Source organism: Pseudomonas sp. BP01 (assembly GCF_022760795.1).
In the GTDB taxonomy this organism is placed as follows: Bacteria; Pseudomonadota; Gammaproteobacteria; order Pseudomonadales; family Pseudomonadaceae; genus Aquipseudomonas; species Aquipseudomonas putida_Q.
Map to the genome: position 1 here is coordinate 1 of NZ_JAFBKA010000001.1, position 230,686 is coordinate 230,686.

Annotated in this window: 200 protein-coding genes, 5 tRNA genes, 1 other RNA gene and 1 pseudogene (1 of these 207 cut by a window edge); 86 read left to right on the forward strand and 121 right to left on the reverse strand. The window is 62.0% G+C overall.

From position 1 onward, the window contains the following. Nucleotides 1–137: 137 nt before the first annotated feature. From dsbD to dsbG, 3 genes are read left to right on the forward strand one after another with little or no spacing between them, the layout of a single operon-like run. Nucleotides 138–1,853 (forward strand): protein-disulfide reductase DsbD, encoded by a 1,716-nt coding sequence (gene dsbD, locus JOY50_RS00005; RefSeq protein WP_132845266.1) that lies wholly within the window; start codon nucleotides 138–140, stop codon nucleotides 1,851–1,853. Further along, nucleotides 1,853–2,689, forward strand: coding sequence for a TlpA disulfide reductase family protein (locus tag JOY50_RS00010; protein WP_132845268.1), 837 nt, complete (start codon nucleotides 1,853–1,855; stop codon nucleotides 2,687–2,689). Before dsbD ends, JOY50_RS00010 begins: the two co-directional genes overlap by 1 nt. A 1-nt stretch (nucleotide 2,690) precedes the next feature. Next, nucleotides 2,691–3,449, forward strand: a complete 759-nt coding sequence (gene dsbG / locus JOY50_RS00015; RefSeq protein ID WP_132845271.1) for a thiol:disulfide interchange protein DsbG — start codon at nucleotides 2,691–2,693, stop codon at nucleotides 3,447–3,449. 72 nt (nucleotides 3,450–3,521) lie between these two features. Here the strand turns inward: dsbG and JOY50_RS00020 are convergent, their stop codons facing one another. Then, nucleotides 3,522–16,475 (reverse strand): non-ribosomal peptide synthetase, encoded by a 12,954-nt coding sequence (locus tag JOY50_RS00020; protein WP_243054616.1) that lies wholly within the window; start codon nucleotides 16,473–16,475, stop codon nucleotides 3,522–3,524. A 303-nt stretch (nucleotides 16,476–16,778) separates the two neighbouring features. Between JOY50_RS00020 and JOY50_RS00025 the strand changes: the two genes are divergently transcribed. Next, nucleotides 16,779–17,309 (forward strand): RNA polymerase factor sigma-70, encoded by a 531-nt coding sequence (locus tag JOY50_RS00025; protein WP_016498655.1) that lies wholly within the window; start codon nucleotides 16,779–16,781, stop codon nucleotides 17,307–17,309. 150 nt (nucleotides 17,310–17,459) lie between these two features. Here JOY50_RS00025 and JOY50_RS00030 read toward each other — a convergent pair whose 3' ends face one another. Next, nucleotides 17,460–18,473, reverse strand: coding sequence for a GNAT family N-acetyltransferase (locus JOY50_RS00030; protein WP_063423126.1), 1,014 nt, complete (start codon nucleotides 18,471–18,473; stop codon nucleotides 17,460–17,462). A 63-nt stretch (nucleotides 18,474–18,536) separates the two neighbouring features. Then, entirely contained in the window at nucleotides 18,537–19,337 is an 801-nt protein-coding gene (locus tag JOY50_RS00035; protein WP_132845275.1) for an ABC transporter substrate-binding protein, read from the reverse strand. A gap of 182 nt (nucleotides 19,338–19,519) precedes the next feature. Between JOY50_RS00035 and JOY50_RS00040 the strand changes: the two genes are divergently transcribed. Together JOY50_RS00040 and JOY50_RS00045 are read left to right on the forward strand one after the other, a co-directional pair. Then, entirely contained in the window at nucleotides 19,520–20,071 is a 552-nt protein-coding gene (locus JOY50_RS00040) for an exonuclease domain-containing protein (RefSeq protein ID WP_132845277.1), read from the forward strand. A 73-nt stretch (nucleotides 20,072–20,144) separates the two neighbouring features. Further along, on the forward strand, nucleotides 20,145–20,429 hold the full coding sequence (locus JOY50_RS00045; protein WP_016498651.1) for a pyrimidine/purine nucleoside phosphorylase: 285 nt from the start codon (nucleotides 20,145–20,147) through the stop codon (nucleotides 20,427–20,429). A gap of 114 nt (nucleotides 20,430–20,543) precedes the next feature. On the opposite strand, the gene JOY50_RS00050 is transcribed toward JOY50_RS00045, so the two are convergent. Further along, complete coding sequence (locus tag JOY50_RS00050) at nucleotides 20,544–21,236, reverse strand: alpha/beta family hydrolase (protein WP_132845279.1); 693 nt, start codon at nucleotides 21,234–21,236, stop codon at nucleotides 20,544–20,546. Between the two features lie 50 nt (nucleotides 21,237–21,286). On the opposite strand from JOY50_RS00050, the gene ccoN (JOY50_RS00055) reads away from it, so the two are divergent. The 16 genes from ccoN (JOY50_RS00055) (at nucleotide 21,287) to JOY50_RS00130 (ending at nucleotide 36,872) form a co-directional block, all read left to right on the forward strand. Beyond that, nucleotides 21,287–22,711, forward strand: a complete 1,425-nt coding sequence (gene ccoN, locus JOY50_RS00055) for a cytochrome-c oxidase, cbb3-type subunit I (protein WP_016498649.1) — start codon at nucleotides 21,287–21,289, stop codon at nucleotides 22,709–22,711. A gap of 13 nt (nucleotides 22,712–22,724) precedes the next feature. Then, nucleotides 22,725–23,333: a cytochrome-c oxidase, cbb3-type subunit II gene (gene ccoO, locus JOY50_RS00060; RefSeq protein ID WP_016488336.1), complete on the forward strand. Its 609-nt coding sequence runs from the start codon at nucleotides 22,725–22,727 to the stop codon at nucleotides 23,331–23,333. Between the two features lie 5 nt (nucleotides 23,334–23,338). After that, entirely contained in the window at nucleotides 23,339–23,542 is a 204-nt protein-coding gene (locus tag JOY50_RS00065; RefSeq protein WP_028613387.1) for a cbb3-type cytochrome c oxidase subunit 3, read from the forward strand. After that, a complete protein-coding gene (gene ccoP / locus JOY50_RS00070; RefSeq protein WP_138737458.1) occupies nucleotides 23,539–24,480 on the forward strand; it encodes a cytochrome-c oxidase, cbb3-type subunit III in 942 nt (313 codons plus the stop codon). The genes JOY50_RS00065 and ccoP (JOY50_RS00070) overlap by 4 nt, the downstream gene beginning before the upstream one ends. Before the next feature lie 451 nt (nucleotides 24,481–24,931). Then, nucleotides 24,932–26,374, forward strand: a complete 1,443-nt coding sequence (gene ccoN / locus JOY50_RS00075; RefSeq protein WP_019473374.1) for a cytochrome-c oxidase, cbb3-type subunit I — start codon at nucleotides 24,932–24,934, stop codon at nucleotides 26,372–26,374. Beyond that, the gene (ccoO, locus tag JOY50_RS00080) at nucleotides 26,374–26,982 is read left to right on the forward strand and encodes a cytochrome-c oxidase, cbb3-type subunit II (protein ID WP_132845281.1); all 609 of its coding nucleotides are present in this window, start codon (nucleotides 26,374–26,376) and stop codon (nucleotides 26,980–26,982) included. Before ccoN (JOY50_RS00075) ends, ccoO (JOY50_RS00080) begins: the two co-directional genes overlap by 1 nt. Nucleotides 26,983–26,987: 5 nt before the next feature. Then, nucleotides 26,988–27,179 (forward strand): CcoQ/FixQ family Cbb3-type cytochrome c oxidase assembly chaperone, encoded by a 192-nt coding sequence (locus JOY50_RS00085; RefSeq protein WP_024718181.1) that lies wholly within the window; start codon nucleotides 26,988–26,990, stop codon nucleotides 27,177–27,179. Further along, nucleotides 27,176–28,156: a cytochrome-c oxidase, cbb3-type subunit III gene (gene ccoP / locus JOY50_RS00090; protein ID WP_016498644.1), complete on the forward strand. Its 981-nt coding sequence runs from the start codon at nucleotides 27,176–27,178 to the stop codon at nucleotides 28,154–28,156. The genes JOY50_RS00085 and ccoP (JOY50_RS00090) overlap by 4 nt, the downstream gene beginning before the upstream one ends. 258 nt (nucleotides 28,157–28,414) lie before the next feature. Continuing rightward, on the forward strand, nucleotides 28,415–29,830 hold the full coding sequence (gene ccoG / locus JOY50_RS00095; protein ID WP_138737460.1) for a cytochrome c oxidase accessory protein CcoG: 1,416 nt from the start codon (nucleotides 28,415–28,417) through the stop codon (nucleotides 29,828–29,830). A 15-nt stretch (nucleotides 29,831–29,845) separates the two neighbouring features. Continuing rightward, on the forward strand, nucleotides 29,846–30,376 hold the full coding sequence (locus tag JOY50_RS00100) for a FixH family protein (RefSeq protein WP_063423133.1): 531 nt from the start codon (nucleotides 29,846–29,848) through the stop codon (nucleotides 30,374–30,376). Between the two features lie 139 nt (nucleotides 30,377–30,515). After that, nucleotides 30,516–32,990, forward strand: coding sequence for a heavy metal translocating P-type ATPase (locus JOY50_RS00105; protein WP_243054617.1), 2,475 nt, complete (start codon nucleotides 30,516–30,518; stop codon nucleotides 32,988–32,990). Continuing rightward, entirely contained in the window at nucleotides 32,969–33,184 is a 216-nt protein-coding gene (ccoS, locus tag JOY50_RS00110) for a cbb3-type cytochrome oxidase assembly protein CcoS (protein WP_016498640.1), read from the forward strand. The genes JOY50_RS00105 and ccoS overlap by 22 nt, the downstream gene beginning before the upstream one ends. Further along, complete coding sequence (locus tag JOY50_RS00115; RefSeq protein WP_132845290.1) at nucleotides 33,177–33,860, forward strand: sulfite exporter TauE/SafE family protein; 684 nt, start codon at nucleotides 33,177–33,179, stop codon at nucleotides 33,858–33,860. Before ccoS ends, JOY50_RS00115 begins: the two co-directional genes overlap by 8 nt. 104 nt (nucleotides 33,861–33,964) lie before the next feature. Then, the gene (gene hemN / locus JOY50_RS00120; RefSeq protein WP_132845292.1) at nucleotides 33,965–35,347 is read left to right on the forward strand and encodes an oxygen-independent coproporphyrinogen III oxidase; all 1,383 of its coding nucleotides are present in this window, start codon (nucleotides 33,965–33,967) and stop codon (nucleotides 35,345–35,347) included. A 186-nt stretch (nucleotides 35,348–35,533) separates the two neighbouring features. Beyond that, entirely contained in the window at nucleotides 35,534–36,268 is a 735-nt protein-coding gene (fnrA, locus tag JOY50_RS00125) for a Crp/Fnr family transcriptional regulator FnrA (protein WP_012273416.1), read from the forward strand. Nucleotides 36,269–36,323: 55 nt separating this feature from the next. Beyond that, nucleotides 36,324–36,872, forward strand: coding sequence for an adenine phosphoribosyltransferase (locus JOY50_RS00130; protein WP_019473383.1), 549 nt, complete (start codon nucleotides 36,324–36,326; stop codon nucleotides 36,870–36,872). Between the two features lie 41 nt (nucleotides 36,873–36,913). Here the strand turns inward: JOY50_RS00130 and recR are convergent, their stop codons facing one another. The 3 genes from recR to dnaX all read right to left on the reverse strand — a co-directional run bounded on the left by recR (nucleotide 36,914) and on the right by dnaX (nucleotide 40,351). Further along, nucleotides 36,914–37,516: a recombination mediator RecR gene (gene recR / locus JOY50_RS00135; protein ID WP_114170166.1), complete on the reverse strand. Its 603-nt coding sequence runs from the start codon at nucleotides 37,514–37,516 to the stop codon at nucleotides 36,914–36,916. A 359-nt stretch (nucleotides 37,517–37,875) separates the two neighbouring features. Further along, the gene (locus JOY50_RS00140) at nucleotides 37,876–38,211 is read right to left on the reverse strand and encodes a YbaB/EbfC family nucleoid-associated protein (RefSeq protein WP_016488349.1); all 336 of its coding nucleotides are present in this window, start codon (nucleotides 38,209–38,211) and stop codon (nucleotides 37,876–37,878) included. Between the two features lie 64 nt (nucleotides 38,212–38,275). Continuing rightward, nucleotides 38,276–40,351, reverse strand: a complete 2,076-nt coding sequence (gene dnaX, locus JOY50_RS00145) for a DNA polymerase III subunit gamma/tau (protein ID WP_138737461.1) — start codon at nucleotides 40,349–40,351, stop codon at nucleotides 38,276–38,278. 148 nt (nucleotides 40,352–40,499) lie between these two features. Between dnaX and JOY50_RS00150 the strand changes: the two genes are divergently transcribed. After that, complete coding sequence (locus tag JOY50_RS00150; RefSeq protein ID WP_405045957.1) at nucleotides 40,500–41,243, forward strand: substrate-binding periplasmic protein; 744 nt, start codon at nucleotides 40,500–40,502, stop codon at nucleotides 41,241–41,243. Between the two features lie 179 nt (nucleotides 41,244–41,422). On the opposite strand, the gene JOY50_RS00155 is transcribed toward JOY50_RS00150, so the two are convergent. Next, nucleotides 41,423–41,698: a hypothetical protein gene (locus JOY50_RS00155; protein WP_243054618.1), complete on the reverse strand. Its 276-nt coding sequence runs from the start codon at nucleotides 41,696–41,698 to the stop codon at nucleotides 41,423–41,425. Between the two features lie 417 nt (nucleotides 41,699–42,115). Here JOY50_RS00155 and JOY50_RS00160 point away from each other — a divergent pair, with 417 nt between their 5' ends. Beyond that, the gene (locus JOY50_RS00160; RefSeq protein ID WP_405045958.1) at nucleotides 42,116–42,355 is read left to right on the forward strand and encodes a hypothetical protein; all 240 of its coding nucleotides are present in this window, start codon (nucleotides 42,116–42,118) and stop codon (nucleotides 42,353–42,355) included. Nucleotides 42,356–42,388: 33 nt separating this feature from the next. After that, complete coding sequence (locus tag JOY50_RS00165) at nucleotides 42,389–42,568, forward strand: hypothetical protein (protein WP_243054619.1); 180 nt, start codon at nucleotides 42,389–42,391, stop codon at nucleotides 42,566–42,568. A gap of 15 nt (nucleotides 42,569–42,583) precedes the next feature. Here JOY50_RS00165 and JOY50_RS00170 read toward each other — a convergent pair whose 3' ends face one another. Next, nucleotides 42,584–43,072, reverse strand: a complete 489-nt coding sequence (locus tag JOY50_RS00170; RefSeq protein WP_243054620.1) for a DUF2938 domain-containing protein — start codon at nucleotides 43,070–43,072, stop codon at nucleotides 42,584–42,586. A gap of 83 nt (nucleotides 43,073–43,155) precedes the next feature. On the opposite strand from JOY50_RS00170, the gene JOY50_RS00175 reads away from it, so the two are divergent. From JOY50_RS00175 to JOY50_RS00220, 10 genes are all read left to right on the forward strand, one after another. Beyond that, nucleotides 43,156–43,575 (forward strand): helix-turn-helix domain-containing protein, encoded by a 420-nt coding sequence (locus tag JOY50_RS00175; protein ID WP_132845307.1) that lies wholly within the window; start codon nucleotides 43,156–43,158, stop codon nucleotides 43,573–43,575. A gap of 260 nt (nucleotides 43,576–43,835) precedes the next feature. Continuing rightward, complete coding sequence (locus JOY50_RS00180; RefSeq protein WP_243054621.1) at nucleotides 43,836–45,158, forward strand: site-specific integrase; 1,323 nt, start codon at nucleotides 43,836–43,838, stop codon at nucleotides 45,156–45,158. 557 nt (nucleotides 45,159–45,715) lie between these two features. Further along, nucleotides 45,716–46,453: a phage antirepressor KilAC domain-containing protein gene (locus tag JOY50_RS00185; RefSeq protein WP_243054622.1), complete on the forward strand. Its 738-nt coding sequence runs from the start codon at nucleotides 45,716–45,718 to the stop codon at nucleotides 46,451–46,453. Between the two features lie 332 nt (nucleotides 46,454–46,785). Further along, on the forward strand, nucleotides 46,786–47,379 hold the full coding sequence (locus JOY50_RS00190; protein WP_243054623.1) for an ATP-dependent Clp protease proteolytic subunit: 594 nt from the start codon (nucleotides 46,786–46,788) through the stop codon (nucleotides 47,377–47,379). A gap of 147 nt (nucleotides 47,380–47,526) precedes the next feature. Then, the gene (locus tag JOY50_RS00195; protein ID WP_243054624.1) at nucleotides 47,527–48,360 is read left to right on the forward strand and encodes a hypothetical protein; all 834 of its coding nucleotides are present in this window, start codon (nucleotides 47,527–47,529) and stop codon (nucleotides 48,358–48,360) included. 1,075 nt (nucleotides 48,361–49,435) lie between these two features. Then, nucleotides 49,436–50,008, forward strand: coding sequence for a hypothetical protein (locus JOY50_RS00200; RefSeq protein WP_243054625.1), 573 nt, complete (start codon nucleotides 49,436–49,438; stop codon nucleotides 50,006–50,008). Nucleotides 50,009–50,033: 25 nt separating this feature from the next. Further along, nucleotides 50,034–50,402, forward strand: a complete 369-nt coding sequence (locus JOY50_RS00205) for a hypothetical protein (RefSeq protein WP_243054626.1) — start codon at nucleotides 50,034–50,036, stop codon at nucleotides 50,400–50,402. A gap of 1,038 nt (nucleotides 50,403–51,440) precedes the next feature. Next, nucleotides 51,441–51,917, forward strand: a complete 477-nt coding sequence (locus JOY50_RS00210; protein WP_243054627.1) for a hypothetical protein — start codon at nucleotides 51,441–51,443, stop codon at nucleotides 51,915–51,917. A gap of 475 nt (nucleotides 51,918–52,392) precedes the next feature. Beyond that, on the forward strand, nucleotides 52,393–53,121 hold the full coding sequence (locus JOY50_RS00215) for a recombinase family protein (RefSeq protein WP_243054628.1): 729 nt from the start codon (nucleotides 52,393–52,395) through the stop codon (nucleotides 53,119–53,121). Between the two features lie 495 nt (nucleotides 53,122–53,616). Next, nucleotides 53,617–53,823, forward strand: coding sequence for a hypothetical protein (locus JOY50_RS00220; RefSeq protein WP_243054629.1), 207 nt, complete (start codon nucleotides 53,617–53,619; stop codon nucleotides 53,821–53,823). A 315-nt stretch (nucleotides 53,824–54,138) separates the two neighbouring features. Here JOY50_RS00220 and JOY50_RS00225 read toward each other — a convergent pair whose 3' ends face one another. The 6 genes from JOY50_RS00225 to JOY50_RS00250 form a co-directional block, all read right to left on the reverse strand. Continuing rightward, nucleotides 54,139–57,534, reverse strand: coding sequence for an SIR2 family protein (locus tag JOY50_RS00225; RefSeq protein ID WP_243054630.1), 3,396 nt, complete (start codon nucleotides 57,532–57,534; stop codon nucleotides 54,139–54,141). A gap of 524 nt (nucleotides 57,535–58,058) precedes the next feature. Next, an RNA gene (gene ffs / locus JOY50_RS00230) (signal recognition particle sRNA small type) lies at nucleotides 58,059–58,155 on the reverse strand. A 293-nt stretch (nucleotides 58,156–58,448) separates the two neighbouring features. Then, entirely contained in the window at nucleotides 58,449–60,779 is a 2,331-nt protein-coding gene (gene ligA, locus JOY50_RS00235) for an NAD-dependent DNA ligase LigA (protein ID WP_132845312.1), read from the reverse strand. A gap of 233 nt (nucleotides 60,780–61,012) precedes the next feature. Then, nucleotides 61,013–61,903 carry a cell division protein ZipA gene (gene zipA / locus JOY50_RS00240; protein WP_243054631.1) on the reverse strand — a complete coding sequence of 297 codons (891 nt, stop codon included), beginning with the start codon at nucleotides 61,901–61,903 and terminating at the stop codon, nucleotides 61,013–61,015. Nucleotides 61,904–62,108: 205 nt separating this feature from the next. Continuing rightward, the gene (gene smc / locus JOY50_RS00245) at nucleotides 62,109–65,597 is read right to left on the reverse strand and encodes a chromosome segregation protein SMC (protein WP_138737464.1); all 3,489 of its coding nucleotides are present in this window, start codon (nucleotides 65,595–65,597) and stop codon (nucleotides 62,109–62,111) included. A gap of 3 nt (nucleotides 65,598–65,600) precedes the next feature. Beyond that, on the reverse strand, nucleotides 65,601–66,260 hold the full coding sequence (locus JOY50_RS00250; protein ID WP_016498621.1) for a GntR family transcriptional regulator: 660 nt from the start codon (nucleotides 66,258–66,260) through the stop codon (nucleotides 65,601–65,603). Nucleotides 66,261–66,528: 268 nt separating this feature from the next. Here JOY50_RS00250 and xdhA point away from each other — a divergent pair, with 268 nt between their 5' ends. From xdhA to guaD, 4 genes are all read left to right on the forward strand, one after another. Continuing rightward, entirely contained in the window at nucleotides 66,529–67,983 is a 1,455-nt protein-coding gene (gene xdhA / locus JOY50_RS00255; protein ID WP_132845319.1) for a xanthine dehydrogenase small subunit, read from the forward strand. After that, nucleotides 67,976–70,375: a xanthine dehydrogenase molybdopterin binding subunit gene (gene xdhB, locus JOY50_RS00260; protein WP_243054632.1), complete on the forward strand. Its 2,400-nt coding sequence runs from the start codon at nucleotides 67,976–67,978 to the stop codon at nucleotides 70,373–70,375. The genes xdhA and xdhB overlap by 8 nt, the downstream gene beginning before the upstream one ends. 149 nt (nucleotides 70,376–70,524) lie before the next feature. Continuing rightward, nucleotides 70,525–71,370 carry a xanthine dehydrogenase accessory protein XdhC gene (gene xdhC, locus JOY50_RS00265; protein WP_019472845.1) on the forward strand — a complete coding sequence of 282 codons (846 nt, stop codon included), beginning with the start codon at nucleotides 70,525–70,527 and terminating at the stop codon, nucleotides 71,368–71,370. Between the two features lie 10 nt (nucleotides 71,371–71,380). Continuing rightward, nucleotides 71,381–72,685 (forward strand): guanine deaminase, encoded by a 1,305-nt coding sequence (gene guaD / locus JOY50_RS00270; protein WP_043197248.1) that lies wholly within the window; start codon nucleotides 71,381–71,383, stop codon nucleotides 72,683–72,685. Here guaD and aqpZ read toward each other — a convergent pair. Continuing rightward, nucleotides 72,682–73,380, reverse strand: a complete 699-nt coding sequence (aqpZ, locus tag JOY50_RS00275) for an aquaporin Z (RefSeq protein ID WP_019472843.1) — start codon at nucleotides 73,378–73,380, stop codon at nucleotides 72,682–72,684. The two genes, guaD and aqpZ, sit on opposite strands and share 4 nt — an antisense overlap. A gap of 151 nt (nucleotides 73,381–73,531) precedes the next feature. Next, nucleotides 73,532–74,287 carry a GntR family transcriptional regulator gene (locus JOY50_RS00280; protein ID WP_012273431.1) on the reverse strand — a complete coding sequence of 252 codons (756 nt, stop codon included), beginning with the start codon at nucleotides 74,285–74,287 and terminating at the stop codon, nucleotides 73,532–73,534. 283 nt (nucleotides 74,288–74,570) lie between these two features. On the opposite strand from JOY50_RS00280, the gene JOY50_RS00285 reads away from it, so the two are divergent. Next, the gene (locus JOY50_RS00285) at nucleotides 74,571–75,920 is read left to right on the forward strand and encodes an NCS2 family permease (protein ID WP_138737466.1); all 1,350 of its coding nucleotides are present in this window, start codon (nucleotides 74,571–74,573) and stop codon (nucleotides 75,918–75,920) included. Between the two features lie 98 nt (nucleotides 75,921–76,018). After that, nucleotides 76,019–76,771, forward strand: a complete 753-nt coding sequence (locus JOY50_RS00290; protein WP_132845325.1) for an RHS repeat-associated core domain-containing protein — start codon at nucleotides 76,019–76,021, stop codon at nucleotides 76,769–76,771. A gap of 60 nt (nucleotides 76,772–76,831) precedes the next feature. Here JOY50_RS00290 and uraH read toward each other — a convergent pair whose 3' ends face one another. Beyond that, nucleotides 76,832–77,185: a hydroxyisourate hydrolase gene (gene uraH / locus JOY50_RS00295; protein ID WP_003254328.1), complete on the reverse strand. Its 354-nt coding sequence runs from the start codon at nucleotides 77,183–77,185 to the stop codon at nucleotides 76,832–76,834. A 398-nt stretch (nucleotides 77,186–77,583) separates the two neighbouring features. Between uraH and puuE the strand changes: the two genes are divergently transcribed. From puuE to JOY50_RS00330, 7 genes are all read left to right on the forward strand, one after another. Beyond that, nucleotides 77,584–78,510, forward strand: a complete 927-nt coding sequence (puuE, locus tag JOY50_RS00300) for an allantoinase PuuE (RefSeq protein WP_132845328.1) — start codon at nucleotides 77,584–77,586, stop codon at nucleotides 78,508–78,510. Next, nucleotides 78,510–79,025: a 2-oxo-4-hydroxy-4-carboxy-5-ureidoimidazoline decarboxylase gene (gene uraD / locus JOY50_RS00305; protein ID WP_016488364.1), complete on the forward strand. Its 516-nt coding sequence runs from the start codon at nucleotides 78,510–78,512 to the stop codon at nucleotides 79,023–79,025. Before puuE ends, uraD begins: the two co-directional genes overlap by 1 nt. Nucleotides 79,026–79,074: 49 nt before the next feature. Beyond that, a complete protein-coding gene (locus tag JOY50_RS00310) occupies nucleotides 79,075–79,578 on the forward strand; it encodes an ureidoglycolate lyase (RefSeq protein ID WP_132845330.1) in 504 nt (167 codons plus the stop codon). 43 nt (nucleotides 79,579–79,621) lie between these two features. Then, nucleotides 79,622–80,950, forward strand: a complete 1,329-nt coding sequence (locus tag JOY50_RS00315) for a urate hydroxylase PuuD (protein ID WP_132845334.1) — start codon at nucleotides 79,622–79,624, stop codon at nucleotides 80,948–80,950. A gap of 213 nt (nucleotides 80,951–81,163) precedes the next feature. Next, complete coding sequence (locus JOY50_RS00320) at nucleotides 81,164–82,519, forward strand: nucleobase:cation symporter-2 family protein (protein WP_012273436.1); 1,356 nt, start codon at nucleotides 81,164–81,166, stop codon at nucleotides 82,517–82,519. A 140-nt stretch (nucleotides 82,520–82,659) separates the two neighbouring features. Next, nucleotides 82,660–83,445: an outer membrane protein OmpK gene (locus JOY50_RS00325; protein ID WP_243054633.1), complete on the forward strand. Its 786-nt coding sequence runs from the start codon at nucleotides 82,660–82,662 to the stop codon at nucleotides 83,443–83,445. Between the two features lie 353 nt (nucleotides 83,446–83,798). Continuing rightward, nucleotides 83,799–84,581 carry an outer membrane protein OmpK gene (locus JOY50_RS00330; protein WP_016711733.1) on the forward strand — a complete coding sequence of 261 codons (783 nt, stop codon included), beginning with the start codon at nucleotides 83,799–83,801 and terminating at the stop codon, nucleotides 84,579–84,581. Nucleotides 84,582–84,719: 138 nt separating this feature from the next. Here the strand turns inward: JOY50_RS00330 and JOY50_RS00335 are convergent, their stop codons facing one another. Continuing rightward, nucleotides 84,720–85,634 (reverse strand): DUF808 domain-containing protein, encoded by a 915-nt coding sequence (locus JOY50_RS00335; protein ID WP_019471477.1) that lies wholly within the window; start codon nucleotides 85,632–85,634, stop codon nucleotides 84,720–84,722. 132 nt (nucleotides 85,635–85,766) lie between these two features. On the opposite strand from JOY50_RS00335, the gene JOY50_RS00340 reads away from it, so the two are divergent. Next, complete coding sequence (locus tag JOY50_RS00340) at nucleotides 85,767–86,378, forward strand: TetR/AcrR family transcriptional regulator (protein WP_010955036.1); 612 nt, start codon at nucleotides 85,767–85,769, stop codon at nucleotides 86,376–86,378. Nucleotides 86,379–86,513: 135 nt separating this feature from the next. Here JOY50_RS00340 and JOY50_RS00345 read toward each other — a convergent pair whose 3' ends face one another. Continuing rightward, a complete protein-coding gene (locus JOY50_RS00345) occupies nucleotides 86,514–86,954 on the reverse strand; it encodes a heme-binding protein (protein ID WP_016498606.1) in 441 nt (146 codons plus the stop codon). Nucleotides 86,955–87,211: 257 nt separating this feature from the next. Between JOY50_RS00345 and gcl the strand changes: the two genes are divergently transcribed. From gcl to JOY50_RS00390, 9 genes are all read left to right on the forward strand, one after another. Continuing rightward, entirely contained in the window at nucleotides 87,212–88,987 is a 1,776-nt protein-coding gene (gene gcl / locus JOY50_RS00350; protein ID WP_019471476.1) for a glyoxylate carboligase, read from the forward strand. Nucleotides 88,988–89,041: 54 nt separating this feature from the next. Then, complete coding sequence (gene hyi, locus JOY50_RS00355; RefSeq protein ID WP_019471475.1) at nucleotides 89,042–89,824, forward strand: hydroxypyruvate isomerase; 783 nt, start codon at nucleotides 89,042–89,044, stop codon at nucleotides 89,822–89,824. A 53-nt stretch (nucleotides 89,825–89,877) separates the two neighbouring features. Continuing rightward, the gene (locus tag JOY50_RS00360; protein WP_016498603.1) at nucleotides 89,878–90,771 is read left to right on the forward strand and encodes a 2-hydroxy-3-oxopropionate reductase; all 894 of its coding nucleotides are present in this window, start codon (nucleotides 89,878–89,880) and stop codon (nucleotides 90,769–90,771) included. Nucleotides 90,772–91,029: 258 nt separating this feature from the next. Then, on the forward strand, nucleotides 91,030–92,304 hold the full coding sequence (locus JOY50_RS00365; RefSeq protein ID WP_132845350.1) for a glycerate kinase: 1,275 nt from the start codon (nucleotides 91,030–91,032) through the stop codon (nucleotides 92,302–92,304). Then, entirely contained in the window at nucleotides 92,301–93,716 is a 1,416-nt protein-coding gene (pyk, locus tag JOY50_RS00370; protein ID WP_016498601.1) for a pyruvate kinase, read from the forward strand. The genes JOY50_RS00365 and pyk overlap by 4 nt, the downstream gene beginning before the upstream one ends. A 195-nt stretch (nucleotides 93,717–93,911) precedes the next feature. After that, nucleotides 93,912–94,784 carry an urea transporter gene (locus JOY50_RS00375; protein WP_132845357.1) on the forward strand — a complete coding sequence of 291 codons (873 nt, stop codon included), beginning with the start codon at nucleotides 93,912–93,914 and terminating at the stop codon, nucleotides 94,782–94,784. A 45-nt stretch (nucleotides 94,785–94,829) separates the two neighbouring features. Then, entirely contained in the window at nucleotides 94,830–95,651 is an 822-nt protein-coding gene (locus JOY50_RS00380) for an ion transporter (RefSeq protein WP_132845359.1), read from the forward strand. Nucleotides 95,652–95,864: 213 nt separating this feature from the next. Next, nucleotides 95,865–96,863 (forward strand): sulfate ABC transporter substrate-binding protein, encoded by a 999-nt coding sequence (locus JOY50_RS00385; RefSeq protein WP_132845361.1) that lies wholly within the window; start codon nucleotides 95,865–95,867, stop codon nucleotides 96,861–96,863. Between the two features lie 208 nt (nucleotides 96,864–97,071). Beyond that, nucleotides 97,072–99,096 carry a mechanosensitive ion channel family protein gene (locus JOY50_RS00390; RefSeq protein WP_138737468.1) on the forward strand — a complete coding sequence of 675 codons (2,025 nt, stop codon included), beginning with the start codon at nucleotides 97,072–97,074 and terminating at the stop codon, nucleotides 99,094–99,096. Nucleotides 99,097–99,215: 119 nt separating this feature from the next. Here the strand turns inward: JOY50_RS00390 and JOY50_RS00395 are convergent, their stop codons facing one another. Next, nucleotides 99,216–100,142 (reverse strand): class I SAM-dependent methyltransferase, encoded by a 927-nt coding sequence (locus JOY50_RS00395; RefSeq protein ID WP_132845365.1) that lies wholly within the window; start codon nucleotides 100,140–100,142, stop codon nucleotides 99,216–99,218. Between the two features lie 145 nt (nucleotides 100,143–100,287). After that, nucleotides 100,288–101,184, reverse strand: coding sequence for a DMT family transporter (locus JOY50_RS00400; protein WP_132845367.1), 897 nt, complete (start codon nucleotides 101,182–101,184; stop codon nucleotides 100,288–100,290). Between the two features lie 133 nt (nucleotides 101,185–101,317). Here JOY50_RS00400 and JOY50_RS00405 point away from each other — a divergent pair, with 133 nt between their 5' ends. The 3 genes from JOY50_RS00405 to JOY50_RS00415 all read left to right on the forward strand — a co-directional run bounded on the left by JOY50_RS00405 (nucleotide 101,318) and on the right by JOY50_RS00415 (nucleotide 104,588). Further along, nucleotides 101,318–101,755, forward strand: a complete 438-nt coding sequence (locus tag JOY50_RS00405) for an Lrp/AsnC family transcriptional regulator (protein ID WP_043197208.1) — start codon at nucleotides 101,318–101,320, stop codon at nucleotides 101,753–101,755. Between the two features lie 555 nt (nucleotides 101,756–102,310). Beyond that, nucleotides 102,311–103,843, forward strand: coding sequence for an NCS1 family nucleobase:cation symporter-1 (locus tag JOY50_RS00410; RefSeq protein WP_132845369.1), 1,533 nt, complete (start codon nucleotides 102,311–102,313; stop codon nucleotides 103,841–103,843). 16 nt (nucleotides 103,844–103,859) lie between these two features. Continuing rightward, a complete protein-coding gene (locus JOY50_RS00415; RefSeq protein ID WP_132845371.1) occupies nucleotides 103,860–104,588 on the forward strand; it encodes an aspartate/glutamate racemase family protein in 729 nt (242 codons plus the stop codon). 120 nt (nucleotides 104,589–104,708) lie between these two features. Here the strand turns inward: JOY50_RS00415 and JOY50_RS00420 are convergent, their stop codons facing one another. From JOY50_RS00420 to JOY50_RS00445, 6 genes are all read right to left on the reverse strand, one after another. After that, nucleotides 104,709–105,902, reverse strand: a complete 1,194-nt coding sequence (locus tag JOY50_RS00420) for a D-amino acid dehydrogenase (RefSeq protein WP_243054634.1) — start codon at nucleotides 105,900–105,902, stop codon at nucleotides 104,709–104,711. Nucleotides 105,903–105,946: 44 nt separating this feature from the next. Continuing rightward, nucleotides 105,947–106,609, reverse strand: a complete 663-nt coding sequence (locus JOY50_RS00425; protein WP_132845376.1) for a histidine phosphatase family protein — start codon at nucleotides 106,607–106,609, stop codon at nucleotides 105,947–105,949. Between the two features lie 233 nt (nucleotides 106,610–106,842). Beyond that, entirely contained in the window at nucleotides 106,843–107,181 is a 339-nt protein-coding gene (locus JOY50_RS00430; RefSeq protein WP_016488389.1) for an FKBP-type peptidyl-prolyl cis-trans isomerase, read from the reverse strand. Between the two features lie 82 nt (nucleotides 107,182–107,263). Further along, the gene (locus JOY50_RS00435; RefSeq protein ID WP_138737471.1) at nucleotides 107,264–107,671 is read right to left on the reverse strand and encodes a GFA family protein; all 408 of its coding nucleotides are present in this window, start codon (nucleotides 107,669–107,671) and stop codon (nucleotides 107,264–107,266) included. Nucleotides 107,672–107,865: 194 nt separating this feature from the next. Beyond that, a complete protein-coding gene (locus JOY50_RS00440; RefSeq protein WP_132845380.1) occupies nucleotides 107,866–108,654 on the reverse strand; it encodes a PhzF family phenazine biosynthesis protein in 789 nt (262 codons plus the stop codon). A 51-nt stretch (nucleotides 108,655–108,705) separates the two neighbouring features. Next, complete coding sequence (locus JOY50_RS00445; protein WP_243054635.1) at nucleotides 108,706–109,644, reverse strand: 2-hydroxyacid dehydrogenase; 939 nt, start codon at nucleotides 109,642–109,644, stop codon at nucleotides 108,706–108,708. Between the two features lie 372 nt (nucleotides 109,645–110,016). On the opposite strand from JOY50_RS00445, the gene JOY50_RS00450 reads away from it, so the two are divergent. Next, nucleotides 110,017–110,310, forward strand: coding sequence for an IS3 family transposase (locus JOY50_RS00450; RefSeq protein WP_023661668.1), 294 nt, complete (start codon nucleotides 110,017–110,019; stop codon nucleotides 110,308–110,310). After that, nucleotides 110,307–111,170 (forward strand): IS3 family transposase, encoded by an 864-nt coding sequence (locus JOY50_RS00455; RefSeq protein WP_060545763.1) that lies wholly within the window; start codon nucleotides 110,307–110,309, stop codon nucleotides 111,168–111,170. Before JOY50_RS00450 ends, JOY50_RS00455 begins: the two co-directional genes overlap by 4 nt. Nucleotides 111,171–111,693: 523 nt before the next feature. Here the strand turns inward: JOY50_RS00455 and JOY50_RS00460 are convergent. From JOY50_RS00460 to ccmA, 10 genes and pseudogenes are all read right to left on the reverse strand, one after another. After that, the gene (locus JOY50_RS00460) at nucleotides 111,694–112,110 is read right to left on the reverse strand and encodes a hypothetical protein (RefSeq protein ID WP_016488394.1); all 417 of its coding nucleotides are present in this window, start codon (nucleotides 112,108–112,110) and stop codon (nucleotides 111,694–111,696) included. Nucleotides 112,111–112,122: 12 nt separating this feature from the next. Then, nucleotides 112,123–113,319, reverse strand: coding sequence for a c-type cytochrome biogenesis protein CcmI (gene ccmI / locus JOY50_RS00465; protein WP_138737308.1), 1,197 nt, complete (start codon nucleotides 113,317–113,319; stop codon nucleotides 112,123–112,125). Beyond that, nucleotides 113,312–113,788 (reverse strand): cytochrome c-type biogenesis protein, encoded by a 477-nt coding sequence (locus tag JOY50_RS00470; protein ID WP_132845387.1) that lies wholly within the window; start codon nucleotides 113,786–113,788, stop codon nucleotides 113,312–113,314. The genes ccmI and JOY50_RS00470 overlap by 8 nt, the downstream gene beginning before the upstream one ends. Continuing rightward, nucleotides 113,785–114,321: a DsbE family thiol:disulfide interchange protein gene (locus JOY50_RS00475; protein WP_132845389.1), complete on the reverse strand. Its 537-nt coding sequence runs from the start codon at nucleotides 114,319–114,321 to the stop codon at nucleotides 113,785–113,787. Before JOY50_RS00475 ends, JOY50_RS00470 begins: the two co-directional genes overlap by 4 nt. After that, the gene (locus JOY50_RS00480) at nucleotides 114,318–116,291 is read right to left on the reverse strand and encodes a heme lyase CcmF/NrfE family subunit (protein WP_243054677.1); all 1,974 of its coding nucleotides are present in this window, start codon (nucleotides 116,289–116,291) and stop codon (nucleotides 114,318–114,320) included. The genes JOY50_RS00475 and JOY50_RS00480 overlap by 4 nt, the downstream gene beginning before the upstream one ends. Before the next feature lie 15 nt (nucleotides 116,292–116,306). Further along, nucleotides 116,307–116,758: pseudogene (ccmE, locus tag JOY50_RS00485) on the reverse strand (cytochrome c maturation protein CcmE); the annotation flags it as partial. After that, on the reverse strand, nucleotides 116,755–116,931 hold the full coding sequence (gene ccmD / locus JOY50_RS00490; RefSeq protein ID WP_012273475.1) for a heme exporter protein CcmD: 177 nt from the start codon (nucleotides 116,929–116,931) through the stop codon (nucleotides 116,755–116,757). The pseudogene ccmE and the gene ccmD, both read right to left, overlap by 4 nt. After that, nucleotides 116,928–117,695 carry a heme ABC transporter permease gene (locus JOY50_RS00495; protein ID WP_019473472.1) on the reverse strand — a complete coding sequence of 256 codons (768 nt, stop codon included), beginning with the start codon at nucleotides 117,693–117,695 and terminating at the stop codon, nucleotides 116,928–116,930. Before JOY50_RS00495 ends, ccmD begins: the two co-directional genes overlap by 4 nt. A 46-nt stretch (nucleotides 117,696–117,741) precedes the next feature. Next, complete coding sequence (gene ccmB / locus JOY50_RS00500) at nucleotides 117,742–118,419, reverse strand: heme exporter protein CcmB (RefSeq protein ID WP_013973563.1); 678 nt, start codon at nucleotides 118,417–118,419, stop codon at nucleotides 117,742–117,744. Beyond that, nucleotides 118,407–119,039, reverse strand: coding sequence for a cytochrome c biogenesis heme-transporting ATPase CcmA (gene ccmA / locus JOY50_RS00505; protein WP_019473471.1), 633 nt, complete (start codon nucleotides 119,037–119,039; stop codon nucleotides 118,407–118,409). Before ccmA ends, ccmB begins: the two co-directional genes overlap by 13 nt. Nucleotides 119,040–119,305: 266 nt before the next feature. On the opposite strand from ccmA, the gene JOY50_RS00510 reads away from it, so the two are divergent. The 5 genes from JOY50_RS00510 (at nucleotide 119,306) to JOY50_RS00530 (ending at nucleotide 129,695) form a co-directional block, all read left to right on the forward strand. Beyond that, on the forward strand, nucleotides 119,306–120,862 hold the full coding sequence (locus JOY50_RS00510) for a flagellar hook-length control protein FliK (protein ID WP_243054636.1): 1,557 nt from the start codon (nucleotides 119,306–119,308) through the stop codon (nucleotides 120,860–120,862). After that, on the forward strand, nucleotides 120,859–121,200 hold the full coding sequence (locus tag JOY50_RS00515) for an EscU/YscU/HrcU family type III secretion system export apparatus switch protein (RefSeq protein WP_132845398.1): 342 nt from the start codon (nucleotides 120,859–120,861) through the stop codon (nucleotides 121,198–121,200). Before JOY50_RS00510 ends, JOY50_RS00515 begins: the two co-directional genes overlap by 4 nt. A gap of 69 nt (nucleotides 121,201–121,269) precedes the next feature. Next, a complete protein-coding gene (locus JOY50_RS00520; RefSeq protein ID WP_243054637.1) occupies nucleotides 121,270–123,954 on the forward strand; it encodes a dermonecrotic toxin domain-containing protein in 2,685 nt (894 codons plus the stop codon). 130 nt (nucleotides 123,955–124,084) lie between these two features. Further along, nucleotides 124,085–126,823 carry a dermonecrotic toxin domain-containing protein gene (locus tag JOY50_RS00525; RefSeq protein ID WP_243054638.1) on the forward strand — a complete coding sequence of 913 codons (2,739 nt, stop codon included), beginning with the start codon at nucleotides 124,085–124,087 and terminating at the stop codon, nucleotides 126,821–126,823. 67 nt (nucleotides 126,824–126,890) lie between these two features. Further along, complete coding sequence (locus JOY50_RS00530; protein ID WP_243054639.1) at nucleotides 126,891–129,695, forward strand: dermonecrotic toxin domain-containing protein; 2,805 nt, start codon at nucleotides 126,891–126,893, stop codon at nucleotides 129,693–129,695. 14 nt (nucleotides 129,696–129,709) lie between these two features. Here the strand turns inward: JOY50_RS00530 and JOY50_RS00535 are convergent, their stop codons facing one another. The 55 genes from JOY50_RS00535 to JOY50_RS00805 form a co-directional block, all read right to left on the reverse strand. After that, on the reverse strand, nucleotides 129,710–130,105 hold the full coding sequence (locus tag JOY50_RS00535; protein ID WP_019473465.1) for a DUF2802 domain-containing protein: 396 nt from the start codon (nucleotides 130,103–130,105) through the stop codon (nucleotides 129,710–129,712). Between the two features lies 1 nt (nucleotide 130,106). Then, entirely contained in the window at nucleotides 130,107–130,586 is a 480-nt protein-coding gene (locus JOY50_RS00540; protein ID WP_003254393.1) for a chemotaxis protein CheW, read from the reverse strand. A 41-nt stretch (nucleotides 130,587–130,627) separates the two neighbouring features. After that, a complete protein-coding gene (locus tag JOY50_RS00545; RefSeq protein WP_132845405.1) occupies nucleotides 130,628–131,521 on the reverse strand; it encodes a CheW domain-containing protein in 894 nt (297 codons plus the stop codon). Then, complete coding sequence (locus JOY50_RS00550) at nucleotides 131,521–132,309, reverse strand: ParA family protein (protein WP_132845407.1); 789 nt, start codon at nucleotides 132,307–132,309, stop codon at nucleotides 131,521–131,523. The genes JOY50_RS00545 and JOY50_RS00550 overlap by 1 nt, the downstream gene beginning before the upstream one ends. 218 nt (nucleotides 132,310–132,527) lie before the next feature. Next, nucleotides 132,528–133,385 (reverse strand): flagellar motor protein MotD, encoded by an 858-nt coding sequence (gene motD, locus JOY50_RS00555; protein ID WP_132845409.1) that lies wholly within the window; start codon nucleotides 133,383–133,385, stop codon nucleotides 132,528–132,530. Between the two features lie 3 nt (nucleotides 133,386–133,388). Beyond that, nucleotides 133,389–134,129: a flagellar motor protein gene (locus JOY50_RS00560; protein WP_016488409.1), complete on the reverse strand. Its 741-nt coding sequence runs from the start codon at nucleotides 134,127–134,129 to the stop codon at nucleotides 133,389–133,391. After that, the gene (locus JOY50_RS00565; protein WP_243054640.1) at nucleotides 134,129–135,250 is read right to left on the reverse strand and encodes a chemotaxis response regulator protein-glutamate methylesterase; all 1,122 of its coding nucleotides are present in this window, start codon (nucleotides 135,248–135,250) and stop codon (nucleotides 134,129–134,131) included. Before JOY50_RS00565 ends, JOY50_RS00560 begins: the two co-directional genes overlap by 1 nt. Before the next feature lie 46 nt (nucleotides 135,251–135,296). Then, nucleotides 135,297–137,540, reverse strand: a complete 2,244-nt coding sequence (locus JOY50_RS00570; protein ID WP_138737302.1) for a chemotaxis protein CheA — start codon at nucleotides 137,538–137,540, stop codon at nucleotides 135,297–135,299. A 12-nt stretch (nucleotides 137,541–137,552) separates the two neighbouring features. Then, on the reverse strand, nucleotides 137,553–138,341 hold the full coding sequence (locus JOY50_RS00575) for a protein phosphatase CheZ (RefSeq protein ID WP_019472910.1): 789 nt from the start codon (nucleotides 138,339–138,341) through the stop codon (nucleotides 137,553–137,555). A 20-nt stretch (nucleotides 138,342–138,361) separates the two neighbouring features. Next, entirely contained in the window at nucleotides 138,362–138,736 is a 375-nt protein-coding gene (locus JOY50_RS00580) for a chemotaxis response regulator CheY (protein WP_165931641.1), read from the reverse strand. Nucleotides 138,737–138,856: 120 nt separating this feature from the next. After that, entirely contained in the window at nucleotides 138,857–139,597 is a 741-nt protein-coding gene (fliA, locus tag JOY50_RS00585) for an RNA polymerase sigma factor FliA (protein WP_019472908.1), read from the reverse strand. Beyond that, a complete protein-coding gene (gene fleN, locus JOY50_RS00590; RefSeq protein WP_016488415.1) occupies nucleotides 139,594–140,427 on the reverse strand; it encodes a flagellar synthesis regulator FleN in 834 nt (277 codons plus the stop codon). The genes fliA and fleN overlap by 4 nt, the downstream gene beginning before the upstream one ends. A 93-nt stretch (nucleotides 140,428–140,520) precedes the next feature. Then, the gene (flhF, locus tag JOY50_RS00595; RefSeq protein ID WP_019472907.1) at nucleotides 140,521–141,828 is read right to left on the reverse strand and encodes a flagellar biosynthesis protein FlhF; all 1,308 of its coding nucleotides are present in this window, start codon (nucleotides 141,826–141,828) and stop codon (nucleotides 140,521–140,523) included. 11 nt (nucleotides 141,829–141,839) lie between these two features. Continuing rightward, entirely contained in the window at nucleotides 141,840–143,969 is a 2,130-nt protein-coding gene (gene flhA / locus JOY50_RS00600) for a flagellar biosynthesis protein FlhA (RefSeq protein ID WP_132845416.1), read from the reverse strand. Nucleotides 143,970–144,192: 223 nt separating this feature from the next. Continuing rightward, nucleotides 144,193–145,335: a flagellar biosynthesis protein FlhB gene (gene flhB, locus JOY50_RS00605; protein WP_138737299.1), complete on the reverse strand. Its 1,143-nt coding sequence runs from the start codon at nucleotides 145,333–145,335 to the stop codon at nucleotides 144,193–144,195. Between the two features lie 2 nt (nucleotides 145,336–145,337). Beyond that, nucleotides 145,338–146,114: a flagellar biosynthetic protein FliR gene (gene fliR / locus JOY50_RS00610; protein WP_019472904.1), complete on the reverse strand. Its 777-nt coding sequence runs from the start codon at nucleotides 146,112–146,114 to the stop codon at nucleotides 145,338–145,340. Between the two features lie 7 nt (nucleotides 146,115–146,121). Next, complete coding sequence (gene fliQ / locus JOY50_RS00615; protein ID WP_012273497.1) at nucleotides 146,122–146,391, reverse strand: flagellar biosynthesis protein FliQ; 270 nt, start codon at nucleotides 146,389–146,391, stop codon at nucleotides 146,122–146,124. A gap of 21 nt (nucleotides 146,392–146,412) precedes the next feature. Continuing rightward, complete coding sequence (gene fliP, locus JOY50_RS00620; protein ID WP_016488421.1) at nucleotides 146,413–147,168, reverse strand: flagellar type III secretion system pore protein FliP; 756 nt, start codon at nucleotides 147,166–147,168, stop codon at nucleotides 146,413–146,415. Beyond that, nucleotides 147,168–147,602, reverse strand: coding sequence for a flagellar biosynthetic protein FliO (gene fliO, locus JOY50_RS00625; protein ID WP_138737309.1), 435 nt, complete (start codon nucleotides 147,600–147,602; stop codon nucleotides 147,168–147,170). Before fliO ends, fliP begins: the two co-directional genes overlap by 1 nt. 12 nt (nucleotides 147,603–147,614) lie before the next feature. Then, the gene (gene fliN / locus JOY50_RS00630; RefSeq protein WP_132845420.1) at nucleotides 147,615–148,082 is read right to left on the reverse strand and encodes a flagellar motor switch protein FliN; all 468 of its coding nucleotides are present in this window, start codon (nucleotides 148,080–148,082) and stop codon (nucleotides 147,615–147,617) included. Nucleotides 148,083–148,129: 47 nt separating this feature from the next. Next, nucleotides 148,130–149,098: a flagellar motor switch protein FliM gene (gene fliM / locus JOY50_RS00635; protein WP_013973595.1), complete on the reverse strand. Its 969-nt coding sequence runs from the start codon at nucleotides 149,096–149,098 to the stop codon at nucleotides 148,130–148,132. A gap of 9 nt (nucleotides 149,099–149,107) precedes the next feature. After that, nucleotides 149,108–149,605, reverse strand: coding sequence for a flagellar basal body-associated protein FliL (gene fliL, locus JOY50_RS00640; protein ID WP_132845422.1), 498 nt, complete (start codon nucleotides 149,603–149,605; stop codon nucleotides 149,108–149,110). 218 nt (nucleotides 149,606–149,823) lie between these two features. Beyond that, nucleotides 149,824–151,077: a flagellar hook-length control protein FliK gene (locus tag JOY50_RS00645; protein ID WP_138737298.1), complete on the reverse strand. Its 1,254-nt coding sequence runs from the start codon at nucleotides 151,075–151,077 to the stop codon at nucleotides 149,824–149,826. Between the two features lie 72 nt (nucleotides 151,078–151,149). Continuing rightward, nucleotides 151,150–151,497 carry an Hpt domain-containing protein gene (locus JOY50_RS00650; protein WP_019473827.1) on the reverse strand — a complete coding sequence of 116 codons (348 nt, stop codon included), beginning with the start codon at nucleotides 151,495–151,497 and terminating at the stop codon, nucleotides 151,150–151,152. Nucleotides 151,498–151,545: 48 nt separating this feature from the next. Further along, nucleotides 151,546–153,237, reverse strand: coding sequence for a fused response regulator/phosphatase (locus JOY50_RS00655; protein ID WP_243054641.1), 1,692 nt, complete (start codon nucleotides 153,235–153,237; stop codon nucleotides 151,546–151,548). A gap of 8 nt (nucleotides 153,238–153,245) precedes the next feature. Then, entirely contained in the window at nucleotides 153,246–153,551 is a 306-nt protein-coding gene (locus JOY50_RS00660) for an STAS domain-containing protein (protein ID WP_019473829.1), read from the reverse strand. A 153-nt stretch (nucleotides 153,552–153,704) separates the two neighbouring features. After that, a complete protein-coding gene (fliJ, locus tag JOY50_RS00665) occupies nucleotides 153,705–154,157 on the reverse strand; it encodes a flagellar export protein FliJ (protein WP_132845428.1) in 453 nt (150 codons plus the stop codon). 6 nt (nucleotides 154,158–154,163) lie between these two features. Then, a complete protein-coding gene (gene fliI, locus JOY50_RS00670) occupies nucleotides 154,164–155,519 on the reverse strand; it encodes a flagellar protein export ATPase FliI (RefSeq protein WP_132845431.1) in 1,356 nt (451 codons plus the stop codon). Continuing rightward, nucleotides 155,509–156,303 carry a flagellar assembly protein FliH gene (fliH, locus tag JOY50_RS00675; protein ID WP_132845433.1) on the reverse strand — a complete coding sequence of 265 codons (795 nt, stop codon included), beginning with the start codon at nucleotides 156,301–156,303 and terminating at the stop codon, nucleotides 155,509–155,511. The genes fliI and fliH overlap by 11 nt, the downstream gene beginning before the upstream one ends. Nucleotides 156,304–156,479: 176 nt before the next feature. Continuing rightward, a complete protein-coding gene (gene fliG, locus JOY50_RS00680) occupies nucleotides 156,480–157,499 on the reverse strand; it encodes a flagellar motor switch protein FliG (RefSeq protein WP_016488432.1) in 1,020 nt (339 codons plus the stop codon). Further along, nucleotides 157,492–159,270 carry a flagellar basal-body MS-ring/collar protein FliF gene (gene fliF / locus JOY50_RS00685; protein WP_028613393.1) on the reverse strand — a complete coding sequence of 593 codons (1,779 nt, stop codon included), beginning with the start codon at nucleotides 159,268–159,270 and terminating at the stop codon, nucleotides 157,492–157,494. Before fliF ends, fliG begins: the two co-directional genes overlap by 8 nt. Before the next feature lie 15 nt (nucleotides 159,271–159,285). After that, nucleotides 159,286–159,618 carry a flagellar hook-basal body complex protein FliE gene (gene fliE / locus JOY50_RS00690; protein WP_003254438.1) on the reverse strand — a complete coding sequence of 111 codons (333 nt, stop codon included), beginning with the start codon at nucleotides 159,616–159,618 and terminating at the stop codon, nucleotides 159,286–159,288. Nucleotides 159,619–159,848: 230 nt separating this feature from the next. After that, a complete protein-coding gene (locus JOY50_RS00695; RefSeq protein ID WP_138737296.1) occupies nucleotides 159,849–161,204 on the reverse strand; it encodes a sigma-54 dependent transcriptional regulator in 1,356 nt (451 codons plus the stop codon). Continuing rightward, a complete protein-coding gene (locus JOY50_RS00700; protein WP_243054642.1) occupies nucleotides 161,204–162,421 on the reverse strand; it encodes a PAS domain-containing sensor histidine kinase in 1,218 nt (405 codons plus the stop codon). The genes JOY50_RS00695 and JOY50_RS00700 overlap by 1 nt, the downstream gene beginning before the upstream one ends. A gap of 210 nt (nucleotides 162,422–162,631) precedes the next feature. Beyond that, on the reverse strand, nucleotides 162,632–164,107 hold the full coding sequence (gene fleQ / locus JOY50_RS00705) for a transcriptional regulator FleQ (protein WP_243054643.1): 1,476 nt from the start codon (nucleotides 164,105–164,107) through the stop codon (nucleotides 162,632–162,634). Between the two features lie 170 nt (nucleotides 164,108–164,277). Continuing rightward, nucleotides 164,278–164,571 (reverse strand): flagellar protein FliT, encoded by a 294-nt coding sequence (locus JOY50_RS00710; protein WP_132845442.1) that lies wholly within the window; start codon nucleotides 164,569–164,571, stop codon nucleotides 164,278–164,280. An 18-nt stretch (nucleotides 164,572–164,589) separates the two neighbouring features. Continuing rightward, nucleotides 164,590–164,985, reverse strand: a complete 396-nt coding sequence (gene fliS / locus JOY50_RS00715) for a flagellar export chaperone FliS (RefSeq protein WP_138737293.1) — start codon at nucleotides 164,983–164,985, stop codon at nucleotides 164,590–164,592. A 78-nt stretch (nucleotides 164,986–165,063) separates the two neighbouring features. Next, nucleotides 165,064–166,419 (reverse strand): flagellar filament capping protein FliD, encoded by a 1,356-nt coding sequence (gene fliD / locus JOY50_RS00720; RefSeq protein ID WP_138737292.1) that lies wholly within the window; start codon nucleotides 166,417–166,419, stop codon nucleotides 165,064–165,066. Nucleotides 166,420–166,498: 79 nt separating this feature from the next. Then, nucleotides 166,499–166,849 (reverse strand): flagellar protein FlaG, encoded by a 351-nt coding sequence (locus JOY50_RS00725; protein WP_138737291.1) that lies wholly within the window; start codon nucleotides 166,847–166,849, stop codon nucleotides 166,499–166,501. 76 nt (nucleotides 166,850–166,925) lie between these two features. Next, nucleotides 166,926–168,623, reverse strand: coding sequence for a flagellin (locus tag JOY50_RS00730; protein ID WP_243054644.1), 1,698 nt, complete (start codon nucleotides 168,621–168,623; stop codon nucleotides 166,926–166,928). A 402-nt stretch (nucleotides 168,624–169,025) separates the two neighbouring features. Continuing rightward, nucleotides 169,026–169,955, reverse strand: coding sequence for a ketoacyl-ACP synthase III (locus JOY50_RS00735; protein ID WP_019471402.1), 930 nt, complete (start codon nucleotides 169,953–169,955; stop codon nucleotides 169,026–169,028). Between the two features lie 403 nt (nucleotides 169,956–170,358). Then, nucleotides 170,359–171,924: a flagellar hook-associated protein 3 gene (locus JOY50_RS00740; protein ID WP_132845453.1), complete on the reverse strand. Its 1,566-nt coding sequence runs from the start codon at nucleotides 171,922–171,924 to the stop codon at nucleotides 170,359–170,361. A gap of 13 nt (nucleotides 171,925–171,937) precedes the next feature. Continuing rightward, nucleotides 171,938–173,980, reverse strand: coding sequence for a flagellar hook-associated protein FlgK (flgK, locus tag JOY50_RS00745; RefSeq protein ID WP_132845456.1), 2,043 nt, complete (start codon nucleotides 173,978–173,980; stop codon nucleotides 171,938–171,940). Nucleotides 173,981–173,992: 12 nt separating this feature from the next. Further along, on the reverse strand, nucleotides 173,993–175,147 hold the full coding sequence (gene flgJ, locus JOY50_RS00750) for a flagellar assembly peptidoglycan hydrolase FlgJ (protein ID WP_243054645.1): 1,155 nt from the start codon (nucleotides 175,145–175,147) through the stop codon (nucleotides 173,993–173,995). A gap of 11 nt (nucleotides 175,148–175,158) precedes the next feature. Beyond that, on the reverse strand, nucleotides 175,159–176,268 hold the full coding sequence (locus JOY50_RS00755) for a flagellar basal body P-ring protein FlgI (protein WP_025753854.1): 1,110 nt from the start codon (nucleotides 176,266–176,268) through the stop codon (nucleotides 175,159–175,161). Between the two features lie 12 nt (nucleotides 176,269–176,280). Next, entirely contained in the window at nucleotides 176,281–176,976 is a 696-nt protein-coding gene (flgH, locus tag JOY50_RS00760) for a flagellar basal body L-ring protein FlgH (protein WP_016488460.1), read from the reverse strand. Between the two features lie 36 nt (nucleotides 176,977–177,012). Continuing rightward, entirely contained in the window at nucleotides 177,013–177,798 is a 786-nt protein-coding gene (gene flgG, locus JOY50_RS00765) for a flagellar basal-body rod protein FlgG (RefSeq protein ID WP_012273525.1), read from the reverse strand. A 47-nt stretch (nucleotides 177,799–177,845) separates the two neighbouring features. Beyond that, nucleotides 177,846–178,586, reverse strand: coding sequence for a flagellar basal body rod protein FlgF (locus tag JOY50_RS00770; RefSeq protein ID WP_019471397.1), 741 nt, complete (start codon nucleotides 178,584–178,586; stop codon nucleotides 177,846–177,848). Nucleotides 178,587–178,745: 159 nt separating this feature from the next. Further along, nucleotides 178,746–178,916 (reverse strand): hypothetical protein, encoded by a 171-nt coding sequence (locus tag JOY50_RS00775; protein WP_019471396.1) that lies wholly within the window; start codon nucleotides 178,914–178,916, stop codon nucleotides 178,746–178,748. Nucleotides 178,917–179,083: 167 nt separating this feature from the next. Then, nucleotides 179,084–180,406, reverse strand: coding sequence for a flagellar hook protein FlgE (gene flgE, locus JOY50_RS00780; protein WP_132845461.1), 1,323 nt, complete (start codon nucleotides 180,404–180,406; stop codon nucleotides 179,084–179,086). 28 nt (nucleotides 180,407–180,434) lie between these two features. Next, the gene (gene flgD, locus JOY50_RS00785) at nucleotides 180,435–181,136 is read right to left on the reverse strand and encodes a flagellar hook assembly protein FlgD (RefSeq protein WP_132845464.1); all 702 of its coding nucleotides are present in this window, start codon (nucleotides 181,134–181,136) and stop codon (nucleotides 180,435–180,437) included. Between the two features lie 12 nt (nucleotides 181,137–181,148). After that, nucleotides 181,149–181,592: a flagellar basal body rod protein FlgC gene (gene flgC / locus JOY50_RS00790; RefSeq protein ID WP_243054646.1), complete on the reverse strand. Its 444-nt coding sequence runs from the start codon at nucleotides 181,590–181,592 to the stop codon at nucleotides 181,149–181,151. Nucleotides 181,593–181,594: 2 nt separating this feature from the next. Continuing rightward, on the reverse strand, nucleotides 181,595–182,005 hold the full coding sequence (flgB, locus tag JOY50_RS00795) for a flagellar basal body rod protein FlgB (RefSeq protein WP_019471392.1): 411 nt from the start codon (nucleotides 182,003–182,005) through the stop codon (nucleotides 181,595–181,597). Between the two features lie 369 nt (nucleotides 182,006–182,374). Continuing rightward, on the reverse strand, nucleotides 182,375–183,202 hold the full coding sequence (cheR, locus tag JOY50_RS00800) for a protein-glutamate O-methyltransferase CheR (RefSeq protein WP_132845467.1): 828 nt from the start codon (nucleotides 183,200–183,202) through the stop codon (nucleotides 182,375–182,377). Between the two features lie 51 nt (nucleotides 183,203–183,253). After that, entirely contained in the window at nucleotides 183,254–184,183 is a 930-nt protein-coding gene (locus JOY50_RS00805) for a chemotaxis protein CheV (protein ID WP_019471390.1), read from the reverse strand. A 77-nt stretch (nucleotides 184,184–184,260) separates the two neighbouring features. Here JOY50_RS00805 and flgA point away from each other — a divergent pair, with 77 nt between their 5' ends. From flgA to JOY50_RS00825, 4 genes are all read left to right on the forward strand, one after another. Then, nucleotides 184,261–185,013, forward strand: coding sequence for a flagellar basal body P-ring formation chaperone FlgA (gene flgA / locus JOY50_RS00810; protein WP_019471389.1), 753 nt, complete (start codon nucleotides 184,261–184,263; stop codon nucleotides 185,011–185,013). Between the two features lie 162 nt (nucleotides 185,014–185,175). Next, complete coding sequence (flgM, locus tag JOY50_RS00815) at nucleotides 185,176–185,490, forward strand: flagellar biosynthesis anti-sigma factor FlgM (RefSeq protein WP_132845469.1); 315 nt, start codon at nucleotides 185,176–185,178, stop codon at nucleotides 185,488–185,490. Nucleotides 185,491–185,539: 49 nt separating this feature from the next. Further along, entirely contained in the window at nucleotides 185,540–186,007 is a 468-nt protein-coding gene (locus JOY50_RS00820; RefSeq protein WP_019471387.1) for a flagella synthesis protein FlgN, read from the forward strand. Between the two features lie 79 nt (nucleotides 186,008–186,086). After that, complete coding sequence (locus tag JOY50_RS00825) at nucleotides 186,087–186,830, forward strand: flagellar brake protein (RefSeq protein ID WP_243054647.1); 744 nt, start codon at nucleotides 186,087–186,089, stop codon at nucleotides 186,828–186,830. A gap of 106 nt (nucleotides 186,831–186,936) precedes the next feature. Here JOY50_RS00825 and JOY50_RS00830 read toward each other — a convergent pair whose 3' ends face one another. The 3 genes from JOY50_RS00830 to bkdR all read right to left on the reverse strand — a co-directional run bounded on the left by JOY50_RS00830 (nucleotide 186,937) and on the right by bkdR (nucleotide 190,409). After that, nucleotides 186,937–188,277, reverse strand: a complete 1,341-nt coding sequence (locus JOY50_RS00830) for an MFS transporter (RefSeq protein ID WP_138737283.1) — start codon at nucleotides 188,275–188,277, stop codon at nucleotides 186,937–186,939. Nucleotides 188,278–188,406: 129 nt separating this feature from the next. Next, nucleotides 188,407–189,648, reverse strand: coding sequence for a glutamine synthetase family protein (locus JOY50_RS00835; protein ID WP_165931642.1), 1,242 nt, complete (start codon nucleotides 189,646–189,648; stop codon nucleotides 188,407–188,409). Between the two features lie 275 nt (nucleotides 189,649–189,923). Next, nucleotides 189,924–190,409, reverse strand: a complete 486-nt coding sequence (gene bkdR / locus JOY50_RS00840; RefSeq protein WP_003254485.1) for a Bkd operon transcriptional regulator BkdR — start codon at nucleotides 190,407–190,409, stop codon at nucleotides 189,924–189,926. A gap of 198 nt (nucleotides 190,410–190,607) precedes the next feature. Between bkdR and JOY50_RS00845 the strand changes: the two genes are divergently transcribed. Genes JOY50_RS00845 through lpdA form a run of 4 tightly spaced genes read left to right on the forward strand, consistent with a single transcriptional unit; the run spans nucleotide 190,608 to nucleotide 195,554 of the window. Then, nucleotides 190,608–191,840, forward strand: a complete 1,233-nt coding sequence (locus JOY50_RS00845) for a 3-methyl-2-oxobutanoate dehydrogenase (2-methylpropanoyl-transferring) subunit alpha (protein ID WP_016498508.1) — start codon at nucleotides 190,608–190,610, stop codon at nucleotides 191,838–191,840. 1 nt (nucleotide 191,841) lies between these two features. Further along, the gene (locus tag JOY50_RS00850) at nucleotides 191,842–192,900 is read left to right on the forward strand and encodes an alpha-ketoacid dehydrogenase subunit beta (RefSeq protein ID WP_016488476.1); all 1,059 of its coding nucleotides are present in this window, start codon (nucleotides 191,842–191,844) and stop codon (nucleotides 192,898–192,900) included. Further along, complete coding sequence (locus JOY50_RS00855; protein ID WP_138737280.1) at nucleotides 192,901–194,172, forward strand: dihydrolipoamide acetyltransferase family protein; 1,272 nt, start codon at nucleotides 192,901–192,903, stop codon at nucleotides 194,170–194,172. A 2-nt stretch (nucleotides 194,173–194,174) separates the two neighbouring features. Further along, nucleotides 194,175–195,554, forward strand: coding sequence for a dihydrolipoyl dehydrogenase (gene lpdA / locus JOY50_RS00860; RefSeq protein ID WP_138737279.1), 1,380 nt, complete (start codon nucleotides 194,175–194,177; stop codon nucleotides 195,552–195,554). A 229-nt stretch (nucleotides 195,555–195,783) separates the two neighbouring features. Here lpdA and JOY50_RS00865 read toward each other — a convergent pair whose 3' ends face one another. Next, nucleotides 195,784–196,782: a diguanylate cyclase gene (locus JOY50_RS00865; RefSeq protein WP_132845485.1), complete on the reverse strand. Its 999-nt coding sequence runs from the start codon at nucleotides 196,780–196,782 to the stop codon at nucleotides 195,784–195,786. Nucleotides 196,783–197,054: 272 nt separating this feature from the next. On the opposite strand from JOY50_RS00865, the gene JOY50_RS00870 reads away from it, so the two are divergent. The 4 genes from JOY50_RS00870 to JOY50_RS00885 all read left to right on the forward strand — a co-directional run bounded on the left by JOY50_RS00870 (nucleotide 197,055) and on the right by JOY50_RS00885 (nucleotide 202,057). Next, a complete protein-coding gene (locus JOY50_RS00870; RefSeq protein WP_096426987.1) occupies nucleotides 197,055–197,675 on the forward strand; it encodes a GntR family transcriptional regulator in 621 nt (206 codons plus the stop codon). A gap of 270 nt (nucleotides 197,676–197,945) precedes the next feature. Then, complete coding sequence (gene abaF, locus JOY50_RS00875; RefSeq protein WP_310737892.1) at nucleotides 197,946–199,319, forward strand: fosfomycin efflux MFS transporter AbaF; 1,374 nt, start codon at nucleotides 197,946–197,948, stop codon at nucleotides 199,317–199,319. 37 nt (nucleotides 199,320–199,356) lie between these two features. Further along, on the forward strand, nucleotides 199,357–200,301 hold the full coding sequence (locus tag JOY50_RS00880; protein WP_243054648.1) for a dihydrodipicolinate synthase family protein: 945 nt from the start codon (nucleotides 199,357–199,359) through the stop codon (nucleotides 200,299–200,301). Between the two features lie 343 nt (nucleotides 200,302–200,644). Further along, complete coding sequence (locus tag JOY50_RS00885) at nucleotides 200,645–202,057, forward strand: amino acid permease (protein WP_243054649.1); 1,413 nt, start codon at nucleotides 200,645–200,647, stop codon at nucleotides 202,055–202,057. Here the strand turns inward: JOY50_RS00885 and JOY50_RS00890 are convergent. Continuing rightward, nucleotides 202,036–202,112, reverse strand: a tRNA-Arg gene (locus tag JOY50_RS00890). The two genes, JOY50_RS00885 and JOY50_RS00890, sit on opposite strands and share 22 nt — an antisense overlap. Before the next feature lie 111 nt (nucleotides 202,113–202,223). Next, nucleotides 202,224–202,817: a phosphonate metabolism protein/1,5-bisphosphokinase (PRPP-forming) PhnN gene (phnN, locus tag JOY50_RS00895; RefSeq protein ID WP_243054650.1), complete on the reverse strand. Its 594-nt coding sequence runs from the start codon at nucleotides 202,815–202,817 to the stop codon at nucleotides 202,224–202,226. A 344-nt stretch (nucleotides 202,818–203,161) separates the two neighbouring features. Between phnN and JOY50_RS00900 the strand changes: the two genes are divergently transcribed. Beyond that, nucleotides 203,162–203,488, forward strand: coding sequence for an Arc family DNA-binding protein (locus tag JOY50_RS00900; RefSeq protein ID WP_003254499.1), 327 nt, complete (start codon nucleotides 203,162–203,164; stop codon nucleotides 203,486–203,488). Between the two features lie 107 nt (nucleotides 203,489–203,595). On the opposite strand, the gene mgtE is transcribed toward JOY50_RS00900, so the two are convergent. Then, nucleotides 203,596–205,038: a magnesium transporter gene (mgtE, locus tag JOY50_RS00905; RefSeq protein WP_019473793.1), complete on the reverse strand. Its 1,443-nt coding sequence runs from the start codon at nucleotides 205,036–205,038 to the stop codon at nucleotides 203,596–203,598. 193 nt (nucleotides 205,039–205,231) lie between these two features. On the opposite strand from mgtE, the gene JOY50_RS00910 reads away from it, so the two are divergent. Next, the gene (locus JOY50_RS00910) at nucleotides 205,232–205,450 is read left to right on the forward strand and encodes a hypothetical protein (protein ID WP_132846921.1); all 219 of its coding nucleotides are present in this window, start codon (nucleotides 205,232–205,234) and stop codon (nucleotides 205,448–205,450) included. A 6-nt stretch (nucleotides 205,451–205,456) separates the two neighbouring features. Here JOY50_RS00910 and JOY50_RS00915 read toward each other — a convergent pair. From JOY50_RS00915 to acs, 20 genes are all read right to left on the reverse strand, one after another. Beyond that, nucleotides 205,457–205,533 (reverse strand) — tRNA-Arg (locus tag JOY50_RS00915). Nucleotides 205,534–205,605: 72 nt separating this feature from the next. Then, nucleotides 205,606–205,682, reverse strand: a tRNA-Arg gene (locus tag JOY50_RS00920). Between the two features lie 72 nt (nucleotides 205,683–205,754). After that, nucleotides 205,755–205,831: transfer RNA gene (locus tag JOY50_RS00925), tRNA-Arg, on the reverse strand. Nucleotides 205,832–205,937: 106 nt separating this feature from the next. After that, nucleotides 205,938–206,028, reverse strand: a tRNA-Ser gene (locus tag JOY50_RS00930). Nucleotides 206,029–206,099: 71 nt separating this feature from the next. Beyond that, nucleotides 206,100–206,288 (reverse strand): carbon storage regulator CsrA, encoded by a 189-nt coding sequence (csrA, locus tag JOY50_RS00935; protein ID WP_003254503.1) that lies wholly within the window; start codon nucleotides 206,286–206,288, stop codon nucleotides 206,100–206,102. 165 nt (nucleotides 206,289–206,453) lie between these two features. Next, on the reverse strand, nucleotides 206,454–207,689 hold the full coding sequence (locus JOY50_RS00940; protein ID WP_132846922.1) for an aspartate kinase: 1,236 nt from the start codon (nucleotides 207,687–207,689) through the stop codon (nucleotides 206,454–206,456). An 84-nt stretch (nucleotides 207,690–207,773) separates the two neighbouring features. Then, nucleotides 207,774–210,398: an alanine--tRNA ligase gene (gene alaS, locus JOY50_RS00945; RefSeq protein WP_243054651.1), complete on the reverse strand. Its 2,625-nt coding sequence runs from the start codon at nucleotides 210,396–210,398 to the stop codon at nucleotides 207,774–207,776. A 398-nt stretch (nucleotides 210,399–210,796) separates the two neighbouring features. Next, entirely contained in the window at nucleotides 210,797–211,804 is a 1,008-nt protein-coding gene (gene astE / locus JOY50_RS00950; protein WP_019473147.1) for a succinylglutamate desuccinylase, read from the reverse strand. Between the two features lie 10 nt (nucleotides 211,805–211,814). Continuing rightward, nucleotides 211,815–212,105 carry a hypothetical protein gene (locus JOY50_RS00955; protein WP_016488488.1) on the reverse strand — a complete coding sequence of 97 codons (291 nt, stop codon included), beginning with the start codon at nucleotides 212,103–212,105 and terminating at the stop codon, nucleotides 211,815–211,817. Between the two features lie 14 nt (nucleotides 212,106–212,119). Next, complete coding sequence (astB, locus tag JOY50_RS00960) at nucleotides 212,120–213,469, reverse strand: N-succinylarginine dihydrolase (RefSeq protein WP_243054652.1); 1,350 nt, start codon at nucleotides 213,467–213,469, stop codon at nucleotides 212,120–212,122. Nucleotides 213,470–213,492: 23 nt separating this feature from the next. Next, nucleotides 213,493–214,956, reverse strand: a complete 1,464-nt coding sequence (astD, locus tag JOY50_RS00965; RefSeq protein WP_019473145.1) for a succinylglutamate-semialdehyde dehydrogenase — start codon at nucleotides 214,954–214,956, stop codon at nucleotides 213,493–213,495. After that, the gene (astA, locus tag JOY50_RS00970; protein WP_016498492.1) at nucleotides 214,957–215,985 is read right to left on the reverse strand and encodes an arginine N-succinyltransferase; all 1,029 of its coding nucleotides are present in this window, start codon (nucleotides 215,983–215,985) and stop codon (nucleotides 214,957–214,959) included. 78 nt (nucleotides 215,986–216,063) lie between these two features. Next, nucleotides 216,064–217,083, reverse strand: a complete 1,020-nt coding sequence (gene aruF, locus JOY50_RS00975; protein ID WP_132846924.1) for an arginine/ornithine succinyltransferase subunit alpha — start codon at nucleotides 217,081–217,083, stop codon at nucleotides 216,064–216,066. A 135-nt stretch (nucleotides 217,084–217,218) separates the two neighbouring features. Then, nucleotides 217,219–218,439, reverse strand: coding sequence for an aspartate aminotransferase family protein (locus JOY50_RS00980; protein ID WP_243054653.1), 1,221 nt, complete (start codon nucleotides 218,437–218,439; stop codon nucleotides 217,219–217,221). Between the two features lie 342 nt (nucleotides 218,440–218,781). After that, complete coding sequence (argR, locus tag JOY50_RS00985) at nucleotides 218,782–219,762, reverse strand: transcriptional regulator ArgR (protein WP_132846925.1); 981 nt, start codon at nucleotides 219,760–219,762, stop codon at nucleotides 218,782–218,784. A 98-nt stretch (nucleotides 219,763–219,860) separates the two neighbouring features. Beyond that, nucleotides 219,861–220,625, reverse strand: coding sequence for an ABC transporter ATP-binding protein (locus JOY50_RS00990; protein ID WP_019472961.1), 765 nt, complete (start codon nucleotides 220,623–220,625; stop codon nucleotides 219,861–219,863). A gap of 22 nt (nucleotides 220,626–220,647) precedes the next feature. Next, entirely contained in the window at nucleotides 220,648–221,346 is a 699-nt protein-coding gene (locus JOY50_RS00995) for an ABC transporter permease (protein WP_019472962.1), read from the reverse strand. After that, nucleotides 221,343–222,032 carry an ABC transporter permease gene (locus JOY50_RS01000; protein ID WP_016498487.1) on the reverse strand — a complete coding sequence of 230 codons (690 nt, stop codon included), beginning with the start codon at nucleotides 222,030–222,032 and terminating at the stop codon, nucleotides 221,343–221,345. Before JOY50_RS01000 ends, JOY50_RS00995 begins: the two co-directional genes overlap by 4 nt. A gap of 88 nt (nucleotides 222,033–222,120) precedes the next feature. Next, nucleotides 222,121–222,906, reverse strand: a complete 786-nt coding sequence (locus JOY50_RS01005) for an ABC transporter substrate-binding protein (RefSeq protein ID WP_243054654.1) — start codon at nucleotides 222,904–222,906, stop codon at nucleotides 222,121–222,123. A gap of 624 nt (nucleotides 222,907–223,530) precedes the next feature. Continuing rightward, complete coding sequence (acs, locus tag JOY50_RS01010) at nucleotides 223,531–225,492, reverse strand: acetate--CoA ligase (RefSeq protein ID WP_132846928.1); 1,962 nt, start codon at nucleotides 225,490–225,492, stop codon at nucleotides 223,531–223,533. 397 nt (nucleotides 225,493–225,889) lie between these two features. Between acs and JOY50_RS01015 the strand changes: the two genes are divergently transcribed. Continuing rightward, a complete protein-coding gene (locus JOY50_RS01015) occupies nucleotides 225,890–226,144 on the forward strand; it encodes a DUF2790 domain-containing protein (protein ID WP_003254526.1) in 255 nt (84 codons plus the stop codon). Nucleotides 226,145–226,297: 153 nt separating this feature from the next. On the opposite strand, the gene JOY50_RS01020 is transcribed toward JOY50_RS01015, so the two are convergent. Continuing rightward, a complete protein-coding gene (locus tag JOY50_RS01020; protein WP_019472965.1) occupies nucleotides 226,298–227,857 on the reverse strand; it encodes a sigma-54-dependent phenylalanine hydroxylase transcriptional regulator PhhR in 1,560 nt (519 codons plus the stop codon). Between the two features lie 255 nt (nucleotides 227,858–228,112). Here JOY50_RS01020 and phhA point away from each other — a divergent pair, with 255 nt between their 5' ends. The 3 genes from phhA to JOY50_RS01035 all read left to right on the forward strand — a co-directional run. Continuing rightward, on the forward strand, nucleotides 228,113–228,901 hold the full coding sequence (gene phhA, locus JOY50_RS01025) for a phenylalanine 4-monooxygenase (protein WP_019472966.1): 789 nt from the start codon (nucleotides 228,113–228,115) through the stop codon (nucleotides 228,899–228,901). 39 nt (nucleotides 228,902–228,940) lie between these two features. Beyond that, nucleotides 228,941–229,297, forward strand: a complete 357-nt coding sequence (locus tag JOY50_RS01030; RefSeq protein ID WP_019472967.1) for a 4a-hydroxytetrahydrobiopterin dehydratase — start codon at nucleotides 228,941–228,943, stop codon at nucleotides 229,295–229,297. A gap of 510 nt (nucleotides 229,298–229,807) precedes the next feature. Then, nucleotides 229,808–230,686, forward strand: partial view of an MFS transporter gene (locus tag JOY50_RS01035; protein WP_243054655.1) — the 5' portion only. 315 nt of this gene lie beyond the right edge of the window; only the first 879 of its 1,194 coding nucleotides appear in the window; the start codon lies at nucleotides 229,808–229,810; the stop codon falls past the right edge of the window.

The window sequence follows — 230,686 nt, forward strand, 5'->3', positions numbered from 1 at the left end:
GGGGTGGGGTGGGCTGGCAGGTGTTTGCCAGGCGCTAAAAATCCCCCGACAAGCATCTGCCCAAAAACCAGAGTTAACCTTCATTTAATCAACCCCAGCCAGCATGGCCCCATTCCTAGATCTGCCAAGGCGAAGACATGCGCGTCCTCCTGCTCTTCCTGACACTGCTTCTGGCCGGCCCGTTGCAGGCCAACCCGTTCGATGTAAAACCGGATTTCCTGCCGGTCGACCAGGCCTTTGTGCTTACCCACGACCGCCAGGCTGACGGCCAGATGCGCCTGTACTTCCAGATCAAGCAGGGCTACTACCTGTACCAGAAGCGCCTTAAGTTCGACGGCCTGCCTGCCGGGCAGTACCCGCAATTGCCGCCGGCGCTCAACCACCATGACGAATTCTTCGGTGACAGCGCGGTGTACCGCGACCAACTCGAACTGCTGCTGCCGGCCGATGCCCAGGGCCAGTTGCGCCTGGGCTGGCAAGGCTGCGCCGACGCCGGCCTGTGCTACCCCCCGCAGACCACGCTGATCGACCTGGGCGGCAGTGTGGCACCCGCCGCCGAGCAAGCCAGCGACCAGGCCTTGGCCAGTGGCCTGCAACAGGGCCACCTGGCCTGGAGCCTGTTGGCGTTCTTCGGCCTTGGGCTGCTGCTGGCCTTTACCCCCTGCTCGCTCCCGATGCTGCCGATCCTTGCCGGGCTGGTGCTGGGCAATGGCGCCAGCGCCCGACGCGGCTGGCTGCTGGCCGGGGTGTATGTGCTGAGCATGGCACTGGTATACGCCGCCCTGGGCGTGGTCGCCGCACTGCTGGGTGCCAGCCTGCAGGCCTGGCTGCAGCAACCCTGGCTGCTGGGCAGCCTGGCGGGGCTGTTCGTGCTGTTGGCCCTGCCTATGTTTGGCGCCTTCGAACTGCAACTGCCCGCCGCCCTGCGCGACCGCCTTGACCGCGCCGGGCAAGGCACCCGTGGCGGCAACCTGTATGGCGCGGCGCTGCTCGGGGCGTTGTCCGGCCTGCTGCTGGGCCCGTGCATGACCGCGCCATTGGCCGGCGCGCTGCTGTACATCGCCCAGAGCGGCGACGTGCTGCAAGGGGCACTGGTGCTGTTCAGCCTGGGCCTGGGCATGGGCGTGCCGCTGCTGTTGCTGGTGACCCTGGGCAACCGTTACTTGCCGCGCCCAGGCGCCTGGATGGACCGGGTCAAGGGCGTGTTCGGCTTCGTGTTCCTGGCCATGGCGCTGTACACCGTGCGCAGCCTGTTGCCGGCCACACTGCTGCTGGCACTGAGTGGCGCCTGGCTGATCTCCCTGGCCTGGGCCACCTGGCCGGCCCTGCAGCGCCTGCCAGCGTTGCGCGCCGTACCGCTGCTGGGCGCCCTGTGGGGCGGCCTGTTGCTGGTAGGCGCCGCAGCAGGTGGCGATGACCTTTGGCAGCCGCTGCGCCCGTTCACCGGGGGTGGCGCCGCACCGGTTGCTGGCCAGCATGCCGAAGACAGCTTCGTCACGGTCAGCCGCCCCGAAGACCTGCAACGTGAACTGGATGCGGCCAAGGCCCGTGGCCAGTGGGTGATGCTCGACTACTATGCCGACTGGTGCGTGTCGTGCAAGGTCATGGAAAAACAGGTGTTCGCCCGTGGCGACGTACAGGCCGGCCTGGCCGGCGTGCACCTGCTGCGCCTGGACGTCACCGCCGACACGCCGGCCAGCAAAGCCCTGCTGCAGCGCTACCAGGTACCCGGCCCGCCCAGCATCATCTGGATCGGTCCGGAAGGCGACGAACGCCGCGCGCGGCGCATTACCGGTGAAGTGGATGCCGCCGCGTTCCAGCAACACTGGGCCCAGACCAGGAGCCAAGGCTGATGTTGACCGTAACCCTCGGGCCACTGACGATGGCGCTGAACCACCTGTTGATGCTGACCGCGCTGGTAATCGCCAGCGTGGTCGGCTGGTGGGTCGCCCGGCGTGGCGGCGAAAGCCCGGAATCGGCACTGTTCAACCTGTTCCTGATCGGCATTCTGTGCGCCCGTGCCGGCTTCGTGCTCGCCTACTGGCCGATGTACCGCGATGAGCCGTTGCAAATGATCGACATCCGCGACGGTGGCTTCCTGCTCTGGTCAGGCCTTGCCGGCATCGTCCTTGGTGCGGTGTGGCAGGGCTGGCGTCAACCGGGCCTGCGCCGGCCGCTGGGCTGGGCATTGTTCAGCGGCGCGCTGTTCTGGGGCCTGGCCAGCTTCGGCGGACACTTGTACAGCAAAGGCACCGAGCTGCCTGAACTGAGCCTGCGCAACGCTGGCGGCCAATCGGTTGCGCTGCACAGCTACCGCGGCAAGCCATTGGTAATCAACATCTGGGCCACCTGGTGCCCGCCCTGCCGGCGCGAGATGCCGGTGCTGCAGCAGGCGCAAAGCGACTACCCGCACGTGACCTTCCTGTTCGTCAACCAGGGCGAGACCCCGGAAAACGTCAGCACCTTCCTCGCCACTACCGGCCTGAGCCTGACCCACGTGCTGTTCGACGGCACCGGCCTGCTGGCCCAGCGCGTCGGTTCCATGGCCCTGCCTACCACCCTGTTCTATGACGCCAGCGGGCGGCTGGTCGGCAGCCACCTGGGCGAGCTGTCCCGGGCCAGCCTGCGCCACGCCCTGGAGCCTTTCGACCGGGCCATTGCGCCCGCCTCTGCCGCACAAGGAAACTGACATGCGATTGACTGCACTGCTGCCCCTGTCCCTGGCCCTGCTGGCCTCCCCTGCCCTGCAGGCCGAAGAACTGCCCAAGGCAGTTCAGCAGCTGCAAGCCAAGGGCGCCGTGATCAAGGGCAGCTTCGATGCGCCCAACGGCCTGCGCGGTTATGCCGCCGAGTACCAGAACAACGCCCTGGCCCTGTACCTCACCCCTGACGGCAAGCACGTGCTGGTCGGCAGCCTGTTCGACGAACAAGGCAAGGACCTTAGCGCCGAGCCGCTGGAAAAGCTGGTGTATGGGCCGATGAGCAAGGCCATCTGGGCGAAGCTGGAGAAAACCGCCTGGATCGCCGACGGCAAGGCCGATGCGCCACGCAAAGTGTACCTGTTCAGCGACCCGAACTGCCCGTACTGCAACATGTTCTGGGAACAGGCGCGGCCGTGGGTGGAGTCGGGCAAAGTGCAGTTGCGCCATATCATGGTGGGCATCATCCGCGAGGACAGCCCGGGTAAATCGGCGGCGCTGCTGGCAGCGAAAGACCCGGCCAAGGCCCTGCAACAACATGAAAAAGCCGGTAAGGCCAGCACGCTGAAAGCTTTGGAAAAGGTGCCAGAGGCGGTGCAGCAGAAGCTGGCGGCCAACATGGCGTTGATGGAAGAGATGGGCTTGCAGGCGACCCCGGCGATTTTCTATCAGGATGAGCAGGGTAACCTGCAGAGCCAGCAAGGGGCACCGCGGCCGGAAATGCTGGGCAAGATTCTCGGCAAGCGCTGAAACATTGGCTGCCTGCACTGGCCTCTTCGCGGGCGTGCCCGCGAAGAGGCCGGTGCAGGCTAGCCAATCACTTCAAAGCCCTTCGAGCTCGGCCATCAGGTCACTGAGCCGGTCGACCTTGTCGTCATCCAGCGCACTGCCCTGCAGCCCTTGCACATACTCGGCCAGCTCCTCCACCGTGCTGCACTCGAACATCGCCCGCAGCGGCACGTTCAACTGCAATTGCTTCTGCACCCGCGAAGCGATCTGCGTGGCCAGCAGCGAATGCCCGCCCAGCTCGAAGAAGTTGTCGTGCACCCCCACCCGCTCGGCTTTGAGCACATCGGCCCAGATACCCGCCAGCACCTCCTCCAGCTCATTGCGCGGCGCCTGATAGGCCTGACTGTGCTGGCCGCCGATGTCGATGACCGGCAGGGCCTTGCGGTCGAGCTTGCCGTTGGCGTTGTGCGGCAGGCTGTCGAACCAGCCCCAGTGCAGCGGCACCATGTACTCCGGCAACTCGGCACGCAGGCGTTGCTTGATCTGCTCCAGCAATGCGCCATCGGCGGCGATACCCTGGTGTGCCACCAGGTAACCGACCAGATGCTTGCCGTTGACGCCTTCCTGCACGCCCACGGCAGCGTCACGAATCTCGGCCTGCTCGTGCAGGCGGGCTTCGATCTCGCCAAGCTCGATGCGGTAGCCGCGAATCTTCACCTGGTGGTCGATGCGCCCGACGTACTCCAGCACACCGTCCGGGCGCTGCCGCGCCAGGTCGCCCGTGCGGTACAGGCGCTCGCCCGCGGCACCATGGGGATGGGGGATGAACGCCAGGGCAGTGCGCACCGGGTCGCCGACATAGCCACGGCCCACGCCGGTACCCGCCACGCACAGCTCGCCCACCGCGCCCAGCGGCACCAGTGCCTGCTCTTCGCCAAACAGATACAGGCGGTTGTTGTCGGTCGGCGTGCCGATCGGCAGGTAGCTGCCTTGGGTCGACGCGGCATCGACACGGAAGAACGCCACGTCATCCGAGCACTCTGCCGGCCCGTAAGCATTGACCAGGCCGATCTGCGGGTAACGCTGCAACCACTGCGCGGCCAGCTCCGGTGGCATGGCCTCGCCGGTCGGCAGCATCCAGCGCAGGCCGTCGAGGGCCTGGTGGTCGCTGGCCAACATGCCCTGGATCAGCGACGGCACGCTTTCCAGCACGGTAATGCCCGTGGCTTGCACATGCGCCAGCAGGCCCTGCGGATCATGGGCGATGGCATTCGGCACGATCTCCACCTTGGCGCCGAACAGCGGCGCGGCCAGGAACTGCCACACCGAAATGTCGAAGCTCTGCGAAGCCGTCTGGGCAATGACGTCCTGATTGCTCAACGCCAGATACGGCACCTTGCTCAACTGGTTGTTGAGCATGCCGCGCTGCTCGACCATCACCCCTTTTGGCAGGCCGGTCGAGCCTGAGGTGTAGATCACGTAGGCAAGGTTGTCCGGGCCACTGTGGATGCCTGGGTTGTGGCTGGAAACCTGGCTGGCCTGGGTGTCTTCCCACACCAGCAGCTGTGGCCGTACCGCAACGTCCAGCTCACCCAGCAACTGCCGGCCTTGCTCGGCACAGGCCGCGCTGCACACCAGCACCGGGGTACGGCTGAGCTGGATGATGCTTTGCAGGCGCGCAGCCGGCAGCCCCGGGTCCAGCGGCAGGTAGCCGGCGCCCGCCTTGAAGCTGCCGACGATCATGCCCAGCAGCGGCAGCCCACGCTCGGCCAGCAGCGCCACCGGCTGGTCCACCTTTACGCCGGCCGAGATCAAGGCGTGGCCCAGGCGGTTGGCCGCCAGGTTCAGCCCGGCGTAGTCGTAGGAGGCCTCCAGGCAGCGGGCCACAGTACGTTCAGGGTGCGCAGCCACCTGCGCTTCGAACTGCGCGATGTAGCTCTGCTCCAGCGGATAAGCCCGCTCGGTGCGGTTGCAGTCTTCCAGCAGGAAACGCTGTTCGTCTGCCCCCATCAGAGGCAGCGCGCTCACCTCCCCATCGAAGCCCTGCACCATCGCCAGCAGCAGGCGCTTGAACTCGGCCAGCAGGCGCTCGACGGTCGGGTAATCAAAGTAACGCTGGTCGAACGACAGGTGCAGGCCCAGGTCATCACCCGGGTAGCACACCGCCGTCAAGGGGAAGTTGGTGTGGGTACGGCCCGAGTCGGAGCTGGCGTTCAGGTGCTGGGCATGGTCGAGCACGGCCGTTTCCACCGGCGCGTTCTCGAACACGAACAGGCTGTCGAACAGCGGCTGGCCCTTGGGCAGCTCGCTGCACGCCTGGATCGCCACCAGCGGCAGGTACTCGTACTCGCGCAGTTCCATGTTGCTTTGCAGCAGGCCCTGCAACCACTGGCGCACACTGCAACACTCGCCGGCGTCGGGCAACTGCACACGCAGGGCAACGCTGTTGATGAACAGGCCGACGGTGCGCTGCATCTGCGGCATGCTTACCGGGCGCCCGGCCACGGTCACGCCAAAGGCTACGTCGCGGTCGCCGCTGTAGCGTGCCAGCACCAGGGCCCAGGCCGCCTGGGCGAAGGTGTTGACGGTAAGCTGGTGGGCCTGGGCCAGTTCGCGCAGGCGCGCGCCGTCACTTACCTCCAGACGGGTGTAGCAATCGCCGACAACCATGCCGCTACCGGCGTGGTCATGGCGCAGCGGGCGGTCGCTGGGGATGGCCGTGGCGCGCTCGAAGCCGGCCAGGCTGGCCTGCCACCAGGCGCGTGCGTCGTCCAGGCCCTGGCGCTGCAACCAGCCGATGTAATCGCGGTAACGCGGCGGCACCGGCAACTGGGCCTGACGGCCTTCGCCGATTGCCTGGTAGACCTCGAAGAAGTCGTTCATCAGCAGCGAGCGGCACCAGGCATCGATAAGGATGTGGTGGTTGCTCATCATGAACCAGTAGCGCTCGTCAGCCACGCGCACCAGGCGCAAGTGGAACGGTGCTTCGCTGAGTAGGGCAAACCCGGCCTCGCGCTCCTGCTTGTGCAGGGCTTGCAGGCGCTGCTCCTGAGCCTCGTCAGCAAGACCTCGCCAGTCCTGGTAGTCCACCGTCAGGTTGCCCGGCTTGTGGATGATCTGCAGCATCGCCTCGCCGCTGTTCCAGCTGAACGATGCGCGCAACGCTTCGTGGCGCGCCACCACAGCCTGCCAGGCCTGGGCGAAACGCTCAGGGTCCAGGGCGCTGTTGATGCGGTAGCGGTCTTGCATGTAGTAGAGGCCGGTGCCCGGCTCCAGCAGGCTGTGCAGCAGCATGCCCTCCTGCATTGGCGTCAGCGGGTAGACGTCCTCGATCTGCGCAGCCGGTATCGGCAATGCGTCGATCTGCTCCTGGGTCAGGTGCGCCAGCGGGAAGTCCGACGGGGTGAAGCTGCCGTTGCCATCGGCCAGGCAATGCGCGACCAGCGCCAGCAACTCCTGGCGATAGGCCTCGGCCAGGCGGGCGATGGTCTGCGGGTCATAGCGCTCGGCGCTGAAGGTCCAGCGCAGTTGCAAGGCGCCGCCGTACACCTGGCCATCGACGCTCAGCCAGTTTGGCAGCGGTGCGTCGAGGTCATGCGCCAGGCCGGCCGGTGCCTCCAGTGGCTGGAACAGCGCCGCACTGTCAAATTGCTGGTCGAACTGGCCCAGGTAGTTGAAGGTGATACGCGCCTGCGGCAAGGCCGCCATCTGCTCGCGCCCGGCCGTGTCGGCCAGGTAGCGCAGTACGCCGTAGCCCTGGCCCTTGTGCGGCACCTCGCGCAGTTGTTCCTTGATGCGTTTGATGGAACCGGCCCGCGCCGCGTCGTCCTCGCCCGGTAGCGGGCGCAGGCTCAGCGGATAGGCGTTGGTGAACCAACCGACGCTGCGGGTCAGGTCCATGTCTTCGAACAGCCCGTCACGGCCGTGGCCTTCAAGCTGAACAAGCACTTGCTCATCGCCACTCCAGCGGCACAGCGCCCGCGCCAGTGCAGTCAGCAGCAAGTCGTTGACCTGGGTGTGGTAGGCCGCCGGGGCCTGTTGCAACAATTGCCGGGTCTGCTCCACGTCCAGGCCGATGGCCAAGGTGTGGGCGTGGCGGTGCAGGTTGCCGCCCTGCGGGTGATCGCACGGCAGTTCGCGGCGCACGCCGCCCAGCTGGCCTTGCCACCAGCTCAGTTCGTCGCGCAGCGAATCGCTGCCGGCGTAGCTGGCCAGTCGCGCAGCCCAGTCGCCCATGGCATGGGTCTTGGCCGGCAGCGGCTGGCCACGGTAAAGCGCCTGCAGGTCTTCCAGCAGCACCCGCCAGGACACGCCATCGACCACCAGGTGATGGATCGCCAGCAACAAACGTTGACTGCCCTGCCCGTCACGCACCAGCAAGGCGCGCAGCAGCGGGCCCTGTTGCAGGTCGAGGCTGCGCTGCAGGTCGGTGTACAGCGCCTGGCAATCGGCGAAATCGGCCACGGTGGCGGTCCACAGCAATTGCCTGGCGTCCGGCTGGGCGTATTCGGCCTGCCAGCGGCCATCGGCCTCGCTGAAGCGCAGGCGCAGGCTGTCGTGGTGCTGCACCAGCGCAGCCAACGCCTGTCCAAGCGCGGCTTCATCCAATGGTTGGCGAGCTTCCAGCAGCACCGCCTGGTTCCAGTGCTGCGGCTGTGGCACTTCACTGTCGAAGAACCAGTGCTGGATCGGCGTCAGGCCGGTCTGGCCTTGGCGCAAGCCCTGCTCGATGCTGCTCGCGGCTTCGCTGTACTGAACCACGGCCGCCAGGGTCTGGATGGTCTGGTGCTGGAACAGGTCGCGCGGGGTGAATTGCAAGCCGGCCTGACGGGCCCGGCTGACTACCTGGATCGACAGGATCGAGTCGCCGCCCAGTTCGAAGAAGTTGTCCTGTACACCAACCCGGGCAACGTTGAGCACATCGCGCCAGATCTGCACCAGTTGCGCTTCCACCTCGTTGCCAGGCGCCTGGTACTGTTGACGCGCCTGTTCCAGGTCCGGCAGCGGCAGCGCACGGCGGTCGAGCTTGCCGTTCCCCATCAGCGGCAGGCTGTCGAGCAACACCAGGTGCGCCGGCACCATGTAATCCGGCAGGTGCTGGCGGGCATCGGCCTTCACTGCTTCACGCAGCTGGCTTTGCGCCTCGCTGCCAGCCATGGCCTGCTTGCACACCAGGTAGCCCACCAGTTGCTTGCCGCCCGGTAGATCCAAGGCCAGCACCACGGCCTCGTCGACATCGGCATGGGCCTGCAAGCGGCTCTCGATCTCGCCCAGTTCGATGCGGAAACCGCGAATTTTCACCTGCTGGTCGGCACGGCCGACGTACTCGACCAGGCCGTCAGTGCCCAGGCGCACCAGGTCGCCCGTGCGATACAAGCGGCCCCCCTCGGTGCTGAACGGGTCAGCGACGAAGCGCTCGGCGCTCAGGCCCGGCCGGTCGTGATAACCCTGAGCCAGGCCGGCGCCGCCGACATACAGCTCACCAATGCCACCTTGCGGTAACAGGGCCAGGTCTTCGTCGAGGATGTAGGCCGAGCGGCTACCGATGACGCGGCCGATCGGCACACTGCCAAGGTCCGCAGGCAACACCTCTGGCGCCAGGCAGGCCAGCGGCATGACCACGGTTTCGGTCGGGCCGTAGGCGTTGAAGAACTGCTGCGGCGCAAAGGCCTGACGAATACGCTGCAGGTGCTCGCCGGTCAACGCTTCACCCCCGGTAATCACCAGGCGCACCGGCAGTTGCTCGCCCTGCCCGCCCAGGTACTGCGCCAACTGGCTGCCGTAGCTGGGGGTAAAGCCCAAAATGCTCACCTGCTGCTCGCGCACCAGCTGGCAGATGTCCTCGGCGCCCCACTGCCCCTGGGCACGCAGCACCACGCGGGCACCGCACAGCAACGGCACCCACAGGCGCTCGCTGGCAGCATCGAAGTTGATCGAATAGAAATGCAGCTCGCAGTCATCGCTGCGCATGCCGAACGCGGCGATGACCGCCTGGCAGTGCATGGCGAACTCACCATGGCTGACCACCACGCCCTTGGGCTTGCCGGTGGAGCCGGAGGTGTAGATCAGGTACGCCTGATGCTGCGGCAGGTTGAGGTTGTCCAGCGGCGCATCGCTGTAGGCCGACAGGCTGGCGGCATCGTCCTCCAGGCTCCAGCGGGCCACGCCCTCAGGCAGCTCGCCCAGGGTTTGCAACAGCTCACGCTGGCTGAGCAGCAGGCCGATACGGCTGTCTTCGATCATGTAGCGCAAGCGGTCGAGCGGGTACTCGGGGTCGAGCGGCACGTAGGCGCCGCCGGCCTTGAGGATGGCCAGCAGGCCGACGACCATTTCCAGCGAGCGCTCCAGTGCCAGGCCCACGCGCACCTGCGGGCCGACGCCACGCTCGCGCAGGGCGCGGGCAAGGCGGTTGGCCCGCTGATCGAGTTCGGCGTAGGTCATGTGCTGGCCAGCGAAGGTCAGCGCGCCAGCCTGAGGCGTGCGCACCGCCTGGGCCGCGAACAGCCCGTGCAGGGTCTGGTCGAGGTCGAAGTGCTGCTCGCCCTGCAACTGGCCCGCCAGCACCTGCTGCTCGGGGCTGCTCAGCATCGGCAGCTCGCACAGGCGCTGTTGCGGGTTGTCGAGCAGGCCGACCAGCAGCTGCTGCCAGTGCTCGGCCATACGCGCAATGCGTGGCTCGTCGAACAGGTCGCGGCTGTAGGTCAGGCAGCAACCCAGGCGGCCGTCGAGGTCGGTGACCTCCAGGTACAGGTCGAACTTGGTGGCGCTGGCGTCGTTGACCAGGTAATCCACCTGCATGCCGGCCAAAGTGCGGCTTTGCTGGAAGGCCCAGCGCTGCACGTTGCACATCACCTGGAACAGCGGGTTGTAAGCGCTGCTGCGCGGCGGCTGCAAAGCTTCGACCAACTGATCGAACGGCAGGTCCTGGTGCGACTGGCCTTCGATGGCGGCCTGGCGCATCTGCTCCAGCAACGCGTTGGCGGTCATCTGGCCGTCCAGCTCGCAGCGCAGCACCTGGGTATTGAGGAAGGCGCCGATCAGGCCTTCGCTTTCCGGGCGGATGCGGTTGGCCACCGGCGCGCCAATGCGCAGGTCACGCTGGCCGCTGTAGCGGTGTAGCAAGGCAGCCAGCGTGGCGGTCATGGTCATGAACAGGGTCAGGCCGCGCTGGCTGTTGAAAGCATGCACGCGGGCCACCAGCGCCGGGTCGAGTTCAAAGCGGTACAGCTCGCCGCGGTGGCTCTGTACTGCCGGGCGCGGGCGGTCGGCAGGCAACGCCAGCACCGGGTGCTCGTCGCCCAGGCGGTCCTTCCAGTAGGCCAGTTGACGAGCGCCCTCGCCGCTTTCCAGCCATTGCCGTTGCCACACGCTGTAGTCCAGGTACTGCACCGGCAGCGGCGCCAGCGGCGACTCGCGGTCATCGACAAAGGCTTCGTACAGCTCGCCCAGTTCGCGGGCGAAGATGTCCATGGCCCAGCCTTCGGTCACGATGTGGTGCAGGGTCAGCACGAAGAAGTGCTCGCGCTCGTCAGCCTTGACCAGGCAGGCGCGCAGCAGCGGGCCGCGCTCCAGGTCGAACGGCTGGTGCGCCTGGTCGTCCGCCAGTTGTTGCAGGCGTTGCTGGCGGGCGTCGATCGGCAAGGCGCTGAAGTCTTGCCAATCAAGGTGCAGGCCGCTGTCTTCGGCCACGCACTGATACGGCACGCCGGCGATGCTGGGGAAGGTGGTACGCAGGGTTTCGTGGCGCACGATCAGCGCCTGCAGCGCACGCTCGAAAGCGTCCACATGCAGGGTGCCGCGCAGGCGTGCCATGCCGCCGACGTTGTACGCCGGGCTGTCCGGCTCCATTTGCCAGAGGAACCACATACGCTGCTGCGAATACGACAGCGGCACCGCCTGACGGCGGTCAACGCGGGCGATTGCGCCTTGCAGGTTGCGCTGGCCGGCGGCGCGGATGCGTGCGATCTCGGCACAGAAGGCGCCCAGTTCGCTGGCTTCGAACAGCGCCTTGAGCGGCAGCTCGACATCGCAGGCCTGGCGGCTGCGCGAGACGATCTGGGTGGCCAGCAGCGAGTGGCCGCCCAGGGCGAAGAAGTCGTCCTGCAGGCCGACGCGCGGCAGGTTCAGCACCTCGCGCCAGATAGCGGCGACCTGCTGCTGCAACTCGGTTTGTGGCTCGATATGTTCGCGTTGCTGCCACATTGGGGCCGGCAGCGCCTTGCGGTCGACCTTGCCGCTGGGGCCCAGTGGCAGCTGTGCCAATGGGATGAGCTGGGCCGGCACCATGTACGCGGGCAGTTGCTCAGCCACCACGGCCAGTACTTCGGCTGGCTGTGCACTGCCACTGTAATAACCCACCAGTTGCGCGCCAACGGCGTCCTTGTGGATCAGTACCAGTGCCTGTTCAACACCCGGCTGTGCCAGCAGGCAGGCCTGCACTTCTTCTGGCTCGACGCGAAAACCCCGCACCTTTACCTGCTGGTCGAGGCGACCGAGGTATTCCAGGGCCTGCAGCTGCACCTGCCAGCGGGCGCGGTCGCCGCTGCGGTACAGGCGCTCGCCATGGCCGTCGGCCTGGGGTACGAAACGCTCGGCAGTGAGGCCTGGGCGGCCCAGATAGCCACGGGCCAGGCCCGCGCCACCGAGGTACAGCTCACCCGGCACGCCGGGGGCGGCCAGTTCAAGCTCATCGTCCAGCACACGGCACAGCACATTGCCCAACGGGCGGCCGATGGGCGAGCGCTCGCCGTCCGCCGCCTGGCAGTGCCAGTGGGTGACGTTGATGGCGGTTTCGGTCGGGCCATAGCGGTTGTGCAACTGCACCTGCGGCAGCACTTGCAGCACCCGGTCACGCAACGCCGCAGGCAATGCTTCGCCACCGGAGAACACCCGGCGCAGGCTGCTGCAGGCGCCCGCCTGCGGCTCCTGAACAAACACCTGCAACAGTGGCGGCACGAAGTGCAGCGTGGTCACGCCATAGGCCTGCACCAGCGCGGCGATGCGCTGCGGGTCGCGGTGCTCGCCGGGGCCGGCGAGTACCAGCTTGCAGCCGGTTACCAGCGGCCAGAAGCATTCCCACACCGACACATCGAAGCTGATCGGCGCCTTCTGCATCAGCACGTCGCTGTCATTCAGCCCATAGGTCGCCTGCATCCATTGCAGGCGCTCGGCCAACGCCGCATGGGTATTGCCCACGCCCTTGGGCTGGCCGGTGGAGCCGGACGTGTAGATCACGTACGCCAGGTTGTCGCCGTGCAGGTGCAGGCCGGGGGCATGGCTAGGCCAGCTGTCCAGGTGCAACTGGTCGAGGGCAATGGCGCTGACGCCGTCGACCTGTGGCAGCTTGCCCAGCAGGCTGCTGTGGCTCAGCAACAGGCCGGCGTTGCAGTCGGCCAGCATGTAGGCCAGGCGTTCGGCCGGGTAGTCGACGTCCAGGGGCACGTAGGCGCCGCCGGCCTTGAGGATGGCCAGCAGGCCCACCAGCAACTGTGGCGAACGCTCGATGGCAATTGCTACGCAGGTGTCGGGGCCGACGCCTTTGTCGCGCAGGTAATGGGCCAGGCGGTTGGCCTGCTGGTGCAGTTCGGCGTAGTCGAGGCTGCCGCCGTCCCAGGCCAGCGCGGTGCGTTGCGGGGTCCGGCGGGCCTGTTCATTGAGCTGTTCGACCAGCAGGCATGGCGGCGCGGCAGCCGGTGCGCGGCCCCAGCCCAGCAGTTGCGCGCGGCCGGGCTCGTCGAGCAATTGCACTTCGCCCAGTGGCCGCTGCGGCGCGGCGCACACCTGTTCCAGCAGTGCCAGCAGGTGATGGGCCAGCCGTTTGACGGTGCTGGCTTCGAACAGCTCTGCGGCATAGTCGAAGGCCAGGCTCAGGCGGCCCTGATGGTCTTCTTCACTGTGCAACTGCAGGTCGAACTTGGCTTCGCGGCTGTGCCACGGCAGCTCCTCGGCCAACAGCCCCGGCAGGCGGCGCAGGGCCGACAAGTCGCGTTGCTGGTGGTTGAACATGACCTGGAACAAGCCTTGCTCACGGGCGTCAGGCAGGGCTTCGACCAGCTGTTCGAACGGCAGGTCCTGGTTAGCCTGCGCCGCAAGGGTGGCCTGGCGCACCTGGGCCAGCAGCTGCGTGAATGGCAGGCGGCCATCAAGCTGTGCGCGCAATACCTGGGTATTGATGAAGAAGCCGACCACGCCTTGGGCTTCCAGGCGCGGGCGGTTGGCGTTGGGCACACCGACACGGATGTCAGCCTGGCCGCTGTAGCGGTGCAGCAGCGCCTGCCAGCCGGCCAGCAGGACCATGAACAGGCTGGCCTGCTGTTCGCGGGCCAGGCCCTTGAGTGCTTCGGCAAGCTTGGCAGGCACTTTAAGGTTGAACCGCGCAGCGCTGTACTCGCGCTGGCTGGCGCGGGGGTGGTCGGTGCACAGGTCGAGCACCGGCAGTTCATCGCCCAACTGTGCCTTCCAGTACTGCAGTTGGCGCTCGGCTTCACCGGCGGCCAGCCATTGTCGCTGCCAGGTGCCGTAGTCGGCGTAACCCAGGGTCAGCGGCGCCAGGCTGGCCTCCAGCCCCTGGCAGCGGGCCGCGTAAAGCGTGGCGAATTCATCCAGCAGGATGTTCAGCGACCAGCCGTCAGCGACGATGTGGTGCAGGGTCACCCATAGCTGATGGTCTTCGTCGTCCAGGCGTGCCAGGGTCACCCGCAGCAACGGGCCCTGGGTCAGGTCGAACGGCTGACGGGCCTCGGCTTCACGCTCGGCCCTGACCTGCTCGGGGGTTTGGCCTTCGAGGTTCAGGCGGTGCAGGCTGAACGGCTGTTGCGGCAAGATGCGTTGCAGGGCCTGGCCGTTTTCTTCGCTGAATACGGTGCGCAGGGATTCGTGGCGCGCCACCAGCGCCTGGAAGGCGGCTTCCAGGGCGCTTTCGCCCAGCTCGCCGCGCAGCTGCAGGCCGGCCGGGATGTTGTAGGCCGCCGATTGTGGCGCCAACTGCCACAGCAGCCACAAGCGGTTTTGCGCCAGCGACTGGGGCAAGGCCTGGGCGCGCTCCAGCGTTGCGATGGTGGCGGTGCGGGCAGCGCCTTCAGCGATGATCGAGGCCACGGCGTTACTGTAATCAGCCAGCACTGGCACTTCGAACAGGGTGCGCAGGCTCAGGTTGATGCCCAGTTCATCGGCCAGGCGTGCGGTGGCCTGGGTGGCGGCGATGGAGTTGCCGCCCAGCAGCAGGAAGTGGTCATCTGCTGCAACCGCCTCTAGCTTGAGGATGTCCCGCCACACGGCGGCGATGCGTGTTTGCAGTTCATCGCCAGCAGCCGCACTTGCAGCGGCTTCGCTCACATCAGGGAAGCGGGCGTAGCAGTCCAGGCTGCCATCGTCCACGCGCAGGCGGCAGGCCGAGCGCTGCAGCTTGCCACTGGAGGTCTTGGGCAGCGCGCCCGGGTTCAGCAACAGGACCACAGCCGGGGCCTGGCGGCAGGCCTCGGCGATCACTTGGCGCAGGGTTTTGATCAGGTCCTGGGGCTTGATTGCCTTTTGCACGTTGCGGCTGATCTCCACCGCCACGCCGATGCCCTCCTCGCCCTGCTGCTCGACGGCAAACACTGCCACCCGGCCTTTGCGCAGCACCTCGACCTCGCGTTCGAGGGTTTTTTCCAGGTCCTGCGGGTACAGGTTCTGGCCCCGTACGATCAGCATGTCTTTCAGGCGCCCGGTGACGAACACCTCACCCTCGCGCATGAAGCCAAGGTCGCCGGTACGCAGCCAGGTCTGGCCGTCCATTTCAACGAAGGTGCGGGCACTGGCTTCGGGGTTGCGCCAGTAACCCAAGGCGATGCTCGGGCCAACGGCCCAGATTTCGCCGACCTGGTTGTCGCCCAGCACCTGCAAGTGCTGCGGCTCGACGACACGTACCGCGTGACCGGGCTGCGGGTAGCCGCAGCTCATCAGCACGCTGCCTTTGCCCGGCTCGGCACGGTTGGCGGCGAAGGCTTCGGCGTCCAGTTCCAGCGCTGCGATGCCCTGGCCGCGGCGGCTGCCGCTGACGAACAGGGTGGCTTCGGCCAGGCCGTAGCTGGCGAAGAAGCTCTGCCGGTCGAAGCCGCTGGCCAGGAACTTGTCGGCGAACGTCGCCAGGCTGTCCTGGCGGATCGGCTCGGAGCCGGAATAAGCCACGCGCCAGCGGCTCAGGTCGAGCCCGGCCAACGAGGCCTCGCTAACCCGCTCGCTGCACAGGCGGTAGGCAAAGTCGGGGCCACCGCTGATGGTGCCGCCATACTCGCTGATAGCCTGCAACCAGCGCTGCGGCCGGGCCAGGAAGTAACCCGGCGACATCAGCACGCACGGCACGCCGCTGAAGATGGGCTGCAACAGGCCGCCAATCAGGCCCATGTCGTGGTACAGCGGCAACCAGCTGACGATCACGTCGTCGGGGTTGAGGTCGATGCCGAAGCCCTGGCGGATCAACTGCTCGTTGGCCACCAGGTTGCCATGGCTGACCTGCACGCCCTTGGGCAGCGCGGTGGAGCCAGAGGTGTACTGCAGGAAGGCGATGTCATCACCTTGCAGCGCGGGCTCGCGCCAGTCCGCGGCCAGCGCCGGGTCCAGGCCGTCCACCGCCAGCAGTTCAGGGCCATTGTCCGCCGCCAGCGCTTCCAGGCCTTGCAGGCTGCTGCGCAAGGCCGCGACCGTCAACAGCAGGCGCGGCTCGGCATCGTCGATGATCGACAGCAAACGCTCCTGATGGTGCTGGCGCGCAGACTCCGGCGGGTAGGCCGGCACTGCGATCACGCCCGCATACAGGCAGCCAAAGAACGCCGCCACGTAGTCCGGACCACTGGGGAACAACAGCACCGCACGGTCGCCGAAGCCGGCACGGGCCTGCAAGGCGGCGGCGATGGTGCGTGCGCGCTGGTCGAGGTCCCGGTAGCTGAGCACGGCCTGCTCGCCGGGGGCGTCGGCCAGAAAGCGCAAGGCGATCTTGTCCGGGGTCTGCGCGGCGCGTTGCGCCAGTGCCTGGACCAGCGAGAGCGGGAGTTCGAAGGCGTCCGTCATGGGTGTTCCTGCCAGTGTCTGTTAGGGCGTGCCGGCTGCTCCGCGAACGTGGGCGGGCAGCGATTGGCGGCCGGGATGTACACAGGGGAACGGATGGGCGGAGGAAGAAATTACAAGGATTGCGCGGGTGCGGATGGGACAGGAGGTGAAGCGTTTCACACTCCGGGCTTAGAACTGAAAGATACAGATACTAATTACGTTTCGTATTTGACAATCATTATCATTCTGAATAGCTTGTCGCACGTCGTAGGAAGCTTCCCAGCCTTGGGGGCCTCCTTTCCCCTCTGTGACAAGGTGATTTCCATGGCGGAACAACTATCCACAAGTAAGTGCGATTCACCATTACTGCAGGCCTTCGTCGACAATCGCAGCATCCTGGTCAAGATCGCTGCCCGCATCACCGGCTGCCGTTCGCGCGCCGAAGATGTGGTGCAGGATGCCTTTTTCCGGCTCAACGCCGCCCCGCAGATCACCTCGTCGTTCAAGGCGCAGCTCAGCTACCTGTTCCAGATTGTGCGCAACCTGGCGATTGACCACTACCGCAAGCAGGCGATGGAGCTGAAGTACTCCGGCAGCGAGGAGGAAGGCCTGAACGTGGTCCTCCAGAATGCCTCGCCCGAAGCGACCCACATCAACCTTGCCGCGCTGGACGACATTGCCGAGGCGCTGAACGAACTGCCGCAGCGTACCCGCTATGCGTTCGAGATGTACCGCCTGCATGGCGTACCGCAGAAGGACATTGCCAAGGAGCTGGGCGTGTCGCCGACACTGGTCAACTTCATGATCCGCGATGCGCTGGTGCACTGCCGCAAGACGGCCAATCGGCAGGCCTGAGGCTTCAGGTTCGCGCCTATCCTATAGAGGTGCTGCGCAGCCCATCGCCGGCAAGCCAGCTCCCACCTCGACCGCATCAACCTCAGGCCTGCGCTATCCCTTATGGGAGCCGGCTTGCCGGCGATGGGCCGCAAAGCGGCCCCTTGGGACTCAAGCCAGCTTGCAGCGATCGAAGAACCGTTCCCGCCCCAGAATCATCAGCGCCGCACGCTTGTGCGGGAAGTCGAACTCCTTGTCGCAATGGAAACACTGGTCGTGCATGTAGCCGATCATCTTGCCGTTGTCGGCACGTGGCTCAGCCACCACCCGCTGGGTACGCGGGTCATCCAGGAACAGGTAGTGCACCAGCGCCGATAGCCAGCTGGCCACCTTGTGCGGCCCGCGATGGCTCTCCTCCCCTACCAGCATGTGGATGCCGCGGTCGTAGTCATCGGCCGGGTAGAACGGAGCAATGCGATCTTCCTTGGCCCAGTACGCCTCGAAGTAGGCAAACGGCTCATCATCAAAGCAGCCGATCAACGTCAGGGTATGCGGGTCGGCCTCCAGCTTGCCCAGGTACTCGCGGTGCTGCGCCAGCGTACCGCCCTCCTGCCAGAACGCATCCACCCGCGGGTTGTTCTGCCAGCGGTTGAAACGCTCCAGGTCGTGCTCGATCTCCAGCGTGCGCAGCGATACCCAGCTACCCAGGCGCGCATCGAAGCGCCGGTACACCTCTCCACGGGGCTTGGGCGCCCGCCGCGGGTGACGCTTGCCGTTACTGATCTGCATCTGCTGCGGGTACACCGAGGCCAGCGCATCACCCAGCCATGGCTGTGGCAGCTGCCAGAACAGCGCCCGCTCGCACAGGTACTGGCCAGCTTGCTCAGCCTCCAGCAGCAAGCCACTGGCCAGTGCCTGGGGCTGTACCTCGGGCAAGTGCCAGACCAGGCGCTGGCGGGCCGTATCGCGGGACAGCAGCCAGTAGCAGGCAGCCCACAAGGCTTCATAGGGGCGCTCATGGCAGACGCGCTCGAGGTGGACGTGCAAGGTAGCGCCCGCCTCCAGGCGCACCTGGATCAGTGGGCGGCCTTCGAGGGTGAGGCTTAGCCAGCTGTCACCCTCCTCGGCACTGAGGCTGCGCCAGCGTGGCGGTGACAGGGGCTGCGAAGCGGCATCGAACGGCATGGGCTGGACTCACGAAAATGAAGAAAAGGCTCACTGCTGAGAACGCTGGCGCAGCGTATGAATTTAGTCTTGGGGGGCCGCGACCGTGATGCGGTAGGGCTCGAAGATCCGTGCCAGTTCACCGCTGTCACGCAGGCTGCGCAGCAGGCCGGCGAACGACTGCTCGCCGATAGGCGCCCCCGGGCGCAGCAGGGCGTAGTGGTGATAGACCTGATCGATGCGTTGCGAAGGCACCAGCTGCGCCCTGCTGGCCGGGTTGCGCGCCAGGAAATCGCTGAGGTAGGAGCGCGTGACCAGGGCGATATCGGCGCGGCCAGCCTGCACCATCAGCAGGTTGCTGTCGTGGGAGTAGGTCAGGGTCGCGTTATAGGTTGTGCGCAGGTAGTCCGGGTCGGAATTGAAGCGGGCGAACGCGTAGTGATATCCGTTGAACAATGCCAAACGTTTGCCACGCAGGTCATCGAAGTAATGCGGATCGCTGCCATTGGCCTGGCGTGCAACGAACACTTCGGCATCCTCCAGGCCCATATCCACGGTCTGGTGGGCAATCTGCTCCCAGCCCCATTGCGGGTTCTCGAAAATCGCCATGTCGGTACGGCCTTGCTGGAAGTCACCAAAACGCCGCTGGATGGAAGTGGGCACCAGGACAAAGTGGTACCCCTGCTGCAAGCGGTTGAGCGCGTCGACCAGTTGCGGCAGCAGGCCGGTGTCGGCCCCCTGTTCAGGGCGCACCGTGTAGGGCGGGAAATGCGCCGCGCCAATCTTCACCTCGACGGCGTCGGCAGCCCATGCTGGCACCGCCAGCCAGTGCACGGCCAGCAACATCAGGGTGGACAAGGCCTTGAGGCCGGGCGCTGGAGTCAAGACGGACGCTCATCACGGTTCATGCCTGGGTTCGCTTAAGCTAGGCGTTTTCCGGAAGCGGCACAACTGCTGTGTCTGCTGTTTGTGCCACTCTTGGTTCCAGAACGGGCGGCAAAATGCCAGGGGGTGCCGTATGCGCGGAGTTTGGCTACGCTCTAGCAGGATCTGCAAGGGAGCCTGGTATGGGCCATTGGTTGGTGATCGACCTGGAAGCCACCACCGACGAGGGTGGGTGGCCGGTCACAGAGATGGAAGTCATTGAAATCGGCGCTAGCCTGGTTACCCGCGAAGGCCGCGAGGTCGACCACTTTCAGTGTTTCGTGCGGCCACGGCGGCGGCCACAGCTGACCCCGTTTTGCCGCGAACTCACACACATAAGCCAGGCCGATGTGGACAGCGCTGCGCCGTTTCGCGAAGTGTGGGCAAGCTTCGAGCGCTGGCTCGGGCCCCACCGTGAGCAGCTTCAGGCCTGGGTCAGCTGGGGCGACTACGACCGCCAGCAACTGCACCAGGAATGGCAGCTTCACGGGCTCGACAGCCTGCTACGGACCTTGCCGCACATCAACCTCAAGCAACGCTTTGCCAAAGCCCGCCACCTGCAGCGCCCCACCGGCCTGAACGGTGCCCTGCACCTGGCCGGCATGCACTTTTGCGGGCAGCAGCACCGGGCCCTTGAAGATGCACGCAACACGGCGCGGCTATTGCCGTTGACCCTGCCCGCCAGCAGCACCTGAAAGCAGATGACGAGGCCTGTGGGCTTGGGCATACTGGCCAGCCCTTTTTACTCCCCCTTTTCAGGAGTCGCCCATGTTCCAGGTCAACGAGTACTTCAACGGCACCGTCAAGTCGATCGCATTCGCGGGCGAGGAAGGCCCAGCCACTGTCGGCGTCATGGCCCCGGGCGAATACGAGTTCGGCACTGCCAAGCGCGAAATCATGCACGTGGTATCGGGCGCGCTGACCGTGAAGCTGCCAGGCAGCGACAACTGGGAAACCTTCAATGCGGGCGACAAGTTCAATGTTGCCGCCAACAGCAAGTTCCAGCTGCAGGTGAAGGTGGACACCGCTTACCTGTGCGAGTACCGCGACTAAGCGTCAGCCTGTGCCGGCCTCTTCGCGGGTATGCCCGCTCCCACAGGGTTCTGCGCCGATCTTTGAAAGGATGCGGCCCTTGTGGGAGCGGGCAAGCCCGCGAAGAATCCAGCACTAATCCTTCAGGAAATCAGCAACGCGTTCCGCCGCCGTCTGCATATGCTGCTCATGGCTGAACCCCGAGGCCTTCAACGGCTTCAGGTCATGGTCCCCCGCCACTAGCCAGCTCACTTCGATTGCCGGCGACAACGCGTACCCCGCCACCGCCTCGCGGTTACCCAGCGCATCCCGTTCGCCCTGCACGATCAATGTCGGTGTTTTCAGCCCGGCCAGGTGCTCCACCCGGGGCTTCTCGGGTTTACCCACCGCATAGAACGGATAGCCCAGGCACACCAGCGCATCCGCGCCCAGTTCGTCAGCCAACAGGCTCGCCATGCGCCCGCCCATGGACTTGCCACCCACGGCCAACTTGCCCGCGACCAAAGGTCGCACCTGCCGGTACACCTCGCGCCAGCATTCCAGCAGCACCTTCTGCGGGTTCGGCGGCCGCTTGCCGCCGCCAACCCTGCGCTCGGCCATGTACGGGAACTCGAAGCGCACCACCGCTACCCCAAGCGCCGCAAGCCTTTGCGCCATTTCTTCCATGAACCCGCTGTCCATCGGCGCACCTGCGCCGTGGGCCAGGATCAGGCAGCCCTTGTAGCCGTCCATGCCCTGAACCTGTGGAGGATCGCAGCGCAAGCCTGGGACATTTCCGACCTTCGCCCATTGATCCCCGTCAATACCGGCACTTTGCCCATTAATCATGCTTGCCTCGCTGTAAAGCCTGCCAAATAACCGTGGATGGGAACCCATACATGAACACAACCAGCAGTACCGCCTATAACTACAAGGTGGTCCGCCAATTCGCCATCATGACGGTGGTGTGGGGAATCGTCGGGATGGGGCTCGGCGTCTTCATCGCCGCCCAGCTTGCCTGGCCTTCCCTCAACTTCGACCTCCCCTGGACCAGCTTCGGCCGCCTGCGCCCCCTGCATACCAATGCGGTGATCTTCGCTTTCGGCGGCTGCGCGCTGTTTGCCACCTCCTATTATTCGGTGCAACGCACCTGCCAGACCACCCTGTTTGCACCGCGCCTGGCCGCGTTCACGTTTTGGGGCTGGCAACTGGTGATCCTGCTGGCGGCCATCAGTCTGCCACTGGGCTACACCAGCTCCAAGGAATACGCCGAACTGGAATGGCCGATCGACATCCTGATCACCATCGTCTGGGTGGGCTATGCCATCGTGTTCTTTGGCACGCTGATGAAGCGCAACACCAAGCACATCTACGTGGGTAACTGGTTCTTCGGTGCCTTCATCCTCACCGTGGCGCTTCTGCACATCGTCAACAACCTGGAGCTGCCGGTCAGCCTGACCAAGTCGTACTCGGTCTACGCCGGCGCCACCGATGCCATGGTGCAGTGGTGGTACGGCCACAACGCGGTAGGCTTCTTCCTGACTGCGGGCTTCCTGGGGATGATGTACTACTACGTGCCCAAGCAGGCCGAGCGCCCGGTGTATTCCTATCGCCTGTCGATCGTGCACTTCTGGGCGCTGATCACCTTGTACATCTGGGCCGGCCCACACCACCTGCACTACACCGCCCTGCCCGACTGGGCGCAGTCGCTGGGCATGGTGATGTCGCTGATCCTGCTGGCACCGAGCTGGGGCGGCATGATCAACGGCATGATGACCCTGTCGGGGGCCTGGCACAAACTGCGCAGCGACCCGATCCTGCGCTTTTTGGTGGTGTCGCTGGCGTTCTACGGCATGTCCACCTTCGAAGGCCCGATGATGGCCATCAAGACGGTCAACGCCCTGTCCCACTACACCGACTGGACCATCGGCCACGTGCATGCCGGTGCCCTCGGCTGGGTGGCAATGATCTCGATCGGTGCGCTGTACCACACCATCCCGAAAGTGTTCGGCAAGGAACGCATGTACAGCCTTGGCCTGATCAACGCGCACTTCTGGCTGGCCACCATCGGCACCGTGCTGTACATCGCCTCGATGTGGGTCAACGGCATCGCCCAGGGCCTGATGTGGCGCGCAGTCAACAGCGACGGCACGCTCACCTATTCGTTCGTGGAAACCCTGGTGGCCAGCCATCCAGGCTTTGTCGTGCGCTTCGTCGGCGGCGCGATCTTCCTCAGCGGCATGTTCCTGATGGCCTGGAACACCTGGCGCACCGTGCGTTCGCCAGCGCTTGACGTCGCCCCTGCGAACGCCCAGTTGGCTTGAGGAGAAACGCCTGATGAAACATGAAGTCATCGAGAAAAACGTCGGCCTGATGGCCCTGCTGATGGTGTTCGCCGTCAGTATCGGCGGCCTGACCCAGATCGTCCCGCTGTTCTTCCAGGACGTCACCAACAAGCCGGTGGAAGGCATGAAGCCCTACACCGCGCTGCAGCTGGAAGGGCGCGATATCTACATCCGCGAAGGCTGCGTGGGCTGCCACTCGCAGATGATCCGCCCGTTCCGCGCCGAAACCGAGCGCTACGGCCACTACTCGGTGGCCGGCGAAAGCGTGTGGGACCACCCGTTCCTGTGGGGCTCCAAGCGTACCGGGCCGGACCTGGCCCGCGTTGGCGGCCGCTACTCGGACGACTGGCACCGCGCGCACCTGTACAACCCGCGCAACGTGGTGCCGGAGTCGAAGATGCCGTCGTACCCGTGGCTGGTCGCCCAGCAGGTCGACAACAGCCACACCGACGTCAAGATGCGCACCTTGCGCACCCTGGGCGTGCCGTACAGCGACGACGACATTGCCAGCGCCCGTGACGCGGTCAAAGGCAAGACCGAGATGGATGCACTGGTCGCCTACCTGCAGGTGCTTGGCACCGCGATCAAGAACAAGAGGTGAGTGCGATGGAAATGGACATCGGCATGATCCGCGGCCTGGGCACCCTGGTGGTGATGATCGCCTTCATCGGCCTCTCCCTGTGGGTTTTCAACCGCCGCCGCGACCGTGATTTCGCCGAAGCGCGCCTGCTGCCCTTCGTCGACGACCGCCTGCCCCCTGCCGGGCAGGAACCTGCTGCCACGACTGCTGCAAGGAGTAACGGGCAATGACCACCTTCTGGAGTACGTACATCAGCGTACTGACCATCGGTAGCCTGATCGGCCTGACCTGGCTGCTGCTCGCCACCCGCAAGGGCGAGAGCAAAAACACCACCGACCAGACCATGGGCCACAGCTTCGACGGCATCGAGGAGTACGACAACCCGCTGCCCAAGTGGTGGTTCTGGCTGTTCGTCGGCACCCTGGTGTTCTCGGTCGGCTACCTCATCCTCTACCCGGGCCTGGGCAACTGGAAAGGCATTCTGCCGGGCTATGAAAATGGCTGGACCGGCGTCAACGAATGGCAAAAGGAGATGGACAAGGCTGACGCCAGGTTCGGCCCGATCTTTGCCAAGTACGCCGCCATGCCCGTGGAAGAAGTCGCCAAGGACCCGCAGGCGCTGAAGATGGGCAGCCGCCTGTTTGCCTCCAACTGCTCGGTGTGCCACGGCTCGGACGCCAAGGGTGCCTTCGGCTTCCCCAACCTCACCGACAAGGATTGGCGCTGGGGCGGCGAAGCAGAAACCATCAAGGCTTCGATCATGAATGGCCGCCATGGTGTGATGCCGGCCTGGGCCGAGGTGATCGGTGATCAGGGCGTGGCCGATGTGGCCGCATTCGTGCTGACCAACCTGGACGGCCGCAGCCTGCCTGAAGGGAACAAGGCCGACGTGGTCAAGGGCAAAGAGATCTTCGCTGCCAACTGCGTGGCTTGCCACGGGCCTAAAGGCAAGGGTACCCCTGCCATGGGCGCACCCGACCTGACCCACCCGCAGGCGTTCATCTACGGCTCGAGCTTTGCCCAGCTGCAGCAGACCATTCGTTATGGTCGCCAAGGGCAGATGCCGGCACAGGCCGATATCCAGGGCAACGACAAGGTGCACCTGCTGGCGGCTTATGTGTATAGCCTGTCGCAGGATAGTGCTGCTGAAACGGTGACCTCCAAGTAGTACCCCGGGGCCGCTTTGCGGCCCATCGCGACACAAGGCCGCTCCTACAAGGGACCGCATTCGTTCTGTAGGAGCGGCCTTGTGTCGCGAAAGGGCTGCAGAGCAGCCCCAGCTCTCTCCCGCCGTACTCCCTCCCTTGCACCCCCTCCGAACACAACTAAGCTTGTTGCCTCAGTGGGCTTCGCTCCGAAAGGACTGAAGCAGACGCGGCGCATAGCCTGTCGCCGCCCCAAAAAAAGCTTGACCGATCGATCAGAAAAAGGTGAAAAACGGTACACATTACAAATATTTATTTGTGTACAATCGTCCAGACCCGATCACTGCGGGACATCAGTGAACGGGCCCGGACACGGGTCGGCGTACCAAAGTTGCGTTGCAGTAGCCTTGCTGGTTATCAATACTGGCGCCGATTTTTCGACCAACAAGAACATTAAAACCGTGGAACCTTAGAATGAGCACAGCAATCAGTCCGACTGCTTATAACTATAAGGTCGTCCGCCAGTTCGCCATCATGACGGTGGTCTGGGGGATCCTTGGCATGGGCCTCGGCGTCTTCATCGCCTCGCAGCTGGTATGGCCGCAACTGAACCTGGACCTGCCCTGGACCAGCTTCGGCCGCCTGCGCCCGCTGCACACCAACCTGGTGATCTTCGCCTTCGGGGGCTGTGCGCTGTTCGGCACCAGCTACTACGTGGTGCAGCGCACCTGCCAGACCCGGCTGATCTCCGACAGCATGGCCGCCTTCACCTTCTGGGGTTGGCAAGCGGTGATCGTCGGCGCGCTGATCACCCTGCCGATGGGCTACACCACCACCAAGGAATACGCCGAGCTCGAGTGGCCGCTGGCGATCCTGCTGGCCATCGTCTGGGTGACCTACGGGCTGGTGTTCTTCGGCACCATCGTCAAGCGCAAGACCAAGCACATCTATGTCGGCAACTGGTTCTATGGCGCCTTCATCGTGGTCACCGCGATGCTGCACATCGTCAACCACATCTCGCTGCCGGTCAGCCTGTTCAAGTCGTACTCGGCCTATGCCGGCGCCACCGACGCGATGATCCAGTGGTGGTACGGCCACAACGCCGTGGGCTTCTTCCTCACGACGGGCTTTTTGGGGATGATGTACTACTTCGTGCCCAAGCAGGCCGAGCGGCCGATCTACTCGTATCGCCTGTCGATCGTGCACTTCTGGGCGTTGATCACCCTGTACATCTGGGCCGGCCCGCACCACTTGCACTACACCGCCCTGCCCGACTGGGCGCAGTCGCTGGGCATGGTGATGTCGATCATCCTGCTGGCGCCAAGCTGGGGCGGCATGATCAACGGCATGATGACCCTGTCGGGCGCCTGGCACAAACTGCGCACCGACCCGATCCTGCGCTTTTTGGTCGTTTCGCTGGCGTTCTACGGCATGTCCACCTTCGAAGGCCCGATGATGGCCATCAAGACCGTGAACTCCCTGTCGCACTACACCGACTGGACCATCGGCCACGTCCACGCCGGCGCCCTCGGCTGGGTGGCAATGATCTCGATCGGCGCCGTGTACCACATGATCCCGAAACTCTACGGTCGCGAGCAGATGCACAGCATCGGCCTGATCAACGCGCACTTCTGGCTGGCCACCATCGGCACCGTGCTGTACATCGCCTCGATGTGGGTCAACGGCATTACCCAAGGCTTGATGTGGCGCGCCATCAACGATGACGGCACCCTCACCTACTCCTTCGTCGAAGCCCTGCAGGCCAGCCACCCTGGCTATATCGTCCGCGCCCTGGGCGGTGCGTTCTTCGCCAGCGGCATGCTGCTGATGGCCTATAACGTGTTCCGTACCGTACGTGCCGCCAACCCGGTACAGGCTGAAGAAGCCGCCAAGATCGTCGTTGTGGGAGCGCACTGATGAAGCATGAAGCCGTCGAGAAGAACATAGGCCTGCTGGCCTTCTTCATGGTCATCGCCGTCAGCGTCGGTGGTTTGACCCAGATCGTCCCGCTGTTTTTCCAGGACGTTACCAACAAGCCTGTCGAAGGCATGAAGCCGCGCACCGCTTTGGAGGTGGAAGGCCGCGATATCTACATCCGCGAAGGCTGCGTGGGCTGCCATTCGCAGATGATCCGGCCGTTCCGCGCCGAAACCGAGCGCTACGGCCACTACTCGGTAGCCGGCGAGAGCGTGTGGGACCACCCGTTCCTGTGGGGCTCCAAGCGTACCGGGCCGGACCTGGCCCGCGTTGGCGGCCGCTACTCCGATGACTGGCACCGTGCGCACCTGTACAACCCGCGCAACGTAGTACCGGAATCGAAGATGCCGTCCTACCCGTGGCTGGTCGAGAACAAGCTCGATGGCAAGGACACCGCGAAGAAGCTGGAGGTGCTGCGCACACTCGGTACCCCGTACACCGATGCCGACATCGCCGGCGCGGGTGACGCGGTCAAGGGCAAGACCGAAATGGACGCCATCGTCGCGTACCTGCAGGGTCTTGGCACCATCATCAAGAGCAAACGGTGACGCTGATGGATATCGGGATGATTCGCGGCCTGGGCACCGTCGTGGTGATGGTGGCCTTCGTGGGCCTGGCGCTGTGGGTGTTCAACCCACGGCGTAAAAAGGACTTCGACGAAGCGACCCAACTGCCCTTCGCGGATGACCCCGAGGCCACCCGGCACGTCGAGCAAGCAAAAGCTTCTGGGAGCAAAAAACAATGACAACCTTCTGGAGTCTGTACGTTACCGTCCTGACCCTGGGCACCATCTTCTCGTTGACCTGGCTGTTGCTGTCGACCCGCAAGGGCCAGCGCGAAGAGGTCACCGACGAAACCGTCGGGCATGCCTTCGATGGCATCGAGGAATATGACAACCCGCTGCCCAAATGGTGGTTCTGGCTGTTCGTCGGCACTATCATCTTCGCCCTCGGCTACCTGGTGCTGTACCCGGGCCTGGGCAACTGGAAAGGCATCCTGCCGGGCTACTCGTACCTGGACAACGACAAGCAGACCGAGTTTTCCAACGGCCAGCCGGGCTGGACCGGCGTGCACGAGTGGGAAAAGGAAATGGCCAAGGCCGACGCCCGCTTCGGGCCGATCTTCGCCAAGTTCGCCGCCATGCCCATCGAAGAGGTGGCCAAGGACCCGCAAGCACTGAAAATGGGCGCACGGCTGTTCGCTTCCAATTGCTCGGTATGCCACGGTTCCGACGCCAAGGGCGCTTTCGGCTTCCCCAACCTGACCGACAACGACTGGCGCTGGGGCGGCGAGCCGGAAACCATCAAGACCACCATCATGGGCGGCCGCCACGGCGTGATGCCGGCCTGGGCCGAAGTGATCGGTGATCAGGGCGTGGCCGACGTGGCTGCATTCGTGGTCAGCAAGCTCGATGGCCGCACCCTGCCTGAGGGCGCGAAGGCCGACGCCGAGAACGGCCAGAAGATCTTCGCCGCCAACTGTGTGGCCTGTCACGGGCCGGAAGGCAAAGGTACGCCCGCCATGGGTGCACCGAACCTGACCCACCCACAGGCGTTCATCTACGGTTCGAGCTTTGCCCAGCTGCAGCAGACCATTCGTTATGGCCGCCAAGGGCAGATGCCGGCGCAAGAACAGCTGCAGGGTAACGACAAAGTGCACTTGCTGGCGGCTTATGTCTACAGCCTGTCGCAACGGGACCAGGCGCAGGCCAAGGCCGAGTAATCAGGCCTGGCCTCTTCGCGGGCAAGCCCGCGAAGAGGCCGGTACAGCCAGTGCATTTCTGGCAGGCTGATGACCTGGATCAATTGACACCCGCCATAACACGATTCACACCACGAACCCAACGCGACTAAAGGTCGCAGTGCGGCCCCATACTGCCATCAGCGGCGTATCATGGACCGCAGAGCGCTAGCAGATTGCGCGAGACTGCGGCCGGCACGCACTGGCCGCGGCGTTTCTCCACTGCCGTGGGACTTGATGATGAGCAAGCAAATTCCGGTACATGATGTGACCCCGCCTGCCAGCAAAGGGAAGGATTCCGTCGACCTCTACGCCTCCCGGGAAAAAATCTACACCCGCGCCTTCACTGGCCTGTTCCGCCGCCTGCGCATGGTCGGCGGTGCAGTGCTGTTTCTGCTGTACTTCGGCACCGTGTGGCTGAACTGGGGTGGCCACCAGGCCGTATGGTGGAACCTGCCCGAGCGCAAGTTCTACATCTTCGGCGCCACCATCTGGCCGCAGGACTTCATCCTGCTGTCGGGCATCCTGATCGTCGCTGCCTTCGGCCTGTTCTTCGTCACCGTGTACGCAGGCCGTGTGTGGTGCGGCTACACCTGCCCGCAAAGCGTGTGGACGTGGATTTTCATGTGGTGCGAAAAGGTCACCGAAGGCGACCGCAACCAGCGCATGAAGCTCGACAAAGCCCCCATGAGCGGCAACAAGTTCCTGCGCAAGTTCGCCAAGCACAGCCTGTGGCTGCTGATCGGCTTTGTCACCGGCATGACCTTTGTCGGCTATTTCTCGCCCATCCGCGAGCTGGTCATCGAATTCTTCACAGGCCAGGCCGATGGCTGGGCCTACTTCTGGGTCGGCTTCTTCACCCTCGCCACCTACGGCAACGCTGGATGGCTGCGCGAACAGGTGTGCGTGTACATGTGCCCCTATGCACGCTTCCAGAGCGTGATGTTCGACAAGGACACGTTGATCGTGTCTTACGACCCGCGCCGTGGCGAAACCCGTGGGCCACGTAAAAAAGATACCGACTACAAGGCCCAAGGCCTGGGTGACTGCATCGATTGCACCATGTGCGTGCAGGTCTGCCCAACCGGCATCGACATCCGTGACGGCCTGCAGATCGAGTGCATCGGTTGCGCCGCCTGCATCGACGCCTGCGACAGCATCATGGACAAGATGAACTACCCCAGAGGGCTGATCAGCTACACCACCGAACACAACCTGTCCGGGCAGAAAACCCACATGCTGCGCCCACGCCTGATCGGCTATGCCGCAGTGCTGCTGGTGATGATGATTGGCCTGGCGACTGCCTTCGCCACCCGCTCACTGGTCGGTTTCGATGTGAGCAAAGACCGCGTGCTGTACCGCGAGAACGCCCAGGGCCGGATCGAAAACGTGTACAGCCTGAAAGTGATGAACAAGGACCAGCGCGACCACGTCTACGTACTGGACGCTGCCGGCCTGCCGGACCTCAAGCTTGAAGGCCAGCGCGAGATCCGCGTGGCTGCCGGCGATATCGTCAGCCTGCCCGTGCAGCTGTCGGTCGCCCCCGAGAAACTGCCATCGACCACCAACGAAATCACCTTCACCCTCAAGAGCGCCGACGACAGCGACGCCCAGGTTGAAGCCAAGAGCCGCTTCATCGGCCCACAGATCCGCTAAGAGAGATGACGAACAATGCCTGCCGCCACCGCCGCCAGCCCCTGGTACAAGCACCTCTGGCCCTGGATCATCATCGGCATCCTCACCACCTCGGTGTGCCTGAGCCTGACCATGGTCAGCATTGCCGTGCGCAACCCGGACAACCTGGTGAACGACAACTACTACGAGGCCGGCAAAGGCATCAACCGCTCGCTGGACCGCGAACTGCTGGCGCAGCAACTGAGCCTGAAGGCCACCGTGCACCTGGACGAACTGACTGGCGAAGTGGACCTGCGCCTGACCGGCAGCAGTGGCCCGCAAAACCTGGAGCTGAACCTGATTTCGCCAACCCAGCCAGAGAAGGACCGCAAGGTGCTGCTGAGCCGGGTCGATGCAGGGCGGTATGTGGGGCAGTTGGAGGACAAGGTCGACGGGCGCCGCTTTGTGGAACTGCTGGGCAGCGAAGGGGGCCAGGTGTGGCGCTTGTTCGAAGAGGAAAAAGTGGAGCATGGTGTGACCTTGCAGCTGGGTGACGAAGCCCTGCAAGGTGCAGAGCACCAACAGTAGCAACAACGCAAATCCCTGTGGGAGCGGGCATGCCCGCGAATGCGGTAGCTCAGCCAAAGGTGTTTTCAGGCCTGACGCTTTCGCGGGCACGCCCGCTCCCACAGGGTTTCATATCTGCCTGAGCAGTCGTGCTTACCTTATGACCCAGCCCACCCCCTGCTACCACTGCGCCCTGCCCGTCCCCGCCGGCAGCCGCTTCACCGCCGTGGTGCTCGGCCAGCCCCGGCAGTTCTGCTGCCCCGGCTGCCAGGCGGTGGCCGAGTCGATCGTCGCCGGTGGCCTGGAGCACTACTACCAGCACCGCAGTGACAACAGCGCCAACCCCGAGGCCCTGCCCAGGCAGTTGCAGGACGAACTGGCCCTGTACGACCGCAGCGATGTGCAGCAAACCTTCGTCCGCCACCAGGGCGAGCTGGCCGAAACTACCCTGCTGGTCGAAGGCATCAGCTGCGCCGCCTGCGGCTGGCTGATCGAGAAGCACCTGCGCAACCTGCCCGGCGTCGCCGAGGCGCGCCTTAACCTGTCCAACCACCGCCTGCTGCTGAGCTGGGACGACAAGCAACTGCCGCTGTCACGCCTGCTCGCCGAGTTGCGCCAGATCGGTTACGCCGCCCACCCCTACCAGCCCGACAAGGCCGCCGAGCAACTGGCCCAAGAGAACCGAAGCGCCCTGCGCCGCCTGGGCGTGGCCGGGCTGCTGTGGTTCCAGGCAATGATGGCGACCATGGCCACCTGGCCGGAATTCAACATCGACCTGTCACCTGAACTGCACACCATCCTGCGCTGGGTGGCCCTGTTCCTGACCATCCCCATCGTGTTCTACAGCTGCGCGCCGTTCTTCAAAGGCGCAGCACGCGACCTGCGCACACGCCACCTGACCATGGACGTTTCGGTGTCGCTGGCCATCGCCCTGGCTTTCGGCGCCGGCATCTGGACCGCGATCACCGGCAGCGGTGAGCTGTATTTCGACACCGTGGGCATGTTCGCCCTGTTCCTGCTCACCGGTCGCTACCTGGAGCGCCGTGCCCGCGAACGCACGGCTGCGGCCACCGCGCAGCTGGTCAACCTGCTGCCGGCCTCGTGCCTGCGCCTGGACGCCCTTGGCCACAGCGAGCGCATCCTGCTCAGCGAGCTGCACTGCGGCGACACGGTGCAGGTGCTGCCCGGCGCGGTAATCCCCGCCGACGGGCGCATCGTCGAAGGCCGCTCCAGCATCGACGAGTCGCTGCTGACCGGCGAATACCTGCCGCAACCGCGCTGCGTGGGCGAGCGCGTCACCGGCGGTACGCTGAATGTCGAAAGCACCTTGCACGTGGAAGTCGAAGCCCTCGGTCACGATTCGCGGCTCTCGGCCATCGTCCGCCTGCTGGAGCGCGCCCAGACCGAAAAACCACGCCTGGCCGAAATCGCCGACCGGGCCTCGCAGTGGTTTTTGCTGTTCTCGCTGGTGGCTGCCGTGGCCATCGGCATGTGGTGGTGGTACCTGGACCCTGCACGGGCGTTCTGGATCGTGCTGGCCATGCTGGTGGCCACCTGCCCTTGCGCACTGTCGCTGGCCACGCCAACGGCGCTGACTGCCGCCACCGGCACCCTGCACAAGCTGGGCCTGCTGATAACCCGCGGTCATGTCCTCGAAGGCCTTAACCAGATCGACACGGTAATCTTCGACAAGACCGGCACACTGACCGAAGGCCGCCTGACTTTGCGCAGCATTCGCCCGCTCGGCAGCCTGCCCGCTGACCGCTGCCTGGCCATGGCCGCCGCCCTGGAAAACCGCTCCGAACACCCGATCGCCCGCGCCTTCGGCCGCACCGCCATACCCGCCGAAGACGTGCAGACCGTGCCAGGCCTGGGCCTGGAAGGGCAGGTAGACGGCCAGCGCCTGCGTATCGGCCAGGCCACTTTCGCCTGCGCCCTGAGCGGTGCGCAAATACCCGGCGTGCCGGAACCACGCGGCCAGTGGCTGCTACTGGGTGACCGCCAGGGGCCGCTGGCCTGGTTTGGCCTGGACGACCGACTGCGCGACGACGCACCGGCGCTGCTCGCTGCCTGCAAGGCCCGAGGCTGGCGCACGCTGCTGCTGTCGGGCGACAGCTCGCCAACGGTGGCCGAGGTGGCCGCGCAACTGGGCATCGACCAGGCCATTGGCGGCCTGCGCCCGGACGACAAGCTGGACCGGTTGAAGGCGCTACAGGCAGCCGGGCGCAAGGTGCTGATGCTCGGCGACGGGGTCAACGACGTGCCTGTGCTGGCCGCTGCCGACATCAGCATCGCCATGGGCAGCGCCACCGACCTTGCCAAGACCAGCGCCGACGCCGTACTGCTGTCCAATCGCCTGCAAGCCTTGGTGCAGGCCTTTGACCTGGCCCGCCGCACCCGCCGCAACATCCTCGAGAACCTGCTGTGGGCCACCCTGTATAATGGCCTGATGTTGCCGTTTGCCGCGCTCGGCTGGATCACCCCGGTGTGGGCGGCCATCGGCATGTCGGTCAGTTCGCTGATCGTGGTGCTCAATGCCCTGCGCCTTACCCGCATGCCGCTGGTATCGGGCTTGCCGAAAACCGAAGCGCCCCTGCCCGGGAGGAAGTCCCCATGCCCGCCCTCTATGTCATGATCCCCGCAGCCCTGCTGCTGGTCGGGGTGGCCGTGTACATCTTCTTCTGGGCAGTGGACAGCGGCCAGTACGACGACCTCGAAGGCCCTGCCCACAGCATCTTGTTCGACGACCAGGACCCGCGCCACCAGGCCGCGGTAAAGCCTGACGACACCCCGGCCGACGCCGACAAGGAACCACCACCCCGTGCCTGACCTGCTTCCCCTGCTGGGCTCGGCACTGGTCCTGGGCCTGCTTGGCGGTGGCCACTGCCTGGGCATGTGCGGCGGCCTGATGGGCGCGCTGACCCTGGCCATCCCGCCGGAACAACGTGGCCGGCGCTTGCGCCTGCTGCTGGCGTACAACCTTGGGCGCATTTTCAGTTACGCCAGCGCCGGCCTGTTGCTCGGCCTGGCCGGCTGGGCCGTGGCCAGCAGCCCGGCGGCCCTGGGGCTGCGGGTGGTGGCGGCACTGTTGTTGATCGCCATGGGGCTGTACCTGGCCGGCTGGTGGAGCGGGCTGACCCGCATCGAAGCCCTGGGGCGCGGGCTGTGGCGGCATATCCAGCCGGTGGCGTCGCGCTTGTTGCCGGTGTCCAGCCTGCCCCGGGCGTTGCTGCTGGGCGCCCTGTGGGGGTGGCTGCCGTGCGGGTTGGTGTACAGCACCCTGCTGTGGGCAGCCAGCCAGGGCAACGCCGGGTACAGTGCGGCGTTGATGCTCGCGTTCGGGCTTGGGACCTGGCCGGTATTGCTGGCCACCGGGCTGGCGGCCGAACGGGTAAACGCCTTGTTGCGGCGACGCAGCGTGCGGGTGGCAGGCGGTGTGCTGGTGATGCTATTCGGTATCTGGACTCTGCCGGGCCCACACCAACACTGGCTGATGGGGCATTGAAGGGGCTTCTTCGCAGCCCCAATGCCCTTGATACAAATCAACACTGATTTCTACAGACAACCATAGACTCCGGAACACTGCTGCTCTTTCCGGGGACCGCCCTCATGCTCGACGACCTTCGTTGGGATACCGACCTGATCCGCCGCTACGATCTGGCCGGGCCACGCTACACCTCCTACCCGACCGCCGTGCAACTGCACAGCGAGGTGGGCTCGTTCGACCTGCTCCACGCCCTGCGCGAGAGCCGTCGAGCCGTGCGGCCACTGTCGCTGTACGTGCACGTGCCGTTCTGCGCCAACATCTGCTACTACTGCGCCTGCAACAAGGTCATCACCAAGGACCGCGCGCGCGCCGCACCCTACCTGCAGCGCCTGGAGCAGGAAATCCAGCTGATCGCCTGCCACCTGGGGCCCAAGCAGCGTGTTGAGCAGCTGCATTTTGGCGGCGGCACGCCAACGTTCCTCAGCCATGTGGAACTGCGCCAGCTGATGGCCACCCTGCGTCAGCACTTCCACCTGCTGGACGACGATTCCGGCGACTACGGCATCGAGATCGACCCCCGCGAGGCGGACTGGTCGACCATGGGCCTGCTCCGCGAGCTGGGTTTCAACCGCGTCAGCCTGGGCGTACAGGACCTCGACCCGGCCGTGCAGCGTGCGGTCAACCGCCTGCAGAGCCTTGAGCAAACCCGCACACTGATCGAGGCTGCGCGCACCCTGCAGTTCCGTTCGGTCAACCTGGACCTGATCTACGGCCTGCCCAAGCAAACCCCGGAAGGCTTTGCGCGCACCGTCGAAGAAGTGATCCGCCTGCAACCCGACCGCTTGTCGGTATTCAACTATGCCCACCTGCCCGAGCGCTTCATGCCACAGCGGCGCATCGACAACAACGACCTGCCCAGCCCGGCCACCAAGCTGGAAATGCTGCACGCCACCATCGAGCAGCTGACCGCCGCCGGCTACCGCTACATCGGCATGGACCACTTTGCCCTGCCGGACGACGAACTGGCCGTCGCCCAGGAAGAAGGCACCTTGCAGCGCAACTTCCAGGGCTACACCACCCACGGGCACTGCGACCTGATCGGCCTGGGGGTGTCGGCCATCAGCCAGATCGGTGACCTGTACTGCCAGAACAGCAGCGACCTCAACACCTACCAGGAGAGCCTGTCCAATGCCCAGCTGGCCACCCAGCGCGGCTTGCTGTGCAACCACGACGACCGCATCCGGCGCGCGGTAATCCAGCAACTGATCTGCCACTTCGAGCTGGACTTCGAACCCATCGAACAAGCCTTCACCATCGATTTTCGCGGTTACTTCAACGACCTCTGGCCCGAGCTGCTGACCTTGCAGCGCGACGGCCTGATCAGCCTGGACGACAAGGGCATCCGCATCCTGCCGGCCGGCCGCCTGCTGGCGCGCTCGGTATGCATGGTGTTCGACGCCTACCTGGCGATGCACAACCGCCAGCGTTTCTCGCGGGTTATCTGAAAACCGAGTCGTTCAACCGCATGGACAAGCCTCCTTGCCAGGCACACTATGGGCACACAAGGACTCCCGGCAGGACGTCTGCCGGGGTTTCGCCAGGGCGCACCATCAACGCGCACGCTGGCCTACACCCTGTGTCGTAGGTTACCCTTACGACTTATGTGTGCTTTCCCACAAGGATCGATTCAAATGTCCGAGCCAGTCAAACTGCGCCCACACAACCAGGCCCATTGCAAGGATTGCAGCCTGGCCCCCCTGTGCCTGCCTCTTTCGCTGAACCTGGAAGACATGGATGCACTGGATGAAATCGTCAAGCGTGGCCGGCCGCTGAAAAAAGGCGAGTTCCTGTTCCGCCAAGGTGACAATTTCGGCTCGGTCTACGCGGTACGTTCCGGCGCCCTGAAAACCTTTAGCCTCAGCGACAGCGGCGAAGAGCAGATTACCGGCTTCCATCTGCCCAGCGAGCTGGTCGGCCTGTCGGGCATGGATACCGAAGCCTACCCGGTGTCGGCCCAGGCCCAGGAAACTACCTCGGTATGCGAAATCCCCTTCGAGCGGCTTGACGAGCTGTCGGTGCAACTGCCGCAACTACGTCGCCAGCTGATGCGGGTCATGAGCCGGGAAATCCGCGACGATCAGCAAATGATGCTGCTGCTTTCGAAAAAGACCGCCGACGAGCGCATTGCCACCTTCCTGGTCAACCTGTCGGCGCGCTTCCGCGCCCGCGGCTATTCGGCCAACCAGTTCCGCCTGAGCATGTCGCGCAACGAAATAGGCAATTACCTGGGCCTGGCGGTAGAAACCGTGTCGCGGGTATTCACCCGCTTCCAGCAAAACGGCCTGCTTCGTGCCGAGGGCAAGGAAGTGCACATCCTCGACCCGATCCAGCTGTGTGCGCTGGCCGGTGGTGCAATCGAGGCCTGAGGCCGGCGTTTAGCGGGTATACTTGGGCATTCGTTTTCCCAGGATACCCGCAACAATGCACAGCGACGCCTTCGACCTCAAAGCCCTGATCCGCCCGGTAGTGGACTTCCCCAAACCGGGCGTGATCTTCCGCGACATCACCCCGCTGTTCCAATCGCCGCGCGGGCTGCGCTATGTGGCCGACCAGTTCATCGAGCGCTATGTCGAGGCTGAGTTCAGCCACATTGGTGCCATGGACGCGCGGGGCTTTTTGATTGGTTCGATCATCGCCCACCAGTTGAACAAGCCGCTGATCCTGTTCCGCAAGCAAGGCAAGCTGCCGGCTGACGTGCTGAGCGAGGGTTACCAGACCGAGTACGGCGAAGCCTTCCTGGAAGTGCATGCCGACAGCCTGTGCGAAGGGGATTCGGTGTTGATTTTCGATGACCTGATCGCCACTGGCGGTACGCTGCTGGCGGCGGCCAACCTGGTGCGTCGTACCGGGGCGCAGGTGTTCGAGGCGGCGGCGATCATTGATCTGCCGGAGCTGGAGGGGTCGCGCCGGCTTCAGGCCGCGGGTGTGCCAACCTTCTGCCTGACCGAATTCACCCTCAGCGAATACTGAGTTGGCTTTTGGGGCTGCTTTGCAGCCCCAGCATTTTTGAATCAGAGCGAAATTGGCCGCCGCCCTGCAAAGGCATGGGCCAAGGTCCCGCCATCCACCATCTCCAGCTCGCCGCCCAGCGGCACACCATGGGCAATCCGAGACGCCACCAACCCCTTCTCGCTCAGCAATTGCGCAATGTAATGCGCCGTGGCCTCGCCCTCCACCGTCGGGTTGGTCGCCAGGATCACCTCGGTGAAAGTGCCCTGCTCCTCGATGCGCGCCATCAGCTGCGGAATGCCAATTGCCTCCGGCCCCAGGCCGTCCAGCGGCGACAGGTGCCCCTTGAGCACAAAGTAGCGGCCACGGTAGCCCGTCTGCTCCACCGCATACACATCGGTCGGCCCCTCGACCACGCACAGCTGGGTATCGTCGCGGCGCGTGTCGGCGCATTGCGGGCACAGCTCCTGCTCGGTCAGGGTGCGGCACTGGCGGCAATGGCCAACCCCTTCCATGGCCTGGGTCAGGGCCTGGGCCAGACGCAGGCCGCCGCTGCGGTCACGCTCGAGCAGTTGCAAGGCCATGCGCTGGGCGGTTTTCTGACCGACACCCGGCAGGATGCGCAGGCCGTCGATCAGTTGGCGGATGAGGGGGCTGAAGCTCATGGGAATGGCCTGACAAATCAATAAGAGGCGGTTTATACCCAGCAGGGGCAGTGGCGTCAAATCACATCACCCAAAGCCTGCGCGGCCTGCAGTTAGGTGAGAGCAACTGCCTTGCACAAAACGGGAAAGCTAGCGCGGTCACAGTGGGAGCGGGCATGCCCGCGAAGCAGGCTGCACGGTGGATGGCACGGGCTTCGCCCGTGTTCGCGGGCATGCCCGCTCCCACAGTGATCGTGCAAAATTTCAACGTTTGAGCAAAACAGTTGCTCCCACATAAAAAGCAGACCGCGCCTGAGTTGAAATCTTCGCAAAAAAAACCGCCGCTGATGTCAGCGGCGGTTTCCGGTCTCGCAATGCCCTTAGAACGGCATCTTGAAGCCCGGTGGCAGTTGCATGCCGGCGGTCATGCCGCCCATCTTTTCCTGGCTGCTCTGCTCGATCTTGCGCACGGCATCGTTCAGCGCGGCGGCAATCAGGTCTTCCAGCACTTCCTTGTCGTCCTCGTCGGTCGACATCAGGCTTTGGTCGATGCTGACGCGCTTGACGTCGTGACGCCCCGTCATCACCACGCTCACCAGGCCGCCACCGGACTGGCCGGTGACTTCGGCGTTGGCCAGCTCTTCCTGCATTTTCTGCATCTTTTCCTGCATCTGCTGGGCCTGCTTCATCAGGCCGGCCATGCCACCTTTCATCATGGGGGTATACCTCGATTGGGTCATGTGATGCGGCCCGGCGCAGGGCCAGCCGCATGGTTATCGGTTACTGGCCCTGTTTGGCCAGGGCCTCTACAGGCTCAATAGTATCCTGCCGCACCTTGGCACCGAACAACTTGATCATCTGCTGGATCAACGGATCCTGCTCGATAGAGCTGACCGCGTCCTGCTGGCGCTCTGCACGCTTGCGCGAGGCCGCCTGGGCCGGGGTTTCCTGCTCGGGCAGGATCAGCTCGATGCGCAGGTTCAGCGTGCGCCCCAGGTGCTGGTTGAGCGCTTCGTTCAGGCGCCTTTGCTGGGTCGAGTTGAACAGCGCGCCCTGGCCAGGGTCCAGGTGCAGCAGCCAATCGTCGCCATCGGCGGCAATCAGCGTACAGTTTGCCGCGATGTTGCCTGTCATCCCGGACACAGGCAACTGTGGGAATAATTCCAGCCATTGCAGGGCCAGCCCGGTGGCCGGCTTGGCTGCCGGCAGCGGTTCGGCCGCCGGCTTGGACACCTCTTCCTGCACATGTTCGGCCAACTCGTCCAGGTAGCTGAAACCGACCGGGTCGCTTTCACCACCGTAATAGTCTTCGTCCAGCGGCGGCTCATCGTCACGATCCATGCCTACGGCTGCGTAGGCGGAGGGGTCGAAAGGCGGCTCGTCGTGGGTCGCGGTGGCCTGGGGTGCCGGCGCAGGGGCAACAGGCTCGGGCGCTGGTGCGGGCTCAGGCGCAGGTTCAGCCGCTACCGGCGCGGGTGCAGCTGCCGGCTCTTCCCACGGCAGGTCGACCACCTGCGCAACAGGCTCGGGTACGGAAATGGCCTCGATCTCGGCCTGCAGCTCAACGTCTGGCTCGGCCTCCGGCTCATGGTCGGCTGTCGCAGGTGCAGGCACTTCGAGCTGTGGGGCAGCCGCCACAGGCTCTGCCGGTACGGCCGCGACAGGCGATGAGGGCGCGGCCGACGCCGAGGCTGCCACCGGCGCTGCAGGATCAGCTGTGGCTTGGCTGATCCCCACTGGCTTTAGCACCGGTTTCGGCGCGTCGTCGGTATCGGCCGGGCGGAACGCCAGCATGCGCAGCAGGACCATCTCGAAACCACCACGCGGGTCCGGCGCCAACGGCAGGTCTCGGCGGCCGATCAGGCCCATCTGGTAATAGAACTGTACGTCCTCGGCGGGCAAGGCCGAAGCCAGCGCCAGCACGCGCTCACGGTCGCCCTGGCCGTTGTCCACTGCCTCCGGCAGCGCCTGGGCAATGGCCACACGGTGCAGCACGTTCAGCATCTCGGCCAGCACGCCAGCCCAGTCGGGGCCCTGCTCGGCCAGGTTGCGCACGGCCTCCAGCAAAGCACGGGCATCGCCTTCGAGCAACGCCTGCAACACGCCATAGACCTGGCCGTGATCCAGGCTGCCAAGCATGGCCCGCACGTCAGCGGCCAGCACCTTGCCTTCGCCAAAGGCGATGGCCTGGTCGGTCAGGCTCATGGCGTCACGCATCGAGCCATCGGCCGCACGGCCTAGCAGCCACAGGGCATCCGGCTCGAACGGCACGTTTTCGGCGGCCAGTACGTGGCTGAGGTGTTCAACCACCCGCTCCGGGCTCATGTTCTTCAGCGAGAACTGCAGGCAGCGCGACAGGATAGTGGCCGGCAGCTTCTGCGGGTCGGTGGTGGCGAGGATGAACTTGACGTAGGGCGGCGGCTCTTCCAGCGTCTTGAGCAAGGCGTTGAACGAGTGGGTCGAGAGCATGTGCACTTCGTCGATCAGGTAGACCTTGAAGCGCCCACGGCTCGGGGCGTACTGCACGTTGTCCAGCAGTTCGCGGGTGTCCTCGACCTTGGTGCGGCTGGCGGCGTCGATCTCGATCAGGTCGACGAAGCGGCCTTCGTCGATTTCACGGCACACCGAACAGGTGCCGCACGGCGTCGATGTGATGCCGGTCTCGCAGTTCAGGCACTTGGCGATAATACGGGCGATGGTGGTCTTGCCCACGCCCCGGGTACCGGTGAACAGGTAGGCGTGGTGCAGGCGCTGATTGTCCAAGGCATTGATCAAGGCCTTCAGCACATGGGCCTGGCCGACCATTTCGCGGAACGAGCGCGGACGCCATTTACGTGCAAGAACCTGATAACTCATCGAAAAACCATCGTAGCCTGATAGAGCGGAAGATCGCTAATGCTAGCGGAGCGGGGGCAAAATTGCACCCTGCGCGCGTCGTCTACGCTTTGAGACAGGCGCGTTGTTCAGGGAGGATACGCCTTTGCCAATTCTGCTGGCGCTTCTGATGCTCTGGTCCGCTTACAGCCTGGCGGAACAGCCGGTACTGCGCTTCTCTGTGGCCGAGAGCTGGGGCATGCCACTGGTGCGCCTCGAAGGCGACCAGCCAGTGGAGGGATTGCTTTACGACCTGACACAGGCCGTTGCCAAGGAAGTGGGCGCACGTCCCGAGTACCACGTCATGGCCCGCCTGCGCCTGGAGGAGGCCATGAGCAGCGGCGACATCGATGTGCGTTGCTACGTCAGCACCCGGTGGCTCAATGACCGACCGGGGGATTTTGTGTGGAGTATCCCGCTGATTCACCAGCGCGACGTGCTGGTTGGCCGCGTCAGCGACAGCACCCCGATGCCGCCGGAGCAGCTGCCACCCCAGGCTATCGGCACGGTGCTGGGCTACACCTATTCAACCCTGCAACCGCTGCTGGACAAGGGCCAGCTGCACCGTGAGGACAGCCGCAGCCAGTTGCTGGTGCTGCAAAAGCTGCAGGCCGGGCGGTATCGGCATGCGGTGAGCAACCAGCTGTCGTTGCAGTGGTTCAACCAAGGCTTGCCAGCCGAGCAGCAATTGCAGGCGCTGGCGGTGCTGGAAGAACAGGACCTGGGGTGCATGGTGCGCAACGATCCGGCGATACCGACACAAGCGCTGTTGCGGGCGCTGGTAAGAATGAAGCAGTCGGGGGAGATCGAGCGGATTGTGCAGCGGTATGGGGGAGCGGGCGACCCGGACAATATGTCTGTGGCCCGGCCCTGATCCGGCCCATCTGATGGAAGGCAACCCTCGCGAAGCTTGCGCGCCCCCTGTGGGAGCGGGTTCACCCGCGAACACCGGCAAAGCCGGTGCCATCCACCGCGGCGCCTGCTTCGCGGGTGAACCCGCTCCCACAGGGTTACTCGATATCCCTGCTATCCAGACTTACTTCAAGACCAAAATCACTGGCTTCTACGCTCAAACGCCAATGCCACCGCATCCGCCTGCCCCCAGGCAATCTGCATGGCCCGCAACCCATGCTCCAGCAATTGCCTGGTTTCTTCGTCCTGAATGCGCTCAAGCGCCCGACGGCTATCGCTGTAGGCGAACATCAGGTAGTGGGAAACATTCATCAGCGCGAACTCCATCGGCACGATGCCTTCGCTGATGGCGCGGGAAAGGGATTTGCCTTGGGGAAGATCGAAGACGTGGGGCGGATCGGGGACCAGTTTTTTCATGACAGCTCCGTGTTGGCTGTGTTGTCCCCTTCTGCTTCCACGCATTAGGGTGGCAACTGTACGCGGGGTGGAAGACCAGGCACACGGTAGCCCCGGCAGGTACGAATACCTCCCGCGCACAGCCGCCATAAATGACAACTGTCCCGTGTGCCGCCCAGGCTTCCACACCCGATCGCTGAACTGACAGCGACCGCGAAAGCCTAGTGGGCGAGGTTGACCGGGACAATCAGACGGGAGTCGACGGAGATCGTAGGATAATTCGCTATACCTGCCTGATATGTAGGAGCTTTCTTAAATTGATATCAGATCCGCCTGAAATTACTCAGACGTGACGTGCATGACGACCTTTATGGCAGTTGGACTACAACACTCACTGGAAGACGGCGGTTTCGCGCCCAAACCAAACCGCACACAATCATGCACGACCCCTGGCACCTTCGCCGCAACAGAATAGACAGCCCGATGCATCAGGATGATCGTGAACATCTCGAACTTGAGAAGTTACAAAATGAAGGCCGCAAGTTAAGGGCCGAGGCACAGAAATTTGTAGCAGAAGCGCGTAAGCTCAGGCACGAGGCGTTCTGGTACCCAATCGCAACGGGTTCAGCAGTTGTCACGACCATAGTTGGCGTAATGGCACTGGCCAGCAAGCTCTGAGCTTCGATCAATCCAGCCACAATGGAGTAGCAAATGCATCGCGCCGCCCAGGATCACACCAGAAGTGCACTGAATGAAGCGGAAGCGTTCGCCGAAGAAATGCGCAACCTTCGAGCGTCTTCGCCATGGACAGGTGTGCTTCTGTTTTACATCGGCGCAGTTTCTACGGGGTTACTGCTGTTAGCAGGCATGCTGATTTTGCGCTCGCTCTGACCCAGCTCACTGCCGTTACACCAAAGCCCGTAAATACGCACTCAAAAATAACCCCACGCCAAACACAAAATGCGTAACTAGGCTCTTCAGGCAGTTACGCGCAGGTGTCGGCGTTCTGGACGCAAAGAACCCCGCCCCCATCACCGGCTGCATGAAGCACAGCGGCGCCACGACCGTCCCCACACCGACAACTACCGCAGGCAGCAAAGTAGGCGACAGCAACCAACCCTCTCCTACGATCACAACCAGCAGCACCGCGAACAGCACGCCGATGGCGTAATGAATCACCCATCCCCACACCAGCTCATTTCGCACCGGTTCGGCCTTGGCAATCGCTTGATGCCGAACGCGCCCGTTGAGCAAATGCCCCGCCCAACGCCCGACCATGGCGAAGTTCAATGTGGCCACACCCAGCCGCCTCAGCAGCAACCCCCACAGGTCCATCACCACCGTGGCACCGATGCCAATCGGCAAAGCAGCTAGAAACATCGCAGTAAACGTCATTGAACAAGCCCTCGAAGGTTGACGGTCAATACCCATGCCGCGCAGCATAGAAGTTGAAGTCAACTTCAAGTCAAGGGCCGGAAATGGACATTGCCGACGTCGCCAAACGCACAGGCGTACCCGCATCGACACTGCGTTACTACGAGAAGAAAGGCCTGCTCAAGTCGCTGGCCGGGCGCGGCCAGCGGCGGCAGTTTGCGCCTGATGTGGCAGACCGGCTGGCACTGATCGCCCTAGGGCAGGCTGCGGGATTTTCGCTGGATGAAGTGGGGGCGATGCTGGTGAACCTGCAGGTCGACCGGCAGATGCTGATCGCCAAGGCGGACGAACTGGATGCGCGAATCAGGCGGTTGAAAGCGATGAGCAAGGGATTGCGGCATGCGGCGCAGTGTCCTGAACAAGATCATCTGGCATGCCCGAAATTCCAGCGGCTGATGAAGCTGTCGGCGGCCGGAGCATTGGGCGAAAAGCAGGCAAGAACGATGGCGTTCGTTGCAGATTGAGGTTTTCGGACCCCAGAAATGGAGGCGGCCCCACCAGCCACACCCCGGCACTCGATGTTCCCGCTATGGCTGCTCCCTTCCGGGCCTGACCAGGTGGCATGCAAGCATGCTCGGGAATCAATGCAGGCCTTATGGGGCAAGGGTTTCAGGCTGATGGGGTAGCAGACGCTCTACCCGTGCAGACACTCAGCACGGTCGTTCAAAGCTTGGGGTGTAGCCAGCACTGTCACACTTTGCTGTAACACTTTGGTGTCACACCCATGGCCTATCTGATCCGACGCAAAGCCGTCTACTACCTGAATCTCAAGCTGCCTAAGCACCTCTTCCCGAGGTGTCACACTTTGCGTTTGAGCCTGAACATCAGGCATAGGCAGAGCGCCTTATTCCTCGCCACATCCATCGTCCAACGGCTACATGGCCACATCAGCGAGCACCCACTAACAGACCTTCAGACGCTTCGTGCGTTATGTTCGCAGTGGCGGAACTCAGCCCCGACACCAGCCATTCCTCTTGCACCACGTGCGACTTCGACTGCCCCAGTGAAGGTCGGAAGCGACAGCCCAACCCTCGCCACTCTATCGAAGCTCTATATAGAAGAAGGGAAACGCGGCGGCACATGGCGGCAAGTCAGTGCGGATGAAGTCGAGCGTGCCTTATCTGACCTGTTCGAGCTGATGGGTGACATGCCTGCTCTGGCCTTCGATGCCCAGCAAGCACGCCTGCTGAAAGAACGACTCAGCCGCTGCCCCCAGTACTTCGGCTTACGACCTGAGTTCAAGGGCAAGACACTGAAGCAAGTGGTCGATTCAGGCAGCACGTACAAGACCATCACTGCCGTCACCGTGAACAACCGGCTACGCAAGCTGACCGCCTTCATGAACTGGTGCAAGGCCAACAGCTATATAGAAGAGAACCCGCTAGCCGGCATGAAGGTCATGACGGGATCAGCGAAAGAAGCACGCCTGTCATTTGACCGCCGCGATCTGGCAGTCCTGTTGGATTATGAGGCGCTGCGAAAGGAAGCACGCAAGCACCCGTGGCGCTACTGGCTGCCACTAATGGGAAGGACGACCGGGGCACGACTGGAAGAGCTGTGCCAGTTGCGGGTAGACGACTTCATCGAACAACAGGGTATCCAGTGCATCCGTATTGATGACAGCCAGGAAGGTCAGAACCTGAAGAACGCCAGCAGTCGTCGCTTACTCCCTCTGCACCCTACCCTGCTTGATCTGGGCCTGCTTCTACACGTTGAGTCAGTCAGGGCAAGTGGTGCTGATCGGCTATTCCCCGAACTGGAAGCAGTGCGCGGGAAGCTGGGTCACGCTCCGTCGAAGTGGTTCGGTCGCTACAAGATCAAGCAGGGTATTGCCGATACCCGGAAGACCTTTCACAGTTTCCGTCATACGCTAATTGATGACCTACGGGACGCTGGGGTGCAAGACTCGCTTATAAAGCGGATCGCTGGGCACGAGGATGGAGCGGTGACGTTCAGCGTGTACGGCAGCCGGAGCCCCCTTAAGGCCATGGCTGATGCCCTGAAGCACATCGCCATCAACATGCACACAGAGGGCGGCCTTTCGTAGCACTAACCGCCCTGACCGGACTTGATGCTCACCGAGTCCGCTGCCGACTCTCGGCTACTTTTAGATAATCATAAATTAACTTCTCGGTAATACTTAGGGTATGTAACACAGCAAGATTACGATAATGAAGAAAATCCACATAAAAAAATCCCGTCCGGGCCAGCAAATACAGTCCAATACACACAACATGCAGAAATGTAAACTTAAAAAGTTGTTGCATAAAAAAAATACCTAGCTAGTATGGCGCCACACAGAGCGACGGCGGCAACAGCAAGACCAAACTCCGCACTGTTAGACCCAGCATAAAAAGCGAATATCTTTATACGCCGACCTCGAAAGCCAATGCTTTCCATACTCACAACCACAAGAGAAACATGATGACTTGATATCTAAGCGACGGACAACTACACCTTGCACAACACCTACAAAGGAGACCACGATGAATTAGTCAACCGCAAAAACATCATAACGCGCCAAATACTAAATATATCCTCTCGCCCATACATGCTCACATGCAGAGCACGGGAGAGACTTGCCTAAAAACGGTAAATAGAAACATGAACACAAAATACAAAATGCAACATAGCAGTACCTTCACTAATCGCAAACATCGTCGGGCTGCCTCAAAGCGTCCGAGCGGTAGCTATAAGGAACCGGTACCAGTGGTTAGCTGGGAGAACGGTCCAGTAGTAGGACCTACTGTTTACAGTACAGATATCGCATTACTGACTGGAAAGACTCATTCTCACGTCATGTCGGAAATTGATGCTTTGCTGAAAAAACTTCAATTGTGCCCGAGTGATTTCTTGACAGAGTCAATCGATTCCACTGGACTGTTGGTACCTAGCTTCAAACTACGCTGCGATGACCCAATGGCACTGCACTCTGAACCAAAAGTCATACAAGCCATAATCAATCAATATGTGTTCGTTCAAAACGAGCGGACACGCGAACTACAAGAGCGGCTTAGCGAACATGCTGAGAAAGTTGAGTTTTATGATCTCATGAACGGATCGAGTAAGGCCTTCAATCTGGGAGTTGCTGCCAAGACTCTGGACACTGGAAAGACACGGCTGCTTCATTACCTTCGCAAGCATGGAGTTCTTACAGCAGGCGGTTACAAACAGAACCTTCCATATCAGGCGCACTTGGACAGCGGACGCTTTAAAGTAGAATGGGGCTTTTACGAGGACTCCGATGGCAATCGCAATCTCAAGCCAATTCCACTTGTAACTGGAAAAGGACTGATCTGGCTTCAGCAGCTTATCGAAAAGCATGGTCGTACTGGACTCTAAATAACCAAGAGCCAAATAGTCACAGACGTCCTTTTGCTGCTCAGATAGCCTTGACACAACAGAGTGCTAAAATAGAAGTGACATTCTACTTGGACGACTTCATGAACCGACCTGGAAGACATATGCTTCAAGGGTGACTCGTATCAAACCAAGACACCCTTTAGCACTTCAATTCGCGCACTGCAGAACTGCCCTTAGCTAGCAAACTGATTACTAGCACCTAACACAGTGCAGCAACCACGCTGAACCCACAACAAATAAATGCAATACCAACCGAGCTCAGTAAATATCTAAACCGAGCCACGAACACCTATCAACTGAAGAAACACAAAATGAAAATTGAGAAAATGAACAGCATCCAACCCCAAAACTTTGTAACCATTAGCCCTTCCATGAACATTCTCATCAAGCAACTGACATACACTCAATACATTGTTCCAGTAACCGGGCCAATTGGAGAAATCTACGAACACGGCGAGATAACCCAAATTCTGGCTGATGCAACAGCTAAAGATGAAATTCACATTCAACTGTCGTCACCTGGTGGCAGTCTTGAGACTTGCGATTATCTGTGCCGTCGCATGGATGAGTGCGAAGCGACGATTGTAGTAGAGATTGGCCTGACCTGTGCCAGTGCCGCATCAGCCATCGCATTGCATGCCGATGAATGGGTGATCCACGACAGTAGCACGATGATGGTTCACGCCTGTTCTTATTCGCCGGGTTACGGCAAAGAGTCTGATGTAAGACTGAGCGTTGCCTATACGGAACGTGTAAACCGTGAATGGGTCGAACGAACTTACGCAGGATTCCTGACGGATGAAGAGTTTGTAGACATTTTGGATAATGGTAAGGATTTGTATTTCTTCGCTGATGATCTTCGTGAGCGCCTGCCAAAATACGCTAAGTACCGAGCCGAGCGGTAAGCTGAACACATTGCAGAGATACAGCAGTACCTGAGCGAGCAGCAATACCTCAGCAATTTGAACAAAACAGCATCCACTCACAAGCACCAAACCATAAAAACCTCAAGGACTGCATATGAGATAACCACAACACCACTGAAATGAATCATGAAAACTAGCGTTACGCCTAAAGCAATCGACACTACAACCGCAGAACAGACCGCTATCCAACTTCGCAAGACGGGTGCAACCTACGCCCAGATTAGAGAAGCTACTGGACTAACTGAGCGTCAAGTAAAAAAAATAGTAAAAGGAATAACAAAGGAAAAACGACCACGAAGTGCTACCTCGAGAGCGGAGTTGCCGTTTACCAAGTCTGTCGAACGAGTACTTCCGCTAGCGACCAGAAGCCAAGGCATCCGAGATTATGAGCTCCGAAGCATATTACACGAAGAGTATGGCTGCACATGGAACACGTCAACAGGCAAATATGAAAGCAATCACACCCCAAGCCACATTAAACGCGTAAAGCAAAAAGTTCGTGAACAAGCATCTGACCTGGGCTGCAACGCGTTATTTCTTCCTGACTGGATTGACGATTGTCACCCACGGGCAAGTAGTGAATACTTGATAGCCGCCGCTACCGACTTATGGAGCAGGGTGGATGAGTATGTAAATGAATACATGGCATTGCATGGCACATCACAAGATACTGACTACCAACATTACATGCTTACCCGCAGGAAACAATACTACGCGGTGCGACAACATCTGCTAAAACTAGCGATCCCGAATTATGGTGACGAGCCCGTAGAAAAACTCCTGCATAGAACAGCCGCTCTCGTTGGTGAACTGGACGGAAATTCCGACACCCCGGTAAGTGAATGCACCCATGACACAGGAGCACGAGCATCACCGAGGAAACCGGAGTATCACCCTGAGCCTTCCCCGCGTGACGTATTCCTTGACTTTATACAGGCACAGGGATGGATCAAGGCCTGAGCAGCAGTGGTAGTCGAGAGCCACTCTCATTTGTCCTGAAATCGACATTCACGCCCACCATACCAAGTGCATGACAGATTTCGGACACGCGAACGGACATCGGTAAGGTTATCTACTGAGGTTGGTTAATAGTGGCGTCAGCGCCAAGTATAAAACCTGTGCCTGAAGCACGGATAGCACTCTATTAAGCAGGGGAAGAAAGGGGCAAACCCTTTCCCCGCTCTTGATCTTGCTTCTAACTCTACAGTCATCGTGTGCAGCACGACCTAGTAACGGTACGTTAGAACCAACACTACAGCTCAAGCTTAGAGGACTGGGGGCTCTCGCCACTGCCCCCACTTTATTAATTACCATAATTTAAGAAAAGTTATAACTCTATAAGTTGGGAGCAGAGGGGTGCACCAGCACCCACCCATCACCCTTGCTTAAAACTTCAGATCAGTGCCGTGACGAGCCGTCACACATTAACACCCATTGTGCAGGCTGATAACACTGTAGAGCCAGCCACTGCTCTACCACACACTCTGGCACTATGGGCAAGACATCACCGCTGCCCGCACTATCGGGTATATGACCATAACTCTAATGCCAGATAGCAATATGCGAGACACACCACAAGAGCACCTTGAAAATAAAGTTTCAAAATAGGGCCAAAAACACTTGACACCTATACCGGCATGGTAAGCTAGATATTAGTTGAGCGAGACTGGCCACCAGCTCTCATCATTGCCTGCAACGGGCATTAGCGTACAGACAAATAGTACACAGCCTGACAACTTGATAGAAGCCTAACCCGAAGCTCGCAATAGGCGACGGGTTTTGTATTGCCACGAAGAAACACTTACACAAACAAGAGCACATATATGCAAAAGAGTTATCCATTGCAGCGGAAGTCTTGCGACCACTGCAACAAGACCTATTACAGTCGGTCACACCGTTCCCGCTGGTGCAGCTCGGTCTGCCAGACGAGAAACCACAGAGCAAATAATGCAACCAGCCAAGAGCAGCTAGAACAACAGTATCTTGCTCAGGAAGCAACAACCAATGAAACAGAACCCCAGGAAACATCTCAACAATGAATGACACAGAATACACATACGGTGAAAAAGTCATCGAGTTCTTCAAGCACGATGAAGCAGAGCTAAGCCAGCTGATAGAGCGAAAGGTGGCACGCTACCACGCCAATGCTCAAGGGCTGTACTTTAAAGACCCAGCTGCCAATATCGAGTGGGTGTGCAAGAAGCCTCTTCATCTCGCCCTGCTCGACTTACAGGAAGAATGGCGAAAGGGCTACACCCTCCTCAACGCCCGATACGACACACTCGACTTCAAAGCCCAGCTGCGAAAGCCAGACAAGGTGATTAAGTCTGAGCTTCGTACGCTAACTGAGCAAGCACGAGCCGACTACAACGAACTTCGGTATGAGCGGAATGCAGCGGAAACAGCTCGCCAAGTGGACATCACACTGTCTATTACTCGTCGCCGTGAAGAGAAAGCCCTAGCCGCCACCAAAGTAGCCACTGCAGAAGCTGAAGCCGCAGCAGCCGAGGCGATGGCACTGGCAAAGATCCAACAAGACCTATTAGATGAAGAAACAGCGCTGGCTGATCTAGTACGCGCCTACTCAAAATCACAAGGGGCGAGCTAATCGCCCTACATACCTGGAAACACCCTTGAACTTTTTCGCAGTACATAAGCAGTCGAACACAATTCAACGTGTCATATCTTCAAGCTTCACGCCCACCAACACCGACAACACTACCTTCTATGCAGCAACCGATGGTCGATTGAGTCAGTATTACGCCAGGCTTAAATTTGATACCCCTATCGACATATACTCAATCATCGGCAAACCAAAGACTCCAGAGATCCTGCCGCTGACACCAGAAGGCAAGCTCGCACTTACAGACTATGTACTGAAGCATCACCAGCATGAGACAACCGAAGCAATGGCATCAGCATGGCGGGTGTCAGAGCGGACCATCAGAGACATCTTGTCCAAGCTTACCACCCCCCTACCCTTGACTACCCTACAGGGCTAGGGGGTGGTAGCCCTCTGGAAGCCACGTATATAGGGGCTTGTAGAAGCACTGTCGGACTAGTCTGAGATGCTGGTGGCAGAGTTACAAACCCACCATTCAATGTATATGCCCAGCTTCATCGCTGCCTATATCGGCACGTGGTATCACGTTCACCATCCAGATTCCAGCTGATACGAAATACATCTTCTTCAGCTCCCCGGTTGACCGCACCATCGGGCTAATGAAGAAGGCAGGCACCGCCCACACCTTCCGAACGAATATCGAAGGCACAGCTGAGGTCTATGGGTTCAGAGACTCACCACCACAAGCATCTGGCAACGTGGGGTTCCAGCTCTTTGATGAGAACGCAAACCTGACCTTTGACGCCGGCTTTAAACTTCATGAAGCCTGTTAACGTCTTCACCGTACCAACGACAGGTGTAGAAGTTCAGCCTTGGCCAAACGCTACCCGCCAGTACGCTGTAGGCTTGGGTGTGTACCCGAAGCAATGGCGTGGTGCTTCACACGCCGGTCTCCCGTGGGGCATTTCGATGTCGTACTGTGTTCGTGTCGGCCCTAACTCTGGCGGTGGTGGGCTCACTGCTATAGCTAGCCGACCGTGGGGCAGTGCTGGCAGCCCACCACCAAGCACAACACCACTTGCATCTCCACCAACAGCAATGACGGTTGATGCAACGGGGCTTTGATTGATCAGCACCCACAAGAATTAAACAGTTCGTAGAGCCGGGCAAGTGTAATAGATTTCAAACTGAGAAATACCTGAAAGTTTTTGAGTTTTTGGAACTGGCCGAATGCAATAGTTGTCGACTTTTTGGAATACATAGAAACACTAGACACACACTACGAAAAGTAAGCATAGATTCAGTGCAAGAGAAAATTTTAGTTAGTGTTCGAGTTTTTTATACTTAGTGTTCGAGTTTCCTAGAAAACCCAACCAAAGTGCCAGCACCCGATCAAAAAAAATTCTACCAAACCGCTTGACAAGCTCTCAGGCACGCCGCTAGCTTGAAATAAGAATTCAACCGAAGGAGCATGTCAGTGCATACCGAAAAGCCCGACCTAAGTGCCGATGAAGACAAATGGCGAGAATATGCCAAAGCAGGATGCGAACACTTGAAGCAAGAACTTTCTGGATTTCTTCAGAAGGAATTTGGCTTCACAAAGCCCAAGGTGGACCGCTACCTATATGTCGCGCTAGGTTCGACCGTTAAAGCCGATAACGGCCAACGCGACTATGATCTCTACTTACGGCTTTTCCCACCCTTGGCAGTTGGCTGGCCTCAGGAAACACTGGTACTTGCACGACTAATCTTTGTAGCCGAACGCAAAGGCCACGGTCGAAGCTTATTGAATTTCCTTGTGAATCTCGCACCAGTGATTGGATACAAGTACATCGCCATCGAGGCAGCAAACGATAAATCGAGCGCTTTCGGAAAACGCTTTGGATTTGAACTTTACAAGGGCAAGAACGGCTGGCTTGGCCCTATCGATAACATTCAACAAGCGCTTCTCTAAAACCAAGTTAAAACTTATCTGGTGACCGCGCAGCATTTGCTGCGACGGCTAACTCGGCTGACTTATTAGAACATGACATTTCAGAAGAGCTGGACACAGTGAACCGTGTTCAACGTAGACTGCTGCCTGGGCTAACAACAGGAACTCCAGCGTTGATAGCAGCCGCTGAAGTACTAACGGAAAACTATTACCATAACTAATCCAGTCGATCACGCTTCTGAGCCGTCTAGATGCCGCTACACGGTCACAGCCCAGTGTTTCCGGGCACCTGCACTATACGGGGTCAAGCGAACAGCCACTTTCCCGGCTATTCCAAAAGACTCATATGGAAATGAAACTTGACCAGCACATGAGCCCCGCCAGTGGCGGGGCTTTTTTACATCTACAAGGCATCTGAAACCTATTACATTGGTTGAACGTTCGTTGAAACAGTTGTAAAGTGACATCATCAGCCACCCGCAAGGAATCACCCACCATGGAAGTTGTTGCCTACTACCGCGTATCGACCAAGGGCCAGGGCGAGTCGGGCTTGGGCCTCGACGCTCAGCGGGAATACATCAAGTTGGCCGCTGAGCAACAAGGCTGGATGGTGGTGGCAGAGTTTCAAGATGTGGGTATATCAGGCTCGATTCACCCATTAGAGCGCCCAGCAGGTTCTAAAGCTTTCAAAGACGGGCGCCCTGTAGTGGTGGCCAAACTGGACCGGCTAAGCCGTGACGTTGAACACATCGCTGGCCTTATGAAACGGAGCCAGTTCATGGTGGCGACCATGCCCAAAGCTGACACAATGCAACTGCACTTGTTCGCAATGCTAGCTGAACAAGAACGCCGCTTCATCAGCGAACGCACCAAGGCCGCTCTGAAGTCATTGGAAGCTCGTGCCGCATCTGGTGACGCTGAAGCAGTGCAGAAGATTGAGAATCGCAAACAGGCTCTCGTTAAGGGCCGTAGCAAGCTGAACAGAATCAAAGGGCACGCTACGCAGCGTCAGCAGGCAGACGACCGTGCAGCACTGGTAAAAGATGCTATAGAACTGTGTGTTCTCAAGGGAGCCAAGAGCCTACAGGCGGTGGCTGACTGCCTGATAGCACGTAACGTACCTACTGCTCGTGGTGGGCAATGGTCACCAACTACTGTGATGCGTGTGATGCAGCGTCTGGGCTTGGAACTGACTAAAGCAACGCGTGCCTCTGTAAGATCGTAAGAATCGATTCCAGCGACGTTCCGGGGTAAACTAATCAGCCCCATAGATATTCTGAAATCATGCTATGCGGCTCTCTATGGGCCTGCCAGAAGCACTAAGCACTGACCCACACTTGGCTACCTTTAACCAGTCTCCCCGACGATATTCCAGCCCCGGTACACTGCCGATATTCTGCTGCAAGCGAAGGTCCGTAGTGAATTTGGCATAGCGTGTCCGGCTGAGCTGAATACAAAGCCCTCATGGGCCTACTGATAGAACACTGAAGCACTACAGGCTTGACACAGGCGCAGTGTTCGAAGGCACTCAATCATCCACAATTTTTTAAGGGTGATGTAGAGAGCGGGACTCTACCGGCAAGAAATCGTACAGCATAAAGACCTGTGTGCCGTGCTGGGGATCAGCCTGACCGAGCTAGCTATCAGAGCAGACCGTAACTGAAGCCGGCTGTTGGTGTACGCTATAAGCCCACCCTCATGACCACACAGGATGCCGCAAATGGATGATAAGGCCGCTGCTACTGCTGATGCCCTAGAACTGCTGCACATGAACCAGGCAGCATTAAGGGCAGCCATCGAAGAGCTAAGCACTTGGATACGACAGCGAGGGTCTGTGAATGTCCATGACAACGTGATTATCGCCCTTCAGGCACTCGACACCAACGCAGATGCCATCTCCTCGACCTTAGAACGCCTACGCACATAGCCGCCTTCGAGCGGCTTTTTGCTAGCTGCCATATTCTGGAATCGAAGCGAATAACATGGAATTGGCTCGGGAATGGCTCTTAAACCTCGCCCCCATACTGCTGGGTTCTCAGCCGCCCACATTGCCACGCTGCATCTGACACAGAGCGCTGAACGCAAGCTTCCATTGAACGCCAATTGCGAACAATTTTCGAGATCGAAGCCATCAGGTCATTGGCATAGGGATTAATTTTCAGCCAGGATGAGACCGGAACAACCGACAGATAAAAGAACTTAAATTATATCTGTCGATAGTCCCAGACAACTTGAAATTGCGTCAGCCTACTACTGTTCGCCGCGCCTTATTTCTAGATATTGCCCTGGTGTCTTTTGCAGAATTGTATGCAGCAAATGCTTTAGCCCCAAGCTTTCCAAGCTGCTTCAGCATCAGCTCCACATCTGAATCTCTACGCAGAACTTCTACGAGAAACTTGACCAGCTTCCTCTCATCCAAAATATTACGAGCGTGAAAACAAACAACAGCCAACCCAGTTCTATCTATCGCATGCGGATTTGCCGATGAAGGTTGATTTATGTATTCCTTGATTTTCTCAACTTCAGTCTCGGACAATACAGGAGCCCAATAATCACGCTGAAGCCCCACAGCCGTGGAAAGAGCAAAAGCTGCTAGCCCCTTAAAATTATTTGAGCCATTAAGCAATTGCCACAGAGCTGAATTTAGTGAATTTACGCTAGGAATTAAAAATTCCCGCTCGGCATTCAGTCGAGATAAGGACCAACACCAGGTAGCAGCATAGGATACCGCTGCTGAACGATGACTAACTAGGCGCTCCGAGGCTTCGAACAGATTTAATGGTGTGGTTTTATCTTCACGGGAGCTATCGTGCCACAATGCCCCTACATAGGTCATCAAACCAAAGCAAACCACACGATCACTATCATTAGACAGGGCCACAAGTGTATCTTCGACAAATTCTTGACTATTAATATAATCGCCACCCTTCATGTACGCCAAGAAGTTTGACAAGGTATTTTTAATCCATGTCTCATCATCCCAATCCATGGGTTCAAATCGCTTCCAAACTTCATCAAGAAAGTCGATAGCGTAGGGGCCACGGGCGAACGCACGCCAATCATAGGGCTGCCTGCAGCCTCTAGTAAAATAGGCTAAAAGTGGCATAGTTTCACTAAGCTCTTGCGACTCCAACTGAGCTTCTTCCACGAGCATCTGAAACAATCTGGCTACGGGTGCTGGGAGAGTCCCAGGATAATTGTTCCACTCGCGAGAACCAGCAAAAGCTTTCTTTTCCTGAGCCTTTTTGTAAAGCTGCTTAGCCTTCACTAGTAATGCTGCCGCTATAGGGCTAGCTCGTTTACCCGCAAGAACAGCAAGCATAGGAACAACTTCTTTCCACTCATCACTTACAAGCTTTTTCGCAACAGGCCTAATTATTGAATGTCTCGGACTGTAATTATCGTAATGGCCATCCGCCAACGCTACTGAAGCAAGATACTCCTGAAAGGTTAAATGTCTAAACTGGTAAAAAGGAACAGTCATACCATTTTCAATTTGATGTCCAGCCTCAAGCAAGAGACTCGACCTCAATTCCACCCGTTTCAGAAACTCATAGGGCGTATCCTTCGCATACCTTGAGATGAGAGGTACCGTCGATCGAGCCCTCTCTAATATCGTTAGTAATTCTTTCTCTGTAGCCGTCTGTACGCCTCGCTGCATAAGCTCCAAAGCTATGTAAGCTAACTGCGGGACTGCCTCCCAGATATTGAGAGGCTCATGCCCCTTAATATTCCACGTATCAAGAAGCACTTCAACCGCTCGCCCGTATAGGCTAACTTTGTTCGGAGGCAGCCTACCCGCTCCGTGCTTCACAACAAGCAACATGGTCAATAGCAGAGGATTCTCTGCAAGCCTTCTTAGTGACGACGTCTTATGCAAATGGTTAGCTAACTCAAGCGCATCCTTTTCTGACTCTTGTGACCCAGGAGCCATTAATCTATGCCAGTGAAGGGATAGCTCCTTAATTGCTGCATGACTCAGAGGAGCTACTCGCCACCTTTCACAAAAGCCCGCAACTTTAGCTGCAACAAGATTAAACCCAGCCTCTCTGCTTGTAATCACCACACGAATCTTCGGAAAGTCGCTTAAGAACTTTTGAAGATTGTCAACAAAAATTTCACGGTCCGAGTTTACGTGAATTTCGTCTAAACCATCAATCAGGAGTAGAACACGCCCACTTTTCAACCTTGGTAGTATTGCAGAAGAAAACTTTGACAAACCTGGTTGCCCAGTTATATCCGCAAACTTTTTAAACAAAGTTAAGATAGGAAGCTGGATATATTCCCTCCACTCCCGACATCTAATCAAAACCGGGACCGTGTCAATTTCTGGTAGATTATCCTCACTATTAGCGCGCCGAGCTGGGCTAGCGTATGCGACGGCAAGACGTTTCAAAAGCAGGGTTTTGCCACCACCCGGCAATGCCAATAACGCGAGGCCTTTGGTTCTCTCAAATACATCACCAAATGTAAAAGGCTCTTTATGTTCATCCAACCATACCTTGAGCTTTTCTTCTCTATCTGGATCACTCTCAGGAATATCCGGCTGACATGCTTCCAGCTGCAAGGGAACAAACAGTTTCTCTAAATCGAATCTACGCTGGGCAGTGTCCATGTCAGTTTTAATACCTTCGATGGTCATCTGCCCACAATCCCTAATTAGAAAATTCCTATACTCATCAATAATTGACTCATATGCTCCAGAAGAGATATTGGCTGCATTACTTACCTTAGAAATACCGGGAGGCGGCCGGTCAAAAATCGACGAAATAAATTCAGGCAAATCTGCATGGCTTCCACCGTAACTCAAAGGATCTACAAAACCATGCCAAGTTTCGTCAGCGTGCCTTGATACATACTGATCATCAGTCACCAGAGCGTAATGCTGGGGAGCTGCAGATTTCATATTCTCTCTCAGCCAAGTTATTAATGCCGAGAAGTTAGGATCGGCGAAGGTGTCACCGCAACCAATAAACAACAATCGTTTGAAAGTACTGAGATTCCTTTGAATGAGGTTTCTTGGCTCACTAACCACGGCATCGTCATAATCACTGATACCTAAAACGCAAGATTCAGGCTTCCTCCATTGCCCATGCAAGTGAAGAATACCTGTCGTCTCTCTACGTACCCATTCGGTAGATTTACGGAGATCTGTCAGATCAATGGCGGGAAGGCCAGTTACTTTTTCTAAAAGTCCATCATAGTTCAGTGTACAGATAGGGGTTCCGCAGGCTGTTATTTTTCGAATTGCCTCTTCTAACTTAGAATTATCGGTTCTTTCATCACTAAAAACTGTCTCCAGCCAACGCGCATATAAGTCTCCAAACGGCGCCCCCAGTTTTCTACCAACATACTCAGCTGCGCCAAGCATGTCATCGAGATCATCAGTATATAACGAGCCATGCCATCGCTCATTTTGTTCAGCATTAATCTTCCCTTTTTGAAGGGCACATTGAAGTCCGTCTGCAATTAGCCCCTGCCAAGATAGGGCCGGCCGCTTATTTTTAGTTAACCCTATACTTACTCCGGTCCCAATCACTACAATCAAATCACCGACTGCTATATCCTGCTTTAGTTTTTCAATGACAGCGGCTGTCACAACACTCATGATGCGTCCTTTGCGTTGGCTGATTTGCATATCGCTGGGCTCCCACACTCGCATAGACCTTGATGGGCCAGAGAGTCGCCAGCTAGCGGTTTCAGTGAATCATGTCCCAGATGGCTAATCGACATCAACCGCAAAGACACGCTCACGCCGAGAACAGCTACAAAAAGGAGGTACAACCTAAGCAACGGAAGCGAAGGAATGGCAACGTGCTTCTAGCAGGGCGTGAAAAACCGACGGCTGTACATTCCGGAATGTCACTAGTCATGGACAGCAGAGATAAGCGTTGTTAGGCACCTCGTCCTCAGACAACGCATTGCTATAAACACCTCTGTAGCCTTACAGGAAGCGATTAGAGCAACGCCCCACGACACCCTTAGGCACAACACGAAGCAATGCCAATGTGCCACCAAATATGACAAGGCTTGGAGAGAGGGCTTTTGCAGCTTAGAATGCACAGCACGATGCACCACTTAGGTGTACCTAAACGCTGTCACACTTCGAGATTTTTAGCGAGAAAAGTCCTTTAAAATCATGGACTTATAGAATGGAGGCGGCCCCACCAGCCACACCCCGGCACTCGATGTTCCCGCTATGGCTGCTCCCTTCCGGGCCTGACCAGGTTAACGGGTAATCAATGCGGGGGGACCGACGGGGCCACCACTACATGCCTCGCTGAGCAGCGAGTGGCGCCATTGTACCGGTCTTGCGGGCAGATACAACCTCTGAGGGAGAAAAAGTCATCATTTCTCAATGACTTGTCAGGCGCATGGGCGCTGAACCGGCGCGCAAACCTGTGGGAGCGGGCGTGCCCGCGAAGAAGGCACCGCGGTGGATGGCACCGGCTTTGCCGGTGATCGCCGGCAAGCCAGCTCCTACAAGGACCGTACAAGCTTCTGAATCTTGGTATCGAGCCAGAATGTTGGGGTCGGGGATAGCGCAGGGCTTCAGATAGCGATGCCCTGTTCGGCCAGGAATGTGACGAAGGCATCTTCGTCCAGCACCTTCACGCCCAGCTCAGCGGCCTTGGCCAGCTTGGAGCCTGCCCCCGGCCCTGCCACCACGCAGTGGGTCTTGCCAGACACCGAGCCGGCCACCTTGGCCCCCAGGCTTTCCAGCTTGTCTTTGGCGATGTCGCGGCTCATGCGCTCCAGCGTACCAGTCAACACCCAGGTCTGGCCGGCCAGCGGCAAGCCCTCGGCTACCTTCTTCTCGCTGCTCCAATGCATACCGAACGCCAGCAACTGGGCTTCGATATCCCGCGCCAGCTTTTGATTCGCTTCATCCTTGAAGAACTCACGCACTGCGTCAGCCTGCTTGGCCGCCAGGGCCTGGCGCAGGTCGATGCCGTCGGCGGCGATGATCTTGTCCAGGCTGTCGAGCTTGGCCACCAGCTTCTCGGCACCGGTCGGGCCGACCGAGGCGATGTCGAGCTTGGCGATCATCCCGGCCAAGGTGGTGCTGGCAGCGAATTCGGCAGCCAGTTCGCCTTCGTCCTGTAGCTGCATGCCGCTGGCCAGAAGCTGCTCAATGACCTTCTGGTTGTGCTCGTCTTCGAAGAAGTTGTGAATCTCGTAGGCCACTTCCAGGCCGATGTCCGGCAGGTAAGTAAGCACCTGCGGCAGCGCCTGCTGCACGCGCGCCAGGCTGCCCAGCGAGCGGGCCAGCACCTTGGCGGTCTCTTCGCCGACATCCGGAATGCCCAGGGCGTAGATGAAGCGCGCCAGGCTTGGGCGCTTGCTGGCTTCGATGGCATCGAGCAACTTCTTGCTGGACACCTCGGCAAAGCCTTCAAGGCCGACAATCTGCTCGAACTCCAGCTTATACAGATCCGCCGGCGAGCGGATCAGGCCTTCGTCCACCAGTTGCTCGACGCTCTTCTCGCCCAGGCCGTCGATGTCCATGGCACGGCGCGACACGTAGTGAATGATCGCCTGTTTGAGCTGGGCGCCACAGGCCAGGCGACCGACACAGCGGTACACCGCACCTTCGCTGGTGGTTTCCTTGCCTTTGCTGCGCTTGACCAGCTGGGTACGTTCGACCTGCGAGCCACACACTGGGCACTCGCTCGGCACTTGTACCGGGCGGGCATCTTCCGGGCGGCGCTCCAGCACGACTTGCATCACCTGCGGGATCACGTCACCGGCACGGCGGATGATCACCGTGTCACCAATGCGCAGGCCCAGGCGGGCGATTTCGTCCATGTTGTGCAAGGTGGCGTTGGACACGGTCACACCGGCAACCTTGACCGGCTTCAGGCGCGCCACTGGCGTTACCGCACCTGTGCGGCCAACCTGGAACTCGACGTCCAGCACCTCGGTAAGCTCTTCCATGGCCGGGAACTTGTGGGCAATTGCCCAGCGTGGCTCACGGGCTCGGAAACCCAGCTCGCGCTGGGCCGCCAGGCTGTTGACCTTGAACACCACGCCGTCGATTTCGTAAGGCAGGCTGTTGCGCCGCTCGCCGATGTCGCGGTAGTAGGCCAGGCACTCATCAATGCCTGCTGCGTGCCTGAGCTCGCGGCTGATCGGCAGGCCCCAAGCCTTGAGCTGCTCGAGGGTGCCGATGTGGCTGTCGCCGATACTCTCGGACACCTGGCCAACGCCATAGCAGCAGAACTCCAGCGGGCGGCTGGCGGTAATCTTCGAGTCCAGCTGACGAAGGCTGCCGGCGGCTGCGTTGCGCGGGTTGGCGAAGGTCTTGCCGCCGGCTTCGGCCTGGGCGGCGTTGAGCCGGTCGAAACCGGCTTTACTCATGTACACCTCACCGCGCACCTCCAGCAGCGCCGGCCAGCCCTGGCCCTGCAGCTTGAGCGGGATGTTGCGCACCGTGCGCACGTTGGCGCTGATATCCTCGCCGGTGGTGCCGTCACCACGGGTAGCGCCCTGCACCAGCTGGCCGTCGCGGTACAGCAGGCTCACGGCCAAGCCATCGAGCTTGGGTTCGCAGCTGTAGTCAACCGCCCCGGGCTGGTCGAGGCCTTCTACCACGCGGCGGCCGAACTCACGCAGGTCGGTTTCTTCGAAGGCGTTGCCCAGGCTGAGCATGGGCACTTCGTGGCGCACCTGGCTGAAGGCGGACAACGCCTGGCCACCGACACGCTGGGTTGGCGAATCGGGGGTTACCAGGTGAGGGTGTTCAGCCTCAAGCGCCTTGAGCTCGTTGAACAGGCGGTCGTATTCGGCATCGGGCACACTGGGCTCGTCGAGCACGTAGTAGCGGTAGTTGTGCTGGTCGAGTTCGGCACGCAGTTCGTGGATACGGGTTTCGGCGGTCATTTTCAGGGTCTCTTGCAAAGCAAAAAGAGCAGCCTGGGGTGGTGTCTGGGGGCCTGGATTGGTAATTGCCTGACCCGGCCCTATCGCCGGCAAGCCAGCTCCCACAGGTACACCACGAGCCTGGAAGGCAGTGGTACTCCTGTGGGAGCTGGCTTGCCGGCGATAGGGCCGGGTCAGGCAGTAACTCCCGAACCGACCAGCACGCCCTCAGGCTGCTCTTTCGTCTGGATCTGTCAGCGCTTCTGGGTCAGCGCGCGGCGCTCGAACTCGACGATGCGCTGGCGGTAGTGCTCGATGGTCTGGGCCGTCAGCACGCTGCGCTGGTCGTCCTTGAGCTCGCCGTTGAGTTCGTGGGCCAGCTTGCGCGCCGCGGCGACCATCACGTCGAAGGCCTGCTTCGGATGACGGGGGCCCGGCAGGCCAAGGAAGAAGCTCACTGCACGGGTGCTGAAGTGGTCGATGTCGTCCAGGTCGAACACGCCAGGCTTGACCGCGTTGGCCATGGAGAACAGCACTTCGCCGTGGCCGGCCATGCTCTCGTGGCGGTGGAAGATGTCCATTTCGCCGAAGCGCAGGCCGCTTTCCAGAATGTTCTGCAGCAGTGCCGGGCCTTTGAAGCCGCCCTCGTCACGGGAGATAACGCTGATCACCAGCACTTCCTCGGCCGGGGGCAGCTCCTTGAGGCTGGTGGCAGGCGTCGGGCTGCTGCTGCGGGTGTTCTCGGCGGCAAAGTCGTCATCGCTGTCGGCAAACAGGTCAGGCTCGCGCGTGTCGGCACTCAGGTTCAGGTCGCCCTGCTGCACATCCGCCGCTGCGGTGGCGCGCTTGTTGCGTTTGCTGGCCTTGGCCGGCTTGGGCTCGCGTTCGCGATCACGCGAAGAAGCGCTGAGCGACGGCAAGTCGCTTTCGTCCAGCTCAGGCTCCTTGTGGGCGTCCAGCACACGCGACGGGCCGAGCACTTCGGCACCGCCACCCTCTTCTTCCGGCAGGTTGGAATAACTGCGATCCAAACGGAATTTCAACTTGCCTTTCCCGCCGCGCATGCGGCGCCAGCCGTCGAAAAGAATCCCGGCAATGACAATGATGCCGATGACGATCAGCCACTCGCGCAGACCGATTTCCATGTAATCCCGTGCCTCTATAAAAATATGCTTGAAAACAAAGGGTTCAAAGCCCTTTAACACGTGGCGCCAACTCTATGTTCTGACAGGCGTTTTACCCACGCAAAAAACGAGTGACATTAAGCTAGCACGACCAAAGACAACTTTACACCGTCTGTCGCACATGACGGGGGCATTTCGCTACAGAATGTGCCCCCATCGTCGCACATCAAGCGTCGACCATGGCCATGGCCGCCTCCACATCAACTGCAACAAGACGTGAACAACCCGGTTCATGCATCGTCACCCCCATCAACTGGTCCGCCATTTCCATGGCAATCTTGTTATGCGTGATGTAGATGAACTGCACGCTTTCACTCATTTCCTTGACCAGGCGCGCATAGCGCCCGACGTTGGCATCGTCCAGCGGCGCATCGACCTCGTCGAGCATGCAGAACGGTGCGGGGTTCAACTTGAAAATGGCAAACACCAGCGCCAAAGCGGTCAGTGCCTTCTCGCCGCCGGACAGCAGATGGATGGTGCTGTTCTTCTTGCCCGGTGGTCGCGCCATGATCGTCACCCCTGTATCGAGTAGATCTTCGCCCGTCAGTTCCAGATAAGCGCTGCCGCCACCGAAAACTTTTGGGAAAAGTGCCTGTAATCCGGCATTTATCTGATCAAAGGTATCCTTGAAGCGGTTACGCGTTTCCTTGTCGATCTTGCGGATGACGTTTTCCAGGGTCTCCAGGGCTTCGACCAGGTCGGCGTCCTGCGCGTCCAGGTAGCGCTTGCGCTCGGACTGCTGCTCGTACTCCTCGATGGCGGCCAGGTTGATCGCGCCCAGGCGCTGGATGCGTGCTTCAAGCTGCTCCAGTTCCTGTTCGGTACCCTGCTCGCTGGCCTCTGCCTCCAAAGTGGCGAGTACACCTTGCAGGTCGTAGCCATCGGCCAGCAACTGCTCTTGCAAGGTCTTGCGGCGCACGTCCAGGCCCTGGCACTCCAGGCGCAGTTGTTCCAGTTGGCCGCGCAGCAGCTGGGCTTGCTGCTCGGCCTGGGTGCGGCGCTTTTCGGCATCACGCAGTTCGCGGTCGGCTTCGTCCATGTGCAGGCGGGCCTTGCGCATTTCCTCGTCGACGCTCATGCGCCGCTCCAGCAGCTCTTCGAGCTTCAGGCGCAGTTCTTCCTGAGGGGCCTCGCCCTCTTCCAGGTTCAGGCTCAGTTGCTCCTGGCGCTCGGTCAGGCGCGCGGCCTGCTGCTCCAGGCGCTCCAGGGCCTGACGGGTAGAGTCGTGCTGGGCGCGCAGCGAACCCAGGCGCACGGCCAACTGGTGGGCGTGGTCCTTGTGCTGGCGGGCCTCTTGGCGCACCCGGTCGAGGCCTTCGCGCAGGGTGTCGCGGCGGGCCATCAACTGCTCACGCTGCTCGGTGTCCTGGGCCATCAGTTCCAGGGCCTCCTGCAGCAGCAAGCGGGCTTCGCCCAACTGCTCGTGCTCGAGGGCGCGCTGCTCTTCCAGCTCGGCCAGTTCTTCAAGCACGCGCCGACGGCGCAATTCGACCTGCTCGGCTCGGGCACGGCTGGCTGACAGGCTGGCGTTCAGCTCGCCATGCAGACGGTTTTCTTCCTGGGTGCGGCGGCGCAGCTGTTCGCGCTGCTCTTCCTGGTCCAGCTGCTGCTCGCGCAGGGCCTGCAGCTGTTGCTCCAACTGCTCCAGTGCCGCCTCCTGCTCATGTTGCTCCTGGCCCAGGCGCTCGATCTCCTGGCCGCGCGCCAGCACGCCGCCTTCGGCTTCACCGCCACGGCGTACCCGCAGGAAGTGCTGGCCTACCCAGTAGCCATCGCGACTGACCAGGCTCTGCCCTTCGCCAAGCGACGCGCGCTGTGCCAGCGCCTGGGCCAGGTCTTCCACAGGCTTGACCTGGCCCAGCCAGGGCGCCAGGTCGATACGGCCTGCGACCTTTTCCAGCAGGCTGCCGGGCAACGATGCCCCCTTGCCGCTGGCCTGCAGCAAACGCAGCTCACCTTGCTCAAGGCCTGTGAAATCGAGCGTGTTGAAGTCGTCCACCAGCACGGCCTGCAGATCGGCGCCAAGCACCGTTTCTACTGCCAGTTCCCAACCTGGCTCTACCCGCAAGCCCTCAGCCAAGCGTGGCTGTTGCTCCAGACCTTGGCCTTGCAGCCAGTCTGCAGCACCAGCGCCCGGCTCCAGGGCAGCCTGCTGCAAGGCTTCGAGCGAGGCCAGACGACCCCCCAGGCGCTGCAAGTCGCCCTGGGCCTGCTGCTGCGCCTGGGTGGCCTGTTGCAGTTGCTCGCGCGCGCCTTCCAGGCGCTCGACCACCTGCTCTTCGGACAGCTGCAGTTCTTCCAGCAGCATTTCACTGCTGGCCAGTTGCTCGGCCAATTCGAGCATGGCCGCGTCCTGCGGGTCGCTACCCAGCTGCTCGCGCTCCTCGCCCAGCTTGCGCTGGCGCTCGGCCAAACGCTCCAGGCTGGCTTCCAGCTGTTGCAGGCGCGCCTGCTGCACTTCGGCCTGGCGGCGTGGTTCGGCGGAGCGGCTGTTGAAGCTGTCCCACTGCTCCTGCCAGCCGTGCATGCCCGACTCGGCTTCTTCAAGGGCAGCGGCGGCCTCTTCGGCGGCGGCCAGGGTCATTTCCTGCTCGGGTTCGAGCATGGCCAGCTCCTCGCCCAGGGTGGCCAGCAAGGTGCGGTCGTGGCCCAGGTGCGATTCGGTCTCCAGGCGCGTGCGCTCGGCTTCCTTGAAGTCGTCCTGCAACTGCCGCAGGCGCTGCTGGCCGTGCTGGATACTCTGTTCCACCCGGGCGATGTCACCGGCTACCGAGTAGAAGCGGCCCTGCACCTGGTTGAAGCGTTCGGACAATTCATGGTGGCCATCGCGCAGGCGCTCGATGCTGGCATCGGCGTTGCGCTGCTCGGCCACCAACGCCTCATGAGAGACATCCTGGTCGCCAATCACCGACTCGCGCTGGCGTACCTGCTCGTCCAGGCCGCGCCAGCGCAAGGCCGACAGGCGTGCCTTCGACTGGCGTTCCTGGGCTTTGTACTCGCGGTACTTCTCGGCCGCCTGGGCCTGGCGGTGCAGGCGCTCCAGCTGACGCTCCAGCTCTTCGCGCAGGTCGGTCAGGCGCGCCAGGTTTTCCTGGGTGCGGCGGATGCGGTTCTCGGTTTCGCGACGGCGCTCCTTGTACTTGGAGATGCCAGCGGCTTCCTCGATAAAGTTGCGCAGCTCCTCGGGCTTGGCCTCGATCAGCTTGGAGATCATCCCCTGCTCGATGATCGAATAGCTGCGCGGCCCCAGGCCGGTACCGAGGAAGATATCGGTGATGTCGCGCCGGCGGCACTTGGTGCCGTTGAGGTAATAGCTGTTCTGCCCGTCGCGGGTGACCTTGCGGCGGATCGAAATTTCGGCGTAGGCGGCGTACTCACCCACCAGGGTGGTTTCGCTGTTGTCGAACACCAGCTCGATGCTGGCCTGGCTGACCGGCTTGCGGCCGCTGGAGCCGTTAAAGATGACGTCGGTCATCGACTCGCCGCGCAGGTTTTTTGCCGAACTCTCGCCCATCACCCAGCGCACAGCGTCGATGATGTTGGACTTGCCGCAGCCATTGGGGCCGACCACGGCCGCCATGTTACTGGGGAAATTGACCGTCGTCGGGTCGACGAACGACTTGAACCCGGCCAGGCGAATGCACTTCAGGCGCATCGGTCAGCCTCGGGCCAGCGCCGCCAGCACCAGTTCGCAGCTGCGCTGGCCGTAGGCGGTAAGCACCTCGCGAATGCGCGGCAGATCACGGGCGACCACGGCGTCGAGCAGGCGGGCGAACAGGTCCAGGTAGTCGATCATGTTGGCCTGGCGCTGGTCCAGCGACAGGTAGTAGGCACGGCTCATGGCCGGCTGCAGGTTTTCCACGGTTTCCTGCAGGAACGGGTTGTCGGCGAACGGATAGGCCGCGCGCATCACCGCGAAGCTGTCGGCGACAAACGTCTTGATGTCGAGCTGGTCATGGGCACGCTGCAGGCGCTGCTGAATATCCAGAAACGGGCGCAGATCGGCATCGGTGCGCCATTTTTGCGCAACCGCATTGCCCAGCAGGATGTAGAACTCGCCCATCAAGGAACACAGGCTGCGCACGCTGCGCTCGTCCAGCACGGTCACATGAGCACCCCGGCGCGGCAAAATCGCCACCAGGTGCCGGCGCTCGAGGATCAGCAACGCTTCGCGCACCGAGCCACGGCTGACGTTGAGGGCCAGGGTTACCTTCTGCTCCTGGATACGCTCGCCTGGCGCCAGCTCGCCGCGGATGATGCGTTCGGCCAAGTAATCGGCAATCTGCTCGGAGAGGCTGTCCGGGGCCTTGAACGTCATGGTTTTCCTTCAAAATCATTGAACTGGGCACAAGGGGCGGATTGTAGCGTACTTGGGCGGTAATCGCGCAGAGGGCCCAGGGGGTTTATTTGACCTGCCAGACAGCCGCGCGCCCGGCGCGATCTATGCTTGTAGTATGGGCAATGTGTGCGGCCGGGCGGTGGCATGATCAATTTCTTGACCTTTGAGTCAGAAAAATATTGACCTGCTGGACAGCTGTTGCTTAGAGTCCGCCCAACAACAATAAAACCATTGCGAGGCTATCCCCGTGATCCAGTTTCTCGTCAACCAGGAGCTGCGTAATGAGCACGCCCTGGACCCGAACATGACGGTGCTGCAGTACCTGCGCGAGCACCTGGGCAAACCCGGCACCAAGGAGGGCTGCGCCAGTGGTGACTGCGGCGCCTGCACCGTGGTCGTCGGCGAATTGACCCAGGACGAACAAGGCAACGACAGCCTGCGCTACCGCAGCCTCAACTCGTGCCTCACTTTTGTTTCGTCGCTGCACGGCAAGCAACTGATCAGCGTCGAGGGCCTCAAGCATCAGGGCCAACTGCACAGCGTGCAACAGGCCATGGCCGATTGCCATGGCTCGCAATGCGGCTTCTGCACCCCAGGCTTTGTCATGTCGTTGTTCGCCCTGCAAAAGAACAGCAGCGGCCCCGACCTGCACCAGGCCCAGGAAGCCCTGGCCGGCAACCTGTGCCGCTGCACCGGCTACCGCCCGATCCTCGACGCCGCCGAGCAGAGCTGCCGCCAGCCCTGCCGCGACCAGTTCGATGCCCAGCAGGCGCAAACCATCAGCCGCCTGAAGGCCATTACGCCGACCCAGACGGGCGAGCTGAACAGCGGCGACAAGCGTTGCCTGGTGCCGCTGACCGTGGCGGACCTGGCCGACCTTTACAGTTCGCACCCCGAAGCCCGCCTGCTGGCCGGCGGTACCGACCTGGCCCTGGAAGTGACCCAGTTCCACAAGACCTTGCCGGTGATGATCTATGTCGGCCACGTGGCCGAGCTCAAACGCATCGAAAAAACCGCCAGCCACCTGGAAATCGGCGCTGCCACCCCGCTCACCGACTGCTACGGCGCACTCCACGAGGAATACCCAGACTTCGGCGACCTGCTGCACCGCTTCGCCTCGCTGCAGATTCGCAACCAGGGCACCCTGGGCGGCAATATCGGCAACGCCTCGCCCATCGGCGATTCGCCGCCCCTGCTGATTGCCCTGGACGCGCAGATCGTGCTGCGCCAAGGCGAGCGCCAGCGCACCCTGGCACTGGAAGACTACTTCATCGACTACCGCATCACTGCCCGCCAGGACAGCGAGTTCATCGAGAAGATCATCGTGCCGCGCGCCACCAGTGACTGGGCGTTCCGCGCCTACAAAGTGTCCAAGCGCCTGGACGACGATATTTCTGCCGTGTGCGCGGCCTTCAACCTCAGCATCGAAAACGGCGTGGTCAGCGGTGTGCGCATCGCCTTTGGCGGCATGGCGGCCATCCCTAAGCGGGCCCGCGCCTGCGAAGCGGCACTGCGCGGCAAGCCGTGGAACCAGGCCGCCATCGAGCGTGCCTGCCAGGCCCTGGCCGAAGACTTCACCCCGCTGAGCGACTTCCGCGCCAGCAAGGAATACCGCCTGCTGACCGCGCAGAACCTGCTGCGCAAGTACTTCATCGAACAGCAAACGCCGCACATCGAAACCCGGGTGACCGCTTATGTCTAACCATCACGTAGCCAAGAGCCAGGCCGAGATGGCCGAGCTGTTCAGCCAGGACCTCACCACCGGGGTGGGCCGCAGCGTCAAGCATGACAGCGCCGACAAGCATGTATCCGGCGAGGCGCTGTACATCGACGACCGCCTGGAATTCCCCAACCAGCTGCACGTCTATGCGCGCACCGCCGACCGCGCCCATGCGCGCATCCTGCGCCTCGACACCACGCCGTGCTATGCCTTCGAGGGTGTGCGTATTGCCATCACCCACGAAGACATTCCCGGCCTGAAAGACATCGGCCCGGTGGTGGCCGGCGACCCGCTGCTGGCCATCGACAAGGTCGAGTTCTTCGGCCAGCCCGTGCTTGCCGTGGCCGCCCGTGACCTAGAAACCGCACGCCGTGCGGCCATGGCCGCCATCGTCGAATACGAAGACCTTGAACCGGTGCTGGATGTGGTCGATGCGCTGCGCAAAAAGCACTTCGTACTCGACAGCCACACCCACCAGCGCGGCGACTCCGCTACCGCCCTGGCCAGCGCCCCGCACCGCATTCAGGGCACGCTGCACATTGGCGGCCAGGAACACTTCTACCTGGAAACGCAGATTTCCTCGGTGATGCCCACGGAAGACGGCGGCATGATCGTCTACTGCTCCACGCAGAACCCCACCGAAGTGCAGAAGCTGGTCGCCGAAGTGCTCGACGTGCCGATGAACAAGGTGGTGCTGGACATGCGCCGCATGGGTGGCGGCTTTGGTGGCAAGGAAACCCAGGCCGCCAGCCCGGCCTGCCTGTGTGCGGTGGTGGCGCGCCTGACCGGCCAGCCCACCAAGATGCGCCTGCCTCGCGTCGAAGACATGACCATGACCGGCAAGCGCCACCCGTTCTACGTTGAATACGATGTAGGCTTTGATGACAACGGCCGCTTGCACGGCATCAATTTCGACCTGGCCGGCAACTGCGGCTACTCGCCCGACCTGTCCGGTTCCATCGTTGACCGCGCCATGTTCCACTCCGACAACGCTTACTACCTGGGCGATGCCACCGTGCATGGCCACCGCTGCAAGACCAACACCGCCTCCAACACCGCCTACCGCGGCTTTGGCGGCCCGCAGGGCATGGTCGCCATCGAGCAGGTGATGGACCATATCGCCCGCCACCTGGGCCGTGACCCGCTGGCCGTGCGCAAGGCCAACTACTACGGCAAAACCGAGCGTAACGTCACCCACTACTACCAGACCGTCGAGCACAACATGCTCGAAGAGATGACCGCCGACCTGGAAGCCAGCAGCGACTACGCCGAGCGCCGCGAGTCGATCCGCCGCTTCAACGCCAACAGCCCGGTGCTGAAAAAGGGCCTGGCGCTGACGCCGGTCAAGTTCGGCATTTCGTTCACCGCCACCTTCCTCAACCAGGCCGGTGCGCTGATCCACATCTACACCGATGGCAGCATTCACCTGAACCACGGCGGCACCGAGATGGGCCAGGGCCTGAACACCAAGGTGGCACAGGTGGTGGCGCAGATCTTCCAGGTGGATTTCAGCCGTATCCAGATCACCGCCACCAACACCGACAAGGTGCCCAACACCTCGCCGACCGCTGCCTCCAGCGGCGCCGACCTGAACGGCAAGGCGGCGCAGAACGCGGCCGAAATCCTCAAGCGGCGCCTGACCGAGTTCGCCGCACGGCACTATCAGGTGACCGAGGAGGACGTCGAGTTCCGCAACGGCCATGTGCGCGTGCGCGACCAGATCGTCAGCTTCGAGCAACTGGTGCAGCAGGCCTACTTCGCCCAGGTGTCGCTGTCCAGCACCGGGTTCTACCGCACGCCGAAGATCTTCTACGATCGCAGCCAGGCACGCGGCCGGCCGTTCTACTACTACGCCTTCGGCGCTGCCTGCGTGGAAGTGATCGTGGATACCTTGACCGGCGAGTACAAGATGCTGCGTGCCGACATCCTGCACGACGTGGGCGACTCGCTTAACCCGGCCATCGACATCGGCCAGGTGGAAGGCGGTTTCATCCAGGGCATGGGCTGGCTGACCACCGAAGAACTGGTGTGGAACGCCAAGGGCAAACTGATGACCAACGGCCCGGCCAGCTACAAGATCCCGGCAGTGGCCGACATGCCGCTGGACCTGCGGGTGAAGCTGGTGGAAAACCGCAAGAACCCGGAAGACACCGTGTTCCATTCCAAGGCCGTGGGCGAGCCGCCGTTCATGCTCGGCATTGCGGCCTGGTGTGCGATCAAGGATGCCGTGGCCAGCCTGGCCGATTATCGCGTGCAGCCGAACATCGACGCGCCCGCGACACCGGAGCGGGTGCTGTGGGGCTGTGAACAGATGCGCAAGGCGGTGGCTGCCACTCAGCCTGTAGAACCGCAACTGGAAACTGTCACTCACTGAGGTTGGGTGGGCGCCTGTTCGGGCCCTATCGCCGGCAAGCCGGGCTCCCACAGGTGCTGCACCGCTGGCAAGCTCTGTGCTGTATTTGTGGGAGCCCGGCTTGCCGGCGATAGGGCCCCAACAGGCCACCTGGAATGAGGATCTGCATCATGCACCAATGGATCAACGCCCTCGCCGACCACCAGTCCCGTGGCGAAGCCTGCGTGCTGGTGACCATCATCGAGGAGCGCGGCTCGACCCCGCGCAACGCTGGCTCGAAGATGGTGGTCAGCGCCAGTGGCCTGTTCGACACCATCGGCGGCGGCCACCTGGAATACAAGGCCCTGCACATCGCCCGGCAAATGCTTGAAGAGCAGCGCACCACCCCGCACCTGGAGCGCTTCAGCCTCGGCGCCAGCCTCGGCCAGTGCTGCGGCGGCGTGACCGTGCTGCTGTTCGAGCCCATGGCCGCCGTGCAGGCGCAGATCGCCGTGTTCGGCGCGGGCCATGTCGGCCGGGCTCTGGTACCCTTGCTCGCCGCGCTGCCCTGCCGGGTGCGCTGGATCGATTCGCGTGAACAGGAATTCCCCGAGCTCATCCCCAACGGGGTGACCAAGGTCGTCAGTGAGGAACCGGTCGACGAAGTCGCGGGCCTGCCGCCAGGCTGCTACTGCATCGTCATGACCCACAACCACCAGCTCGACCTGGAGCTGACCGCCGCCATTCTCAAGCGCAACGATTTCACCTGGTTCGGCCTGATCGGCTCGAAGACCAAACGGGTCAAGTTCGAGCACCGCCTGCGCGAGCGCGGCTACGACGATGCCGTGCTGGCACGCATGCGCTGCCCGATGGGCCTGCCAGAGGTAAAGGGCAAGCTGCCCATCGAGATCGCCGTGTCCATCGCCGGCGAAATCATCGCCACCTACAACGCCTGCTTCGGCCAGCACGACGCTGCGGCCAATGCCGGCCCCATTGCCCAGTTGCTGCCGCCCTCCCGGCGCAGCCAAGCTATTTGACGAGTGTGTTATGACCGTTACCCGCAAAGCCTACCGTGCCGCCATCCTGCACAGCATCGCCGACCCGGCCGAGGTGGGCCTGGAGGCTTCCCATGAGTATTTCGAAGACGGCCTGCTGGTGGTCGACGATGGCCGCATCAGCGCCATTGGCCACGCCAGCGACCTGCTGCCGACCCTGGACGCCGGCATCCCGGTGGAGCACTACCAAGACGCGCTGATCACCCCGGGTTTTATCGACACCCATATCCATTTCCCGCAGACCGGCATGATCGGCTCCTACGGCGAGCAACTGCTGGACTGGCTGAACACCTACACCTTCCCCTGCGAAAAACAGTTCGCCGATAAAGCCCACGCCGACCAGGTGGCAAAGATCTTCCTCAAGGAACTGCTGCGCAACGGCACCACCACCGCACTGGTGTTCGGCAGCGTGCACCCGGAATCGGTCAACGCCCTGTTCGAAGAGGCCGAGCGCCTGGACCTGCGCCTGATCGCCGGCAAGGTGATGATGGACCGCAATGCCCCGGACTACCTGACCGACACCGCCGAGTCCGGCTACGCCGAAAGCAAGGCGCTGATCGAGCGCTGGCATGGCAAGGGCCGCCTGCACTACGCGGTTACCCCACGCTTCGCCCCGACCAGTACGCCAGAACAGCTGACCCTGGCCGGCCAGTTGCTCAAGGAACACCCTGGCGTGTACATGCACACGCACCTGTCGGAAAACCTCAAGGAAATCGACTGGGTCAAGTCGCTGTTCCCCGAGCAGAAGGGTTACCTGGACGTGTACGACCACTTCGAGTTGCTGGGCGAGCGCTCGGTGTTTGCCCACGGCGTGCACCTGTGCGACGACGAATGCCAGCGCCTGGCCGAAACCGGCTCGGCCGTGGCCTTCTGCCCCACCTCCAACCTGTTCCTCGGCAGCGGCCTGTTCAACCTGCCCCAGGCCGAGCGCTTCAAGGTCAACGTGGGCCTGGGTACCGACGTCGGCGCCGGCACCAGCTTCTCGCTGCTCAACACCCTGAACGAAGCGTACAAGGTGATGCAGCTGCAAGGCGCGCGACTGCACCCGTACAAGTCGCTGTACCTGGCTACCCTTGGCGGCGCCCGCGCGCTACGCCTGGACGACCGCATCGGTAGCCTGCGCCCGGGCAACGATGCCGACTTCGTGGTGCTGGACTACAAGGCCACGCCGCTGCTGGACTACCGCATTCAGCAGTCCAACAGCATCGAAGAGACCCTGTTCGTGCTCACCACCCTGGGCGACGACCGCACTGTGCGTGAAACCTACGCTGCAGGGCGCTGCGTGCACCAGCGCTAAGGCTCTTTTGCCAGGCCCCGGTAAAGCGCGCCGCCGATTGCAGCACCTATCAGCGGCGCCACCCAGAACAGCCACAGTTGCTGCAGGGCCCAGCCACCAACGAACAGGGCCGGCCCCGTGCTACGCGCGGGGTTGACCGAGGTATTGGTTACCGGGATCGAGATCAGGTGGATCAGGGTCAGGGCCAGGCCGATGGCGATCGGTGCAAAGCCCGCCGGGGCCCGCGAATCGGTCGCACCCATGATCACTACCAGGAACATCGCCGTCATCACCACTTCACTGATGAAGCCCGCACCCAGCGTATAGCCACCGGGCGAGTGGTCGGCGTAGCCGTTTGAAGCCAGCCCCGAAGACAACTCGAAACCGGCCTTGCCGCTGGCGATGAGGTAGATCACACCCGCAGCCAGAATGGCGCCAATCACTTGCGCGATCACGTAGGGCAGCAGCTCTTTGGCCGGAAAACGCCCGCCCACCACCAGCCCGAACGATACGGCGGGGTTCAGATGGCAACCAGAGATATGGCCGATGGCAAACGCCATGGTCAGTACGGTGAGGCCGAAAGCGAAAGCGACACCGAGCACACCGATGCCGAGAGGGGAACTGGCTGCGAGGACCGCACTGCCACAGCCACCAAGGACCAGCCAGAAAGTGCCGATCAGTTCGGCACCCATGCGTTTACCGAGGGACATGCTCATGAATCCATTCCTCAAGAAGTTGAACGCAACGAATGCGCAAGCCCAACTGCTTGATGAAGGTTTGCTCACAAGAATTTAGCAGACCTTTGGCTGATGGCCAGAAATGACTGGGGGCTGCTTTGCAGCCCCCTTCAATCACCTGGGCAAACGATCAACCCTTGGCGGAAACCTTGGGCTTTTTCAGCAAATGCGAGAACACTGCATGCAGATCGTCCGAGGCGCTCTCCTCGTCCAGGTTCAGCTTGCTGTCGATGTGGTCCATGTGGTGCATCATCAGGCTCACGGCCTGCTCGGCATCACGCGCCTCGATGGCATCGATCAGCTGCATGTGCTCGTCATACGAGCAATGCGAGCGGTTGCCGCTTTCGTACTGGGCAATGATCAGCGAAGTCTGCGACACCAGGCTGCGCTGGAAGCTCACCAGCGGCGCATTGCCCGCCGCTTCGGCCAGCTTGAGGTGGAACTCGCCGGAAAGACGGATGCCGGCACCGCGGTCACCGCGCGAAAAGCTGTCGCGCTCTTCGCGCACCATCTGCCGCAGTTCGTTGAGCTGATCCAGGGTGGCGTGCTGCACGGCCAGTTCGGTAATGGCCCGCTCCACCATGCGCCGCGAGAAGAACACCTGGCGCGCCTCTTCTACCGTCGGGCTGGCCACCACTGCACCGCGGTTCGGCCGCAGCAGCACCACGCTTTCGTGGGCCAGGCGCGACAGGGCGCGGCGGATGATGGTGCGGCTGACGCCGAAGATTTCGCCCAGCGCTTCCTCGCTCAACTTGGTGCCCGGCGCCAGGCGCTGCTCGAGGATCGCCTCGAAAATGTGCGCGTAGACGATGTCGTCCTGGGTACCACTGCGGCCGGCCTTGCCGACACGTGCAGGTTTCTTCAGAGGTTGCAGCTGTTCGTTCATGGGCTCTCGAGGCACGAAGAGAAAGTATGGCGCCATTGTACACAGGCTGAGGCGATTCCGCAGGGGGCGTTTTACCTATATAGCCGTTGTACGACGCATTGCGCACACAAAACATAAAACATTATTTGCATTCTTTGTACACAAAAGCATAATCCACCGAGCAACTTCTTGACTCGCGAGTCAATAAAACGGTCAGACGTATGCCTTCCCTCGCGGAGCCGCCAAGTGCATTGCGCAGAAAACTGGCTCCATAACAACAAGAAAGACTTGAGGAGTACCTGCTGTGGAAAGCCGCAAATCCGAAGCCCCTACGCTGGATCTCGCCCCACCGCTCGAAACAAGCTGGCTGGAGCGGATTTTCAAACTCAAGCAACACGGCAGCACCGTCAAAACCGAAATGATCGCCGGGGTGACCACCTTCATCACCATGGCCTACATCATCTTCGTCAACCCCAACATCATGGCTGACGCCGGCATCGACCATGGTGCCGCCTTTGTCGCCACCTGCATCGCCGCCGCCCTGGGCTGCCTGCTGATGGGCCTGTACGCCAACTGGCCGGTGGGCCTGGCACCGGGCATGGGGCTGAACGCCTTCTTCACCTACACCGTGGTCGGCACCATGGGCTACAACTGGGAAACGGCGCTGGGGGCGGTGTTCGTCTCGGGCGTGCTGTTCATGTTCCTGACCTTGTCGAAAGTGCGCGAATGGTTGCTGAACAGCATCCCGGTGAGCCTGCGCCATGCCATGGGGGCCGGCGTCGGATTGTTTCTCGGGCTGATCGGCCTGAAAACGGCAGGCATTATCGTCGACAGCCCCGCCACCCTGATCAAGCTGGGCTCGCTGCATGAGCCGGGGCCGCTGCTGGCGGCAATCTGCTTCCTGCTGATCGCCATCCTTAGCTACAAGCGGGTGTTCGGCGCGATCCTGATCAGCATCATCGGCGTCACCATGGCGGGCTGGGGCCTGGGCCTGGTCAAGTTTGGCGGGGTGATGTCGATGCCGCCGAGCCTGGCACCGACCTGGATGGCCATGGACGTGGCCGGGGTGTTCAACGTCAGCATGATCAGCGTGGTGCTGGCGTTTCTGTTCGTGCACATGTTCGACACAGCTGGCACGCTGATGGGCGTGGCGCAGCGGGCCAACCTGGTGGCGCCGGACGGGCGTATCGAGAACCTGTCGAAGGCGCTGAAGGCGGACAGTGCTTCGAGTGTGTTCGGTGCGGTGGTTGGGGTACCGCCGGTGACCAGCTATGTGGAGAGTGCTGCCGGTGTTGCCGCAGGTGGCCGTACTGGCCTCACGGCTGTGGTGGTCGGCCTGCTGTTCATCGCCGCGATGTTCTTCGCGCCGCTGGCCGGGATGATTCCGGCCTACGCGACAGCGGGTGCGCTGATCTACGTGGCGATGCTGATGATGGGCAGCATGGCGCACATCCATTGGGATGAAGCCACCGACAGCATTCCGGCAATTGTCACGGTGATCATGATGCCGCTGACCTTCTCGGTGGCGGACGGTATCGCCCTGGGCTTCATCAGCTATGTGGCATTGAAGGCGGGTACTGGCAAATACAAGGAAATCTCCGCCAGCCTGTGGGTGCTGTGCGCGATCTTCATTGCCAAGTTCGTGTTCCTCTGATTACCCGCCACACCTGATATTTCTGTCAGGTGTGGCGTTCAACGAATTGGCAGAAACTTCTCAAGGACCTTACTGCGGCAATTGCTGGAGATGGCGCAATGCTCAAAGCTCCTCCGACACCCGTCTATACCCCCTATGGTTACAGTAAGTCCCGCCAAAGCCAGCTGGGCTTCAACGGCGAGTTTCAAGATGCGCTCGGCGGCCTTTACTCACTGGGTAACGGGCACCGCATGTTCAGCCCAACGCTGATGAGGTTCCATATCCCAGACAAGCTGAGCCCTTTCGGCATGGGCGGGTTGAACAGCTATACCTACTGCAAGGCAGACCCGGTCAATCGAGCAGATCCGAGCGGCAGGTACCCTACAGTAGTCAGAAGGGGGGCCAAGCTGCTGGCGGTGGGTGGGGCGACATGGGCTGCAGAAAAAAATCGTGACTTCATCAGTGGGGTCGGGGCCACCAGCATGCGGGCACTCACTCGCGGCCCGCTACAGCCTGGAGACTTCCCCGAGCCCAGATACAACCTTTTTAAAAACGCAAGCAAGGCTGACAGGCCTTTTAACAATGCGGTGAACGGGGTCAACTTCAATCTGGGCACACACGGTGACGGCGCGCTCTCACCACAACAAGCTCACTACTACACAAAAGCAACCTGGTCAGACGAGAGTAATACCACCCTGCATCTTCACAGCACCGCAGGCTGGGCGCTGCAGCTTGCGCAGACCGGAGACCCAGCCGCTGCGACCGGGGCCTTGTTCAATGGTTCCGCCACGTTCATTTCAGGAGTGCTGGACCAAAAGGACTACAAAACGGGAGCGATCTTCCAGTTGTCAGTCAGCGCCGTCCGACAATAAAAAAAGCCCGCCAGTGTGAGAGCGGGCCAAAGGACCTACGAAGATTCTTCTAGCGACCAACTAGCTTCCACGATAGGTCGAATAGCTGTACGGCGAGATCAGCAGCGGCACGTGGTAGTGCTCCTGCGACTCGTCGATGCCAAAGCGCAGCACAACAACATCCAGAAACGCCTGGGCCGGCAACTGCACGCCACGGGCGCGGTAGTAATCACCCGCGCTGAACTGCAACTGGTAAACACCGGTGCGGTAGTCGTCACCCTGCAGCAGCGGCGCGTCGACGCGGCCATCGCTGTTGGTCAGGGCGGTATTCACCAGCTCCAGCTGCTGGCCTTCGACGCGGTACAGCTCGACCTTGATCGAGCTGCCCGGGCAGCCATGCGCGGCATCCAGTACGTGTGTGGTCAAACGTCCCATGCGTGTCGCCTCTTGTTCAATCTGTGGGCAAAAAATACTCAGCCATCGCACCAGCATAGCGCCTGGGGCAGGCGGGAATGACGCCATTAAGACATTCCATTGCCAGATTGTACACAATTTTTTGAACCCATCCGTCGCACCCAGCGTTTCTTGCCCTTAAACGACCCATCGGTCGCAAATACAGGCACGGTAACGAGGCCAACGTCATTAGCTGACCAATCAGGCAGGTTTCTTGCACTGTGTTTCCAGGTCGGCGCCAGGCGACAAAAGGGAAGAAATGCGGAAAAACAGGCTTACAAAAGATTTCAGAAGTTGTATACAATCAGCCCATCCGGTGGTGCGACATACCGACGCGGCCCGCCCACCACCCGCACTAACGCACAAGAAGGAAGACTGCAGTGAGCGCTGACTACCCTCGCGACCTGATCGGTTACGGCAACAACCCTCCTCACCCGCAATGGCCGGGCAACGCTCGCATCGCGCTGTCTTTCGTCCTCAATTACGAGGAAGGTGGCGAACGCAACATCCTGCACGGTGACAAAGAGTCCGAAGCCTTCCTGTCCGAGATGGTCGCTGCCCAGCCGCTGCAGGGCCAGCGCAACATGAGCATGGAGTCGCTTTACGAATACGGCAGCCGTGCTGGCGTGTGGCGCCTGCTGAAGCTGTTCAAGGACAGCGGCGTCCCACTGACCGTGTTCGCCGTGGCCATGGCCGCCCAGCGCCACCCCGACGTGATCCGCGCCATGGCCGAAGCCGGCCACGAGATCTGCAGCCACGGCTACCGCTGGATCGACTACCAGAACATGGAAGAGGCCCAGGAGCGCGAGCACATGCTCGAAGCCATCCGTATCCTCACCGAACTCACCGGCGAGCGCCCGGTGGGCTGGTACACCGGCCGCACCGGCCCGAACACCCGCCGCCTGGTGATGGAAGAAGGCGGGTTCCTGTACGACAGCGACACCTACGACGACGACCTGCCCTACTGGGAGCCGAACAACCCCACCGGCAAGCCGCACCTGGTGATCCCCTACACCCTGGACACCAACGACATGCGCTTCACCCAGGTACAGGGTTTCAACTGCGGCGAGCAGTTCTTCCAGTACCTGAAAGACGCCTTTGATGTGCTGTACGCCGAAGGCGCCGAAGCACCGAAAATGCTCTCCATCGGCCTGCACTGCCGCCTGGTCGGCCGCCCGGCACGCCTGGCTGCACTCAAGCGCTTCGTCGATTACGCAAAAAGCCATGACCAGGTCTGGTTCGCCCGTCGCGTGGATATCGCCCGCCACTGGCACGCCACCCACCCGTACAAGAAAGAGAACGCCTGATGACCGCCTTCAACACCCTCAAGCCCTCCGCCCTGAGCCGTGACGCCTTCGTCGAGGCCTTCGCCGACATCTACGAGCACTCGCCGTGGGTTGCCGAAAAAGCCTACGACCTGGGCCAGCTGAGCGAGCTGGACGAGATCGAGGCGCTGCACCAGCGCATGAGCGACATCCTGCTCAGCGCCAACCACGCCGACCAACTGGCGCTGATCAATGCTCACCCGGACCTGGCCGGCAAGGCCGCCATCCAGGGCGAGCTGACCGAATCGAGCACCAACGAACAGGCAGGCGCCGGTATTCACCAGTGCACCGCCGAAGAGTTCGCCCGCTTCACCGAGCTGAACGATGCCTACAAGGCCAAGTTCCAGTTCCCGTTCATCATGGCGGTAAAGGGCAGTAACCGGCACCAGATCCTCGCCGCCTTTGAAAAGCGCATCCACAACGATGCCGATGCCGAATTCAAGGAAGCCCTGGCGCAGATCAACCTGATCGCCCTGTTCCGCCTGCTGCAGTTGTAAGCGACAGCCGAACCTTTTTCAGTACAACGAACATATAAGAGAGACCCGCATGCGCACCCTGATGATCGAGCCCCTGACCAAAGAAGCCTTCGCCCAGTTCGGAGACGTGATCGAAACCGACGGCAGCGACCACTTCATGATCAACAACGGCTCGACCATGCGCTTCCACAAGCTCGCCACGGTCGAAACCGCCGAGCCCGAAGACAAGGCGATCATCAGCATCTTCCGCGCCGACGCGCTGGAAATGCCGCTGACCGTACGCATGCTGGAACGCCATCCGCTGGGCAGCCAGGCTTTCATTCCGCTGCTCGGCAACCCCTTTCTGATCGTGGTCGCGCCCGTTGGCGATGCACCTGTATCAGGCTTGGTCCGCGCCTTCCGCAGTAATGGCAGGCAGGGCATCAATTACCATCGCGGCGTTTGGCACCACCCGGTGCTCACGATCGAAAAGCGGGATGATTTCCTGGTGGTTGATCGCAGTGGTTCTGGCAACAACTGCGATGAGCATTACTTCACCGAGGAACAGATGCTGATCCTCAATCCCCACCAATAAGAAAAGGTCGATCATCGCTAGGTGATCGGCAGAGGTACATACTGTGGAAGCACACCTTCACGAATGGCTGAACCTGAGCATTCGCTGGGTTCACATGATCACCGGTGTCGCCTGGATCGGTGCATCGTTCTACTTCGTCTGGCTGGAGAACCACCTGAACCGAAGCAACCCGCGCGATGGGTTGTCGGGTGATCTCTGGGCAATTCACGGCGGTGGTATCTACCACCTGGAGAAATACAAGCTCGCACCCCCGAAAATGCCCGAGAACCTGCACTGGTTCAAATGGGAAGCCTACTTCACCTGGATGTCCGGTATCGCCCTGCTGTGCGTGGTGTTCTACTGGAACCCGGCGCTGTACCTGCTGGCCCCTGGCAGCACCCTGAGCGGTGCCGAAGGCGTGGCCATCGGTATCGGCTCGCTGATCGCTGGCTGGTTCATCTACGACTTCCTGTGCGACTCGCCCCTGGGCAAGAAGCCAGCGCTGCTCGGCGGTGTACTGTTCGTGCTGATCATCGCCGCCTGCTGGGGCTTCAGCCTGGTGTTTAGCGGCCGTGGTGCATACCTGCACACCGGCGCGATCATCGGCACCATCATGGTCGGTAACGTGTTCCGCATCATCATGCCGGCCCAGCGCCAGCTGGTGGCGGCGATCGAGAACAACCAGACGCCCGACCCGGTACTGCCGGCCAAGGGCCTGCTGCGCTCGCGTCACAACAACTACTTCACGCTGCCGGTGCTGTTCATCATGATCAGCAACCATTTCCCGAGCACCTACGGTAGCCAGTACAACTGGCTGATCCTGGCTGGTATCGCAGTAGCCGCGGTTCTGATCCGCCACTACTTCAACACCCGCCACGACAGCAACAAGTACGCCTGGACCCTGCCGGTCGGCGCCCTGGCGATGATCTGCCTGGCCTACGTCACCGGTCCGAAACCGATGGCCGTAAGCCCAGAGCAAGCCGCAGCGAAAGTCGAGTACCAGCCGCTGCCTGCGACTGCCGTCGGTGGCAAGACCGCTGCCGAGCAGCGCGCCGAGGACGCCGCCAAGGCTGCCGAAGCGCCGGCTGCTGCTGCGCAGGCACCGGCCCAGGCCGCTGCCCAGGCCGGCGGTGGCGACTTCGACAAGATCCACAATGTCATCCAGGAACGCTGCACCGTGTGCCACTCGTCCAAACCGACCAGCCCACTGTTCAGCGCCGCCCCTGCCGGCGTGATGTTCGACACCCCGCAGCAGATCCAGGCCCAGGCCGCGCGCATCCAGGCGCAAGCGGTCGCCAGCCAGATCATGCCGCTGGGCAACATCACCCAGATGACCACCGAAGAGCGCAAGCTCGTCGGCGACTGGATCGCCAAAGGCGCCCAGGTCAACTGAAACACCCTCCTACAAGGCGACTGAGTCCCCTGTAGGAGCGGCCTTGCGCCGCGAAGAGGCCGGTAAACCCGGCCTCAAACTTGAAGATTCACGCAACAAGCAAGCATCGAGCGTTCAACTGCAAGCGGGAACCCCAGGCTCTCTTCACCGAGAGCCTGCCGCTTGGAGCTTGTCGCTTGGATCCGAGAATAAAAACAAAACTCGAGGTGCTGCATGTCCGAGTCACGCAAGGCGTATATCCCCATTGCGCCGCCGCGCGAACCCTTGCCCTTGTTCCAACTGATCCTGGTTGGCCTGCAACACGTTCTGCTGATGTACGGTGGCGCCATTGCCGTGCCGTTGATCATCGGCCAGGCCGCTGGGTTGTCCCGTGAAGAAGTCGCTTTCCTGATCAACGCCGACCTGCTGGTCGCGGGCGTCGCCACCATTATCCAATCGTTCGGTATCGGCCCGGTGGGCATCCGCATGCCGGTGATGATGGGTGCCAGTTTCGCTGCCGTCGGCAGCATGGTGGCCATGGCCGGCATGCCCGGCGTAGGCCTGCAGGGGATCTTCGGGGCGACCATCGCCGCCGGTTTCTTCGGCATGCTGATCGCGCCGTTCATGTCCAAGGTCGTACGTTTCTTCCCGCCGCTGGTCACCGGTACGGTGATTACCTCGATTGGCCTGTCGCTGTTCCCGGTGGCGGTCAACTGGGCCGGTGGCGGCCATGAAGCGGAAACCTTCGGCTCGCCGATCTACCTGCTGGTGGCCGGTCTGGTACTGGCGGTCATCCTGTTGATCAACCGCTTCATGCGCGGTTTCTGGGTCAACGTGTCGGTGCTGGTGGGCATGGGCCTTGGCTACATCCTGGCCGGCTCCATCGGCATGGTCGACCTGTCGGGCCTGAAAGACGCGCCGTGGTTGCAGGTGGTGACCCCACTGCACTTCGGCATGCCGACCTTCAGCCTGGCGCCGATCCTGTCCATGTGCCTGGTGGTGGTGATCATCTTCGTCGAGTCCACCGGCATGTTCCTGGCCCTGGGCAAGGTGACCGATCGCGAAGTTACTCCAGGGATGCTGCGTCGCGGCCTGCTGTGCGATGCCGGTGCATCGTTCATTGCCGGCTTCTTCAACACCTTCACCCACTCCTCGTTCGCCCAGAACATCGGCCTGGTGCAGATGACCGGGGTGCGCTGCCGCTTTGTCACCATCGTGGCGGGTGCACTGCTGATCCTGCTCAGCCTGCTGCCCAAGGCGGCCTTCCTGATTGCTTCGATCCCGCCTGCTGTGCTGGGCGGCGCGTCCATTGCCATGTTCGGCATGGTCACCGCCACCGGGATCAAGATTCTTCAGGAGGCGGACATCGGCGACCGCCGCAACCAGCTGCTGGTGGCGGTGAGCGTCGGCTTCGGGTTGATCCCCGTGGTGCGTCCGGAGTTCTTTGCCCAGATGCCGCAGTGGATGGAACCCATCACCCACAGTGGTATCGCCATGGCCACGGTCAGTGCCCTGGTGTTGAACGTGCTGTTCAACATCCTCGGTGGCGCCGACCGCGCGGTGCACAACGACGCCTGTCACCAGCATTGAGCCAAACGGGGCGGCGCATTGCCGCCCCTTACTCACATCTGCAGTAACCGCTACGCCGTCGACCCGCCGGAATGGGTCGCCCGGGGCGCCTGCGCGCCAAAAAAACCGCCAACAAAAACAATAAGTCCGGGAATCACAACATGAAGCGCATCACCACGTCCCTGTTGTTGGGCAGCAGCCTGCTGGCCACCCTACCCTCGCATGCAGGCGAATGGCTGCAATGGCATGGCGAAAGCCTGACCTACCTGTATGGCAAGGACTTCAAGGTCAACCCTGATATCCAGCAGACCATCACGTTCGAGCACGCCAACAAATGGAAGTACGGCGACACCTTCATGTTCGTCGACAAGATCTTCTACAACGGCAAGGCCGACGCCAGCAAAGGCGTGACTACCTACTACGGCGAGTTCAGCCCGCGCCTGTCATTCGGCAAGATCTTCGACCAGAAGCTGACCTTCGGCCCGATCAAGGACGTGTTGCTGGCCATGACCTACGAGCGTGGCGAAGGCGACAACGCAGCCTACCTGATCGGCCCCGGCTTCGACCTGAACATCCCCGGCTTCAACTATTTCACCCTCAACTTCTACGTGCGTAACACCGAGGGCAGCCGCCCCGGTGACAACGTGTGGCAGATCACCCCCGGCTGGTCTTACACCATCCCTGTGGGCAGGTCTGACATCCTGATCGACGGTTACCTGGACTGGGTCACCGACAACGACCAGACCCGTCGTGGCACCTATCACGCCAACCTGCACTTCAACCCGCAGGTCAAATACGACCTGGGCAAAGCGCTGAACCTTGGCGCCAAGCAGCTGTACGTGGGCTTTGAATACAGCTACTGGAAGGACAAATACGGCATCGACAGCCGCGGCAACCTGGACAGCAACCAGAGCGTCGCCAGTGCCCTGATCAAAGTGCATTTCTAAGAAACTGACCAAACGCACAAGTTTGAACCACCCCGCTCCAGGACGGAGCACTTGAGGTGCGGCGCGCAAGCCAGTAATCTGCGCGCCCCCTCGATCAGGGCAGAACGGATTCTGCCTGCGTTTACTGACCGCTCAGTCAATGAATACGGGCGGTTGGCCAACGTGTTGCCAGCCTGAAAGACCCTTTTCATCCGTTCAGAACGACGTCGAGCAGGAAGGTTTTGCCAACCCGGAAAAGTTGGCCCGACCCTTGCCAAACAGCTGTGGCCTACCGAAAAAAGCTGACTCAAAAGACAAAAAAAGCGCCATCACCGAGCGCTGACAACAGATCAATCAAGGGAGCGACACTCGCAATGCGTACCATCAACAGCCTGATCCTCGCCGGCGGCCTGCTGGCCTGCGGCACCACCTTTGGCGGCGACCTGCTGCAATGGCAGAACAACAGCCTGACCTACCTGTGGGGCAAGAACTTCAAGGTCAACCCGGCGATCCAGCAAACCGTCACGTTCGAGCACGCCGATGGCTGGAAGTACGGCGACAACTTCATCTTCGTCGACAAGATCTTCTACCAGGGCCAGAAAGACGCCGGCAACGGCCCGAACACCTATTACGGTGAGATCAGCCCACGCCTGTCGTTCAACAAGATCTTCGACCAGAAGCTGGAGTTCGGCCCGGTCAAGGACGTGCTGCTGGCGATGACCTACGAGTTTGGCGAGGGTGACACCGAGTCGTACCTGATCGGCCCTGGCTTCGACCTGGCCATCCCGGGCTTCGACTACTTCCAGCTGAACTTCTACAACCGCACCACCGACGGCAGCCGCGCCGGCGACAATGTGTGGCAGATTACCCCGGTGTGGTCGTACACCATTCCGGTGGGCGATTCCGACGTGCTGATCGACGGTTTCATGGACTGGGTGGTGGACAACGACGAGAACCGCCGCGGCACCTACCAAGCCAACCTGCACTTCAACCCGCAGATCAAGTATGACCTGGGCAAGGCACTGCACCTGGGCGAGAAGCAGTTGTACGTGGGTGTGGAGTACGATTACTGGAAGAACAAGTACGGCATCAAGGACAGCGATGCCTTTACAACTGACCAGAACACCATGAGCTTCCTGGTCAAGGTTCATTTCTGACCTGATCCCTCAGTGCCGTGCTGCGGCCCATTCGCGGGCAAACCCGCCCCACTGGGTCCGCGCCGGGTTCAAGGCAAACGCGGTACCTGTGGGAGCGGGTTCACCCGCGAACCGGGGCAAAGCCCCGGCCATGCAACCTTATGTGGCAGGCCGGATCGCCCGCCACAATTTGCCGGCAACCGCCACCACCGCCAGCACCACGCCACCGGCCAGCACCCCGGCCACGCCGTTGAGCAGTGCCCCGGTCAACGCCCCGCCTCGCCCCTCGCTGAACGCCTCGATGGCATGATGCAGCGGCTCGATGCCATGCACCAGAATTCCACCGCCGACCAGGAACATGGCCGCCGTGCCGATCACCGACAGGCTTTTCATCATGTAGGGCGCAGCCCGCAGGATGCCGTTGCCGACAGCCCGGGTCAGGCTCGATGCCTTTTGGGTCATCCACAACCCCAGGTCATCGAGCTTGACGATGCCCGCCACCAACCCGTAAACGCCGATGGTCATGACGATGGCGATGCCCGACAGCACGATGATCTGCTGGCTCAGCGGCGCATCGGCCACGGTACCCAAGGTGATGGCGATGATTTCCGCCGACAGGATGAAGTCGGTGCGTACCGCACCCTTGATCTTGGTTTTCTCGAACGCCACCAGGTCGACATTGACGTCAGCCACGGCTTCCTTACGGGCATTGTGCTGCGCGTCGTCCTCTTCCTTACTGTGCAGGAACTTGTGCGCCAGCTTCTCGAAGCCTTCAAAGCACAGGTAGGCGCCACCGATCATCAACAACGGCGTAACCGCCCATGGAATGAACGCACTGATCAGCAGCGCTGCCGGCACCAGGATTGCCTTGTTGACGAACGACCCCTTGGCCACCGCCCACACCACCGGTATTTCGCGCTCGGCGCGCACACCGGTAACCTGCTGGGCGTTCAGTGCCAGGTCATCGCCCAGCACACCTGCTGTTTTTTTTGCCGCCACCTTGGTCATTAGCGAGACGTCATCAAGCACCGTGGCGATGTCGTCGATCAGTACCAGTAGACTGCTTCCTGCCATGTTTGCCTGTATCCAGATAGGTGTGTGCCACGGATTCTAGCCCAAAGCCGCTGCCTTGAGCGCCCGTCGAGCGCGGTGCTACCATGCCCGATCCCTCTTAGAGGTGGCCAGACACGAGGAAGATCCCTGACCATGAGCACCATTCGCGAGCGCAACAAGGAATTGATCCTGCGCGCGGCCAGCGAGGAATTCGCCGACAAGGGCTTCGCCGCCACCAAGACCAGCGATATCGCGGCCAAGGCCGGCCTGCCCAAGCCGAACGTGTATTACTACTTCAAGTCCAAGGACAATCTCTACCGCGAGGTCCTGGAAAGCATCATCGCGCCAATCATGCAGGCGTCGACGCCGTTCAATGCCGACGGCGACCCGAAGGAAGTGCTGAGTGCGTACATTCGTTCGAAGATCCGCATTTCGCGCGACCTGCCACATGCCTCCAAGGTGTTTGCCAGCGAGATCATGCACGGCGCCCCGCACCTGTCGCCCAACCAGGTGGAGCAACTGAACGAGCAGGCCCGGCACAACATCGAGTGCATCCAGCGCTGGATCGACCGCGGCCAGATTGCCCATGTGGATGCGCACCACCTGATGTTCAGCATCTGGGCGGCGACCCAGACCTATGCCGACTTCGACTGGCAGATTTCTGCGGTGACCGGCAAGGCCAAGCTGGCCGACAGCGATTATGACGCGGCGGCCGAGACCATCATTCGCATGGTGTTGAAAGGCTGTGAGCCTGAAGCAGCCTGACAGGGCCAGCGGGGCTGCTTCGCAGCCCAATCGCCGGCAAGCCAGCTCCCACAGGGCTTCCACAGTTCCTGATCACTGTGGTGTACCTGTGGGAGCTGGCTTGCCGGCGATGTGGCCAGATCAGGCCATAGCGATTTAAGCTGCTACACCCGCATCCGCCTTCAACCCCACCTCCTCGATCGCACTGATCGCACACTGTTCGTCGATATCCGACGTATCGCCGCTGATCCCTACCGCACCCAGCACCTTGCCGTCCTGATCACGAATCAGCACACCACCCGGTGCCGGCACCACCGGCCGCTCCCCCATCCCGTTCAACGCGGCAAAAAACGCCGGCCGCTGCTGTGCATCCAGCGCCAGCAGGCGCGATCCCTTGCCCAGGGCAATTGCACCCCAGGCTTTGCCAGTGGCCACCTCAGGCCGGATCAGGCTTGCGCCATCCTCACGCTGCAGCGCCAGCAGGTGGCCACCGGCATCCAGCACCGCCACGGTCAGTGGCGCGGCATTGATCTTGCGGCCCGCTGCCAGTGCGGCATTTACCAGGCTGACAGCGACTTTCAGATTCAAGACGTTCATGGAAAGGTCCTCTTCTTGTTGTGAGAAGCCCTGAGGGCAGTTGCAAACCGATAGGGCAAATAGAACACAACGAAAGGCACTTTTGTATACAATATTTTGAAGCGATCGTATGCGATGGCGCAAATAGCCGTTTTCACGGCCGCTTTGACGAAACCTGGCCTACCCGATGAAAACCCATTGACCTGAGCCGCCAGCCGTGAATACACTCTGTCGCAAAGCAAGTTGTATACAATTACAAAATCGATGAGGCACAACCCATGAGCAAAATGAGAGCAATCGATGCAGCCGTTCTGGTCATGCGCCGTGAAGGTGTAGATACCGCGTTCGGCATCCCAGGGGCTGCCATCAACCCGTTGTACTCGGCGCTGAAGAAAGTCGGTGGCATCGATCACGTCCTCGCTCGCCACGTCGAAGGTGCCTCGCACATGGCCGAGGGCTACACCCGTGCCAACCCGGGTAACATCGGCGTGTGCATCGGTACTTCCGGCCCAGCCGGCACCGACATGGTCACCGGCCTGTACAGCGCCTCGGCCGACTCCATCCCGATCCTCTGCATCACCGGCCAGGCCCCGCGTGCACGCCTGCACAAAGAAGACTTCCAGGCCGTCGACATCACCAGCATCGTCAAGCCGGTGACCAAGTGGGCAACCACCGTTCTGGAGCCAGGCCAGGTGCCTTATGCCTTCCAGAAGGCCTTCTATGAAATGCGCACCGGCCGCCCAGGCCCGGTACTGATCGACCTGCCGTTCGACGTGCAGATGGCCGAAATCGAATTCGACATCGACGCTTACGAGCCACTGGCCGTCAACAAGCCGTCCGCCACTCGCGTACAGGCTGAAAAAGCCCTGACCCTGCTCAACGACGCCGAGCGCCCGCTGCTGGTAGCCGGTGGCGGCATCATCAACGCCGATGCCAGCGACAAGCTGGTCGAGTTCGCCGAACTGACCGGCGTACCGGTAATCCCGACCCTGATGGGCTGGGGCACTATCCCGGACGATCACGCCCAAATGGTCGGCATGGTCGGCCTGCAGACCTCGCACCGCTACGGCAACGCCACCCTGCTCAAATCCGACCTGGTGTTCGGTATCGGTAACCGCTGGGCCAACCGCCACACCGGCTCTGTCGACGTCTACACCGAAGGCCGCAAGTTCGTGCACGTCGACATCGAACCGACCCAGATCGGCCGCGTATTCACCCCGGACCTGGGTATCGTGTCCGACGCAGGCAAGGCGCTGGACGTGTTCCTGGAAGTGGCCCGCGAGTGGAAAGCCGCTGGCAAGCTGAAAGACCGTGCCGCCTGGCTGCAAGACTGCCAGGAGCGCAAGGCCACCCTGCAGCGCAAGACCCACTTCGACAACGTGCCGGTCAAGCCGCAGCGCGTGTACGAAGAGATGAACCAGGTATTCGGCAAGGACACCACCTACGTCAGCACCATCGGCCTGTCGCAGATTGCCGGCGCGCAGTTCCTGCACGTGTACAAGCCACGCCACTGGATCAACTGTGGCCAGGCCGGCCCGCTGGGCTGGACCATCCCTGCCGCACTGGGTGTTGTCAAAGCAGACCCGAAACGCAAGGTTGTCGCGCTGTCGGGTGACTACGACTTCCAGTTCATGATCGAAGAACTGGCAGTAGGCGCACAGTTCAACCTGCCGTACGTCCACGTGCTGGTGAACAACGCCTACCTGGGCCTGATCCGCCAGGCGCAGCGTGGCTTCGACATGGATTACTGTGTACAACTGGCGTTCGAGAACATCAACTCGACCGACGCCGCCACCTACGGTGTCGACCACGTTGCAGTGGTCGAAGGCCTGGGCTGCAAGGCCATTCGCGTGTTCGAACCGGCCGAGATCGCCCCTGCCCTGCTCAAGGCACAGAAGATGGCCGAAGAGTTCCGCGTGCCGGTCGTGGTCGAAGTGATTCTCGAGCGTGTGACCAACATTTCCATGGGCACCGAGATCAACGCGGTCAACGAGTTCGAAGACCTGGCGCTGGTCGGCAACGACGCGCCAACCGCCATCTCGATGCTGGACTGATCGCCTGACGCCCCCAGGCACGCCCTGGGGGCCTTCATCGCAAGGAGACAACTCATGCCTCGCTTCGCTGCCAACCTGTCCATGCTGTTCACCGAACAGGACTTCCTGGCCCGCTTCAAGGCTGCCGCCGACGCTGGTTTCAGCGGCGTCGAATACCTGTTCCCGTACGATTTCAGCGCTGCCGACATCAAGCAGCAGCTGGAAGCCAACGGCCTGACCCAGGTGCTGTTCAACCTGCCTGCCGGCGACTGGGCCAAGGGTGAGCGCGGTATCACCTGCCACCCCGACCGCATCGAAGAATTCCGTGCCGGTGTCGACAAGGCCATCGAATACGCCAAGGTGCTGGGCAACACTCAGGTCAACGCCCTGGCCGGCATTCGCCCACAAGGGCCGGACTGCGCCACCGTGCGCAAGACCTTCGTCGAAAACCTGCGCTACGCCGCTGACAAGCTCAAGGCCGCCGGTATTCGCCTGGTCATGGAAATGATCAACACCCGCGACATCCCGGGCTTCTACCTGAACACCACCCAGCAGGCCCTGGAAATCCAGGCCGAAGTGGGCAGTGACAACCTGTTCCTGCAGTACGACATCTATCACATGCAGATCATGGAAGGTGACCTGGCTCGCACCATGGAAACCAACCTGCAGCTGATCAACCACATCCAGCTGGCCGACAACCCCGGCCGTCACGAGCCTGGTACTGGCGAGATCAACTACCGCTTCCTGTTCGAGCACCTGGACCGCATTGGCTACCAGGGCTGGGTGGGCGCGGAGTACAAGCCCAAGACCACCACCGAAGCGGGCCTGGGCTGGCTGAAAACCCATAATGCAATTTGAACAAGCCGGGCGCACAGCGCCTGATGTGAACAAATATAAAGAGGCACATTATCATGGCTAAAATCGGTTTCATCGGCACCGGCATCATGGGCAAGCCCATGGCCCAAAACCTGCAAAAAGCAGGTCACAGCCTGTTCGTTTCCACCCACCACGACGCCGCGCCAGCTGACCTGATCGCCGCCGGTGCAGTGGCCCTGGCCAACCCGAAAGAGGTTGCCCAGGAAGCCGAATTCATCATCGTCATGGTGCCGGACACCCCGCAGGTGGAAGCCGTACTGTTCGGTGAAAACGGCGTGGCCGAGGGCGTAGGCCCGAACAAGATCGTGATCGACATGAGTTCGATCTCGCCTACCGCCACTAAAGCGTTCGCCGAAAAAATCAAGGCAACCGGCGCAGCCTACCTGGACGCCCCGGTGTCCGGTGGTGAGGTCGGTGCCAAGGCCGCGACCCTCAGCATCATGGTCGGTGGCTGCCCGAAAGCCTTCGAGCGCACCCTGCCGCTGTTCGAAGCCATGGGCAAGAACATCACCCGCGTGGGTGGCAACGGTGACGGCCAGACCGCCAAGGTCGCCAACCAGATCATCGTCGCCCTGAACATCCAGGCCGTCAGCGAAGCACTGCTGTTCGCCGCCAAGAACGGCGCAGACCCGGCCAAGGTGCGTGAAGCACTGATGGGCGGCTTTGCTTCGTCGAAAATCCTCGAAGTGCACGCCGAGCGCATGATCAAGGGCACCTTCGACCCGGGCTTCCGCATCAACCTGCACCAGAAAGACCTGAACCTGGCCCTGCAAGGCGCCAAGGAACTTGGCATCAACCTGCCCAACACCTCCAATGCCCAGCAAGTGTTCAACACCTGCCAGGCCCTGGGTGGCGGCAACTGGGACCACTCGGCGCTGATCAAAGGCCTGGAACACATGGCCAACTTCTCGATCCGCGGCGACAAGTAATCTGAATTCGGGGGCTGCTGCGCAGCCCGATCGCGACACAAGGCTGCTCCTACAAGCGGTACGCGATCCCCTGTAGGAGCGGCCTTGTGTCGCGAAAGGGCGCAAAGCGCCCCCAGGATTCCAGATCAGACACCGCTGTACCTGCGACCACAGGTTCAGCGGTAGCACCGAGCAACACCCGCCCCTGGTTCGGCCTGCACGGAGGCAGTTCCAGGGGCGTTTTTGATTCTGCAGAACAACAATAATTGGGAGCCTGCCATGTCGGTCGATCCGCAAAAAATTCTCCGCGAGCTGTTCGACACAGCCATCGCTGCCGCCCACCCCCGCCAAGTCCTCGAACCCTACCTGCCCGCCGACCGTAGCGGCCGGGTCATCGTCATCGGCGCCGGCAAGGCCGCAGCCGCCATGGCCGAAGTGGTCGAAAAAAGCTGGCAGGGCGAAGTTTCCGGCCTGGTCGTGACCCGTTACGGCCACGGCGCCAACTGCCAGAAGATCGAAGTGGTCGAAGCCGCCCACCCGGTACCGGACGCCGCCGGCCTGGCCGTGGCCAAGCGCGTGCTGGAACTGGTGAGCAACCTCAATGAAGACGACCGCGTCATCTTCCTGCTGTCTGGCGGTGGCTCCGCCCTGCTGGCGTTGCCGGCCGAAGGCCTGACCCTGGCCGACAAGCAGCAGATCAACAAGGCACTGCTCAAATCCGGCGCCACCATCGGCGAGATGAACTGCGTGCGCAAGCACCTCTCGGCGATCAAGGGCGGCCGCCTGGCCAAGGCCTGCTGGCCAGCCACGGTCTACACCTATGCCATTTCCGATGTGCCGGGCGACCTCGCCACCGTGATCGCTTCCGGCCCCACCGTGGCCGACCCGAGCACGTCGGCTGACGCCCTGGCCATTCTGAAACGCTACAACATCGAAGCCCCCAAAGCAGTCATCGACTGGCTGAACAACCCGGCTTCGGAAACCGTCAAGGCCGATGACCCGGCCCTGGCCCGCAGTCATTTCCAGCTGATCGCCAAGCCCCAGCAGTCGCTCGAAGCCGCTGCGGTCAAAGCCCGACAGGCGGGTTTCAGCCCGTTGATTCTCGGCGACCTGGAAGGCGAGTCGCGCGAAGTGGCCAAGGTGCACGCCGGCATCGCCCGGCAGATTGTCCAGCATGGCCAGCCACTGAAGGCACCCTGCGTGATCCTGTCCGGCGGCGAAACCACCGTGACCGTACGCGGCAATGGCCGTGGCGGGCGCAACGCCGAGTTCCTGCTCAGCCTCACTGAAAGCCTCAAAGGCCTGCCGGGCGTATACGCCCTGGCCGGCGACACCGACGGCATCGATGGCTCGGAAGAAAACGCCGGTGCCTTCATGACCCCAGGCAGCTACGCCCGCGCCGAGGCCCTGGGCCTGTCGGCCAGCGACGAGCTGGACAACAACAACGGCTATGGCTACTTCGCCGCGCTGGATGCGCTGATCGTCACCGAGCCGACCCGCACCAACGTCAACGACTTCCGCGCCATCCTGATCCTCGAGACTGCCCAATCATGACGCCTGATAAAAAAGTAAAGATCCTCGCCACCCTCGGCCCTGCGATCAACGGCATCGACGACATCCGCCAACTGGTCGAAGCCGGGGTGAACATCTTCCGCCTCAACTTCAGCCACGGCGAACACGCTGACCACGCCCTGCGCTACCAGTGGATCCGCGAAGTGGAGCAGCAACTGAACTACCCGCTGGGCATCCTCATGGACCTGCAAGGGCCGAAGCTGCGCGTGGGCCGCTTTGCCGAAGGCAAGGTGCAGCTACAACGCGGCCAGGCGCTGCGCCTGGACCTGGACAAGACCCCGGGCGACAGCCGCCGGGTCAACCTGCCACACCCTGAAATCATCGCAGCCCTCGAGCCCGGCATGGACCTGCTGCTGGACGATGGCAAGCTGCGCCTGCGCGTCACCGCCAAGCACAACGATGCTATCGACACTGAAGTGCTGAACGGTGGCGAGCTGTCCGACCGCAAGGGTGTCAACGTACCGCAAGCAGTACTCGACCTCTCCCCGCTCACCGAAAAAGATCGCCGCGACCTGGCCTTTGGCCTGGAACTGGGTGTGGACTGGGTGGCCCTGTCGTTTGTACAGCGCCCTGAGGACATCGTTGAAGCGCGCCAGCTGATTGGCGACCGTGCCTACCTGATGGCCAAGATCGAGAAACCCTCGGCTGTCGAACAACTGCAAGCCATTGCCGAACTGGCGGACGCGATCATGGTCGCCCGCGGTGACCTGGGTGTGGAAGTGCCGGCCGAAAGCGTGCCGCAAATCCAGAAGCGCATCATCAACACTTGCCGCCAGCTGGGCAAACCGGTCGTGGTGGCCACGCAGATGCTCGAGTCCATGCGCTTCTCGCCGGCGCCGACCCGTGCCGAAGTCACCGACGTGGCCAACGCCGTGGCCGAAGGTGCCGACGCGGTCATGTTGTCGGCCGAGACTGCCTCGGGTGACTACCCGCTGGAAGCCGTGCAGATGATGAGCAAGATCATCCGCCAGGTGGAAAACGGCCCGGACTACCAGGCCCAGCTCGACGTTGGCCGGCCGAAGGCCGAGGCCACCGTGTCGGACGCCATCAGCTGCGCCATCCGCCGCATCAGCGGCATCCTGCCGGTGGCGGTGCTGGTCAACTACAGCGAGTCGGGCGCCTCGACCCTGCGTGCTGCGCGCGAGCGGCCACGGGCACCGATCCTCAACCTGACGCCGAACCTGAACACCGCACGCCGCCTGAGCGTGGCCTGGGGCGTGCACTCGGTGGTCAACGACCGCCTGCGCCAAGTGGACGAGGTGGTTTCCACCGCCTTGGAGATTGCCCAGGCGCAAGGCATGGCCAGCCGTGGCGACACACTGCTGATCACCGCCGGTGTGCCTTTCGGCAAGCCAGGATCGACTAACACGCTGCGGATCGAGACTTTGATCTGATCCAAAGGCCCTTTCGCGGGGCAAGCCCGCTCCCACAAGTACCCCGCTGTCCCAAGGAAAGCGCTTTACCTGTGGGAGCGGGCTTGCCCCGCGAATGGAGGGCAAAGCCCTCCCCGTGCACCACGACAACAAACCTGCGGAAAACCGAGGCCCAAAGAGGCCCACCGCTCCCCCATCAACCTCACTGACTGCCCCATGTACACCAAACATTTCGTCAACCCGTGCCCGGACTGGGCCACGGCGTTACTCAACGGTTTCAGCCAGGTGCTGCTGCTGCGCAACCCCCTGTGCGGCCTGTGCTGCCTGCTGGCCATTCTGCTGACCGCGCCGAACCTGGTCGGCGGCGCCCTGCTCGGCGCCCTGGCCGGCCTGCTAACTGCCCAGGCCCGCGGCTACGACCGCGCTGACCGTCAGGCCGGGCTGTACAGCTACAACGGCGTGCTCATCGGCCTGCTGATCAGCGCCGTGCTGCCCTGGTCGGCCATTCTGCCGCCACTGATCATCGCTGCTGGCGGGCTGTCCAGCATCATTACCCACCAGTGGCGCAAGCGCGGCGGCAAGCTGCTGATTGCCTATACCGCGCCGTTCGTCCTGCTGGGCTGGGGCACGCTGATGCTCGCCAGCCCCTCGCCCAGCGGCTTCGTCGAAGCCGACCCGCTGTATGCCCTGGCGCGTGGCGTAGGCCAGATCTTCCTGCTCGACCAGCCACTGGCCGGCTTGCTGATCATCGTCGGCATGTTCATCGCCAACCCGTATGCGGCAATGTGGGCGGTGATCGGCTCGGCCATCGGCGGCGGTGTCGCGCTGCTCGCCGATCAGGCACAGGCCGCGTGGCTCGGCCTGTATGGCTTCAACGCCGCGCTGGCGGCACTGGCCTTCAGCAGGCAAGGTGAAAAACCTTGGGTGACACTGCTGGCCATCGCCCTGGCCCTGTTGCTGCAACCGCTGTTCAAGCTGCTGCCCGTGCCTGGCCTGACCGCGCCCTTCGTCGCCGCCTGCTGGCTGATGCACCTGGGCAATCACCTGGCCCAGCCCAGGCAGCGCAACGCCAGCCGCTTGCACAGCTGAAATGCAACCCCTAGGCTCAGCCCATCGCTTTTTTGGAATGAGCCAATGAATAACCCTGCGAGCCTGCGCGAGCGGCTCTTCGTCATCGTCTTCCAGTCCGATACCGTGGCTGGAAGACGCTTCGACAAAATCCTCCTGCTGATCATCCTGGCCAGCCTGGTCACCGTCATCCTCGACAGCATCGACGAAGTGCACCAGGGCTACGCCGGGCTGCTGGCTGGCATAGAGTGGGGCTTTACCGCGATTTTCCTGGCCGAATACATCACCCGCCTGTACTGCTCGCCCAAGCCCTTGCGCTATGCCTTCAGTTTTTATGGCCTGGTCGACCTGCTGGCGATCGTGCCGGGGATCATCGCCCTGTACTACAGCGACGCCCAGTACCTGCTGATCATCCGCGTCATCCGCATGCTGCGGATCTTCCGCGTGCTCAAGCTCAGCCCGTACCTCAAGCAGGCCAACTACCTGATGGAGGCGCTGCGCGGTAGCAAGCAGAAGATCATCGTTTTCCTGGTCAGCGTATCGACCCTTGTAACGGTGTTCGGCACGCTGATGTATGTGATCGAAGGCCCGGAACATGGGTTTACCAGCATCCCCAAAGGCATCTACTGGGCCATCGTCACCCTCACCACCGTGGGCTTTGGCGACATCGTGCCAAAAACGCCGCTGGGGCAGGTGCTGTCGTCGCTGGTGATGATTACCGGTTATTCGATCATTGCCGTGCCTACTGGCATCTTTACCGCCGAACTGGCCAATGCCATGCGCGGGGAGCAGTTGCAGCATGATTGCCCGACTTGCCACAAAAAGACGCATGAGCATGGCGCGGCGTTCTGTTCCCGGTGTGGGAATGGGCTGTTTCCCAAGCAATGATGCTGCCGGTGCCGGCCCTTTCGCGGGCACGCCCGCTCCCACAGGATCACCGCACGGCTGAACGGTGTGGGGGCCCTGTGGGAGCGGGTTTACCCGCGAAGAGGCCGGTACAGGCGACGGCATAACCAAAGTCATTTTTGTTCTTTAACCGCCACAAACCCACCCGCTATAGTCGCAGGCAAATTGCCAACACCTCGATAACAAGGAAGCAACGTGAAAAAACTCTTCACCGCCTCGCTGCTCGCCGCAGGCCTGGCCCTGGGCAACCTCGCCCAGGCCGCCCCCACCCTGCTGAACGTTTCCTACGACGTGATGCGCGACTTCTACAAGGACTACAACCCGGCCTTCCAGAAGCACTGGGAAGCCGAGCACAAAGAGAAGGTCAACGTGCAGATGTCCTTCGGCGGCTCGAGCAAGCAGGCGCGTGCGGTGATCGATGGCCTACCGGCCGATGTCATCACCATGAACATGGCCACCGACATCAACGCCCTGGTCGACAATGGCAAGCTGGTGCCGGACAACTGGGTAACCCGCCTGCCGAACAACAGCGCACCGTTCACCTCGGCCACTGTGTTCATCGTGCGCAAGGGCAACCCGAAAGCCCTGAAAGACTGGCCCGACCTGCTCAAGGACGGCGTGCAAGTGATCGTGCCCAACCCGAAAACGTCGGGTAACGGCCGCTACACCTACCTGTCGGCCTGGGGCTATGTGCTCAAGCAAGGCGGTGATGAAACCAAGGCCCGTGACTTCGTCGGCAAGCTGTTCAAACAGGCGCCGGTGCTGGACACCGGTGGCCGTGCCGCCACCACCACCTTCATGACCAACCAGATTGGTGATGTGCTGGTGACCTTCGAGAACGAAGCCGAGATGATCGCCCGCGAGTTCGGCCGCGACCAGTTCGAAGTGGTCTACCCAAGCGTATCGGCCGAAGCCGAGCCACCTGTCAGCGTGGTCGACAAGGTCGTGGCGAAGAAAGGTACCCAGGCGGTGGCCGAGGAATACCTGAAGTACCTGTGGTCGCCTGAAGCCCAGGAGATCGCCGCCAACAACTACCTGCGCCCGCGTGATGCCACGGTACTGGCCAAGTACACCGACCGCTTCCCGAAAGTGGACTTCCTGTCGGTGGAGAAAACCTTTGGTGACTGGCGCACCGTGCAGAAGACCCACTTCAACGACGGTGGGGTGTTTGACCAGATCTATACCGGTCAGTAATTGATGTAGGCAGCTCCGGCCCTATCGCCGGCAAGCCAGCTCCCACAGGTACGGCACATGGCTTGGGCATTGTGCAGTACCTGTGGGAGCTGGCTTGCCGGCGGTAGGGCCAGTTGCTTTGACACACTTCTTCGAACTTTCTCCATCAACCTGCAATCAGTTCCTTGAGTAACCCTGCCCCGCTCACCCCGGCCAAAGGAGTACTCCAGTGCTGCGCTTTCTCTCTACCCTGCTGCTCGGCTGCCTGCTGAGCACCCACCTGCTAGCCGCTGAACCCGCCCCCGCCGAAGAACAACCCGTCGAACCCGCACCGGTCTTGCAAGGCGGCCTTCTTGGCGCCCTGGCCGACGGCCTGGACAGCGCCGCCCAGGAGCTCGACCTCGATGCCCATCTGGTCGATGCCTGGCGCCTGCGCACCGACCGCGCCACCAAGGAAGTCGAGCGCCTGGTTGACCGGCACTCGGCCGACGACTCGCTGCAACTGGTCGGCAACTTCCTCCTGCTGACCCTGACCTGGGCCGCCAGCTTCGCCGCATTAACCTGCCTCGGCCGCTGGGCCGCCAACCGCACTTCAGGCACACCCTGGCTGCGCGAGCGCAAGCGCGCCAGCAGCCTGCTTGGCTACCTGCTGCCCTATACCCTGCCCGCCCTGGCCAGCTTGCCGCTGACACTGTACGCCAGCCGCTTTCTCGACCCGTCAGTGGCACGCGCACTGGGCCTGAGCCTGGCCTATGCCACCAGCAGCGGCCTGTTTTCGACCTCGATCATCCTCTGCCTGGTGACCCTGTTCGATGCCGGCCACAAGCGCGCCGCTGTGGCGGTGATCAAACGCCTGGCCCCACGCCCGCTGTTCATGATCGGCTTTCTCGCTGCCTGGAGCGACGCCCTGACCAGCCCACAGATCGCCCGCCAGCTGGGCGGCAACCTCACCGCCAGCATCGCCGTGGCCACCGGCCTGATTGCCACCTTCATCTTCGCCAGCCTGGTGATCCGCCTGCGCCGCCCGGTCGCGCACCTGATCCGCAACCGCGCCTTCAAGGACCGCGTGCAGCATCGCGCCGTGCAGGAAACCCTGCGGATCTTTTCGGTGCTGTGGTATTTGCCGATCCTGCTGATGATCCTGGTGTCGGCCATTCACCTGATCGGCGCCGGCGAAGAAAGCCAGAAGGCACTGCAGAAGGCCTTGCTGACAACGGTGCTGCTGGTGTCCACGGTGTTTCTCAGCACCCTGTTGCAACACCTGCTGGCACCGCGCGAAACGGAGGCCGGGCAACGCATACGGCCTTACAAGGAACTGCTGCGCAGCCTGGCCCACGCGCTGCTGCGCATCGCCATGGCAGTGGCCTTCATCGAACTGCTGGGGCGCATCTGGGGCGTCTCGGTGATCGGCTTTGCGCTGAGCAACAGCCTGGGCCAGGCCATCGGCAATTCGCTGTCGAGCATCGGCTTGATCCTGCTGGTCACCTGGCTGCTGTGGGTGGTGCTCGATACTGCCATCCAGGAAGCGCTCAAGCCTGCGGTCGGGCGCCGCGCTTCGCGCCAGCCGAGTACCCGGGTACGGACCATCCTGCCGATGCTGCGCAACGCCATCAAGGTCATCCTGATCGTCATCTGCACCATCACCACCATGGCCAACCTGGGCATCAACGTCGCGCCCCTGCTGGCCGGTGCCGGGGTGATCGGCCTGGCCATCGGCTTTGGCTCGCAGCAACTGGTGCAGGATGTGATTACCGGGCTGTTCATCCTGATCGAGGACACCATTTCCATCGGCGACTGGGTAGTGCTCGACTCCGGCCACGCCGGTACTGTCGAAAGCCTGACTATCCGTACCTTGCGCCTGCGCGATGGCAAAGGCTTTGTGCACTCGGTGCCGTTCGGCCAGATCAAGGCGGTTACCAATCAGTCGCGGCAGTTCGCCTATGCGTTCTTCTCGGTGCAGTTCACCTACGACAGTGACGTGGATGCGTCACTGGCGCTGATCCATGAAGTGGGCAAATCGATCAGCGAAGACCCGCTGCTGCGCATCAACCTGCAAGGGCCGCTGCAAGTGTTCGGGGTGGACCGCATGGACTTGAACGGGTTTGTGCTGACGGCGCAGTTCCGCACCATTTCCGGCGGGCAGTATGCGGTGAGCCGGGCGTTCAACGAGCGGCTGAAGAAGCGGGTGGACCAGACCGACAACGTGAGTTTTGCCCAGGTGTACCCGCTGCCGCTGCAGGCCTTGGGGGCTTGATGCTGTCAGCACTGGCCCTATCGCCGGCAAGCCAGCTCCCACAGGACCCCACAACATTCAGGGTTGTGCTGACCCCTGTGGGAGCTGGCTTGCCGGCGATAGGGCCGGTACTGGCAACCTCAGGTCTGGCGGAATACCAAGGCCTTCAGCCCGCCAGCCGGGTCCACATCCGGAAACTCCGGCGGATTCTCCAGCCGCTCGACAAACGCTAACGAAGGCGCCTGCTCGGCCATCCCTTCAATCAGAAACTCCGGCCCGATCCCCGGGTCGTTGACACACGCCAGCACTGTCCCACCGGCGCTCAGCAACTCTGGCAAACGCCGCAGGATCTTCGCGTAATCCTGGGTCAGCACGAAGCTGCCACGCTGGAAGGTTGGTGGGTCGATGATGATCAGGTCGTAAGGCCCGTACTTGCGCACCTTGCCCCACGACTTGAACAGCTCATGGCCCAGGTAGGCCACACGCGATGCATCGTGGCCGTTAAGGCGGTGGTTGTCCCGCCCCCGAGACAGGGCCGATTTGGCCATGTCCAGGTTCACCACCTGCTCGGCACCCCCGGCAATCGCTGCCACCGAAAAGCCGCAGGTGTAGGCGAACAGGTTCAGCACGCGCTTGCCCGCCGCCTGCTCGCGCACCCAGCGCCGGCCGTAGCGCATGTCGAGGAACAGGCCGTTGTTCTGCCGCACGCCCAAGTCCAGCAGGTAGGACAGGCCGTCCTCGACCACCTCACGTTGCTGGCACTGCTCGCCCAGCAGCCACTGGCCCGGGCTGTCGGGCAGGTAGCGGTGCTGGATGAGAATGGCCTGGCCGGTCCATTGCGGGCTCTGCGCCAGGTTGCGCAGCATGGCTTCCAGTTCGGCCAACTGGCCCTCGGGCAGCTCGCGGAACAGGGCTACCGAGAGCACGCCTTGCAACCAGTCGACAGTGACCTGCTCCAGGCCCGGCCAGCAACGGCCACGGCCGTGGAACAGGCGGCGGGTTTCCTGCGGGGCAGGGTCGAGGGCGGCGAGCAGGTGCTGCTCCAAGGTGTGAATCGGGGAAGTCATGGTGGGTCGCAGGCTGGCAAAAGCGGCATTCTACCTTGCCGGCCTCGTCGCGGGTAAACCCGCTCCCACAGGGACCCCACAGTATTCAGAGCTACGGTGATCCTGTGGGAGCGGGTTTACCCGCGAAGAGGCCCGCAAGGTCACCTCAGTTCTTGACTGCATCCCGCACTGGCCGGAACCACCACCCCTGCTGCATCCCCGCCGCTGCCAGCAGAATCAACCCAACCCCCAGCCACTGCAGCGGTGCCAAGCGGTGCCCGAACGCCACCCAGTCCACCAGAATCGCCGCAATCGGGTAAATGAACGACAGCGCCCCGGTCAACGCCGTGGGCAAACGCTGAATGGCACTGTACAGCAGCACATACATGAGGCCGGTGTGGACCATGCCCAGTGTCAGCAAGCTGGCCAATGCCGGCATTTCGCCCGGCAAACCGCCGAGCTTGACCCAGGGCGCCAGCAACAGCACCCCCGTGGTTACCTGTATCAACGCAATCAGGTGAGGAGGCGTGCCACTCAGCCGCTTGATGATCAACGCCGCAATGGCATACAAAAACGCCGCGCCCAGTGCCAGGGCAATGCCCAGCAAATATTCCTCACCACCGCCCTGCCCCGCACCATGGGCGCTGACGATGGCCAACATGCCGAGGAACGCCACGCTAAGCCATGTAAGCTTGGCCAGTGTGACCTTTTCGCCCAGAAAAAGCGCTGCCAGCCCGACCAGCATGAACGGCTGCACGTTGTACACCGCTGTCCCGATGGCGATCGACGCACGCGAATACGAGGCGAACAACAACAGCCAGTTGCCGACGATGGCCACGCCGCTGGCAATCGCCAGCAGGAACGCCGTACGGCTGATTACCCCGGGCCGCAAAAAGCCGAAAGCGGCGCAAATCACCAGCAAGGTCACGGCGCCGAACACGCAGCGCCAGAACACCACCTCGAGCACCGGCTGCCCGGACACCAGCACAAACCAGCCGATGGTCCCGGAAATCAGCATGGCGAAGACCATTTCCAGCGAGCCACGGCGCAATGAACTGTCCATCTCACACCTCACGTTGACGATGGCAACAGTATGCAAAAGGTGCAGCCTGCCCTTCCAGCGGATTACCAAGGCATATTTGCAGAATTGCCTTTACTATCAAGGCAAATCACGCGAATGACCTGATGAGGTGTCCATGACCGATGCCATCGACCAGCTATTGATCAATGCACTGATGGAAGACTCGCGCCGCTCGCTCAAAGCCCTGGCGCAAGTCAGCGGGCTGTCCGCGCCCAGCGTCAGCGAGCGCCTGCGCCGCCTGGAAGAGCGTGGCGTGCTGCGCGGCTACACGGTAGAGGTCGACCCGCGCGCCTTTGGTTACCAGTTACAGGCCATCGTGCGCATTCGCCCACTGCCGGGCCAGCTGCAGGAGGTGGAACGGCAGATCATTGCCATCCCCGAGTTCACCGAGTGCGACAAGGTCACCGGGGAGGACTGTTTCATTGCCCGGCTGCATGTGCGCTCGATGGAACAGTTGGACACCCTGCTTGACCGCATCAATGTGCTGGCCGAGACCAACACCGCCATCATCAAGAAAAGCCCGGTGAAGCGGCGATTGCCGCCGATGGATTGAATTCGCCTGTTCCGGCCTCTTCGCGGGCACGCCCGCTCCCACAGGTACTGCACAGGATTCTGGTCTGTGGTGATCCCTGTGGGAGCGGGCGTGCCCGCGAAGAGGCCCGAGCAAGAAAAGCTGAGTATTTTTTGTACACAAGAATGTCACCATAAGTGCCATTTTTGTGTGCACTTTCTCCAGTAGCGCCCCAATCCGTTACACACTCATCGCCACTTATTTTGACCAATTGATCAACTATTCCACTTTACAAAAAATTAAAACTGTTCAATTGGTCAACTTATAACTCACTTATTTCATTAACTTATCTTTCAACAAGATAAGTTCGAAATATCCATCTGTTGAAACTTGCTTTCCCTTGGCATGGAACTCGCTTTTGTGTGTTCGTGTTTTGTATACAACTTGAACAAAACATAAATACACAAGAACCCGCGACGCCGGTCCAACGCCGGCCGCCGCGCCCAGAACCCTGTGATGCCAAGCTGCACCGACGAGATGGCGAGCCCGTGCGCATGCCCGCTCATCGCAGTCAAAGTGCATCAGGAGCCCGCCGGAATGAGTAGCAGCCTCGACCTTGCCCCTGAACTATCCGTCGCCAGCACCCACCCCGCTTCCAACCTCGTCGGCAATGCGCCGGAACTGGCCCTGAGCCCGCGCCTGCACAACCGCGACCTAGCCCCGACACGCACCGAAGGGCGGCGCTGGGGTGGCTACAGCATCTTCGCGTTGTGGACAAACGATGTGCACAATATTGCCAACTACTCGTTCGCCATGGGCTTGTTCGCCCTCGGCCTGGGTGGCTGGCAGATTTTGCTGTCGCTGGCCATCGGCGCGGCGCTGGTGTACTTCTTCATGAACCTGTCCGGGTACATGGGGCAGAAAACCGGGGTGCCGTTCCCGGTCATCAGCCGCATTGCCTTCGGCATCCACGGCGCACAGATACCGGCACTGATCCGAGCAATCATCGCCATTGCCTGGTTCGGCATCCAGACCTACCTGGCCTCAGTGGTGCTGCGCGTGCTGCTCACCGCCGTGTGGCCGCAAATGGCCGCCTACGACCACGACAGCATCCTTGGCCTGTCGAGCCTGGGCTGGGTGTGCTTCGTGTCGATCTGGCTGGTGCAGCTGGTGATCTTGGCCTACGGCATGGAGATGGTGCGCCGCTATGAGGCCTTCGCCGGCCCGGTAATCCTGCTGACCGTGGCCGCCCTGGCGGTGTTCATGTACTTCAAGGCCGAAGCGCGTCTCGCCTGGTCGGTAAGCGAGCCACTGACCGGCGTTGAGATGTGGCGCAACATCTTCGCCGGCGGCGCCTTGTGGCTGGCCATTTACGGCACCCTGGTGCTGAATTTCTGTGATTTCGCCCGTTCCTCGCCGTGCCGCAAGACCATCCGCGTCGGCAACTTCTGGGGCCTGCCGGTAAACATCCTGGTGTTTGCCGTGATCACCGTGGTGCTGTGCGGCGCGCAGTTCCAGATCAACGGCCAGATTATCGACAGCCCGACCCAGATCGTCGCCGCCATCCCCAGCACGCTGTTCCTGGTGCTGGGCTGCATGGCGTTCCTGATCGTCACCGTGGCGGTGAACATCATGGCCAACTTCGTCGCCCCGGCCTTTGTGCTCAGCAACCTGGCGCCACGCCACCTGAACTTCCGCCGCGCGGGGCTGATCAGCGCCACCCTGGCGGTGCTGATCCTGCCGTGGAACCTGTACAACAGCCCGCTGGTGATCGTGTACTTCCTGTCCGGCCTGGGCGCCCTGCTCGGCCCGCTGTACGGCGTGATCATGTCCGACTACTGGCTGCTGCGCAAAGGCTGCATCAACGTGCCGGAGCTGTACACCGAGCACCCGACCGGCGCCTACCACTACAGCAAGGGCATCAACCTGCGCGCCATGGCGGCCTTCGTGCCGGCCGCGCTGCTGGCCATCGTCCTGGCCCTGGTACCGAGTTTCCACAGCGTGGCGCCGTTCTCCTGGCTGATCGGTGCTGCCATCGCTGCCGTCCTGTACCTGCTGATCGCACCACGCAATCGCCACTACCACGACGTCAGCGGCGAATGCATCGCCGTCGACCACAGCAGCCATTAATCAGGGAGGACTGCCCATGCGTATTCTGATCGCCAACGTCAACACCACCGAAGCCATCACCGAAGCCATTGCCCAGCAAGCCCGAGCCGTAGCAGCGCCCGGTACCGAAATCGTCGGCCTTACCCCTTGGTTCGGCGCCGAGTCGGTGGAAGGCAACTTCGAAAGTTACCTGGCGGCCATCGCCGTGATGGACCGGGTGCTGGCCTACGAGGGCCCCTACGACGCCGTGATCCAGGCCGGTTACGGCGAACACGGCCGCGAAGGCCTGCAAGAGCTGCTGAACGTGCCGGTGGTGGACATTACCGATGCAGCCGCCAGCACCGCGATGTACCTGGGCCATGCCTATTCCGTGGTGACCACGCTGGACCGCACCGTGCCACTGATCGAAGACCGTCTGAAGCTGTCTGGCCTTTATCACCGCTGCGCGTCGGTGCGGGCCAGCGGGCTGGCGGTGCTGGAGCTGGAAGCTGACCCACAACGGGCTGTGGAGGCGATTGTCGAGCAGGCCGAACGCGCCGTGCGTGACGACAAGGCCGAAGTGATTTGCCTGGGCTGCGGTGGCATGGCCGGACTGGACGAGCAGATCCGCCAGCGCACCGGCGTGCCCGTGGTGGACGGTGTGAGCGCAGCGGTGACCATTGCCGAATCGCTGGTGCGCATGGGCTTGAGCACCTCCAAGGTGCGCACCTATGCCACGCCGCGGGTGAAGAAAGTCGTGGGTTGGCCGATGCGCTTGGGCCGCTGATCCTTCATTTGCCTGTACCGGCCTCTTCGCGGGCTCGCCCGCTCCCACAGGGACCCCACTGTTCTCAAAGACTGTGCGGCACCTGTGGGAGCGGGCAAGCCCGCGAAGAGGCCAGTACTATCAACCCATCATCTCGACCATACGCTGCGCACTGCCACAGGCCAAGGTAAACCCTAAAGCCCCATGCCCCAGGTTCAGCCACAGGTTGCGATACACCGTCCCCCCTATGATCGGCACCCCGGTCGGTGTCGCCGGTCGCATGCCCGCCCACTCCACCGCCTGCCCATAATCCGCAGCCATCGGTAATGTCTCCAGCGCCAGCCGTCGCATGCTCTGCAACCTGCGCTTTTCCACCGATTCGTCGAACCCGACAATGTCCACCATCGCCGCTACCCGCAGCTGCTGCCCCAGGCGGGCATAGACGATCTTGCGTTCATAGTCGGTAAGGCTCACTTCCGGTGCCCGATGCCCGGTGCTGATGGGTGCGCTCAGGCTGTAGCCCTTCAGCGGGTAGACCGGTAGCTGCACCCCCGGTAATGCCAAGCCTGGGCCACGATGCCCGGCACACAGCACCAACTGTTCCACGTCCAGTTGCTCGTTGCCCAGTTGCAGCGCTACGACCTGGTCCTGGCGCCGTACCAGCTGCGTCACTGGCCGGCCCAGCAGGAAACGGCATTGCCCCGAAGCGCGCAACAGTGCCTCCAGGCGCAGGCAGAACAAGTGGCAATCGCCAACCTCTTCATCCGCTGTGAACACGCCACCCACAAACGGTGCGCCCTCCAGGGCAGGGTCCAGCGCGCGCAACTCGGCGGCCGCCAGCACCCGCTGGCTGGCCGGGTCGGTCAACTGTGCCCGGCCATCGGCAAAGGCCCGCTCGCTGCGAAAAGCCACGAGCTTGCCATTGCGCCGCCAGTTGAAATCACCCAGGTCATGATGCTCGCGCCATTGCGCCAGCACAGCCTGGCTTTGCAGCGCCAGCTCCAGCAGTTGTCCGGCATTTCGGCGGTTGACGCTGCGCCGGCATGCCAAGGTGAATGCCAGCAGCCAGCGCCACTGCGCCCGGTCCAGACGCAAGCGCAGGCGCAGCGGCGACTCGCCCTGCAACAGCCAACCCAGTGCCTGCCACGGCACCCCGGCATCAGCCAGCGGTGCCACATAGCGATAGGACAATTGCCCGCCATTGGCGAAGCTGGTGGCCGACGCCAGGCTGTCGCGGGCCTCAATCAACTCCACCGACCGCCCTTCACGCACAAGCGCGTAGGCCGTTGCCAGGCCAACCACCCCGCCACCGATTACCGTTACCCGCTGCTTCATCGCGCTTCCCTGTTCCGGCTTCCTGGGCAAACAGTACCAGCGGATCAGGTCGGGCAGCTATGCGCACCGTCATTCAGGCCTTGGCGCACGTTGCGGCTGAGCAGGCTGGCCTTGCCGTCGTGCCAGGTCAGGGTCAGTACATAGAGGGTGTCGAAGTCATCGCCGCTCCAGTCCTGGGTGATCACCCGCTCTTCACCCAGGGCCTTGCCGGCCACCGTGTTGATCAGTTCAGGCAGGTAGCCGTGGGACCAGGCGGTATAGACGGTCGCATTGCGGTATTTGTCGCTCAGCAGCTCATCGGCCAGTTCGTCGGTGTCGTTGGCGCCGTAGTCGATATTCACCGGCAAACCGAGGCGGATGGCGCTGGGGGTGATGGTCATCAGCGGGCGAATGTAGCTGTAGCTTTCGTCCTTGCTGCCTTCCTCAACCTGCCGCGAAGGGTTGGCGGCAAACACGTAGTCGGCATTACCGAAGCGCTCTGGCAGTAAGGTTGCCAGGTCCAGTGCGCGATTGAGGCCCTGGCAGTTCAACTGGCCAAGCCCCTCACCGGGCTTCTCGGCATGGCGCAGGAACACCAGGGTTTGGGTGCCATCCACCGGTTGAGCCCGGCTGTCGACAGCCTCCAGCGCCAGCGGTACGGCGGCGGCCGTGAGTACCAGGCTCAGCAGCAGATGGCGACGACGGCGGAAGAATGTGGGCAGCTTCATCAATTCAGGCTCGTGTGGCAGAGAAATCGGGTTGACCCGCCACATCGCCCTGTCAGCTGCAGGGCGCCCTTGTAGTGAATGCCATCCTTGGCAACGAGTGAGGGTCAGAGTGCCCTGAACCCGTTTGGTTCCTCCCTGAAGGTGGATGCCGTTCCCTGGACAAGGTCTAGATTAGGGGATGGGTGTTGCGCAATTGTGTAAGGTGCAAGAACCTGAGGTTGCAATGCAGCCACTCAATCATCCCGCGTCAGCACTTCCAGCAATTCGATCTCAAAGGTCAGGTCCGAGCCAGGCGGTATCGCCCCCACACTGCGCTCGCCATAGCCCAGGTGTGCTGGAACCTGCAGTTTGCGCTTGCCGCCAACGCGCATCCCCATCAGGCCTTGGTCCCAACCTTTGATCACACGACCGGTGCCGATCACGCACTGGAACGGCTTGCCGCGTGACCAGGATGAGTCGAACTCGCTGCCGTCGGCCAGCCAGCCGGTGTACTGGGTGGTGATCAGGGCGCCTTTGACGGCGGCTTTGCCTTCACCCTCGACTAGGTCGATGATCTGCAGTTCTTGGCTCACGGGCACACTCCAACGCTGGAAAACAAAGCCGCCCTTTTCTCAGGAATGCACCGGTTTGGCAAGCAGGATCGACGGCACACTATTAGCTGTTCTGCTCAAACACCTCTTGGCCGGTCAGCTCTTTGGTCTGGTTGGCAAAGCAGTACCAGGCGGGCTTCTGCTCGACAAAAATCTGCAGATCGAAATCCCATTCCTGATCCCCATCCAGCAGGCCGACCGGCACCGCATGGAAGTCGTTGGCCTTCAGCCGGTAATACAGGTGCGTGCCGCATTGGCCGCAGAACCCTCGCTGGGCCCAGTCGGACGAATCGTAGACACTGGGGGTACGCCCTTCGATCACCGGTGGCTGGCTGCAATGCACCACCAGCAACGGCCCGCCCGTCCACTTGCGGCACATGCTGCAATGGCAGGCGCTGATATGGGTATTGTCGACGGTGACCTTGAGCGTAGTGGCGCCGCACAGGCAAGTGCCGTGTTTTTCCAGGGCCATGGCTGGTTCCTTTAGCGAGGGTTGGGCCAGCAATTATAGATGCCAGCTGCAACGCGGTCGGTGTAGGAGCGGCCTTGTGTCGCGATAGGGCTGCAAAGCAGCCCCTGGTTTGATGCATCTACGCGAAAATCGAAGGGCCGCGTTGCGGCCCGCTCGCGACACAAGGCTGCTCCTACAAAGGATCGCGTGAAGCTTCAGATGTACACAGTACCGCGCAGGTACAACGCCGCTCGCCCGCTGATGATCACCCGGCCATTGCCCGGTACTTCGCACAGCAGCTGGCCTTTACGTGCCCCGCCCTGCTCGCAGCTGAGCACAGGTTTGCCCAGGCGCTCAGCCCACACTGGCGCCAGCGAGGTGTGTGCCGAGCCTGTGACCGGGTCTTCGTTCACGCCAACCCGCGGGCCAAACCAGCGGGTGACGAAATCAAAGCCACGCCCTGCCGCCGTCACGGCAATGCCGCGCACGTCGAAAGCCGACAGCGCCACAAAGTCCGGCTTCAGTGTGTCGAGCAACAGGGCGTCATCAATCACTACGACATAGTCATCGCTGCGGTACACCGCCTGCGCCTGGCTCAGGCCCAGCGCTTGCAGCAGGCCCGCCGGGGTTTCCACGACGGCCGGTTGCTTGGCCGGGAAATCCATCGCCAGCAGCCCGTCAATGCCACGGCTGACGCGCAATTCTCCACTGCGGGTATTGAAGCGCAGCACCTGCGCCTGCTCACCCAGTTGCTCGAACAGCACATAAGCCGACGCCAGGGTGGCGTGGCCGCACAGGTCAACTTCCACAGCTGGGGTGAACCAGCGCAGGTCGAAGGTTTCGCCGTTGCGCACAAAATAAGCCGTTTCCGACAGGTTATTTTCTTCGGCAATGCGCTGCAGCACATCGTCCGGCAGCCAGGCTTCTAGCGGGATCACCGCCGCCGGGTTGCCACCGAACGGTTCAGCGGAAAAGGCATCGACCTGGAAGATTTCGAGTTGCATGCACACGCTCCTTGTTGCCCGGGCGTTGCCAGGCAGATGTCGGGATAGGGGTTACGGGCGTACCGGGGTCAATACTGGCTCGCCGGCAAAGAAGGCCTGCAGGTTGCGCAGCACCAGGGTCACGGTATCGCACGCGGCCTCCGGCGACTGGCCGGCCACGTGGGGCGTGAGCACGGTGTTGGCCAAGGCCTTGAGGGCTTCGGGTACTGCCGGTTCGTCGTCGAATACGTCCAGCGCGGCGCCAGCCAGTTGCCCCTGCTGCAATGCGGTGATAAGAGCCTGCGTGTCGACCACGCTGGCCCGGGCGATATTCACCAGATAGCCCTTGCCGCCCAGCGCCTCTAGTACCTGAGCATCGACCAGATGCTGGGTATTGGCGCCACCGGGGGTGGCCACGACCAGGATGTCGACGGCAGCGGCCAGGTGCAGCGGGCTGTCGTACCAGGTGTAAGGCACACCTTCACGCGGGGTGCGGCTGTGGTAGCTGACGGGCATGTCGAAGCCCAGATTGGCGCGCCTGGCAATGGCCTGCCCCACTGCCCCGAGGCCAAGAATCCCCAGGCGTTTGCCGCTCACCGAGGGGCTGATCACCCGGTTCCATTCACCGCGCCGGGTGCTGGCATCAGCACGGGGAATGTCGCGCAGTAGCGCCAGCAACAAGGCCAGGGTGTGGTCGGCGACCGCGCTGGCATTGGCACCCGCGCCGTTGGTAACGGTGATGCCGCGGGCGGTGGCGGCAACCAGGTCGACTTGCTCGTAGCCGGCGCCGATCACGCAGATGATCTGCAGATTAGGCAAGGCGTCGATTTCGGTAGCCGTCAGGCCCAGCGGGCCGCGCGTGAGCACGGCATCGATTTCGCTGGCGTGGCGCTGGATGGCCTCGGCGCGCACTTGCGGTGAGGGGGCACGGATAAGGCGGTACCCGGCCTGCTCCAGCATGGGCAGGTAATCGTCGACGGTTTCTACCAGTACCAGGACTGTCTTGCGCATGCCACCTCCGGGTTAATTCGAGGCGCCATTATGCGGAGTCACCAGCCAGTACAGTCAATTGAAATTACAAGGCAAAACTGTACTGTGCTGCTCCGCTGTAGCCGTTGATCTTGATCTTGATCTTGATCGTCGCGACTTCAGGAGGCCGAACGCAGGCCTTGCGGAGGGAGGTGACGGGCATGGATGCCCGTCAAGCGCTGGGCCCCAGGATGGGGCCTGCAGCGCGGTCCTCCCGGGAGCGAGGCCGGAGTGAGGGAACCCCGGAGCGCAGCGCAGGGGCCGGATGATCGGAGCGCAGCGTTTTTTGGTGGGCCTGCCCCGTGACAACGGACGCCAAGAAGCGATACTTACATCGCTATCTTGGAGGTTGTCATGTACCCAACCACTCGCCGCAATTACACCGATGAGTTCAAGATTCAGGCCGTTGCGCTGGCTGAAACGCTTGGCAGGACGGAAGCTGCTCGCCAGCTGGAGATGTCTGTGAAGACGTTGGACAACTGGGTCAACGCTTCCCGCAACGGCCAGCCGTTGAGCTCTCCTGACCGTCGCGCAATCACCAGAGAGGACAGCGAGTTAGCACGATTGCGAGCCGAGAACGCCGAGCTGAAACTGGAGCGTGAAATCCTAAAAAAGGCGGCGGTATTCTTTGCCAAAGAGTCCAGGTGAGATACGCCTTCGTCGCTGAAGAACGGGCTCAGTTCCCGGTGCGTCTGTTGTGCCGGGTAATGGGTGTCTCGGTTTCAGGGTTTTACGACTATCAGCATCGCCAAGGCCGTCCAGATCCGGATGCACAAATTCGCATCGATCTACACAAGGTTTACGCGGCTAGCCGCAAGACCTATGGCCGACCACGGCTAGTCGAGGCGCTACGGCAGCAGGCCTATGCGGTAGGTCACAAGCGCATTGACCGGCTAATGCATGAAGAACATATACAGGGCCGATCCAAGGGCGGTTTCAGACCGTGCACCACCGACAGTCACCATGCGCTGCCAGTGGCGAGCAATTTATTGGGTCGTCAGTTCTCCGTTCAAAGCTCCACCCCAGCCTGGGTCAGTGATATCACTTACATCGCTACGAAAGAGGGCTGGCTTTATCTGGCAGTGGTACTGAGCATCCAAACCCGCCAAGTGCTGGGTTACAGCCTGGCGGACAGGATGCCTGACGACTTGGTCGAGCGCGCTTTCATGAACGCTTGGAACGCATGTTTGGGCGTCTACGGAGTGATTTTCCATTCCGACCAAGGGCGCCAGTACGCGAGCAGCAGGTTTCGTCTCGCTTTGGCCAAGAAGGGCTTCGCGCAAAGCATGAGTCGGAGAGGAAACTGCTGGGATAACGCCGTAGCTGAAAGTTTCTTCGCTACATTGAAGAGAGAGGAAGCCTGCGCGGTCTACCCCACAAAGAAACAGGCTCACCTGGCAATTGCCAGCTACATCCATGGGTTTTACAACAGCTGTCGACTGCATTCAGCACTGGGTTACCGTTCACCGAACGAATACGCAAAAGGCTTAAGGCAGTTGGCTCTGTAGCCAGCTTCTTGGCGTCCGCTGTCACGGGGCAGGCCCATGGTTACTTTTTGTCGCGTTTGACAAAAAGTGACTCGCCGTAAGGGCGAAAAGGTGAGTGTGCGTCGCCATCGCAAATGGCCTATGCGCGAGCTAAAAATCAGCACCGTTTCGCTTGTCGCTTGTCGCTTGGAGGCGTGGGCATCAACAAGGAGGTCAACATTCATCTTCGAAGGTGGCATCAAGTCACCTTTCCGCCCTTACGGCGGGTCACTTTTTGTCAGACGCGACAAAAAGTAACCAAAAAACGCTGCGCTCCCATCATCCGGCCCCTACGCTGCGCTCCGGGGTCCCCTCGCTCCGGGCTTGCTCCCGGGAGGACCGCGCTGCAGGCCCCATCCTGGGGCCCAGCGCTTGACGGGCATCCATGCCCGTCACCTCCCTTCGCAAGCCCTGCGCTCGGCCTCCTGAAGTCGCAATCTGCGTCGCCTGAGCTTCCGCGCGCTTAAAAGCAAAAGCAAAAGCCGATGCCGATGCCGATGCAGCGTTACTGGGCGAACGCTCGCCCTAACCCACCCGGCACGCCACTGCTGTCAGTATCCTGCCAAGGCCCATTCGGGCTCAGCGACCAGCTCCAGCCGTTATCAAACCGATAGTACGTACGCTGCCGGTAGAACGTATTAGGCTGCTTCTCCAATACATATACACCCAGCTTGGGGTCCCAATGGCTAGCCCCGCCAGGCGGTGGCGCAAAGCTGGCCGAAGTACGCGGCATGGGCTTGGGAATCGCCGCCGGCTTGCTCGGCTGGGTGGACGGTTGCCCACCCGGCAACGGCTTGACCACCGGCCCTTGCGGCGGCACGCGCTCGATCGGTGGCGCGGGCTGCTCGTACGGCTGATGCACCGTACACGCAGACAAACCCAGGGCCAGGGTGATCAGGGTCAGGCGGACGGTGCTGTGCATGGCTTTGCTCTCTTACAGGTCTGGGCTGTCGATGGTCAGGTGCTGGGTAGCCTGGGTGGCACTGGGCAACGGCGCGCCCTGGCCAATCCACTCACCACGGGTAGGCTGGCCAGCGCGGGAAACACGTGCAACCAGTTGGACTTCGGCAAATTGTGACAGTTTCATCTGCGGCATCATTGCGTCAGCGTCAGACAACTCCACCTCCATCGGCAACTGCGCCACAGTCACCCGCTTGGCTGCCAACGGCATGGGCGGGCCATTGCTGGCGCGAGCGAAGATGAACACCGTATCGTCGGGCTTGACCTTGTCCTTCAGTGCCGCTGCCAGTTCCACCCGTACCTTCAGCCGGGCTGCCACTGGTGCTGGCTCTGCGGCCTGCCCTGCCGGCCCACCCAGGCGCTCGGTAGCGCGGTCGATGCCGCCCTGCAGGGCCGCACGCGATGCATCGCCTTCTGGCAACTGCGCCAGCAGGCGCTTCCAGTAGTCGATGGCTTCCTGGTAACGCTCGCCTTCAAAGGCGGCAATACCGCGCAGGCCCAGGCTGGTCACTTCGTTGGGGTCGGCCTTCAGCGCTTCATCCGTGAGTGCCTGCAACTGCGGGCTCCACCGCTTGTCGGCGGCAAAGTACATGGCCTGGGCCCACTGGCCCAGCAGCTCGGGCTGGCGGCCAGCCAAGGTGACCGCGCGCTCGAAGGTACGCGCAGCATCGGCCGGGCGCTGCTCGGCCATGTAGGCACGGCCCAGGAAGTACATGGCCTCGGCCGACTCAGGCTGGGCCTGCACCACACGCTCCAGGCGCGTGGTCATTTCTTCCATCGACTTGGGTGCCTCGGCGAACTCCTGGGTCAGCGCCACCTTGTCGGCCGAACCAAAATGCAGGTAAAGGCCCAGCGCCATCAGCGGTACCAGCACTGCAGCCAGCAGCGGCAAGGCTTTGCCCAGATGACCCTGGCGCGGGCCTTCGGCGCCTTCGGTATCGGCCAGCAGCTCACGGGCAGCCTCGTCACGGCCCTTGGCCAGCTGTGCCTCATCGAGCACCCCGGCAGCCTGCTGGGCAGCCAGTTCGGCCACGCGTTCCTGGTACAGGGCCACGTTCAGGGCCGTGCGGTCTTCTTCCTGCTGGCGACGGCGGCCACGCAGGATCGGGATCAGCAAAAAGCTGAGGGCGGCGAGCAGCAGCAGGCCCGCGCTAAGCCAGAATTCAGTCATGGGTCTGTTCTTTTTCCAGCAGTTTGGCGAGTCGCTCGCGTTCTTCGACGGAAAGCTCGTTGTTGCCCGGCAAAGCCGTACCACGGCGTCGGCGCACGATCACCGCCAGCACCACGAAACCACCTGCCAGCAGGATGCCAGGGCCGAACCACAACAGCCAGGTACGCCCGCTGAGCGCCGGCTTGTAGCGCACAAAGTCACCATAGCGGTCCACCATGAAGTCGACGATCTGCTGGTTGCTCTTGCCTTCGCCAAGCATGCGGAAGATCTCGCGGCGCAGGTCGGCAGCAATTGGCGCGTTGGAGTCGGCAATGTCCTGGTTCTGGCACTTGGGGCAACGCAGTTCCTTGGTCAACTGCTGGTAGCGCTCGCGCTCGGCATCATCGCGGAACTGGTAAGTATCGATGGCCGCCTTGGCCACACCGGCCAGGCTCATACCCAGCACGGCAGCTGCCACCCAGCGCCTCATGGCTTGGCCTCGTCGACCAGGCCCTGGTACAACGGCGCCAGCTGCTCACGCCAGACGGTGGGATCGACAACGCCCACGTGCTTGTAGCGGATGATGCCCTTGGCGTCGATCAGGAAGGTTTCCGGCGCGCCGTACACCCCAAGGTCCAAGCCCAGGCTGCCCTGCTCGTCACGGATGTCCAGCTGGTAAGGGTTGTGGAACTCGGCCAGCCATTTCTGCGCGGCGGCGTTGTCGTCCTTGTAGTTGACCCCGTGGATCACCACGCCCTGCTGCGCCAGCTGGTTCAGGTACGGGTGCTCGACCTTGCACGACGGGCACCAGGTGGCCCACACATTGACCAGTGCCGGGCGGCCCTGCAAGTCGGCCTGGGTCAGGGTGCGGTCGCCCTGGGTCGAAGCCAGGGAAAACACCGGGAACGGTTTGCCGATCATTGCCGACGGCAGCTCGTCGGGCTTGAGAAACAGCCCCTTGTAGAGGAACACCGCCACCAGCAGGAACACTGCCAGGGGGACTACCATGATCCAACGCTTCATGCAGCTGCTCCAGACACGCCCAGGGCATCACGCACCCGGGTCTTGACCTTGACGCGGTAGCGCCGGTCGAGTGCCGCCAGCAACCCGCCCAGGCCGGTCAGCAGACCGCCCAGCCAGATCCAGCGGACATAAGGCTTGATGTGTACGCGCACGGCCCAGGCGCCGTTTTCCAGCGGCTCGCCAAGGGCAACGTACAGGTCGCGGGTAAAGCCGGCATCGATGCCGGCTTCGGTCATCATCGACTGCTGCACGGTGTACAGGCGCTTTTCCGGGTGCAGGGTAGTCACTTCACGGCCATCACGGCTGACCACCACGGTACCCTTGTCGGAGATGAAGTTCGGCCCTTCGAAGTGCTTGGCGCCCTCGAACAGGAAGTGGTAACCCCCCAGTTCCACGCTTTCGCCCGGGGCCATGCGCAGGTCGCGTTCGGCGCTGTTATTGCTCGACAGCACCACGCCCAGCGCACACACCGCCAGGCCCAGGTGTGCCAGTTGCATGCCCCAGTAGCTGCGTCCCAGGCCAGGCAGGCCCCTCAGCAGGCCTTTGTGACGGGTCTTGTCGAGGATGTCGCGCAGCCCGCCGAGTACCACCCAGGCAGCCAGGGCGAAGGCAGTCAGGGTCGGCCAGTCGAAGTCGTCAACGATAAAACCGGCAACCGGGGCAAGAATGGCACTGCCGATCAGCACCGGGGTCAACATGCTGACCAGCCATTTGCCCGGGGTGTCCTTCCAGCGCACCACCACGCCCACGCTCATTACTACCATCAGCAGCGCAATCAGCGGCAGGAACAAGGCATCGAAATACGGCGGACCTACCGACAGCTTGGCACCGGTCAGGGCATCAAGCACCAGCGGGTAAAGCGTGCCAAGCAGAATCATCGACGCGGCCACCACCAGCACCAGGTTGTTGGCCAGCAGCAGCGTCTCGCGCGACCACAGGGCGAAGCCGACCTGGCTCTTGACCACCGGTGCACGCAGGGCGAACAGGGTGAGCGAACCACCGACCACGAACAACAGGAAGAACAGGATGAAAATGCCCCGCGACGGGTCGGCGGCAAATGCGTGTACCGAGGTCAGCACGCCGGAACGCACCAGGAAGGTACCCAGCAGGCTCAGCGAGAATGCGGCAATTGCCAACAACACAGTCCAGCTCTTGAACACCCCACGCTTTTCCGTCACCGCCAGCGAGTGAATCAACGCCGTGCCCACCAGCCAAGGCATGAACGAGGCGTTTTCCACCGGGTCCCAGAACCACCAGCCACCCCAACCCAGCTCATAGTAGGCCCACCACGAGCCCAAGGTGATACCGACCCCCAGGAAGGCCCAGGCGACGATGGTCCAGGGCCGCGACCAGCGCGCCCAGGCAGCGTCCAGGCGGCCGCCGAGCAAGGCGGCAATGGCGAAGGCAAAGGCCACCGAGAAGCCCACATAGCCCATGTACAGCATCGGCGGGTGAACGATCAGGCCAAAGTCCTGCAGCAGCGGGTTGAGATCGCGACCGTCGGTGGGCACTTGCGGCAGCAGGCGCTGGAACGGGTTGGACGTGATGATCAGGAAGCTCAGGAAGCCGACGCTGATCATGCCCATCACCGCCAGCACGCGGGCCAGCATTACCTGCGGCAACTGGCGCGAAAACACCGACACGGCAAAGGTCCAGCCGCCCAGGATCAACGCCCACAGCAGCAGCGAACCCTCGTGGGCGCCCCACACGGCGCTGAACTTGTAGTACCAGGGCAAGGCGCTGTTGGAGTTGCTGGCTACGTAGGCGACCGAGAAGTTGTCGGTCATGAAGGCATGGGTCAAACAGGCAAAGGCAAAGGCCAGGAAGGCGAATTGCCCCCAGGCCGCCGGCCGCGCCAGGCTCATCCACAGGCTGTCGCCACGCCAGGCGCCGAGCAGCGGCACACTGGCCTGCACGGTGGCAAAGCAGATGGCCAGGATCATCGCCAGCTGGCCGAGTTCGGGTATCACCAACGCCGCGTTCATGGCTTTGCCTCCGTGCTGGTGGCGGCCTGGCCGCTTTCCTTCAGGGCCTTGGTGACCTCAGGCGGCATGTACTTCTCATCGTGCTTGGCCAGTACTTCATCGGCCACCACCACGCCTTCGGCGTTGACCTTGCCCAGGGCGACGATGCCCTGCCCTTCGCGGAACAGGTCGGGCAGGATGCCGCGATAGGTGATCGGCACCGACTTGTTGAAGTCGGTGACCACAAAGCGCACATCAAGCGAGTCGGACGAGCGCTGCACCGAGCCCTTCTCGACCATGCCGCCAGCACGGATGCGGGTGTCCAGCGGCGCTTCGCCGTTGGCGATCTGGGTGGGCGTGTAGAACAGGTTGATGTTCTGCTGCAATGCGCTCAAGGCAAAGCCGACGGCAACCCCGACGCCGACCAGCAGGCCGACGATGAGCAACAGGCGTTTCTTGCGCTGCGGATTCACTGGTTGTTCTCCCGGCGCAAACGGCGCGCCTCTTCTTGCAGGTAGCGACGGCGGGCCAGCAGCGGCGCGGCGACATTCAGCGCCAGCACCGCCAGGCAGATGCCATAGGCCGACCACACGTACAGGCCATGGTGGCCCATGGCGAGAAAATCACCGAAGGTGGCAAAGCTCATTGTGCGCTCCTCCGCCCCAGGCTGTTCAACACTTCGTCCTTGACCCAACTGGCGCGCGCCTCGCGCTTGAGCACTTCAAGGCGCATGCGTAGCAACAGCACGGCGCCGAAAAAACAGTAGAAACCCAACGCCGTGCACAGCAACGGCAGCCACATTTCGGCGGGCATCGCAGGCTTTTCGGTGAGGGTGAAGGTGGCGCCCTGGTGCAGGGTGTTCCACCACTCCACCGAGTACTTGATGATCGGGATGTTGACCACGCCGACAATCGCCAGCACCGCACAGGCCTTGGACGCACTGTCACGATTACTGATCGCCTGGCCGAGCGCAATAATGCCGAAGTACAGGAACAGCAGGATGAGCATGGACGTAAGGCGGGCATCCCACACCCACCAGCTGCCCCAGGTCGGCTTGCCCCAGATGGCGCCGGTAACCAGCGCCACGGCGGTCATCCAGGCGCCGATGGGCGCGGCACATTGCAGGGCGACGTCGGCCAGTTTCATCTTCCACACCAGCCCCACCACCCCGGCGACCGCCAGCAGCACGTAGCAGGACTGCGCCAGCATCGCCGCCGGCACGTGAATGTAGATGATGCGGAAGCTGTTGCCTTGCTGGTAGTCCTGGGGGGCGAATGCCAGGCCCCAGGTGATACCGACCAGCAGCAGGAGCACGGCAGCGCCGGCCAGCCATGGCAGCATGCGGCCGCTGATGGCATAAAACCATTTCGGGGAGCCCAGCTTGTGGAACCACGTCCAGCTTATTTTCATCAGGGTACATCCAGGGTATTTGCCGGGCTTGAGAGCCCGGGACTCGTTATTCGCCGACGCTGATCTTCAGGCCGGCAGCTATCGCAAAGGGTGCCAGGGTCACGGCCAGGGCCGTCAGGCTGGCGAGCCAGAGCAGGTGGCCGGTTGCGGGCATATTTTGCAACGCCGCTTGCAACGCACCACTGCCCAGGATCAATACAGGGATATACAACGGCAGAATCAGCAACGCCAGTAACAAACCACCGCGCTTCAGACCGACCGTCAGTGCTGCGCCCACCGCGCCCAGCAGGCTCAATACCGGTGTGCCCAGCAGCAGGGAACCGAGCAGTACCGGCAGGCAATGGCTTGGTAGCCCCAGCATCAGCGCCAGCAGCGGCGCCAACAATACCAGTGCCAGCCCGGAAAAGATCCAGTGCGCCAGCACCTTGGCCAGCACCAGCAGCGCCAGCGGGTGCGGCGACAGCACCCATTGTTCCAGCGAGCCATCCTCGAAATCGCTGCGGAACAAGCCGTCCAGCGACAGCAGCACCGCTAGCAGTGCCGCAACCCAGACCAGGCCCGGCGACAAGGTTTGCAACAATTGGCTTTCTGGGCCGACCGCCAAGGGAAACAGCGCAACGACGATGGCGAAGAAAACCAACGGGTTGGCCAGCTCGGCAGGGCGGCGGAACAGCAGGCGTGCTTCGCGACGCAACAATAAGATGAATACGCTCATGCCGCCCATTGCCCCAGGTTCAGTTCACGGTAACCGGAGGGCTTGCGTTCCAGCGTGTGGTGGGTGGTCAGCACCACTGTGCCGCCCTGCTCGCAGTGGGCCGCCAGGTGCGCTTCGAGCTGAGCCACGCCTTGTTTGTCGAGGGCGGTGAAGGGCTCATCGAGGATCCATAGCGGCGGGCACGCCAGGTACAACCGGGCCAGGGCCACGCGGCGCTGCTGGCCGGCCGACAGGGTATGGCAGGGGACGTCCTCGAAACCACGCAAACCGACCGCCTCCAGCGCCGCCCAGATCGCCTCGCGGCTGGCTGGCTGGTGCAAGGCGCACAGCCAGGTGAGGTTCTCCTCGGCGGTGAGCAGGTCCTTGATGCCCGCGGCGTGACCGATCCACAGCAGGATGCTGGCCAGGGCATGGCGCTGCTCGGCCAGCGGCTTGCCGCCCAGCAGGATCTGCCCGGCGGTGGGTTGCATCAACCCGGCCAGCAGGCGCAGCAAACTGGTCTTGCCGCTGCCGTTGGGGCCGCTGATCTGCAGCATGTCGCCGGCGCCCAGCTCGAAATCGAGCTGCTCGAACAGCAGGCGCCAGTCGCGCTCGCAGGCCAGGCCTGCAGCTTGGAGGTGAAGGGTCACGGTTTCGCCTTATCTTTGTAGGGCTTCGGGCCGGCGTCGCCTGCTTCGCGGGCTTGCCCGCTCCCACAAGGTCTCGTGCAGTATCTGAAAGCTGCGCTGAACCTGTGGGAGCGGGCAAGCCCGCGAAGCAGGCGACGCCGCTCCAGAACCCTTGTGTCTCAAGTCGCCCCGCGCGCTGCCGTTATACTGGCAACCACGGGCGCTCGGCATTATTACATGCGCCGCCGCGCTGCCAAGAGGCCGGGTTCGACAGGTTGTATACAATCATGACTGAAATCAATAGTCTCGGCGCACAAACCGCGATCAACAGCCAAGCCATGAAGGCGGGCATGACCGGCGAACTGCTGCGCCTGATCCAGGCGCAGCCCGGCCTGCTGGCACCCGGCGAGACCGCGCAGGTCGAGGTTGTGTCGCTGCGCCAGACGGGCCAGGAATTTCAGCTGGTACTGCGGTTGATGCAAGCCAACGGCGTGCAGACCCAACTGCAAGCCAGCGCCAGCCAGCCCCTGCCCCAAGGCAGCCAGGTCACTGTCAGCCAGACCGAAAGCAACCGCCTGGCAATCATGCTGCAGCAGGCCAACGCCAGCCAGATCACCACCCTCACTCGCCTGGACACCAGCAAAGTGCCCGTCGGCACGCTGCTGCAAGGCAAAGTCCTGACCAACCAGGCATTGCCCCAGGCGCCCGGCCAACCGGCAAGCTACCGGGCGCTGGTCAGCCTGCTGAACAGTGCTCAGGCCGGTGCCACCATGAGCATCGACAGCCCGCGCCCACTGGCCATTGGCAGCCTGCTCAGCGCATTGGTGCAGGGTGACCAATCGCTGCGCTTCGTGCCGCTTAGCGGCAGGCAGGACCAACTGAGCATTGCCCAGCAACTGCTGACCCAGCAAAACCGCCAGGCTTCGCTGCCCGGCCTGCTCAACGCCCTGCAACAGCTCACCCGCGACCCGGGCGTCGATGGCGAACTGCGCGCCAGTGCCGAACGCCTCTTGGCCGGCCTGCCGGACGCCCGCCAACTGGGCGACGCCAAGGGCGTGGCCCAAGCCCTGAACAACAGCGGCGCCTTCCTTGAAGCGAAACTGCTGGGCGGCTTTCCTGCCAGCGTGGCCACGGACCTGAAGGCACACCTGCTGCGCCTGATTACTCAGGCCCCGGCCAGCACACCCGGCACGCCCAACCTGGCACCCGCCAGCCTGGCCGTGACAATGCCGGCGCTGGCCCGCAGCGCGCTGGGCATGCTCGAACGGGTCAGCCCCAAGCCGCAGCCAGGGGCGTTCCCCCTGCCGTCGCGCCTGCTCAAGGCCCTGGAAGACGAAGGCGACCTACAACAACTGCTGCGCCTGGCCGCTGCGGCCATCTCGCGCCTGCAAAGCCATGCCATGAGCAGCCTGCAACAAACCGGCACGCTGGAAAACGGCAACCTGCAGACCACCTGGCAAACCGAAGTGCCGATCCGCCATGGCCAAGAGTTCATCCCGCTGCAGATCAAAATCCAGCGCGAAGAAACCCCGCAACAGCAGGCCGACCGCCAACACGAAGCACAGGACCCACTGCTGGCCCTGTGGCGCATCGAACTGGCCTTCGACCTTTCGCCCCTCGGCCCGCTGCAAGTACAGGCGCAGTTCAGCCAAGGCCGCCTGAGCGGGCACCTGTGGGCAGAGCGTGAACAAATCGCAAGGCTGATCGACAGCCAGCTCGGCGCCTTGCGCCAGCGCCTGCTGGAACGCGGCCTGGACGTTGGCGACCTGGAATGCCACCCGGGCATCCCCCCTCAAGGCCCGCGCACACGGGTAGAGCAACGCTGGGTAGACGAAAACGCATGACACACACACCACCACGCCAAGCCATTGCCCTGACCTACGACGGCCAGCAGGCCCCTACCCTCAGCGCCAAGGGTGACGATGCGCTGGCCGAGGCCATCCTGGCCCTGGCCCGTGAGCATGAGGTACCGATCTACGAAAACGCCGAGTTGGTGCGCCTGTTGGCACGCCTGGAGTTGGGTGAGCAGATTCCCGAGGCGCTGTACCTCACCATTGCCGAAATCATTGCCTTCGCCTGGCAACTGCGGGGCAAGGTGCCTGCTGGTTTCAGCGACGAAGCCGAGGCGCCGCACGACATCACGCCGGTAACCGCACTGCTGCCACCTGCCAGCCACCGGTAGTTATCTACCACCGCAGCCGGCGTCAGCCGTTCAGCCTTGCCGTTCCCGTCAATGAGCAAGGTGAATACCATGTCCACAAGCCGCATCAACACCGCCGGCGTGCAATACGTTCGCGACCACCTGCGCCATATACCCCGCCCTGACCGCGAAGCCAGCCGTGCGATGCACCAATGGCTGGTGCAGCAGGGCCATGACCTTGACCCCGACCAGACCGACGTCGTCACCCTGCACTACCGTGGCAATCAGGCCGTCATCGTCCAGCGTCTTTCACTTACCCAAGCGATGCTTGCGGACTGGCAGGGTGAAACAGCCAATAACCTGATCGGCCAGTTGCTCCCGGGCCACTGGGCAGGCACTTTGCCAGATGGCCCGTTGGCTATCGTCGAGCGCCTGCCCGAACCTGGGGTGTTTGACAACAGCGCCCGTTTTTCGGTGTTCAACGGCCTGTTCCGGCGCACTACCCCGGCCCGCTACGACCGCAGCACACACCTGCCGGTCAACGTCGAGGCCATGCAGCAGTTCATCTGGAATCTGGACTTTCACACCCGCTTCGTCGGCATGCTCGACGCCTACTGGCAACAGGCTGCACAAACACATCGGCAGTCACTGCAAATCAGCTTCCTGGCCGCCTGCAACAAGCAGGTCCAGGAGGGCTCATTGAGCGATGCAGGCCGCCTGATGGCCTGGCAAGTGGCGGGGCTGATGGCAAAAGCCCCCGGCTTGCAGGCAAAGCCATTGAACGTTTACGGCTACGCTGCCACCGACCTGATCTGCATCACTGATGAGGCACAGCCAGAAGTACTGCTGTACCTGCCAGGCAATGCATCGCCCTTGCATGAGTTCGACGGCATGGCTGCCATGCAAGACTGGTTCGCCGAACAGTGCCGCAACCACGAGAAACGCCTGCGCCTGCGCCAGTATTTCAAACTGGTGGACACCCCCGATGGCCTGGATTTCAGTGGGCTGGATACTGCGCTGGAAGGCCTTGGCGCCTACCCGGGTATTCACCATCGATCGCCCAACCGCGCAGGCTTCACCGTCGACAGCCCCTGGCACCCCAGCGAGTACATCAACTACAAGGCCGAGCAGCACAGCCCGTTACTCGAAGGTGATCTGTTCGCAGCCCTCACACAACGTCAACGCGAACGCAGCTATGCCGATGCCGACTTCATCATCACCCGCGATGCGCAGGTGACCAAGGCTCGCTGGCGCGGCTACCTGGTGGCGTCGATCAACCTGCTGGCACCGCTGGCGCTGGTGGTTCCCGAGTTGATCCCGCTGCTGGCAGCCGGCGGTGTCGCGCAGTTTGGCCTGGGGCTCGATCAGGCGATCAATGGCAAGACCCTTACTGACAAGGACGCTGGCGTGAGCAACATCGCCTTCGGCCTGCTTAATGCCGCCCCACTGGCCTTGCTCACTGCAGCCGGCCCGCGAATGCTGTTCCCAGGCGAAAGTTCGCGCTTCGTCCTGCCCACGCGCCTGAACGATCAGTGGGGCTACCCGCTGAGCCCCAACAGCCCTCCCCGGCTTCCTGAAGAGATAGTGGCGGACTTTTTCGTGCCAGCCGAGCCACCTGTGGAAGCCACCCGCATTGCCAGGGGCCCGCTGAATCGCGCAACCGGTACCAATCCGCTGCTGGCGCTCAGGGACGGCAACGAAGTCCAAGTACTGTATGACGCCGAAAACGATGCCTTCATCCTCCAAGAGGATGCCAACGAAGTACTGCCAAACTACTACCAGGTAACCGCAGGTACCCGCGACCTGTATGAGGTCAACCCGGCCGTGCGTGGCGCCAGCAATGCAATGCGCATGTACACGCTGCGCAAGCTGGACGTAGACCTGCAACTGCCGCTGAGTGTGCCTGTGGTCAACAGCTCGGAAGTAACCCCACTGCCGAAGAAAATCCTCAGCATCTGGGTCGGCAATAAAAGCATCCCCGATGAGCTGGTGGAGAACATCGCGAGCAATGCCAAACGCCTTGAGGGTACGGGCTTTACCTATGAGTTCTACCTGTCGAAGTCCAACCCTAAAGCGTTCATGAAGAACCGCGCAAAGCTGATCGCTGCATCCAACGTTCAGATCAAAACCCTGGAAAAGCAGCCCTTCTACGCAGCCTTCGAGCAAACTGACTTCTACCATCAGTACCGCCACGCACTGGACAGCAACGGGGCAAACTTCGCGTCTGCCTCCGACATACTGCGCTACCCGTTACTCCATTCGGAGGGCGGAATCTACATGGACGTCGACGACACACTGCGCAGCTTCGAAGACAACCCCGACAACTTCACAATGATCACCTCGGTAACCTTGAAAACCACGCCTGAAGGCCTGGTCCTCGGCAGCCCGGTGAACAACGAGCTGCTGGGCATGCACTGTGACTACAACAGCAACATGATCGGCAGCCATGCCAACAACCCCACCCTGCTCGCGATTTCTGCAGAGATGGACGCACGCTACCGCAGCAATCTGTCGTTCTACGACATCAGGCCGCTGTCAGGCACCCACGGTTACGCAGCCTACGCCAGGGAAATGAGCAGGATGACCGGGCCAGGCTTGCTAAACGATATAGTTGCTCGGCATCTACCCAGGCTGCAGTTCCTGCGGCAACTAAGCAAGCTGGAGTCGATTCCGCAGACCACTTATCGCGCCCTCACGGAAAACCTGGCCTTGCCCATTTCCCAGGCGCGCAACAGCGACCAGGCACTGAGTAGCGTGGTGACAATCGGCAACTACCACTCCTGGGGCAAACCCTGAGGTCGGCGTCCTGCAGTGCCAGGCCATCGGCCCCAGCAGTTATGGCCAATAGGCGGTAGCACTATCTAACACCTTTGGCAGTACCGTTATCGCACCCTGTGGCCCCTCCATCTTCACAAGGGGTCACCGCATGCGCCACATCCCGCAAGATAATCTCGGCCTGGTTCGCCAGGCCCTGCAGGACTTCCCCCGCCCCGACCATTTGGCCGAGCAGACGCTACGCAAGTGGCTCGAGCCGCAATGCATCGCGCAGTCGCCGCTGGAGATCGACGTGCTCACCTTCCACTATCAGCTCGAACCACTGGGAGAGGGCCGTACCCGGCTTCGGGAAAATGCGGTCATCAGCCAGCAGATGAACCTGGTCGAGGCCCTGCTAGGCAACTGGCAGGGCGAACCTGCCGCAGGCTACAGCGGCTTCCACTACGGCAACTGGGCAGGCTTGCCACCACGCGGGCCGTTGACCCTGGTCAAGCGCCTGGAGCCACCAAGCGAGCTCAGCAATGCATCGCCCTACCTGGTGTTCAACGGCCTGTATCGACGCACGCAGCCACCTCGCTATGCCCCCGACACGCGCCTGCCGATACGTGCCGAATCCTTCCAGGCCTACCTCTGGAGCCTGAGCTTTCTGAACAATTTCAAACAAAGCCTCGACGCTTACTGGGACCATCACCTGACTGATTATCAGAAGGCGCTGCGCATTGCCTTCATTGCCGCCTGCAACCAGCAGATGCTGGAAGGCAGCCTGAGCGACACGCAGCGCCAACTGGCCTGGCGGGCTGCCGGCCTGCTGCCGCGTGGCGATTTGCGGCTGTCGATGCTCAACGTCTACGGCTACAGCGCCACCGATATCCTGCAGATCAGGCCTGGGAGCGGGCCCCAGGTGTTGCTGTACATACCCGGCAATGCCTCACCCTTTCACGGTTTCGCAGACGAGTCGGCCTTGCAACACTGGTTCGCGGCACAATGCCAGGAGGCACATAAACGCGAGGCACTACTGGACCATTTCGCCCGTGCCGATTGGCCCGACGGCCTCGACTTCAGCGGGCTGCGCACCGCCTTGAGCGGGCTTGGCCTGTACCCCAGGCCGCACCGCTTCAGCGCGCGGCACCCCGGTTTTGCCACCAGCGGCTTCTGGAACCCGACGCAGATCATCGGCTACCGCCCTGAGACCTACAGCCCGCCGATCACCACCGACCTGTTCAAGTACCTGGCCTTGCGCCGCCAGGACCGTACCTACGCCGACGCCGACGCCCAGATCACCAGCAACCACGACATCAACAAAGCCCGCTGGAGCAGCTACCTGCAACTGGCCAGCGCAATACTGGCGCCGCTGGTCATCGTGCTACCCGAACTGACCCCGCTACTGATCGGCGATGGCCTGGCCCAGTTCAGCCTGGGCCTGGACCAGGCGATCAACGGCAAGAGCCTGGGTACAAAGGCCGACGGGGCGGCAAACCAGGCATTTGGCCTGTTCAATGCACTGCCCACGGCGGCCAACGCCATCGGCAGGCCCGCAGCCGTGTTTCGCTATACCCGGCCAGGTTTTTTCAGCCCCGCACGGCTGAGCGAAATGCTCGGCGCACCGATCGGCGCGGCACCGGAGGCACCGGCCCTGGATTCGGTGGAAATGGCCTTTCGCGAACAGGCGGTCGTCTCCAACACCACAGGCGCATTGGTGACGCGGGTCGACGAAAACCTGAGGCACCGCTTCATGGCCTGGTTGCAGACCCGCGATGGCCTGGTCAGCGAATGGGTCGAATATGAGTTTTCCAGTGACAGTTTCATCCGCTCGCGCGATAACCAGTGGGTTGCGCCCCCCCGCTGGCGAGTGGCCAACGAAGGCGACACGGCACTGAGCCTGTCGACCGAGCGACGCGTTGCCACCGACCAGCAGCGCATGGCCACCCTGCATGCGCTGGGCATCGACCTGGACCTGCCGGTCGACTACTCGCTGTACACCCAGCAGCAGACCATGCCCCTTGCAAAGCTCATCAGCAGTGTGTGGGTGGGCGACCAACCGCTGCAGGGCCAGTTCCTCGAAACACTGGTGCATAATGCCCAGGTCGCCCGCGCCAGCGGGTATCGCCTGCAGATTTTCCTGTCGCGCCAGCACCCTGCCAGCTATGAGTTCAACCTTCGCACGCTCGGCGCGCGTGCCGAGGGTGCGCAGGTGCTGACACTGGAGCACCAGGGCTTTTTTCAGGAATTCAGCCGCTCGGTTTACTACCCGCAGTACCTCGACGCGCTCCAAGGCAAGAATGGCGTTGGGCGCAACTTCGCTTCGGCGTGCGATATCCTGCGTTATCGCCTGCTCCGGTATTATGGCGGGCTGTACCTGGACGCGGACGACCGGCTGCTATCCGCCAGCGCTGCCGAAGCGCGCCCGCCTTTGGCCAATTGCACGCTCCAGGTTACCCCGGACGGCCTGCTGTTGGCGCCGCCGGTATCGAACGACCAGCTGGGCATGTATATCAAATTCAACAGCAGCATGATCGCCAGTCACCCGAACAACCCGACCCTGGACGCGGTATCCGACGAGATTTTGCGCCGCTACCACCTGGCCCCGGAGTTCTACCACAGCCGCCCAGACCCAAAGCTGCAGCCGTTGCCGTTCCAGGCTTATGCGCGGCGCCTGAACCTGATCTCCGGCCCCGGCGCGCTCAATGACGTGATCGACGAGCGGCTGCCGTTGCTTAGGCAACTGCGCGAAATCTGCCACCTGCTGGTCTCGCCGGTCTACGACCTGCACGCCACGTTGAACCTGCGCCAGTTCAGCGAGGTACTGCGCGAACAGGTCCCCCTGGACCGCATCGCCCATATGGGGCAGCAACATAGTTGGGCATTCCCTGATCCGCAGCCCGATACATAGTTAGCCCCTTGCGTGGCTGCCCTGGCACCACCTTTGTCGGCCTTCTACCGACAAAGGTGCATACCGCATGAATACCCGCTACCTCAATGACAAAGGCGTGCAGTACGTGCGCGATAGCCTGGCGGCGTTCCCGCGCCCGGACCGGGCTGCCGCAGACGCCATCCGCCGCTGGGCCGACGCGCGCGGCCTGACGCTGGACCCGGACGCCACCGACGCAGTCACCCTGCATTACCAGTTCGCCCCGGACCGCGGCTGGGTGGGTGTAGTCACAGAAAAGATGACCCTGACCCAGGCCGTGCTGGCCAATTGGCAGGGTGAATCCAGCAACAACCTGATCGGCGCAGCGCTGGGTGCGCCCTGGGGCGGCCATTTTCCCGAGGGCCCGTTGACCATCGTCGGCGCCCTGCATGGCAAGGGCCTGATTCACTACGGCGCCGAGTACTCGGTGTACAACGGCCTGTTCCGACAGACCGAAAACGCCGACTATAGCGCCCGGACCCACGTGCAACTGCCAGCCGAAGACTTCCAGGCGTTCATCTGGCAGCTGGATTTCCACAACCACTACAAAGCCACACTTGACCGTTACTGGGCCGAAGGCCTGGACACCTACCGCAAGGCGGCGAAGATCAGCTTCATCACCGCCTGCAACAAACAGGTCAGCGAAGGCAGCCTCAGCGATGCCGGGCGCAGGCTGGCCTGGCAAGCTGCCGGGCTGGAGCGGCCAGGCCCGGTGATGCGTGGCAACGGCAAACCCGGCAGCAAGCCGCGAATTCGCGCCAGCCTGCTCAATGTCTATGGTTACGTCAGCACAGACCTGCTGTGCCTGCATGACACCGTCACCGCGCTGACCCTGCTGTACATCCCCGGCAATGCCTCGCCCTTGCATGAGTTCAGCGATGAAGCACAGATGCAGGACTGGCTCGCCAAGCAGTGCCAGGACCCGCGCAAGCGCGAAGCCGTGCAAGCGCACTTCGCCCTCGCTGACCGCGAGGACGGGTTGAGCTACAGCGGCCTGCACACGGCCCTGAGCGGCCTGGGCTGCTATCCGCAGCCCTACCATCTGGACAGCAACCGCGCCAGCTTCACCACTGAAGGCATCTGGTCGCCCCGCGACTACATCAATTACAAGCCCACCACCTACAGCCCGCCGCTCAGCGAAGACCTGTTCCTGGCCCTGGCCAGGCGCCACAAACAGCGCAGCTACCGCGATGCCGACTTCATCGTCACCAGCAACAGCGACGTGACCAAGGCGAAGTGGCGTGGCTACCTCGATGCCTCGATCAACCTGCTGGCCCCGTTGGCGCTGGTGGTGCCCGAGTTGACGCCGTTGTTTGCCGCCGCTGGCGCCGCACAGTTCGGGCTGGGCCTGGATCAGGCCATCAACGCAAAGCATGCCCAGGCCAAGGCCGAGGGCGTCAGCAACGCGGTGTTCGGGCTGCTCAACGCCGTACCGCTGATTCACGCCGGGGTAACCCGGGCGCCCGCGCTGTTTAGCTTCAAGTACGACGGTTTCGTCGTGCCCAGCCGCATCAACGAGCAACTCGGTTACCCCTTGAGCCCACTGTACCCGCCAAAGCTGCCACTGGCAGCCGCCGCAGAGGTGGAGGATTATTTTCACCTGCCAGGAACTGTTGCACCCTTGCCCGGCGCCGATCCGCTGGTCGCCGGTGCGGTCCTCAGAACGCCCCGGTACAACGGCATGCCCGACACATTGAGCGCGTCGATCGACGACTATTTCGTGGATGTGGTGTACGACGTGGCAGCGGATGCGTTCATACTCGAAAGCGACCTCAATGAGGTCGACCCTACGTATTTCCAGGCGGCCCCCGGCTCGCGCGATCTGGTGCCGGTCACCGTGGGCCGTCGCACGGTCAGCAACGAGATGCGCGCGAACACCCTGCGGGCGCTGGGTATCGACCTGCAGTTGCCCGTGCAGTTGCCCTTGCCTGCGGCCGACACGTTGCGCCCCATCCCCAGGCAGATCCTCAACATCTGGGTTGGCAACCGGGTGATCGAAGATACCCTGCTGGCCAACCTCGCGCGCAACGCCGAACTCGTCCGCGGCAGCGGCTACACGCTGCGCCTATACCTCTCCACCCGTACGCCAACCGCCTACCAGGAAAACCTGCGCCTGCTGGCCGACCGTGTCCCCGACGTTCGCGTGCTGCCGCTGGAGGACCAGCCGTTCTATGCCCGTTTCAGGGCCAGCGACAACTACCTGCAGTACGCAGCCGCGATCGATGGCAATGGCGGGGTGGCCAGCAACTACGCATCGGCGTCGGACATTTTGCGCTACGCGTTGCTGGAAGCCGAAGGTGGCCTGTACCTGGACGTCGACGATAGCCTGCTGGCCGCTGGCGAGCGCCCCGCCACTCCTGAAGGAACAGCGCAGGCCGAGCCCGGTGAGGCATTGGTCGACGTTGAGCTGAGCACCAGCCATGACGGCCTGCTGCTGTACCCACCCATGGCCAACGAAACCATGGGCATGCGCTGCCTGTACAACAACAGCATGATCGGCAGTCACCCAGGCAATCCCACCCTGCGCGCCATCCTTGAAGAAATGCACGCCCGCTACCTTGACGAACCCAGCTTCTATGACAGCAAGCCCTTGGCCGAAACCGATCGGGCAGGCTTCTACCGCTACGCCACCACGCTCAGCCGCCTCACCGGGCCGCAACTGCTCAGCGATGTAATTGATCAGCGTCTGCCCTTGCTAAGGGTCATGCGCCAGGTGACCAACCTGTATGCCATCCGGCGGATCAACGCCTATCCGGTCGTCGACCTGCCGGCGGTGCAGGCAGCGCAACGGCAATTACTGCCGTTGAACCGGGTTGCCCGCGTGGGTGCATACGGCTCGTGGGCCAGGCCCTGAGGCGGTAAGCCAGATTACCCGCTGCGGTGCAGCTTGCTCATCAGCTCCGCCTCGGCCTGGGTCAGGCCACAGCTTTCGGTCAGCTCGGCCACGCTGGCGCCCATGCCGACCAGCTTGGCCGCCTGTGAAAAGGTGACGTTGTTGGGGTCGCGCTGCTCCAGCTGCTGGATCTTGTCAGGCAACGGGGCAACCACCAGGCTCAGTTCGTGCAGCGCCTCACCCATGTGCACGGTACCGTTCTGGTAGTCGTCCAGGCGCTTGGCCAGGTCCTTGATGCGCTGGTCACGCAGCGCATCGCCCTCGGCCTGCTGCGCAGCCAGCTCGCGCTGGCGCTTGCTGTAGTTGAGGAAAAACCACAGGCTCAGCGCCCAGACCAGCGCCAGGAAGATGACAGCAACCTGTAGGATCAACTCAGATATTCTCCAGCTCGGACCACTCTTCCTCGGTCATCATCTTGTCCAGCTCGACCAGGATCAGTAGTTCGCCATTCTTGTTGCACACGCCCTGGATGAACTTGGCCGACTCTTCGTTACCCACGTTCGGCGCGGTTTCGATTTCGGACTGACGCAGGTACACCACCTCGGCCACGCTATCGACCAGGATGCCGACCACTTGCTTGTCGGCTTCGATGATGACGATACGGGTGTTGTCGGTGACTTCGGTCGGCATCAGGCCAAAACGCTGACGGGTGTCGATCACCGTCACCACGTTGCCGCGCAGGTTGATAATGCCCAGCACGTAGCTTGGCGCACCCGGCACCGGGGCGATCTCGGTGTAGCGCAGCACTTCTTGTACCTGCATCACGTTGATGCCGTAGGACTCGTTGTCCAGACGGAAGGTAACCCACTGCAGGATCGGATCTTCGGAACCTTGTGCAGACGACTTTTTCATTCCCCTACCCTCAAAATCCGCCATTGGCGGTGTATTCGGTGTCATTTCTGTTTGGCGTGCATCTGCTTGACCGCGCCGCTGGCGATCAGCTCGGCCAGTGCCGCGACGTCGAGCAGTGCACACATATGTTCAATCACCGTGCCGGCCAGCCAAGGCCGCTGGCCACGCTGGCTACGCCACTTGATCTCGGACGGGTCCAGGCGCAGCGAGCGGCTGACCTGGTGCACGGCCAACCCCCATTCGTAGCCCTGCACGGAAATCACGTAATTCAGGCCTTGACGAAAGTCGTCGCGGTAACGGTCGGGCATTACCCAACGGGCGGTGTCCAGCACCTTCAGGTTGCCGGCCTGGCAGGTCAGGATGCCGAGGAACCAGTCAGGCTGGCCGAACAGCGGCGTCAGCTCCTGACCGGCCAGGTTGTAGATCGACCCCAGGCACACCAACGGCACCGCCAGGGTGAGGCCGGCGACGTCGAACAACAGGCATTCGAACGGCTCGGCCGCCCACACGGGGCGGCCGTCGACGGTGGCCGGCGGCACCGGCAGGTTGGGCGCCGGCAGGTGCACATCGACCAGCGGCAGTGCCGGTTCCACGGTTTGTTCTTCGACCAGCACCGGGATGGCGGCCTCGGCGATCACCTCCTGCTCGACCACCGTCACCACCGGCGCTTCTACCGGCATCACGCTGGGCAACACCGCCAGCCTGGGTTCGGCGAACGGCCGTGGGGCAAGGCTGGCAGGGGCTTCGGCGGGCACCGGTCGGGCCCGCTGACGGGCATCGCGTGCCTGTTCCTCGCGCACCGCCTCGGCGAACTCGTCCGGCGCGGCTGGCGGTTCCAACAGGTCTTCGGCTTCGGTGGCCTCCTGCAGCAGGCCATCAAGGTACGACTGCAGGGCCATCTGTGGCCGGGTGCTGGTGTGTCGGGTCTGGGTCATCAGGCCACCTGCCCTGCAGTCTTGTAGGTCAGCAGGTGCTTGAGCAGCGCCCGGTAAGCAATCAACCCGCGGCTCTTGCTGTCGAACTGCGAAGGCGTGACACCCTTGCGGCTGGCATCGCGCAGGCGCGTATCCACCGGAATATAGCCCTGCCACACCTGTTGGCCGTAGGTATCACGCAGCAGCTTGAGTGTGCCCAGGGATGCCTGGGTACGGCGGTCGAACAGCGTTGGCACGATCTGGTACGGCAGCGCCTGCTTGCGCGAGCGGTTGATCATGGCAAGGGTGCCCACCATGCGTTCCAGGCCCTTTACCGCCAAAAACTCGGTCTGCACCGGGATCACCAGCTGCTGGCTGGCGGCCAGGGCATTGACCATCAGCACGCCCAGCAAGGGTGGGCTGTCGATCACGGCATAGTCGAAATCCTGCCACAGCTGCGCCAGACTCTTGGCGATCACCAGGCCCAGGCCATTCTGCCCCGGCGACTGGCGCTCCAGCACCGCCAGTGCGGTGCTCGACGGCAACAGCGAAATGCGTTCGTCGCTGGTCGATAGCAGCAACTGCCCGGGCAGGCCGTCGGGCACTACGCCCTTGTGCAGGAACAGGTCGTAGCAGCTGTGCTCCAAGGCATCGGGGTTGTGCCCGAAATAGCTGGTCATCGAACCGTGCGGATCGAGGTCGACGACGACCACGCGCTTGCCTGCCTCAGCCAGCAGGCCCGCCAGGGCGATGGTTGTGGTGGTCTTGCCGACGCCACCTTTTTGATTGGCTACTGCCCAGACTCTCATCAAGCAAACTCTATCTATTGATTTGGCAGGGACACTGTAGAAACTACTATCCAAGAGCCGGCACGATCCCTGTGGGAGCGGGCTCATCGAAGCGTCGAACCGCCGCGAACACCGGCGCAGCCGGTGCCATCCACCGCGTCGCCTACTTCGCGGGCATGCCCGCTCCCACAGGGGACGGAGTCACTTTCAATACAATGCAGCGACGGGGAATTGACGGATCACTGCCCCGCCACCGTTGCTGGCGTTGCAGGTGCACTTTGTGTGCCAGCCCGGCGCAATGCGGCATCGGGCGTGGCATGGGCACTGCCCGAGCCGGTCAGGCTGCGGCGCACTTCCAGGTTACGGGAAATCACCAACACCACCCGGCGGTTACGCGCGCGGCCTTCGGCCGTGTCATTGCCGGCCACCGGCTGGTACTCGCCATAACCCACCGAGGCCATGCGCGCCGGGTTGACCCCTTCCATGGCCAGCAGGCGTACGATGCTGGCCGCCCGTGCCGACGACAGCTCCCAGTTGGTCGGGTACTGCGCTGTGCGGATTGGCAGGTTGTCGGTGAAGCCTTCGACATGCACCGGGTTGGCGAACGGTTTGATGATATTGGCCACCTTCTCGATGATGGCAAACGCCTTGTCGCTGGGCATGGCATCGCCACTGCCGAACAGCAGCGATGAATTCAGCTCGATCTCGATCCACAACTCGTTGCCGCGCACGGTCATCTGGTTGCTGTTGATCAGGTCGCCAAAGGCATCGCGCACGTCATCGCTGATGGTTTTCAACGGGTCCACATTGGTCGCCGCCAGGCCCGCCTCGGTCTGCTCGCTGTCTTTTACCAGCGGCTCTGCCGGGCGCACGCTCAACGGCTGCTCATCGCCGATGGGGATCGGTTTCATGCTGCGCTCAGGGTCGTTGAACACCCCGAGCAAGGCCTGGGAAATGACCTTGTACTTGCCCTCGTTGATCGAGGAAATCGAGTACATCACCACAAAAAAGGCGAACAGCAAGGTGATGAAGTCGGCGTACGACACCAGCCAGCGTTCGTGGTTTTCGTGTTCCTCGGTATGACGACGGCGACGCATGGGTTACTCCATGAAGCCTTGCAGCTTCAACTCGATCGAGCGCGGGTTTTCACCCTCGGCAATCGACAACAAGCCTTCGAGCAGCATCTCGCGATAGCGCGACTGGCGCATGACGTTGGCCTTGAGCTTGTTGGCGATCGGCAGCAGGATCAGGTTGGCGCTGGCCACGCCGTAGATGGTGGCGACAAAGGCCACGGCAATGCCATTGCCCAGCTGTGACGGGTCGGCCAGGTTGCCCATCACGTGGATCAAGCCCATCACCGCACCGATGATGCCGATGGTCGGGGCGTAGCCGCCCATGCTCTCGAACACCTTGGCAGCCTGGATGTCACGGCTTTCCTGGGTCAGAAAATCGACTTCAAGGATACTGCGGATGGCTTCTGGCTCGGCGCCGTCCACCAGCAGCTGCAGGCCCTTGCGCGCATACGGGTCGGGCTCGGCATCGGCCACGCCTTCCAGGCCCAGCAGGCCTTCCTTGCGTGCGGTCAGGCTCCAGTTCACCACGCGGTCTATGCCACCCGCCAGGTCGACCCGCGGCGGGAACAGGATCCAGCGCAAAATCTGCAAGGCGCGCTTGAAGGAGGACAGCGGCGACTGCAACAAGGCTGCCGCCAGGGTGCCGCCCAACACGATCAGCGCTGCAGGGCCGTTGACCAGGGCACCGGCATGCCCCCCCTCCAGGAAGTTGCCACCGACGATGGCGACAAAAGCGAGAATCAGGCCGATCAGGCTGAGCACGTCCATCAGACGCAGGCCTCCACCAGGTGCTTGCCGATTTCGTCCAGGCTGTATACCGCATCGGCCAGGTTGGCCTTGACGATGGCCATGGGCATGCCATAGATCACGCAGCTGGCTTCATCCTGCGCCCACACGGTACTGCCACCCTGCTTGAGCAGGCGCGCACCTTCGCGACCATCGGCGCCCATGCCGGTGAGCACCACCGACAGCACCTTGTCGCCGTATGATTTCGCGGCCGAACCGAAGGTGATGTCCACGCAAGGCTTGTAGTTCAGGCGCTCGTCACCGGGCAGGATCTTCACCGTGCCACGGCCGTCGATCATCATCTGCTTGCCACCGGGGGCCAGCAGGGCCAGCCCTGGGCGCAGCACGTCGCCGTCCTCGGCTTCCTTCACGCTGATGCGGCACAGCTTGTCCAGGCGTTCGGCAAAGGCCTTGGTAAACGCCGCCGGCATGTGCTGGATCAACACGATCGGCGCCGGGAAGTTGGCCGGCAGCTGGGTCAATACCCGCTGCAGGGCCACCGGGCCGCCCGTCGAGGTGCCGATGGCCACCAGCTTGTAGGGTTTGCGCTTGGGGGCTGGCGCGTGCGCCGCCGGGGTCGCTGCACGGGCAGGCGCCGCAGGGCGGGCCGGCGCCGGGTTGGCGAAACTGCTGGCGGGCGCAGGGCTGCTGGCCGGCGCAGGCGCGGCGACCGGTGCCGGCTTGGCATAGCTGCCAAGGCGACGGTTGCTGCGCGAAATGGTATGCACCTTCTCGCACAGCATCTGCTTGACCTTCTCGGGGTTGCGCGAAATGTCCTCGAAGTTTTTCGGCAGGTAATCCACCGCGCCAGCATCCAGCGCGTCGAGGGTGACGCGCGCCCCTTCGTGGGTCAGCGAGGAGAACATCAACACCGGCGTCGGGCAGCGCTGCATGATGTGCCGCACTGCGGTGATGCCGTCCATCATGGGCATTTCGTAGTCCATGGTGATGACATCGGGCTTGAGCGCCAGCGCCTGGTCGATTGCTTCCTTGCCGTTGGTCGCGGTACCCACTACCTGGATCGTCGGATCCGCCGAGAGGATTTCCGAGACGCGGCGGCGGAAGAAACCGGAATCATCCACCACCAGGACCTTGACTGCCATAAACACTCCATTAGGCGGCGCCACCCGCCAGGGTGCGCCACCGAAATCAAATACGCCGCGCGGCGTAACGCTTGAGCATGCTCGGGACGTCGAGAATCAACGCGATGCGACCGTCACCGGTGATGGTGGCCCCGGACATGCCCGGGGTGCCCTGCAACATCTTGCCCAGCGGCTTGATTACCACTTCTTCCTGGCCAACCAGTTGATCGACGACAAAGCCGATGCGCTGCGTGCCGACCGACAGGATCACCACGTGGCCCTCGTGCTGCTCTTCATGCACCTGGCCCTGTACCAGCCAGCGCTTGAGGTAGAACAGCGGCAGCGCCTTGTCGCGCACGATCACCACTTCCTGGCCGTCGACCACGTTGGTGCGCGACAGGTCGAGGTGGAAGATCTCGTTGACGTTGACCAGCGGGAAGGCAAACGCCTGGTTGCCCAGCATCACCATCAAGGTGGGCATGATCGCCAAGGTCAGCGGTACCTTGATGACGATCTTCGAGCCCTGGCCCTTGGCCGAGTAGATGTTGATCGAACCGTTGAGCTGGGAAATCTTGGTTTTCACCACGTCCATGCCCACGCCACGGCCAGACACATCGGAAATCTCGGTCTTGGTCGAGAAGCCCGGGGCGAAGATCAGGTTGTAGCAGTCCGACTCGCTCAGGCGCTCGGCGGCATCTTTGTCCATCAGGCCTTTTTCTACGGCCTTGGCGCGCAAGATGTTCGGGTCCATGCCCTTGCCGTCGTCAGAGATCGACAGCAGGATGTGGTCACCTTCCTGTTCGGCCGACAGCACCACACGGCCGGTGCGGGCCTTGCCAGAGGCTTCACGCTCATCGGGCATCTCGACACCATGGTCGACGGCGTTGCGCACCAGGTGCACCAACGGGTCGGCCAGGGCCTCGACCAGGTTCTTGTCCAGGTCAGTCTCTTCGCCGACCAGCTCCAGGTTGATCTCTTTCTTCAGTTGGCGGGCAAGGTCGCGCACCAGGCGCGGGAAGCGGCCGAACACTTTCTTGATCGGCTGCATGCGGGTTTTCATCACCGCCGTCTGCAAGTCGGCCGTGACCACGTCGAGGTTGGACACGGCCTTGGACATGGCCTCGTCGCCGCTGTTCAGGCCCAGACGCACCAGGCGGTTACGCACCAGCACCAGTTCGCCGACCATGTTCATGATTTCGTCCAGGCGCGCGGTGTCGACGCGAACGGTGGTTTCCGCTTCGCTGACAGCATGCTTCTCTACAGCCGGCGCCGGCGCACGGGGGGCCGGCGCAGGCTTGCTGGCGGCCGCAGGCGCCGGGGCAGCAGCGGCTGGTTTGGCCACTGGCAGGCTGTCGGCCTTGGCCTGGGCAGGCGCTTGCGCCTTGGCGACAGCCGGGGCCTCGGCCGCAGCAACGTCACCACCAAACTTGCCTTTGCCGTGCAACTGGTCCAGCAGGGCCTCGAACTCGTGCTCGCTGATTTCGTCGCTGGCAGCGCTGTGGTCAACCGCGACCGGCGCCGGCGCGTTGGCAGCAGGCAAGACGTCCGCCTGGAAAGTGCCCTTGCCATGCAACTGGTCGAGCAACGATTCGAATTCTTCGTCGGTAATTTCGTCGCTTGCCGCGTCTACAGGCAAGGCGACCGGTTGCACCACGACGTCGACACTGAACTGGCCTTTGCCGTGCAACTGGTCGAGCAGCGACTCGAACTCGGCATCAGTGATTTCGTCACCTTCGCCACTGACAGCCTCGCCCTGCATCTGCTCGTCGACCGCCGCTTGCGCCTTGACCGCATCGAGCGAATCGAGCAGCTGTTCAAACTCGCTATCGGTAATGTCCTGGTCATCGGCTGGGGCCGTGGCCGCAACAGGCGCCTCGGCTGACGGTGCCGGGGCCGCAGGCGGTTGCGCAACCTCGGCGCCACCGGGCTCGGCCAGGCGCGACAAGGCCGCCAGCAGCTCGGGGGTGGCCGGTGTCACCTCTGCGCGCTCGCGTACCTGGCCGAACATACTGTTGACCGTATCCAGTGCTTCAAGCACCACGTCCATCAGTTCCGCATCGACCCGGCGCTCACCTTTGCGCAGGATGTCGAACACGTTCTCGGCAATATGGCAGCACTCCACCAGCTCGTTCAGCTGAAGGAAGCCGGCGCCCCCTTTTACAGTGTGGAAACCGCGAAAGATCGCATTGAGCAGGTCGGCATCGTCAGGTCGGCTTTCCAGCTCGACCAGTTGCTCGGACAGTTGCTCAAGAATTTCGCCGGCTTCTACCAGGAAATCCTGGAGGATTTCTTCATCGGCGCCGAAGCTCATCAAACGTGCTCCTTAAAAACCCAGGCTGGACAGCAAATCATCGACATCGTCCTGACCGGACACAACGTCTTCACGCTTATCGGCATGAATCTGCGGACCTTCACCCCGAGTCGGATGTTTTTCTAGATCTTTTTCTGCGCGCAGTTGATCGTGGTCATGCTGGATACCAGCAAAACGGTCGACCTGGCTGGCCATCAGCACCAGTTTGAGCAGGTTGCTTTCCACCTCGGTCACCAGGCTGGTGACGCGCTTGATCACCTGGCCGGTCAGGTCCTGATAGTCCTGAGCCAGCAGAATATCGTTGAGATGGCCGGCAACCTTGCGGTTACCTTCAGCGCTGTGCGTCAGGAAACTGTCGACGCGTTTGACCAGCTCGCGGAACTCTGGCGCAGCCACCTCGCGGCGCATGAAACGCTGCCAGTCGGTACTCAGGGCCTTGGCTTCGCTGGACAGGTCGTTGAGCACCGGGGTGCTTTCTTCGACCAGGTCCATGGTGCGGTTGGCCGCCCCTTCGGTCAGCTTGACCACGTAAGACAGGCGCTCGGTAGCGTCGGTAATCTGCGACACCTCCTCGGCCTGTGGCATGGTCGGGTCGATCTGGAAACTGACGATAGCGCTGTGCAACTCGCGGGTGAGCTTGCCGACTTCCTGATACAGGCCACGGTCGCGGGTCTGGTTCAGCTCGTGAATCAGCTGTACCGCCTCGCCGAAACGACCCCGCTCCAGGCTTTCGACCAACTCCTGGGCATGTTTCTTCAGGGTCGATTCGAACTCGCCCAATGACGTTTGTGATGAATCCATGGCGCGCCCCCTGACGTGACTCAGCCGTTGACGCGTTCGAAGATCTTCTCGATCTTTTCTTTGAGCACCTGGGCGGTGAACGGCTTGACGACATAGCCATTGACCCCGGCCTGGGCCGCTTCGATGATCTGGTCGCGCTTGGCCTCAGCGGTCACCATAAGCACAGGCAAGTGCTTCAGTTGCTCGTCGGCACGCACTTTGCGCAGCAAGTCGATGCCGGACATGCCGGGCATATTCCAGTCGGTTACCAGGAAGTCGTAGGCGCCCCTTTGCAGCATCGGCAGCGCCGTGGTGCCATCGTCGGCTTCTTCGGTGTTGGTGAAGCCCAGGTCACGCAACAGGTTCTTGATGATCCGCCGCATCGTCGAAAAGTCGTCAACGATGAGGATTTTCATGTTCTTGTCCAATTAGACCTCCAAGCAGTCTCAAACGCGCCCGGCCGACCGGGCACGCACTCATTCAATTCGGTACAACGTGGAAAAAGCACGTGGAAAACGACTGCAACGACACCGGGCTCAACGTGCCCGCCATTCCCCCAGGCGGCTGCGCAACCGAGCGGCACACTGGCTGTGCAGCTGGCTGACCCGCGACTCGCTGACCCCAAGCACCTCGCCGATTTCCTTGAGGTTCAGCTCTTCGTCGTAGTACAGCGCCAGCACCAGGCGCTCACGCTCCGGCAGGTTGGCAATGGCCTCGGTCAGGGCAGCCTGGAAGCGCTCGTCCTCCAGGCCACGCGCAGGTTCGACATGGCCACTGGCGCCGTCCTCGTGCAGCCCTTCGTGCTCGCCGTCCTGCAACAGGTCGTCAAAGCTGAACAGGCGGCTGCCCAGGGTATCGTTCAAGATCCCGTAGTAATCATCGAGACTCAATTGGAGTTCGGCAGCAACTTCATGATCTTTAGCGTCTCGGCCGGTTCTGGCTTCAACGGCACGCATCGCGTCACTGACCATGCGGGTGTTGCGGTGCACCGAACGCGGTGCCCAGTCGCCCTTGCGCACCTCGTCCAGCATGGCCCCGCGGATGCGGATGCCGGCATAGGTTTCAAAGCTGGCGCCTTTGCTGGCGTCATACTTGTTGGCCACTTCAAGCAGGCCGATCATGCCGGCCTGGATCAAGTCCTCGACCTGCACGTTGGCCGGCAACCGCGCCAACAGGTGGTAGGCAATGCGCTTGACCAGTGGGGCGTAGCGTTCGATCAGCTCGTACTGGGCGTCTTTCGCTGCCCGGCTGTACATCTTGAAGCCGCTGGCATTCATAGCACGGGTCCCGCGCTGGTGGGCTGCACCAGGCGCTCGACAAAGAATTCCAGGTGGCCGCGCGGATTGGCTGGCAGCGGCCAGCTGTCAACCTTCTGGGCAATCGCCTTGAAGGCCAGCGCGCACTTGGAACGCGGGAAGGCTTCGTAGACGGCGCGCTGCTTCTGCACCGCCTTGCGCACACACTCGTCGTACGGCACCGCGCCCACGTACTGCAGGGCCACGTCGAGGAAGCGGTCGGTGACCTTGGTCAGCTTGGCGAACAGGTTGCGCCCTTCCTGCGGGCTTTGCGCCATGTTGGCCAGCACGCGGAAACGATTCATCCCGTAGTCGCGGTTGAGCAGTTTGATCAGGGCGTAGGCATCGGTGATCGAGGTAGGCTCGTCGCAGACCACCAGCAGGACTTCCTGGGCTGCGCGAACGAAGCTGACCACCGACTCACCAATCCCCGCCGCAGTGTCGATCACCAGTACGTCGAGGTTGTCACCGACTTCACTGAACGCCTGGATCAGCCCGGCATGCTGGGCCGGGGCCAGGTGCACCATGCTCTGGGTGCCCGAGGCCGCGGGGACGATGCGCACGCCGCCAGGGCCTTGCAACATCACGTCACGCAGCTCGCAGCGCCCTTCGATGACATCGGCCAGGGTACGTTTGGGGGTAAGGCCCAGCAAAACGTCGACGTTGGCCAGGCCCAGGTCCGCGTCAAGCAGCATGACCCTGCGGCCGAGTTCGGCCAGCGCCAGGGACAAGTTCACTGAAACGTTAGTCTTGCCGACGCCACCTTTGCCACCGGTCACGGCGATCACCTGTACGGGATGCATGCTACCCATGTCTGTTCTTTACCTTGTCTCGCTGGGACTCAGGCCACACGTGGGGCAATTCTGCGTACCCCTTGGCATAGCTACTTTGCACACGCTTCATGGTCAACCCGCCCGCCGGGGGTTGTGATAGAGATCAGCGAACATGTCGGCCATGGCCTCTTCGCTGGGCTCGTCCTGCTGCTGCACATTGACCGCACGGGAAACCAGCTGGTGGCCGCGCGGCAGGTGCAGGTCGTCCGGAATGCGCGGGCCATCGGTCAGGTAGGCCACGGGCAGTTCATGACTGATGGCAAGGCTCAACACATCGCCAAGGCTTGCCGTTTCATCCAGCTTGGTCAGGATACAACCGGCCAGGCCACAGCGCTTGTAGCTGTGGTAGGCGGCGGTCAGTACCTGCTTTTGGCTGGTGGTGGCCAGCACCAGGTAATTCTTCGCGGCAATGCCACGCCCGGCCAGGGTTTCCAGCTGCATGCGCAGAGCCGGATCGCTGGCCTGCAGGCCGGCGGTATCGATCAGCACGACGCGCTTGCGCAAAAGCGGTTCCAGCGCCGCAGCCAGCGACTGCCCCGGGTCGACGTAGGTCACTGGCACGTTGAGGATGCGGCCCAAGGTCTTGAGCTGCTCCTGGGCGCCGATACGGAAGCTGTCCATGCTCACCAGCGCCAGGTTCTGCGCGCCGTACTTGAGCACGTAGCGGGCCGCCAGCTTGGCCAGGGTGGTGGTCTTGCCCATGCCGGCCGGGCCAACCATGGCAATCACCCCACCCTCTTCGATCGGCTCGATTTCAGGAATGTCGATCATCCGCGCCAGGTGCGCCAGCAGCATGCGCCAAGCCTGGCGAGGTTCTTCGATCTCGGTGGTCAGGTCCAGCAACTCACGGGCGATCGGCCCGGACAGGCCGATGCGCTGCAAGCGGCGCCAGAGGTTGGCCTGCTGTGGCTTGCTGCCCTGCAGCTGGGTCCAGGCCAGCGAACCGAGCTGCACTTCCAGCAGCTCGCGCAGGCCCGACAGCTCGGAGCGCATGGCATCGAACAGGCGCGGGTCGACCGGCGCAGCAGCAGGGGCAGCGGCAGCCTCAGGGGCATCGACGTGCGGCTCGATCAACGGCTCGGCGGCCGTCAGCGACTGCCCGGCAAACAATTGGCGGTTGTTGTCGCTGCTGTCCTGGCGGTGGTCCAGCTCGGCCTGGGCAGTGGCGATGCGCGTATGGGTCTTGCGCAGCTCTTCTTCCAGCTCGGCGTTGGGCACACGCGGGGCCAGGGCGGACAGCTTGTAGTCCAGCGCGGCCGTCAGTTCGACACCACCGGCAATACGGCGGTTGCCAATGATCGCGGCATCGGCGCCCAGCTCGTCACGGACCAGTTTCATGGCCTGACGCATATCGGCGGCGAAAAATCGCTTAACTTGCATTATCCACTACCTCAGCCGTTAGGGCCCACGGTGGCAACGATGGTGACTTGCTTGTTGTCCGGTATTTCCTGATACGCCAGAACATGCAAATTCGGTACAGCCAGGCGACCGAAACGCGACAGCATGGCGCGGATCGGGCCGGCGACCAGCAGGATGGCCGGCTGGCCCTGCATTTCTTGGCGCTGGGCCGCTTCGATCAGCGAACGTTGCAGCTTCTCGGCCATGCTCGGCTCCAGAAGAACACCATCTTCCTGACCTTGCCCGGCCCTTTGCAGACTATTGAGCAAAATCTGTTCCAACCTTGGCTCCAAGGTAATCACTGGCAGCTCCGACTCAACGCCGACAATGCTTTGCACGATGGCGCGACACAATCCGACGCGCACCGCCGCCACCAGCGCGGCGGTATCTTGACTCTTGCCGGCGTTGTTCGCGATGGCCTCGGCGATACTGCGAATATCACGCACCGGCACCTGTTCCGACAACAGCGCTTGCAGCACCTTGAGCAGGCCCGACAAGGAAATGACACCCGGCACCAGCTCTTCTGCCAGTTTAGGCGATGCCTTGGACAGTACCTGCAACAGTTGCTGAACCTCTTCGTGGCCGATCAGCTCGTGGCAGTGCTTCTGCAGGATCTGGTTGAGGTGGGTGGCCACCACGGTGCTTGCGTCGACCACGGTGTAGCCCAGCGACTGCGCCTGGGACCGCTGGCCGACGTCGATCCACACAGCCTCCAGGCCAAACGCCGGGTCACGCGCGGCAATCCCGTTCAGGGTGCCGAACACTTGCCCGGGGTTGATCGCCAGCTCCCGGTCGGGGTAAATCTCCGCTTCTGCCAGGATCACCCCCATCAGGGTGAGGCGATAGGCGCTGGGCTGCAGGTCGAGGTTATCGCGAATGTGCACGGTGGGCATGAGGAAACCCAGGTCCTGGGACAGTTTCTTGCGCACCCCCTTGATCCGCGCCAGCAACTGGCCGCCCTGGTTGCGATCGACCAGCGGGATCAGCCGGTAGCCGACTTCCAGGCCGATCATGTCGATGGGCGTCACGTCGTCCCAGCCCAGCTCCTTGGTATCAAGCGCGCGCTGCGGCGAGGGCAGCAGGTCTTGCTGGCGCTGCGCCTCCTGCTGCGCGTCCAGCTTGGCCTTGTGCTGTTTCTTCCACACCAGGTAGGCGCCGCCACAGGCCAGCAGGCCAAGGCTGAGGAAGGCCACGTGGGGCATGCCCGGCACCAGCCCCATCACGATCATCAGCGCGCCGGACACCGCCAGGGCCTTGGGCGAATCGAACATCTGCCGGTTGATCAGCTTGCCCATGTCCTCGGAGCCCGAGGCGCGGGTAACCATGATCGCGGCGGCGGTGGACAGCAGCAGTGATGGCAATTGCGCCACCAAACCGTCACCGATGGTCAGCAAGGCATACACCTTGCCGGCATCGCCGAAGGTCATGCCGTGTTGCAGCATGCCGATCAGCATGCCACCGATAAGGTTGATGAACAGGATCAGCAGGCCGGCGATGGCGTCACCGCGCACGAACTTGCTGGCACCGTCCATCGAGCCGTAGAACTCGGCCTCTTGCGCCACCTCGGCACGGCGGTGCTTGGCCTGGGCCTGGTCGATCAGGCCGGCGTTGAGGTCGGCGTCGATGGCCATCTGCTTGCCCGGCATGGCGTCGAGGGTGAAACGCGCGCTCACCTCCGAAATACGCCCGGCACCCTTGGTCACCACCACGAAGTTGATGATCATGAGGATGGCAAACACCACGCCACCGACCACGTAGTTGCCGCCGATCACCACCTCGCCGAAGGCCTGGATCACCTTGCCGGCAGCGCCGTGGCCCTCCTGGCCATGCAGCATGACCACACGGGTGGACGCCACGTTCAGGGCCAGGCGCAGCAGTGTGGCCACCAGCAGGATGGTGGGGAAGGCGGCAAAGTCCAGCGGGCGCAGGGCGTACACACAGACCAGCAGCACCACGATCGACAGGGCGATGTTGAAGGTGAAGAACACGTCGAGCAGGAACGGCGGTATCGGCAACATCATCATTGCCAACATCACCAGCAGCAGCAGCGGCACGCCCAGGTTGCCCCGGCCGAGGCCGGCCAGGTTGTTGCGGGCGTTGGTGATTAACTGAGTGCGATCCACCGCGAGTCCTCTTGATGCAAAACTTTGACGCCCAGGGGGCGCCTGGGCGTGGCTTTGCAAGAAGCCTTCCAACTTTGCACTGGAGAGGATGCTGTTTTTGTAGGAGCAGCCTTGTGCTGCGAAGAGGCCATTGCAAGCGAAGATCAACTTCAGCCTTACCGGCCTCTTCGCAGCACAAGGCTGCTCCTACAGGCACCGCGCCGCCCTTCCGGATAACAAGAGGTCAACTGTCGCGGCGCAGGTCCGGCGGGATCGGCAAATCTTCTTTCAACGGCTCTGGCCGCTTACCCCTGCCGGCGCGGTACTGGCGGATCTGGAACACATAGGCCAGCACCTGCGCAACGGCCAGGTACAGGCCTGCCGGGATTTCCTGCTCAGGCTCGGTGGAGTAGTAGATCGCCCGCGCCAGCGCCGGCGATTCGAGAATCTGGATCTTGTGCTCCACGCCAATCTCCCGAATCTTCAAGGCCATGAAGTCGGCACCCTTGGCCAGCAGCAACGGCGCCGCCCCGCCCTTCTCCGGGTCGTACTGCAGGGCCACCGCATAGTGCGTCGGGTTGGTAATGATCACGTCAGCCTGCGGCACCGCCGCCATCATGCGCCGCTGCGACATCTCGCGCTGCAGTTGGCGAATGCGTTGCTTGACCTCCGGCTTGCCCTCGCTGTCCTTGTACTCGTCGCGCACTTCCTGCTTGGTCATCTTCATTTTCTTGTGCGTCTGGTACAGCTGGAACGGCACGTCCGCCGCAGCAATCAGCAACAGCCCGGCCGACATCCACAAGGCACTCCAACCCACCACCTGCAGGCTGTGGATGATCGCCTGCTCCATCGGCTCATTGGCAATCGCCAGCAAGGCCTGGCGGTCGTTGGACAGCACCACCACCGCGACTATCAAGATCACGAAGAACTTGGCCAGCGCCTTGAGCAGCTCGGTCAGGCTATTCATCGAGAACATGCGCTTGATCCCCGATAACGGGTTCATGCGGCTGAATTTTGGCTGCAGCAAGCTGCCAGAGAACAGGAAGCCGCTGAGGGCAATAGGTGCCACGAAGGAAATCACGAACAGCAGGATCAGCACCGGCTGCACCGCCCATATCGCCATCTTGCCCGAGGCCAGCAGAAAGGCGCCCATGGCCCGCTCGTCGACAATGATGTCGCGGGTCAGGCTGAAGTTCATGCGCATGATGCTCAGCAACGTCTCGGCCATATGACCGCCGAATGCCAGCAGGCCGCCGGCGCCAGCCAGGGTCACCGCCACCGTGTTCAGCTCCTTGGAGCGGGCGATCTCGCCTTTCTCGCGGGCATCGCGCTTGCGCTTGTCGGTGGGGTCTTCTGTCTTGTCCTGACCGCTCTCGCTTTCTGCCATGCTCAGCGCGCCCTCGCCAGTTCACGCAGCCATTGCAGCGCTTCGCTGGCCAATGCCTGGTAGTGGGACAGCACATCGGCCAGGCCGACCCAGAAAATGAACATACCCATGACCAGGGTCAGCGGAAAGCCAATGGAGAAGATGTTCAACTGCGGCGCGGCGCGGGTCATCACGCCGAAGGCAATGTTCACCACCAGCAAGGCAGCAATCACCGGCAGGATCAGCAACAGGCCGGCCGCAAAGACCCATCCCAGCCGCCCGGCCAGCTCCCAGAACTGGTTGACCACCAGCGCGTTGCCCACCGGCAAGGTGGTAAAGCTTTCGGTCAGCACTTCGAACACCACCAGGTGGCCGTTCATCAACAGGAACAGCACGCTCACCAGCATGGTCATGAACTGGCTGATCACCGTGACGTTCACGCCGTTGGCAGGGTCGACCATCGAGGCGAAGGCCATACCCATCTGCACCGCGACGATCTGCCCGGCAATCACGAAAGCCTGGAACAGCAACTGCAAGGCCAGGCCGAACAGCGCACCCACAATGATCTGTTCGGCGCACAGCAACAGGCCACGCAGGCTTAGCGGGTCGAATTCGGGCAACGGTGGCAGCGCCGGCACGATCACCACGGTAATGGCCACCGCCACGTACAGGCGCACCCGCGCCGGCAGCATGCGGGTGCCAAGGATCGGCATGGTCATCAGCACCGCAGTCACCCTGAACAACGGCAGGATGAAGGTGGCGACCCAGGTGCCGATCTGCGTGTCGGTCAGCTCCAGCATATCCGCGTCAACCGATCAGCTGCGGGATGTTGGTGTAAAGGGTGGTGATGTACTCCATGAACTTCTGTACCAGCCAGGGCCCGGCAACGATCAGCGTAATCAGCATGACCAGCAGGCGCGGCAGAAAGCTCAGGGTTTGTTCGTTGATCTGCGTGGCGGCCTGGAACATCGCCACCACCAGGCCCACCAGCAGGCTCGGCACCACCAGCACGGCAACCATCAGGGTGGTCAGCCACAGGGCGTCACGGAACAGGTCGACAGCTACTTCAGGTGTCATCGGCGGCTCTCCTTGACGGCGTCAGACGCCGCCGAAACTGCTGGCCAGGGTGCCCATGATCAGCGCCCAACCATCCACCAGCACGAACAGCATGATCTTGAACGGCAGCGAGATGATCAGCGGCGACAGCATCATCATACCCATGGCCATCAGCACACTGGCCACCACCATGTCGATGATCAGGAACGGGATGAAGATCATGAAGCCGATCTGGAACGCGGTTTTCAGCTCGGAGGTAACGAATGCCGGCACCAGAATCGTCAGCGGGACCTGGTCGGGGCCGGCGATGTCGGTGCGCTTGGACAGGCGCATGAACAGGTCGAGGTCGCTTTGCCGGGTTTGCGCCAGCATGAAGTCCTTGAGCGGCACCTGGGCCTTGTCGATGGCCTGCTGGGCGGTCATCTGCTCCTTGAGGTACGGCTGCAGGGCGTCCTGGTTCACCCGGTCGAACACCGGCGCCATGATGAACATGGTCAGGAACAGCGCCATGCCGGTCAGGATCTGGTTCGACGGCGTCTGCTGCAGGCCCAGGGCCTGCCGCAGGATCGAGAACACGATGATGATGCGGGTAAAGCTGGTCATCAGGATGACGAACGCCGGGATGAAGCTGAGCGCCGTCATGATCAGCAGAATCTGCAGGCTGACCGAATACTCCTGCTGCCCGTCCGCCCCGTTGGACAGGGTAATGGCCGGGATCGACAACGGGTCGGCGGCCAGGGCCAGCGGCGCAGCCAGCAGCAGCGCCAAAGTCAACAACATACGCAGCGGGCCGCTCATCACTTCTTGTCCTTAGGGTCCTTGCCCATCAGCTCCATCAACCGCTGGGCAAATTCCGGCGTTGCCTGACGTGCGCCAGCCGGCACTTCCACGGGTTCGGCCAGCACATGCAGCGCCTGGATGCTACCGGGGGTGTGGCCAATCAGGATCTGCTCCTTGCCCACCTGCACCAGCAGCAGGCGGTCACGCGGGCCGATGGCCCGGCTGCCGACGATCTCGATCACCTGCCCACCCTTTACCGCCGTACTCTGCATGCGCCGCAGCACCCAGGCCAGGAAGAAGATCAGGCCCACCACCAGCAGCAGACCGAAGACCATCTGCGCCAACTGCCCGCCAAGGCTGCCAGGCGCCGTTGCCGGGGTCGCCGCCGGCGTGGCCGCTGCCAGACAGGCCTGGCTGGCCAGCAGTGCAGCGAACGCCGCAATGGCGCGCATCGTGCCCTTCACTCAGCGCAGCTTCTTGATACGTTCGCTGGGGCTGATCACGTCGGTCAGGCGAATGCCGAACTTCTCGTTGACCACCACCACTTCGCCATGGGCGATCAGCGTGCCGTTGACCAGCACGTCGAGCGGCTCGCCGGCCAGGCGGTCAAGCTCGATCACCGAGCCCTGGTTGAGCTGCAGCAGGTTGCGGATGTTGATCTCGGTGCTGCCCACTTCCATGGAAATGTTCACCGGAATGTCCAGGATCACGTCCAGGTTCGGGCCTTCGAGGCTGACGTTTTCGTTCGGCTTCGGCGAGCTGGCGAACTCTTCCATCGGCATGCGGCCGGGGCCGCCGCTGCTACCGGTATTACCGCCCAGCAGCGCATCGATGTCGTCCTGCCCGGCCGAGCCGGTTTCTTCCAGGGCCGCAGCCCACTCATCGGCCAGCGCCTGGTCCTCTGCAGAGGTGATCTCGTTTTCGTTAGCCATGGTTTCCTCGACAGGCATTCAATTCGTTATGAGCGACCGGCACGCCTTCAGCGGCGTTCGATCGGGTCGATGATCTGCAGGGCCAGGTTGCCCTTGTGCGAACCCAGGCGCGCCTTGAACGACGGCACGCCGTTGGCGCGCAGCACCAGGTGCTCGGGCAGCTCCACCGGGATCACGTCGCCAGGCTGCATGTGCAGGATATCGCGCAGCTTCAGCTGGCGGCGGGCGACCGTGGCGGTCAGCGGCACCGCTACATCCAGCACGTCCTCACGCAGGGCCTTGACCCAGCGCTCGTCCTGGTCGTCCAGGTCGGACTGGAAGCCGGCATCGAGCATTTCCCGCACCGGCTCGATCATCGAGTACGGCATGGTCACGTGCAGGTCGCCGCCACCGCCGTCCAGCTCGATGTGGAAGGTGGACACCACCACCGCCTCGCTGGGGCCGACAATGTTGGCCATGGCCGGGTTGACCTCAGAGTTCATGTACTCGAAGGTGACCGGCATGATCGCCTGCCAGGCTTCCTTGAGGTCGACAAAACACTGGTCCAGCACCATGCGCACCACGCGCAGTTCGGTAGGGGTGAATTCGCGGCCTTCGATCTTGGCATGGCGGCCATCGCCACCGAAGAAGTTGTCCACCAGCTTGAACACCAGCTTGGCATCGAGGATGAACAGCGAGGTGCCGCGCAGCGGCTTGATCTTGACCAGGTTGAGACTGGTCGGCACGTACAGCGAGTGCACGTATTCGCCGAACTTCATCACCTGCACGCCACCCACGGCCACGTCGGCAGAACGGCGCAGCAGGTTGAACATGCTGATACGGGTATAACGGGCGAAGCGCTCGTTGATCATTTCCAGGGTCGGCATGCGACCCCGCACGATACGGTCCTGGCTGGTCAGGTCGTAGCTTTTGATACTGCCAGGCTCGGATGCGCTTTCGGTCTGCACCAGCCCGTCGTCGACGCCGTGCAACAGGGCATCGATTTCATCCTGGGACAGCAGGTCCTGTACGGCCATTGCGGACTCCTACTGCAATACGAAATTGGTGAACAGCAACTGGTCGATGACCGGCTTGCCGACTTCCTTCTGCGCCACTTCCTGGACCACTGCTGTAGCCTTCTGGCGCAACATCTCCTGCCCGACCGGGCTGCTGGCCAGGGAGTCGAAGCCCTGCCCGGAGAACATCATCACCAGGTTGTTGCGGATCACCGGCATGTGCACCTTGAGGGCATCCAGGTCGGCCTGGTTACGTGCCAGCATCGTGATGCTCAGTTGCATGTAGCGCTGGCGGCCGTTCTGGTTGAAATTCACCACGAATGCCGGGGTCAGCGCCTCGTAGATCGCCGCAGCCTTGGCGTTGCTGGCCGAAGGCTCGGCGGCCGGGGCCGACTCGCTCTTGTGCATGATGAACCAGGTAGCGCCCACCGAAAGGCCGATCGCCAGCAACAGGCCTGCGACGGCCAGCAGGATCAGCTTGAGTTTGCCTTTAGTGGCGGGGTCTTTGACTGCTTCGCTATTCGCCATGCCAATAATCCGTCGTCCATCGGGGGTTCAGAGGTGGATGGCTTGGCTTGAGCAAGTGTTATGCCAGATTTTGCAGACGATGGGTTCCAGCAGGTTTTACGGTGCTGCCTTCTTCGCGGGCACGCCCGCTCCCACAGGTGCCGCAAAGGATTTGAAAGCGATGAAACTCCTGTGGGAGCGGGCATGCCCGCGAAGAGGCCGACACTGCAAATGAAGAGTCAGGCGTAGTAGTCAACCGCACTGTCGCCGATAACCACCTGCTGCTCCACAGGCCGGCTGCCTTCGACTGGCTCGGCTCCGCCCTGCTCCGCCTGCCGCGCCGCCACCCCGGACAGGTTGCTGCCCTGCGCCTGCCCCTGCTGCTGTTGCCCGCGCGACTGGTCGGCCACGTTGACATCCGGCTGGGCCAGCCCCTGCTGGGCGAACAGTTCGCGCAGGCGGTGCACCTGGCTGTCGAGGGCATCACGCACACCGGCGTGGCCGCTTATGAAGGTGACCTGGGTCGACTGGTCCGTCGCTACATTGACGCGAATGTCCAACCGACCCAGCTCGGCCGGCTCCAGCTGGATATCCGCCGACTTGAGGTTCTGGCTGGACAGGTACATGACCCGGTTGACCAAGCCCTCGGCCCAGGCCCCCTGGTTCATCGGCAATGGCTGGTGCAGCGGCCCGGCATTGGCCGGCACGGCGTTGGCGGTCTTGGCCGTGGCAGCTTGGGTCAGGCTGGCCAGACGGTTGGCGAAATCATCGATGCGGGTGTCGCTACTGGCGCTCTTGGTGTCTTTCAGGCCATCCTCAAGCAAGGCACCGAAGGCCTTGTCACCCGGCTCGCCTGCTTCACCCTCGGTATTTTCCACCAGGTTCGCCAAGGTATTGACGGCGGCCTGCCCATCCTCGCCCTGGGCCTTGGACGGATCCAGAGCATGTGCCGAGGTTCCACCTTTGGCCTGGGCGCTGTGCTCCAGCGCCAGGCGCAAGGTTGGCAAATTGGCCAACGGGTCGGCATCGGGGTCGAAGGCCTCTTCGGCAGAGGGCTCTTCGGGCTCTGCCGCTACCTGCGCCGTGGCAGCCTGCAACACTGGCGCAACGGCCTCGGCCTGGGCCTGGATCAGCTGTGCGCCAGGCTGGGCATCAGTGACCTGGCCGGCCACCAGGCTGGCATCACGCAGGCCGGTATCGGCTTGGGCGGCGTCGTCAGCTGGCAACTTGTTGCCGTCATCGGCAACCGCGGTTGTGTCGGCGGCATCTTTCTTGCCACCCGCTGGCGCCTCAGGTTTGTCCTTTGGTGTGGCCCGGGCGACCTTGTCATCCTGCCCGGGGGCCTTGTCACGCCCCTGCCTGGCCATCACCTGGCCAAAGGCGTCGCCCTTGTCACCCAACGCCTGCAGCGGTTTATCCGCCTGCGCGGTGGCCGAACGCGAGGTGCTTGCAATGGCGTTGGCTTGCAACAAAGGGTTGGGTGCGACAGGCATTGAGCGGTCTCCGCGCCAGAAACAAAAAGATCATTCGGCCAGAAACAGGCAAGACTCGCGCCAACTTACACTTCAGCCTGCAGAAATACGCTGCTGCTCACCCCGATAGAAGTGCTGCACCTCGACATATTCAAGGTCGATGCGGTTGATCAGGTCTTCGATACCATACAGCGGCGGCCGCCGCGCGCGGTCTTCCAGTTGCTGACACAGGCCAGCCAGGGCCACGGCGCCCATGTTGCTGCTGCTGCCCTTGAAACTGTGGGCGGCCGCACCGAGCTCCTCGGCGCTTCTGGCCGCGTGCAGCTGGCTCAGGCGGCGTTCGGAGTCGTCGAGAAAGGTTTGCACCAACTGCAGGTAGCCATCCTCCATGACTTCACGCAGGTCACTGAGTACCTTGTGGTCAATATGCATGTCAGTCACTTGTTCACTCCTTGATCAAGCCAGATTATGCCCGAGCCAACCTGTGGCTCACCATTCGAACTCTACATGTGCGCAACGCCCGCCCTCGCTCCAGCGGCTGTTGCTGGCCAGCCGCTGAACCAGTTTCAGCCCTCGCCCGCTCAGGCCCTGCGCCAGCGAAGGCCGCGACAGCACATGCTGCACATCGAACCCGGCGCCGCTGTCGAGGACCTCGACCATCAGACGCCCGCCATCGGCGTGCGGTTCAACCGTAAAGTCGATGCGCACGAAACCGTCGGTCACCACACCCAGCCGTCGGGCGCGCTCCTGATAATAATCGGCAAACCCCTGCACATCGCGTTTGAGCCGCGAGTCCAGGCCCAGAACCCCATGTTCCAGCGCGTTGGAATACAGTTCGCTTAGTACTGCGTGCAGGCTGCCGGTACGCGCGCGCAGGCCGTGTATTTCTTGCAGCAACTGCACCAGGTAAGGCACCGGGTTGAAGCGCTTGAGGCTCTCGCCACGCACCTCGAACCGCAGCGACCAGTCCAGCGGGCTGGAGCGGCCGCTATCAGAGTAGATCATCGGCGCCGGCACCCGTTCTTCAGCGCTGAACATGCGAATGTCGCACAGGCTGATGTCATCACGCCGGTGCCCGCCAAAACGCTCCAGCGCCTGCATCACTTCGTCGAACAGCCGCGCTGGGTCGCGATTGTCGGCCAACACCGTACGCAGGCGCTGCACGCCGAATAGCCGCTCCTGGTCGTCGGCGGTGTCCAGCACGCCGTCCGACAACAACAACAGGCGTTCACCTGGCGCCAACGGCAATACTTCGGTGCTGTCATCGAAACGCTCCGCCGCCAGGATACCCAGGGGCAGGTGCCGAGAGCTCAGAGATGATAGCACCTGGCCAGCAACCGACAAGCGATAACCATCGGGCATGCCGCCGTTCCACACCTCTACCGAGCCACGCTGCAAGCTGAGGTCAAGTAGCAGTGCACAACAGAACATGTCCACCGGCAGGATGCGTTTGAGCTTGGCGTTCATCTCGCGCAGGATCTGCGCCATGCCGTAGCCCTTGGCGGTCATGCCGTAGAACACCTCGGCCAGGGGCATTGCCCCCACCGCCGCCGGCAGGCCGTGGCCGGTGAAATCACCAAGCAGCACGCGCATGTCGCCGGCCGGCGTGAATGCGGCCAGCATCAGGTCGCCATTGAACAGCGCATAGGGCGATTGCAGGTAGCGGATGTTGGGGGCAGAAAGGCAGCCGGAGTGGGCCACCTTGTCAAATACCGCCTTGGCCACCCGCTGCTCGTTGAGCAGGTGGTGGTGGTGCCGGGAAATCTGGTCGCGTTGCTCCAGCACGGTAGCCTGCAGCCGGCGCAGGCGGTCCATGGCGCGAATCTTGGCGCCGAGGATCACCGCACTGTAGGGCTTGGCCATGAAATCATCGCCCCCGGCCTCCAGGCAGCGCACCAGGCCCTCCTCCTCATTCAGCGACGTCAGGAAAATGATCGGCACCAGCGCCTCGCCGGCCAGGGCCTTGATCTGCCGCGCCGCCTCAAAGCCATCCATCACCGGCATCAGCGCATCCAGCAGCACCAGCTGCGGGCGCCGCTCGATGAACAGCGCCACCGCCTGCTCGCCGTTTTCTGCGGTAAATACCTGATGGCCCTGGCGGCGGACGATCTGCGCCAGCAGCAGTCGGTCAGCGGCTCCGTCTTCGGCGACCAGCACGGTCAACGCCTGTTCGGCGGGCATATCGACGCTCAACTGATGTCGAAAAGCTTTTCGAAATTGGAAATGGCGAGGATCTTGCGCACATCGGAGCTGGCATGCACCACGCGCACATCCGACTCATCGCCGCCCGCATGATCACGCAGCAACAACAGCATGCCGAGCGCGGAACTGTCGAGGTAGGTGGTGTCTTTCAGGTCGACGATCACCGATTCGGGCCGATAGGGCTGGCGTTCATAGGCGTCACGAAATTCCTGATGCTTGCCGAAATCGAAGCGCCCCTTGATCTTGATCGTCAGCTTTTTCCCTTCCTGCGAAAAATCAGTCTCGACTGCCATGCTAGCGATTCCTTCGATGATGGCGAATGCAACTCCATTAAGGTTTAGCAGGCTGGAGCAGGTGTAGCAAGGTCATAACTATGGCCTGCACCAGACTCGGACCCTGTGCAGCACCTGTGGGAGCTGGCTTGCCGGCGATAGGGCCGGCACAGGTTAAAAATGGTTTTGGCGGGGCAGGCGCTGCGACAGTTCGTCCAGCAACCGCTGCTCACGCTTGTCTTCGGCGCGCCGGGCTTCGTCCATGTAGCGCTGCACCAGCTTGCGCAAACCCTCTACCCGGGCATAAGCCTGCTGCCAGATGCCACGGGCGTTGTTGAGGTTGTTCTGGTGCCACACCAGGCTCTGGCGCTGCTGGGTCATGGCCGTTTCCAGCTGCCCCAGGAAACGCTGGTAGTTGACCAGCCAGCTGCCATTGACCCCCTGCCCGCCGCGGTTGATCCACTGCTGCTGGTAATCCTCCCGAAACCGTTCGAGTTCGGCCAGCTTGGCCTGGGCCGTGGCCACTTGCTGCTGGAAATGCCCCAGGCGCTGGGCGGCCTTGCGCTCGGCCTCTTCGGCCATGTCCACCACCGGCGCCAGGCGCGCCGCGCGTCCGGGCAGCGCCATGCCCTATCAGCCTGCCGGGGGCGTGAAAATCGCCCCCAGCTGTTCGCGGCTCTGCGCCATGCCCACATTCTCATGCAGGCCTTGGCGCAGAAACTCCACCAGCTTCGACTGCAAGGCAATGGCCAGGTCGGTTTCCGGATCGCCGCCGGCCACATAGGCGCCCACGCTGATCAGGTCGCGGCTTTGCGACAGGCGCGACCACAGTTGCTTGAACTTCTGCGCCTGGCGCAAGTGGTCGGCATCGACCACCTGGGGCATGACCCGGCTGATCGACGCTTCGATGTCGATCGCCGGGTAATGCCCTTCCTCGGCCAACCGGCGCGACAGCACGAAGTGGCCGTCAAGCACACCCCGCGCCGAGTCGGCGATCGGGTCCTGCTGGTCATCACCTTCGGACAACACGGTGTAGAACGCGGTGATGGAACCACCACCCGCCTCGCCATTGCCCGCCCGTTCCACTAGCTTGGGCAGCTTGGCGAATACAGACGGCGGGTAACCCCGGGTGGCCGGCGGCTCACCGATGGCCAGGGCGATTTCCCGCTGGGCCTGGGCGAAACGGGTGAGCGAGTCCATCAGCAACAGCACGTTCTTGCCCTTGTCGCGGAAGTACTCGGCAATGCGCGTGCAATACATGGCAGCGCGCAGGCGCATCAGCGGCGCATCGTCGGCAGGCGAAGCCACCACCACCGAGCGCTTGAGGCCCTCCTCACCCAGGATGTGCTCGATGAATTCCTTCACCTCACGGCCCCGTTCGCCGATCAGGCCTACCACGATGATCTCGGCTTCGGTGAAGCGGGTCATCATGCCCAGCAACACCGACTTACCCACGCCAGTACCTGCGAACAGGCCCAGGCGCTGGCCGCGACCGACGGTCAGCAGGCCATTGATGCTGCGTATGCCCACGTCCAGCGGCTTGCTGATGGGGTCACGATTGAGCGGGTTGATCACCGGCCCGTCCATCGGCACCCAATCCTCGGCCTTCATCCCGCCTTTGCCATCCAGCGCGCGGCCGGCGCCGTCCAGCACCCGACCTAGCATGCTCATGCCCATGGGCAGCCGGCCGCCGTCATCCAGCGGCACCACCCGGGCGCCAGGGGCGATACCGACAATGCTGCCGACCGGCATGAGGAACACCTTGGGCCCGGCAAACCCCATGACTTCGGCTTCCACCTGGACTGGGTGGTAGCTGTCGTCGTTGATCACCAGGCAGCGGCTACCCACGGCGGCGCGCAGGCCTTCGGCCTCCAGGGTGAGCCCGACCATGCGCAGCAGGCGGCCTTCGACGATGGGCTGGGCCGGCAGCTCGATGGCCTCGGCATAACTGCCCAGGCGCTTGCCAAAGCTGGTGCGTTTAAGGTGCATCAGGGCTTTCCACCGAACGCTCGACGGGGGCGTTCAGGTCTACCGACATGTCTGGCGCCGCCGGGTGCAGGGAATGGTCGTGCAACTGGTCGAACAGCTGCGCCACGGCTTTCTCGATACGCGTTTCCATGCTTGCATCGATGCGGCTATGGGCAGTCTCGATACGGCAGCCCCCCGGTAGCAGTGCGCTGTCTTCCAGCAGCCGCCAGTTTTCCTCATGGCGTTCGCGCAGGGCCTTGGCCAGTTCGAAGTCCTGTGGGTTGAGGTGGATGCGGATATTGTCCGCCCCCATGGGCAGCAGCTTCAGGGCTTCGCGCAGCACCTGGGTGATCTGGCTGGAGTCGTTGCGCAATTCGCGGCCGATCACCTGGCGGGTCATGTGCGCCACCAGGTGCACGAGGGTTTTCTCGATCTGCGTGTCTTGCTCGGCGATGGGCTCCATCAGGTTGGCCATCAGTTGCTCAAGGCTGTCGAGCTTGGCCTTCAGGGCCGCCTCGGCCTCCTGGCGGACCTTGAGCTGGGTACTGTGAAAACCCTCGCGCTCGCCGGTGGCGAAGCCTTCGTTGTAGGCTTCCTGGCGGATGGCCTCGAGCTCTTCGAGGGTGAGTGGCTGGACTTCTTCCAGCGGCACTTCCTCGATTTCTTCCTCGACCGGCTCGGGTTCCGGCTCAGGCTCGGGTACGGGCTCTGGCTCCGGGTCGAAGCTGGGCAGCGTCCACACGTCCACGCCCTCGAGGTCGCGGGCGCGGATCAGGTCGCTGGGGTGATGTTCTTTGGTGGACATGTTTTAAAGTACTCAACAAGCATGTTCGACCCATAGGGGCCTTGTGGGAGCTGGCTTGCCGGCGATCAAGGGCGCAGCCCTTGCCATGCAAAGGCTCTTCCTGGGCTGGCCTCATCGCCGGCAAGCCAGCTCCCACAATGACCGTACCAGCCCCACCATTTTTTTGACCTGATGGATCAGATCATTTCCTCGGCACCCTTGCCGCCGAGCACGATCTCGCCGGCCTCGGCCATGCGGCGGGCGATGGTGAGGATTTCCTTCTGCGCCGTTTCCACGTCGCTGACCCGCACCGGCCCCTTGGCCTCCAGATCGTCGCGCAGCAGTTCCGAGGCACGTTTGGACATGTTCTTGAAAATCTTGTCCTTGACCCGCTCGTCTGCGCCCTTGAGCGACACCACCAGCACGTCGGACGACACTTCGCGCAGCAGCGCCTGGATACCACGGTCGTCGACGTCGGCCAGGTTGTTGAAGACGAACATCAGGTCTTCGATCTGCTCCGACAGGTCGCTGTCGACTTCGCGGATCGCATCCATCAACGCACCTTCCACGGAGCTGTCGAGGAAGTTCATGATGTCGGCTGCGCGCTTGATGCCACCCAAGGTGGTACGCGCGGCGTTGGAGTTACCCGAGAACTGCTTCTCGAGGATCTGGTTCAACTCTTTCAGCGCCGCCGGCTGCACGGTATTCAGCGACGACACGCGCAAGACGATGTCCAGGCGCACCTTGTGGTCGAAGTTGCTCAGCACTTCACCGGCCTGGTCAGGGTCGAGGTAAGCGACCACGATGGCCTGGATCTGCGGGTGCTCGTAGCGGATCACGTCGGCTACGGCGCGCGGCTCCATCCACTTCAGGCTGTCCAGGCCGCTGGTGTTGCCCCCCAGCAGGATGCGGTCGACCAGGCCATTGGCCTTGTCCTCACCCAGCGCCTGGTTGAGCATCTTGCGGATGTAGGCATCAGACCCCACGCCCAGGCTGGTCTGGTCGCCGACAATGTCGACGAACTCGCTCATTACCTGCTCGACCTGGTCACGGTGCACATTACCCATCTGCGCCATGGCCACACCCACCCGCTGCACTTCCTTGGGGCCCATATGGCGCAGCACCTGGGCCGCATCGGTCTCGCCCAGCGAGAGCAGCAGGATTGCCGCCTTGTCGACGCGGCTCAGCTTGGCGGTAACGGCTCGGTTATCACTCATCGGCGTTGATCCAGTCTTTGACGACCTGGGCTACACGGCCCGGGTCTTCGGCCACCAGGCCTTTGATTGCGTTGAGCTGTGCCTCGTAACCCTCGCTCGGGCTAGGCAGCAGAATGCTTGTCGGGCCACCCAGGCTGACGCGGTCGTTGGCCAGTTCGCCATCCAACCCCACCATGCCGCCCAGCTCCATGTCGCTATCCGAAGCAGCCTGCTTGCCGCCCCCTGTGATGTTGTTGAGCACCGGCCGCAGCACGCCGAACACCAGCACCAGGATGAACACCACGCCCAGCACTTGCTTGACGATGTCCCAGAACCACGGCTGCTGGTAGAAGGCGATATCGGCAATTTCTTCGTTACGGTCGGCGGCAAATGGCACGTTGATTACCGTTACGCTGTCACCACGGCTGGCGTCGAAGCCGACCGCGTCCTGCACCAGGCGGGTGAAGCGCGCCAGGTCTTCGGCAGCCCACGGTGCACGGCTGGTGTTGCCGGTGGCCGGGTCGATCTTGACCTGGTCGTCCACCACCACCGCCACCGACAGGCGGGTCATGCGCCCCTGCTGCTGGCGGGTGTGGCTGATGGAGCGGTCCAGCTCGAAGTTCTTGGTGCTTTGCTGGCGTTTGTCCGACGGGTACGGTGCGAGCATCGGTTGGCCGGTGGCTGGGTCCATGATCTGCTGGCCGTTGGCATCCACCAGCGGTTGGCCAGGCTGAATGGCTGCGGCCGGGGTAGCGGCGCCACCGGTGGTTTGCGGTGCCGAGGCAGCGCCTGGCGGCTGGTTGCTCAACGCGCCAGGCACGCCTTGCGGGCCCTGGCTGCTGGCGCGTTGTTCGTCAACCGACTGTTCGCTGCGCAGCGCCGGCTGGTCGGGGTTGAACTGCTCGGCGGTGGACTCGACGGCACTGAAGTCCAGGTCGGCAGACACCTCGGCCTTGTAGCGGTCATTGCCCAGCACGGGCTGCAGGATGTTGCGCACGCGCTGGGTGAGCATGCTTTCCATGCGGCGGCTGTAGTCGTACTGCTTGCCGGCTTCGGTCAGGGCAGAGTCCTGCAACTGCTCGGACAGCAAATTACCCTTCTGGTCGACCACGGTGACCTGGGATTTGTCCAGCTCCGGCACACTGGTCGCCACCAGATTGACGATAGCCAACACCTGACCGGCCTCCAGGGCACGGCCCGGGTACAGCTCGACCAGTACCGAAGCGCTGGGCTTGCGGTCGTCACGCACGAACACCGAGCTTTTCGGGATGGCCAGGTGCACGCGCGCGGCCTTGACGTTGTTCAGGCTGGAAACGGTACGCGCCAGTTCGCCTTCCAGGCTGCGGCGGTAGCGCGTGGCTTCCATGAACTGGCTGGTGCCCAGGCCCTGCTCCTTGTCGAGCAGTTCGAAGCCGACATTGCCATCGCTGGGCGCCACGCCGGCGGCCGCCAGTTTCAGGCGCGCACGGGAGAGGTCGTCGGCCTTGACCAGCAGAGCTCCGGAGTTGGGCTCAACGTTGTAGGGAATGTCAGCAGCACCCAGGGTGTCCATGACCTGCTTGGTGTCCATGCCCGACAGGCTGCCGTACAGCGGACGGTAATCGGGTTGTTGCGACCACAGCACCACGGCGAAGCCGATTGCCACGCTGGCCGCCAGGCCGACCATGAGGCCGACTTGGCGCAGCATGGGCATCTGCGCGATGTTTTCCAGGAACGACATACCTGGCAGCGGGCGCTTGGCCGCTGCCGAGCCAGTCTTGGCGGGGGCGTTGTCGACGACTGCTTCAGCCATGGTCTACGTCCGTCCTCAAACCGGCATCTGCATGATGTCCTGATACGCCTGGACCAGCTTGTTGCGTACCTGGGTCATGGCCTGCATCGACACGCTGGCCTTTTGCGAAGCGATCATCACGTCGGTCAGGTCGACGCCGCTCTTGCCGATCTCGAAGGCGTTGGCCAGCTGGGTCGATGCCTGCTGGGTCTCATGCACCTTGCCGATGGCCTGGCCAAGCATGTCGGCAAAGGTACTCTGCCCCGGTGCCAGCTCGGGGGCTGCGGTGACCTTTGGCAGCGACATGGCATCGGCCTGCATGGCCCGCATGTCCAGCATCAGACGATTGAATTCAACACCTTGGCTCATGACCCTTCTCTCTCCTGCGGCCGCATTTTTTTGACACTCATGCGGCGGATAGCCTACGTAAAGCAACAAAGGTGCCAGCCTTGGCAATCACCTTTCACGGGCTTACACGGCCCCTGTGGGAGCGGGCGAGCCCGCGAACACCGGCGCAGCCGGTGCCAGTCACCGCGTGGGGTTCTTCGCGGGCACGCCCGCTCCCACAGGGGTGACTGCATTCACAGCGGGGCGCAGTGTCAGCCGAACAGGCTGGCCTCGACGTCAAACCCGGCATCGCGCATCTGCGCCAGCTTGTAACGCAAGGTGCGCGGGCTGATGCCCAGGCGTTCGGCCGCCTCTTTGCGCCGACCGCGCTCGGCGCGCAGGGTGTCGATGATCATCTGGTACTCATGGCGGCGCATGTCATCGCCCAGCCCGCTCGCCTCGGCGGAGACTTCAGGTGATGGCTCTGTGCTGGCTGACAATGGAATGGCGCCTGCCAGACAGAAATCCGCCGCCTCGATCACCCCACCCTGCTGCAGGATCAACGCCCGCTGAAGCGCGTTGTCCAGTTCGCGCACATTGCCCGGCCAGGCATAGGCCTGCAGGCAGGCCCGGGCCTGCGGCGACAGGCGTACCGGGGCGTGTTTCATCTTGGCCGCATGGCGCGCCAGCAGGCGCTCGGCCAGTTGCAGGATGTCGCCCGGGCGCTCACGCAGCGGGCACCAGGCCAGGGGGAACACCGACAGGCGATAGTACAGGTCTTCCCGGAAGCGCCCGGCGGCCACTTCGCCGGCCAGGTCACGGTTGGTCGTGGCCAGCACACGGATGTCCAGGCTGATCGGCTTGCGCCCGCCCACCCGTTCCACTTCGCGCTCCTGCAGCACGCGCAACAGCTTGGCCTGCAAGGCCATTGGCATTTCCGAGATTTCGTCGAGCAACAAGGTGCCGCCTTCGGCCTGCTCGAACTTGCCGGCCTGAGCGGCGATGGCACCGGTGAAGGCACCCTTTTCATGGCCGAACAGGGTGGCCTCGAGCATGTTGTCGGGGATGGCCGCGCAGTTGATGGCCACAAAGGGCTGCGCCGCCCGCGGCGACTGCTGGTGAATGTAACGCGCCAGCACTTCCTTGCCGGTGCCGGACTCGCCGGAAATCAGCACGGTCGAGTCACTGCGCGCCACACGCGCTGCCAGCTCCAGCAATTGGCGGCTGGCCGGCTCGCAGGCCACCGGGCCCTCGTCAGCGGACACCCGCCCGGCGGCATGCCGCTCGACCAGGCTGAGCAGCGCCTTGGGCTCGAACGGCTTGACCAGGTAGTCGGCAGCACCTTGGCGCATTGCTTCGACGGCACGCTCTACGGCGGCGTGCGCCGTCATCAACAGCACCGGCAACTGGGGCTGCTGGCGGCGTAACTGGCTCAACAACTGATGCCCGTCCATGCCGGGCATGTTCACATCGCTGACCACCAGGCTGAAGGCATCATCCACCACCGCCTCGAGCGCTTCTTCGGCACTGCCCACGGCCTGGTAGGCGAAACCGCCGATTTCCAAGGTATCGCCCAGCGCCTGGCGCAATACGCGGTCGTCCTCGACCAGCAGCACCTTGATTGCCATTACACCCCCTCCGCCAATTGCGCGTCGATCAGCGGCAGCTCTACCCGTACGCAGGTGCCACGGCCCACTTTCGAACGCAAGCTGATTGCACCCTGGTGCGCACGCACCACAGCCTGAACCACCGCCAGGCCCAGGCCGGTGCCGGTGGCTTTGGTAGTCAGGAACGGCTCACCCAGACGCGCCAACAACTCGGCGTCGATACCGCTACCGGCATCACTCACGCACAGGTGCAGGGTGTGCTCGCGGCGGAACAGGTGCACCTTCAACCGCCCCGGGCCTTCGCTGGCCTGCAAGGCATTCTCGATCAGGTTGAGCAAGGCACCGACCAGGGTGTCGCGGTTACACAGCAACTCGCCCAGATGGCTGTCGCACTGCCAGCGCACTGCATGCCCTTGAACATGGGCCTGGGCCGCTTGCTGCAGGGCCTGGAACAACGCTTTCGGGGTAACCCGATCACCCAGCGGCAACTCGCCACGGGCGAACACCAGCATGTCGCGCACCTGGTGCTCCAGCTCGTGCAGGCGCTCCTTCAGGGTACTGGCGAAGCGCTGGCGGGTTTCCGCGCTCAACGCTTGCTCGCTATCGGCCAGGTGACTGGCATAGAGCATGGCGGCCGACAGCGGCGTGCGGATCTGATGGGCCAGCGAGGCGACCATGCGCCCCAGCGACGACAGCCGCTCGTGGCGGGCCAGCTGGTCTTGCAGGCGACGGGTTTCAGTCAGGTCGTTGAGCAGCACGAGTTGGCCGGGTTCGGCATCCAGCGAGCGGGTGGCGATGGACAGTCGACGGCCATCGCGTAGCGAGACTTCGTGGCCATCGTCCCTGCGCGGCGCAAAGCTGCGGGCGATCACCTGGCGCCACAGTTCGCCGATCAGCGGTTCACCGAGCAGTTCGCAAGCAGCCGGGTTGGCTTCACGTACAAGGCCATGGCCATCGATCACGATTACCCCACCGGGTAGCAGGGCCAGCAGGTTCTGCAGGCGGTTGGCCAAGCGTTCCTTTTCGCTCAGCTCTTCGATGCGCTGGGCACTGACCACGGCCAGCTCGCCTTTGAGTTCACTGACCCGGGCTTCGAGCAGGCTGTAGGACTGGCTGAGTTGGCTGGACACCTGGTTGAACAGGGCGAAGGCTTGCTCGATACCCTGGTGGCTGTCCTGCTCGACCGGGGTTTGCCCCTGCTGATTGGGGGCTCGGGTTACGTGGGCGGCCTGGGGCATCGTGCTCTCTCGCGTGGCTGACCGTCATAAAAACGGTGTGTTGCCAGCGGTGTAGCAATAGCCGTGCCGGGGATGGGGTTTTGTTGCAACCTGTACCGGCCTCTTTGCGGGCTTGCCCGCACACAGGTACAGCGCAAGGCTCGAATCCTCTGCAGACCCTGTGGGAGCGGGCAAGCCCGCGAAGAGGCCGGTACAGGCGACCGCCAGGCTTCAATCCTCAGCCTGGTCCTCGCCGCCCTGGCGGCTCATGCCGTACTTGCGCATCTTCTCGACCAGGGTGGTACGGCGAATACGCAAACGTTCAGCCGCACGGGCAACGATACCGTTGGCATCGTCCAGCGCCTGCTGGATCAGGCCCTGCTCCAGGCCACCCAGGTAATCCTTCAGGTCCAGGCCTTCGGGTGGCAGCATCGCATGGTTGCTGAAGTTGGGTGCGTGCCCGTTGATGGCCACCCGCTCCTCCAGATCGCTGCGCAGGCTGTCGACCATCTGCTCATCTTCGTCATCGACGTAGCGGAATTTCTTCGGCAACTCGGACACGCCAATCACCCCGTACGGGTGCATGATCGCCATGCGCTCGACCAGGTTGGCCAACTCACGCACGTTGCCCGGCCAGCCGTGGCGGCACAGCGACATGATCGAGGCGGAGTTGAAGCGGATGGACCCGCGTTTCTCGTGCTCCATGCGCGAAATCAGCTCGTTCATCAGCAACGGGATGTCTTCCACCCGCTCACGCAGCGGCGCCATCTCGATGGGGAACACGTTAAGGCGGTAGTACAGGTCTTCGCGGAAGGTGCCGTCCTCGATCATGGTCTCGAGGTTTTTGTGCGTTGCAGCGATGATGCGCACATCGATGCTCTGGGTCTTGTTGCTACCCACACGCTCAAAGGTACGCTCCTGCAGCACACGCAGCAGCTTGACCTGCATCGGCAACGGCATGTCGCCGATTTCGTCGAGGAACAGGGTACCGCCGTTGGCCAGCTCGAAACGCCCGGCACGGCTGGTGATTGCCCCGGTAAAGGCGCCCTTCTCGTGGCCGAACAGTTCGCTTTCCAGCAGCTCGGCCGGGATCGCGCCACAGTTGACCGGCACAAACGGCGCTTCGCGGCGCTTGGAGTGGTAGTGCAGGTTGCGCGCCACCACTTCCTTGCCGGTGCCCGATTCGCCCAGGATGAGCACGCTGGCGTCGGTATCGGCCACTTGTTGCATCATCTGCCGCACGTGCTGGATGGCACGGCTGGTGCCGACCAGGCTGCGGAACAGGTTGGGTTCACGTTGGCGGCCGCGCTCGCGCGCCTGGTCGTACATCTCGCGATAGACCTGGGCACGGTGCAGCGAATCCAGCAGTTGGCTGTAGCTTGGTGGCATTTCCAGGTTGGACAGCACCCGGCGGCGCAGGTCTTCCGGGAACTCCGCAGAAGAAATTTCACCTAAAAGCAGCACCGGAAGGAACTCATCCCACCCAGCCACTGTCTTAACGAGCCCAAGGAGATTGCCCGGAGCATCTACGCTGCCGATGAGCACGCACAATATTTCACGGCTCGAAGACAACGACTCGACCGCTTGCTGCCAGTCATGGCTTGAGCAAGCGAGGTTTTCTTCCCCGAGGAAATTCAGCACCACCGCCAGATCGCGGCGGCGCGCGCTGTCGTCATCGATCAGCAGAATCTTGGTTTCACGCCACATGCAATAGCAACTTCCCTAGTCATATCGCCGCCCTGCAGGGGCATGCTCGACATCATTCCGACTGAATGGTCAGTGTTCGGACGCCTGGAATTCGAGAACAGACACTAGTTAAGTCAAAAACTTAAAGGCAGTCAAATTTATGGCGCCGAAGCGTTGCTTTCTGCCCAGCTTCAGCTGAACAGATGGTATACCTTTGTGGCGTGTTTCGCTTGGTTGATATTCGACATTTGCGCGACCAAGGATTGACGCTCGTCACTTGCAACGTCGATCAGCTGACGATAAACCGCCATCAACGCTTCCAGATTGGCCCGCACGGCGGCCTCGTCTCCCTGCTCTTCCTCCAACACTTCCTCCATCAGCGCCCGGCATACCAGGTCCAGCTCACCGATGGCCGCCCAGTCGCGCGCTTGCAAGGCCTGGGTCAGGGCCTGGCGGGTATCTTCAATTTGCTGCAACGCGCTCATGGGGGGCTCCTTGGGGTGTTATTGCTCGGCGGAAGCGATCGCGTCCCAGCCGCTTTTGACTGTGATCATCAGCTGGGCGACTTCGTCGATAATGGCCGGGTCGCTGTGCAGGTTGGCCTGCATCAGGCGCGTTGTCATGTAGGCATACAACTCGTCCAATCGGTCCAGCTCTTCAGGGCTTTCTGCCTTGTCGCGGTCCAGGCCTTCACGCAGGCCACCAATGATGTCGATGGCCTTGCCGAGCAGCACACCCTTCTGAGCAACGTCCCCACGGGCGATTGCACCTTTGGCCTGCGCCATGCGGTCAAGCCCGCCTTCCATCAGCATTTGCACCAGGCGGTGCGGCGTGGCCTCGGAAATCTGGGCGTGGGAATTGACCTTCTGATACTGGCGAAGGGCTCTCATCGGGTGCATGGGGAATCCTCAATGAACGGGGCTGGACAGGGGCCGCATAGTTATTGCATCGGCCCTGTCACGGCTTTCTTTAGTCGATCAATCGTCGCTGTTGGACTTGTTTAGCGCATTGAGCGTGGTCATGACGCTGTCACTGCTGGCCTTGAGCTGAGCCACCAGCGTATCCATTGCGTTGTACTTCTTGGTCAAGGTCTCGGTCAGCGATTCGATGCGGCGATCAAGCGCTTCCTGGGAAGACTCGAGCTCCTTGAGCTGCGCAGTCAGGCTCGTCTGACGCGAGGCAAGAATACCACCCGTCTTAGCATAGCCCTCAGTCGCCGTGGTCATACGGGTCAACAAGCCTTCCTTCCCAGTGAACAGGTCACTGATATCAGCGGCATGGGTTTTTACCGCGTCGTTCCATTTGGTCTCGTTCAGCTCCAGCAGCCCGGTTTTCTGGACCGTATTGATGCCCAGCTGAGACAAGGTCTTCAAGCCACCCTCACCAACCGAGCGTGTTAGCTCGCTGCGGATCGAGTTGACCATCGAACGCATCGTGGCATCCCCCGTCAGCGCAGCCCCGGTGGTGCTACTGCCATCAGCGCCGGCCGTTACCTTTGTAACGCTGTTGATGGACGTCATAAGAGCGTTGTAGGCAGTGATGAACGACTGCACGGATGTCTTGAGGGTATCCGTATTATTGCTGACCGAGAGCGAAACCTTGCCCTCTTTGACCAGCTCGATATTCACACCACTTACCGCATCAGTCACCGAGTTGGAGGCTGATTCGAGCTCCAAGCCATCAAGCTTGTACTTCGCATTCTGTGGAACGGCAATGGTCTTGGTGTCGACTGCCAGATCAGAGCTGCCACCCAACGTCAGTTCGGTGCCCGCACCCATCTTGGTCGAAGAAAACACCAGGCGCGACCCACTGGCATCGGTCACGATGTTGGCGGTGACACCTTTGGATTGCAACTGGCTGTTGATGCTATCCCGCGTCTGCTGCAGTGTTGCCCCGTCGGCAATGTTGACGCTATAGGTTGTGTCGCCTTGACCGATGGTGAGTGTTTGGGCCTGGCCACTGCTGTTGATTACAGCAGATGCGCCGCTGTACACCTGGGTCGAGATCTTCGAGGCACTAGCCAGCTGGGTCACTTCTAACGAGTAGGTGCCTGTCGAGACACCATCGGCGATAGTGATATTGGCCACCGCCTTATCAGAAGACGTGCCGCTCAAGCCGTTGAAGCTTGTAGCGGTATTAAGCTTGGCAATTGCGGAGCGATAAGTGTCGAGTGCACTTTTAACAGTGCCAATAGCCGACAAGGACGTAGTCGCCTTCTGGGTCTGGGTATTGATCTGCGCCTGCTTAGGCGCCTTTTCGGCAGCCGTCAGGGCCGCGACAATCTCGTCGATCTTAAGGCCAGAACCCAGGCCGGTAATGGTTGCACTCGCCATCTTTATGCTCCTTTTCGGTAACCGTCGAAAATTCGACGAAAACGCGTCCGTGCGGCTTTACAACAAAAGCCGTGCCAACTCAGACCTGCGTGTCGAACAACAGGCTATTGGCATCCTTGAGGTTTTCCGCCAGTTTCAGCGCTACTTCGGAAGGCAGCTGGCGGATGACTTCGCCGCTTTGACGGGCGATGACCTTGACCACGACCTGCCCGGAGGCGTCATCGATCGAAAAGTCGAGTTGTCGCTCTGAAGCCTTGACGAAGTCCTGGATCGCACTTACGGCGGTTTCCAGCTCTTCTCGAGCTACAGGCTTGGATTCTTTGACGACAGGCTCGTTGGCTGCCTGCTCGCTTGCTTGCCGCTTGCTCGTCAATGTGTCGGGCGCAGCGGAGGCGGGATAGGACAGGCCCAGTTTCACGCTCATATCCATTTCTTGCACCTCTTTTTTCTGGAAAGACGAAAGGGTACGTCGCCGTACCCTTCGTCAAACTACTCAGCTTTTGAAATTAGCCCAGCAGTTTCAGTACCGACGACGGCAGCTGGTTGGCCTGGGACAGGATCGCGGTGGAAGCCTGTTGCAGGGTTTGCTGCTTGGTCAGCTCAGCGGTTTCCGAAGCGAAGTCGGCGTCCTGTACACGGCTGCGGGCAGCGGTAGAGTTTTCCGAGATGCTTTGCAGGTTGGAAACGGTGCTGTTGAAGCGGTTTTGCACGGCACCCAACTGGGCGCGCTGGCTGTCTACCTGCTGGATAGCCGAGTCCAGGGCCTGAACGGCTTGCTGGGAGGCGTCAGCGGTCAGAATGCTCAAGTCGGACATCGTGGTGTTCTGAGCGGCGGCAGTGGTGGAGCCAGCGCTCAGGCCCAGCATGGTCAGGCCGGTACCAGCGCTGCCCTCAGCGATTTTGATGTCCTTATCGGAGAACAGGGAGATCTTGTCGGCCCCGGCAGTAGTCACCTTCGAAGCAGTTACACCGGTGCTGGCGCTGTTGATGGACGAGATGATTTCGTCCATGGTCGAGCCCTGGTTGAACTTAACTTCAACGCCGTTGATGTTGAGCGAGGTGTTGGCAGTCAGCTTGGTTTCGGTGGTGCCGGCCGACAGGCCGAGCGCAGCGAGAGTACCTGCACCATCGGTGCCCGAGCCATCAGCCAGGGTGATTGCTTTACCAGTTGCGACACCGGCGTCAGTGGAGTCGAGCTGCAAACGGCCATCGCTGGTCAGGCTGGCAGTAACACCAGTGTTCGCAGTTTCGGCGTTGATTTTCGAAACAACGCTTGTTGCGCCACCCAGAGTATCCTGTGCAGCCAAGGCAATCGACACACCGTTAATGCTGATTTCAGCATCGTTGTTCAACTTGGTGGTTTTCGCCGCGGTGACTTCAGTGCCCGAAATACCAGCAATTACGCCTGCCGAAGATGCCGAAGCGGTGAACGCTTTCTTCGAAGTCAGTTGCAACTCGCCAGCAGAGTCCTTGATAGCAGTTACGCCAGTATCGGAGGTCTTGGCGTTGATTGCCGCAATGGCGCCGTCGACATCAGTGCCGGTGGCCAGCGCAATATCAGTACCGTTTAGAGTCAGAGTCTGGTCGGCAGTAGTAGTGGTGAACGCACCACCAACTTGGTAGTTCAGCGAGCCAGTAACCGAGGCCTTCATCTGGGTAGCAACACCAGCAACGTTGGCTTCGCTGTAGGTACCTTTCAGGCCGGTTGCGCTCAGGTTGCTCATGCCGAACGAGATAGTTTCGTTAGCGTTGGCACCAACCTGGAACGAAGTGCTACCGAACGAGCCGTCCAGCAGGTTACGACCACCGAAGGTGGTGGTGCTGGCGATACGGTTCAGTTCGCCGGTCAGGGCAGTAAATTCTTGCTGCAGGGAAGCACGGTCGTCATCGCTGTTCGAGCCGTTCGCCGATTGCAGGGCCAGTTCGCGCATACGCTGCAGAATGTTGGTGGATTCTTGCATCGCGCCTTCAGCGGTCTGGGCGATGGAGATACCGTCGTTGGCGTTTTTCACACCAACGGCCAGGCCTTTGACCTGGCTGGTCAGACGGTTGGCGATCTGCAGGCCAGCGGCGTCGTCTTTGGCGCTGTTGATTTTCAGGCCAGAGGACAGGCGGGACATCGAGGTGCCCAGCGCGTCGGAAGCACGGGTGAGGTTCTTCTGAACGCCCAAGGAGGTGATGTTAGTGTTAACGGTCAAAGCCATGACGAATTCCTCGTTGAATGGATACAGCGGCTTCCGGCCCTGGCGACAGCCGGGTGTGGCCTAGAGAACCTTCGTAATGGTTATCGTCGGGTGCGCGGGTTGCTTGAGGGGTTTTTCGAAAAAAAAATGCTGGCATGGGGCCAGCCTCGAAAAATCAAGGGGTTAAGGGCGGTTTATTGGCGTCAAAAACCACACCAAATCAAACTGAAGTTCACCTCCCAGCCACCCCATCTGTGGGAGCGGGCGCGCCCGCGAACACCGGCAAAGCCGGGGCCATCCACCGAGTCGCCTTCGCGGGCATGCCCGCCCCCACAGAAAGCGGCGCCAAGCCACAGAATTTTGCAGGCATGAAAAAAGCGCCGGGCGGGGGCCGCCGGGCGCTTTTTTGGGACTGCTGGGGGATCAGTCGCGGTACAGAATGGCCGAGCCCCACGACAGGCCCACGCCAAAGCCGCTGATCGCCACACGCTTCCAACTGCCGTCGAGCATGTGCTTCTGCAGCAGCAGCGGCACACTGGAGGACACGGTATTGCCGGTTTCCAGCATGTCCTTGACAAACTTCTCCGGGTGCTGCTCTTCGAAGCGCCGCGCCACGGCGTCGACAATCGCCGCACTGCCCTGGTGGATGCAGAAGGCATCGATATCGGAAGATTTCAGGCCGCTGGCATCCAGCAGCTCGTGCAGGTGCGCCGGCACCTTGACCAGGGCGAAGTTGAACACTTGGCGGCCGTTCATGAAGAATTTGCCGTCAGTGACTTTCAGGTGCTCGGCACCGGAGCCATCAGTGCCGAAACGCGCCTGGCCCAGATTCCATACCGCATCTTCTCCCATCCAGGTAGCCGTCGCAGCATCGCCGAACAGCATGGTGGTGTTGCGGTCTTCCGGGTCGACGATCTTCGAATACGGGTCGGCAGTGATCAGCAGGCCGTTCTTCAGCCCTGCCGCTTCCATGAAGCCTTTGATCGCATACAGGCCATACACGTAACCGGAGCAGCCCAGCGACACGTCGAACGCCGCCACGCGGGTGGACAGGCCGAGCTTGCTCTGGACGATGGCGGCGGTGTGCGGCAGGCCTTCTTCGTCACCATTCTGGGTGACCACGATCAGCGCATCGATCGACTGCGGATCCAGGTCAGGGTTGCTGGCGAACAGGGCCTGGGCGGCTTCTACGCACAGGTCGGAGGTTTCTTGCTCTTCGGCCTTGCGCGGCAGGAACGACGCGCCGATCTTGCCGAACATGAACTCTTCGTCCTTGCCGAACTTCGCACCCTGGACGTAGTTGTCCAGGCCAGCGGTAGGCACGTAACTCGCGATGCTTTTGATGCCAATCATTCTGGCTTCCCAATGAAAACAGCCAAAGACCACCACTCGATGAATTGAGGGCGCCAAATACCGGGGCGTCACCGCCAGGGGTTGAAGGCAGAGCTCACCTGCGCACCGGTAACAAAATGCTGCAACAGCTGCTGCATAGAATACAGGGAAGATGATCGTTTTGACTCATTGGTCACATTGAAATGCTACGAAAGCCGTGGCGAGGGTGTGGGGACTGGAGAATTCGGGGAATGACCAGGCGGGCACAAATCCCTGTAGGAGCGGCCTTGCGTCGCGAAAGGGTTGCGAAGCAACCCCAGGTTTCCGCTTTAACAATGAGATCGCCGGGGCTGCTTCGCAGCCCTTTCGCGACGCAAGGCCGCTCCTACAGGGCATTACCAGCCTGATGGAGCAGCGAAGCGGATCAGATCTTGTCGAACAGGCTCAGCTGTGAAATACGCGCAAATGCCAGCTGCGAGGCTTCAAGCATGGACTGCTGCAGGGTGAGCTGAATGGTCGCCGAGGCCATGTCGGTATCGCCAATAGCACTTTGCGTGCTTTTGTTGGCCAGCCCCAGGCTTTCGTTCTCCTGCGCCTGAATGTCCAGCGAGTTACCTCGCGCACCGATCGAGCCACGGGTAATGTCGATGCGATCTCGAGCACTGGACAGGTTGGAAATCGCCGAGTCGGTCGCGGCCTTCAGCGCAGCCTGCGCCTCAGGCGTGTCCAACGGCTTTTCCAGGACGCTGCGCAGCTGCCCCAGGGTATCCAGCACATTCTGCGTGCGATGGGTATTGGCATTCACCGAGAACTGGTCACCCTGCTTCGGCGCGCTGTCGAACTGGTAGGTAACGCCTGCCACCGTGAGCGCATTGCCCGCCCCAACGGCACCCGAAGCAATCGGCTTGCTGTCGGCACTGTACGGCTGCGCATACAGCGAAAACTCGGTATCGCTGGTGAAGCGGATGACCGCGCCATCACTAGGGAAGGTGCTGCGGTAGGCGTCCGCGTCGGTAGTACTGGCACCCGTCACCTGCGCCGTCGAAGGGTTGCCCGCGCTGCGCGTGGCGGTCAGGGTGTCCGGCTTGGCTTCGAGGGTAAACACGTGCCCGGCCACGACCGCGTCGGCAGCGTCACCTTCGGCCAGGTTCAGGTTGATCTCGAAGTCGACACCCCGCAGCGAGATCATCTTGCCGCCTTCGGTAGTGACGTCGAACTTGCCCTTGCCTGCAGTTTCGTTGGTGATGTCATTGCCAGCGGCATCCTTCACGCTGTACTCGGTAGCACTGGTGAAGTTGACGGTGTACGGCTGGCCTGCAGCAAATTGGTTGCCATAGGTAGTGGCCGAGGTCAGCAGGCCGCCGGACAGCAGCACCTTGCCATCATCCGGCGACGGCGCTACCAGGTTCGACTGGGTGCGACTGTTGTTGGTGGCCTGGTCGAAAATGCTGTAGCCGGTGTCGTTGGTAGCCAGGCGCAGGGTATCGGACACCTGCAGGCTCAGCTGGGTCTGGTCACCCTGGTAGCTGTAGGTGCCGTCGGCATTGCGCACATAAGGCGGCGTCGACGATTTGGAGCCGCCGAACATGTAGTCGCCATTGGCATCGCGCGAGTTCAGCAGGCCAAACACGTTGGCTTCGATTTCCTTGATCTCACTGGCAATCGAGGTGCGGTCGGCATCGCTCAGGCCACCGTTACCGGCCTGGATCGCCAGTTCGCTGGCGCGCTGCAAAGCGTCGTTGATGGTCGAGAGCACGCTCTCTTCCTGCAGCAACGCGTTCTTGACCGTGGTCATGTTGCCGCTGTACTGGTCCAGCAGGGCGCTCTGCTGCTGCAGCACCAGCAAACGCGCCGCACCGACCGGGTCGTCCCCAGCGCTCTGGATGCGCGACTTCGAAGTGACCTGCTCGGTGGTTTTGGCCAGGTCCGAGTAGTTTTTGGAGTAGCTGTTGGCGCTGGTCTCATAAAACTGAGCAGTTGAAATACGCACGGTCCGCTACTCCTTACAGGGCGTTGATCAAAGTGGAGAAGGTTTCTTGCGCCGTCTTGATGATCTGCGACGACGCTGTGTAGTAATGCTGGAACTTCACCAGGCTGGCCGCCTCGTCATCGAGGTTGACCCCCGACACCGCGCTGCGGCTTTCGGTGGCCGACTTGAGCACCGCCTGGGTCGCCGTGGTGTCGATGGTGGCCTGGCTGGCTTTGGCCCCTACTCGCTCGACCAGCGACGCGTAGGCCGAGGTAAAGCTGGTGCCAGTGCCAGAGTTGGTGCCCACGGTCGACTTGGTCTGCAAGTCCAGCAGCGCGTTGGCGTTGCGGTTGTCGGCCTTGCCGTCGGCATTGAACGACAGGGTGAAGCTGTCATTGGTCGCCGGGCTGCCGCCGATCGTGGTTTCAACGGCAAAAGTACGCGGCTTGCCGCTGGCGTCGAGTATCGGGTTGCCACTGGCGTCGCGCATTGGCACGGCGAGGGATAACTTGTTGTCCTGGCCAGGCACCACGCTGCCGGTGCCGATCTGGGTGCCCTTGGCATCGAACAGCTTGTAACCTTGGGCACCGCCACTGGCGGCGTCGAACACCACGCGCACCGGCATCGATTCGCGAATCGACTGCTGGATCAATGCGGTGTCTGCACCGCCATAGATATCCAGCGATTCGCCCAGCGTAGGCTGGGTGATAGTGCCAGTACCGCTGTTACCACTCCCCGCAGTCGCACTGACCGGCCCGGCAAAGGCCAGCTTGTTGGCATCGGTGAGGGTGGTGGCAATGCTACCGGCGGCGGCGCGGGTGGGGATGACCTTGAAGCTGTCGCCGGCTGCCAGGCCACCGCCTTTCAACGCCAGGCTGAAACCATCGATCACGGGGGCCGGGTCGGTATTCAGGTCGAAGCTGCCCATGTCGGTGCCGTCGGAACGGCGCACGCTGTACTGGTTGGCGCTGGTGAACTTCACCTCGTAGTCGTAGGTGGTCAGCGCACCGCTGTTGGCAATCGTCACATCCAGGTTGCCGGAGCCGGCACTGTTGTTCGACGAGGCCAGGCTGCGCTGGGCAATGGCGGTGGCGCTGTTGATGCTGGAGAACAGCGAGCTGCCGAACTGGCCATTGGCATCCAGGCCCTGCCCCAGCTGACTGTTGATGCTGTCGGCGACCACCAGGGCCACACGACCGAGTTCGTTCATCGACGGCGTCAGCACGTCCTGGCGATAACGCAGCAGGCCGCCAATCGCGCCACCGGAAACCACCGAGGTCACGTCCGAGCTGAACGAGTCATAGTTGATGCGCAGGCTGACCTGACTCTTGTCGGCCACACCCGGCTCCACCGACAGGGTGTTGGCCTTGGTACCGGTGACCAGCGACTGGCCGCTGCCCAGGTACACATCGTAGTTGCCGTCACGCTCCTGCACCGTCACCCCGACCAGCTCATTGAGCTGGCGCACGGCTTCGCTGCGTGCATCCAGCAGGCTGTTGGGGGTATTGCCGGAGGCACTGGCCGCCGTGATCTGCTTGTTGTACTCGGCAATGTTGGCGGTGAGCTTGTTCACCTGCCCTGCCATGGTATCGAGCTGGGAGTTGATCGTGGCGTTCTGCTGGGTCAGCTGGGTGCTCACCGCATTGAAACGGTTGCTCAAGGTTTGCGCCTGCGTCAGCAGCAGTTGCCGCGAGGCGACGTCGCCGGGCTTGGCCGCTGCGGTCTGCAGGGCCGAGAAGAACGCGGTAAGCACCGAGCTGATGCCGGTGTCGCGGTCGGCCAGCAGTTTGTCGACGCTGGTGATCTGGTCCTGGAAGGTGACCGAATCGGCCTGCAGCGAGGTGGCGGTCTGCAGCTGGTTGTCCAGGTAGGAGCTGTAGATGCGGCGCACATCCGCCAGCGTGGTCCCGGTGCCCAGGAAGCCAGCACCGATGTTATGCGAAGGGCCTGCTACCTGCTGCGTCTGCTGGCGCGAATAGCCACTGGTCGCGGCATTGGCGATGTTGTTACTGGTTACCGACAATGCCGCCTGGCTGGCATTCAGGCCACTCAGGCCGATCGAAATCAGGCTCGACATGATTTAGTCCTTTTATAGATTCGTGGTTCTGCCAGCCATGGCGTACTGCGGGGTTGTCTGCATTTGCTGGGCGATGCTGATGATCTTTTTCGCATAGCCTGGGTCGGTCGCGTAACCTGCCTTTTGCAGCTCTCTTGCAAACTGCTCTGGGTTATCGGCCGAGGCCAGCGCATCTTGATAGCGAGAATTGCCCTGCAGCAGGTTTACCAGGTCGTGGAAGCTGTCCTGGTACGAGTCATAGCTGCGGAACGCCGCGGTTTCCTTGACGAACTGGCCATCGCGGAACTCGCTGGTGATCGCCCGTGCCTGCTCACCCTGCCAGTTACCGCTGGCTTTGATGCCGAACAGGTTGTGGCTGCTGCTGCCATCGGTATTGCGCATTACCGACTTGCCCCAGCCGGTTTCCAGTGCGGCCTGGGCCACCAGGTAGCGCGGGTCGATACCAATGCGTTTGGCGGCTTGCTCGGCCATCGGCAGCATGGTGGCGACGAATTCGTCACTGTCGGCAAAGGCCTTGTTCGGCGCCAGCGGCGGCTGGGCCACGGCGCGGCCGACAATGCGCAGGCCGTTGTCCGGCACAGCGAAGGCCTTGGCCACTTGCTGGCCGTCACGGGCCGGCACGGCGGCGCTATTGGCCGTGGCGGCGGCCGGCACGATGCCGGCCAGCAGGCGGTCGGTGAGCTTGCTCGGCAAGGCCAGGCGACGCGAGTTGAGCGCGGCGACGTCGTTGCGGGTGGTGGCCGAGTCCGTGGCATGCACCGGCTCCGCCACCTTGTTGCCCCACAGCGCCGGGCCACTGCCGTCGGCACGCGGGAACGGGCTGGTATTGATCGACGCACTGCGGCCCTTGGTCAGCTGGCGCACCAGCACATCCTGCAGACCGATACCGCCACCTTCGCGGGACATGCTCACAGCCAGCTGCTGGTCGTACATGTCGCGGTACTGCTTGACCGTTTCGGTGTTCATCGGGTTGTCATCGGCCAGCACGTCGCTGGCCTTGCGCGAGGCCTTGAGCATTTCGCTGATGAACAGCGACTCGAACTCCTGGGCCACCTTGCGCACGTTGGCTTCGCTGTCGCGGTCGCCGTGCTTGAGGGCACTCAGGCGGTTGAGGTCGGTATAGGCGCCGCTGTCGGCACTGCCGGAGACCTGGCTTTTGATATTCATCCGCGCCGTCCTCAGATCACGATCAGGTCGGCCTGCAAGGCGCCGGCCTGTTTCAGGGCTTCGAGGATGGCCATCAGGTCGCCGGGCGCTGCGCCCACCTGGTTCACCGCACGGACGATCTCATCCAGCGTGGTGCCCGGGCCAAACTTGAACATCGGCTTGGCTTCCTGCTCGGCGTTCACCCGCGAGCGGGGTACCACGGCCGTCTGGCCATTGGAGAAGGCCCCCGGCTGGCTGACGATCGGGTCTTCGGTAATGGTCACGGTCAGGCTGCCGTGGGTCACCGCCGCAGGCGACACCTTGACGTTCTGGCCGATGACAATAGTGCCGGTGCGCGAGTTGATGATGACCTTGGCCACCGCCTGGCCCGGGTCGATTTCGAGGTTTTCGAGGATCGACAGGTAATCCACGCGCTGGCTGGGGTCCATCGGCGCACTGACCCGCACCGAACCACCGTCCACCGCCTGGGCCACACCTGGGCCGAGCAAGTCGTTGACCTTGTCGACGATGCGCTTGGCGGTGGTGAAGTCGGGTCGGTTGAGGTTCAGGGTCAAGGTATTGCCCTGGTTGAAGCCGCTCGGCACGGCCCGCTCGACACTGGCACCACCCGGGATGCGGCCGGCCGACGGAACGTTGACGGTAATCTTCGAGCCATCACGGCCTTCGGCGTCAAAGCCACCCACCACCAGGTTGCCCTGGGCGATGGCGTAGACGTTGCCGTCGATACCCTTGAGCGGGGTCATCAGCAGGCTGCCGCCACGCAGGCTCTTGGAGTTACCGATCGACGACACGGTAATGTCCACCACCTGGCCGGGCTTGGCGAACGCCGGCAGGTCGGCATGCACCGACACCGCCGCGACGTTCTTCAGCTGCACGTTGCCGGAGCCGGCCGGCACCTTGATGCCGAACTGCGACAGCATGTTGTTGAAGGTTTGCAGGGTAAACGGTGTCTGGGTGGTCTGGTCACCCGTGCCGTTCAGCCCCACCACCAGGCCGTAACCGATCAACTGGTTGGAACGCACGCCAGAAATGCTGGCGATGTCCTTCAGGCGCTCTGCCTGCGCACCGAAGGCACAGGACAGGAGCAGGGTTGCGGCAATCAGCTGCCTCACGTTGAACATGGTCATCCGTACTCAGAAAGGCCAAAGCGGGCTGATGAAGAAGCGGTCCAGCCACCCGGGCTGGCTGGCATCGGCGAACGAGCCGGTACCGGAATAAGTGATGCGCGCGTCGGCCACACGGGTGGACGGCACGGTGTTGTCGGTGGCGATGTCATCGGCGCGGATCATGCCGGCAATGCGCACCAGCTCTTCGCCGGTGTTCAGGGTCAGCCACTTCTCGCCGCGCACGGCGATGATGCCGTTGGGCAGCACCTCAGCCACGGTCACGGTAATCGAACCGGTCAGGGTGTTGCCCTGGGTGGCCTTGCTGTCGCCCTTGGTGGCGCGCTCGCCGTTGTAGCCGGCCTCCAGCGACAGGTCACCGCCGCCGAACGGGTTGTTGGTGTTCGGTGTGCTGCCAAACAGCGAGGTCAGGCCGATGTCGGCCTTGCTGTTCTTCTGGATCTGCGAACCTGCGTTCTTGCTGGCCGAGGTTTTCTCGTTAAGGGTGATGGTGATGATGTCACCCACCCGGAACGCCTTGCGGTCGCTGTACAGGTTCTGCTCGAAGCCGGCCTGGTAGATGGAACCGTTGTTGGCCGCTGCCGGCAACGGGGTGCGCGGCAGTACCGGCGCGTAGTACGGGTCGTTGGGCTTGGGCGTCGGGCCGACGCAACCTGCCAGCAACACCGCCCCCCCCAGGGCGAACACGGACAACAGACGATTCATGGTGCATACCTCACGGGTGTAACGAAGCGACAGGGCTTAGAGCTGTTGAGTCACGAACGACAGCATCTGGTCGGCGGTGGAGATGACCTTGGAGTTCATCTCGTAGGCGCGCTGGGTGGTGATCATGTTCACCAGCTCTTCCACGGTGCTGACGTTGGAGTTTTCCAGGGTCTGCTGCTGGGTGGTGCCGAAACCGTTCAGGCCCGGGGTGCCGACTTGCGGCGCGCCACTGGCGGCAGTTTCCAGGAACAGGTTGTCGCCGATGGCCTGCAGGCCGGCCGGGTTGATGAAGTCGGCGGTCTGGATGTTGCCGATCACTTGCGCCGCCGGGTTGCCGGCCGTGGTGATCGATACGGTGCCGTCCTGGCCGACGGTGAAGGTTTGCGCGTCGTTCGGCACGACAACGGCAGGCTCGAGGGCGTAGCCGTTAGCGGTGACGATCTGGCCGTCGGAGTTCAGGTGGAAGGTGCCGTCACGGGTGTACGACACGGTGCCGTCCGGCTGCAGGATCTGGAAGAAGCCACGGCCGTTGACTGCCATGTCCAGCGGGTTCTCGGTGGTTTGCAGGCTGCCGGCGACGAAGCTCTTCTGGGTGCCGACAATGCGCACACCGGTACCGACCTGCAGGCCCGAAGGCAGCTCGCTGTCCTGGGTCGACTGCGCACCAGGCTGACGCTTGATCTGGTAGAGCAGGTCTGCGAACTCGGCACGGTCACGCTTGAAGCCGGTGGTGGAAACGTTGGCCAGGTTGTTGGAAATGACCGTCAGGTTGGTGTCCTGGGCGGACAGGCCGGTTTTAGCGACCCAAAGAGCCGGAAGCATGTTGTTTCTCCTCGTGCGCCTGTTTTACGGCACCCGTTCAAAAGTGATTAGCCGATTTGCAAAACCCGAGCCATGGCTTCGTCGCCTTCCTTGGCCGTGTTCATCATCTTGACGTGCAGTTCGAACTGGCGGGACAGCGCCAGCACCGAGGTCATTTCCTCGACAGCGTTGACGTTGCTGCCTTCCAGGAAGCCCGCCACCACCCGCACGTTGACGTCGGCGTCGGCCGGCTGGCCAGAGGTGGTGTGGATCAGACCGTCCAGGCCTTTAGTCAGGCCTTTGGTGTCCGGGTTGACCAGCTTGATGCGGTCGACCTCGGCCATCACCCGCGGGTCTTCACCCATGGAGCGAATGCTGAGGGTGCCGTCGGCGCCGACCTCAACCTTCTGCTCCGGCGGGATGGCAATAGGGCCACCGTTGCCGATCACCGGCATGCCGTTGCCGGCACGCAGCACGCCGAGGGCGTCGATGTTCAGGCTGCCGGTACGCACGTAGGCTTCGCTGCCGTCCGGTGCCTGCACGGCGATGAAACCCTTGCCGGTCACGGCAACATCCAGGTCACGACCCGTCTCGACCAACGGGCCTTCGCTGAAGTCGGTGGCCGGGCGTTCGGTCATGGCAAAGGCGCGCGCCGGAAAGCTGTCGCCGAACACCGGCATCGAACGCGCCTGTTCCAGGTCGCGCTGAAAACCGTTGGTGGAAATGTTCGCCAGGTTGTTGGCGTGGGCCTTTTGCGCCAGCGCGTTCTGGCTGGCGCCGGTCATGGCCACATAAAGCAACTTGTCCACAGTATCTCCTCTGCGCGTCGCTGCCGCGCTGTCACTGGGCAGGTCCGAAGCAATAATCGAACCAAGTCTTAAACCGCCTGTTTACGGGGGTTTCAGCGCGGCAAGGGGCAACAAACGTCAGTTTGTCGGCGGATGTTTGCCGCCTGCGGCAAAGGTTGGCTAGTGGCTGCGGCAGGCAGCGTTGTTGTAGGGGCCCGAATGGCGCACCCAGCCTTCGCCCAGCTTGTTGGCCGAGCACATGTAGCGGCCGGTCACCAGGCTTTGCCAGAGATAGAACGGGGCGGGAGCAGCCGACAGCGGTAAGGCCATGGCCAGGAGGGCGGTAAGCATTAGCCGTTTCATGGGCGTGAACCTTGATAAACCTGGGGCCGCTTTGCGGCCCATCGCCGGCAAGCCAGCTCCCACAGAGGATTGCAACCTCCAGTGTGAGCTGGCTTGCCGGCAATGGGCTGCAATGCAGCCCCAATTACAGACAAAACCACACTAGCAGACGACCATCAGGTCATCTGAATGATGGTCTGCATGATGGTGCTTTCGGTAGATATGGTCTTGGCGTTGGCCTGGTAGTTGCTCTGAGCCTTGATCAGGTTGACCAGCTCGCCGGTCAGGTCGACGTTGGAGTCCTCCAGCGCACCACCCGAGATCTGGCCCAGGGTACCGGTGTCCGGGGCGCCGATCACCGGCACGCCCGAAGCGTAGGACTCTTTCCAGTTGGTGCCGCCAATCGGCGTCAGGCCCTGCAGGTTGGCGAAGTTGGCAATGGCCACCTGACCAATCACCTTGTCCTTGCCGTTGGTGAAGCTGGCGAACAGGTAGCCGTTCTGGTCAATGCTCAGCCCTGAAAGCTCACCGGTGGCGAAGCCATCCTGGGACTTGGCAATTTCTGCAGACGACGCGTTGTATTGGGTAGCGCCCAGCATGTCCAGCTTCACACCATCCGCATTAGCGATGGCGCCATTGGCGGACCACTCACCGGCGGCATTTTTCTGCGCAGGGATCCAGTCATTCAGCCGGAACATCTTGTCCTCACCCACGCTCAGACCGCCTGCGACATCACCCGCAGTCAGCGCATTCTTGTCCAGCGTACCATCCGACTTGAAGGGCACCGCATTGACCAACGGCGTGGTGGAAGCCGGATCTGTCGGGTTGCGACCATCGATGGTGGTGTGCATGGACCAGGTGTTGGTCGCATCGTCCTTGATGAAATATTGATTCATCTGGTGTTCATTGCCCTGGCTGTCATACACCGGGGTATTGAACGTGAAGTTGTAGGAACTTGCGTTGGTGGGGTCAAACGGCGTTATCGACGGGGAGGTTGCGGCTGAGTTGAGGTTGATCTTCTCCGTGATGAGGCTGGTCGGCTTCGGCGTAAGGTTGGAAGTGTCGATCTGCAGATTGGTCAGCACGCCCTGGATGATTTTGCCGTCCTCGCCCACTGCATAACCTTGCAGGTTGGCCCCCCCGGCATTTACCACATAACCTTGCTTGTCGCTGTAGAACGCCCCGGCACGGGTGTAGATTTTCGAGCCGTTGTCGTTCAGGGCGAAGAAGCCGTTGCCATCGATGGCCATGTCCAGCGCCTGGCCGGTTGCATTGATGTTGCCTGGCGTGAACAACTGCGAAACCGCGGCGGTCTTTACCCCTGTGCCGATCACTGTCTTGCCGGCACTGGTACCACGAACGGAGTTGGAGTACTGGTCGGCGAACTCGGCGCGCGACGACTTGAAGCCGGTGGTGGCGACGTTGGCAATGTTGTTGCCGGTAACGTTCAGGGCCTTGTTTGCTGCATAGAGGCCGCTAAGGCCGATATTGAAAGACATGTGTAACTCCTGTCGTTTTGCTCAGGCCCTAGATGCCGATGCTTTGGATTTTGGAAAGCGCAACACTGCCCAGCCCAGCCAGGTTGAGTGTCATCTCAGAACCGTTGGTGCCCATGGTCACACTGGTGACCGAGGCCGGCAGGTTGGTGGTCATGGCCGTGGCCTGGCCGTCGATCGAGGCAGTGGCCTTGAAGCTGTAGGTACCTGCTGCCACTGCTTCGCCGTCGTCGTCCAGGCCGTTCCAGGTGAAGTCGATCTTGCCGGCTTTCTGAGTACCCAGGTCGAGGGTGCGCACCAGCTTGTCGTCCTTGTCGTAGATACCCACCGAAGTAGCGGTGCTGGACGACGTCAGGTTGACCGTGCCTTTCATATCCTTGCTGGTGTCGACCACCGCCTTGTCGGTCTGCACAATCACATTGCGCCCGACCAGTGACGAAGCCTGCAGCGCCTGGGAGGACTGCAGCCCTGCCGCGATGTAGGTCACCGAGTCATTGAGCGACTGCATGCTCTCGAGGCTGCTGAACTGCGCCAGCTGCGCCACGAACTCGCCGTTTTCCTGTGGGTCGAGCGGGTTCTGGTTCTTCATCTGGGTAACCAGCAACTGCAGGAAAGCATCCTTGCCCAGCGCGCTGCCGGCAGCGCCGGTGCTGCTGTCGGCTTTCGACGTCTGCTTCTGCAGCGAAGTCAGGTACGCGCTGCTGACGTCAGAGGTGGAGTTGGTAGTGGTCATGTCGGCTTCCTATCACTGCCCCAGGGTCAGGACTTTCTGCATCATGCTCTTGGCCGTGTTCATCAGCTCGGCGTTGGTCTGGAACGCACGGCTGGCAGAGATCATGTCTGCCATCTCCTCGACCACGTTGACGTTCGGGTAGTAGACGTAGCCGTCCTTGTTCGCCGCCGGGTGGTTTGGCTCGTAGCGTGCTTCCAGGGTGCTCTGGTCCTCGACGATGCCTTTTACCTGCACGCCCTGCCCTGCTTCGCCCTGGTCTTCGAACAGCGACTGGCTGCCGCCGGCTTGCGCATCCTGGAAGGTGGTGGCGAACACCGGGTGGCGAGCGCGGTAGGTCTGATCGATGCTCGACGAGACGGTTTCGGCGTTGGCAATGTTGGAAGCCACGGTGTTCAGGCGCGTGTTTTGCACGCTCATGCCGCTACCGGCAATGTTGAAGACACTGGAAAGGGACATGGTTATTCTCCCCGCAGGGCCGATACCAGCCCTTTGAATTTGCTGTTGAGCAAGGTGAAGCTGGCCTGGAAGCCAATGGCGTTTTCGGTGTAGTTCGATTGCTCGATCTGCGCGTCCACGGTGTTCTGGTCGATCGACGGCTGCAGCGGCGTGCGGTACTTGAGGGTATCGTCGCCCGCAATGGCGAGGCCTTCGGCTTCGATGTGGCGGCTATTGGTGCGGTCCATGGCGAAACGGCCGCTTTGCTGCTTGTCGCTTTCGGCGGCCAGCACAGAGGCGAAGTCCATGTCACGCGCCTTGTAATTGGGCGTGTCGGCGTTGGCGATGTTGTTGGCCAGCACTTCGGCGCGCTGGGCGCGGAAGCCCATGGCCTTTTCGTGGATACCAAGCGCCTTGTCGAAGCTGATGCTCATGTCGGGGAAACCTTCGGAGGTTGACCGGAATTTCGTTGAGCAAGGTATAGCAAGGGCTGTGCCAACCCGTGCAAAGCCCACAAATACGGGGCTACGAGGCACAGTGCTGTCAGGGTGATGCCAGAAAAGCGGCAAAGGCCTTCCGCCCTGGGCGGCGAAAGCGGCAATTGTCGGGCGGCAAAAGCGGCAAACCAAAAAATTGACGTCAGTGTTTGCCCTGTACCGGCCCCTTCGCGGGTGAACCCGCTCCCACAGGGGTCTGCACAGTTTTCGAATCTGGTGCGGTACCTGTGGGAGCGGGTTCACCCGCGAAGAGGCCGGAGCAGGCCAACAAAAAAGGCCGGCAGTTTTCGCTGCCGGCCTTCTTGATTACTTGGCCTGGTAGATGATCCCCGGGCTGCACTGGACCATCTGGTAATGGTCCGGCAACCCGTTCAGCGCTTCCGAAGCGCCAAGGAACAGGTAGCCGCCTGGCTTAAGGGTGCTGTGAATGCGCAGCAGGATGTCCCGCTTCACCTGCGCCGAGAAGTAGATCAGCACGTTACGGCAGAACACGATGTCGAACTTGCCCAGGCTGGCATAGCTGTCCAGCAGGTTGAACGAGCGGAACTCGACGCGGCTGCGAATCGCCGGTTTGATCGCCCAGCGCCCCGCTCCCTTGGGGTCGAAGTAGCGCTGCAGGCGTTCCTGGGACAGGCCGCGGGCAATGGCCAGGCTGTCATACTCACCGGTCTTGCAGTTGGTGAGCATGGTGCCGGACAGGTCGGTGGCAACGATCTGCGCGCCCATCTTCAACTGGCCAAGGTTGCTGCGCTCGAATTCGTCGATGGCCATCGAGATGGAATACGGCTCCTGCCCCGACGAACAAGCCGCCGACCACATGCGCAGGCGCTGGCCGGGGTTGTTGCGGATGAACTCGGGGATCACCTTGTTCTTCAGCACTTCGAACGGGTAGGTATCGCGAAACCACAGGGTCTCGTTGGTGGTCATGGCATCGACCACCTGCTCGCGCAAACCACTGCGCGGCTGGGCCTGGATGCGCTGCACCAGCTCGCCCAGGCTCTTGATGCCCTGTTGTTCCATCAGCTTGTTGAGACGGCTGGAAACCAGGTACTGCTTATTTTCGCCCAGCAGGATGCCACAGGCTTTCTCCAGGAATACCCGGAACTGTTCGAAATCCAAATTACCCGTAGACACTCTTGCCGCCTCTTTTCAATCACTGGTGCCGGGGGCCTGCCCCCGGCTGCTTCAATGCGCTGCCTTGATCCGGTCGACCACCCGTTGGGCCAGGTCGTCCGGCTTGAACTTGGCCAGAAAGTCATCGGCGCCGACCTTCTTGACCATTGCCTGGTTGAACACCCCGGAAAGCGAAGTATGCAGGCAGATGTGCAATTTTTGCATGCGCGGGTCGCTGCGGATCTCCGCCGTTAGCGTATAGCCGTCCATTTCCGGCATTTCAATGTCCGAGATCATCATCAGGAACTCTTCTTCAGGCTTTTTGCCCTCATCCACCAGCTGGCGCAGGTAGTTCAGGGCCTGGCGGCCATCGTTGAGTGCCACGACCTCCACCCCCACGGTCTGCAGGCAACGGCTGACCTGCTTGCGCGCCACCGACGAATCGTCCACGGTCAGCACCCGCATCAGCACGGCCTTGTCCTGCGTCTCGGCATCGATCACCCCAGCCGATACAGACTCGGACGACGGCGACACTTCGGCCAGCACCTTCTCCACATCGATGATCTCGACCATGCGGTTGTCCACCCGGGTGACCGCAGTCAGGTAGTGGTCACGGCCGGTGCCCTTGGGTGGCGGGTGGATCTCTTCCCAGTTCATGTTGACGATGCGCTCCACCGAGTGCACCAAGAAGCCTTGGGTCTTGGTGTTGTACTCGGTGATGATCACGAAGCTGTTGCGCGTCTCTTCCTGCAGCGGGCGCATCCCGGTGGCCATCGACAAGTCGAGGATCGGGATGGTCGCCCCGCGAATGTTGGCAACGCCACGCACCACCGGGTGCGCCTTGGGCAGCAGGGTCAGCGCAGGGCATTGCAGCACTTCCCTGACCTTGAACACGTTGATGCCGTATAGCTGTTCGCCATTGAGGCGGAACAGCAGCAATTCCAGGCGATTCTGCCCCACCAGCTGCGTGCGCTGGTTGACCGAATCCATAACACCCGCCATGCCAGACTCCTTAATCTTTCAGCCTTTCGTTGCAACTCAGGTTACGAGTCGGCACGGGCTTTGCTTTTTTGAGCGTCATGCATACGAAAACGACAATTTTCCGACGATTGACGCGCCTGCTGACTGGCTCGCTGGCCACGTTGTGCCTGCTGGCGCCCGGCGTTCGCACGGTAGCGGACGCGCTCACCTTGCCTGAACAGCTTATCGGTGTCACCCAAGGGTTTCTTGAATTCACCGTCGAAGATTACCTGGCCACCACCCAGACCGCCGGCCGTTATGAAATCCAGGTCAACCCGCTGGACCCACGCCTGCGCATGCCGTTGTGCAGCCAGCAGCTGGACGCCTCGCTGGAAAGCCCCGCCCTGCCGCTTGGCCGGGTGACAGTACGGGTACGCTGCGACAGCGCGGCGCCGTGGACGGTGTTTGTCCCGGCCACGGTGCGGTTGTTCCGCGACGTGGTGGTGGTCACCCGCCCGCTCAAGCGTGACAACACGGTGGGCGAAGGCGACGTGGCCCTGCGCGAGCGCGATGTGGGCACCCTTGGCCAGGGTTTTCTGACCGAACTGGACCAGGCGGTGGGCATGAAGATGCTGCGCCCCACGGTCATCGACCAGGTGCTTACCCCGCAGCACCTGGAGCAGGCCGAGGTGGTGCGCAAGGGCGACCAGGTAGTGATCATCGCCCGCAGCGGCAGCCTGAGCGTGCGCATGCCGGGCGAGGCCTTGAGCAAGGGCGGCCTGAGCGAACAGATACGGGTACGCAACCTGAATTCCAAACGGGTGGTCAAGGCCAGGGTGACTGGCCCGGGCCAGGTCGAGGTGAGCATGTAGCCCGCCACAGATTGCGCTGGCAGTCAGGAACCGCTTTTCCTAAACTGTGTCAGAGAACGGGTTGGCGAGCTTGCTGACAGGCGGCCAAGCATTTGTGCCTAAAGTTTCTTTCGGGTTGGCCGAAAACAAGGCAAGCGTCCAAATACCCAGAGGTTTCTGATCATGGTCATCGACTTCAGTCGTTTGAATAACTCTCCGTCCGTCACGGGCGGCGTGCGCGGCAATACCGCGCCCGGCAGCGCCGAAAAACCGGCCGCCAGCCAGGAAGCAGCCAGCGGCACCAGCGCCAGCGGAGAAGCGGTACACCTCAGCCAAGAGGCACAGCAGTTGCAGAAGATCAGCGACAAGCTGCGCGACGAACCCGTGGTCAACAGCGCCCGTGTGGCCCAGTTGAAGCAGGCGATCGCCGACGGCAGCTATCAGGTCGATGCCGGCAAGATCGCCAGCAAACTGCTCGATTTCGAAGCCCAGCGCTGACCGTTCGGCGCGCTGACTTCACGGACGCTAAAAAAGCCAAGAGTTAGCCATGCACGACACCACCTTGCTGCAACTGATCGAAGATGACATTGCCCCGATGCAGGAACTGCTCGACCTTCTGAATAAAGAAGCGATCGCCCTGCATGGCCGCGACATGCCGCTGCTGGAACAGATCCTGGCGCGCAAGCAGTCGCTGATCATCTTGCTCGAGCAGCACGGCCAGCGCCGCAGCCAGTTGCTCGGCAGCCTGGGCCTGAGTGCCGATCGCACTGGCGTGCAAGCGGTAGCCGCACAATCGCCCCATGGCGAGGCGATGCTGCAGCGGCTGGACATGCTGTCGAAACTGATGGACGACTGCCAGCAGGTCAACCAGACCAACGGCCGGATCATCCAGGTGCAGCAACACGTCACCAACAACCAGATCAGAATCCTCATGGGCGGCGACTCGCCGTCGCTCTACGACAGCCGCGGCAGCACCTCGCTGCTGGCCAAGCCACGGGCCCTCAGCCAAGTGTGATTTTTCTATCAAGGCACGGAACATACTGGCAAAATGCCGTTACTTGCGTGTGTCGCTTTTGCCTGGAGAACGATAAGCCGTGTTCAATGAAACCGAAGCCCCGCAACCGCCAAAGGTGCTGAACACCCCCTTGGAGATTGCGGCCAACTTGCGGCAACTGCAGGAAAGCCACGACCCCCTGATCATCACCTTCCATGACCGCAGCCAGCGTTTCCAGAGTTATGTGGTGCACGTGGACCGTGAAAGCAACACCCTGGCACTGGACGAGATGATCCCGCGCGACGGTGAAAAATTCATCGAAAACGGCGAGCACTTCCGCGTTGAGGGCTTCCACGATGGCGTGCGCATCGCCTGGGAATGCAACCACGCGCTGAAGATCAGCGAAGTCGACGGCCACCGCTGCTACAGCGGTGCCATGCCGCAAGAAATGACCTACCACCAGCGCCGCAACGCCTTCCGCGCCGCGCTGAAGCTGTCGCAACTGGTCGACATCATGCTCGATGGCACCCACCTGAAGGGTAACGGCGCCCTGCGTGGCAAGCTGCTGGACATCTCGGCCACCGGCTGCAAACTGCGTTTTGAAGGCGACGTGGAAAGCCGCCTGCAACTGGGCCAGGTGTACGAGCGTTTCAAGGCGGGCAACCCGCTGGGCCTGGTGGACACCATGGTCGAACTGCGTCACCTGCATTATGAAGAGCACATCAACACCACCTTCGCTGGCGTGCGCTTCCATAACCTGAGCGGGCAGGCACAGCGCAAGGTCGAGAGCTTTGTGTACCAGCTGCAGCGTGAGGCGCGGCGGTTCGACAAGGACGACTATTGATCGTCGGCTGAATGCATAAACGCCACCTATCGAGGTGGCGTTTTCATTTGTGTTCTTCCAGTGCCGGCCCCTTCGCGGGCTTGCCCGCGAAGAGGCCGGTACAGGCTTACACCGACTTGCTGACCTCCTCCGGTTCAGCTGCTGGTTGCTCAGCCCCTTTATCTTCATCCTCGGTATCTTCCGCCGCCACCGGCGCCTGCATCACGTCCTGCACGGTCTGCTCATCCACACGTGGGTCCAGCGCTGCCGACAAGGGCGAACCGGCCGCCGGCATCGCCACGTGACCCAACGGCGCATCCTGCACCTGGTGCAGCCCGGTAACCGCTTTCGGCCGAATGCGCCACACCAGCACCAGGGCGAAGAACACGAAGAACGCATAGAGCATCTGCGGGCCCAGCACCTTCATCAGCACGCCCGCCGCCAGTGGCCCGATGCACGCGCCCACGCCATAGGTCACCAGCAGCATGGCCGTCAGCGACACCCGCCGCTCGCTTTCCACGTGGTCGTTGGAAAACGCCACCGCCAGCGGGTACAGGCAGAACTGCAGCAACGAAATCAGAAAGCCGATACCGAACAGCATCTCCAGCGGCACACTGGGCAGTATCGCCAATGGCGCAGCCGCCAGCGCCAGGCCTATTGCCACGCTGCGGATCAGCACCGCCCGGTCGTAACGGTCAGACAACCAGCCCAGCGGCCACTGCACCAGCAGGCCGGCAAAAATGCAGCTACCCATGAATAGACCGATCTGCTCGGTGGTCATCCCCTGGCTTGAGGCATACAACGGAGCCAGGCCGTAGAACGAGCCGACGATCAACCCCGAACCCAGTACCGTACTGAGCGACTGCGGCACGCGCTTGATGAAGAACTTCGGCTCCATCGGTGCCGGGCGCAAGGGCGCCGGGTGAATGCGCCGGGTCATTGCCACCGGCACCAGGCACAGGGCAAAACACATCGCCACCAGCATCAGCAGCTCCGGGCCAAGCTCAGGGTGCACCACCAGAATCAGCTGGCCGAGCACCAGCCCCAGGTACGAGGCAATCATGTAGCCGCTGAACACCGCACCGCGGTGTTTCACATCGGCCTGCTCGTTGAGCCAGCTCTCGATGACCATGTACTGGCACATCATCCCCAGGCCGACGATCATCCGCAGCCCGACCCAGGCCGGTAGCCAACTGGTCATGCCATGGCCAAGTACCGCCGCACCGACGATACCGGCGCAGGTGGCATAGGCGCGAATGTGCCCTACCCGGCCAATCAGCCGGTGGCCGACCTTGCCGCCGACGGCCAGGCCAAAGTAGTTGGCCGCCATCAACGCACCCACCCACAGGCTGTCGACATGGTCGGCCGCCAGGCGCAGGGCCAGGTAGGTACTGAGCAGGCCCGAGCCGATCAACATCATCAGCGCAGCGAAATACAACGACTGAAACGGCTTCCATACATTTCGCATACGTACCGAAAAGCTCCCTGGTCAGGTGGCGGTTGGGTGCTAGAAGCATAAGGGCAAAAACCGCGTCGCGCAGGCCCTCGGCAGCGAAATAGCGCTACCAGGGCGCGCCCGGTGCAGGTGGTGTCGCGATCAGGCCTGTGCCGCCAGCACCCGGCGCTCCCACGGGGTGATCTCGTCGAAGAAATCGGTCAGCTCCAGGGTTTTGCTGGCGATGTAGCCTTCGATGAACTCGCTGCCGAACAGTTCCCGTGCCAGCGCGCTGCGCTTGAGCCGTTCGAGGGCGGCATGCAGGGTACACGGCAGGCTCAGGTGCTCGGGCACTTCAAACTCGCCCTGTATGGCCGGCGATGGCTGCAGACGCTGCTCGATACCGTGCAACCCGGCGGCCAGGCTGGCGGCAATGGCCAGGTAGGGGTTGGCGTCGGCGCCGGGCAAGCGGTTTTCGACCCGCCGCGCTGCCGGTGCACTGGCCGGAATGCGCAAGCCGGCAGCGCGGTTGTCCTCGGACCAGCAGGCATTGTTTGGCGAGGCATAGGGGTGGCACAGGCGCTGATAGGAGTTGACGTTTGGCGCGAAAAGCGCAGTGAAATCGGCCATGCACGCCTGCAGGCCACCGATGAAATGGTGGAAGGTGTCGGTCGGCAGGCCTTGCTCGTCGCTGAACACGTTACGCCCGCTGCCTGTTTCGACTAGGCTCTGGTGGATGTGCATGGAGCTACCGGGGGTACGCGCCAGCGGCTTAGCCATACACACCACGGTCAGCCCATGCTTGAGCGCCACTTCCTTGAGCAGGTGCTTGAACAGGAACGTCTGGTCCGCCAGCACCAGCGGGTCGCCGTGCAGCAGGTTGATCTCGAACTGGCTGACGCCCATTTCGTGCATGAAGGTGTCACGGGGCAGGCCGAGCGCAGCCATGCACTGGTACACCTCTTGGAAGAACGGGCGCAGGCCGTTGTTGGAGCTGACACTGAACGCCGAATGGCCAAGCTCGCGGCGGCCATCGCTGCCTACGGGAGGCTGAAACGGCTGCTGCGGGTCGCTGTTGGGGGCAAAAACAAAGAATTCGAGTTCGGTCGCCACCACTGGCGCCAACCCCAGGGCCGCGTAGCGGGCAATCACCGCCTTGAGCTGGCCACGGGTAGACAGTGCCGAGGGCCGGCCATCCAGCTCAATGGCATCGCAGATGGCCAGGGCGCGGCCGTCGCTGCTCCAGGGCAGGCGATGGACCTGGCTGGGTGCGGCCACCAGCGCCAGGTCACCGTCGTCGCTGCCGTAGAATTTTGCCGGCGGGTAGCCGCCCATGATGCATTGCAGCAACACCCCCCGGGCCATTTGCAGGCGGCGGCCTTCAAGGAAGCCTTCGGCGGTCATCACCTTGCCACGCGGCACGCCATTGAGGTCGGGGGTGACGCATTCGATTTCATCGATGCCCTGAAGCTGAGCGGTGCTCATGACGCTTGTCCTTGTTGTTGTGCGCTTACAACAACATAGGCTGGGGGTGTTTAAAATATCAAGCACCCGCTTTAAACACCTGTACTGGCCTCTTCGCGGGTAAACCCGCTCCCACAGGGACTGCATAGTCTTCAAGACTTGTGGGGCCCCTGTGGGAGCGGGTTCACCCGCGAAGAGGCCGGTACATGAGCCAGCTATTCCCGCAAGGTCATGCCATTGGCCGGCAACGGCAGAGCGGTCTTGTACCGCACCTGCTTCAAGGCAAAACTCGAGCGGATATTGGCCACCCCCGGCAACCGCGTCAGGTAATCGAGAAACCGCTCCAGCGCCTGGATGCTCGGCAGCAGTACCCGCAACAGGTAATCCGGGTCCCCGGTCATCAGGTAGCACTCCATCACCTCGGGCCGCTCGGCAATCTCCTCCTCGAAGCGGTGCAGCGACTGCTCCACCTGCTTTTCCAGGCTGACATGGATGAACACGTTTACATCCAGCCCCAACACTTCGGGTGACAGCAACGTCACCTGCTGGCGGATTACCCCCAGTTCTTCCATGGCCCGCACCCGGTTGAAACAGGGCGTGGGCGACAGGTTGACCGAGCGTGCCAGCTCGGCGTTGGTAATGCGGGCGTTTTCCTGCAGGCTGTTGAGAATGCCGATATCGGTACGATCGAGTTTGCGCATGAGACAAAATCACCGGTTTTTTGTGTTTATGCGGAATGTTTATCTGCACCGCTCGGCAAAGGCAATCAACTTGAGAGAAAAATTCTCCTGCCGGACCACTAAGATGTAGATGACGCTGACCTACCAGTCACAAGCCGGTATTCAGCGGCGGCCGCTTCAGAGCTCACAAAAACAAATACCCGAGCGAGCGTAAAAAGCATGAACGAGTACGCCCCCCTGCGTTTGCATGTGCCCGAGCCCACCGGCCGGCCAGGCTGCCAGACCGATTTTTCCTACCTGCGCCTCAACGATGCAGGTCAAGCCCGTAAACCCCCTGTGGATGTCGATGCTGCCGACACCGCCGACCTGTCCTACAGCCTGGTCCGCGTGCTCGATGAGCAGGGCGACGCTCAAGGCCCGTGGGCCGAAGACATCGACCCGCAAATCCTGCGCCAAGGCATGCGTGCCATGCTCAAGACGCGGATCTTCGACAGCCGCATGGTGGTCGCCCAGCGCCAGAAGAAGATGTCCTTCTACATGCAGAGTCTGGGCGAAGAAGCCATCGGCAGCGGCCAGGCGCTGGCGCTGAACCGCACCGACATGTGCTTCCCTACCTACCGCCAGCAAAGCATCCTGATGGCCCGTGACGTGTCGCTGGTCGAGATGATCTGCCAGCTGCTGTCCAACGAACGCGACCCGCTCAAGGGCCGCCAGCTGCCGATCATGTACTCGGTACGCGAGGCTGGCTTCTTCACCATCAGCGGTAACCTGGCGACCCAGTTCGTGCAGGCGGTCGGCTGGGCCATGGCCTCGGCGATCAAGGGCGATACCAAGATCGCCTCGGCGTGGATCGGCGACGGTGCCACGGCCGAGTCAGACTTCCACACCGCCCTCACCTTTGCCCACGTATACCGCGCCCCGGTGATCCTCAACGTGGTCAACAACCAGTGGGCCATTTCGACCTTCCAGGCCATCGCCGGTGGCGAGTCGACCACCTTCGCCGGCCGTGGTGTGGGTTGCGGCATTGCCTCGCTGCGGGTTGACGGCAACGACTTCGTCGCCGTCTACGCCGCCTCGCGCTGGGCCGCCGAACGCGCCCGCCGCGGCCTGGGTCCAAGCCTGATCGAGTGGGTCACCTACCGTGCCGGCCCGCACTCGACCTCGGACGACCCCTCCAAGTACCGCCCTGCCGATGACTGGAGCCACTTCCCGCTGGGCGACCCGATCGTGCGCCTGAAGCAGCACCTGATCAAGATCGGCCACTGGTCCGAAGAAGAGCACCAGGCCACCACGGCCGAATTCGAGGCTGCGGTCATTGCCGCGCAAAAAGAAGCCGAGCAGTACGGCACCCTGGCCAACGGTCACATCCCGAGCGCCGCCTCGATGTTCGAGGACGTTTATAAGGAAATGCCCGACCACCTGCGCCGTCAACGCCAGGAACTGGGGGTTTGAGATGAACGATCACAACAACAGCATCAACCCGGAAACCGCCATGGCCACCACTACCATGACCATGATCCAGGCCCTGCGCTCGGCCATGGATGTCATGCTTGAGCGCGACGACAATGTGGTTGTCTACGGCCAGGACGTCGGTTACTTCGGCGGCGTGTTCCGCTGCACCGAAGGCCTGCAGAACAAGTACGGCAAATCCCGCGTGTTCGACGCGCCAATCTCCGAAAGCGGTATCGTCGGCACCGCCGTGGGCATGGGCGCCTACGGCCTGCGCCCGGTCGTGGAAATCCAGTTCGCCGACTACTTCTACCCCGCCTCCGACCAGATAGTCTCGGAAATGGCGCGCCTGCGTTACCGTTCGGCCGGCGAGTTCATTGCCCCGCTGACCCTGCGCATGCCGTGCGGCGGTGGCATCTATGGCGGCCAGACCCACAGCCAGAGCCCGGAAGCCATGTTCACCCAGGTGTGCGGTCTGCGCACCGTCATGCCGTCCAACCCGTATGACGCCAAAGGCCTGTTGATTGCCTCGATCGAATGCGATGACCCGGTGATCTTCCTCGAGCCCAAGCGCCTGTACAACGGCCCGTTCGATGGCCACCACGACCGCCCGGTAACGCCGTGGTCGAAGCACCCGCACAGCGCCGTGCCCGACGGTTACTACACCGTGCCGCTGGACAAGGCCGCCATTACCCGCCCGGGCAATGACGTGACCGTGCTCACCTACGGCACCACCGTGTACGTGGCCCAGGTGGCCGCCGAAGAAAGCGGCGTGGATGCCGAAGTGATCGACCTGCGCAGCCTGTGGCCGCTGGACCTGGACACCATCGTCGAGTCGGTGAAAAAGACCGGCCGCTGCGTGGTGGTGCATGAAGCCACCCGTACCTGCGGCTTCGGTGCCGAACTGGTGTCGCTGGTGCAGGAGCACTGCTTCCACCACCTGGAGGCGCCGATCGAGCGCGTCACCGGCTGGGACACCCCCTACCCTCACGCGCAGGAATGGGCGTATTTCCCAGGGCCTTCGCGGGTAGGTGCGGCATTGAAAAAGGTCATGGAGGTCTGAATGGGCACGCACGTCATCAAGATGCCGGACATTGGCGAAGGCATCGCGCAGGTCGAGTTGGTGGAATGGTTCGTCAAGGTCGGCGACATGATCGCCGAGGACCAGGTGGTGGCCGACGTCATGACCGACAAGGCTACCGTGGAAATCCCTTCGCCGGTCAGCGGCAAGGTGCTGGCCCTGGGTGGCCAGCCAGGTGAAGTGATGGCGGTCGGCAGCGAGCTGATCCGCATCGAAGTGGAAGGCAGCGGCAACCATGTGGATGTGCCACAGGCCAAACAGATAGAAACGCCCGCGGCCCCTGTGGCAGCCAAGCCAGAGCCGCACAAAGACGTAAAACCGGCCGCGTACCAGGCGCCTGCCAACCATGAGCCGGCGCCCATCGTGGCGCGCCAGCCGGGCGACAAGCCGCTGGCCTCGCCAGCCGTGCGCAAACGCGCGCTGGATACCGGTATCGAACTGCGTTACGTGCATGGCAGCGGCCCGGCCGGGCGTATCCTGCACGAAGACCTCGACGCCTTCATGAGCAAACCGCAGAGCGCCGCCGGGCAAGCCCCCAATGGCTATGCCAAGCGCAGCGACAGCGAGCAGGTGCCGGTGATCGGCCTGCGCCGCAAGATCGCCCAGCGCATGCAGGACGCCAAGCGCCGGGTCGCGCACTTCAGCTATGTGGAAGAAATTGACGTCACCGCCCTGGAAGCCCTGCGTCAACAGCTCAACAGCAAGTACGGCGACAGCCGCGGCAAGCTGACGTTGCTGCCGTTCCTGGTGCGTGCCCTGGTCGTGGCGCTGCGTGACTTCCCGCAGATCAACGCCACCTACGACGACGAAGCGCAGATCATCACCCGCCATGGCGCGGTGCATGTCGGCATTGCCACCCAGGGTGACAACGGCCTGATGGTGCCCGTGCTGCGCCATGCCGAAGCGGGCAGCCTGTGGGCCAATGCCGGCGAGATTTCGCGCCTGGCCAACGCTGCGCGCAACAACAAGGCCAACCGCGAAGAGCTGTCGGGCTCGACCATCACCCTGACCAGCCTGGGCGCCCTGGGCGGCATCGTCAGCACACCGGTGGTCAACACCCCGGAAGTGGCGATTGTCGGCGTCAACCGCATGGTTGAGCGGCCGGTGGTCATCGACGGCCAGATCGTCGTGCGCAAGATGATGAACCTGTCCAGCTCGTTCGACCACCGTGTGGTCGACGGCATGGACGCCGCGTTGTTCATCCAGGCCGTGCGTGGCCTGCTCGAACAACCCGCCTGCCTGTTCGTGGAGTGAGCATGCAACAGACTATCCAGACTACCCTGTTGATCATCGGCGGCGGCCCTGGTGGCTACGTGACTGCCATCCGCGCCGGGCAACTGGGCATTCCTACCGTGCTGGTGGAAGGCCAGGCACTGGGCGGTACCTGCCTGAACATCGGCTGCATTCCGTCCAAGGCGCTGATCCATGTGGCCGAGCAGTTCCACCAGACGTCACGCTTTGCCGGGCCGTCGGAACTGGGCATCAGCGTTACCTCGCCGCGCCTGGACATCGGCCAGAGCGTGGCCTGGAAGGACGGCATCGTCGACCGCCTGACCACTGGTGTGGCCGCCCTGCTGAAAAAGCACGGGGTCAAGGTGATTCACGGCTGGGCGAAGGTGCTCGATGGCAAGCAGGTCGAGGTTGATGGCCAGCGCATCCAGTGCGAACACCTGTTGCTGGCCACCGGTTCCAGCAGTGTCGAACTGCCGATGCTGCCGCTGGGTGGGCCGGTGATTTCCTCGACCGAAGCGCTGGCACCGAAAGCCCTGCCGCAACACTTGGTGGTGGTAGGCGGTGGCTATATCGGCCTGGAACTGGGCATTGCCTACCGCAAACTGGGCGCGCAGGTCAGCGTGGTGGAAGCGCGTGAGCGCATCCTGCCGACCTACGACAGCGAATTGACTGCCCCGGTGGCCGAGTCGTTGAAAAAGCTGGGTATCGCCCTGCACCTGGGCCACAGCGTCGAAGGTTACGAAAACGGTTGCCTGCTGGCGAACGACGGCAAGGGCGGGCAACTACGCCTTGAAGCCGACCAGGTGCTGGTGGCCGTGGGCCGCCGGCCACGCACCCAAGGTTTCAACCTGGAATGCCTGGACCTGAAAATGAACGGCGCCGCCATTGCCATCGACGAACGCTGCCAGACCAGCATGCACAACGTCTGGGCCATCGGCGATGTGGCCGGCGAACCGATGCTGGCGCACCGGGCCATGGCCCAGGGCGAAATGGTCGCTGAGATCATCGCTGGCAAGGCACGCCGCTTCGAGCCTGCCGCGATTGCTGCGGTGTGCTTCACCGACCCGGAAGTGGTGGTGGTCGGCAAAACCCCGGAGCAGGCCAGCCAGCAGGGGCTGGATTGCATCGTCGCGCAATTCCCGTTTGCCGCCAACGGCCGCGCCATGAGCCTGGAATCGAAAAGCGGTTTCGTGCGCGTGGTGGCGCGCCGGGACAACCACCTGATCCTGGGCTGGCAAGCGGTTGGCGTGGCGGTTTCCGAACTGTCTACGGCGTTTGCCCAGTCGCTGGAAATGGGCGCGTGCCTGGAGGATGTAGCCGGTACCATCCACGCCCACCCGACGCTGGGTGAGGCCGTACAGGAAGCGGCGTTGCGTGCCCTGGGCCACGCCCTGCATATCTGACACTGAAGCGGCCGAGGCCGATTTGGCCCGCTGCGCCGAGAGGCGCCGCGGGTCTTTTTTCATTCAGGCGCTGATCCCTATCACCTGCGCGATCCCTTGTAGGAGCGGCCTTGTGTCGCGATAGGGCTGCGAAGCGGCCCCAGGATCTCTGCACCACAGCTGATATTGCTGGGGCTGCTTTGCAGCCCTATCGCGACACAAGGCCGCTCCTACAAGGGACCGCGTCAGGCTATGGGGCTATGGCATTCTTGCCGGCCGCCTTGGCCCGGTACAGCGCCTGATCGGCACGCGCCAGCAACGCAGGCTGGTCCTCTCCTTCCTGCCATTGCACCACGCCATAGCTCATGGTCAGCCGACACTCGCCCACCGGCGCCAACTGCTCCATCACCTGGCGCAAGCGCACCGCCACTTCAAGTGCCTCACCCAGCGTGGTCCGCGGCAGTACAAGCACAAACTCATCCCCGCCCCAGCGGGCCAACAGGTCCAGTTCACGCTGGCAAGTGCGCAGGCTTTCGGCCACCCGCACCAGCGCCGCGTCGCCACGGGCATGGCCGTAGCGGTCGTTGATCGGCTTGAAGTCATCCATGTCCATGGCGATCAGCGACAACGGCTGGCGGAAGCGCTGGGCCCGCTCGCACTCCAGCTGCAAGGTCTTTTCCAATCGATAGCGATTGGCAATGCGGGTCAACGCATCACGCTCAGCCAACTCGCGGTTTTCGTCCAGTTGCCGCTGCAACTGCTGGTTCACCCAGGACAGCTCGCGGGTGCGCTCGGCCACTAGGCACTCCAGCGACTGATTCTTCTGTTCCAGCTGGGCCACCCGGCGTTTGCCGGCGTCGATGTTACGGTGCGCACCGAGCATGCGCGCCACCGAACCGTCCTGGTTATGGGCAATGATGTAGCCGCTGTCTTCGATCCACAGATAGCTGCCATCCTGGCAACGACAGCGGTATTCGATGAGGTAGCGCTCATTGCGCTGATTGATATACGCCTCGAAATGCGCCATTACCCGCGGGTAGTCCTCTGGATGGATCACGCTTTCCCAGGTGAGCACCGAATTGGCCATTGAATGGCTGGCGTAACCGAGCATGGCGTACCAGCCCGGGTTTCGATAGACGTAGCCGGTATTGGCATTCCAGTCCCAGATGCCATCGCTGATCAACTCGAACAAGGTGTGCAATTGCTGTTCACTGAAGCCGGCGGGTGCCGGCCTGGTTTCCTGATTCATGGACGCTCTCCCTGATGCCCAGCAACTGCGCTCCGGTCAAGGGGCTGCCGACAGTGGTGTAATTGCCGCAGGCGGCAAGATGATGCTTGAACCGGCAAGCATATGCCCACCGTGCTGCCACCGGGAATAGTTGCAACGCGCTATTTTCGCCCACCGCTGTAGGCGGTATGGCTGCCAAAGCGTTTCGTATAAGATATCCGCACCGCCTGATTCTGGAATTTCCCGTGCCGTTGCCGTCTTTCAAAGCTACCGACCTGGGTGCAACGCCCTCGATGTCGGAAATCATCGCTAAACACCTGCGCGAGGCAATTATCTCGGGGCAGCTGGCCGAAGGCGAACCGGTGCGTCAGGACGAAGTGGCGCAGGCGTTCAACGTCAGCAAGATCCCGGTGCGCGAAGCCCTGAAGCGCCTGGAAGCCGAAGGCCTGGTGGATTTTCAGCGCAACCGTGGCGCGCTGGTTACCCGCATCTCGGAACCTGAACTGGCGCAGATGTTCGAGGTACGTGTGTTGCTGGAAGTGCAAGCGATTCGCCTGGCGATTCCGAACATGACCGAAGCACATTTTGCCCAAGCCGAAGCCATCTGCGCGGAGTTCATCGGCGAGGACGATGTGGGCCGCTGGGCCGACCTCAACTGGGCGCTGCACGCCTGCCTGTACGAACCGGCGCGGCGGCCTTACCTGGTCGGCCTTATCCGCTCGATCCATGACAAGGTGGAACGCTACCTGCGCATGCAAATGAGCCTGTCAGCGGGCAAGCTGCGCGCCGATCACGAGCACCGGGATATCGTCGCCGCCTGCCGGGCGCGGGATGTAGAACTGGCGGCGCGGCTGATAGAAGAACACATCAATGGCGTGTGCCAGAGCCTGTACGAGCACCTGCCCCATAACTGACCCGACAGGCTATCACCGCCCCTTGTAGGAGCAGCCTTGTGCTGCGAAGGGGCCCTTGCAGCCGACAACATTTCCATAGGCCTTGCCGGCCTCTTCGCAGCACAAGGCTGCTCCTACAGACCACTCGATCTGAAATCTCCCTTGTGGCTTCGTTTTTGCTTATCTAGATATCGTATACGAAATACCATATAAGGAATCGGCGGCTCCGATTTCCCCGGCGCCACCCTGCCTACTCCTTCTTCCAATAATTACGTATCGGAGTGCAAAACCATGGCCACACCCTCTTCGGCGGCATCAGCGAATGTCGCAAACACAGCAGGCAAGGCCCCTGCGGGCATCAAGCGTGTGGTAGCTGCGGCCATGGCCGGCGCAGTCGCCGAGTGGTACGAATTCTTCCTGTACGGCACCGCCTCGGCACTGGTCTTCGGCCAGTTGTTCTTCCGCCAGACCGGCAGCGCCATGGACGGCATCATTGCCGCCTTTGCCCTCTACGCAGTGGGCTTTCTCGCCCGCCCCATCGGTGGCCTGGTGTTTGGCCATTACGGCGACAAGGTCGGCCGCAAGCATTTGCTGCAGATCAGCCTGATCGTGGTCGGGATAACCACCTTTCTGATGGGCTGCCTGCCCACCTTCGAGCGCATCGGCTACGCCGCGCCCATCCTCCTGGTGGTGTTGCGGCTGATCCAGGGCTTCGCCTTCGGCGGCGAATGGGGCGGCGCGGTGCTCCTGGTGTCCGAGCACAGCCCGGACAACCGCCGCGGCTTCTGGGCCAGCTGGCCGCAAGCGGGCGTGCCGGCCGGCAACCTGATCGCCACCATCATCCTGCTGTTGTTGTCGTCCAACCTTAGCGAGGCGCAGTTCCTGGACTGGGGCTGGCGGGTGGCCTTCTGGTTCTCGGCAGTGGTGGTGCTGATCGGTTACTGGATCCGCACCCGAGTCGATGATGCGCCCATCTTCAAGGAAGCCCAGGCCAAGCAGCAGAAGCTGGAAAGCCAGCAACTGGGCGTGGTGGAAGTGGTCACCAAATACTGGCGCGAAGTGCTGATCGGCATTGGCGCGCGCTTTGCGGAAAACATCCTCTACTACACCGTGGTCACGTTCTCTATCACCTACCTGAAGCTGGTGGTGCACAAGGACACTTCGCAAATCCTGCTGCTGATGTTCGGCGCCCACCTGCTGCACTTCTTCATGATCCCGGCCATGGGCTACCTCTCAGACATCATCGGCCGCAAGCCGGTGTACCTGATCGGCGCCGTGCTCACCGCGTTCTGGGGCTTTGTCGGTTTCCCGATGATGGACACCGGCAATGACTGGCTGATCATGGCGGCCATCACCCTGGGCCTGGCCATCGAGTCCATGACCTATGCGCCGTACTCGGCCTTGATGGCCGAACTGTTCCCCACCCACGTGCGCTACACCGCCCTGTCGTTGTGCTACCAGGTGGCGCCAATCCTGGCTGGCTCGCTGGCGCCGCTGATCGCCGTCACCTTGCTGAAGGAATACAACAGCTCCACGCCTATTGCCTGGTACCTGGTGGGCGCGGCAGCGATCTCGATGGTTGCCGTGGCGGCAGCCAAGGAAACCCGCGGCAAGTCACTGCGCGCCGTTGACGAAGAATCCGTGGCCCGCAACGCCGGCCGTTAAGCAACCCATAAAAATCACACAAAAATAGGTAACCACCATGAGCAATATCTTCAACGGCACCATGCCCGCCCTGATGACCCCGTGCACCGCCGAGCGCACACCGGACTTCGACGCCCTGGTGCGCAAGGGCCAGCAGCTGATCGAGGCTGGCATGAGCGCCGTGGTGTACTGCGGTTCGATGGGCGACTGGCCACTGCTGACCGAGGCCGAGCGCCAGGAAGGCGTGGCGCGCCTGGTGGCCGCCGGCATCCCGACCATTGTCGGCACTGGCGCGGTGAACACCCGTGAAGCGGTAGCGCATGCCGCCCACGCGGCCAAGGTCGGCGCCGCCGGCCTGATGGTCATCCCTCGCGTGCTCAGCCGCGGTGCCTCACTGATCGCCCAGAAGCACCACTTCTCGGCCATCCTCGCCGCCGCGCCCAAGCTGCCAGCGGTGATCTACAACAGCCCCTACTACGGCTTCGCCACCCGCGCCGACCTGTTCTTCGAGCTGCGCCGCGAATTCCCCAACCTGATCGGCTTCAAGGAATTCGGTGGCGGTGCCGACCTGCGTTACGCCGCCGAGCACATCACCTCCAAGGATGACGACGTGACCCTGATGGTGGGCGTGGACACCCAGGTGGTGCATGGCTTCGTCAACTGCAACGCCACCGGTGCCATCACCGGCATCGGCAATGCCCTGCCCCGTGAGGTGCTGCACCTGGTAAGCCTGAGCAAGCAGGCGGCCAAGGGCGACGCCAAGGCCCGTCGCCTGGCCCGCGAGCTGGAAGCGGCGCTGGCGGTGCTGTCGTCGTTCGATGAGGGCTGCGACCTGGTGCTGTACTACAAGCACCTGATGGTGCTGAACGGCGACAGCGAGTACAGCCTGCACTTCAACGAAACCGACGTGCTGACCGACGCCCAGCGCAACTACGCCGAGCAGCAGTACGCGCTGTTCCGCAGCTGGTACGCCAGCTGGTCGGCCGAGCAGAACATCGCCTGACCAATGCCCTGCGCGGCCCTTTGTAGGAGCGGCCTTGTGTCGCGAAAGGGCTGCGCAGCAGCCCTGGGGTTTCCGCGCAGATGCACAATTTGCTGGGGCTGCTTTGCAGCCCGATCGCGACACAAGGCCGCTCCTACAGGGATGGCGGTGCAGCAGCGCCTGAGGCAACACGCCTCAGGAAAAATCGGCAGGATGTTGTGCAGAGAATTCGTTTGAGGTCCTTGGCCTTATTGTCCACGGTGGGAGGCTGGTAGCTATTTGCCACGCGTGGACGCAGGCGCATGACGATGCCTGCGTTGGGGGACGTTGTCAGATCCCCCCAACAATAAGAGAGGACAAGGAAATGCAATCCAACGGTTTGAAGCAAAGCCTCAAGCAGCGGCACATCACCATGATCGCGCTGGGCGGGGTGATCGGTGCCGGGCTGTTCATGGGCTCGGGCTCACTGATCGCATCGGCAGGGCCTGCGGCCATCCTGTCGTATTTCATCGGTGGCCTGGTGGTCACCCTGGTCATGTTCATGCTGGGCGAAATGGCCTGCCGCAACCCGGATGCCGGGTCGTTCTCGACCTATGCCAACACCTGGCTCGGCGACTGGGCAGGGTTTTCCGTCGGCTGGCTGTACTGGTTCAAGTCGATGATGACCATCACCCTTGAAGCGGTATTGCTGGGCGCCATCCTGCATGACTTTCTACCCTGGCTGCCGATCTGGGCAGGCGCCTTCCTGATGCTAGTGACCCTGATGGCCAGCAACGCCTACTCGGTGCGTTCGTTTGCCGAAGTGGAGTATTGGCTGGCGGCGATGAAGGTCGCCACCATCCTCATCTTCATGCTGCTGGGCATCTCGATCCTGCTTGGCCTGCACAGCGACATTGCTTCGCCTGGGCTGGTCAACCTCACCGCCCACGACGGTTTCATGCCCAACGGCCTGTCGCCCGTGATGGCGGGTGTCATCGTGGTGATCTTCTCGCTGGGCGGCAGCGAAATCGCCGCCGTAGCGGCAGGCGAATCGGAGAACCCGCGGCAGAACGTGATCCGCGCGATCAAGAGCGTGATCCTGCGGGTGATGCTGTTCTACGTAGGCTCGGTGTCGATCCTGATCCTGTGCTTGCCATGGACCGACAAGGCCAACCTCGCCTCGCCCTATGTTTCGCTGTTCAGCCTGGCCGGGTTCGGTGGTGCTGCGGTGGCCATGAAGCTGGTGCTGTTCGTCTCGTTCATGTCGGTGATGAACTCGTTCATGTTCTCCAACTCGCGCATGCTGTTCTCGCTGAGCCAGCGCGGCCACGCGCCCAAGCTGTTCTCGCGCACCAGCGCCAAGGGCGTGCCGATCAATGCACTGCTGCTGAGCCTGTCGATATGCACGCTGATCCTGACCGTGCACTTTATCAGCGCCGGCGACCTGTTCATGACCCTGGCCAAGAGTACCGGCAGCCTGGTGATGGTCGTATGGATCTTCATCATCATCGCCCACGTGGCCATGCGTTGGAAAACCCGTCACGAAGCGGTCGACCCCAAGGCCTTCCGCGCCTGGCTGTTCCCGTACGCCAATATCGTTGCGCTGTTCGCCTTGCTGGCAGTGATCGGCACCCAGGCGTTCGACCCGGCGTCGCGCTTCCAGTTTTGGTTCACGGTGCTGACGGTATTGCTGGTTGTGGCGGGGTACTTCCTGATGCGCCAGCGGACGGCGGCCGCTGCAAAGGAGGCGGAAGCAAAAATGGGAGAGGCAAGAAATGGCGTCCCAGGCAGGAATTGAACCTGCAACCTTCCCCTTAGGAGGGGGATGCTCTATCCAATTGAGCTACTGAGACGCTACGACCGGCAGCGAGCGCTGCACAGCGGGACGGCCAGCATGTTAACCAGCATGCTGGCATTTGTCATGCACCTACCGGGCTTTTTCGCGTAATCCTTTTCTGGCACTGCTACACCTGCGGCAGCACACCTTCATCGCACAGTAGCCCGAACAGGGCTGCGACCGCAGCCTCCAGGGTTGTGGAGTTGTCCAGCATGTGCACCGAAGGATCGGGCAGTGCCTGCAAGCGGGCGCTGCGAGCCAGGCGCTGTTCGACCTCCTCGACGGTTTCGCGGCCACGGGCCACCAAGCGCTGGCGCAGCACCTCGGGCTTGACCTCGACCCGCACTGCCAACAGGTCCGGGTAACGCTGGCGCGCTTCGGCCAGGTAGGCCCGCGAGCCATTCACCACTACTGCCCTGCCCGCCGCCAGCCACTCTTCTACCTGCTGGGGAATGCCATAGTCCAGGCCGTTGGCGCGCCAGTGCATGGCAAACGCGCCCTGCGCACGCAGGGTCTCGAACTGCTCGGGCGTGACCCCATGCGCGGCTTCGCCCTTGGCTTCGGCCGAACGGGTAATGACGCGGCGGGCAATTTCTACCCCGGCAGCCGCCAGTCGCTCACGTGATGCGTCGATCAGGGAATCTTTCCCGGAACCCGACGGTCCTATCAGAAATATCATCCGACCCGTCCCTGATCGACGGTCGCTTGCGTCATGTTGCATAGCCACTATGCTCTATGAAGGGAAACCGCCGCATTCTAGGTGTTTTCCTGATCTTTTGCTGCGTTTTACCAGTTTTTGACGGCAAAAGTCTGACGGTTGGGCAAGCCGGAGCATGTAAAACTTTTCAAACCAGTGCTCATTTCTGATAATTGGTACTGGCAGAAAGCCTTTATCCGGCTCACTATTTGTCACAGAATTGACGCCAAGGAAACGGCGACCATAAGGCAAGATGAGCATCCATTTTTACTGACGGTTGAACATTTTGTCGTCGCCACGGTCGTATTTCCACCCCGTGCGGCCAATTTGAGAACCGCTTCCCCTGAACCAAAATCTGGTCAATTTATATGCGCCCAATGAAACAGGCTATTTATTCAAGCCGCACCGCTGACAAATTTGTCGTCCGCCTGCCAGACGGGATGCGTGAGCGCATTGCCGAGGTAGCGCGCAACCATCACCGCAGCATGAACTCTGAAATTATCGCGCGCCTGGAACAGAGCCTTATCCAGGAAGGTGCGTTGGGTGACGAGCTGAGCATGCGCCTGGACAGCCCTGAGCTGTCCCTGCATGAGCGCGAGTTGCTGCAACGCTTCCGCCAACTGTCCCACCGCCAGCAGAACGCCTTGGTGGCCCTCATCGCTCACGATGTGGAAATGGCGGCCGACGCTTCCTGAGGCCTGCAGCGAACATGAAAAAGCCAGCGTAAGCTGGCTTTTTTGTGGGCGCCTGGTTCTGCAAGAGACGCGCTCCTACAGGGCCCGGACAAGTCGCAATGGCAGGTTTACAGCAGGAACAGCGTAGCCAGGCCAAGGAAGATGAAGAAGCCGCCACTGTCGGTCACGGCAGTGATCATCACACTCGCACCCATTGCCGGGTCGCGCCCCAGGCGGGCCAACGTCATCGGGATGAGCACACCCATCAGCGCCGCCAGCAACAGGTTCAACGTCATCGCTGCGGTCATCACCACACCCAGTGACCAGCTGCCATACAGCCAGAAAGCCACCGCACCAATCACTCCGCCCCAAACCAGGCCGTTGATCAGCGACACCGCCAACTCCTTGCGCATCAGGCGGCTGGTGTTGCCCGGAGACACCTGGTCCAGCGCCATGGCACGGACGATCATGGTGATGGTCTGGTTACCCGAGTTGCCACCAATACCCGCAACGATCGGCATCAACGCAGCCAACGCCACCAGCTTTTCGATCGACCCTTCGAACAGCCCGATCACGCGCGAAGCGAGAAAAGCGGTAATCAGATTGATCGCCAGCCATGCCCAACGGTTGCGGAACGAGCGCCAGACCGAGGCAAAGATATCTTCCTCTTCACGCAGACCCGCCATGTTGAGGACTTCGCTCTCGCTCTCCTCACGGATCAGGTCGACCATTTCGTCAATGGTCAAACGGCCAATCAAGCGACCGCCCTTGTCTACTACAGGTGCCGATACCAGGTCATAACGCTCGAAAGCCTGCGCCGCATCATAGGCATCTTCCTCGGGCTGGAAGGACACCGGGTCGGTCGCCATGACCTCCGCTACCTTCTTTTCCGGGTCGTTGACCAGCAAACGCTTGATCGGCAATACCCCTTTCAGGATGCCGTCATAGTCGACCACAAACAGTTTGTCGGTGTGGTTGGGCAGCTCTTTCAGGCGGCGCAGGTAGCGCAGTACCACTTCCAGGCTGACGTCTTCGCGGATGGTGACCATCTCGAAGTCCATCAGCGCACCGACCTGCTCCTCGTCGTAGCTCAGCGCCGAGCGCACACGCTCGCGTTGCTGGGCATCGAGGGTTTCCATCAGCTCGTGAACAACGTCGCGTGGCAGCTCAGGGGCCAGGTCGGCCAGCTCGTCGGCGTCCATTTCCTTGGCGGCGGCCAGCAGCTCGTGATCGTCCATGTCGGCGATCAACGATTGACGAACCGAGTCGGAAACTTCCAGCAGGATGTCGCCATCGCGATCCGAGCGCACCAGCTGCCAGACCGTCAGGCGGTCTTCCAGGGGCAAGGCTTCGAGGATATAGGCGATGTCGGCGGGGTGCAGGTCATCAAGCTTGCGCTGCAGCTCGACGAGATTCTGGCGGTGGACCAGGTTTTCGACCAGGTCGTTGTGCGCGCCTTCCTGGCGGTGCGTCAGGTCTTCGACCACACGCTGGCGTTGCAGCAGTTCGACCACCTGGGCCAGGCGATCCTGCAAGCTTTCTTGCGCTTTTTTTACTTCTACTTCAGTCATAGGCGAACTCCACTCCCAGCAGCGGAGCACGCCGGGAGAATCAATCGGTCAGATCTTTCTGTATGAATTTTGTTAGCGAGTAACTACTGGGTAAGTCCATGGTGGTTTTCCACAAGCCCCGGCGGGGCTGACGGGCGCAATCATACACTGCTCGCGCTGTCAGATCGCTTAAATTTTTGGCCAGAACAATCGTTTGCGTGATAAAGATGGGACAACGCTCGAAGCTATCAGTGCGACGGTTGTTGTGGATGGGGAGGCACATCGAAGTTCAGGTACGTTGCGCCTGACAATTTGGGATTGCCTCGCAGCCGCACGCTACACCATGATCATTACAGAAGAGCATAGATCGGCATCGCCACAATTCAGTGGCGCAGAAAAACAAAAAGCCCGCTCAATTGAGCGGGCTTCTTGATGGGTATGGCGGACTCAGCAGGATTCGAACCTGCGACCGCTCGGTTCGTAGCCGAGTACTCTATCCAGCTGAGCTATGAGTCCGTGGTGGTAGTTTTAGACCAGATTACCACTGGTTGACTGAAGTCGCTTTGCAAGCAGAGCCACTTCAAAAAGTGGCGGACTCAGCAGGATTCGAACCTGCGACCGCTCGGTTCGTAGCCGAGTACTCTATCCAGCTGAGCTATGAGTCCGCAATTGGTAGTTTTAGACCAGATTACCACTGGTTTCTTGAAGCAGCCTTGCAAACAAAGCCACTTCAAAAGTGGCGGACTCAACAGGATTCGAACCTGTGACCGCTCGGTTCGTAGCCGAGTACTCTATCCAGCTGAGCTATGAGTCCGTGTCTTGCCGCGCATTATAGGTCGCTGAAACATTTTTGCAAGAACTTTTTCGTTTAAAATCAACTACTTAGCGTTCTTACCGTTTACAGCGCCCTAAGCGAATAATGGCGGTGAAGGGGGGATTCGAACCCCCGATACCCTTATGAGGTATACTCCCTTAGCAGGGGAGCGCCTTCGGCCACTCGGCCACCTCACCGCAACACGAGGCGAATATTAAAGAACCTCTTTCACCTTTGCAACCCTTTTTTTAAAAAAACTTCAAAAGAATTAAAGGCTTGGCTCTTCATCCTTCTCTTTCTTGATCCGCAGGTAGATTTCCTCGCGGTGAACGGCCACTTCTTTCGGGGCGCTGACGCCAATACGCACCTGGTTGCCTTTGACGCCAAGCACCGTCACGGTGATCTCGCCGTCTCCAATGATCAGGCTCTCGGCGCACCGACGAGTCAGAATCAACATAGCTTTCTCCTTACGCAAAACATTCAGGGGTAACAGTCTTTGGTATCGGGCCTGGTCGTGGACGACGACCCGGCCCCGGTTACTCGCCGCACAGGGCAGGACAGGGCCTGCGTGACGAGCAGAAACGCGAAGGGCGCGGCAAGCCGCGCCCTTCCTGGCAGCGCCTTACTCGCCCTGTCGGACAGGTGCGTCGAGCTCGAACGCGGTGTGCAGCGCGCGCACGGCCAGCTCCAGGTACTTCTCTTCGATCACGACCGAAACCTTGATCTCGGAGGTGGAGATCATCTGGATGTTGATGCTCTCCTTGGCCAGGGCTTCGAACATGCGGCTGGCAACACCGGCGTGCGAACGCATGCCAACGCCAACGATCGAGACCTTGGCGATCTTGGTGTCGCCGATCACTTCACGGGCACCGATTTCGCGGGCAGTGTTTTCCAGCACGCTTTTCGCGCTCTCGTACTCGTTGCGGTGTACGGTGAAGGTGAAGTCGGTGGTGTTATCGTGGGCAACGTTCTGCACGATCATGTCGACTTCGATGTTCGAAGCGCTGATCGGGCCGAGGATCTTGAAGGCCACGCCCGGGGTGTCCGGCACGCCGCGAATGGTCAGCTTGGCTTCATCACGGTTGAAGGCGATACCGGAAATGATCGGCTGTTCCATGGATTCCTCTTCATCAATGGTAATGAGGGTACCCGGACCCTCCTTGAAGCTGTGCAGCACGCGCAGCGGAACGTTGTACTTGCCGGCGAACTCCACCGAACGGATCTGCAGCACCTTGGAACCGAGGCTGGCCATTTCCAGCATCTCTTCGAAGGTGATCTTCTCCAGGCGACGGGCCTGTGGCACAACGCGCGGGTCGGTGGTGTAGACGCCATCGACGTCGGTGTAGATCTGGCACTCGTCAGCCTTCAGCGCCGCCGCCAGGGCCACGCCCGTGGTGTCGGAGCCGCCACGGCCCAGGGTGGTGATGCTGCCGTGCTCGTCGACGCCCTGGAAGCCTGCTACCACGACCACGCGGCCTTCCTTGAGGTCGGCACGAATCTTCTGGTCGTCGATCTGCAGAATGCGCGCCTTGTTGTGCGAGCTGTCGGTGAGGATGCGCACCTGGTTGCCGGTGTAGGACACCGCTGGCACACCACGCTTGATCAAGGCCATGGTCAGCAGGGCAATGGTGACCTGCTCACCGGTCGACACGATCACGTCCAGTTCACGCGGAACAGGCTGATCGGTGATCTGCTTGGCCAGGTCGATCAAGCGATTGGTTTCACCGCTCATGGCCGACAGCACAACCACCAGGTCGTCGCCTGCCTCACGGTGTTTCTTGACCTTTTCGGCTACCTGCTCGATCCGCTCGATGGAACCGACAGAGGTGCCGCCAAATTTCTGTACGATCAACGCCATTTCAATGGTGCCTCAGCCCATACAGGGCCCCAAAAAACAATCCAACATGAAGAGGCCGGCGACTAGACCGCCGGCCCCTTCATCTCAAAGTCCCTGCTCTGCGAATGGCACGGCCAGCGCCAGGGCCTGGTCCAGTGCAGCGACGTCGACGCCACCACCCTGGGCCATGTCCGGACGGCCACCGCCCTTGCCACCCACCGCCGCAGCGGCTTGTTTCATCAGATCGCCAGCCTTGAGTTGGCTGGAGAGGTCTTTGGTCACGCCGGCCACCAGCACAACCTTGCCCTCATGCTCGCTGCCCAGCAGGATCACTGCGTGGCCGAGCTTGTTCTTCAACCGATCGACCAGGGCCAGCAAGGCCTTGCCATCCTGCCCATCCAGGCGGGCGGCGAGAACCTTGGCACCCTTGACCTCAACAGCCGCGTTGGAGAGATCGTCCCCGGCGGCGCTGGCGGCTTTGGCCTGCAGCTGTTCCAGCTGCTTCTCCAGCTGACGGTTGCGCTCCAGCACAGCCGACAGCTTGTCGATCAGGTTGTCGCGGTTGCCTTTGACCAGTTGCGCGGCTTCCTTGACCTGTTCTTCGGCAGCGTTCAGGTAGGCCAACGCAGCGGCGCCGGTAACTGCTTCGATACGGCGTACGCCAGAGGCCACGCCGCCTTCGCTGATGATCTTGAACAGGCTGATGTCACCGGTGCGCTTGGCGTGGATACCGCCGCACAGCTCTACCGAGAAATCACCACCCATGCTCAGCACACGCACGGTGTCGCCGTACTTCTCGCCGAACAGCGCCATGGCACCTTTGGCCTTGGCGGTTTCGATGTCGGTCAGTTCGGTTGTCACCGGGGTGTTTTTGCGCACTTCGCGGTTGACGATGTCTTCCAGGGCCTTGATCTGCTCTGGCTTCAGCGCCTCGAAGTGGCTGAAGTCGAAACGCAGGCGCTGGCTGTCAACCAGCGAGCCCTTCTGCTGTACGTGTTCGCCCAGCACCTGGCGCAGCGCTTCGTGCAGCAGGTGGGTGGCGGAGTGGTTCAGCGAGGTAGCGTGCTGCACGTCGGCATCGACCTTGGCCTCGACCGGCGAACCGATTACCAGCGCACCGCTGGCGACCACGCCATGGTGCAGGAAGGCACCGCCAGTCTTGGTGGTGTCGCGCACGTCGAAGCGCGCAGCGCCGGCCTGCAGGAAGCCGGTGTCACCCACCTGGCCACCAGACTCGGCATAGAACGGCGTGCGGTCGAGCACGACCACGCCCTGCTCGCCTTCACCCAGCTGGTCGACGGCCTGACCGTCTTTGTACAGGGCGATGATCTTGCCCTGGCCTTCGGTGGCGTCGTAGCCGACGAACTCGGTAGCGCTGTCGACCTTGACCACACTGTTGTAGTCCATGCCGAAGGCGCTGGCGGAACGCGCGCGCTCACGCTGGGCGTCCATCTCGCGCTCGAAACCGGCTTCGTCAATGGTCAGCTCGCGCTCTCGGGCGATGTCGGCAGTCAGGTCCATCGGGAAGCCGTAGGTGTCATACAGCTTGAACACCACGTCGCCCGGTACCACGTCGCCTTTCAGCTGGGCCAGGTCCTGCTCGAGGATGCGCAGGCCTTGCTCCAGGGTCTTGGCGAACTGCTCTTCTTCAGCCTTCAGCACGCGCTCGATGTGCGCTTGCTGGCTCTTCAGCTCAGGGAAGGCTTCGCCCATTTCGGCGGCCAGTGCGGCAACGATCTGGTAGAAGAAGCTGCCCTTGGCGCCCAGCTTGTTGCCGTGGCGGCAGGCACGACGAATGATGCGACGCAGCACATAGCCACGGCCTTCGTTGGACGGCAGCACACCGTCAGCGATCAGGAAGCCGCACGAGCGAATATGGTCGGCGACCACTTTCAGCGACGCCTGGCCGTCATTGCTGCAACCGATGGCCTTGGCCGCAGCCGACAGCAGGTTCTGGAACAGGTCGATCTCGTAGTTCGAGTGCACGTGCTGCAGCACGGCGCTGACGCGCTCCAGGCCCATGCCGGTGTCCACCGACGGCGCTGGTAGCGGGTGCAGCACGCCGTCGGCGGTGCGGTTGAACTGCATGAAGACGTTGTTCCAGATCTCGATGTAGCGGTCGCCGTCTTCTTCTGGCGAGCCGGGTGGGCCGCCCCAGATGTCCGCGCCGTGGTCGTAGAAGATCTCGGTGCACGGGCCGCAAGGGCCGGTGTCACCCATGGTCCAGAAGTTGTCGGAGGCGTATGGGGCGCCTTTGTTGTCGCCGATGCGTACCATGCGCTCGGCCGGCACGCCGACTTCCTTGGTCCAGATGTCGTAGGCTTCGTCGTCAGTGGCGTAGACGGTGACCCAGAGCTTTTCCTTGGGCAGGTTCAGCCATTGTTCGGACGTCAGGAAGGTCCAGGCGAAGGTGATAGCGTCGCGCTTGAAATAGTCGCCAAAGCTGAAGTTGCCCAGCATTTCGAAGAACGTATGGTGACGCGCGGTGTAACCGACGTTTTCCAGGTCGTTATGCTTACCACCGGCGCGCACGCACTTCTGGCTGCTGACAGCACGGGTGTAGGCACGCTTCTCCGCGCCGAGGAAGCAGTCCTTGAACTGGTTCATGCCGGCATTGGTGAACAGCAGGGTTGGGTCGTTGTTCGGGATCAGCGAACTGGAGGCGACTCGGGTGTGTCCCTGCTCTTCGAAGAAGCGAAGGAAGGCTTCACGGATTTCTGCGCTTTTCATAGGTTCTTCCACGGAAACGGCGGCCCTGTTGGGCAAACGCGTCGACGAAACGACGGCAAAGGGCCGCATTATATCGGTCCTGCAATCTCGATGCAGTGTGTTTATACGATAGAAACCATCGTTTGGACGGTTTTTCGGGCTATGCAAACGAAAATGACATGACCGGATGCTAAATCCTGTCTTTCGCCACTGGCAAGCCAATTACCGCTGATGGGGAGGGAAAATGGAACAGGCGGTGAATTAAAAGAGTTTCATGGGGAAGGAAGGATCCAATTCATCCTGTCAGGGCCCTATCGCCGGCAAGCCAGCTCCCACAGGATAACCACAGGCCTGGCGGTCATGCAGTCCCTGTGGGAGCTGGCTTGCCGGCGATAGGGCCGGGGCAGGAAGACAGGCAATCAGCCCAGCCGCTGCCCCGAATCCGGCACGATCAGGATGCCCGCCCGCAAGCCGTTCCTGACCTTGGGGTTGGGGAAGATGATGCGCGCCCCCTCCTCCTCCACTACCCAGCGGGTCTCGGCCAGGTCTTCGGCCAGCAGGTAACCCTTGCTCAGCTCCGAGAAGTTCTCGATGTCCGCCGGCAGGTGCAGGTGGAAGCTGTCGCTGTGCTTGATAATCTCGCGAGAAACACTGAACAGTTGCAGGCCATCCAGCGAGCCTTCACCCTCTGGTTCGGTGCCTTCGATGATCTGGATCAGGCGTTCTTCCAGCCGGTCGAGGTTGACCTGCTCGTTCTGGCCAAACGGGCGGGCCTTGCCCAGCTCCAGGGTGAAAGCTTCGGCCTCCAGCTGCTCGTAGGTAAAGGCACTGAAGGTGATGGAGGATTTGCTCTGCAGCAACACCGCCTCCATGCCTGCCGCCGCCAGGCGCGCCAGTTCACGACGGGAGTGCTTGCGCCCCTCTTTATAGGGGTACAAGGCAAATTGCTCGATCTTTGAACCACGGATGGCGGTATGCAGGTCGTAGTGCAGGCGGCTGCGCCCCGGCTTGCTGAAAAACACCCGGGCAAACTGTTCCAGCTCGGCGGCACGTAATGCCTCGAAACCACTGGAAAGCTCATGGCGCCCGTTGAAGAGCCGATTGATGTCCTGTTCGATGAAGCGCTCGCCCTTGCGGATAGCCGCCGGGTTGCCGAACAGGAACAACAGCCGTGCCCTGGGTTTGATCTTGCCGTTGGCCACACCGTGCAGCAGCCGTTCGAGCAATTCGATCGGCGCCGTTTCGTTGCCATGAATGCCGGCAGACAACAGCAAGTCCAGCCCGCAATCCTCGCTTTCGGCCGGGCGCACTTCGAGCGCGCCCTCCCCCAGCCAGCGCAAACGCGCGCCCTTGGGTGTCACTTGGGTCTTCTCGGCCGGTTCGTGATCGGTGAGTGTCAGCTCAAGCAATTTGCCAAGGGCGAGCATAGGGGCTTCCTTAGTGGTGGTGGCCGCAGTCGGGGCCATGGACGTGATCGTCGTCTTCGCCAACCTCGGCCGGCTCCATTTCCAGCTGCAGGCTGACCAGGTTGGTGGCCATCGGGCGCAGCAGCAGGTTGGCGTATTCGGTGTCGTCTTCATCGACATCCACACCGATCAGCAGCTGGCCACGGCCGTCCTGCTGAATCCACACTTCCTTGCCTTGCCAAACCACGGCAAAGCGGGTGCAGGAGGTTTCCAGCTGGGTGCCGTCTTCATCTTCGAGGATCAGGCGCAGGGCGTCGGTCATTGCAAAGTCTCTCTTCAAGGTTGGCGTTGGAACGGATATACCGAGCCCAACTTCAATATCTGGGTCAATTCGTCCAGTGCCGTACGGCACTCCACCAGCAGCTGCGGGTCGGCCAGGTCCGCTTCGCCCAGGCGATCGCGGTAATGCTTGTCGACCCACTGCACCAGGGTGTCGTACAGCGGGGCGGTCATGATAACCCCTTGGTTGACCGCCGCCAGTTCCGATTCCTGCAACGCCACGCGCAGACGCAGGCAAGCCGGGCCACCGCCGTTCTGCATGCTTTGCTTGAGGTCAAATACCTTGACCTCCCTGACCGGGCCACCCTGGCTGGTCAGTTGGCCCAGGTAGGCCCAGACCCGCTCGTTGTTCCGGCACTCCTCCGGCACCACCAGCAGCATGGTGCCGTCATCGCGGCTGAGCAGCTGGCTGTTGAACAGGTACGAGCGTACGGCATCCTCTACCGCCACCGCCGCCCGTGGCACACAGATGGCCTGGAAGTTGCCACCCTTGCTGGCCAGTTTAGCTCGCAGCTGGCCAAGCACCGCGTCGGTCTCGAGGAAAGCGTCCTCGTGATAGAACAGCACCTCGCCGTTGCCCACCGAAATTACATCGTTATGGAACACGCCCTGATCGATCACAGCGGGGTTCTGTTGAGCGTAGACCACACCGCCATCGCTCAGCCCATGCAGCCGGGCCACGGCCTGCGAGGCCTCCAGGGTTTGCCGGGCCGGGTACTTCTGCGGCGCCGGGTAACGGCTGTCGAAGGCACTGCGGCCATACACGAAAAACTCCACGCCAGCGTCACCATACGCACGGCAGAAGCGCGTGTGGTTGGCCGCGCCCTCGTCACCGAACTGTGCCACGGCAGGCAGCGCCGCGTGGTGGGCAAAGTGTTTCTCGTTGTTGAACATGGCGCCCAGCACACGGCTGGTGGTCGGGTGCTCGATGCTGCGGTGGTACTTGCAGTTCAGGTTGGCGGCAGTGAAGTGCACGCGGCCATCGGCCGTGTCGGCACTGGGGCTGACCGTGGCCGCATTGGCCACCCACATGCTCGACGCCGAGCAACTGGCCACCAGCAACGGCATGGCTTCTTTCGCAGCACGCTGGATGACCTCGGCATCGCTGCCGCTAAAGCCCAGGCGGCGCAGCGCGGCCACATCCGGGCGCTCTTGCGGTGCCAGCACGCCTTGCTTGAAGCCCATGTCGGCCAGCGCTTTCATTTTCGCCAGCCCCTGGCGCGCGGCTTCGCGCGGGCTGGAACCTTGCTGGCTGTTGCTCTGCGAAGCCACGTTGCCGTAAGACAGGCCGCCATAGTTGTGGGTAGGCCCCACCAGGCCATCAAAATTCACTTCATAGGATTTCATCGGCTAGGCTCCGTGACCTGTTGTTATAGGGTGACGCCCGGCGTCAGGGTCGCCGGCAAGGCAAGGCTGGCGGTTTCCAGCGAAGCCACGGGGTAAGCGCAGTAGTCAGCCGCGTAATAGGCACTGGCGCGATGGTTGCCACTGGCACCCACGCCACCGAACGGCGCACTGCTGGCAGCGCCGGTCAGTTGCTTGTTCCAGTTGACGATGCCGGCGCGGCTGCGCAGCCAGAAGTACTGGTAGCGGGCACGCGAGTCGGAGAGCAACCCGGCGGCGAGACCGTACTGGGTGTTGTTGGCTTCATCGATGGCAGCATCGAAATCGGCATAACGGATCACCTGCAGCAGCGGGCCAAAGAACTCTTCGTCCGGGCGCTCGGCCACGCCTGTGACATCGACAATGCCCGGGGTCAGCAGCGCGGCATCGGCCTGCGGCTGGGTCATTTCCAGCAGCTTCACGCCACCTTTGGCGGCCAGTTCGGCCTGGGCGGCAATCAGCGCCCGCGCCGCCTGCAGCGAAATGACCGAACCCATGAACGGCGCTGGCTGTTGATCGAACGCACCCACCGTGATGGTCTTGCACACCTCGACCAGGCGCGCGATCAGCGCGTCGCCCCAGGCGCCTTGCGGCACCAGCAGGCGACGCGCGCAGGTGCAACGCTGGCCGGCAGAAATGAACGCCGACTGGATAATGGTGTACACCGCAGCATCCAGGTCCTTGACCTCGTCTACCACGAGCGGGTTGTTGCCCCCCATTTCCAGGGCCAGAATCTTGTCCGGGCGACCGGCGAACTGTTGGTGCAGCAGGTTGCCGGTGCGGCTGGAGCCAGTGAAGAACAGGCCATCGATCCCCGGGTTGGCGGCCAGCGCCACCCCGGTTTCACGCCCGCCCTGCACCAGGCTCAGCACGCCCGCCGGCAGGCCGGCGGCGATCCAGCAGTTGACGGTCAGTTCGGCGACCTTGGGCGTCAGCTCGCTGGGCTTGAACACCACGCAGTTACCCGCCAGCAGCGCCGGCACGATATGGCCATTGGGCAGGTGACCGGGGAAGTTGTAGGGCCCGAACACCGCCACCACGCCGTGGGGCTTGTGCCGCAGCACGGCCGTGGCGTCGGCCAGCGGGCCGCTCTTTTCCCCGGTGCGCTCGCGGTAGCTTTGTACCGAGATCGCCACCTTATTGATCATGCTGGTGACTTCGGTTGCCGATTCCCACAGCGGCTTGCCGGTTTCCTCACCGATGCACTGGGCCAAGGCTTCGGCATGCGTTTTCAGTTGCTCGGCGAACTTCTCCAGCACATCGATGCGCGCTTCCAGGCTCAGTTGCGCCCACGCCGGAAAGGTCTGGCGCGCTGCCTGCACGGCGGCGTCCACCTGGCTGGCGTCCGCGCCCTGCCCTTGCCAGACGACAGCCTGGCTCACCGGGTTCAGCGACTGCAGGGGTTCACCCTGCCCCGCCAGCCAGTTGCCTGCGATGTAATGCGTGGTCATTTATTGGGCCTCCCGGCTGGCCGACAATGGCACGGCACGCACATTGTCGCCGGCGCCCATGCGCAGGCGCTTGGCGGTCAACGGGTCGACCACCAGGGTACCGGCGGCCAGCCGCGCCGGAGCGGCAGTGATGCGGCAATCGTCGCGTTTGCGGTTGTGGATGATGTAAGGGGTGGCGTCATCGCCCGGCGTGCCCACCGCCAACACCAAGGTCTGGCTCTCGCGCACGGCGCGGATCTTGGCGGTATCACACTCGATGGCAGGGCCTGCGTCGAAAATGTCGACATAGCCTTGGTAGTTGAAGCCTTCCTGCTTGAGCATGGCCAGCGCCGGCTCGGTGTCGACGTGCACACGGCCGATCACGTCGCGCGCCGCCTCGGACAGGAAGCAGGTATACAGCGGGAACTTGGGCATCAGTTCGGCGATGAACGACTTGTTGCCTACGCCGGTCAGGTAGTCCGCCTGGCTGAACTCCATCTTGAAGAAATGCCGGCCAAGGCTTTCCCAGAAAGGCGAACGCCCCTGCTCGTCGGACATGCCGCGCATTTCGGCGATGATCTTCTTGCCGAACAGCTCCGGGAACTCGGCAATGAACAGCATGCGCGCGCGCGACAGCAGGCGGCCATTAAGCCCGGAGCGGTGGTCGCTGCGCAGGAACAGCGAGCACAGCTCGGAGTTGCCGGTCAGGTCGTTGGCGAGGAACAGGGTGGGGATTTCGCGATAGATCTTCAGCTCCTGCGAAGCGCTGACGGTGAGGCCGACCCGATAGTTGTACCAAGGCTCGCGCAGGCCGACGGCACCGGCGATGGCACTGATACCCACCACCAGGCCTTCGTCGTTTTCCAGCACGAACAGGTAGTCTGTGTCGCCACGCTCGGCTTCGCCACGGAAGCTCTTTTCCGCCCAGCCAACGCGATGCCCCAGGCGTTCTTCGTTGGCCGGCAGCGTGGTCAGCCCGGTGGTGCCGGTGCTGCGTGCCAATTCGATCAACGCAGGCAAATCGCTGCTGCGTACAGGACGAACGATCATGCTATCTCCTTGTGCGGCGGCGTCGGCCGGCGCAAAACTCTTCTAACGCATCAATCCCGAAACGTCTGTTACCAGACCTCAGACCGCGACCAGGCGCACGCTGCCACCTTCGCCCACACCCAGCGCATCGGCCGCAGCCACGCTCAGGCACACCGGTTTGCCGGGCACCCAGTCGAGGTCCAGCAGCACCGCGCGGTAGTCCTGCAACTGGCCATTGCACACCAGGTACGGGCGCCCGCCCTTGCCCGGGGCGTCCTCGATTTTCACCGGCGCCGACCGGCTCTGGGCGATCGAGCGAATGCCCGAGGTGCGCGCATGCAGGGTCGGGCCGCCGTCGAAGATGTCGATGTAGTGCTCGGTTTCGAAGCCTTCGCGCATGAGGATGTCGAAGGTGATCTGCGCGCGCGGGTGCACCTGGCCCATGGCTTCCTGCGCCTCATCGGGCAGCAGCGGCACGTAGATCGGGTAGTGCGGCATCAGTTCGGCGAGGAAGGTACGGCTCTTCAGGCCACACAGGCGCTCGGCATGGGAGTAGTTGAGGTCGAAGAAATTGCGGCCGATGGCATCCCAGAACGGCGATTCGCCATTCTCGTCGCTGTAGCCGACGATTTCGGTCACTACCGAGTCGGCGAAACGCTCCGGGTGCGCCGCCATGAACAATAGCCGACCGCGCGAATTGAGCTCGGCCCAACCACTGTTCACCAGCTCCGGCAATACATAGAAGCTGGTCAGCAGGCTGTTGCCGGTCAGGTCATGACACAGCGACAGCACGTGGATCTTGTTGTGGATCTTCAGCTCGCGCGAGGCGTGCACGAAGGTTTCGTTACGAAAACTGTAGAACGGCTCGGAGTAGCCGGCCGAAGCAACAATGGCCGAGCAGCCGGCCAGCTTGCCGGTCTCGCTGTCTTCGAGCACAAAAAAGTAGCTTTCCTCGCCGTTGAAGCTGACCTCGGCGGCGAAAGAAGTCTCGGAAGCGGCGATCTTGTCGCCCAGGCGAGCAGCGTCGTCCGGCAGCGAGGTGACACCAATGGGGCTGTCTGCAGCCATGCGCTGCACTTCGTTCAGATCAGCCATTTGCGCGGGGCGCATCACCAGCATGGTGTCACTCCTTTGGAATACGGGCCGCTCACGGCGGCACGGAAAAACGGCAGGTACACAGGCACCTGCAGTGGAATCGGGTATCGCCGGCCAGGCCCGCCAGGGGCGCGGGCCGGCGACGGGACCGCAGGCGGATCAGCCTTTGGTCAGGGTAGCCACAGCGCGCTCGAAGCGGTCCAGGCCTTCGTCGATGTCGGCGTCTTCAACCACCAGGCTTGGCGCAAAACGCACCACGTCCGGGCCCGCCTGCAGCACCATCACGCCTTCTTTTTCGGCGGCGTTGAGCACGTCCTTGGCCTTGCCGTGCCAGGCCTCGGTCAGTACGCAGCCGAGCAGCAGGCCAACACCACGCACCTGGGAGAACAGGCTGTACTTCTGGCCAATCTGTTCCAGGCGCGTTTTGAAGCGTGCGTGCTTGGCCTTGATGCCGGCCAGGGTTTCAGGGGTATTGACCACATCCAGCACCGCGCAGGCGACGGCGCAGCCCAGCGGGTTGCCGCCGTAAGTGGTGCCGTGGGTGCCGACGGCCAGGTGCTTGGCCAGTTCGGTGGTGGTCAGCATGGCGCCAATAGGGAAGCCACCGCCCAGGCTCTTGGCGCTGGTCAGGATGTCGGGCGTCACGCCGTAGTGCTGGTAGGCATACAGCGAACCGGTACGGCCCACGCCGGTCTGCACTTCGTCGAAGATCAGCAGGGCGTTGTGCGCGTCGCACAGCTTGCGCGCGCCTTCCAGGTAGGCCAGGTCAGCGGGTACCACACCGCTTTCGCCCTGGATCGGTTCGATCACCACGGCGCAGGTCTTGTCGGAAATCTGTGCCTTCAGCGCTTCCAGGTCGTTGTACGGCACATGGCTGATACCGGTGATCTTCGGGCCGAAGCCGTCAGAGTATTTCGGCTGGCCACCGACGCTGACGGTGAACAGGGTACGGCCGTGGAAGCTGTTCACGGTGGCGATGATTTCGTGCTTTTCCGGGCCAAAGCGGTCATGGGCGACGCGACGGGCCAGCTTGAACGCGGCCTCGTTGGCCTCGGCGCCGGAGTTGCAGAAGAACGCCCGGTCGGCAAAGGTGGCGTCCACCAGCTTGTGGGCCAGGCGCAGGGCCGGCTCGTTGGTGAACACGTTGGATACGTGCCAGAGGGTGTTGGCCTGGTCGGTCAGGGCCTTGACCAGCGCCGGATGGCAGTGGCCCAGGGCATTTACCGCGATGCCACCGGCAAAGTCGATCAACTCGCGACCCGACTGGTCCCACACACGGGAACCCTCGCCTCGCACAGGAATGAAGGCCGCCGGAGAATAGTTGGGAACCATGACCTGGTCGAAATCGGCACGTTGCACCGGGGCTTGCTCAACGGACATCTGAGTCTCCTGAAGAGGAACGCTGGCCTGGAAGTGGGCGAGCGATGGGGGGATTGTAAGGACTGATCCGCGCCTGTCCTTGCGGCCAAGCGACAACTTGTTACAGCGCAAAACCCAGTTTTGACAAGGCTTTCGGCAATGCGACAAACACTGTCGCAATCGCGCAGTGTACGGGAGAGAGGATGCTGGGTGAACGGGTGTTCACATATAGAAGAGTGGCTGCCTACGCCGACCCTATCGCCGGCAAGCCAGCTCCCACAGGGTCACCACAGGCCCTGAGGCTTGCCGGGTACCTGTGGGAGTTGGCTTGCCGGCGATAGGGCCAGTGCAGGCAACAGGGAATCAGCCCTTTTCGGCAGGCGCCGAGCTCAGTTCGAACGGGCTGCTGCTTCGCCGCTGGTTCCGGTCTTCCCGTGGCGTGGCGCCGAAGAAGTTGCGGTAGGCACTGGAGAAATGCGGCCCCGAAGAGAAGCCACAGGACAAACCAATCTGGATGATCGACTTGCTGGTCTGCATCAGCATCTGCCGCGCCTTGTTCAGCCGAAGCTCCAGGTAGTACTGGCTCGGCACGCGGTTAAGGTACTGCTTGAAGATGCGCTCCAGCTGCCGACGCGACACGCACACATGCTGGGCAATCTCGTCGGTGGTCAACGGTTCTTCGATGTTCGCTTCCATCAACAGCACCGCCTGGGTCAGCTTGGGATGACTCGAACCCAGGCGATTCTGCAGCGGAATACGCTGACGCTCGCCCCCCTCACGGATGCGCTCCACCACCAGTTCTTCCGACACCGCCCCCGCCAGTTCCGCCCCGTGATCACGGGCCAGCACTGCCAGCAGCAGGTCTGCCACGGCGATGCCGCCACAGGCAGTCAGGCGATCACGGTCCCAGTCGAACAGGTGGCTGGTGGCGATGACCTTGGGGAAGCGTTCGGCAAAATCGTCTTGCCAGCGCCAGTGCACCGCAGCCCGATAACCGTCGAGCAGGCCCAGCATCGCCAGCGGATAAACCCCGGCAGACAGGCCGGCGATCATGCAGCCACTGCGCGCCAGTTGCTTGAGCGCAGTCGACAAGGCAGCCCCTACCGCCGCAGGCGGCTCGTCAGCAAGCAGGAACAGCTTGTGGCAACCCTCCAGGCGGCCGGCCCACGGCTCGCCCGGCAGGCGCCAACCACCCTCTGGCGCAGGCTCCGCCTGCAAAAAGACCAGTTCGTAAACCACGTCCGGATGCACCCGCTGCGCCACCTGCAACACTTCCTCGGCCAGCGCCAGGGTCAAGGGCCTGGTGCTGGGCCAGATGAGAAAACCGATTCGCTGGGTGGTCATAGGGTGCGGTCCGAAACCTGAGGTCGTTCGAGTCTGTGCGCCGGGTCAGGCTGCGCTCGCAGCGCAGCATGCCCTATTCTGGTGCAAAAATGCAGCTTTTACTTCAGGCTGCCGGAGAGGAACTGCTTCAGGCGCTCCGACTGCGGGTTGGCCAGTACTTCGCGTGGGCAGCCGGCCTCTTCGACCAGGCCTTTGTGCAGGAACACCAGCTGGTTGGACACCTCGCGAGCAAAGCCCATTTCGTGGGTCACAACCACCATGGTGCGGCCTTCCTGAGCCAGCGCCTGCATGACCTTGAGCACATCACCCACCAGCTCGGGGTCGAGTGCCGAGGTCGGCTCGTCAAACAGCATAACCTCCGGCTCCACGGCCAAGGCCCGGGCAATTGCCACACGTTGTTGCTCACCACCCGACATATGCCCCGGGAAGGCGTCCTTGCGGTGGGCGACCCCCACCTTGGCCAAGTAGTGCTCGGCCTTTTCAAGGGCCTCCTTCTTGTTCATGCCCAACACGTGTACCGGCGCTTCGATCACGTTCTCCAGCGCCGTCATGTGCGACCACAGGTTGAAGTGCTGAAACACCATCGACAGGCGCGAGCGCATGCGCTGCAACTGGCGCGGGTCGGAGGCCTTCAGCGCGCCGTCCTTGCCGGCGACCAGCTTGAGCTCTTCGTTGTTGAGCAGGATCTTGCCGGCGTGTGGCTGCTCCAGCAGGTTGATGCAGCGCAGGAAGGTCGACTTGCCCGAACCACTGGAGCCGATGATGCTGATGACGTCGCCAGCCTTGGCCGCCAGGGACACGCCCTTGAGCACTTCATGGCTGCCGTAGCGCTTGTGCAGGTCTTGGACTTCGAGTTTGTACATGCTGTCGATTCTCACAAAGCGGTCAGTGCTTGCGCGGCGCCAGGTAGCCGAGCCAACGGCGTTCGGCCATTTTGAACAGGCGCACCAGGATGAAGGTCAGGCACAGGTAGAACACGCCCGCCGTGATGTAGGCCTCGAAAGGCAGGTAGTACTGGGCATTGACCGTGCGTGCGGCACCGGTAATGTCGATCAGGGTGACGATCGACGCCAGGCTGGTGGTCTGCAGCATCATGATCACTTCGTTGCTGTACTGCGGCAGCGCCCGGCGCAGGGCCGACGGCAGCAGGATGCGCCGGTACATCTTCATGCGCGACATGCCCATGGCCTTGGCCGCCTCGATCTCGCCATGGGGCGTGGCCTTGAGGCTGCCGGCGATGATTTCTGCGGTGTAGGCACTGGTGTTGACACCGAACGCCAGGCAGGCGCAGAACGTGGCACTGGACAGCAGCGGCCAGAGGAAGCTTTCGCGCACCGCCTCGAACTGCGCCAGGCCGTAGTAGATCAGGAACAGCTGCACCAGCATTGGCGTGCCGCGGATCACGTAGGTGTAGAGCCACGCCACAAGATTGATCGCAGGCTGCTTGGACACGCGCATCAGACCAAGCGGAATGGCCGCCAGCAGGCCGAAGAACAGCGAAATCGCCAGCAGCTTGAGGGTAGTCAGCAGGCCGCCGAAGTACATCGGCAATGCCTCCCAGACGACGTTGTAGTCGAAGATCATAGTTCAGCCACCTTGACGCCCACCGAGTAGCGGCGCTCGAGATACTTCAGGGCCAGCAGCGAGACACTGGTCAGCACCAGGTACAGAGCCGCCACCGCCAGGAAGAAGGTGAACGGCTCGCGGGTGGCATCGGCCGCCTGCTTGGCCTTGAACATCATGTCCTGCAGGCCCACTACCGAAATCAGCGCGGTGGCCTTGGTCAGCACCAGCCAGTTGTTGGTGAAGCCGGGGATCGCCAGGCGAATCATTTGCGGCACCTGGATGCGGAAGAACACCTGACGGTTGCTCATGCCATACGCCACGCCTGCTTCGGCCTGGCCTTTGGGAATGCCGAGGAAGGCACCGCGGAAGGTTTCCGACAGGTACGCGCCAAAGATGAAGCCCAACGTACCAATACCCGCAGCCAGCGGATTCAGGTCGATGTAGTCTTCGTAGCCGAGCAGCGGCGCCACCCGGTTGATGATGTCTTGCCCACCGTAGAAGATCAGCAGGATCAGAACCAGGTCCGGAATACCACGGATCACCGTGGAGTACAGATCGCCCAGCCAGGCCAGCCAGCGCACCGGCGACAAGCGCAGCGCCACACCGATCAGGCCGAGCACGATGGCCAGGGCCATCGACGACAGGGCAAGCTGCAGCGTCAGCCACGCCCCGTCGAGGATGACTGCCCCGTAGCCTTTCAACATGATGAGGTCCTCGACCTAGAGAATGAAAAATGGTGCAAACCTCAGAGCCTCTGCTGTTTGCACCATTGCACAGGTGAAACCCGACGTCTTAGTTCGAGTCTGGACCGTAGATGTCGAAGTTGAAGTACTTCTTCTCGATTTCTTTGTACTTGCCGTTGGCACGGATAGCGTCGATGGCCGCGTTGATACGGTCGACGTTGGCCTTGTCGCCCTTGCGCACAGCAATGCCGATGCCGTCACCGAAGTACTTGGCGTCGGTGAAGGCCGGGCCTACGAAGGCGAAGCCCTTGCCGGCGTCGGTCTTGAGGAAGCCGTCTTCCAGCAGGGTGGCGTCAGCCACAGTGCCGTCGAGGCGACCGGCTGCCACGTCCAGGTAGATTTCGTTCTGGGTACCGTAAGGCACCACGGTGGCACCTTTGGCGCCCAGCACTTCCTTGGCGAAGCGGTCATGGATCGACCCACGCTGCACACCGATCTTCTTGCCTTTGAGCTCATCCAGGCTTTCGCTGACAGCGGTGCCGCCCTTCATGACCAGGCGCGCCGGGGTCAGGTAGTAGCGCTTGGTGAAGTCGACCGACTTCTTGCGGTCTTCAGTGATCGACATGGACGACAGAATGGCGTCGATCTTGCGCACTTTCAGCGCCGGGATCAGGCCGTCGAACTCCTGCTCGACCCAGGTGCACTTGGCTTTCATCTGTTCGCACAGGGCGTTGCCGATGTCGTAGTCGAAACCGGCGATGCTGCCATCGGGCTGCTTGAAGGCGAAGGGCGGGTAGGCTGCTTCAATGCCGATTTTCAGGGGTTTTTCATCGGCCTGCGACACCAGGGAAAACACAGACAGCGCCAGGGCGCCAAGCAGTGCGAGCTTCTTCATCAGGTAACTCCATCGGTACGGGGCAATACAAGGCAGGTAACAACTGCCCGATATGCGAATGGGTACAACGCGAGCCGCGCAGGGTTCGACCAAGGTCGCAGACCACGAGCGAGTGAGTGGCATTTTAGCGACAGCCCGGTAGTCGATATTTCTTCAAAGCGACAACTACTTACAGAAGCGCTTGAAACCGCTGCGGGCGATGTTGACAGCCAGTGCAAAATATGCAAAAGCGCAAGAAATAGAACCTATAGACCTAGCAATTCCTGGGCCTATTATTGGCAAAGCCTTGTACTACGGCAAGTGTAGCGTGCTGTGTTGCACAAAATGGTTACGCAAACGCACCGAAACAGGCCAGATTTGTTTCCCCGCGCCCCGAACTTGTGCGTGACCGGTGACAGAACAGTTACCGATGAATGTCGGGTAACAGTAAAGCAAAAACCCCGCCGGTTGGCCGGGCGGGGTTTACTGACGCATATACACGCCCTGCAGGAGCGGCCTTGTGTGGGAGCGGGCGTGCCCGCGAAGCAGGCAACGCGTTGGATGGCAACGGCTGCGCCGGTATTCGCGGGCTCGCCCGCTCCCACACAGAGCCGCCCGCACAAGGGCCCGCGCTCTGCCTCGCTATCAGGCCGAAGCCAGGTTCATGGCCTTGTGGGTATCGATCAGGTGCTGCACCACACCCGGGTCGGCCAAGGTGGAGATATCGCCCAGCGCATCATACTCAGCAGTGGCAATCTTGCGCAGGATACGGCGCATGATCTTGCCCGAGCGGGTCTTGGGCAACCCCGGCGCCCACTGGATCACGTCCGGCGAAGCAATCGGGCCGATCTCCTTGCGCACCCAGTTCTTCAGCTCCAGGCGCAGCTGCTCGCTGGCCTCGATACCGGCATTGAGGGTGACATACACATAGATGCCCTGGCCCTTGATGTCGTGCGGTACGCCAACCACTGCAGCCTCGGCCACTTTCGAATGCGCGACCATGGCGCTTTCGATTTCGGCAGTACCCATGCGGTGGCCGGACACGTTGAGCACGTCATCCACGCGGCCGGTGATCCAGTAGTAGCCATCTTCGTCGCGGCGCGCGCCGTCGCCGGTGAAGTACATGCCACGGAAGGTCTTGAAGTAGGTGTCGACGAAGCGGTCGTGGTCGCCGTACAGCGACCGCGACTGGCCCGGCCAGGAGTCCAGAATAACCAGATTGCCTTCGGCCGCCCCCTCGATCAGGTTACCCAGGTTGTCCACCAGCGCGGGCACCACACCAAAGAACGGACGGGTTGCCGAGCCCGGCTTGAGGCCGGTGGCACCCGGCAGCGGGCTGATCAGGATGCCGCCGGTCTCGGTCTGCCACCAGGTGTCGACGATCGGGCAACGCTCCTTGCCAACGGTCTTGTAGTACCAGTTCCAGGCTTCAGGGTTGATCGGTTCGCCTACCGAGCCAAGCAGACGCAGACTGGAACCATCGGCCCCCTCAACGGCGGCCTGCCCTTCGGCCATCATTGCGCGAATGGCGGTTGGCGCGGTGTAGAGGATGTTGACCTTGTGCTTGTCGACGATCTTCGAGACGCGGGTAATGTCCGGGTAGTTCGGCACGCCTTCAAACAGCAAGGTGGTGGCGCCGTTGGCCAGCGGGCCGTAGACGATATAGCTGTGGCCAGTGACCCAACCGACGTCGGCAGTGCACCAGTAGACCTCGCCCGGGCGGTAGTCGAACACGCGCTCGTGGGTCAGCGCGGCATAGACCAGGTAACCGCCGGTGGTGTGCAGCACACCCTTCGGCTTGCCGGTGGAGCCGGAGGTATAAAGGATGAACAGCGGTTCTTCAGCACCCATTTCTTTCGGTGCGCAGTGGCTGGAGGCCACTTTCATCAGGTCTTCGTACCAGATGTCGCGGTGCTGGTGCCAGGCAATTTCGCCACCGGTGCGCTTGCACACGATGATTTTCTGCACGCTGTTGGTTTCAGGGTTGGTCAGCGCCAGGTCGACGTTGGCCTTGAGCGGAGTACGACGGCCGCCACGCAGGCCTTCGTCGGCGGTGATCACCACCTTGGACTCGCAATCGATGATGCGGCCTGCCAACGCTTCCGGGGAGAAGCCGCCGAAGACCACCGAGTGGATCGCACCGATACGGGCACAGGCCAGCATGGCGACCACGGCCTCGGGGATCATCGGCATATAGATGGTAACCACATCACCACGGTGCACGTCCTGGCCACGCAGGGCGTTGGCGAACTTGCAGACCTGCTCGTGCAGCTCACGGTAAGTGATGTTGCGGTGCTCGGAAGGGTCGTCGCCTTCCCAGATGATGGCCAGCTGGTCGCCGCGCTCTTCCAGGTGGCGGTCCAGGCAGTTGGAGGAAACGTTCAGAGTGCCGTCGGCGAACCATTTGATATCGACGTGGTGGTCGTCAAAGGAGGTCTGCTTGACCTTGGTGAACGGTTTGATCCAGTCGATACGCTGGGCCTGCTCACGCCAGAAGCCGTCCGGGTTGATCACCGATTTCTGGTACATGGCCTTGTAGGTGGCCTCGTCGGTCAGGGTAGTGGCCGCAACCTCGGGACGAACGGGATACAGTGGAGCCGCACTCATCTGTGTTACCTCGGTGTAATAGTTGTTTTTGTATGGAACCGTTTGTAACTGTACCAGAGCGACAAAAGCCATTCGACGTTGGTAGTAATTTGGCACGCACGTTCCGGCAAAGCCCTCTAGCTCGGGGATTACAGGCCATGCGGCGAAAAAATAAGGGGGTTAGCACGGGATTGTTACAGATTCTGTCAAAACACTTTATCAAAAGACCCACTGTTTCGGCCTTGGCCAGCGCCATAAAATTCACCTCGCCAGCAACGGCAAGGCGATTAACAACTGGTAACAGCCCCCACGAAGGCAAGCGTTAATCTCCATCTCATCCCGATAGTTAAAACTAGCAATACTCGCGGCGCCATAAGCGCCGCGCGCCCCCTCACGACCTTAGACAGGTAAATAGAAAATGAAAGCTTTACTGGTATTGGTACTTGGCAGTCTTTGCGGCGCGGCGATGGCCGGCGAAGCCAAAGATGCCGAGCAGATTCCGGTTGAACAATACAGTTACTCGCAGCACCTGGACATTGCCCGCGTCATTTCCATGAGCGAAGTGCCCAATGTGTGCGAAGTCGTGCCAGCCCGCATGACCTACGAGGACTCCCAGGGCCAGAAGCACATTCTCGAATACCGCGTGATGGGGAACGGCTGCTCCAACGGCTGAGACCTTGTGAATCGGGGGCCCTGCGGGCCCCTATCGCGACACAAGGCCGCTCCTACAGGTATTGCGCAGGTTTCAAACCAGATGCAATACCTGTAGGAGCGGCCTTGTGTCGCGAAAGGACTGCAAAACAGTCCCCGGTTCTTTGCCCACCCACTAATCCGCCGACTTGTTAAGCGAGTAATCCCTCAACTTGTTGGCAATAGTCGTGTGCGAAACACCTAATCTTTTCCCCAAAGCGCGACTACTCGAAAACTCCCCCATCAAACTTTCCAGCACCGCTTTCTCAAAGCGCCCGACAATCTGCGAAAGATCCCCCTCCAGCGAAAACTCACCCAACGGTTGCCGCGCGCCATAATCCGGCAAGCGTATATGCTCGCTTTTGACCACCCCGCCTTCACATAAAGAAACCGCCTGGAACAATACGTTTTCCAACTGCCTTACATTGCCCGGCCAATGGTATTGCCCAAGTTTTTCCATTGCCGCCGGCGCCAGGCGCGGCATGGCGCAACCAATCTGCCGGCTGGCCTGATCAAGAAAGTGCTGCACCAGTCCTTCCAACCCATCCATACACTCACGCAAAGGCGGAATGTGCAGCGACAATACGTTGAGGCGGTGATACAGGTCCTGACGAAACTCGCCACGGGCACACAGTTCGGACAAATCCACCTGGGTCGCGCAAATCACCCGCACATCCAGGTAGACCTCTTCATCGCTGCCTACCCGGCGGAAGCAGCCGTCCTGCAGAAAGCGCAGCAGCTTCACTTGCAGGCGCGGGCTCATCTCCCCTACCCCGTCAAGAAACAGCGTGCCGCCGGCAGTCAGCTCCAGCAGCCCCAGTTTGCCCTCGGCCCGCGCCCCTTCAAACGCCCCGGGGCCGTAACCGAACAGCTCGGTCTCGGCCATCGACTCCGGCAACCCGGCGCAATTGAGCGCCATCAGCGGCGACTGGCCGCGCGGGCTGGCCAGGTGACAGGCGCGCGCCAGCAGCTCCTTGCCGGTACCGGTTTCGCCTTCGATCAGCAGGGGTGCATCCAGCGGTGCCATGCGCCGCGCTTCACGCACCACGGCGGCCATCACCCGCGAGCTCTGGAAGATGCTGTCGAAGCCGCGCAGCTCTTGCTTGCGCACGTTGTAGATACGCTCGCCGATGCGGTCGGCCCGGTGCAGGGTGAGTACCGCGCCGGCCAGCGCCTCACTGTCATCGTGCTCGGACTGCAGCGGCGCGATATCGGCCAGGAACACATCGCCCTTGACCTTGATACGCATGCCATTGATGCGCGACTTGTTGGCCCGCACCAATTCCGGCAGGTCGAAGTCTTCCACGTAGCGCGCCAGTGGCATGCCGGGCACCTCGTCCACCCGCACCCCCAGCAGCTGCGCCGCGGTGCGGTTGGCGGCGACGATACTGCCGCCCATGTCGATCGACAGCACCGGGAAATCCAGCGCACCCAGCAGTGCATTCAGCTCCATGTGCCGCCGCTCGCTGGGCATCAGCCCTACACGCTTGACGCCGAACACGCCGGCAATCGCCTCGAACTTGGGCCGCAATGCCTGGAACTGCAGGTTGATCAGGTTCGGGCAATGCAGGTAGATCGCGTTGCCGTGGTCACCGCCCACCTCGCCGCGCAGCACGTTGATGCCGTACTCCACCAGCAGGTTGAGGATGTCGCGCAGGATGCCAATACGGTTCTGGCAGTGCACTTTGATACGCATGTGGGCTCTCGAAGCGCCAATGTTTTTCAACACCGCGCAGAAAAGTCGTAAAGATAAGCTGACAAAAACAGCATAACCATCAGCCAGAGGCCTCGGATTTTCCGACACCTGCTCGATTTTGTAAAATTATCGTTACGAATTGAGGGCATCGAGCAGCGATAAGGCCCGCGATCCATCGTGCAAACCGACCCAGGCGGGGATATTACTTAGGCATGTCCTGCACATAACAAGAAAAGCCCTCACCAGGAGAGCCTCATGAAACAGACGCAATACGTGGCACGCGAGCCCGATGCGCATGGTTTTATCGATTACCCGCAGCAAGAGCATGCGGTATGGAACACCCTGATCACCCGCCAGTTGAAAGTGATCGAGGGCCGCGCGTGCCAGGAATACCTGGACGGCATCGACCAGCTCAAGCTGCCCCATGACCGTATCCCGCAACTGGGCGAGGTCAACAAGGTGCTGGCCGCCACCACCGGCTGGCAAGTTGCCCGGGTACCGGCACTGATCCCCTTCCAGACCTTCTTCGAACTGCTGGCCAGCAAGCGCTTCCCGGTTGCCACCTTCATCCGTACCCCGGAGGAGCTGGACTACCTGCAAGAGCCCGATATCTTCCACGAGATCTTCGGCCACTGCCCGCTGCTGACCAACCCATGGTTCGCCGAATTCACCCACACCTACGGCAAGCTCGGCCTGGCCGCGACCAAGGAACAACGCGTCTACCTGGCGCGCCTGTACTGGATGACCATCGAGTTTGGCCTGATGGAAACCCCACAAGGCCGCAAGATCTATGGCGGCGGCATCCTCTCGTCGCCCAAGGAGACTGTGTACAGTCTGTCCGGCGAGCCTGAGCACCAGGCCTTCGACCCGATCGAGGCCATGCGCACGCCCTACCGCATCGACATCCTGCAGCCGCTGTATTTCGTGCTGCCGAACATGAAGCGCCTGTTCGACCTGGCCCACGAAGACATCATGGGCATGGTCCATAAAGCCATGCAGCTGGGCCTGCACGCGCCGAAGTTTCCACCCAAGGTCGCCGCCTGAGCGACCTTGCCGATAACAACTCGAACTGGAAAACATCTCATGAATGCCTTGAACCAAGCCCATTGCGAAGCCTGCCGCGCCGATGCCCCGAAAGTCTCCGACGAAGAGCTGGCCGAGCTGATTCGCGAAATCCCGGACTGGAACATCGAAGTACGTGACGGCCACATGGAGCTTGAGCGCGTGTTCCTGTTCAAGAACTTCAAGCACGCCTTGGCGTTCACCAACGCCGTGGGCGAAATCGCCGAAGCCGAAGGCCACCACCCGGGGCTGCTGACCGAGTGGGGCAAGGTCACCGTGACCTGGTGGAGCCACTCGATCAAAGGCCTGCACCGCAACGACTTCATCATGTGCGCGCGCACTGACAAGGTGGCTGAAACGGCTGAAGGCCGTAAGTAATCGCTTGGAAACCGGGGCCGCTTCGCGCCCTTCGCGGGCTTGCCCGCTCCCACAAAGACGGCGCGCGCCCCTGGTTTTCGCGGTCCCTGTGGGAGCGGGCAAGCCCGCGAAGGGGCGCGAAGCGGCCCCAATTATTTGCAGGAAAAATGTGCGCTGTTCGCCCGCAAAACCGACAAGCGACCGGTAAAAAATCCAAACTGTCATCCAGACTTGTGTATCCTGCCCCAGCTTTGCGAAGCTTCAACCGCGCCTGGCGCAGACTTTTCACTCACACTTGCGAGGAACGACGAGATGCACGAAATCCCGAATCTTCCCTTCCCAAGCTTGAACCCAGAAGAGCCATCCGTGACCGTTCACGCCGAACCGGCAGCTGCCGTCGAGCAGGATGGTGACGATCAATCCAGCGCTGACCAGGAATAACTGCGCATCCCCGACTGTGTGAAAACGGCTGACCTGCGGGCCACCCCCGTCATCACGTTTTCACACCGTCCTGAACACACGTAGGTCCCCATGCCCGACTCACCGCGCCCCCTTGCGGTCACCCTGCAAGTCGTCTCCATCGTCCTCTTCACCTTCATCGGCTACCTGAACATCGGCATTCCACTGGCCGTGTTGCCCGGCTATGTGCATAACGACCTGGGTTTCAGCGCCGTGGTCGCTGGCCTTGTGATCAGCGTGCAGTACCTGGCCACCTTGCTCAGCCGCCCCACCGCCAGCCGCATCATCGACAACCATGGCAGCAAGAAAGCCGTCATGTATGGCTTGGTAGGCTGCGGGCTTAGCGGGGTGTTCATGCTGGCCTGCGCCTTCCTCACCCACCTGCCCTGGCTGAGCCTGGCCTGCCTGCTGGTTGGCCGCCTGGTGCTGGGCAGCGCCGAAAGCCTGGTGGGCTCGGGCGCGATTGGCTGGGGCATCGGCCGGGTGGGCGCCGAAAACACCGCCAAGGTCATCTCCTGGAATGGCATCGCCAGCTATGGCGCACTGGCCATCGGCGCGCCACTGGGTGTGCTGATGGTCAAGGGCCTGGGGCTGTGGAGCATGGGCGTCAGCATCATCCTGCTGTGCACCCTTGGCCTGCTGCTGGCCTGGCCCAAGCAGGCTGCGCCCATTGTCAGCGGTGTACGCCTGCCGTTCCTGCGGGTGCTGGGCAAGGTGTTCCCGCATGGCTCGGGGCTGGCCCTGGGCTCGATCGGCTTTGGCACCATCGCCACCTTCATTACCTTGTACTACGCCAGCCGTGGCTGGACCGATGCGGCGTTGACCCTGAGCCTGTTCGGCGCCAGTTTCATCAGCGCACGGCTGCTGTTCGGCAACCTGATCAACCGTATAGGCGGGTTCCGGGTGGCGATCGCCTGCCTATCGGTAGAAACACTTGGGCTGCTGATGCTG

Coding starts and splice junctions, on each gene's coding strand:
- dsbD (WP_132845266.1), top strand. CDS start 138: ATGCGCGTCCTCCTGCTCTTCCTGACACTGCTTCTGGCCGGCCCGTTG.
- JOY50_RS00010 (WP_132845268.1), top strand. CDS start 1,853: ATGTTGACCGTAACCCTCGGGCCACTGACGATGGCGCTGAACCACCTG.
- dsbG (WP_132845271.1), top strand. CDS start 2,691: ATGCGATTGACTGCACTGCTGCCCCTGTCCCTGGCCCTGCTGGCCTCC.
- JOY50_RS00020 (WP_243054616.1), bottom strand. CDS start 16,475: ATGACGGACGCCTTCGAACTCCCGCTCTCGCTGGTCCAGGCACTGGCG.
- JOY50_RS00025 (WP_016498655.1), top strand. CDS start 16,779: ATGGCGGAACAACTATCCACAAGTAAGTGCGATTCACCATTACTGCAG.
- JOY50_RS00030 (WP_063423126.1), bottom strand. CDS start 18,473: ATGCCGTTCGATGCCGCTTCGCAGCCCCTGTCACCGCCACGCTGGCGC.
- JOY50_RS00040 (WP_132845277.1), top strand. CDS start 19,520: ATGGGCCATTGGTTGGTGATCGACCTGGAAGCCACCACCGACGAGGGT.
- JOY50_RS00045 (WP_016498651.1), top strand. CDS start 20,145: ATGTTCCAGGTCAACGAGTACTTCAACGGCACCGTCAAGTCGATCGCA.
- JOY50_RS00050 (WP_132845279.1), bottom strand. CDS start 21,236: ATGATTAATGGGCAAAGTGCCGGTATTGACGGGGATCAATGGGCGAAG.
- ccoN (WP_016498649.1), top strand. CDS start 21,287: ATGAACACAACCAGCAGTACCGCCTATAACTACAAGGTGGTCCGCCAA.
- ccoO (WP_016488336.1), top strand. CDS start 22,725: ATGAAACATGAAGTCATCGAGAAAAACGTCGGCCTGATGGCCCTGCTG.
- JOY50_RS00065 (WP_028613387.1), top strand. CDS start 23,339: ATGGAAATGGACATCGGCATGATCCGCGGCCTGGGCACCCTGGTGGTG.
- ccoP (WP_138737458.1), top strand. CDS start 23,539: ATGACCACCTTCTGGAGTACGTACATCAGCGTACTGACCATCGGTAGC.
- ccoN (WP_019473374.1), top strand. CDS start 24,932: ATGAGCACAGCAATCAGTCCGACTGCTTATAACTATAAGGTCGTCCGC.
- ccoO (WP_132845281.1), top strand. CDS start 26,374: ATGAAGCATGAAGCCGTCGAGAAGAACATAGGCCTGCTGGCCTTCTTC.
- JOY50_RS00085 (WP_024718181.1), top strand. CDS start 26,988: ATGGATATCGGGATGATTCGCGGCCTGGGCACCGTCGTGGTGATGGTG.
- ccoP (WP_016498644.1), top strand. CDS start 27,176: ATGACAACCTTCTGGAGTCTGTACGTTACCGTCCTGACCCTGGGCACC.
- ccoG (WP_138737460.1), top strand. CDS start 28,415: ATGAGCAAGCAAATTCCGGTACATGATGTGACCCCGCCTGCCAGCAAA.
- JOY50_RS00100 (WP_063423133.1), top strand. CDS start 29,846: ATGCCTGCCGCCACCGCCGCCAGCCCCTGGTACAAGCACCTCTGGCCC.
- JOY50_RS00105 (WP_243054617.1), top strand. CDS start 30,516: ATGACCCAGCCCACCCCCTGCTACCACTGCGCCCTGCCCGTCCCCGCC.
- ccoS (WP_016498640.1), top strand. CDS start 32,969: ATGCCCGCCCTCTATGTCATGATCCCCGCAGCCCTGCTGCTGGTCGGG.
- hemN (WP_132845292.1), top strand. CDS start 33,965: ATGCTCGACGACCTTCGTTGGGATACCGACCTGATCCGCCGCTACGAT.
- fnrA (WP_012273416.1), top strand. CDS start 35,534: ATGTCCGAGCCAGTCAAACTGCGCCCACACAACCAGGCCCATTGCAAG.
- JOY50_RS00130 (WP_019473383.1), top strand. CDS start 36,324: ATGCACAGCGACGCCTTCGACCTCAAAGCCCTGATCCGCCCGGTAGTG.
- recR (WP_114170166.1), bottom strand. CDS start 37,516: ATGAGCTTCAGCCCCCTCATCCGCCAACTGATCGACGGCCTGCGCATC.
- JOY50_RS00140 (WP_016488349.1), bottom strand. CDS start 38,211: ATGATGAAAGGTGGCATGGCCGGCCTGATGAAGCAGGCCCAGCAGATG.
- dnaX (WP_138737461.1), bottom strand. CDS start 40,351: ATGAGTTATCAGGTTCTTGCACGTAAATGGCGTCCGCGCTCGTTCCGC.
- JOY50_RS00150 (WP_405045957.1), top strand. CDS start 40,500: ATGCTCTGGTCCGCTTACAGCCTGGCGGAACAGCCGGTACTGCGCTTC.
- JOY50_RS00155 (WP_243054618.1), bottom strand. CDS start 41,698: ATGAAAAAACTGGTCCCCGATCCGCCCCACGTCTTCGATCTTCCCCAA.
- JOY50_RS00160 (WP_405045958.1), top strand. CDS start 42,116: ATGCACGACCCCTGGCACCTTCGCCGCAACAGAATAGACAGCCCGATG.
- JOY50_RS00165 (WP_243054619.1), top strand. CDS start 42,389: ATGCATCGCGCCGCCCAGGATCACACCAGAAGTGCACTGAATGAAGCG.
- JOY50_RS00170 (WP_243054620.1), bottom strand. CDS start 43,072: ATGACGTTTACTGCGATGTTTCTAGCTGCTTTGCCGATTGGCATCGGT.
- JOY50_RS00175 (WP_132845307.1), top strand. CDS start 43,156: ATGGACATTGCCGACGTCGCCAAACGCACAGGCGTACCCGCATCGACA.
- JOY50_RS00180 (WP_243054621.1), top strand. CDS start 43,836: ATGGCCTATCTGATCCGACGCAAAGCCGTCTACTACCTGAATCTCAAG.
- JOY50_RS00185 (WP_243054622.1), top strand. CDS start 45,716: ATGAACACAAAATACAAAATGCAACATAGCAGTACCTTCACTAATCGC.
- JOY50_RS00190 (WP_243054623.1), top strand. CDS start 46,786: ATGAAAATTGAGAAAATGAACAGCATCCAACCCCAAAACTTTGTAACC.
- JOY50_RS00195 (WP_243054624.1), top strand. CDS start 47,527: ATGAAAACTAGCGTTACGCCTAAAGCAATCGACACTACAACCGCAGAA.
- JOY50_RS00200 (WP_243054625.1), top strand. CDS start 49,436: ATGAATGACACAGAATACACATACGGTGAAAAAGTCATCGAGTTCTTC.
- JOY50_RS00215 (WP_243054628.1), top strand. CDS start 52,393: ATGGAAGTTGTTGCCTACTACCGCGTATCGACCAAGGGCCAGGGCGAG.
- JOY50_RS00220 (WP_243054629.1), top strand. CDS start 53,617: ATGGATGATAAGGCCGCTGCTACTGCTGATGCCCTAGAACTGCTGCAC.
- JOY50_RS00225 (WP_243054630.1), bottom strand. CDS start 57,534: ATGCAAATCAGCCAACGCAAAGGACGCATCATGAGTGTTGTGACAGCC.
- ligA (WP_132845312.1), bottom strand. CDS start 60,779: ATGACCGCCGAAACCCGTATCCACGAACTGCGTGCCGAACTCGACCAG.
- zipA (WP_243054631.1), bottom strand. CDS start 61,903: ATGGAAATCGGTCTGCGCGAGTGGCTGATCGTCATCGGCATCATTGTC.
- smc (WP_138737464.1), bottom strand. CDS start 65,597: ATGCGCCTGAAGTGCATTCGCCTGGCCGGGTTCAAGTCGTTCGTCGAC.
- JOY50_RS00250 (WP_016498621.1), bottom strand. CDS start 66,260: ATGACGTTCAAGGCCCCGGACAGCCTCTCCGAGCAGATTGCCGATTAC.
- xdhB (WP_243054632.1), top strand. CDS start 67,976: ATGTCTAACCATCACGTAGCCAAGAGCCAGGCCGAGATGGCCGAGCTG.
- xdhC (WP_019472845.1), top strand. CDS start 70,525: ATGCACCAATGGATCAACGCCCTCGCCGACCACCAGTCCCGTGGCGAA.
- guaD (WP_043197248.1), top strand. CDS start 71,381: ATGACCGTTACCCGCAAAGCCTACCGTGCCGCCATCCTGCACAGCATC.
- aqpZ (WP_019472843.1), bottom strand. CDS start 73,380: ATGAGCATGTCCCTCGGTAAACGCATGGGTGCCGAACTGATCGGCACT.
- JOY50_RS00280 (WP_012273431.1), bottom strand. CDS start 74,287: ATGAACGAACAGCTGCAACCTCTGAAGAAACCTGCACGTGTCGGCAAG.
- JOY50_RS00290 (WP_132845325.1), top strand. CDS start 76,019: ATGCTCAAAGCTCCTCCGACACCCGTCTATACCCCCTATGGTTACAGT.
- uraH (WP_003254328.1), bottom strand. CDS start 77,185: ATGGGACGTTTGACCACACACGTACTGGATGCCGCGCATGGCTGCCCG.
- uraD (WP_016488364.1), top strand. CDS start 78,510: ATGACCGCCTTCAACACCCTCAAGCCCTCCGCCCTGAGCCGTGACGCC.
- JOY50_RS00310 (WP_132845330.1), top strand. CDS start 79,075: ATGCGCACCCTGATGATCGAGCCCCTGACCAAAGAAGCCTTCGCCCAG.
- JOY50_RS00320 (WP_012273436.1), top strand. CDS start 81,164: ATGTCCGAGTCACGCAAGGCGTATATCCCCATTGCGCCGCCGCGCGAA.
- JOY50_RS00325 (WP_243054633.1), top strand. CDS start 82,660: ATGAAGCGCATCACCACGTCCCTGTTGTTGGGCAGCAGCCTGCTGGCC.
- JOY50_RS00330 (WP_016711733.1), top strand. CDS start 83,799: ATGCGTACCATCAACAGCCTGATCCTCGCCGGCGGCCTGCTGGCCTGC.
- JOY50_RS00335 (WP_019471477.1), bottom strand. CDS start 85,634: ATGGCAGGAAGCAGTCTACTGGTACTGATCGACGACATCGCCACGGTG.
- JOY50_RS00340 (WP_010955036.1), top strand. CDS start 85,767: ATGAGCACCATTCGCGAGCGCAACAAGGAATTGATCCTGCGCGCGGCC.
- JOY50_RS00345 (WP_016498606.1), bottom strand. CDS start 86,954: ATGAACGTCTTGAATCTGAAAGTCGCTGTCAGCCTGGTAAATGCCGCA.
- gcl (WP_019471476.1), top strand. CDS start 87,212: ATGAGCAAAATGAGAGCAATCGATGCAGCCGTTCTGGTCATGCGCCGT.
- hyi (WP_019471475.1), top strand. CDS start 89,042: ATGCCTCGCTTCGCTGCCAACCTGTCCATGCTGTTCACCGAACAGGAC.
- JOY50_RS00360 (WP_016498603.1), top strand. CDS start 89,878: ATGGCTAAAATCGGTTTCATCGGCACCGGCATCATGGGCAAGCCCATG.
- JOY50_RS00365 (WP_132845350.1), top strand. CDS start 91,030: ATGTCGGTCGATCCGCAAAAAATTCTCCGCGAGCTGTTCGACACAGCC.
- pyk (WP_016498601.1), top strand. CDS start 92,301: ATGACGCCTGATAAAAAAGTAAAGATCCTCGCCACCCTCGGCCCTGCG.
- JOY50_RS00375 (WP_132845357.1), top strand. CDS start 93,912: ATGTACACCAAACATTTCGTCAACCCGTGCCCGGACTGGGCCACGGCG.
- JOY50_RS00380 (WP_132845359.1), top strand. CDS start 94,830: ATGAATAACCCTGCGAGCCTGCGCGAGCGGCTCTTCGTCATCGTCTTC.
- JOY50_RS00395 (WP_132845365.1), bottom strand. CDS start 100,142: ATGACTTCCCCGATTCACACCTTGGAGCAGCACCTGCTCGCCGCCCTC.
- JOY50_RS00400 (WP_132845367.1), bottom strand. CDS start 101,184: ATGGACAGTTCATTGCGCCGTGGCTCGCTGGAAATGGTCTTCGCCATG.
- JOY50_RS00405 (WP_043197208.1), top strand. CDS start 101,318: ATGACCGATGCCATCGACCAGCTATTGATCAATGCACTGATGGAAGAC.
- JOY50_RS00410 (WP_132845369.1), top strand. CDS start 102,311: ATGAGTAGCAGCCTCGACCTTGCCCCTGAACTATCCGTCGCCAGCACC.
- JOY50_RS00415 (WP_132845371.1), top strand. CDS start 103,860: ATGCGTATTCTGATCGCCAACGTCAACACCACCGAAGCCATCACCGAA.
- JOY50_RS00420 (WP_243054634.1), bottom strand. CDS start 105,902: ATGAAGCAGCGGGTAACGGTAATCGGTGGCGGGGTGGTTGGCCTGGCA.
- JOY50_RS00425 (WP_132845376.1), bottom strand. CDS start 106,609: ATGAAGCTGCCCACATTCTTCCGCCGTCGTCGCCATCTGCTGCTGAGC.
- JOY50_RS00435 (WP_138737471.1), bottom strand. CDS start 107,671: ATGGCCCTGGAAAAACACGGCACTTGCCTGTGCGGCGCCACTACGCTC.
- JOY50_RS00440 (WP_132845380.1), bottom strand. CDS start 108,654: ATGCAACTCGAAATCTTCCAGGTCGATGCCTTTTCCGCTGAACCGTTC.
- JOY50_RS00445 (WP_243054635.1), bottom strand. CDS start 109,644: ATGCGCAAGACAGTCCTGGTACTGGTAGAAACCGTCGACGATTACCTG.
- JOY50_RS00450 (WP_023661668.1), top strand. CDS start 110,017: ATGTACCCAACCACTCGCCGCAATTACACCGATGAGTTCAAGATTCAG.
- JOY50_RS00460 (WP_016488394.1), bottom strand. CDS start 112,110: ATGCACAGCACCGTCCGCCTGACCCTGATCACCCTGGCCCTGGGTTTG.
- ccmI (WP_138737308.1), bottom strand. CDS start 113,319: ATGACTGAATTCTGGCTTAGCGCGGGCCTGCTGCTGCTCGCCGCCCTC.
- JOY50_RS00470 (WP_132845387.1), bottom strand. CDS start 113,788: ATGAGGCGCTGGGTGGCAGCTGCCGTGCTGGGTATGAGCCTGGCCGGT.
- JOY50_RS00475 (WP_132845389.1), bottom strand. CDS start 114,321: ATGAAGCGTTGGATCATGGTAGTCCCCCTGGCAGTGTTCCTGCTGGTG.
- ccmD (WP_012273475.1), bottom strand. CDS start 116,931: ATGAGCTTTGCCACCTTCGGTGATTTTCTCGCCATGGGCCACCATGGC.
- JOY50_RS00495 (WP_019473472.1), bottom strand. CDS start 117,695: ATGAAAATAAGCTGGACGTGGTTCCACAAGCTGGGCTCCCCGAAATGG.
- ccmB (WP_013973563.1), bottom strand. CDS start 118,419: ATGGGCGGCATGAGCGTATTCATCTTATTGTTGCGTCGCGAAGCACGC.
- JOY50_RS00510 (WP_243054636.1), top strand. CDS start 119,306: ATGACTGAAATCAATAGTCTCGGCGCACAAACCGCGATCAACAGCCAA.
- JOY50_RS00515 (WP_132845398.1), top strand. CDS start 120,859: ATGACACACACACCACCACGCCAAGCCATTGCCCTGACCTACGACGGC.
- JOY50_RS00520 (WP_243054637.1), top strand. CDS start 121,270: ATGTCCACAAGCCGCATCAACACCGCCGGCGTGCAATACGTTCGCGAC.
- JOY50_RS00525 (WP_243054638.1), top strand. CDS start 124,085: ATGCGCCACATCCCGCAAGATAATCTCGGCCTGGTTCGCCAGGCCCTG.
- JOY50_RS00530 (WP_243054639.1), top strand. CDS start 126,891: ATGAATACCCGCTACCTCAATGACAAAGGCGTGCAGTACGTGCGCGAT.
- JOY50_RS00540 (WP_003254393.1), bottom strand. CDS start 130,586: ATGAAAAAGTCGTCTGCACAAGGTTCCGAAGATCCGATCCTGCAGTGG.
- JOY50_RS00545 (WP_132845405.1), bottom strand. CDS start 131,521: ATGACCCAGACCCGACACACCAGCACCCGGCCACAGATGGCCCTGCAG.
- JOY50_RS00550 (WP_132845407.1), bottom strand. CDS start 132,309: ATGAGAGTCTGGGCAGTAGCCAATCAAAAAGGTGGCGTCGGCAAGACC.
- motD (WP_132845409.1), bottom strand. CDS start 133,385: ATGCGTCGCCGTCGTCATACCGAGGAACACGAAAACCACGAACGCTGG.
- JOY50_RS00560 (WP_016488409.1), bottom strand. CDS start 134,129: ATGGACGTGCTCAGCCTGATCGGCCTGATTCTCGCTTTTGTCGCCATC.
- JOY50_RS00565 (WP_243054640.1), bottom strand. CDS start 135,250: ATGGCAGTCAAGGTCCTGGTGGTGGATGATTCCGGTTTCTTCCGCCGC.
- JOY50_RS00570 (WP_138737302.1), bottom strand. CDS start 137,540: ATGAGCTTCGGCGCCGATGAAGAAATCCTCCAGGATTTCCTGGTAGAA.
- JOY50_RS00575 (WP_019472910.1), bottom strand. CDS start 138,341: ATGGATTCATCACAAACGTCATTGGGCGAGTTCGAATCGACCCTGAAG.
- JOY50_RS00580 (WP_165931641.1), bottom strand. CDS start 138,736: ATGAAAATCCTCATCGTTGACGACTTTTCGACGATGCGGCGGATCATC.
- fliA (WP_019472908.1), bottom strand. CDS start 139,597: ATGAATGCCAGCGGCTTCAAGATGTACAGCCGGGCAGCGAAAGACGCC.
- fleN (WP_016488415.1), bottom strand. CDS start 140,427: ATGGGTAGCATGCATCCCGTACAGGTGATCGCCGTGACCGGTGGCAAA.
- flhF (WP_019472907.1), bottom strand. CDS start 141,828: ATGCAAGTTAAGCGATTTTTCGCCGCCGATATGCGTCAGGCCATGAAA.
- flhB (WP_138737299.1), bottom strand. CDS start 145,335: ATGGCAGAAAGCGAGAGCGGTCAGGACAAGACAGAAGACCCCACCGAC.
- fliR (WP_019472904.1), bottom strand. CDS start 146,114: ATGCTGGAGCTGACCGACACGCAGATCGGCACCTGGGTCGCCACCTTC.
- fliQ (WP_012273497.1), bottom strand. CDS start 146,391: ATGACACCTGAAGTAGCTGTCGACCTGTTCCGTGACGCCCTGTGGCTG.
- fliP (WP_016488421.1), bottom strand. CDS start 147,168: ATGAGCGGCCCGCTGCGTATGTTGTTGACTTTGGCGCTGCTGCTGGCT.
- fliO (WP_138737309.1), bottom strand. CDS start 147,602: ATGCGCGCCATTGCGGCGTTCGCTGCACTGCTGGCCAGCCAGGCCTGT.
- fliN (WP_132845420.1), bottom strand. CDS start 148,082: ATGGCTAACGAAAACGAGATCACCTCTGCAGAGGACCAGGCGCTGGCC.
- fliM (WP_013973595.1), bottom strand. CDS start 149,098: ATGGCCGTACAGGACCTGCTGTCCCAGGATGAAATCGATGCCCTGTTG.
- fliL (WP_132845422.1), bottom strand. CDS start 149,605: ATGGCGAATAGCGAAGCAGTCAAAGACCCCGCCACTAAAGGCAAACTC.
- JOY50_RS00645 (WP_138737298.1), bottom strand. CDS start 151,077: ATGCCTGTCGCACCCAACCCTTTGTTGCAAGCCAACGCCATTGCAAGC.
- JOY50_RS00655 (WP_243054641.1), bottom strand. CDS start 153,237: ATGCCCGCCGAACAGGCGTTGACCGTGCTGGTCGCCGAAGACGGAGCC.
- JOY50_RS00660 (WP_019473829.1), bottom strand. CDS start 153,551: ATGGCAGTCGAGACTGATTTTTCGCAGGAAGGGAAAAAGCTGACGATC.
- fliJ (WP_132845428.1), bottom strand. CDS start 154,157: ATGGCGCTGCCCGGACGCGCGGCGCGCCTGGCGCCGGTGGTGGACATG.
- fliI (WP_132845431.1), bottom strand. CDS start 155,519: ATGCACCTTAAACGCACCAGCTTTGGCAAGCGCCTGGGCAGTTATGCC.
- fliH (WP_132845433.1), bottom strand. CDS start 156,303: ATGTCCACCAAAGAACATCACCCCAGCGACCTGATCCGCGCCCGCGAC.
- fliG (WP_016488432.1), bottom strand. CDS start 157,499: ATGAGTGATAACCGAGCCGTTACCGCCAAGCTGAGCCGCGTCGACAAG.
- fliF (WP_028613393.1), bottom strand. CDS start 159,270: ATGGCTGAAGCAGTCGTCGACAACGCCCCCGCCAAGACTGGCTCGGCA.
- fliE (WP_003254438.1), bottom strand. CDS start 159,618: ATGAGCCAAGGTGTTGAATTCAATCGTCTGATGCTGGACATGCGGGCC.
- JOY50_RS00695 (WP_138737296.1), bottom strand. CDS start 161,204: ATGGCAATCAAGGTGCTGCTGGTCGAGGACGACCGCGTATTGCGCCAG.
- JOY50_RS00700 (WP_243054642.1), bottom strand. CDS start 162,421: ATGCCCCAGGCCGCCCACGTAACCCGAGCCCCCAATCAGCAGGGGCAA.
- fleQ (WP_243054643.1), bottom strand. CDS start 164,107: ATGTGGCGTGAAACCAAGATTCTGCTGATCGATGACGACAGCGCGCGC.
- JOY50_RS00710 (WP_132845442.1), bottom strand. CDS start 164,571: ATGAGCGCGTTGCAGCAAATTGAAGATACCCGCCAGGCCCTGACCCAG.
- fliS (WP_138737293.1), bottom strand. CDS start 164,985: ATGCACCCGATGAGAGCCCTTCGCCAGTATCAGAAGGTCAATTCCCAC.
- fliD (WP_138737292.1), bottom strand. CDS start 166,419: ATGGCGAGTGCAACCATTACCGGCCTGGGTTCTGGCCTTAAGATCGAC.
- JOY50_RS00725 (WP_138737291.1), bottom strand. CDS start 166,849: ATGGATATGAGCGTGAAACTGGGCCTGTCCTATCCCGCCTCCGCTGCG.
- JOY50_RS00730 (WP_243054644.1), bottom strand. CDS start 168,623: ATGGCTTTGACCGTTAACACTAACATCACCTCCTTGGGCGTTCAGAAG.
- JOY50_RS00735 (WP_019471402.1), bottom strand. CDS start 169,955: ATGATTGGCATCAAAAGCATCGCGAGTTACGTGCCTACCGCTGGCCTG.
- flgK (WP_132845456.1), bottom strand. CDS start 173,980: ATGTCGAGCCTGATTTCGATCGGCCTGAGTGGCCTGAATGCCAGCCAG.
- flgJ (WP_243054645.1), bottom strand. CDS start 175,147: ATGAATATCAAAAGCCAGGTCTCCGGCAGTGCCGACAGCGGCGCCTAT.
- JOY50_RS00755 (WP_025753854.1), bottom strand. CDS start 176,268: ATGTTCAACGTGAGGCAGCTGATTGCCGCAACCCTGCTCCTGTCCTGT.
- flgH (WP_016488460.1), bottom strand. CDS start 176,976: ATGAATCGTCTGTTGTCCGTGTTCGCCCTGGGGGGGGCGGTGTTGCTG.
- flgG (WP_012273525.1), bottom strand. CDS start 177,798: ATGCTTCCGGCTCTTTGGGTCGCTAAAACCGGCCTGTCCGCCCAGGAC.
- JOY50_RS00775 (WP_019471396.1), bottom strand. CDS start 178,916: ATGCTTACCGCCCTCCTGGCCATGGCCTTACCGCTGTCGGCTGCTCCC.
- flgE (WP_132845461.1), bottom strand. CDS start 180,406: ATGTCTTTCAATATCGGCCTTAGCGGCCTCTATGCAGCAAACAAGGCC.
- flgD (WP_132845464.1), bottom strand. CDS start 181,136: ATGACCACTACCAACTCCACCTCTGACGTCAGCAGCGCGTACCTGACT.
- flgC (WP_243054646.1), bottom strand. CDS start 181,592: ATGTCCCTTTCCAGTGTCTTCAACATTGCCGGTAGCGGCATGAGCGTG.
- flgB (WP_019471392.1), bottom strand. CDS start 182,005: ATGAGCATCAGCTTCGACAAGGCGCTTGGTATCCACGAAAAGGCCATG.
- JOY50_RS00805 (WP_019471390.1), bottom strand. CDS start 184,183: ATGGCGGGTGTTATGGATTCGGTCAACCAGCGCACGCAGCTGGTGGGG.
- flgA (WP_019471389.1), top strand. CDS start 184,261: ATGCATACGAAAACGACAATTTTCCGACGATTGACGCGCCTGCTGACT.
- flgM (WP_132845469.1), top strand. CDS start 185,176: ATGGTCATCGACTTCAGTCGTTTGAATAACTCTCCGTCCGTCACGGGC.
- JOY50_RS00820 (WP_019471387.1), top strand. CDS start 185,540: ATGCACGACACCACCTTGCTGCAACTGATCGAAGATGACATTGCCCCG.
- JOY50_RS00830 (WP_138737283.1), bottom strand. CDS start 188,277: ATGCGAAATGTATGGAAGCCGTTTCAGTCGTTGTATTTCGCTGCGCTG.
- JOY50_RS00835 (WP_165931642.1), bottom strand. CDS start 189,648: ATGACCGCCGAAGGCTTCCTTGAAGGCCGCCGCCTGCAAATGGCCCGG.
- bkdR (WP_003254485.1), bottom strand. CDS start 190,409: ATGCGCAAACTCGATCGTACCGATATCGGCATTCTCAACAGCCTGCAG.
- JOY50_RS00845 (WP_016498508.1), top strand. CDS start 190,608: ATGAACGAGTACGCCCCCCTGCGTTTGCATGTGCCCGAGCCCACCGGC.
- JOY50_RS00850 (WP_016488476.1), top strand. CDS start 191,842: ATGAACGATCACAACAACAGCATCAACCCGGAAACCGCCATGGCCACC.
- JOY50_RS00855 (WP_138737280.1), top strand. CDS start 192,901: ATGGGCACGCACGTCATCAAGATGCCGGACATTGGCGAAGGCATCGCG.
- lpdA (WP_138737279.1), top strand. CDS start 194,175: ATGCAACAGACTATCCAGACTACCCTGTTGATCATCGGCGGCGGCCCT.
- JOY50_RS00865 (WP_132845485.1), bottom strand. CDS start 196,782: ATGAATCAGGAAACCAGGCCGGCACCCGCCGGCTTCAGTGAACAGCAA.
- JOY50_RS00870 (WP_096426987.1), top strand. CDS start 197,055: ATGTCGGAAATCATCGCTAAACACCTGCGCGAGGCAATTATCTCGGGG.
- abaF (WP_310737892.1), top strand. CDS start 197,946: ATGGCCACACCCTCTTCGGCGGCATCAGCGAATGTCGCAAACACAGCA.
- JOY50_RS00880 (WP_243054648.1), top strand. CDS start 199,357: ATGAGCAATATCTTCAACGGCACCATGCCCGCCCTGATGACCCCGTGC.
- JOY50_RS00885 (WP_243054649.1), top strand. CDS start 200,645: ATGCAATCCAACGGTTTGAAGCAAAGCCTCAAGCAGCGGCACATCACC.
- phnN (WP_243054650.1), bottom strand. CDS start 202,817: ATGCAACATGACGCAAGCGACCGTCGATCAGGGACGGGTCGGATGATA.
- JOY50_RS00900 (WP_003254499.1), top strand. CDS start 203,162: ATGCGCCCAATGAAACAGGCTATTTATTCAAGCCGCACCGCTGACAAA.
- mgtE (WP_019473793.1), bottom strand. CDS start 205,038: ATGACTGAAGTAGAAGTAAAAAAAGCGCAAGAAAGCTTGCAGGATCGC.
- csrA (WP_003254503.1), bottom strand. CDS start 206,288: ATGTTGATTCTGACTCGTCGGTGCGCCGAGAGCCTGATCATTGGAGAC.
- JOY50_RS00940 (WP_132846922.1), bottom strand. CDS start 207,689: ATGGCGTTGATCGTACAGAAATTTGGCGGCACCTCTGTCGGTTCCATC.
- alaS (WP_243054651.1), bottom strand. CDS start 210,398: ATGAAAAGCGCAGAAATCCGTGAAGCCTTCCTTCGCTTCTTCGAAGAG.
- astE (WP_019473147.1), bottom strand. CDS start 211,804: ATGCTCGCCCTTGGCAAATTGCTTGAGCTGACACTCACCGATCACGAA.
- JOY50_RS00955 (WP_016488488.1), bottom strand. CDS start 212,105: ATGACCGACGCCCTGCGCCTGATCCTCGAAGATGAAGACGGCACCCAG.
- astB (WP_243054652.1), bottom strand. CDS start 213,469: ATGAAATCCTATGAAGTGAATTTTGATGGCCTGGTGGGGCCTACCCAC.
- astD (WP_019473145.1), bottom strand. CDS start 214,956: ATGACCACGCATTACATCGCAGGCAACTGGCTGGCGGGGCAGGGTGAA.
- astA (WP_016498492.1), bottom strand. CDS start 215,985: ATGATCGTTCGTCCTGTACGCAGCAGCGATTTGCCTGCGTTGATCGAA.
- aruF (WP_132846924.1), bottom strand. CDS start 217,083: ATGCTGGTGATGCGCCCCGCGCAAATGGCTGATCTGAACGAAGTGCAG.
- JOY50_RS00980 (WP_243054653.1), bottom strand. CDS start 218,439: ATGTCCGTTGAGCAAGCCCCGGTGCAACGTGCCGATTTCGACCAGGTC.
- argR (WP_132846925.1), bottom strand. CDS start 219,762: ATGACCACCCAGCGAATCGGTTTTCTCATCTGGCCCAGCACCAGGCCC.
- JOY50_RS00990 (WP_019472961.1), bottom strand. CDS start 220,625: ATGTACAAACTCGAAGTCCAAGACCTGCACAAGCGCTACGGCAGCCAT.
- JOY50_RS00995 (WP_019472962.1), bottom strand. CDS start 221,346: ATGATCTTCGACTACAACGTCGTCTGGGAGGCATTGCCGATGTACTTC.
- JOY50_RS01000 (WP_016498487.1), bottom strand. CDS start 222,032: ATGTTGAAAGGCTACGGGGCAGTCATCCTCGACGGGGCGTGGCTGACG.
- JOY50_RS01005 (WP_243054654.1), bottom strand. CDS start 222,906: ATGAAGAAGCTCGCACTGCTTGGCGCCCTGGCGCTGTCTGTGTTTTCC.
- acs (WP_132846928.1), bottom strand. CDS start 225,492: ATGAGTGCGGCTCCACTGTATCCCGTTCGTCCCGAGGTTGCGGCCACT.
- JOY50_RS01015 (WP_003254526.1), top strand. CDS start 225,890: ATGAAAGCTTTACTGGTATTGGTACTTGGCAGTCTTTGCGGCGCGGCG.
- JOY50_RS01020 (WP_019472965.1), bottom strand. CDS start 227,857: ATGCGTATCAAAGTGCACTGCCAGAACCGTATTGGCATCCTGCGCGAC.
- phhA (WP_019472966.1), top strand. CDS start 228,113: ATGAAACAGACGCAATACGTGGCACGCGAGCCCGATGCGCATGGTTTT.
- JOY50_RS01030 (WP_019472967.1), top strand. CDS start 228,941: ATGAATGCCTTGAACCAAGCCCATTGCGAAGCCTGCCGCGCCGATGCC.